This is a genomic window from Flavobacterium sp. NPDC079362 (assembly GCF_050267765.1).
GTDB classification, from domain to species: Bacteria; Bacteroidota; Bacteroidia; order Flavobacteriales; family Flavobacteriaceae; genus Flavobacterium; species Flavobacterium azizsancarii.
Window position 1 is genome coordinate 115344 of the sequence record NZ_JBNNFM010000003.1, and the last position, 230686, is coordinate 346029.

Here is a 230686-nt window from a genome sequence, read left to right on the forward strand (position 1 = left end):
AAGCTTTACGAATAATCCGGTGAACGTCTGATCAATTTGGGCAGAAACAGATCTTGCGGGCGTTGTTGTTTTTATAGCAGACGTATAGTTTAACCATTTTGTAGTATTAACAGCAGGAATGGTTAATGGGCGACCAGCCTCTGTGGGTGCCAAAAAGCTAAAAGAAATAGCCGTCATAGCAGGTTCTACATCAAGTAATGCAACTTCAGAAAGATTCACATTAATATTGCGACTTCCTGTTGTTTGTGCCGAAAGAAACAAACTACCAGAAAAAAAAAGGAATACTCCTAAAACAAATTGAATCGAATTAAAAATCATTTTTTTTCTTTTGAAGTGTTAAAACCTACTCTCATTGGTTTTTGCAAATATTTTATTTCTTTTTCCGTTTTACTAATCTTAACCTGAACTTGTTGATCTTCATCCGGGTTAAGTGTTAAGTTTATATCATCTGTCTGAATTTTATATTTACTGTCTAATCCGTTGCGATATACTTTTAATTTCCAATCACCGGGTCTTAGATAGGTAAAATCAAAAGGTTTGGTAATATCACATATTTTTCTAAAAACCTGACTATCTGATATCACTTCAACAATAACACTTTGGTCTTTGCTATCAGCATCTTTCTCGTCAAGTAGTATTATTCCTTTTATACCGGAAGCTTTTGTAATACCAAAATTGAAATAATTTCCTCCTTCGATTATGGTAACTTTAGCCGGAATGTCAATATCGGTAATATCCTGCACACCTAATGTTCCTTCTTCTATTTCAAGAAAATAAATATCAGGTTTCACATTTTTAAACAAAAAATGACCATTTTCATCCGTAATAGCTGAATAGGGACCTAAATGAAGTTTTATATCCTTTATTTGTGCACTCCCTAAATTAGTGATATTTCCTTCAAAAAAACCATACTCTTTGATTTTTTTTATAGGCGCATTAATGTCCAGAACATAACGTACTGAAAATGCAAAATCCTTATTCTCAATCTGATGCTGCGCTAAAGCATATCGGGAAAGAATATTTATTTGTTGATTTGGAGCTACTCTGTAATTTAATGCCAGCTCCAACAGATTTCTGTCTGTATAATAATCCTCCAGATAATAGGTGTTTTGATAAAATAAACTGGCATCCCATCTGTTGTAAATATGAGCATTGACACGCCCTCCATATAAAAACAGCTTCTCATCCTTTGTCGCATATCGATTTACGGTCGAATAACTACCATAAAGACTTATAGAATTTCCTTTGTTGTTATAACTAACATTTGCAGTATATAGTGATGATGCGCCTTTTGAATTAATCAAAAAATTAGTCGTTTCGGCTAAATACATTTGAAGATTGATCGAAAATTTATAAATATCCTGAGACAATTCAATACGGCTAAACATTTCTTTATAAAAAAACTGTTTATGTTCCATTCTGTCTTCATATTCCTGAGTTCCGCTAAAGAACGAAATCGCACCTCTTTTTAAATAATTATAACGTATCCCTACCTGAAAAGCTTCTCTGTATGGCGCGGCTCCATAAAGAGTATCTCTTTCAAAATTTCTTGCATCCTTTTGATAGTTAGACGAAAGGCTCAGTTTGGGTAAAATTCGGTAATTAATATTAGCCGTAAAAAATTGGGTATTGGTATAATAACCTGAAAAATTAGGCGATGCATATATATAGCTCGCATTGACATCCAGATCTTTAAAATAAGTTTGTGTTTGTAACTGCCATGCATTTCCTTGTGCTACATTATTACTGCTTAAAGCATATTCTCCTTGTACAGCAACTCTCTTAAAAACATTTCCCTCGCCGGCAACATAGTGCAGATGATCGTCCTGATTGTTCTCTTTTCGTTTCAATAAATATCCGTAGCGTATATTATTTTTGGCATTAAAATTTACCTTGGCATAAACACTGATTTCATCTTTAATATCTTTAAAAAAACGGGGTTTATTATAAAAACCCCCAACTTCTAACTTGTTGAATTTTTGCCTTAATTCTACACCTCTCCCATATCTTGAAAACTCTGTCAAAAATGACGAAGAAAAGGTCTTATCACCCAAATGAGCATAAAAATTAGTCGATTTATAATTTATAAAATATTCTTCGTACTGAGAAAAGGACGTTAATCCGAAACGGTCCGGACCGATAGCCCTAAATTCAAGTAATTTAGAATTTTCTTCATTTAGAGCTCCTCTTCCATAAATTTCTCCCTGAAAACCGCTGTCAAAATCATTCCGCTCTTGTCGCCCAATATAGGTTGCCGCTATTCTAATAGGAAACCGAAGCCAGACATCTTCATTTACAGGAAAAACAGGAATAACATTTGTTATCTGGGAGGCAAAAACAGGTTGAACAGAGTCGTTTTTGACAGAAGCTGTAAGTTTAATTAAATTTTGTGAAGGTTTAGGCTGTTCAAGCTCAGTAGATTGATATGCATTTATTAGGACAGACTTTCCAGGTAATATCAAAATAGGATTATCACCTTTTATAAAAGTTCGGGCAGAGGTTTCGATAAAAATATTTTCTTTGACGTTTCCCTCATTTTTCAGCATAAAAAAATTATTAATAGTGTCTCCTGCTTTTACGTAGCTTGATGCAGAAATAAGTTCTAATGTTATTCGTTGCAATTGACTGACCGTTAGTACAAAATCCTGAGAGTGTAAAATATTATTTGTCTTGTCCTTAATAACTAAATTTATTTTGTCTTTGCCTTTTGATGAATTAATGGGTACCTGAATAGCAACTAAATATATTTTGGTTTCGTTTGCTGCTAAAGTAAGATCATAAGGTGCAGCAGCCAAAACCCAACCTTCAGGAAGAGTATTCGTTACCGTGACTAAAAAATCCTTGGGAAATGGATTCGTAATTTTAAAAACCAACGTTTGTACCTTTCCCGGTGTAATAAACTCATTCTGATTTACTAAATCGACCGCGAGTTTTTGTGCCTGAGAAAAGTACGGAATAATAAAAAATAATATAATTATTCTTTTATTCATTTATTCATTGGGTATATTTAATTCGATATTTATTCCAAAAACGTGGTCCTCTGCACTACTTGCAAGTATTGAAGCATTATAATTGCCAACAGGAACTGAACTTAAATCTATAGTAAATAGTTTAGAATTATTGGGTAGCAAACTCTGTATATCGCTCTTGAATTTTCCTTTATTACTGCCGTCTTTGCTGTCAAATATCTCAATGGTGGCTTCAACGATATGAAATATTTCCCCATTATTTGAAATTGTAAGTTCTAAAACATGCTTTCCTTCAATTTTCTTTAAATTGATAGCATCAAAAGTCATTAAAGCCTTCGCAGGTTTTTCATTTGTTGTAACCATCTGAATGCTATAACGAATGAGCGTTTTTAACTGAATACCGTTTTTGACATCATTTGGTACAACATCATCTACAGGTTCAACCATTACTACGCTCCAAAAGCTGCCGGCAGGGGTATTTTCAGGAATAGTGATTTCATAAGACACATCAGTCTTACTCCTGCCTTCTATTTTTAATAAATTGGTACTTAATTTAATCCATTTTAAATTGCTCCTTTTATTCTTTCCGTAATCTTCATAAAATGAAGTCCCCGTAGCATTATAGCTATAATCTTGTTGATACAATTTTACATTTTGAGCAATATCAGAAGTGTTTTGAATAGTGATAATTCCTTTTTGCAATATTCCTTCTTTTAGTTTGTAACTATGTGTTAAACCATTGGTTATAACAATGCTTGCGAATACATTAGTATACGCAAAGAAAACTGCAATAAAAAAGAGTGTTTTTTTTAAAGTCATCGCTTAGCAGGTAGGTTGAAATAGGTAGACAGAAGTAAATAGTTAAACAAAAATAGTGTCTCCTGATTTTATGTAAGCGACACTATTTTTGTTTAAATATCTTTGAAAAAATATGGGTTTTAGTTTTCACTAATGGTATAAGTAACTATTACTGAAGGTGTAGATGCAAACAAACCTGTGTAATTAGTCGCGTTTAATGAATAGGTTAAATTGTGTCCGTTGGCGGCACCATCTCCTGTATACGAAGCTCCAATTGCTGATATAATTTGTTGATCAGCCGCGGTAAGCGTTATCGCGCTTCCGGCACTAGTTCCCAATGTTCCGCCTCCATTTGTTCCGGTAGCTGTAGCTGCCAGAACCCTTACATCTAAACCAGGTACAACCGCATCCATTTTAACAGATACTTTGGCCGTTTTTGTGCTTGTTGTTGGAATATAAGAATAATTAAGCCATAAACTAGCATTGTTTGCCGGAGCTACAATGGGCAAACCCGCTTCTATAGGAGCAGTAAAAGCCATCGTAATGTTTTTGGCCAGAGCTGGTTCGATATCCACAATGGCTACTGTAGGAATTGTAATTCCTATCGTGTGAAAATCAGTTCTAGTGTCTTGGGCATAGACTTTTCCAAAAACAGCTAGTAAAAATAAAGCAGATAAAATTTTGTAGGTTTTCATAGGATATGTTTTAGATTTTATATAAAAGTATACAATATTCACATATCCCTAACTTAAATCTTACAATTTTAACAAACTTATTATTCAACACTACTTGTGGGGTTATATTTACATACTATTTAACATTATTCTTTAGCCATTATGTTTCCTGAGTTTGCCCGTATAATCAGAGACAATGAGTATCAATGAAATAACTTCTCTTTTTTTCAAAAGATTATCGCAATTTCCTGAAGTATTAAATTTAAGATAGAAATACAACAATTATATGCATATCCTGAGATAATCCGGTTAGATTTTCGGCATTCCTCCTACTTTTTATAAGGTGCTTTTCGGGGAGCAGGGATACTTATTTACTGCTTTGTCATGACCTAATCTTTATATTCAAGATTGGGAGCGGGAGGTGTTATATCGCCTTTCTTTAAAATTATAGTCGAACCTTCGCCAAAAACAGAAACTTTAATCGCCGGTAAGTTATTTTACTATTGTTTTTTGTGCAGAGCAACTTATTGATATAATGAATAATAATTTGATACAGATAAACTTTTCCATGATTGTATTTTAGATTACAACTTCTAAAGTCGAAAACTTCACAGCCAAGAAAGACGACTTGTTAGTCGCATTACTTTGTTGGAATTGATTCTAATTTTCCGTTCTTATATACATAAAAGCTTGTATAAGCGTCAGAAAAATCTTTTTTATTGTTACTTTCTTTAGCTGTAAGTTTTACATCAATTAAATCTCTAAAAGCAGATTTGTCATTAGAATAAAAAAAGACAGTTATTTTATCTGCATAGGTTTTTCCAATATAGTCTTCATTTTTAAGTTTTTTGGAGGAATAAAGCCCTACGCGAATTTCATTATTATCATTCCAAAAAGCTACCGAAACCGTATTGTCTGTATTTCTTCCTGTATGATATTTTGCATTTTCGTTAAATTTCAGGATTTCAGTTTTTAAATCTGAATTTTTTATTACAATATTATCTTCTCCAGCATTCCCTTTATCACAAGAGTAGCTTATAATTATAAAAAACAAAGCAATTATTTTTCTCATATTATTTGTTTTTTTGATTCAAAATTAATCCCTTTTAATGGCTATCTGCTGCAGTGATTTCCCTCTTTATAAAATCTATTATAATTCAAATCGAGATTATTTTGTTTTATTCCACTTCTTCTCCAAACCAAAAAATTTTATCACGTACCAATGGAAAATTCCAATCTTCAGTATAAATATTTTCCAATTCTGCAGACCAACCATCTACAGTAGAAGCTTTTCCATCAATTTTTCTGGTCGCTGTATATTTCCCGGTAATGAAGTTAAAAGATTTAGTGATGCTTTTTGTATCTTTCTGATAAGATACTTCATAGCCAATTATCTGAATTTTATGATTTTGATTATTAAATCTTAATCTTATTTTTTCGACCAGATCTTTCTTTTCTCCAGAGATATTCGGGATCGATTCCTGATCAGCATATTGTATGGTTACTATGCATATCTTTTTTTCGTTTATTGTAAAGAATGTATAATAAGTCGATTCTTTATTATTATACAGAACGCTATTATTTAGCAGATTAATTTTGACTTCTTTCTTTTGCGAAGACAAATAAACTGAAAGTACACTCTGCACTATTTCATCTTCATTGTATAAGATATTAAAATTATCAACTAAACTATCATTATCAAATTTTACTGATAAACTTCCTGCAAGTTCTTCCTCCTGTTCTTTTGTCCATTCTTCTGCTTTCTCTTTTATTTGATGAGAATCCTTAATCTTTTTTCCAGTTTTATTTTCGCAAGATTGCAAGGAGAATATTAATATAAAAAGTGCAAATAATTTATTCATTTCAATTCGGTTTAATCTTTAAATTCAGCTCGGGTTGCGAAGGCCAAAAACAATAAAATAAAAGGCAGCAATAGCATTAATAAAATAATTACAGAAAATATGATTACTTTTTTCTTCCTTGTTGCTTTAGATCGAATCAAGACTCCAACTGTAATTACAATTATTAAAAATCCAATTAGGTATCCCATTTTTATTATTCTTATTTCTTACTGCACATTTGTAAGATATGCTGTTCAAATATATTGTTTTTTTCATATAAACAATAACAAGGATCGTGGTTTTCTACACTATTAAAAATCAATAATATACTTATGAATATCCAGTATAATTTTGTTGGATTTTAAACAACGCTTCAAAAAAACCCAAAGCTTTTTGTTTATATTTACTCTTTATATAAACAAATTTAATTCATCATAATCACAACCAAGACAACCTATTAATCAAAAATCTATGAATAAAACCCTCATAATAGCATCCTTATTTTTAGTCTTATCAGGATGTCAAAACAAATCTAAAACTGAAAATCTAGACTTAACGCCAATAGAAATAGGAGAACTGGATGACTCAAATCAAGCGCTCTTTTCGATTAAGCTCAATACCATTTATGGCGAAAATGGATTAGAAGATTATTCTCCGGGTGCTGATGAAGTTTCAGGAAAAATAGTAAAACAATTAGATGCTGCAGACGGAAGCGAGTACTATTTAGTAAAACTGGATAAAACTCTTGACTATAAAGAAAGAGATAAAAAACCTCAATTAAAAACTGATTATCTTATCGTAGGCGGAAGGTTTAAGGAACAGCCTCTGCAAAAAGGCGCTAATAAAACGGTTGTAAATATTGCAATTGTAAAAGATGAAACTTTGATCAATGAGCCTAAACTGGACTTTAAAAAAGCCATTTTTGCGGGAATGGGAGAAGCTACCGAAATTCCGTAAAACTGAATATAAAGACACCTATAAAACTTATTGTGTAGAGACCAATATTGTAAATCAATTATGAACACTAATTTCACTAATTTGCACAAATTTTAATTACGTTAACTAAGTTTATGAAATCAATTTTACAAAAAATTAATGCCAAATAATGAAACTCGTGCTTATCTCGTAATTATGTCTATAGGGTAGCTCCAGATTTCTCCGGAGCTTTTTTTATTCAATTATTTTATGTCCTTTTTTATAAAAACTATAAGGAATCTGCACTAACCAATTCACTAATTTCAGTTAGCAGCTCGAATTCATTTATAGGAAACATTTTAAGTACCACTTCTAAAATAAGGGCCACATTAATCGATGGGTTTTCGACTTTTTCTGAAGTCCTTGGCGTTTCCTGATTCAGTGCCAAAATACATAATTTAAGCATATCTGTTATGGTACAGCCAAGCTCATAATAATTGACAAACTTGATTTCAATACTACAATCTGCTTTATTATCTGCTTCTTTGGAAATATCTAAATACTTATTCACTAGTTTTCTAAGATATTCTACGTTTTTAATTTCTTTTGCTTCCATTAGTTTCTTCCCAATTAAATTACAATTATGACAATTCAAATGTGAGACTATTTTTACGTAATTCGGTTATCATTTAAGATAACACACAAAAAACTATTTATACATTAAACCTGATATTGCTTTTATAAAAATAACTTTATCAGATTTACGATTCAAAAGAATAAAAAAAGGCGTAAAGTCAGGTCTTGACTGCGCCCAAATTTTAGACGAATTCTTCGGAATTAGTTTATCCATTACAAATTTGTATCATCGGGTAATAACTCATAGCTTCCCTTATCTGGCCAGATCGAAAAACATAATTTTCCGTTTCCTTTATCAATTTGAAAATCTAAAATCGGGTTTTCGTCACCCGTTATTTCAATAATTACTGCTTCTTCGTATGGCAATTCAAAAATAGTTCCTTCTGGTTCTAATGAAATTTCTATTTTTTCGCCAAAATTATTTCTCAACTTAAATTGCATTTTTTTCATTTTAATAAATTTATATTTAAGAATTAAAACCTTTTATGACTTCGAAGTTAGTTTGAACTAATTAGATCAACTCCATAACTTTTAAAACCAAATTTAATCCAAATTCTGTCGTACAAATGATTTACTATCTAAAACATTAATCATGACACTCGGCTATTCGATTGTTTTTAATCCTAAATGCTTTTCTATTATTTATTCTTTTTCAGCACTTTAGCAACTACATCAACCTACCGTTATCACTAAAAAAAACCTCATATTAATTAAATGCTATATTTTCCAGCAACTGCGTTTATGTTCGTAAATGTTTTTATAAATTTGCGATCTTGTAATGAAACCCATTATTTTTAATTTAAAATTATGACTTTCACATAAATACCACACAAGTTATCTTACAACCTATATTCAAAAACAAATACTACAACAATAACTAAATCCAATGCTTAAAAAAAACAAATCCCAAATTTTATTTTTTATTCTTTTAAACCTATTTTTTTCGATCAATTCCTTTTCTCAAAAAAACCTTTACGTAGGAATTGAAATCGGAAGAAGAGCAATAAAAACTTCTGTTCTTGAGGTTAATAACATCAAAAAAGCGGATTATAAGATTCTTTATTTCTCGAATGACAGAATTGATCTTGCCCAACACATTACTGATAACGGCGAGCTTACTCAGGACGATATCAACAAAACAAGTATCATCATTTTTGATCAATTAAAGAAAGTAAGAAAGCAGTTTAAACTTCTTGAAGAAAACATTTTTATAGTTGCCGCTCCGGTTTTTGAATCTGCGCGCAACATCGATGTTTTAAAGAATAAAGTTTCGACCCTGACCAGTAAAAATTTTGATATTATAGATATCGACGAAGAAGCTAAAATGCTTGTTAAAGGTGCTATACCTCCTGTAGATTATTCTAATGCTTTATTGCTTGATATTGGTGCAAAAACGACTAAAGGCGGTTATATTGATGACCTTGACAGCAAATTAGAATTTGTACCTCTTGAACTTGATTTTGGTACGATGTCGCTTACTGATGCAGTCAAAAAAACGGTTGTAAATCAAAATCAGGTCAATGATATGTCTACATTTCAGGAAAAGTCCTTTGATTTTAATACTGTTCTTCGCAAAAGAATAAAAGAAATGCTTGATGCAAATCCTCTAATTCTAAAGAAAGAAAAAATCTACTTATCCGGTGGTGCCGTATGGGCTTTTGCAACGCTATACTATAACGAAAATCTTAAGGATCACTACATTCCTTTGACTTTAGAAGACGTTATGTATTATGATGCAATCCTTAAAAATAATTTCAACAAGTATAGTAACCTTGCGAAAACCAATAAAGAAGCTGAAAGAGTTTTTAATGTATACGACCAGAAATACCTTATTTCTGCAAATAACATATTGGCTATGTTCCTTGAAAGTATTCCAAATTTGGAAACTAAAAAAATATATTTTGTAAAAGACGGACAGGTTACATGGCTGATCTCTCACATTGCAGATCGTTCTAAAAAAGTAAACACTAACTTTTAGAACATCCTTTATCATTCTTACGGAACCTGTCTGGTTTTGTTATTACGGAATTATATATACCAAAGCTTCAGAGAAATCTGGAGCTTTTTTTATGCCGGATAATTATGGAGATGAAAGTTTTTTTGCCACGAATTTCACAAATTAGCACAAATTTTTTCACGCAGATCGTGCAAATTAAAGCAGATTTAAATTAAATTTCAATATGTATTATTCTGCTTAAATTGGTAGAATTTGCGTGAAAGAAAAAACTTTTATCGTTTGCGCTGATAACTGTTATTAGGCTATTTTTTTTAGTTACCTATGACAGGTATAATATAAAAGTTTTTTGCCACGAATTTCACTAATTTTCACTAATTTTTTATGTAGATTCTGCAGATTAAGGCAGATTTAATTAGTGAAATTAGTGGCTAACTTTTTTAAATTATCAGAAATTGATTCATGGAAATTCATGCAATTTGCGGCTAACTTTTTTTTACTTATTTATTTGTTTCCAAATTTTAGCACTAAAATCATCTTTATACATCAATCTATTACTTCTGGTAGGATTGACACGATTGGTCAGAATAATTAAGAACCTATTTTTTTCCGGATTTATAAAGAAAAATGTACCTGTAAATCCCGTATGTCCAAAATCATCTTTCTTAAAGAATTCATCCGGTTTACGTTTATCAAAACCAAGTCCGCGATAGATTCCTTTTTTGACAAGAGGCGATTTTGTAAACGTCGCAACAACCTTTGCTTTTAGAATTTGGTTTCCATTATATTTACCATTGTTAAGCAACATTTGGCAAATCACAGAGATAGATTGTGCATTGGCAAATAAACCCGCATTTCCAGAAACACCTCCAAGAATAGCTGCTGCTTCATCGTGTACATATCCTCTTATGGTGTCTTTCCTGAACAAATAATCAATCTCCGTAGGTATTACATTTTGCTCAGAAGTCCATTGCAACGGATTGTATCCAATTTTTGAAATCCCCAATTCGTTATAAATTCCTCTCGCCATTTGATCTAGTTTTAAACCGGTTTTGGCTTCCATCATTTGTTGTACCAGAATCAAATTCAAATCACTGTACAAATATTGACCACGCTTATTTGTATTCGCTACAGCAATTTGGTCATAAACAGATTTATAAAATTCGGGATTCAGCCACATGTTTTTATAGATCCTCACATAATTGTCTTTTGGCTCAAAAGAAAGGTATTTTGTATCGTAAACGATGTTCTTGTTTACATACATATTATCAAACAAATCAGGAAAATCTACCGATTGCTGATTGCTCAACAAAGGCGATCCGTCAGGGGTTGACAACAGGCTTTTATAAAAAGTTATTCCTGATTTTAGTCCCGTTGTATGTGTCAGTAATTCAAAAAGCGTTAAATCTGCAATAGGAGTATTTTTGTATGTCAGGACAACATCCCCCAATTTATCCTCTAAACTTATTTTATCTTCTCCTACTAAACGCATGGCGACAAGTGTTGCTCCCAAAACTTTAGACATAGAAGCTAAATCGTATACATCGTCTGTTTTTACCAAATCTTTTTTGGAGTAATCATGATAGCCGTAATTCTTTACTATAAAAACAGAATCTTTGCTTCCCACAATAATTTGAGCTCCCGGAAAAAAACCTTTTTTGAGGGCATTATTCATCATCGAATCAATAAAAACTTCATTTTGTTTTGTGTCAAAAGACTTTTTCAGGGAACTAAAACTAATTCCTGAAAGTATCAAAATAACAAGTACGATCCTGATTCCTGTTTTTTTCATTTTTTACTAAGGGTTAATTCTTAAATCCTGTCCTGCCATAAGAGGTTCGTTGTTTGTTCCTGTAATCGTAATTTTAACTGCTTTTACCGGTTGTTTAGGATAAATTGATGCATTGCCATAATCAAAATCATCACCTTTTATAAAATCAATTCCATTATATGAATATTCAACAAAACCATTATTAATAATAAATCTTGGATGATGCGGAATCCCTGTCAAAACATCAATTTTAGCGGTGGTTACAGGGTTGGTAAAACTATATAAAATCCAATCGCCATTTGCACACGCAACATCAGTACGTAAATACGTCTCCGGGTTATAATCTGCTAAATTAGAAATTGGAAATTTAGGATTTTCAGCCATTGATGAAGTCACTTTAACCTCTGGTTCTAAATAAGGAGAACAATTGAAATTGACTTTCGCCGAAGATTCTTTTGCTTCTTTATTTTCAACAGTAAAATCCAGACGATACGTATTTTTATCGTTATAATTTTCGATCAAAAATCGCAAACGAGGTTTTGATTTCAACGTTTTTTCATCTGAAAAAGTTTGTATCAGTTTATCATTTTCAAAAAGCGAAACAGCTCTGACAGCCCCACTGATACTCTCATCTGTTGTTGGAACAAATGTGAGATACCAAATGCCTTTTTTATCAATATGTTCCGAAATATTCTCCGAAATGTTTAAAACCTCAACTTTAGAGGTATTCCAGTTGGCAACCGGTAATTTCTCTACTTTTACAGCCGGACTTGCAACAACTTCATTAAAGAAAGTACGGAACTGGTAATTTTCATAATCCTTTGTCTTGATTGGATTTGTATACAAAGGCGATTGTCTTGTAGGCTCATTTCCTTGTGTATCATATCGTACAATGGCTCCTTCATAAGGCGGAGTTACTGTTATGCTTCCGTCTTTATAAATCGCTGTAGGCGGAAAATCTCTAAAAGCAATTCCCATATTTGCCAAACGCTGTAAATGGCTATGTGTCAATCTTCCGTAAAAATCATCCCAGTTTTTATCTTCTTTTTTAGTCCACCCTATTTCAGACAAAGCAGCAATTCTGGGATAACTCTGATATTCCATAAATCGCGCAGGGCGGTCCAGATATTCACTCCACAAAGCACCCTGAACCCCTTTTATCATTTTTTGCTGTTCGGGAGTTAAATCATTATTTGGAATTGGCTCAAACGAATACGCTCTTTTTGTATCCGTAATCGCAGCCCAGCGATGACCTCGCTCATTTTCAGACTGTGCCATATCGAAATAAGTAAATTGCCCGGGCATCATAATTGTTTCATATCCTTTTTTAGCCGATTCAATTCCGTAGCTTATTCCCTGCCACGCACTAATTAAAGTATTGGGATTGATCTCTCCTCCTTTTAAAATTTCATTCCAGCCGGCTGTTTTTCTGTTGTATTTTGCTACTATTTTTTCTACACGTCTAAAGAAATAATTCTGAAGCTGAAAAGTATCTGTATATCCTTCTTTTTCCATCAAAGCCCTGCATTTTGGGCAGTGCTCCCAATTGGCTCTGTTTACTTCGTCGCCCGCAACATGAATGTATTCGAACGGAAACATTTCTGAAAATTCTCTAATAATAGAATCCAGAATCTGATAATTTTCTTCGCGGCCTACACACCATACATTTTTTACTTCTCCCTGAACACTTTTTGTTTCCTGAGTCGTTACACATCCTACTTCAGGATATGAAGCTGTTACGGCACGTGAATGTCCCGGGATTTCGATTTCAGGCATGATATCAATTCCACGGGCAGATGCATACGCTACAACTTCTTTCATATCCTGCTGCGTATAAAATCCTCCGTAACGTTTATCTCCGGAACCATATGATGGCAATAAAACTTCACCGGGACCTCTCCAGGCTCCTTTTAAAGTTAAGTCAGGCATTGATTTAATTTCGGCTCTCCATCCGTTATCATCCGTAAAATGCCAATGAAAAACATTCATTTTATGTGCTGCCAGCCAATCTATATAATTCTCTACCGTTTGTTTATCAAAAAATTGCCTTGAACAATCCAGCATCATTCCGCGCCATTCGAAGCGAGGATAATCTTCTATTTTCACAAACGGAATTGTTCCTTTCTTCACGTCTTTTGCAGAACAAATCTGTAATAAAGTCTGAAAACCATTCAGTACTCCGTTTGAAGATTTTCCTTTTACCAGAACTCCTTTTTGAGTTACAGTTAACTTATAACCATCATTAGGAAGATCTAATTTTTCATCTATCAAAAACGATATTCCATTTTTTTCGTATTTGCTTCCAGTAGCAACAGTTGCATTAATTCCTGTATTTTTAAAAAAATCACTTGCAATATAACTGGCGCTTTTTTGCATTTTTTTGTCTACAATAATCTTCACGGATAAAGGTATTATAAACAACTTATCTTCTTGTTCTATCTTTACAGGCCTGGGAATAATATCCAGTTTCTGCGCCTGCAATACATTCAGCGAGCTCAGGAAAACGGCAATTAGCAGTATACTTTTTTTCATCTTTATAGCTTTTTATTTTATTAAAATTGTATCGGAATACTTTCAGTTTGCGTGGCACTCAAAGCGGTAATAGCATAAGTGTAGTTTTTTAAATTAGCATCCGGTACCTCTAATTTTACAGCTGTAGTAACGTAATAAATATTCTCAGGATTAGAGAAATCAGTTATTTTTCCTTTAGGGAATCTATAGATAACAAATTTTTGATTGTTTGCCCCGGGTTTCCAGGTAAGCACTACTTTGTTTCCCTTATCTGCAATCGATGCATTTGTAGGCGGTTGTGGTTTTATCCTTGTAATTCTATTCGCCTCAGGTGTTAATGCGATATATTTATATTGTTTTTCAGTAATAGCTTTTCTCAGCGTATCTCCTTTTTTTAGAAAAGTAGAAGCCGTAAAATGCATTGAACCATCTATTAAAGGCATGGTTCTGATCATCTCTATTTGTTTTACAATCTGGTCAGGGCTTCTCCATTCTACTTCTTTGGCTGTATTCGAAATCTTGTAATCTCCATGACCTATATAAACATTTGTTCCGTATTTGTGTGCCGCCCACCATTTTGCCAAAACTTCAAAATTAGCTCTGTCAAAACCAATATGCCAGTACAATTGCGGCGTTACATAATCGATCCAGTTTTCTTTTTGCCATTTCAAAATATTAGCATACAAATCATCATAATTTGTCGCTCCTGCCACAGTATTTGAACCCTCTGAATCTTTGGCTATATTTCGCCATACACCAAAAGGCGAAATTCCAAATTCGACCTCCGGGTTATTCGCAATTATAGTATCTCGTATTTGTTTGATGATCAAATCGACATTGTCTCTTCTCCAGTCGTCTTTGTCCTTAAATTGTCGCGGCTCTCTGGCAAATGCTGCCTGATCAGGAAACTCTTGTCCTACTATTTTATAAGGATAAAAATAATCATCCATATGTATCGCCTGAATGTTATAATTACGGACTATTTCGCCTACTACAGAAGCAACAAAATCCCTGGTTTCTTGATAACCGGGATTAAAATATCTTGTTTTTCCGTAGGTCACAAATAACTCCGGTTTCTTAAAATACAAATGATTTTTTGCAAGCACTTCTTTGGTTGTATCTTTTTGTACACGATACGGATTGAGCCAAACGTGAACACTCATTCCTCTTTTTCCTGCTTCATCAATCATTAACTGAAGCGGATCAAAACCTGGAGCAACTCCCTGTGTTCCGGTGATCCAATATGATGCAGGTTCTTTGGTTGATTTATAATAAGCATCTGCTGTAGGGCGGATCTGAAAAACTACGGTATTCAGATTATTGGAGCGTAAATTATCCAGTAAAGTGATCATTTCTGTTTTCATCTGTTTGTCTGACAAACCAGGTTTCGATGGCCAGTCTATATTGTCGACAGTAGATATCCAGGCTGCCCGCATTTCTCTTTTTGCTGGTTGCTGGCTAAAAACATAGTTTTGAAACAGTAACATCAGAATTAAAAATTTTAGACTTTTCATAATATTATTTTTGGTTAGTTAATATAGTTTTAATCTGTAACAAGGTAGCTTAACCGCAATGCCGATAGCTATCCGGAGCAAAGCTTAGACACAATATTGCCATTTCAACAAAGGAGAAATCACACAAGAAATTCCTTTATTAATTTCGTCAATCTTTGTCGAATTAATACTGTGATTACTTCGCCTGTTTGCTATCACTCGAATCTCCTTTTGATCAAAATGAAAAACGAAGCGGAACAATCGTAAATAATCATAATTCTTAATTTAAAAAAAAGCTTAATTCTCTAATCTTCATCTAACTTTTCTTCATGTAAATTCAGCAGACTTAATTTGTGATAATTCTTTAATTCGTGGCTAAAAAACTTTAATCTTTGGCTAATTTTTTTCTCTCAGATTTAGCAGATCAAGCAGATTTAATTTGTGCAATTGATTTGCTTGTTCGCTGTTGCTCGGGTCGTGCGAAAAACTTTTAATCTTTCTTATCAATAGCAGCAAAAATACCTAACAGGTTATAAAAACCTGTTAGGATAGGTAACCAAACCAATTTTTATGCATTGTTTATCGAAAATAGCAACACACAATTCCTTACTTAATTTTATTTTCTGTGAAAAAATTGTCAAAAAACAACAATTGAAATTTCAGCGAATTTTCCCAGTATTTAATATTATGCTGTCCCGGACGTTCTATATAATCATGGTCTATTTTCAGGGCAAGCATCTTCGTGTGAAGATTTCTGTTTACATCAATAAAAAAATCGTCGACACCACAATCAATAATCAGTTTTAGCTTGTTGTCTTTTACCAATTCAAGCATATTGACAACCGTATTTTTTTCCCAGTTTTCAGGATATTCCGTAATCGTTCCCAAGCGCTTTTTGATATCCCACTTGTCAGGAAACGGACGAAAATCGACTCCTCCGCTCATACTTCCTGCCACTCCAAAAACATCCTGATGCCTGAATGACAAATACAATGCGCCGTGTCCGCCCATGCTAAGTCCTGATATTGCCCTGCCTTCGCGACTTGCAATTGTTTTGTATTTATTATCTACAAAAGGAATTAATTCATTGATTATATAAGTCTCATATTTAAAAGTTGGATCAATAGGACTATCAAAATACCAACTTGAATAATTCCCGTCGACACTAATTACTATAAAACCATATTTATCGACCTGCTTCCCTACATCTTTAAAACTTTTTACCCACGTGGCATAATTTCCGCTGTATCCGTGAAGAAGATAAACAACCGGAAATTTTTTACTGCTTTTTTTATAACCTTCAGGGGTTATTACACAAGTTTTGATACTCTTGTTCATCGCAGTGCTAAAAACTTCTAAAGTATCTACCTTAGCTGCTTTAGCAGAAAAAAATACGAAGACTAAAAGAAGGACGCAGGTTGTTTTTTTCATAAAATCTTGTTTTATTAATTATGTCAAAATAAGTTCCTATTTTTACCATTAAGAGATTAAGTTCATAAAGCTTAAATTACTTAATATCTTAATAGTAAAAAAAAATTAAGTCTCATTTAAAAATGCAAGTGGCTTTTTTCATAAAAATCTTGCTATTAATTATGTCATAATAAGTTCCTTATTTCTAACCATTAAGAGATTAAGTTCATAAAGCTTAAATTACTTAATATCTTAATGGTAAAAGAAAATTAAGTCTCATTTAAACTTCAAAAATTATCTCAGACAATTTCTTAAAATGGTCACCGGATGCATTGCTTTTCTATTTGTTCCGTCAAAAATCTGGTGGCGGCAACTGGTTCCTGCGGCAGCAATTGTTGTAGTAGGTTCAGTTGTACGGATTTTTGGAAACAAAGTATCCTCGCCCATTTGCATACTGATTTCGTAATGCTCTTTTTCATAACCAAATGAACCCGCCATACCACAACAACCGGAATTATAAATGGTCACTGAACTGTTTTTGGGCAGATTAAGCATTGCAAAAGAAGCTTCAATAGTACTCAGTGATTTTTGATGACAATGTCCGTGAATTTTTATTGTTTTCTGTTCCTCCGAAAATTGTCCGGAATGAATTTTTTCTTTTGTAATTTCTCTTTTAAAGAATTCTTCTATCGTAAATACATTTTTAGATAATTTTTCGGCAGCTTCCTTGTCGTTTGCCAATCGGATGTATTCGTCTCTAAAAGTTAATATCGCCGATGGTTCAATTCCAATTAATGGCGTACCATCTGAAATTATATCTTTAAAAATGGCTATGTTTTTATTGGCGATTTCTTTTGCTTCTTCCAGAAATCCTTTTGAAATAAAAGCTCTTCCGCTTTCTTCATGCTGTATTACAAGAACTTCATAACCTAGCTTGGTCAATAATTCATAAGCGTCTATTCCAACATTAACATCATAATAATTGGTGAATTCATCACAAAAAAGATAGACTTTTCCGTTTTCAAAAGAGTTACTTCCTGCTGACTTTTTGTTTTTTTCGTACCATTTTCTAAAAGTCGTTGGTGCTAATAAAGGTACTTGTCTTTTAGGAGCGATTCCCATACTTTTTTTGACCAACGGCAAATTGGCTACAAAATTTGTCATGGCCGGAGCGATACTTCCCAATTCATTCAGTTTCGAATTGAAAGCAAATATTTTATTACGAATAGAAAATCCGTTTGCTTTTTGGTATTGGTATAAAAACTCTGATTTCAAAGAAGCAACATCTACATTACTCGGGCATTCGCTTGCACAGGCTTTACAGCTCACACACAGCTCAAATACCTTATATAATTCTTCGTGGTCGAACTTATTATCTTTCTCAGAATTTGTCAGATATTCTCTTAATGCATTTGCTCTGGCACGAGTAGTATCTTTTTCGTTTCGGGTGGCACGGTAACTCGGACATAACGTTCCTCCTGCTGATGGCGGTTTCCTGCAATCACCGGAACCGTTGCATTTTTCGGCGGCACGCAAGATGCCCATACTATCTGAGAAATCCTGAATAGTTCTAATAACAGGTTCTTCCCTGCCTGCTTCAAAACGAAGATTTTCATCCATTTTAGAAGCATTTACAATTTTCCCCACATTTAAAATAGTATGGGGATCAAATGCTTTTTTTATTCGTTTCAGCAGCTCATAATTTTTATCACCAATCATAAAAGGTAAAAACTCTCCTCGTAAAATTCCGTCGCCATGTTCACCGCTTAGCGAACCTTTGTATCTTTTTACCAAGTGAGCGACTTCGGTTGAGATATTTCTAAACTGGTGTAGTCCTTCTTTTGTTTTTAAATTAATAACCGGACGTAAGTGCAATTCTCCGGCTCCGGCATGTGCATAATAAATGGCACTTTGTCCATGCCTTTCCATCATGGCGGCAAAATCAGCAATATAATTAGGTAAATCGCTTAGTTCAACCGCTGTATCTTCGATCGAATCGGCAGCCTTATCATCGCCAACGATACTTCCTAAAAGTCCTAAACCTGCTTTTCGAACCTCATTGACTTTATCAATATCAGTTCCGTAAATTTTAGGCAAAGCATATCCAAAATTATTATCTTCAAGATCTTTTATTAAAGCATCAGCTTGTAATTCGGCATCTTCCATACTGATATAAGAACCTACTTCAAGCATAATTACCGCTTTTGGTTCTCCCACAATAAAAAATCTGTTTTTAGATTGTTCCCTATTCGTTTTGGTACAATCTAAAATCGTATCATCCATCATTTCGCAGGTATACAAATGATGTTTCATTGCTGTAACTACTGCTTCTAAACTTTCGTGAATAGTATGAAAATGCGCCACAACCATAATATTGTTTGTTGGCGGTAAATCATCTACTTTCAAGGTAATTTCTGTTGTAAATGCCAGGGTTCCTTCGCTTCCGCAAAGTAATTTCCCTAAATTGATCGTGTTTTCTGTTCCTGAAAACAGTTCTGATTTTAATAATGCATCAATTGCATAACCTGTATTTCTTCTGTGAATTTCAGGCTTTGGAAATTCCTTTAGAATCTCGTCCTGATTTTCTTTATTCGAAAGTTCCTCGTAAATGGTTTTGTAGATTTTACTTTCGAGTGAATCTCCTTTTGTTTTTTCTATAAATTCCTCCGAAGAGAGGTCTTTAAAAACCGCAATACTTCCATCGCTTAGAACCGCTTTTATCTCGACAATTTTATCACGCGTAACACCATAACGTATAGAGGTTGTTCCGGATGAATTATTGCCCACCATTCCGCCAATCATGCATCGGCTTGTGGTCGAAGTAGTTGGACTAAAAAATAAACCGTATGGTTTTAAATACAAATTCAGTTCATCACGAATTACTCCGGGCTGTACTGTGATCGTTTTCTTTTCAGCATCGAAAGCAACAATCTTAGTAAAATGCTTAGAAACGTCTACGATTATTCCGTTTCCTACCGTTTGACCCGCCAAGGAAGTTCCTGCCGTTCTGGGAGTTATCGAAATCTTGTTTTTTTCTGCAAAACGAATAATCTTGACAATATCTTCTTCTGATTTTGGAATTGCAACTGCTTCAGGCATAATTCTGTAAGCAGAAGCGTCTGTAGCATATATTTTTTTATGAAGCTCGTCATAAAAAAGTGTTCCTTCCAGTGAATCGGATAGTTGCTGTAATTGGAGAAGGCTGGACATGTAATTGGTTGTATTGCTTTGGTTGGTAATCCTAATATTTTGAATGCAAAAATTTTAACACATAGAAACATAGCTCACAAAACTTATTAAAAGGCGTTTCACTAAATTTGAATACACATAGTGTACTATGTGTAAAAATTATAATTTTCTTAGATCAACTTTTAGATTTTATGTTAATCTATGTTTCTATGTGTTTAAAAAAATTTACTTACTAATAATCAAAACGTTTAAACGCTTCGATCGCTTCGTATTCTGCCAATCCTAAATCATCGTATAAGATTGCTGTGTTTTTATTTCGGTCTTCGGCTCTAACCCAAAATTCTCTTGAGTCATTGCCCTGAAACATTACGCGGTCTTTTTGAGATTGATGATACAAAATGGCGTGACGTTTTAATAATACTTCTGATGGTGAAAGCGGAACAGCCATATCTATTTCGTGAATGTCCCATTCGTGCCATGCGCCACGGTACAACCACAACCAGCAATCGTCCATGTATTTTTCAGGTTTCAATTCTTTCATTGCTGCAAAAATCGCGTTCAGACAAACTTCATGAGTTCCGTGCGGATCTGCAAGATCTCCTGCTGCAAAAACCTGATGTGGTTTTATTTTGGCAATAATATCTTTTACAATTGCAATATCTTCAGGTCCTAATGGATTCTTTTTTACTTGTCCGGTTTCATAAAACGGAAGATCTAAAAAGTGTGTATTGACATCTTTTAAACCAATGTATCTTGTTGCCGCATACGATTCTCTTCTACGAATCAATCCTTTTAATTTTCGAACTTCCAGAGAATCAATTTGATTTTCGGATTTATTATTCAAAAACTCAATTATTGACTTAAAGTCTATTTCAGTATTAGTTTCGCCTACAAAATCGTTTGCAACCTCAGCAAATTTTAATGCTTCGTCATCTGTAACGGCTATATTTCCAGAGGTTTGATATACAACATGCACATCATGACCTTGTTTAATTAATTTCGAAAAAGTTCCTCCCATAGAAATCACATCATCATCAGGATGCGGGCTAAAAAGAATCACTCGTTTTTTTGCAGGATTGGCTCTTTCCGGACGATGAGAATCATCTGTATTGGGTTTTCCACCCGGCCATCCTGTAATAGTATGCTGCAATATGTTGAACATATTAATATTCAAATCATAAGCAGAACCTTCCTGCGCTAAAAGGTCTGACATACCATTATTATTGTAATCTCTGTCAGTTAATTTTAATATGGATTGTTTGGTTTCTTTGCAAAGCCAAACGATTGCTTTACTTTTTAATTCTTGTGTCCACGTACATTCGCCAACCAGCCAGGGCGTTTCGAATCGGGTTAATGCAGAGGCAGAAAACTGGTCTAATACAAAGGTCGCATTAGCATGATTTTGTAAAAAAGTAGCCGGAACTTCTGAAGATATATCACCCTGAATGGTTCTTTTGATGATATCGGCTTTGTTTTGTCCCCAAGCCATCAGGACAATTCTTTTAGATCTAAGAATTGTTGACACGCCCATGGTAATCGCTCTTTTAGGAACGTTGTCGATCCCATTAAAGTCTGATGACGCATCGACTCTGGTAATATGGTCTAAGGTTATAATTCTTGTTCCTGAATTGATGTGGGATCCCGGCTCGTTGAAACCTACGTGACCGGTACGACCAATTCCTAATAATTGAAAATCAAGTCCGCCAGCTTCTTTTATTTTTATTTCGTAATCTACACAATACTGGTTCAGTTCATCACTTGCAACTGTTCCATCCGGGATATTTACATTTTCCGGTTTGATATCAATATGATTAAACAGGTATTGATGCATAAAATAATGGTAGCTCTGGCGGTTCTCCTTGGTCATTGGATAATATTCATCCAGATTAAAAGAAACTACATTGCTAAAACTAAGGTTCTCTTCTTTATGCATGCGAACCAGTTCTTCATATACTTTTATCGGTGAAGAACCTGTTGCCAGACCAAGAACGCAAGATTCATTATTAGCTTGTTTTGAACGTATTAATTCGGCTATTTCCTGAGCGACAATTTTTGAAGCTTCCAGAGAACTCTCAAAAATCACATTATGATTTTTTTCAAATCTCGTTTCTTCAAATTTTCCTGGTATGTCGTATGCCAAAGAAGTATCGGTTTTCATAATATATCTCTTAGTTAAAATTAGTTTAACAAATATATACAAAAAACGAAGTCGATACATTATTTTGCACTATTTAACAAAAATAAAATTAAAAACAGCAAAATAATGCAGAAAATACTACCTAAACCTTAAACTACAAGACAAAAACGCCTGCTTTTCTATACTCTTCCAACCTTAAATCTTCCGGATCTAATTCGGTTACGATGGTATCCAACTGGCTAAGATCGCAAACACTGTGAGGCATTTTAGTATTTAATTTATTCGAAGAAAACATAGAGACTACCCTGTCTGAAGACTCTATCATTGCCTTTTTAACAATAGAGACTTCATAGCCAATCTCTGTCAGACCTTGTTTTATACTGATGCTGCTTGCTCCTAAAAAACAAATGTCAGCTTTAATCTTAGACAAAACCTGCATCACATCCATTCCTATTGTAACCATTGCCTTTTTCTGCATTTTTCCACCTATAAATATCAAATCGATATTGGGATGCTGGGACAATTGCATTGCTATTGGCAAACTATACGTATAAATTGTAGCTTTTAAGTCCGAAGGAATAAGCTTTGCAAAGACCAGATTGGTACTTCCTCCACTCATTATAATAACCTGTCCATCATGCAGTAAAGACAATGCTTTTTTAACGATTTTCTTCTTCTCCTCTTCAGCACTTATATTAATATTAAAGACATCAACAGATTTTTCGATAAATTGTATAGCACCTCCGTAAACTTTCTCAAGTAACTTTTTATCGTCTAATTCGTTCAAATCCCTTCTTATTGTGTCTTCGGATAAATCCAGAGCTAAAGCCAAATCTGTTGTAACAACCTTTTGTTCTTCAAGGAGTTTAGTCATTATAAATTTATGTCTTTCGGCTTTAAGCATTTGTTTTAGAAATTAAAAATTCAGAACAAATATATCAAATAATTCAATTCAAAATTGGAAGATCCATCAACAAATGCAACAGTTTGCACGCTTTAACACATACTTATTAACTTATTGAATCTTTATATTTAAAATTGCGTTATTTTGCATTATTTTAGTTAATTTTTCAAAATAAATTATCAATGTTGCATTTATATGCAATAAATAAATATATTTGCGCAACAACCATTAAAAAAAACCAAGTAATTATGAAAAAATTATTCCTTATTACATTGTTGGTTTTGTTCATTCAGACAACATTTGGGCAAACAAAAACAATTACCGGAACAGTAAAAAACAAGGCGGACGGGTTTCCTTTACCCGGCGTTAGTGTTCTCATTCAAGGAAGTACCAGCGGTACTACAACTGATTTTGACGGAAATTTCAGTCTCTCTGCAACTTCAGGACAAAGCCTTAGCTTTAGCTATATGGGTTTTGAGACTAAAATCGTAAAAATTGAGGCACAGCAAAAAATCAACGTTGATCTTTTAGAAAGCACTTCTAAGCTGGACGAAGTTGTGATTGTAGGTTTCTCTTCTCAGAAAAAAACGAATTTAACCGGTGCTGTTGCTTCAATCGATGTAGCTAAGACAATTGGCAGCCGACCTCTAACAGATGTGAGCAAAGCCTTGCAGGGAACTACACCCGGGGTAAATGTTAGTTTTAACTCAGGAAACATCAATCGTGTGGCTAAAATAAACATTCGTGGAGCCGGAACTATTAATGGTTCTGATGATCCTTTGATATTGGTTGACGGGGTTCCAACGGATTTATCTCTTATTAATCCAAATGATATTGCAACAATGACGGTTCTTAAAGATGCAGCTTCGGCTTCTATCTACGGTGCGCGTGCTGCTTTTGGGGTAGTATTGATTACAACTAAAGGAGGAAAAACAGGAGAAGGAAAAGTGAGATTTTCTTATTCTGCCAATACGGCTTTTGTTAATCCTATTTCTACTTTAAATTTCTTAGATCCAACAGAAGAAATTCCGGGACTAGTAGCTGCCGGAACACGTACTGATGGTGCTGTACCGGAGCTTTTTGGTGCAAACTACAATACTTTACTTGCCGGAATCAAAAACTGGAAAGAAAAATATGCAAACAATCGTACGAGCCGTGAGATGGTATATGGTGAAGATTGGGAAATAAAAAATGGTACACCTTATTTCTACAGGGTTTGGGATGCTAATAAAGAATTGTATGCCAGCAATGCTGTTCAGACTACTCACAATCTTTCGGCACAAGGTAACTTGGGAGAAAAAAGCTCTTTCTTTGCTTCATTTGCCCTTGCTAACCAAGATGGTATGTTAAGAGTGAATCAGGAACAAAGACAAAGAACCAATATCAATTTAGGATTCACTACAAAATTGGCTGACTGGCTTACGGGTGATTTCAAAGTAATGAATATCAACAGTAAATATGACCAGCCGTTTAACTACTATGGTGGTTCTGGTACTGATGATACAAGTTATGGAGGTTATTTTGGATATGCGCTTCGTTGGGGACAGTATTTTCCAAATTTCGGAACTTATAAAGGATATAATTTCCGTACTGCGGGAGGCTATTTATCGAATGCATCAAGAAATGAAAACGTGCAACGCAACAATAGGTTAAGTGCAAAATTTACAGCAGATATCACTAAAAATTTCAATGTGATAGCCGAAGTAAGTAACGTAACGAATACATACGACAGAAAACAAAATGGTGGTAAATTCTTAGCCTGGGACAGCTGGTCTGCCATGCCATATGATGCTACAACAATACAAACTGCTGTCCCTGCAACGCTGGAAGCCGGAAACGATTATGTAGCACAATCTAACTCAGAATCTGTTACCAATGTTGTAAACATTTACGGAAACTACAAAAAACAAATAAACAAGCATGGTTTCAAGGTTTTAGCAGGTTTTAACTCTGAGTGGCAGGATTTCTCCCGTAATTATGCAAGAAGAAACACGCTTTTAGATAAATCAAAACCGGAGTTTAATCTTGCTGTTGGGGAACAATTTGTATCGGGTTCTGCTAATAAAGATCTAAACCCAACAGAAACAACGTATTCGATTGCGGGTTTCTTTGGTCGTATCAACTATGATTATAATGGGATTTACTTATTAGAATTGAATGCACGTTATGATGGTTCTTCAAAATTCCCTACAAGCGAACAATGGGGATTCTTCCCTTCTGCTTCTGTAGGATATAAAATTGTGAATGAGAAATTCATGGAAAGTACACGTGGCTGGTTGAACGACCTTAAAATACGTGGTTCTATTGGTGCAATTGGAAATCAAAACGTAGGAAACAATGCTTTCTTATCAATCATGAATTCTACTAATCCTTCATGGGTAAACAGCGGTTCTACATTGCCTCCGTCTACAGGTTTACCAACCAATGTTGACCCTTCTTTGACCTGGGAAAAAGTATATACAAAAGATGTGGGTATTGACGTAAGAATTTTTGATATGCTTGGTGCTTCGTTTGACTGGTACCAACGCGACACTAAAGGAATGCTGGCTCCTGGTATCACACTTCCGGGCTCATTTGGACAAAATGCTGCTCAGACTAACTCAGGAAACATGAGAACAAGAGGATGGGAACTGTCTTTGAACTTTAATAAAAATCTTAGCGAAACTGCTTCTGTATTTGTTGATGTGGCTTTGTCAGATTTTAAATCTGTAATTACAAAATGGAACAATACTTCTAAATTATTAGGTATAGTTACTCCTACTACATATCCTTATTATGATGGTTACGAAATTGGTCAGATCTGGGGTTTAACCAGTGACAGGCTTCTTCAGGCTGACGATGTTATTACTAATAATGGTAAAACAGTAAATGGTGTTGATTACTCTAAAACAATGGTGGGCAGCTTTAAATACGGAGCCGGAGATGTACATTATGTAGATAAGGACGGAGACGGTGTTATATCCCGTGGAGCAGGAACAGCAGACGATCATGGGGATTTAAGCAAAATTGGTAATACAACACCGCGTTACAAATATGGTATAACAGTAGGTGGAAAATTCCGCGGATTTGATGTTTCAGGTTTCTTTCAGGGAGTTGGAAAACGTGATTACTGGGCTGCTTCTGATGCTGTTTTGCCTTTCTATCGTGCACCTCAGCAAATGTATGCCAGCCAGGCTGATTACTGGACACCGGAAAATACCGGGGCTTATTTTCCAAACCCATATTACGGAAATGAAGCTAATACACTTGGTGCAGGTACGACAGGTTCAAACAACTTTGTTACATCAACAAGATATTTATTAGACATGTCTTATTTCCGTCTAAAAAATGTTACTCTTGGATATTCACTGTCAAAAGATTTAGTAAAAAGAGCGCGCTTAGAAAAAGTAAGGATTTATGCATCAGGAGAAAACTTAGTGACCTGGGCAGACAAACGTCTTCCTGTTGACCCTGAAATTGATGAAACTGAAGTTTTCTGGGGAAGAGCTTATCCGTATACCAAAACAATCTCTTTTGGTGTTGAGCTTTCTTTCTAATACTAACAATTCAAAACTTTTAAAATGAAAAAATCAAATATAAAATCAAGATTTCTGTTTCTATTTGCTGCTGTAGCATCAATGACCGCAGTTAGTTGTTCTGATTATCTAACAGATGATCCTGCAGATAAATTTACAAACGATAACTTCTGGCAATCAGAAGATAATGTAAAAACATTTTCATGGCTTAATTACGATACCTTTTATGGTTACGGAAATGGTACAACAATAGGGCTTTCGTCCTTTTATTATCATGGAAGTGATTATAAAGTAGATGATAACTTATCAGCATTTACTTTTTATCAAATGCCGGTTACGGCAGCGACTACTAATGTTTATTCCTGGAATGAGTATTATACGCTTATTCGACGTTGTAATCTGATGTTGGAAAAAATACCAACTGTGAGCATGTCTGCAGAAAAAAAGAACCATTATATTGGAGTAGCTAAATTCTTTAGAGCTTATACATACTTTCGTTTAGTGCAAAAAATGGGAGATGTTCCTTATATTGATAAATATTTAATTCAGGGAGATCCTGCAGTTTATGCGCCGGCAATGCCAAGAGCAGAAATTATGGATAAAGTAATTGCTGATTTAGAAGAAGCTGCAAACTTAATGCTTGTTGCAGATGACAAAAATGCTACCGTAAATAAATACACGGCTTATGCAGCTTTAAGCAATGCCTGCCTTTATGAAGGAACCTACAGAAAATATCATTTAGCTCAGGATGGCAGCACTTATTTTAATAAAGCTAAAGTGGCTTCATTAGCGATAATGAACAATCCGGCTTATAAATTAAATGCTGATTGGAAATCGCTTTACAATTCTGTTGAATTACTTGGTAATACAGAAGTGATCCTTACAAAACGTTATTTAACAAACGTATTGATGCACTCTCTACAAAACTACACCAATACCTCAACCATTCAATACGGACTTACAAAATGGGCTGCTGACAGTTATGTAACCACAAACGGATTACCTATTCAACAAGCAGGAAATGCTCAATATACCGGCGATGATAATGTTACTAAAACTTTTGCTAACAGAGATCCGCGTTTTGGTAAAACTGTAAATCCTGCTAACTACGGTTATAAAGGAAAATCTTTTGGTACTGCGGCATTGGTTTCTATGTCTGGATATGTATTCGAATTATACAACAATCCTGCAACAACAGGTCCGGATGTTACAACCGGAGGACGTAATTATACTGATGCGCCGTTATTTACACTAAGTGAAGTATATCTAAACTATGCCGAAGCTGCTGCTGAATTGGGTAATGCTTCTAATAATGATCTTGACATCTCGATCAACAAAGTACGTGCTCGTGCCGGAATTGCACCTTTGACTACTGACGGAACTAATGCTTCTGCGGGTGGTGTACTAATTAATGACCCTAGAAGAACAGCTGCATTAGAACAAATTTCTGGTGTTGTAAATCCTTTAATCTGGGAAGTACGTCGTGAACGTCAGATCGAATTTATGAGCTGGACGACTTTAAGACAAGCCGATATTTACCGTTGGAAAAAAGGAGATTATTTAGATACTTCAAAAAATCCGGATGTAAATCTTGGTGCCAGAATTGGAACTCCTGTTGGAACACAAACGCAGGTAGATGCTAACGGATATGTAAAAATTTATCCAACAAGCACCAGAGCCTTTGAGGCAAAACATTATTTAATGAATATCCCAACAAATGATATTGATTTGTATAAAGCTCAGGGCGTAGCATTAAAACAAAACCCAGGCTGGTAATCCCTAAAATTTAATTACTATAAAACTATCTCCGGACATCAAAAATCCGGAGGTAGTCTTTTAAAATATTCTTTTTTACTTATTCTAAAAAGGCAGACAAGAAAACGTGACAAAATAAAAACTTCCGGTCTGAAAAACCCAGATCAAATATTCCATACTTTACATCAACAATCAAAAAATAGCAATAGTAATCAAATAATACTTTAATTTTATTTAGTCAATTTTTGCCTTCTAACTATTAACAGTACTTTAAAATGATAAAATTTATAACAAAAAGTGTTTTTATTGCCAGCTCTTTATTTTACACTGCATCTTATTCAAACTCCACTTCAACTCTCGTAAAAAATAACAGTCAGGAAATTACAAACCCTGTTATAAAAACCGGAGCTGATAATTACGAAAAATACTTACCGCTTTTAAAAAATAAAAAAGTAGGGATCGTAACGAATCAAACCGGAATTCTGACGGACAAAACTCATGTGGTAGATTTTTTACTGGAGAAAAAAATTGCAGTACAGACTATTTTTGCCCCGGAACACGGATTTAGAGGAACTGCAGATGCTGGCGAACATGTAGTTGACGGAAAAGATCAAAAAACAGGATTACCAATTATCTCTCTTTATGGAGATAATAAAAAACCAAAACCAGCACAATTAGCAGGGATTGATGTCATGATTTTTGATCTGCAGGATGTTGGTGCACGATTCTATACTTACATTTCTTCCTTGCATTATGTTATGGAAGCCTGTGCAGAAAACGGGGTTCCGCTTATTATTTTCGACAGGCCAAATCCTAATGGCCGTATTGTAGACGGACCGCTTCTAGAAAAAGAATATACCAGTTTTGTTGGCATGCATCCAATCCCGTTGCTTCACGGAATGACAATTGGTGAATATGCACAAATGATCAATGGACAAAAATGGCTTAAAAATGCAGTACAATGCAAGCTAACCGTTATTCCTTGTGTTGATTATAAAAGAACAATGGATTATAGTTTACTGGCAAAACCATCTCCTAATTTACCCAATGACCAATCGATAAATTTATACGCCAGTTTGTGCCTTTTTGAAGGAACGAATGTAAGCATGGGACGAGGAACGGAGAAGCAATTTCAAATTTATGGTTCGCCTTATTTAGCAAAAACTAATTTTAGTTTTACTCCCAAACCTAATTTTGGTGCCAAAGATCCGCTTTATAATGGCAAAGAATGTTTTGGCGAGGATTTGACCGCTTATCCTAAACTCAATCAATTAGAATTAAAATGGCTTATAAAAGCTTATCAGAATACCAGTGACAAAACAAAATTCTTCAATCCGTTTTTTACCAAACTCGCAGGAACTAAAAAACTGCAGGAACAAATTGAAAGCGGAATCTCTGAAGATAAAATAAGACAGAGCTGGCAGAAGGATTTAGAAGCCTTCAAAAAAATGCGCACAAAATATCTACTCTATTAAAAATCAAAAAAAAGTCAAAAAAAATAAAAAAATGTCACAAATAAATCCAGACACAGAACGTGAATCTCTTTATTCTAACTTAGATAAAATGAGCACTAACGAGTTACTTTCGAACATAAATAATGAAGATAAAAAGGTAGCCGCTATCGTTGAAAAACAAATTCCAAATATTGAAAAATTAGTAGATGTAATTGTTACGAAAATGAAACTTGGCGGAAGGCTTTTTTATATAGGAGCCGGAACATCAGGAAGAATTGGCGTGCTTGACGCCTCAGAATGTCCTCCTACTTTTGGAGTGCCTGACAGCTGGATTATTGGTATTATAGCCGGTGGTGACTCAGCCATTAGAAAAGCGGTAGAAAATGCCGAAGATGATATCGACCAGGCATGGAGAGATTTATCAGCGTACGAAATCACGAATTTAGATGTTGTTATAGGAATAGCTGCTTCAGGAAATACGCCATATGTGATTGGCGGACTAAAAAAGGCAAGGGAAAATAATATCGTAACTGGCAGTATTTCCTGCAATAGCGAAAGTTTGATTTCTAAAGAAGCTGATTATCCTATCGAATTGATTGTAGGCCCGGAATTCCTAACCGGAAGTACGAGAATGAAGGCCGGTACATCCCAGAAATTAGTCCTGAACATGATCTCGACATCTGTTATGATCAAACTAGGGAGAATCTACGGTAACAAAATGATCGACATGCAATTGTCTAATAAAAAACTAGTACAAAGGGCTGTTGAAATGATTATCGAAGAACTTCAGATTGATGAAGAATTGGCTTCTGTTTTATTGAAAAAACACAAAAGCGTAAGAGCAGTTTTACTCGCTCAAAATAAAAATTTGGAAGTTTAATCACGAAATCATTTAGAATCTTTTCTAAATTTATACGAATTAAATCCTTAATCTATAACTTTCGGGATTCAATAGAAACCTGGCAGGTTTAAAAAAGCTGCCAGGTTTTTATTAAAAGAATAAAAAAACAAAACCACTAAAGCTATAAAATGACACCAAGCACTATACTTCTTCTTATTATCATTTATTTTGGAATATTGTTTTATATCTCACACCGAGTGAGCCGAAAAGATGATGGTAATGATGCCTTTTTTACAGCCAATAAAAACTCAAAGTGGTATTTAGTTGCTTTTGGGATGATAGGAACGGCACTTTCCGGAGTTACTTTTATATCTGTGCCGGGAGAAGTAGGCGCACCTAGTGGTGAACAATTCAAATATTTTCAGTTTGTTCTGGGCAATGCCCTTGGATTTATAGTCATTACAAAATTATTACTGCCCTTGTATTACCGTATGAATTTAACTTCGATTTACGGATACATAGAACAGCGAATGGGTTTTTACAGCTACAAAACTGCCGCTACTATTTTCCTGATCAGCAGAACAATAAGCTCAGCGTTCCGACTTTATCTGGTGGTAATTGTTTTGCAGCGTTTTGTATTTGATTTTTATCATATTCCGTTTGCATTTACCGTATTAATCTCCTTGCTTCTTATTTTTTCTTATACGTACAGGGGCGGATTAAAAACCATTATTATCACAGATACTTTACAGACTTTTTTCCTGGTAACTTCTGTTTTCCTTACGATCTATTTTATTTGCGACCGCATGGATTTAAGTGCGATTGGCGCTTTTGAAGAAGTAAAAAACAGCAACTACTCGAAAATCTTTTTCTTTGATGATTTTCTGGGAAGCAAATTTCATTTTGTAAAACAAATATTGGGCGGAATGTTTGTAACAATTGCCATGACTGGACTGGATCAGGATTTAATGCAAAAAAACCTTAGCTGCAAAAACATTGGCGAAGCACAAAAAAATATGTTCACCTTTACGGGTATTTTTGTGATCATTAATATCTTTTTTTTGAGTGTTGGCGCACTTTTATACATTTATGCTAATAAAAATGGAATTGCAATTCCAACTGATTTAATTACAGGTAAACCAAGAACTGATTTACTTTTTCCTGAAATTGCTCTGAATCATCTGGCGACAATTCCGGCAATTGTATTTTTATTAGGGATTATTGCGGCAACTTTTGCTACAACTGACTCTGCACTTACAGCACTTACTACTTCTTTTTGTGTTGATTTCTTAGGCATGGACAAAGCGGAAAATAATAAGAAAAATACCGTTCGTACACGACATTTGGTTCATATAAGTTTCTCAGTATTGATTTTCTTTGTCATCCTGATTTTCAATTCGATCAATAACAGTTCTGTGGTAGGTATGATTTTTAGGGTTGCATCTTATACATATGGCCCGTTATTAGGTTTATATGCTTTTGGACTTTTTCAGAAATCAAGAAATGTACATGATAAATGGGTTCCCATAATTTGCTTATTATCCCCTTTGTTTACATTTTTAATCAATGAAAATTCAAAATTATTATTCTCCGGATATGTCTTCGATAATGAATTGATCGTACTTAACGGATTAATAACTTATTTAGGATTGTACCTGACGAGTTCACGCAGCAGTAAAAAAATATCTTTTTAAACATTTAAAAAAGTATATTTAATTCACTAAAAAAAAGAGGCAAATTAAAATCAATTTCCTCCAAAAAATCACCGTATGAAAAATCACTTCATAAAAATAAGTCTATACGCCTCACTCCTGTTTTTGATTACCAATTGTGCTACCAAAAAAAACACCACTGTTCCTGATGTTAAAAAAGACATCCTTCTACAAGATACTGTTGTTTACGTTCCTAAAAATAAATCAGAGAAAAAAACATTTTTCAAAGATTCTGATAAAGAAACCACCTGGGTTGACAGCATTTACAGTAAAATGTCTGTGCAGGAAAAAATTGGTCAGTTGTTCATGATCTCGGCCTATTCTAATAAAGATTCCCTGCATACAATTGAAATCAATAAGTTTGTTCAGGATTATAAAGTGGGCGGAGTAATTTTTTTTCAGGGTGGTCCGGTTCGTCAGGCAAGATTAACCAACCTGTATCAGTCGAAAGCAAAAGTCCCTCTATTTATAGGAATTGACGGTGAATGGGGATTGGGTATGCGTTTAGATTCGACTTATATTTATCCGTGGAATATGACTTTAGGTGCTATCCAGGATTTAAGTTTAATTGAAAATGTGGGAAGAAACATGGCCAATGAAGACAAACGAATCGGAATTCATTTCAACTTTGCCCCCGTTCTTGACATCAATACCAATCCTAAAAATCCTATTATTGGCAACCGTTCATTTGGCGAAGACAAAGTCAATGTCAGCAACAGAGCCATTGCCTTAATGAAAGGCGTGCAAAGTCAGGGGGTTTTTAGTACCGGAAAACATTTTCCCGGACATGGTGATACAGCAACAGATTCGCATAAAGCATTGCCTTTGATTACTTTTTCGAAAGAACGTCTTGAAATGGTCGAATTGTATCCGTACAAACAAATCTTCGATGAAGGTTTGGTATCTGTTATGGTTGCCCATCTTAATATTCCAAGCTTAGAACCCTTGCCCAATTATCCTTCTTCGGCTTCGTATAATGTTGTAACCAACCTGCTTCAAAAAGAATTAGGCTTTGAAGGGTTAATCTTTACAGATGGTCTTGCCATGAAAGGCGCCAGTAATTTTAAAGGTCCCGGAGATTTAGAAATCGCTGTAATTCTTGCCGGAAATGATATTTTGCTTTGTTCTGAAAATATCCCCGTAGCTTTCCAGAAACTGGAAGCTGCTTATAATGAAAACATCATTACTGAGGAACGTCTGGCACATTCCGTAAAAAAGATATTGCATTTTAAATTCAAAGCGGGATTAAACAAGTACAAACCCATTGCCATCAGCAATATTTATAATGACCTCAACCCACCGCAAAATGATGCTTTGCACTATAAGTTATATGAAAATGCAATTACTGTTCTAAAAAATGAAAAGGAACTACTGCCTGTCAAAAACTTAGACCAGAAAATTGCCTATGTAAAAATGGGAGAAGATGTAAACAGCACGTTTGTCACCACTCTAAAAAAATATACTGAAGTTACCGAAGTTTCAAACGCCAATATCGAAAGCCTTAATGACGAATTAAAAAAATACGATTTAGTCATCATAGGTTTCCACAAACTAAACAAACCGTGGGAAAAGCAAAATTTTACAGACGCTGAATTGATTCGTTTACAAGAAATTGCAAAACACAATAAAGTAATTCTCGATATTTTCACAAAGCCTTATTCCCTATTGCCAATTACAGATTTTGATGATATCGAAGGATTGGTAGTTTCGTACCAAAACTCGAATATCAGTCAGGTTGTTTCTGCCGAATTATTATTTGGAGCCATCCCGGCAAAAGGAAAATTACCGGTATCTATTAATAATTCCTTTCACGTAAATGATGGGTTATCAACAGAAAAATTAAACCGTCTTGCTTTTACTGCACCTGAAAATGTGGATATGAACCCAATGATTTTATCTAAAATTGATGCTATTGCCCAGAAAGCAATCGATGGCAAAATGGCTCCGGGAATGCAGGTACTTGTTGCCCGAAAAGGAAGCGTTATTTTCCAGAAATCCTATGGCAGCCAAACCTATGATAATACAAGGAAGGTGACTAACTCAGATTTATATGATGTTGCTTCGATTTCGAAAATGATTTCGACATTGCCTAACGTGATGCAATTATATGATAAAAACAAGGTAGAGCTGGACACAAAACTAAAAGACATGGTACCGCTTTTTGCTAAAACAAATAAAGCCGAAATCAGTTTCAAGGATTTACTCACCCATTATGCCGGACTTCAGGCTTGGATTCCGTTTTACAAAGCAACTCTTGACCATGAAGGAAAACCTTCTATAAAATATTACCGCAGCACAGCCGAATCTGACTTTTCTACTAAAGTTGCAGATGGTCTATATATTAGAAATGACTATCACGATACCATTATGAAAATCATTGCTGATAGTCCGTTATCCCTTAAAAAAGAATACAGATATAGTGATTTTACTTTTATCATCTTAAAAGAATATTTAGAAAAAAAGACGCATAAAAAATTAGAAGACCTGAGCCAGCAAAACTTTTACAGTACACTTGGGATGAATAATACGCTTTACAATCCGTTAGACAAATTTGAGAGAAGCAACATTGCTCCTACAGAAATCGACAACTATTTCAGACATCAGGTAATTCAGGGATATGTTCACGATATGGCAGCAGCAATGGAAGGCGGAGTTGCCGGTCACGCAGGGATTTTCTCTAATGCTATGGATGTTGCCAAAATGATGCAAATGTATTTACAAAAAGGAAATTACGGCAATAAACAATATTTCTCTGAACAGACCTTCAATGCTTTCAACACTTGTTATTATGCTGATAAAGGTGTTCAAAGAGGTTTAGGTTTTGATAAACGAACAGGTAAAGACGGCCCAACTTGTGCTTGCGTTTCTCCATCCAGTTTTGGTCACACCGGATTTACAGGAGATATAGCCTGGGTTGATCCTGAAACGGAAATTGTTTATGTCTTTTTATCCAATAGAACCTATCCGGGAAATAGTGATGACAATAAATTGGCAAAAGGAAAAATCCGCGAAGATATTCAGCAAATAATTCAGGATGCCATTATAAAATAAACCATACAAAAAGAAAACAGTTTTCTCTTTTTAAATAATTAACAAAACCAAAAAACAAACCAATGACAAAAGAACGTTTAATCTCGCTGGATGTATTTAGGGGATTCACCATTTTATTGATGACCATTGTCAACAATCCGGGAAGCTGGGCCTCTATTTATCCGCCTTTAGAACACGCAGAATGGCATGGCTGTACGCCTACCGATTTAGTTTTTCCTTTTTTTGTTTTTATAATGGGAACTGCAATCCCTTTTGCGATGCCAACAAAACATTTTGACTCTGGCGTTTTTAATAAAATTGTTGTGCGTTCTTTACGAATTTTCTGCCTGGGATTCTTTTTAGCTTTTTTTGGCCGATTCGAATTATTTGGTTTGGAAGGAATCCCTTTATTGATCGTTAGATTAATAATCACTTTTGCGGTAGCCTATGCTCTTTTAGGAAACTTTACTCTAAAAATTAAAACCTATCTCGTTTTCGCAATCTTCGCAATACTCTTATTTCTGGCCTACAGTAAAATCGAAGCCTATGAAGATGTAAGAATACCGGGAGTTTTGCAACGAATAGGAATCGTGTATTTCTTTGCGTCTCTTTTATATCTTAAAACAAACCTGAAAACGCAGCTTATCGTTGTAGCTTCTATTTTAGTACTCTACTGGGTTCTGATGGCTTTTGTTCCTGTTCCGGGATTTGGTCCTGCTAATTTTGAAAAAGGAACTAATCTCGCTGCCTGGTTAGACAATGTACTTTTAAACGGACATTTATGGGGCGTTTCTAAAACCTGGGATCCCGAAGGAATTCTAAGCACTTTGCCGGCTATAGGAACCGGAATTCTGGGAATGTTTATTGGGCAAATACTAAACTTGCACATTAATAAGATCGAAATCGTAAAGAAATTAGCCATTACAGGAATTGCCTTAGTGATTACGGGTTTACTCTGGAACATCATATTCCCTATAAACAAATCGCTCTGGACAAGTTCTTATGTCTTGTACACGGCCGGAATTGCAACAATATGTTTAACAATACTGTATTACATAATAGACATCGCCAACTATAAAAAATGGACGAAACTGTTTTTGATCTGGGGCGTAAATCCTATGATTGTATTTTTCTTTTCGGGAATAATACCAAGGGTTATGAGTTATATTAAGGTTCAAAGCCCGGAAATAGCAACAGAACAAATCAATGTTCAAACCTTGATTTACAAATACGGAATTGCAACGTGTTTTGAAAATCCATTGAATGCATCTGTAGCTTATGCAATATCCTATGCGATATTTTGGTCTTGTATATTATGGGTATTTTATAAAAAGAAAATGATCTTTAAAGTATAGAACAGTAAGATTTTTGTTTTGCCACAACCCGAGCAACAGCGAACAGGCGAAGCAAATCACACAAGAAACTCCATAAAATAATGTCGTCGATCTTCTAGAGCTGCGCGTGTGATTAGAGCGCCACAACCGAACCCAGCGGGGGTGAAATATTTATCCATCAACTAAAAATCTATATATCGCTCCGATGGAGCTCTGATTGTACGCATTCCTATCATGCTACAAATAAATCGCTCCGATGGAGCTTTGATCTTAAGAATTTAAAAAACATATTTCTAATAAAAAATGGAATAATACCTCTTCTAGTATATTACCATTTTGAATATTTTGAGTCCCAGAGGGACGATATATTTATAGAAAATTATAGAGCGACCCAACAGAACCCCAGCGGGGTGATATATATAACCGTCAACTAAAAATCTATATGTCGCTCCGATGGAGCTCTGATTGCATGCATTCCTAACATGCTATAAATATATCGCTCCGATGGAGCTTTCATTGTAAGATCAAAACTAAATTTGCTACAAATAAATCGCTCCCATGGAGCTTTGATCTTAAGAATTTAAAAAACATATTTCTAATAAAAAATGGAATAATACCTCTTCTAGTATATTACCATTTTGAATATTTTGAGTCCCAGAGGACGATATATTTATAGAAAATTATAGAGCGACCCAACAGAACCCCAGCGGGGTGATATATTTATCCATCAACTAAAAATCTATATATCGCTCCGATGGAGCTTTTACCTGAAGAATCAAAATAAATTTGATGAAATTATTTTAAAACCAAAAAGCCACTTCATAATGAAACGGCTTTTTGGTTGTTTGATTTCGGCTAAATAATTAACCAATATCACAACGCATAGTCGTAATGAGTTTTTTGAAACCTGCCTTTTCATATGCCTTAACTGCGGCTTCATTATCGTGATATACTTCGAGTCTGACCTCAGTGATTCCTTGCGATAAAACCCATTTTTTGAGATCGTTAAGCAAGAGATTACTAATTCCTTTTCCTCTAAATTCCGGGCTTACAAACATAAAACCCAGATAACCAAATAATTCATGTTTTTCGTATGCTTTCGCAGAGCGTATTTGAGCGTATCCGCAACCAATAATCTGATTATCATTATCCGCAACCAGAACTTCTGTTGCTTTATCTAATATCAGATCCTGTATATCATAGTAAAATATTTGTCCTTCTTTTAGTGTCGAATCAAATGGACGTTCAGCATCAACAAGACTTTGCAAAAATTCGGCTAATTGTGGCAAATCGGTATTTGTGGCGCGCCTGATAATGGTGTTATTCATAGTATATCTATCTTTTTAATATATAGAGCATTTTATTAAAATCAATCCTTTTTTACAGCAGTAACCATCATAAAAATTGGTCTTCTTAACTCGTCTTTCATTTCCGGATATTTTTCAATAATCTCATCTGATGGTTTTGGTTCTGACAATTCCCGAATACTAAAATTAGCGTTGATTAAAGTATTTATGATACTTGCCATCGTTCGGTGATACTTGATTACCTGATGGCCTAAGAAATTCGTTTCTCTTATTCCCTCGTCCTGATAATTATCTATTGGCCAATGCAGCCTTTTGCCTTTTTCGTCCTTAAACCAGTCTTGTTCCGGTCTTGAAGTAAAAACAGGATGTTCTATTGAGAAAACAAAACTTCCTCCTTTTTTTAAGCATTGATTAATTTTGCGAAAAACAATATTCAAATCTTCTATGTAATGAAAAGTAAGTGAACTAAATACGATATCAAACTGCTCATTTTCAAACTCAATATCTTCAACTGGCATCTGATGGTATTCAATCGATAAATGTTTTGAGATTTCTTTTGCCTTATCAATCATCTTTTTTGACAAGTCAATTCCAATTACATTTTCGGCTCCCTGTTCCTTTGCATAAATACAATGCCAACCGTAACCACAACCCAGATCCAGAACATTTTTTTCCTGAAGATCTGGTAGCATTTTTTTTAAAACATGCCATTCTCCTGCTGAATTCAATCCGTCGACCGAACGGGGCATTTTGGCGTAATTTTCAAAAAAGTCTATATCGTCGTAAATATTTTGTTTCATTTCCTTATTTCTTATTCTTTAAACATATTCCCTTTGCTGAAGGGGTTTGATTTTTCATACAGCTACTTTACCGTAATAAAAATCCTAATAGTCCAAATATATAAAAAGTCATTTAAATCGATTCTATATTCTTTGCCTAAGTACTGTATTAAAACCTCCCGATTACATTCATCCCAAAACTTACAGATTTTTGTGATAATTTTTTTAATCTATTACCTAAATTTTTCTCGTCAACATTAAAAAAAAACGCATAAAATAATATATAATAATTTTATATATTCGTTAAAAAAAAGCTTTATCGCTGATACAGAGAAGTTAGAAAATAACAACTTCGTTTTTTCTGCAATTGTAATACATAATAATTGATATACTTATAAAAACTATGGAAAATAAAAAAGCACCTGTATTTACCTTTAGTATTCTAGCAATCATTTTAGGGGTAACATTGTACAAGCAATTCGACTTTAAAAATCTAACTTTTGAGAAACCGGCACTAGCAGTCGTCTATATAATTGTGTTTCTATTCTACGTTTTCGTTCTAATAAAGAACTTCACTAAACGATCTGAAAAATAAAAACCATTACTATCTTCTCAAAGTAAACCAAATCGATATTTTGTGTTGTCTTCATAAAACGAACCTCAGCTTAAATATTTTTTTTGCAGATTTAAATATTCTTCATACATTTGCAGACCAAACGGTCATGTTTAACATGAAAGACACAAAACAATATATTCTCGAGACGGCCTTTAATTTGTTTTTACAAAAGACATTTAAAGAAGTTACTATGAAAGAGATTGTAGAAGCAACAGCTTTATCAAAAGGTGCTTTCTATCATTATTTTTCGAGTAAAGAACAGCTATTTCGAGAGATTGTTGAAACGTATTACCTGACACAAATGTTAGATGGATATGAGCAATTTGATCAGAGTTCCTTAAAGGCTTTTTACAACGATTATCTGAACCACGCAGATAAAAAAGAAAATGCACGAAAAGAGGATAGCAATGTGAACAATTTTAGTTTGGTTTTTGAAGCAACAAGACTCTTTCCGGAAACAAAAGCAAAGTTTGCAGAAAACGACAGAATCGAAACAAAAATATGGTCGACAGTAATAGCCAATGCAAAAAAAAGCAAGGAAATTAAGTCTGAAATGAGCGATGAAGATATCGCAAAAATTTTTCTGTTTTCAGTCGATGCAACCAGCCTACGTTTGTTAATGCTTGAAGAAAATAACAATAGAAAAACGGTTAAAAAACAACTTAGTAGCTTTTGGAATAGTTTTTATAACCAAATAAAAATTTGATTTTTTAAGCAACACATCTTCCCTTACGATATTCTATAAATAACAAATCTCATAATTTTTTAACGAAGTAAAATGAAAGTTTGTCCTGAATGAACTCTAATCTTTTTTAAACACAAACAAACCAAACGGTCGGTTTAAAACAACTAGTTACCTGCCAATAATAAAACCTTAAAACAATAATTGAAAATGAAATCAAAAAAATATATCTTTTGGATCATCATATTGATCGTCCTGCTAAATTCTATCGGAATGTCTATTGTACTTCCTCTTTTGCCTTTTATAGTGGGCAAATATCTTCCGTCTCAACAGATTGTTCTGGGCATGAGTATTCTATTATCCGTGTTTGCAGCCTGCACTTTTTTTGCTGCACCCATTTTTGGAGCTTTAAGCGACAGATACGGACGAAAAAACATTCTGGTAATTAGTTTACTGGGGTCTGTAATTGGCTACATTTTATTTGGAATTGGCGGTGCTTTATGGATCCTCTTCCTCGGACGCATTATTGACGGACTTACAGCGGGAAATATAAGTATCTTATTTGCTTATATAGCTGATACTACTGAACCAAAGGAGCGAACCAAATGGTTTGGTTACATAGGCTCTGCTATGGGAATAGGAAAATTGGGTGGTCCGGCTTTAGGAGGATTATTGGGGAGCATTTCTCTTGCATTGCCTTTCTTTGTTACTGCCGCATTGATATTTGTTTCTGGTGTGGCTACCTATTTTTTGCTGCCTGAATCTCTGGCCCCTGAAAAAAGGACAACCCATTTAACCTTAAACAGTTTCAATGTCTTTTCGCATTTTAAAGATATCTTCAAATTAAAAGAAGTCAAATTACTTCTTATTTTGGGAATACTTTTTTATGCTGCACTGGGTATTTTCCAATTTAATTTTACCATTTTCCTGAAAGATATTTATAAATGGGGACCTGCTTTTATTGGGACGTTATTGACGCTGGTTGGTATCTGCGAAATTTTTTCCCGCGCAGTATTATTACCTTGGTTATTGAAACGTTTTAACGAAAGAACTATTGGAATTGCCGGTTTAGTTGGTTTTGGGATTGGTTTAGGTCTAATTCTGCTAAGTATATTTATACCTTCAGTAATCCTAATTGCACTGGCTGTAATCTTTGTCATTACAGGCGAAGGCTTATTTGATCCCACATACAATGCCAGATTATCACAATCAATTGACGAAAGCCAACAAGGTAAATTACAAGGTGTGAACCAAAGCTTACAATCGGCAAATAATGTGATTATGCCACTACTTGCAGCTGCCATTTACTTTTATAGTCCGGCTTCCTTGTACGCAACTGCAACTGGTATTGTAGTTCTGACCGTTATTGTATTCGCCAAATATATACCTAAAAGAAAATCGGCTTGAGCAACCAAATGATATTCTTGCGAATTATTATCTTACTTCAAAAAAGAATCTGCATCAATTAGTTTATTTCCTGTGTCATCATAAACAGCATAATTAAAACCGCTCTGAATACAATAAGAACCATACTCTCCTGCTTTGTTCAGGGCAATAAAACCTACCTGAATATCTTTTAAATCTTTCTTTCTGTTTTGGGTCAGTTTTATAATTCTGGCAACGGCTTCTTCACAGGCCTTTTGAGGCGATTTGCCTTGTCGCATCAATTCTACAACGAGATGACAACCTGAAATACGAATCACTTCTTCGCCATGTCCTGTGGCTGTTGCGGCTCCAATCTCATTATCGACATATAAACCTGCTCCTATAATTGGAGAATCTCCTACGCGACCGTGCATCTTAAAAGACATTCCGCTTGTAGTACACGCGCCCGAAAGATTTGCGTTGGCATCAAGAGCAATCATACCAATTGTATCGTGATTTTCGATATTGGCAATGGGTTTGTATTTACTGTCTTTCAACCATTCTTTCCATTCTTTTTCTGATTCTTCTGTTAGCAGATTTTCTTTTTTAAAACCTTGTTCCAATGCAAACTGCAAAGCTCCGTCTCCTACCAACATTACATGAGGCGTTTTTTCCATTACGGCTCTGGCAACCGCTATGGGATGTTTTATGTATTCCAGACAAGCAACTGAACCTATATTAGCATTTTCGTCCATGATACAGGCATCTAACGTTACACGACCATCTCTGTCCGGACGTCCGCCATAACCTACACTTCTTTCTTTGGGATCACCTTCCGGAATTTTAACTCCTGCTTCGACAGCATCAAGTGCGCTTCCGTTCTTTTTTAAAACTTCCCAGGCAGCTTCGTTTGCGGGAATCCCAAATCGCCATGTCGAAAGTACAATGGGTTTATTTCCTTTCTTTGCAACGAATACCTTTTCTTCTTCATGATCTGAATTAAAAGATTGCAATGCAACAGCGACTGAAGCGATTGCTGCTGTTTTTATAAAATTTCTGCGATTTGAATTTGTCATATCTAATATTTTGTTTGCCACAGATTAAAGGATTCTAAATGATTTTTAATCTGTAACAAAATTTATCAACCTATCTCAGTATGATACTATTTCCACATTAAAATAAAATCAGGTAAATTTTCAACAATGATTTTGAGCCAATTTTTCTTTTTACTTGTCATATTCGTTTTTTCCATTAAAAATGTTATTTACTAACCGTAGATTAAAACAATTATAAAAAATAATCTGTAAAAATCTTTTTATCTGTGGCAAAAATATATCTTCAATGTAAATTTATAAAAATCTACGATTTATAAAGCAAACTTGTAGCACCTAATAAAGCTGCGATTTCATTATCTGTAGAAATAGCAACTGTTACATTGCTACCTGCTTCTTTTATTTTTTTGTTGAAAACCGGTAAGAAAAACTCACTGGCATTTGCTATTTTTCCACCAATAATAAAACTATCAGCAGAGAAATTTTCTAACCACGGAAGCACAATTGCAGCCAAATCTTCTCCCATTGCTTCAAAGACTTTTATCGCCATTTCATCTCCCGTTTTAGCAAGATTAAAAAGCTCTAATCCATTATTTATTTTTTTTCCGCTTAAAGTGAAATAACCAGCGATAAGTCCGCGTGCTGAAACATAATCTTCGGCAATTCCTTCTTTGTACGGAAGGTCGTATATTTCTGCGTCTTTTGGTACTGAAATCCCTGTACTAATCGATTCTCCTTTGTCTATAAAGCAAGCTCCAAGTCCTGTGCCTAATGTGATTGCCATGACTTTTTTAGAAAGATTATCAGCGTTTTTAAAAACTTCTCCTTTACCAAAACAAACTGCATCATTTTCGAAAAAAATCGGAAAATCATTTGAAAGATTTAATTTTTCCTGAAACAAATCGCGAACATTCAATCCATAAAAATGTTCGTATTTAGATTGTCCTTTTATCCAGCAAACTCCATTAGTATAATCAAACGGTCCAGGCATACAAACGGCTAATCCTGTTGTGTTTTCTACTTTAGAATTTTCGATAGCAGTTTGTATGGCTTTTTCCCAAATAGTCATCACTTCTTGCACGGGCAAATTAGAATCGAACGACTCTTTGTGCAGCGAAAAATCAATCACTTTCATGTCTGTTATATCAATAACCGCTGCGGTAATATGTGTGCCACCAATGTCTAATCCAACGGCATATTCTTTATTCATTCTTTTGTATTTTGGAATTTTTGAATCATTAAGAGATTAATTGAATCTGGCTTTTAGGGCTGAATTAATACCTAACAGGTTTTAAAACCTGTTAGGATAATTAATCTCTTAATGGTAAATTTATTTTTAGATGTTTTTGTCTTTTAAAATCTGCGGATAATGAATGCTGGTGTGCATGATCATTTCTCCAAATAATGTATTTGCCCAAGCGAACCATTTTCTTGTAAACTTTGTTACATCGTCTTTATGGAATGACTCGTGCATAAATCCTGTATCGGCATTTGTTTTGATCAGGGTGCTAATACATGCTTTTATTTCTTTTTCGTCTACACTGGTAATCGCTCTTAAAACAATACTCATTGGCCAAATCGTATCTGTTCCGGTATGTGGTCCTCCAACTCCTTCGCCAGCTTTTCCTTTATAGAAAAACGGATTGTTTTCTGAAAGCACTACTTTTCTCGTATTCAAATATAGTTGATTGTCCGGTTCAATTGCACCTAAATACGGCAATGATAATAATGAAGGTACATTGGCATCATCCATCATGTGGAAACTTCCATAACCATTCACCTCAAAAGCAATGATTTTTCCGAATTTCGGATGATCTATAATTCCGTTTTCTTCTAGTCCTTTCTGAACCTGTCCTTGCAATTCTTTTGCTTTAGCGACTAAGTTATCATCTTTTAATGCTGGCAAAGAAAAAATTTCCTGAAGATATCCAAGTACTTCAATGGCAAACATATTACTCGGAATTAAATATCCAAATAAAGTACTGTCATCACTTGGTCTAAAAGTCGAAACGATCAATCCGCATGGTTTTACCGGATATCCGTAACCGCTTAATGGCACACCATCTGTAGCCCAAGCTGTAACTCTCTGAAAATTGTATGGTCCTTTATCCGTCCATCGCTGTTGCTCTTTGAAAGTTTGCAATACCAAAAGCATTGCCTCTTTCCACTTACTGTCGAACAAACTGATATCTCCGGTTTCTTTCCAATATCCGTGTGCCAGTCTTATTGGGTAACACAAACTATCGATTTCCCATTTGCGTTCGTGGATACCAGGCTGCATTTTGGTCATGTCATTTTTCCACTCGCTTACCTGATTAAAATCTTTATAAAAAGCATTCGCATAAGGATCAAGCAAAATACATTTGGTCTGGCGGTTGATTACTCCTTTTACCAATTCAGCCAGTTTTTTATCTTCTTTTACAAACGGAATATACGGCCATATTTGTGCTGTACTATCACGAAGCCACATGGCATCGATATCTCCTGTAATGACATACGTATCCGGTTTTCCGTCGATGATTTCAAAATCGACTGTGGTATCTAATGTATTTGGAAAACAGTTTTCGAATAACCACGCCAACTCCGGGTTTGCGATTTGTTTTTTGATTCTTACGATTGCAGCTTCGATTGCTTTACTCGTAAATTTTCTCTCAGCTAAAGGTGGTCTTTTGGTAATAAAATCTTTTAAGGCAAAATTAAAAACATCTGACTGCATTCCGAAAACATCGGTTTGAAGTGCCAATAATCCTGCTGAAAATATCCCTGTGTTTTTTATAAATTTTCTACGTGAATTCATAATATTATTTTGAGGTTGAGTAAGAATATGGAAAGGCACTTGATAAAGTTCCTCTTTGTAAATTAGGCTGACTGTTCATGTCAAAATTCAATTCGCCACCTTTTAAGATATCAAAATGATTAATATAATTTTTGGTATGCGTTGCATTGTTCCACTTTAATTCCTGAACATACTTATTAGTTTCCGAATTATTTGGTGCATTTATAACCAATTGTTTTCCGTTTTCTAACTGTACAGTTACTTTTTTAAATAGCGGAGCACCAAGAACATATTCATCTGTTCCGGGACAAACTGGATAGAATCCCATTGCTGAAAAAACATACCAGGCCGAAGTTTGTCCGTTATCCTCATCTCCGCAATATCCATCCGGAGTTGGTTTGTACAAACGGTTCATTACTTCTCTTGACCAATATTGTGTTTTCCAGGGTTCACCTGCATAATTATACAAATAAATCATATGTTGAATAGGCTGATTTCCGTGTGCATATTGTCCCATGTTCATGATTTGCATTTCGCGGATTTCATGAATAACTGCGCCGTAATAACTATCATCAAAAATTGGCGGAGTCGTAAAAACAGCATCTAATTTAGCCGTGAATTTTTTCTGACCTCCCATTAAATCAATCAAACCATTGATGTCATGAAAAACACTCCAGCTGTAATGCCACGCATTTCCTTCGGTAAAAGCATCTCCCCATTTAAACGGATTAAAGTTTTTTGGAAAACTTCCGTCTTTATTTCTACCGCTCATCAGGCCAATTTCAGGATTATAAAGATTCTTATAATTCATCATTCGTTTTTCGAATAAGCTGATTTCTTTTTTCGGGCGGTTTAAGGCTTTCGCCAATTTCCAGATCGTAAAATCATCGTAGGCATATTCTAATGTTCTTGCAGCATTTTCATTGATTTTTACATCATAAGGAACATATCCTAAAGTGTTATAATACTCTACTCCTTTTCTCCCCACAGCATCTAATGGTCCTTCGTTATTGGCTCCGTGCAGCAAGGCTTCATATAATTTGTTGATATCGTATCCTCGCAATCCTTTTATATAAGCATCCGCAACTACAGATGCCGAATTGTTCCCTACCATTACATCTCTAAATCCGGGACTTGACCATTCCGGCAAGAAACCGCCTTCTTTATAATCGTTGATTAATCCTTCCTGCATTTCTTTATTGATAGAAGGGTAAACTAAATTTAGTAAAGGATATAAAGCGCGGAACGTATCCCAAAAACCAGTTCCTGCAAACATATAACCCGGCAATACTTTCCCATTATATGGGCTATAGTGTACCGTTTTTCCGTTGGCATCTATTTCATATTGTTTCTGAGGAAAACAAACAGTACGATATAAGCTGGAATAAAATGTTTTTAACTGTTCATCGCTGCCACCTTCGGCAGTTAATTTTCCTAAAACTTTATTCCATTCTTTTTTAGATTCAGCTACAGTTTCATTAAAGGAAGCTTTTCCTAATTCAGTGGCTAAATTCAACTCCGCTTGTTCTGCACTAATAAAAGAAGAAGAAACTTTTACGTTTACTATTTCTCCTCTTTTAGTTTTAAAACCTACAACTGCACCAACATGATTGTCTGTTAACTCTAGTTTGTCTTTTTCTAAAACTTTATCATGCCATGTATAATTGGTTGCAAATGGCTTATCGAATTGCAATACAAAATAGTTTCTGAAATTCTGAGGAACTCCACCACTATTACGGGTTGTATAACCAATAATTTTATTTTCTGACGGAATAATTTTGATATAGGAACCTTTATCAAAAGCATCAATTACGATTGAAGATTGTTCGTTTTCCGGGAATGTAATCTGAAAATGTGCTGCTCTTTCTGTAGCTGTAATTTCGGTCGTCACATCATAATCAGCAAGATATACGCTGTAATAATATGGTTTTGAAACCTCAGCTTTATGGCTGAACCAACTTCCTCTTTCGTCTTCGGCAAAACTTAGTTTACCAGTAACCGGCATGATCGAAAACTGTCCGTAATCGTTCATCCAGGGCGAAGGCTGGTGTGTTTGTTTGAATCCTCTAATCTTTTCTGCGGTATAAACATACGCCCATCCGTCGCCCATCTTTCCGGTTTGAGGTGTCCAGAAATTCATTCCCCAAGGTCGGCAAATTGCTGGATACGTATTTCCGTTAGAAAGACTATGCAACGATTGTGTCCCCATTAAAGGATTTACATATTCTACAGGATCTATCTTTTTTACTTGTGCATTTGCAAAAACGCAACAATGTAGTAGCCCTAAAAAAATTAAACTCTTTATTTTCATATTCTTATTTATTATCCTGACAGGTTTTGAAAACCTGTTAGGTATTATGTATTTATTCTAAAATCTGAATCTCGATAAGCTTTGTCAAAGTTCGAAACTTTGACAAAGCTGGCGTAAACCTGAAATCTTAAATTATACCTAACAGGTTTTGAAAACCTATTAGGAAACTGAAAACTAATTTTAAACTTTGACAAAACTGGCGTAAACCTCAAATCTTAAATTATACCTAACAGGTTTTGAAAACCTGTTAGGAAACTGAAAACTAATTTTAAACTTTGACAAAACTGGCGTAAACCTGAAAACTTAAACTGTATCTAACAGGTTTTGAAAACCTGTTAGGAAACTGAAAACTAATTTTAAACTTTGACACAACTGGCGTAAACCTCAAATCTTAAATTATACCTAACAGGTTTTGAAAACCTGTTAGGAAACTGAAAACTGCGACTGAAAACTAAAAACTCCCTAAAGCGGTCTATCTTCTTTTTTCACTCCAAAAGTTGTTGATGGTTTGCTTCCCATATACAATTTTAATTCGCCTCCTTTTACAATCATATCATGTGTAATGTATGATTTTGTATAAGGTTTTCCGTTGTATTCTGCTTTTTGAATGTAGATATTGGTTTTACTATTGTTTATTGCATTCAATGTAAACGAAATACCTTCTTTATGATGAATTGTAGCTGTATTTACAATTGGACTTCCCAAAATATAAACTCTATTTGCAGGATTAACGGAATAGAATCCCATTGAAGAGAAAATATACCAAGCCGACATTTGTCCTAAATCTTCATTTCCACATAATCCGTCTGGTTTTGTAGAGTAGAATTTATCATCAATTTCACGGATTAGTTTAGCCGTTTTCCAAGGCTGTCCTGCGAATGCATACAAATAAGGAATATGATGGTTTGGCTCATTTCCTTGTGCATATTGACCAATTAATCCACTAATATCCGGTGAAATTTCTTCACCTTCTACTTTATCTGTGATTAGGAAAAGTGAATCTAATTTGGCTAAGAATTTATCTTCGCTTCCAAATAATTCAATCAAACCGTGAGGATCCTGAGGAACTAACCAAGTGTATTGCCACGCATTTCCCTCTACATAATCGTCTTTACGATGGGCGGATGAAAGCGGATTAAATGGTGTTCTCCAATTTCCGTCTGTCAATTTACCTCTCATGAATGTCGTTTCTTTATCAAAATAAAGTTTGTACAAATTGGCTCTTTTGGTAAAATAATTATAATCGTCTGTCTTATTCAAATCTTTAGCCATTAGTGCAATACAATAATCATCTATTGCATATTCTAAAGCATTACCAACTGATTCTAACAATTTATCAGCAGGAATGTATTCTAGTTTTTGAACATAATCCATTCCTTCACGTGTTTGCATGGCAGTTTTTTTGATTGCTTCATACGCCAATGCTACATCATAATCTCTGTATCCTTTCATATAAGCATCTACAATAACAGCGATCGAGTGATTCCCATTCATGGTATTGGTTTCGTTCCCCATCAAATGCCAAACCGGTAATCTTCCTTGCTGTTGGTAGATGGCTAAAAATGATTTAACAATATCATTTATTTTATCGGGATGAGTGATGGTATATAAAGGATGTAAAGCACGGTAGGTATCCCAAAGCGAAAAAGTCGTATAGTTGGTAAATCCTGCTTTTTCGTATACTTTTTTATCTGTTCCTCTGTAATCTCCGTTTACATCATTAAAAATTGAAGGTGCAAACATGGTATGATACATGGCAGTGTAAAAAACTTTCATCGTTTTATCATCTCCTTTTATCTGAATCTTATTTAATTCTTTGTTCCATTTTGAAGTGGCTTCTTTTACTACAGCATTAAAATCCCAACCTGGAATTTCAGCTTTGATATTGGCAGCAGCATTCTCATAACTTACAGGAGAAATTCCGACTTTTACTAAAACTTGTTTGTTTTTTAAAGTTGCAAAATCCAAAACAGCTTTCATTCTTACCGCTTCACCTTCATTTCCCGCAACAACAGTTATACTGTCGTATAAAGCCATTTTAGAAATTGGCTCTGAGAATTCCATAGTAAAAAAGACACGTTGGTCAGTTGCCCAACCTGTAGAATAACGATATCCTGCAAGGGTGGTTGCGTTTATTTTTTTGATAAAAGTTTTTACCGGTTTGTCCCAGCCTATACCGTCTGCAAGATCCAATAAAACGTGATTATCTGTAGTAGTATTAAAAGTATATTTATGAAAACCAACTCTTTCGCTCGCTGTCAATTCAGCTTTGATTTTGTATTTGTCAAGCAAAACACTGTAATATCCCGCTTTCGTTACTTCATTTTTATGAGAGAAATAGGAACCATAACCCGTTGCCATATCTTCTTTTGTTCCTTTGGTAAGCGGCACTTTTCCTGATACCGGCAATAACAAAATATCATTTAAATCTCCGATTCCTGTTCCGCTTAAGTGCGTGTGTGTAAAACCTAATATGGTATTACTGGCATAGTTGTATCCGCTGCACCAATCCCAGCCTTCAAAAACATTTACCGGTCCTAATTGCACTGCTCCAAAAGGAACATTGGCTCCCACAAATACGTGACCATGACCTGCAGATCCTATATATGGATTTACATATTGGGTATAATCTATATTGTTTTGTTTTACTTTCTTTTCCTGCGAAATGACAGGATTGGCAAAAAACAGGTTTAAAGCACAGATTCCGCTAAAAACTATTTTGTTATATTTTGTAAACATATTTTTTTATTTGATTTGTTGAATGGGCCACGGATGATACGGGTTAAACTGATTTACACGGATTTTTTTTAATCTTTGAGTCTGAAAAATTAATCGCAGAGCACAATCCTGATAGTTATTGGGATATGCAAGGGCCACAAGGAGACGCACTGCTGTGCGCCTCTACGGAAAACCTTTGAACCTTGTTTTATTCATAATACAAGAAACCTTTGTCCCTTTGAACCTTTGAACCTTTGAACCTTTGTTCCTTTGTTCCTTTGTTCCTAAAAAAACTTAGTACCTCTTTAAAACATTATACAGAGAATAAACTTTTACTTCCGGCTTTGCAATTTTCCCTTCGAACGTAATTGTTTTTTCTTCGCCTGCTTTTAAATCCATGTAATTATCGCTCCATTTTCCGGTATACCCTTTTATGGAAACGTTTACATATTTGGCAAATTTTGAAGCTTTTAAAATCAGTTTATTTCCTTGTACTTTCCATGTGATTTGTGGGTCTTCGAGTTTTAAATCTATCGGACGTGTCAAATCAATTTCGGGAGTTTTATCATCACGATACGCTTCTTTCATGGCGTACCAGGCTGCTTTGGGCTGACGATCATAATAATCGGTTACGCTCCAGCTTGCTACCGGCCAGCAATCATTAAGTTGCCAAACCAATGTTCCCATATTATAAGGTGCTTTTGAACGGTGAATTCCTATAATATTTTTAAGCGAATAATATTGTAAACATTGTGTGAGGTATGAATAATCCTCAACATTCATTTTCTTTATTTTGATTGAATCAATGAAATATCTGTTCAGATAAGAATCTAATTTCATGAATCCTTTTCCGGCTTTTTGATGTGCCTGCAAAATATCCGAATATAAATAGCGGTCTTCCGGTAAAGTAAATTTTTCGATCGAAGAATATGTTGGCATTGCCTGCATTCCGTATTCGCTCACAAAACGACCTGTTTTTTTCTGCACGGCTTCTACATCTTCTAATCCCCACCAGGTTCCCCAATAGTGACTGTCTCCCTCAGTAAGGCTTTTTTCTTTTGACCAGTGAAATAATGGTGACGAACTGATATACGGTCTTTTGTTATCGACTTCTTTTACCCATTTTGGAATACTATCCTGAAACAAACGAACATAGTCTTTCCATAAACGAGTTGAATCCTGCTTGGACATGTTCATGCTTTTTTGCCAGCCCCAGCTTTTAAATGCTTCATCGATTTCATTATTACCACACCATAAAACAATACTTTTATGATGGCGTAAACGTTTTACCTGATACTGAACTTCTTTTTTTACATTATCAAAAAAAGCATCATCTCCAGGTACCATTGTTCCGGCAAACATAAAATCCTGCCAGACATAGATTCCGTTTTTATCGCATAGATCATAAAAATAATCGTCTTCATAAATTCCTCCACCCCAAACACGAAGCATATTCATATTGGCGTCTTTGGCCATTCCAATTACTTTTTCGTATTCTTTTTTGGTTACTCTTGAAAGAAATGCATCTGACGGGATATAATTGGCCCCTTTCATGTAAACCGGTTTTCCATCGATTTTAAAATAAAATGTTTTACCCAAATTATCCGGTTGTTGTACCAACTCGATTTTGCGATCTAAAACATAAGGTTTCTCAGGAGCTTTTGTATCATAAGCTTCTAATCGTGGTGTTTTCCAGATGCCGCAAGTGGTAAATTTTGGTCCCCAATCCCATCCAAAATGATATTGCGCTTTACGCACATAAGCACGGGGATTATCCGGAATTACAAACGGAAAATCTTTCTTGGCAAGTGAATCCACTACATTCTGTGCCGATTTAAAAACGATAACCAAATCATTATTTCCTGATTTAATTAGTTTTTTTACATCAACTCTCCATTGACGGAACATATTATCGGCTTTTAAAACCAATTGATTGTTCAGGTAGACTGTTGCGTACGTATCCAAACCATCAAAGACCAGTTCGGCGTTTTTCTTTTTTAATGTTGCCGGAGTAACCTGAAAAGTAGTTTTATATTCCCAGTCTTTCTTTTCGATCCATTCCAGTTTTTTTTCATTATCTCTGTAAAATGGATCCGGTATTAATTTGTTGTTCAACAAATCAGTATGTATTTCTCCGGGAACTGTGGCAGGGTGCCATTTTTCAGTTTTCGTTTCGCGATACTGCCATCCGGTTTTCAAATCTGTATTTTGGGCATTTGCCGCCAATGAAAAATTGGCGAGACAAATACCGACAAACCAATAAAATCTTTTTTTATACTCCATATTTACTGAATAATAAATTACTGTATTTTTCAATTCTGTCGCTGGCAGTGTGAGAAGGATAACCGATTATCTCTATTATTGCCTTCTCGTTTTAGGGTGTATTACGGAATAAAAGTAACTAACAAAATATCCTGAAATCATTTTCTTTTTTTACGGCTGCCAAGCTTGATTTAATTTTTGATTTTAGTCCCGATTCCCAAACGTCGGAAAGGGATAGATTTCTGATTGTGGCTTTCTAAATCTTAAAAAAATATTTATCCTTCTATTACATTCTTCTAAAAATAATTCCACCTTTTTCAGTAAAAGCAAATTTATCTTTTGCGAAAAAAAAGGACTAAAACATCTGAATGATTGTAGCATAAAACTCCTCTAATTTAATGAAAATCAAAACAGAAACTTAAAAATAAGCCGGGACGGGATGTATATCCCATCCGACTTATTTTAACTAACTTAACCAAATTAATTATTTATCCCACCAAATTCTGGTTGTCATTACATCCAACCCCTGGCGTGAAACTGCTTCTTTATAATTAGCTGCATTTGTTATCAACTCTGACTGATCATAAATTAATCTTCTTGGTATAGTTCCTTTTGTTTCTCCTATTGGATCATTTACCGGAACTAAAACAGGAAATCCTGTTCGTCTGTATTCTGAGAATGCTTCGAAACCGTTGAACAACAATACAATCCATTTTTGAGTTATAATTTGTTCGATTTTTTCAGCCTCTGTTCCTGCAGATTTAAAAGCATGAGCTGCAATATAAGTGTTGTATTCTGCTGTTGAAACTGCCGGTACTTTGTCTCCAAAAATAGTCAGTTCCTGCATTGCTCCTTTTACTCCGTCTTCATAATATTTCTGTGCCGTTCCGCCAACATTCCAGCCTTTTACAGCTGCTTCTGCAAGGATAAACTGAACCTCAGCATAAGACATTAACAAAGTAGGTGCGTCTAAGCGCAATACTGTTGAGGTATTAGGATCAGAGAATAATTTTTTGTCTCCACCCGGAAATTCTTTTGCATCATTTGCAAGACCTTGTTGGTTTGCCGGATTATTGTCTCCACTAGCCTCTAATTTGGCATAAATTCTCAAACGCGGATCGTTATTGTTTTTCAATAAATCGATAAATGTTTTACTGAATTTTATATTAGCTTCTCCACCATTCAGATCATTTCTAACCCATGAAGATGTAATAGGATTTGTTCTGACTCCTGCCGGACCTGCATCATGCTGTAAAACAAGACTATCATCATTTGATGTAAAAACTCCTTTAGCTACTGCTTTCTCTACATATTGTTGTGCTTTTGCAGGGTTTACTTTAGACAAACGCATTGCTACTCTCAACATTAATGAATTGGCCAGTTTTTTCCATTGGCTAACATCACTTTGATAATATAAATCAGCTGCACCTACAAATCCTTTACCAGCATCTAAAGCGTCTCCGGCTTCGTCTAATTCTTTTAAAAGATCATTGTAGATTGCTTCTTGTGTATCGTATTTTGGAGTAAAAACATTTCCATTATACCCTTTTCCTGCTTCAAAATAAGGAACTTCACCGTAAGTATCTGTCAGTTTTTGAAACATTAGTACTTTCATGATTCTAAGCGCCTGAACCATATTCGAATTTTCCGGTGCGTCTTTTACAACAGACATTAACTGAAAAATCTGATTCAGTCCTTTACCGTATGATTCTCCAAAAAGAGAACCTGAATATTCAGCAACATAAGTATATTTTGACCCCGGACCTCCTAATGAAGCAAAGTGCTGCACTATTTGACCTGCATAACCATTGTTTCCTCTGGTATTAGAATAATCCTGTCCGTCTACATAAATCTCAGCAAGTGTAAACATTGATTTTACAGCCGGATCTGTCAAAGCATTTGGATTCTTATTCATTTCCTCGAATCCTTTGTCACATGAAGTTAATGTCATTGCACCAACGATTGTGATACAGAATATTTTTATAAATTTATTTTTCATCTTTCAATCTTTATTATTAAAATTTGACATTAAGCGTAACACCATAATTTCTTGTCAAAGGCATAGAAGCTCTTTCAAGACCCTGCGCATTGCTGTTAGAATAGTTCGATTCCGGATCAATGTTTGGCACTTTATCATAAATTGTCCATAAATTGTGAGCAGAAAATGCTAAACTAATCGATTGAAATGGCGTTTTTGCAAGATATGCTTTAGGGAAATTGTAGCTAAAAGAAACTGCTCTTAACTTCACAAAATCAGCATCATACACAAAGTTTGATGATACATCACTATAACTTCTCCAGTAATCATATGCAGAAACAGTCGTGTTTACAGGATTTCCGTTAATATCTTTTCCGCTTACTACAATTCCGCCTTCACGACCTGAAAGTGTCTCTTCAGACAATCCGTAGCGTGCTCCTAATTGATTGGTTGCTGAATAGATTTCTCCTCCAAATTTAGCATCTACGAAAATTGAAAGTGTGAAATTTTTATAAGAGAAATCATTTGAAAGTCCCATTGCTGTTGGCGCTACACCTTGTCCAACATTAATTAAATTACCTCTCAGGAATTTACCATTTGTATCCAATACGATATCCCCTTGTGCGTCTCTCAAATAATCATATGCTTTTATTGTTCCAAAAGGCTGCCCTTTTTCCAGAACCACAGAAGCTTTTCCATCTCTGTTGTCGTCAAGTTTTTTAGTCGTTATGTTATCCGATAAATTAAGCACTTCACTATGATTGTAAGCAAAATTGTATCCTATGCTCCATGAAAAAACAGGTGTTTTTATCGCTTTTACATTTATCGCAAATTCAACCCCTTTGTTCATAATTTCTCCTACGTTGATTTTTGTAGTTTTATAACCGGAAGCCTGAGAAATATCAGCATCAGTAATATCATTCGTTGTTTTCTTCTGGTAGAAAGTTAAATCTGTACTTACTCTGTTATTGAAGAAAGTATTTTCGAAACCAAATTCTATTGTACTTACATTATAAGGTTTTAAGAATTTATTAGGTACTGTTTCTCCGTTAACACCCAAAATAGGCTGTCCCTGAGAATCTGTTTGTCCGTCTGGTGCCGTATAAGTCAATGCCAAAGCATATGCATCAGGCAAAGCTCCTCCTACGTTACCCCAACCTGCTCTAATTTTACCATAAGACATCCATTCCGGTAATTTGATTATCTCAGAATAAATAAAACTGGTACTTACAGAGGGATAAAAAGTACTGTTGTTTGATGGATCCAGAGTCGAAAACCAATCTTCACGACCTGTTAAGTTTACATATAAGAAATCTTTGTATCCTATATCAGCTGAGTAGAAAAGAGAGTTTACTTCGCTTTCTGAAAACAATTTTTCAGTTTTATCAGGCTGTGTATTTCCGTAGAAATATTTGAACGGAACTATAAAATTATTTCCTTTCATTTTTATACCGCTGTATCTGTTGTGTTGACGGTTCGCTCCAACGAAAGCATCTAAAGAAAGATTTTTTGCAATATCTCCTTTATATCCTAAATAACCCGAAGCATTATATTCTGAACGGCTCTCTACTCTGTTTTCATAAGATCCTCCCGGATTATAGTTGATTCCTGTAGGCTCGATTTCAGTATATTCATAATTAATATCATCAATACCAATTACCCCTTTTGCGTAAATTTTATCTGTAATGTTATAATTTACTTTTGCAGAACCAATAAAACGTTTTCTAAGATCATCGTTCAAAGGTTGTTGTGTTGCAAAGTAAGGATTTGTCTGGTAGGTATTGGAACCAAAATAATCTGCCTCACCACCATTTGCATCATATCCGTTGCTTAACCATCTGATGTCTGTTCCCGGAGTCAAAAATGTCGTTGGAAAAGAGGCATTTCTTGGAGAGTCATTCAAATAAGGTCTGTTGTGACTTTTCTCTGTAATATATTGTGCATTTGTTTCAATACTAATTTTCTCATTTACAGCTGAGTTCAGATTCAATGCAATGTTATTTCTTCCGAAATTTGTTCCCGGTAAAATTGACTCGTCTTTTGTATTTCCAAATGACAATCTGAAGTTAGTAGTTTCATTTCCACCAGAAATTGCCAAAGTATTACTGAACGAATAACCTGTTCTGTAGAAATTCTCTACATTATTATTTCCATATGCCTGGTAAGGTCTGTTTTTTCCATCGAGAGAAAGAGAAGGAGTTCCGTCATATCTGTCTCCCCACGCATTATAGTAATTATCCCTAAGTTGCTGTAAATTATTATATCTTGTAGCTACACCATTTAAAGGTTCTCCTGTACCGTATTGATCTTGCCAGTTCAAAAGGCTTGCAGGAGTATTAAATGTAGAATTTGTACTAAAATCTACACCAAGCCCTGTACCAGCTTTTCCTTTTTTGGTCGTAATCAAGATTACACCATTTGATCCTCTGTACCCGTAAAGAGCAGAAGCAGCACTACCTTTTAATACTGACATAGAAGCGATATCATCCGGATTAAATGATGACATACCATCTCCTTTATCAGCTCCTCCCCACATATTTGCATTTCCTTGCTGGCTGTTGTCGATTGGGATACCATCTACAACATACAAAGGCTGGTTAAGTCCTGAAGCTGAAGTTGCTCCACGAATTACCACACGGCTGGAACCTGATGGTCCTGAAACCGGTGCAGAAACGTTAACCCCGGCAATTTTTCCCTGAAGGGCATTCCCTAAGTTAATTTCTTTATTCTTAGTCAGTTCATCGCCTTTCAGTTCTCCAACTGCATAACCCAAACTTTTCTTTTGTTTTTTAACTCCAAATGAAGTTACTACAACATCCTTTAATTCCTGTGTATTTTCTAACAATACAACCGAAACGCGGTTTTCATTTTCCTGAAGTACTACTTGTTTTGATGCAAAACCAATAGACGATACATTTAAGGTAACTTTTCCTTCCGGAACATTCATTTTAAATCGGCCTTCCGCATCTGTAATTGCATTAAACGGTTTTCCCCGAACTTCTATAGACGCAGCAACAACTCCCTTGTTTTCTGCATCCGCCACTATACCCGTTATTAATCGGTTTTGCGCCACAGCTCCTAAGCTGCAAAACAATACCATTCCTAACACTGCCAATATTCGTTTCATAAGCATTTTTTTTTGGTTATTCGTTTTGATTTTTGTTTTGTTTTAACGTGATTGTTTTAATAATTAGTAAAAATTTGAACTCAATTTTAATATGGTATTTATAAGCTCTCCAACCTATAAACACTATGATTTAATAATCATGTAAACATTCTTCTAATTTTAAGAAATCGATATAGTAAACAGATTAAAAAAATAACTGATTATCAGTTCAATCCATCTAAAATCTACTAAAACGATTTAGTAAAATAACTAAAAAAAAACACAAGGCTTTTTTTCTTTTTTATTTTAAAATTTATACTAAAAACTAAACTGATTCCCGAACAATCAATTGTCCTTTTTTGATACTTTTCTCTACTTTAAATTTATCCATATCAGTCATCTGGCTCATTAATAACTGTATTGACTTTACTGCAATATCTTTAATAGGATGTGCAATAACTGTAATTGTTGGCGTGTGCAGCTTATAACTGTCATGATCATCAAAGCTAATTACTGAAATATCTTCAGGAATCCTGATTCCCATGCTTCTAAAAGCCTGAAGCCCCGCAAGACCCATATAATTTGCTAAGAATATAACGGCATCAATGGCAGGATTCTTTTTAAAAAAATCTTTTATTGTTGCTATTTTAGCCTCTTCATTACTATGGTAATCCATATGAAGCACGAATGATTCATTATATATTTCGAATTCTTTTAATGCATCGCGACAACCATCTTCTCTCAATTTCATCTGAATCATTTCAGACTTGCTATTGACTATAGCAATATTTTTACGCCCTTTATTGATCAGGAATTTCATTGCCTGATGCGAAGCTTCATAATTATCCATTACGACATGGCTTACTCTCTGGCCCGGAAAATACCTGTCGATCAATACAACCGGTTTTTTTAATTTTAAGAGCAGTTCAATACTTTCCTCAAGGTTTTCTGTTGGTGCAATAATAAACCCATCAACATTTGCCTGTAAAAGGCTATGGATCAATTCTTCAGAACGTTCATCATCACCGCCTGTACTACAATAAAAAACCCTGTAGTCGATACTTTTTGCTTCGTCTTCTATAACCCTGGCGAGGTCAGCAAAAAACTGATTCGAAATATCTTCGACAATTAAGCCTATAGATCTCGTTTTTCCGGTTCTAAGACTTGTAGCAATCATGCTAGGTCGATAATTAAGCTTTTCTGCAACTTCCTGCACTTTTTTAATCACCGCGGGGCTAATCCCCATTTTCTCGCCTTTATCATTAATGACAAAAGATACAGTAGATATAGACACTTGCGCCTCTGTGGCAATATCCTTAATAGTAATCTTTTTCATCACGCGAGTTAATTTTTTATTAAGTTCTTACTAATAATGTCACAAATATATATAAAAATAGTTACTAAAACGATTTTGTAATTATTTTTTTAAACTAATCGTTTTTTTAAAGTGAATTAATCATATAATCATCAGTAAATACAAGTATTTCTACCATTAATCATTTTATTATTCTTTAAACGAAGCCTGCTATTTTAATATGAATAATCTGTTATTGTGTTTCTGTGATGTCGCAAAAAAAATATTTCTTTCGTAATGAATTATCCTTGCAACTGCTGTATTTAATGCAATACTTTAAAAATAAAATTATTTTTTATTGTCGTATTTATGAAATAAATACTTCTAATATTGATGCTGAACCATCTAAGATATAACTGCGCATATCAGCAGGAATCAAAACTGTATCTCCTTTTTTATATTGATAGGTTACGTTTTCATATCTCATTTCAAAAGAGCCTTCGATACACATGTACACCGTAAAAGTTTCTCCGTTTTTATTCCCTTCAATTTTTCCGTCTAACGGAATAAAATTAGTGGTAAAATAAGGACAATCAACAATTACATTCGATTGATTTGAAACTGTTTCATATTTTTTATGTGTATCTGTTTTATTATAATTAATGGCATCGAGTGCTAAATCAACATGTAGTTCTCTTTTGTTTCCCTGAGCATCTACCCTGTCAAAATCATACAATCGATAGGTAATATCAGATGTCTGCTGGATTTCAGCCACAACCAATCCTGCCCCAATTGCGTGAACAGTTCCGGTTTCAAGAAAGAAAACATCTCCTGCATTTACTTTTACATCGTCCAGAATAGAAACCAATGTATTATTATTTAGATTTTCCAGATATTCTTCTTTACTCGAATCTTCTTTAAAACCTACTATAATTCTTGCATCAGTATCTGCCTGCATCACGTACCACATTTCAGTTTTACCAAAAGAATTGTGACGTTCTTTTGCCAATTTATCATTTGGGTGTACTTGTATCGAAAGATCTTCGCGAGCATCGAGATATTTAAACAATAAAGGAAACTGATTGCCAAATCGTTTATAAACTGCCGTACCTAAAATTTCGTTTGGTGATCCGTCAATTAATTCTGTTAATGATTTTCCTTTTAATTCTCCATTAGCCACAACGCTTACATCGCCTTCTACGGTAGACAATTCCCAACTTTCTCCTGTAATCTCAGATGTGATTGGTTTATTAAGAACTGTTTGTAGTTTTTCTCCTCCCCAAATTCTGTCTTTCAGGATTGGTTCAAATTGCAAAGGGTACATTTTTATGCTCATTTTTATATTTTTTAAATTACTATCTAGTTTGTTGTTTTGTTTTTGCCACAGATTAAATGATTAAAATGATTTTTAAAATATCTGCCAAATCTGCGAGAAACCTTTTTTTTAGCCACTAATTACACGAATTTCCACTAATTAATTTGACTCATTTAAATAATAAACGTGTCTAATTCAAATCATTTAATTTTTGAAATCTGTGGCTAAACTTTTTTCTCACGCAGATCTGGCAGATTAAGCTATTTTTTTTTACACAAATACTAGAAAGGAAAAATCCGTGTTTATCCGTCTGCCATTTACACATGCTTAAGTTTGTTTTTTTACCACAAATTAAAATGTTTTTTTTACCACAAATTGCACAAAATTTCTCAAATTATTTTCTTGTAGATTTTACAGATTTTTACAAACAATAGAAAAAAAATCCGTTTTTATCCGTGTTTTCGCTTTAGCGAATCAGCGTCATCCGTGTGCCATTTACACATGCTTAAGTTTGTTTTTTTACCACAAATTAAAATGTTTTTTTTACCACAAATTGCACAAATTTTCTCAAATTATTTTCTTGTAGATTTTGCAGATTTTTACAAACAATAGAAAAAAAATCCACGTTTATCAGTGTTTTCGCTTTAGCGAATCCGTCTCATCCATGTGCCATTTACACATGCTTAAGTTTGTTTTTTTACCACAAATTAAAATGTTTTTTTACCACAAATTGCACAAATTTTCTCAAATTATTTTCTTGCAGATTTTGCAGATTTTTACAAACAATAGAAAAAAAATCCGTGTTTATCCGTGTTTTCGCTTTAGCGAATCCGTCTTATCCGTGTGCCATTTACACATGCTTAAGTTTGTTTTTTTACCACAAATTAAAATGTTTTTTTTACCACAAATTGCACAAATTTTCTCAAATTATTTTCTTGCAGATTTTGCAGATTTTTACAAACAATAGAAAAAAAATCCGTGTTTATCCGTGTTTTCGCTTTAGCGAATCAGCGTCATCCGCGTGCCATTTCGTAAGCAATTTACTTTATAGAAATAGCAACTCCGCCACTCGCTGCTAATTTTTGTTTTAGCTTTGCTTTCTATTTAGCACTAATTATTCTCTCGCAAATTTGGTACATCAAGCAGATTTTTTTGCCAACCAACAGAAAAAATCCGTGTTTATCCGTGTTTTCGCTTTAGCGAATCGGCGTCATCCGTGTGCCATTTCGTAAGCAATTTACTTTATAGAAATAGCCACTCCACCACTCGCTGCTAATTTTTGTTTCAATTTTGTTTTGCTATTTACCGTTATTTTTCGAATAGTATACGATTGTGGATTGGTTTTGTAATCTGCCGTTTTTCCGTCTTCATAAATTATTGCTGTATATGATTTTCCTACGGGAAGAAAACTAAAGTCAATCAAAGCCGTACGCGGGTTTTCATCGGTGATACCGCCTACAAACCATTCTTGTTTTCCTTTTGTTTTTCTGGCAATCGTGATATAATCTCCCGGTTCTGCTTCAAGAATATAAGTTGCATCCCAATCCAGCGCAACATCTTTTATGAACTGAAAAGCATCATTAAACCGCATATAATTTTCAGGTAAATCAGCCGCCATTTGCAACGGACTGTACATGGTAACATATAATGCCAATTGTTTTGCAAGTGTTGTACTGAGCTTGTTCTTTTTAGCTCCGTAAACAGATAAATCTCCCTGAAAAATTCCGGGCGTATAATCCATTGGACCTCCCATTAGTCGGGTAAAAGGCAAAATTGTTGTGTGATCCGGATGAATTCCTTCCATTGATTCAAACTCCGTTCCTCGCGCTGATTCCTGAGCAAACCAGTTAGGATAGGTACGGTGCAAACCAGTTGGACGAACTGCTTCATGAGAGTCTACCATGATTTTATGTTTGGCAGCTTCTTTGGCTACATATGTATAATGATTGACCATTTGCTGTCCGTCATGATGTTCTCCTCTTGGAATAATTGGCCCAACATATCCTGTTTTTACAGCATTATAATTATTATCAACCATAAAGTTGAAGGCATCATTCAATTGTCGTTCGTACTCAGCAGTCGAAGATGTGGTTTCGTGATGCATGACAATTTTCACCTTCTTCTTACTGGCATAATCACTTAAATCTTTCACATCAAAATCAGGATAGGCTTTTGTAAAACTATAAATACGTTCTTTTTTGAAAGCCGTATTATCTTCCCAGCCTTCATTCCAGCCTTCGACTAAAACTGCATCAAAACCATTTGCTGCGGCGAAATCTATATATTCTTTTACATGTTTTGTATTGGCACCGTGTGTATTATTTGGTTTTAATTTAGAGAAATCAGTTTCACCAATTACAATATCCTGATTATCCGAATATGCCCAGGTAGATCCTCCACCGGTAAAATATTCCCACCAAACGCCAATGTATTTCACGGGTTTAATCCAGGAAGTATCATCAAAACTACAAGGCTCATTAAGATTCAAAATCATTTTTGATGCTAAAATAGCTCTGGCGTCATCACTCACCACAATTGTTCGCCAAGGCGTAAAACTTCCGGTCTGAATATATCCTTTATTTCCAACAGCATCCGGAACGAGATGAGAACTTAACGAATACGTTTTGTCATCGACATTAAGGCACATTGCCGGATAATTTTTTAAGGCTGCTTCGTGAATATTGATATAAAGTCCATCATTGGTCTTTATCATTAAAGGCGTTTGTGTTGCCAAATTTTTAATTGTCGTTTGTGCCGCCAACGAAACATGTGTAGCTTTATAAACCAAAGATTGCATCTCTGATATTTTTGAAGTTGTATAACTATATTCGTTCGTGTCATAATCTCCCGGAATCCAGAAAAGTTTATGATCTCCTGTTAAATTAAATTCGGTAGTTTCTTCCTGAATAATAAAGTGACGTAAGTTATCCTGTACCGGAAATTCATATCGAAACCCCAAACCATCATTAAACAGACGAAAGTAAATCGACATTTTTCGCTTACTCTTTTCTTGCACAAGATCTGCCTTTAATTCATTATATTGATTTTGTATTTCTTTTTGTTCTCCCAAAACCGGTTTCCAGATACTATTCTCAGACTGAAATTTTGTGGCAGCAATCTGAAAACCTTCATTCAGCATACTATCTGACTTTAGAACAAAACCCAATTTGCTTTCTTTGATCGCTTCTTTTTTCTTGTAACTCAAAGAATAAACAGGAGTTCCTGCTTTATTTACTGAAAATTTCATAGTAAGATTACCATCAGGAGATCTTAGTTCCTGGGCATTTACAAATACATTCGAAACGATAATAAAAAAGCAGATAAAAAATATATTTTTCATAAATCAAGAAATTTTCAATAGTTGCTAAATCGATTTAGCAAACATAATAAAAAATGTCATACTTGTAAACTTAATGTAAAATTTATGATTTCGAAATAACTAATTAATCTTACCAAACAGAATATATCCCACTACAATTCAAAAACTTACCGCTCATTAAAAACATAAGAAATGAATAGTAATCAACACCAAAAATCTATCGAAATAAAAGGTTTATAAAAAAATTAACAACTACGAGAACCAATAAAAAGTATCTTTGGCACTGATTATGACAAAAAAGTTCTACATATTGCTACTTGTAACGCTTGGTTTCCTTATGGGACCAACGCTTACTTATGCGCATGGAACAAAGACAGCAATGTCATGTTGTAAAAAAGAATCTTCATCAGAAAACTGTTGCAAGAAAAAAGGTTCTAAAGAAAAAGAACATAACTGCGATAAAGGTTGTTTAGGTAATTCTTGTACACCAACGTCCAGCTGTGGTTTTTCGCCAATGGCAATTTTTCAAACAGAAAACAACTCACTTTTTAGTTTTTCTGACAAAAAACAAAATTACTTTTATTCAGAAATCTTTATTTCTTCAGATTTCCGTTCTATCTGGCTTCCACCTAAAATAAGCTAGATTTATTTCCTGACAGCCATAAGTCTGTCTTATCCAAAGTCATTTTAAGGCTTTAAAAATCAAAACATTTTTTAATCCCTATTCTATTCACAGAAATAGCTGTATTTGCTATCATTTGTGTTGTGGTTTCAGGATTAATTCATCCACAAAAAAAACATATAATGAACTCAATAAAAAAATTATTGATGGTAATGACTTTATTACTATCAGTTACTTTCGCCAGCGCGCAAATCAAAAATAAAACTACTCAAACTGTAAAAATCAATGGCAATTGCGCCATGTGCAAAAAGACTATTGAAACAGCTGCAAACATAGATAATGTTGCTAAAGTAAACTGGAACAAAGACACAAAAATTGCAACGATTACTTACGATAGTAAAAAGACCAATCCTGATGCTATACTAAAACGTGTTGCAGATGCCGGATATGATAACGAAAGTTTTACTGCTCCAACTGCAGTTTATGATGAATTGCACGGATGTTGCCAATACGACAGAGATGCAAGCCCTAAAAAAGCAGAATAATCATAATTAAATCATTCAAAAAACAAGCTTGTCTGTATTATTAACGAATTAGACAATACTACAGACAAGCATTTTAAAAAAAAATATCATGTTCAAAATAAAAAATATAATCACATTATTCCTCCTTATTGCAACTGTTGCTGTAACAAATGCGCAGATAAAAATAGGAGATAGTTTTCCGGATGTTCAACTTCAGAACAATAAGAATGCTACAGTTAAACTAAATTCTTTTAAAGGAAAAACAGTTTTAGTCGACTTTTGGGCATCATGGTGTGCTCCTTGCCGAATGGCGAATAAAAATCTGGTAAAATTGTACGATCAGTACAAAGGTCAAAATTTTGAAATCGTTGGAATATCAATTGATAACGACAAAACAAAATGGCTAAAAGCAATTGAGAAAGACAAAATGAAACACCAGCAATTAATTGACCCAAAAGGTTTTGATGCTAAAACGGCTGTAACTTTTGGAGTGGATGCTTTGCCTTCTACCTTTCTTTTTGATGCATCAGGAAAACTGATTGCCATAAACCCAACCGAAGCACAAATAATTGCTCAAATCAAAAAAAACAAATAAAATGAAAACCTTACATATAAAATTCATAGCCGCTGCACTTTTAGTAGTATTAACAAGTGTAAATTCTTATTCGCAAATTACTAAAGCCGAAATAATGGCAACAGGATTAACCTGTTCTATGTGTTCTAATGCGATCAACAAACAATTAAAATCTTTAACTCAGGTAGACAGTATAGGTACTGACCTGAACACGAATACATTTACGGTTTACTTTAAAAAAGACAATTCAGTCGAGCCAAAAGTATTGAAGAAAGCCGTTGAAAAAGCAGGTTTCTTCGTAGGTTCTATGGTATTGACTGCTAAGTTTCATACCGATAAAATTGAGGATAACACAACCTTAAAGATGGATGATGCGACTTATACTTTCATCGACATTAAAAAACCTGTAGCACATGAAGAAATGAAATACAGAGTATTGGATAAAGGTTTTGTAACTCAAAAAGAGTATAAAAAACTAGTTAAATCTTATGCTAAATATCCTGGTTATGCCACAGAAAACGAGAATGATTATTACCTAAAAACATTATAAAAATGAAACAGCTATCAATAATTTTCTTATTCCTTGTTTCATTCCAAATAGATGCACAAGAACTTTTTGTAGTAACAGAACCTGCCAGTAACGTTCCGGCGGGTTCTATTGGGGTTCGCGTTGGACAATCGCTTATGGACAACAAACATGAAAGTGGCTCAATGTATAATCTAACTCCGGAAGTTACCTGGGGAGTCAATAAAAATTTAATGGTTCGTACCTCAGCTTTTCTAAGCAATCAGGACAACGGATTGGGTCTTAAAGGTGGTGGATTTTATGCCAAATACCGATTCTTTTCTGTAGATGATCTGCAAAGTCATTTCAGGATGGCTGCCTTTGGTAGATACAGTTATAATAACTCGTTTTTTACTCAGGAAGCTATTGACCTGGCCAACGGAAATTCAGGTTATGAAGCCGGTTTGGTAGCCACTCAATTAATCCATAAAGTAGCTTTGAGTTCTTCTGTAAGTTATGTGCGCGCACTGAACAATCCTGATTATAGTTTCCCGGATGCCCTAGGAAAGAATGCTATAAACTATACATTCTCAGTAGGTAAATTAATGTATCCTAAAAAATATACGAGTTACAAACAGACCAATATAAATGCGATGCTGGAATTTACAGGGCAAACCATAACCGAAAACGGAAAATCGTATATGGATGTTGTTCCTTCGATTCAATTTATCATTAATAGTCAGGCGAGAATTGACCTTGCTTATAAAAAAGAATTGTACAGCTCAATGGACCGTGCCGCAACTGATGGCGTTTTCCTAAAACTGGAATACACTTTTTTTAATGTGACGAAATAAATTACTTTTTAAGATTTTATCACGTTAGCCATTGGGAATGAGTAAATTTTATTTCACGCAGATTTTAAAAAGATTTAAGCGGATAAATGCAGATCTATTTTAAATCTGCTCTAATCTGCGTGAAACAAAAATCGTTTATTATTATTGAATATCAAGATGCATACACAAAGAATTAATCGTATAATATTTTCATAAAATTAACAGCCTCTACTTTATTTAAATTTTATTTTTGCCCTCCTTATGACAAAAAAATTCTACATAGTCCTAATTATAACACTTGGTTTCTTTATGGGTCCAATGTTTAATTATGCCCGTGGAATTAAAACACAAAAGATATGTTTTAAAAACAAAACATTTTTAATAGTAGCTTGTGAGGAAACAACCGAACACAGATGTGCTAAAGGTTGTGTCAAAAGTTCCGGTGATTGTCCTGTGGTTTACTGTAGTTATCATTCCCCTATGATTTCTTTCCAGATAGACAATCATTATTTTTTAAATTTTTCAAAAAGAGAACAAAACTATTATTATCCGGAAATCTTTATTTCTTCAGGCTTCCGTTCCATTTGGCTTCCGCCAAAAATAAGCTAGACTCCTTTTCCGACAGCCATAAATGCGTCTTGTTCAAATTCAATTTTAAGGCTTAAAATCATAAAACATATAATTCGATAACAGAATATAGCCGTATTTGCTATGGCTACTGCTGTATATTGAAATTAATTCTTTCAAAATAATAAAACAATGAATTCAATAAAAACATTATTGATGGCAATCATCTTATTGCTATCAGTCACATTCGTTAATGCACAAATCAAAAAAGGTGATACTTTTCCGAATATTCAATTTCAAAATAATAAGAACAAAACAATCCAACTAAACTCCTATAAAGGAAAAACAGTCTTAGTAGACTTTTGGGCCTCATGGTGCCCTAATTGCAGGGCAGCCAGCAAAGATTTGGTTGCTTTCTACGATAAATACAAAGGACAAAATTTTGAAATTGTTGGAATATCAGTAGATGAAGACAAAACAAAATGGCTAAAAGCGATTGAAAAAGACAAAATGAAACATCCTCAATTAATTGACCCAAAAGGCTTCAATGCTGAATCAGTAGCAGCCTTTGGAATAAAAGGATTACCTAGTACTTATCTTTTTGATTCTTCAGGAAAACTGGTAGCTATCAATCCAACCGAAGCACAAATAATTGCTCAAATTAAAAAGAAACAGATCTAAAAAATAGTTGTTTCGATGGCAAAATACTATCGAAACAATTACTATAGCTTAATAAAAATCAAATCATCACCAGAACAAATCGTTCTGATTAAACTTATAAAATGAAGAAAATCTTATATTTATTATTCCTGTTTTTTGCTTTCGCCAAAATTCAGGCCCAGATCATCAATCCTGTAAAATGGGAGGCCTCAATTGAGAAAAAATCTGCCTCGGAATTCGTTCTTTCTTTTAACGGAACTATCGAAAAAGGCTGGCACGTATATTCTCAATTCACTCCTGAAGATGGTCCGCTTCCTGCCGAATTCCTTTTTCATGATAACAAAAACAATTATGAACTTCTTGGAAAAGCAACCGAAAGTAAAACCAAAAGAGAGTTCAATGAAGTCTTTGGTGTTGATGAAATCTTCTTCTCTGATAAAGTTGTTTTTACTCAATTAATCAAACAAATCAATCCCGAAAAGGAAACGATTCAGGTAGAACTTTCGTATCAGGTCTGTAAAGAGAACTGCATTAGCGAAAGCAAATACTTCGAGTTTAATCTTAAAACACTTAAAGCGAAAGAAATTCAGGCTGCCGATATTGCAAATGAAAAAACTACAAAAGTTGATGCAACTACCGCAATAGAAAAAGAACCGGAATCTAAGAAATCTGATTCTAGTTTATACATGATTTTCTTTATTGCTTTTTTATCCGGCTTTGCTGCATTGCTTACGCCTTGCGTTTTTCCAATGATTCCTATGACGGTGAGTTTCTTTACCAAACAAAGCAAAACCAAGGCAAAAGGAATTAAAAATGCGATTATTTACGGGATTTCAATCATTCTTATTTATGTGTTTTTAGGAACCGTAATTACCTTAATTTTTGGAGCCGATGCTTTAAATGCATTGTCTACCAATGTATGGTTCAATATAATTTTCTTTGTTTTACTGGTTGTATTTGCTTTATCTTTTTTAGGCGCTTTCGAAATTATGCTGCCTAATTCATGGGCCAATAAAGTAGATCGTCAGGCAGATAAAGGCGGAATACCAGGAATCGTATTCATGGCATTGGCATTGGCAATCGTTTCCTTTTCCTGTACAGGACCAATTATAGGAACCTTATTGGTTGAAGCAGCTTCTAAAGGCGGAATCGCTCCAATTGTTGGAATGCTTGGTTTCTCATCTGCTCTGGCATTACCTTTTATGTTATTTGCCATGTTTCCGGGCTGGTTAAACACATTACCAAAATCTGGCGGATGGTTAAATACCGTAAAAGTATTTTTAGGATTTCTGGAATTGGCTCTGGCTTTTAAATTCTTATCGAATGCTGATTTGGTATTGCAATTGCATTGGTTCGAAAGAGAAATTTTCTTAGCCATCTGGATCGCAATATTTGGTACTTTGGCCTTCTACTTATTCGGAAAAATAACTTTACCGCATGATTCTCCTACATCCTCTATTTCTGTAGGACGATTATCTGCCGGATTGGTAGTATTGGTATTTACGATTTATCTTATTCCGGGATTGTGGGGTGCGCCTTTAAAATTGATTAGTGGCTTCCCTCCTCCAATGACGTACAGCGAATCGCCATATGGTGTTGGAGGTTCTGGCAAAGAAACTGCATCATCTGCAAAAGCGTTACCAGATGGCGCGCATAAAGGCCCGCATGATATCATGGCTTTTACTGATTATGAAAAAGGATTGGCTTACGCTAAAAGTGTAAACAAACCAATTCTTCTGGATTTTACAGGATTCGCCTGTGTTAATTGCCGAAAAATGGAAGATTATGTTTGGTCCGATCCCCGCATATTATCGATATTAAATAATGAAGTTGTTTTGATTTCTTTATATGTTGATGACAAAAGAGAACTTCCATCTGAAGAACAATATGTATCTAAGGAAACTGGCAAAAAGATACAATCGATAGGCAATAAATGGAGTGATTTTCAGATTACCCGTTATAAAGCAAATGCTCAACCGTACTATATTATAGTAGACACGAACGAACAAAGCCTGAATAAACCAGCGGGATATACTCCTGACATTGCAGAATATGAGCAATGGTTAAAATCCGGAATTCAGCAATTTAAAAAATAACAGAAACGCTGTTTTTAATATTGATTTTTGACCATTAAGAAATTAAGAAAAGTTAAGTCCTGATACTTAATGAAGCCTAATTTCTTAATGGTTATTTTTTTACCCCAGATCAAAAATTTTTTTATGATATTAACTAAAATCATAAAATCGGCAAAACATTAACTTTTACTATACCCATAACAATCAATACCTTATGAAAAAACTACCTAAATTGTGAATATCTATTTTCAGAATTAAGAATTTATTTTCCTGTAAAATCTATCTTTGACATCCTTAAAAAACAATAGAAGATGAGCGCAACTTGGTACGAATGCAAAGTAAAATATAGAAAGACAGATGAAACGGGTGGACAAAAAGTTTTAACCGAACCTTATTTGGTTGATGCTTTATCTTATACTGAAGCTGAAAAAAGAATAAATGAAGAGATGGCTGCTTATATTAGTGAAGAATTTAAAATCACAAATATAAAAGTGGCAAATTATGCTGAGATTCATCCTTTTGAAAACGCAGATCGTTGGTTCAAGTCAAAAGTTTCTTTGATGGCTTATGATGAAGAAAGCGGTAAAGAAAGAAGATCGAATATGTACTTGTTAGTGCAGGCAAATGACGTAAGAGAAGCCTATGACAATACACTTCACGTTATGCAAAGCACAATGGGAGAATACTCGATCCCGGCAGTTTCTGAATCTCCAATCATGGACGTTTTCCCTTATTTCAGCGGTGAAGAAGGAGAAACAGAACAATTAGAAAGATTCAATAAACTAAAAGCTTCAAGACCTGTAGAGGTTGAAAAAGTGGATCACATGGAATTTGAAGAAGCATTAGAGGAATAATTTTTCTAAAATTTCAAAAAATGAAATTCCAAATCCCATAAAGAACTTCAATTGTTCCTGTGGAATTTTTATAAAACTAGCTTCAGAGAAATCTGGAGCTTTTTTGTTTTGTAACATTTTGGATAATACGCTGACTTATTCTACATTCAAAATAAATTATATATTAGCTATATCATTAACAACCTGCCAACAAACCCAATTTACATGAATAAAAAAACGATAATTTTACTCGGGTTCATCATTTTAAAATTTGTTTTGCAGTATGTTTTAATAAGCCCTGAATACGATTTGCAGCGTGATGAATATTTACATCTGGACCAGGCACATCATTTGGCCTGGGGATATTTATCGGTTCCGCCCGTAACCTCCTGGATTTCTTATATTATATTTTTACTGGGCAATTCTGTTTTCTGGATAAAGTTCTTCCCTGCCCTTTTTGGCGCTTTGACACTGCTTGTAGTCTGGAAAACTATTGAACTTTTAAAAGGTAATTTATATGCATTAATCCTAGGATCGACCTGCATTTTGTTTTCAGTATTGTTGCGGCTTAACACGCTGTATCAGCCAAACTCTTTGGATGTATTGTGCTGGACAGGATTTTATTATGTAATCATTCAATACATTTCTACCAAAAAACCAAAATGGCTCTATATAGGTGCTGTCGTATTTGCTTTTGGTTTTCTCAACAAATACAATATTCTATTTCTGCTCATTGGCCTCTTACCTGCTCTTTTATTTTCGAATCAAAGAAAAGTGTTTGCAGAAAAGAAACTCTATTTTGCCTTAATTTTAGGGTTGCTTTTAATATTACCCAATCTTTTATGGCAATACAACAATCAATTCCCGATTGTACACCACATGAAGGAACTGTCCGAAACACAATTGGTCAATGTCGATCGTTTAGATTTTCTAAAAGAACAGCTTTTATTTTTTATCGGTTCTTTTCCGGTTATTCTTGCAGCTTTATATGCTTTATTGTTTTATAAACCTTTCACAAAATACAAGCTCTTTTTTACTTCTCTAATTTTTACCCTTGCCGTTTTTATCTATTTCAAAGCCAAAGCCTATTATGCTATTGGACTATATCCTGTTTACATTGCTTTTGGAGCAGTTTTTCTTTCTCAAACTTTACAATCTGGTTGGCAACGTTATCTAAAACCCGTATTTATCATAATTCCCCTATTGTTTTTTATTCCGATGTATCATGTCGTTTTCCCAAATAAAAGTCCGGAATACATTGTCAAAAATCCCGAACAATATAAAAAATTAGGAATGCTGCGTTGGGAAGACGGAAAAGACCACGATCTGCCACAGGATTTTGCTGATATGCTGGGCTGGAAAGAACTTGCCCGAAAAACGGATTCAGTTTATGCATTGATTCCAAATAAAAAAGAAACACTTGTACTTTGTGACAACTACGGACAAGCCGGCGCCATAAATTATTACACCAAAAAAGGAATAAAAGCAGTTTCGTTTAATGCCGATTATGTCAATTGGTTCAATCTGGACATTCGATATAAAAACCTGATCAGAATCAAAAATTATGAAGAAAACAGTACCGAATTTCAGAAAACCAGTCCTTTCTTTCAGTCTTCTGTTATTGCAGGAGAAATAACGAATAAATATGCAAGGGAATACAAAACCACTATTTTTGTTTTCGCTAATGCTAAAATCAATATCAACAAAAGGATTGAAGCCGAAATTAAAGAAGAGAAAAATTACAACAAATAAATACTATGATAGACTTTTGCTCTATAGAATATTTAAAAAACGGAAATCAAAAACAGATTAAGGCTTTTGATATCCTGACTCAGCACAAAGTTTTACTAAATCTTGTTGAATTCGATCCTATTTTGGTTGGTACGATTCCAATTAATATTGATATAGAAAACAGTGATCTTGATATTATCTGTCATTGGAAAAACAAAAACGATTTTACAGCAAAACTAAATTCATTTTTCGGAAAAGAAACCGACTTCACAATCAGAGAAATATCCATTAATGAGAAAGAATCAGTTATTGCCAACTTTAAAATCGATGGTTTTGAAATTGAAGTTTTTGGACAAAATGTTCCAGCCAAAAGTCAAAATGGCTATAAACACATGATCATTGAACATGAAATTCTACAATCTCATGACGAAAACTTCAGATTAGAAATCATCCGACTCAAACAAAACGGTTATAAAACCGAACCTGCTTTTAGCCATTTATTAGGCTTAAAAGGAGATCCGTACTTAGCATTATTAGAATACAAAATTTAAGTGATTATTATGCTTTTTGTAACTAACTACACTCCAATAAATTATATTTAAATTCCAAATTTTTAAAAATAATTTAGAAATTCCTTGCCACAACCGTATTAACTGTGTATCTTTGCACCCGAAACAACGCGGGATAGAGCAGTAGGCAGCTCGTCGGGCTCATAACCCGAAGGTCACAGGTTCGAGTCCTGTTCCCGCTACTAGACCGGACAAATGAGAAAAAGACTCATTTGTTCGGTTTTTTTTACGCTTCAAAGTATTGTTAATCAAGAAAATATACTTCGCGATTACGTTTACTCTTGGGGTTCGATATGTACTCCCATCAAAAATCAATTTATCCGGAAATATCGAACCCACTACACATCGTTTGGTTTCTATATCACCTTCTTTATATGCAGATGATAACTTAGAAAGAGCTTCTAGTACCTGATCGAGACTTCGTTTAATATTAAGATTTTTTCTTTCTGACAGATATACCGTAAGTTCTCCCTCCAGCTCTTCAATCCTCTTTCTGCATTCTTCTTTTACTTCTTTGTAATCATCTGCATCAAGTTTTTCAGTAAAAAGTAAATCCCTTGCTTTTCCAAGTTTTACATTATATCGTTCAATATCACCTGCTATAGCTTTTCGTCTTTCATCGAAAATAGAGGTAATATTTTTATAATTGATCATTATAATATCATGCAAAATATCTTTTATAGCAATTGGAAATTCATAATTTGCCAAATCATCCTCGAATATTTTATTTGCCTTAACTGCGCTTTTTCTAAATCCACATTTTGAAATACAATGATAATAATAGAAATAACCTCCTTTTGAACCTTTCGAAGCACTTCCTGTTAAATTTCTTCCACAATCAGGACAAATTAAAAATCCTCGTAGTGGAAGATTATCATCTGACATTATTTTAGCATTAGGACGCACCTCAGATTTATTTCCATCCATAACTTCCTGGACTTTATAAAATAATATTTCTGAAATTATAGGCTCATGCTGGCCTTGCACCAAATGTGCTTCCTCATCCTTATATTTTTGGATAAAAACTTTACCACAATAAACAGGATTACGCATTGCCACGTGAAAGGCACTTTTACTAATCGTTTTTCCACGCTTGTTCATGGCTTGTCTGACTTGATCCGCAGCTAATATACCTTTTGAAATTTCATTAAATGCCCATCTAATATTACTAGCTTCAGGTTCCTTTTGCCCAATATATTTTTTACCGTCTTCTTTGCTGCGGTTGATATAACCAAAAGGAGCCATCCCTAATACCCGACCTTCTTTTTTTGCCCGACGCATACCATGAAATGTATTGAGTGCACGTCTGTCATTTTCAACCTCTGGTGCTGCGAGATATATGGCTAGCATCATTTTATTTTCAGGGACAGAGAGATCAAGAGGCTGTTCAACGGCTTGGGGTTCAACTCCTAGTCCATTAAGCATATTTATCATTTGATAGGCATCACCAGCATTCCTGCTGAATCTATCCCACTTTGTGAAGAGTACATAGTCAGGTCTTGTTTTACGCTTTTTTAGTTCCACAAGAAGCCTTTGCCATTCTGGTCGTTTAAACGTTTTAGCAGAATGGTCTTCAAAAATAACCGTGCTAACATGAATCTGCTGATTATCACAATACCTGCGCAGGCGTTCATCTTGATCGCGCTGGGAATATCCTTTATCGGCTTGCTCTTCTGTAGAAACCCTGATATATATAACTGCACTTTTCATAACTTCAAAACTTTAGTTAACATATTACAATACTGATTATTAGCATTGTCAAAGATAATATTTTAGGGCAATTTAAAATGCTTTTTCAGCACAAGAGATGTTAAACTATGTAAGAAGTCGATTATTAAAACTACTTCTTCATACGTTACATCCATTCCTGCCTTTTTCATTTTCTCAAAAGCTTCTTTATATGGTATTTTTTTTATCTCAAAATCATTCATTGCCATGATCATTTAAGCTGTGCAGAATTGCACTAGCTATCTAATTTATCACAGCGATTTAGGTCGTAATCTAAAATGACAGTTGATGGAATCTATTGGCTATGATTGTCAAAGCTAGCAGATGAAAGATCATCACTCCATATCAAAACTACAGTCTGGTTCCGCATAGATCATAAAGATTGAAGATCAGCCCATTCTTCTAAATTGAATCAGGTCAGTAGATCTTTTTTCTTTGATTCAAAAAAAGTATCTTTAAACCCTTAATATTAATGCCTTACATTAGATTCTCATCAAATTTTGTTATTGCAAACATCTTTTAAGAGTAAAATCGAATTTCATTATGACCTAATGATATTTTTAAAATTACAAGTAAACATAAAATGGAAGATTATGTTTATGGACAGCCCGTCATATACAGCAATGTATCTGGCGGGTTTTTTAAGTAATTTTCGCTTGTCTCTTTTTACCCTAATGTAATACAATCCCATTTATAAATATTTTATTGTCGTATTACATAATAACTAATAGGAGTATTCTTTAAACTTTCATTTTCCGGCTTAAATGGGTTTCTAATAGGTCAGACGATGTTACGTGGTAAACCATGTAAATAAAATAATTTTCGGATTCTTCTGCTCCCTTCAAATCATTTGAGTGCAAAACTTTGTATTTTATGAGTTTAGAAAAATTTAAAATTAAGCAGTAGAAATTATCATATTTTTACTGCTTAATTTGTTTATTAATCACGCCAGCTTAAAAAACAGTGTGTTTAAATATTTGATTTCCAATTGTTGATTATTAATGTTTTATATATGACCTTAAATTTAATTGAAACAAGATGTCAAAAAGGATTTTAGATGAAATGCATTAACAGGGAAAGACCAAAAATCGATAGAATAGGCTGTCCATGACAGATAAAGACTTTCCTAGACAAGGAAGCTGAATTTATTTATGTGCCTTTTTGATCACGTTCTTGATAAGGCAAAAGAACTCGATGCTATTCCATTTGATATTTCTAATATAGAATTCACATTATAATGAGCAAAGCATCTTTAATTACATTGTAAAAATATAACATTGATGATCCTGCCATTTAATTATGGCAGGAATTATTTTTGGAGATGACAAATGATATCTAAAATTAACAACTTTAACATTTAATTTATTTTAACTTATATTTATATAAGTACCTTTGTTGTATATATTTACTTCTCATGAAAAGATTTTACGTCATATTAATTGTTACCCTTGGCCTCTTCTTAGTGCCAACGGCAACTTTTGCATGTGGAAATCTTTCAAAGAAAGCTTCCTGTACTAAGGAAACTTCTAAAACCCATAACGATGATTGCTGCTCAGAAGAAGGCGGTCATTCCAAAAAGGAAAACCATGATGGCTGCGGTCATAAATGTGGACATGCTTCATGCGGGTGTGCTTCAGTTTGTAATGGAGGTATCTCCTTTTTAAACGAACTAGAATTCAAAAACAATACTTTGAGTCTTTTTTCTCAAAAACAAAAATTCTACAATTCAGAAACCTCAATTTTAACAGGTTTCTATTCTATCTGGCTTATACCTAAAATAAGCTAAAAACCTTTTTTGATAGCCATACGTGTGCCAAAGAAGGAAGCCATTTGCTTTTCATTATTTTAATTTTTCGCTTATATAGAATAATAGTCTATACACCTCGTATATACAATTATTTCTCATAAGGCTACATTCACTTCTAAATACATTTTAAAATGAAATCAATTCAAAAAGGATTGATGGCAATTACAATATTGCTATCAGTCATAGTGTATGGCGCACCTATAAAAAATGCCAAAACCGTAAACACAAAAATTTATGGTAATTGTCTAATGTGCAAAACTGCTATTGAAAAAGCAGGAAACATCAAAAATATTGCTTTGGTAAACTGGGATGAGAACACCAAAATTGCGGCCATTACCTACGACCAGAAGAAAACAAATCAGGAGGAGATCCTAAAACGAATTGCCTTAGCGGGATATGACAGTGAGCAATTCTTATCTCCTGCCGAAGCATATGCAAAACTTCCACAATGCTGCCAATATGAAAGAACAAATAAGATGGCTGTCCCAATGAAAGAATCAAAAATGGATATGGAGAAAATGGATCATTCCCAGCATACAACCGCAGTTCTTCCAGATGCACAACAAGAGAGTCCATTTAAAACAATTTTCGACAACTACTTTGAGCTAAAAGATGCTTTAGTGAAAACAGATGCCAAGACTACTGCAATCAAATCTAAAGAACTTCTTACTGCAATCAATGCTGTTAAAATGGACAACCTAAAACCTAAAGAACATACTGCATGGATGAATGTAATGAAAAGTTTAGCTACAGATGCACAAAACATTTCTGAAACCCAGGATATTAAGAAACAAAGAGAATCCTTTAAAAGCTTATCTAAAGACACTTATGATCTTATAAAAACTACCAATCAGCCACAACCAGTTTATTATAATCATTGCCCAATGGTTGATGCGAATTGGCTGAGCAAAGAAAGTGGTATCAAGAATCCGTATTACGGTTCCCAGATGCTAAGCTGTGGATCAACTATAGAAACAATCAAATAATCCCAAATCAAAAATGAAAAATATAATTACAGGTACTTCAATCCTTGGAGCATTAATCTTAGGAACCCTATGGCTGTCTTCTTGCAGTAAATCAGATGATATGAATATGTCCGATCCAAAATTGAACATAAACTATCCTGCCGCATATGTGGTCAATGGTCAGGACGGCACAATTTCAGTAATCAAATTGGCAACCAATGAAGTTACAGAGACCGTCAACCTTATGGGGACCGGAACTGATATGATCATGTGGCCGCACCACATTTCTTTACATTCTAATCACCTGGCCATTGGCGTGCCCGGAATGGACTTCTCTGCCGGTCATACTGCCGGCATGGAAGGAATGACAGGTAAACTCCTAGTAATTGATGCCGTCAATGGAACAACAGTAAAAAACATTAACCTGCCAATGATGAACCATAACACGATCTACAGTCCAAATGGTTTAGAAATTTGGGTACCTCAAATGGACATGAATGGAAAAGTTCTGGTTTATGATGCATTAACATACACATTGAAAAATACCATTGCAGTGGGCATGATGCCTGCTGAGCTTACCTTTTCTTCTGACGGCACTAAGGCTTATGTCGCTAATGGAGATGATAATACTGTGTCAGTTATAAATACGACAACCAAACAAGTTACAGCCACTGTTGCTGTAGGGAACAACCCTGTGGGTGCTTGGACAGGAAGTGACGCCAGAATGTATGTTGATAATGAAGACGGGCAATCTATCTCGGTAATCAATGTGGCAACGGATGCTGTAGATCAAACCATTGATTTAGGATTTATGCCTGGAATAGCGTCTCACAATGGCAATAAGAAGGAACTTTGGGTAAGCGATCCTGTTAATGCAAAAGTACATTATTGGACTTGGGACCAGACTATGATGATGTGGATGCATGGAGGTGTATTTACTACTGGCACGGGTGCACATGCGATAACATTTACAGCAGATGGCAATACAGCATATGTGACCAATCAGACAGCCAATACAGTCTCTGTAGTTAACGTATCAAATCACACTGTCTCTAAAACTATTAATGTAGGCCGAAAACCCAATGGGTTGGTGCTAAAAATGTAAATCCTATCCTAAAAGGTATTCAAAATGCCAACTGGAAATTGAATTTGCACAATCAAAAAAAGAATAATTCGTATAACACTCAAATAAAACAATGTTGGACAAAACAACATTTATAAGAGATAAAAACTAAAAAAAATGAAAAAAATAATTTTCTCGACCCTTATAATGGCAATTGTACTTACAGCCTGTAATTCAAAAAACAAGGAAACTACAGCTCCTGAAGCTGCTTCCGGGACCACTCAGAGTGATTCACAATTGTATGCCTGTTCCATGCATCCTGAAGTTACAGGAAAAAAAGGAGACAAATGTTCCAAATGCGGAATGGAATTAACCGAGCCAGTAAAGGAAACTACTGAAAAAAGTGCAGAGGTAAAAACAACTCAAGCTGCTCAAGCAACATTTTCTATAAACGAAATTGTGAGCAATTATCTGACTTTAAAAAATGCATTAACCAAAGATGATACAAAAGGAGCTGCAAATGCCGGACAAGCATTGTATGCAATTTTTAATAATGTAAATCCCAATTCAATAGATTCGAAATTAAAGACAGAATATCTTGATATTGCTGATGATGCTAAAGAACACGCAGAACATATTGGAGCTAACGGTGGAAATATCGAACACCAAAGAGAGCATTTTGCCATGTTAAGTAAAGACATGAATGATTTGATAAAATCTTTCAAATCAGAGCAAAAATTGTATCAAGATTTTTGCCCTATGTATGATGGTGGGAAAGGAGCTATTTGGATAAGCGAAACCAAGGAAATCAAAAATCCATATCAAGGTAAAAAAATGTTAACCTGTGGTTCTATGAAAAAAGAACTGTAAAGCAGTTAACTACTTCTAAATATATCGGGTTATTTACATAATGACCACTCAATGTTACGGTGACTATTGATGTTCCGAATTTATTGAAATGGAAAAAATGCATCTAATTTTTTAGACTGCCCTTTGATCCACTCTTTAACCAAATATTCACTTATGATATGTGTTTTTCATGTAAGTAAGTTGATAGAAATCTTTTCAGAAACATCAATAGTAACCTGTTTTTTAACAATTAAAATTAAATAAAAATGAAAAATGTAATTCTTTCAGCCATAGTTATGGTATTTGTAATGGTTTCTGGTAATGCACAAAGCAAAAAAACAGAAACTAAATTTTCAACTGAACAAATTGTAGCAAATTATTTAGCATTAAAAAATGCACTTGCAAAAGATGACACCAACGGAGCTGCTAAAGCTGGAAAAGCATTGTATGCGACTTTCAAAAGCGTAAATATAAAATCGATAGATCCAAAATCCAAAGCAGTATATCTTGATATATCCGACGATGCCAAAGAGCACGCAGAACATATTGGGGCTAATGGTGGTAATATCGAGCATCAAAGAGAGCATTTTGCCCTACTGAGTAAAGACGTAAATGATTTGATCAAAACTTTTGGAGCTGCAAAAACACTATACCAGGATTCTTGTCCTATGTATGATGGTGGAAAAGGAGCTATCTGGATTAGTGAAACAAAAGAGATAAAAAACCCTTACTATGGTTCCAAAATGCTTACCTGCGGTTCAATGAAAAAACAATTGTAAAATGAAACGATTCATCAGAAAGATTCTTTTTATTGGGTTAATTATTTTTCTACTAATGCAATTGTATCAGCCTGCCCGAAATTCCGATTACGGGCAGGTTTTACCAATTCACATTTCGAGAGTCTATCCCATTCCCAAAAATGTACAAACGATTCTTCAGACTTCCTGTTATGATTGTCACAGCAACAACACGCAATATCCATGGTACTCCTACATACAGCCGGCACGTACTTTCATGGAGGGACACATTACTAAGGGTAAAGAAAATTTGAATTTTAGCCAATGGGGAAGTTATTCCAAACGAAAACAGGAAAATAAATTAGACCGAATTGCCAAGCAGATAAAAGCCAACGAAATGCCTTTGGCTTCCTATACGCTGATCCATAAAAATGCAGTGCTGAATACTTTTCAGAAAGAACAGCTGCTCAATTGGATTGAAAAAGTAAGCGATAGTCTTGCACAAATAAATTAAATCTATGGTACACAAATTAATAGAATGGTCGCTGCGAAACCGTTATATCGTTTTACTATTATCGGCAGGAATATTTGTATGGGGTATCATCTCTATTCAAAAAAATCCTATTGATGCTATTCCCGATTTATCTGAAAATCAGGTAATCGTATTTACAGAATGGATGGGACGTGCTCCACAGCTCGTTGAAGACCAGATCACCTATCCCTTGGTTACCAACCTTCAGGGATTGCCCAAAATTAAATATGTAAGAGCTGCTTCCATGTTTGGTATGAGTTTTATCTATGTCATTTTTGAAGATGATGTTGATGTATACTGGGCAAGATCAAGAGTACTGGAGAGGCTCAGTACTATTAGCAGCACCTTGCCCAAAGGAGTTGCCCCGCAATTAGGACCCGATGGAACTGGGGTTGGGCATATACTCTGGTATACTTTGGAGGCACCCGGTATTGACCTTGGCGAACAAAGAGCGCTACAGGACTGGTACGTCAAGTTTGCTTTGCAAAATGTTCCCGGAGTGAGTGAAATTGCTTCTTTTGGAGGATTTCAAAAAGAATACCAGGTTACCATTGATCCAAACAAACTGCTATATTATAAGCTGTCTGTCCCAGAGGTTATAAGTGCTGTACGTGACAATAATAATGAAAGCGGCGGAAGAAAATTCGACATGAGTGATATTGGCTATATCATTAAGACATCCGGTTATCTGAAATCCATCAAAGAGATTGAGGATATTCCACTGAAAAACCAAAATGGCATTCCTATAAAAGTCAGCGATATAGGAACTGTTCAGATGAGCGGGGAAACCCGCTTGGGAATCTTTGATCATAATGGCACTGGCGAAGTCGTTGGCGGTATAGTAGTGATGCGTTATGGTGAAAACGCAGATGCTGTAATTGATAATGTGAAAGAAAAAATGAAGGAAGTTGCTAAAGGGCTTCCAAAAGGGGTAAAATTCAATATTGTATATGACCGGGGACATCTGATTAAAGAATCTATTGATTCGGTGAAGCGTACCTTAATTGAAGAAATGCTTGTAGTGTCCCTTATCGTTATTATTTTTCTTTTTCACTGGCGTAGTGCATTAAGTATTATCATCCAGATACCAATTACAATTGCAGCAAGTTTCATACTGCTCAATGCCTTTGACATATCCTCCAATATTATGTCCCTTACCGGTATAGCACTTGCCATTGGAGTAATAGTTGACAACGGTATTATTATGAGTGAAAATGCCTACCAGCATCTCTCACAACGGTATGCACAATGGGAATCTGAACAAAAAAATGAAACAAACTCTGATGAAAAGAATTAAAAATATATTTCGCAAAAAACCACAGTGGATATCCGAAGAGGAAAGACTCAAAATAATTGAGAAAAGCAGCAAGCAGGTTTCTCGTGGCGTATTCTTTGCCACTGTAATTATAATTACTTCTTTCTTGCCTGTGTTTATGCTTACCGGACAGGAAGGAAAACTATTCCATCCTTTGGCCTATACAAAAACATTCATACTGATTGTGGACGCCCTATTGGTACTTACATTAGCTCCGGTACTGATTTCTTTTTTTATGAAAGGGAAATTCCGTCCAACCGATTCACATCCGGTAAATCGATTTTTGGAAAGAGGTTATGAGCCAATTATACGCTGGGTTCTGAAATGGAGAAAAACAACTCTTGCAGTCAATATTCTGGCATTATTGATTTCTATACCATTATTGATGCGGCTGGGAACGGAGTTTATGCCTCCATTGGATGAGCAGAGTATTTTATTCATGCCTGTTACCCTCCCTGATGTATCTAATGGAGAAATCAAACGCATTTTGCAGGTACAGGATAAAATAATCAAATCGGTTCCTGAAGTAGAAAGTGTTTTGGGAAAGGCAGGGCGAGCTAACACAGCTACGGATAATTCCCCAATGAGCATGATTGAGACCATTATCATGCTAAAACCAAAATCACAGTGGCGTGAAGGAATAGATAAAAAAGATATTATTAAGGAACTCGATACCAAACTCCAGATACCTGGTGTAGTAAACGGTTGGACACAGCCCATTATCAACCGAATCAATATGCTGGCAACAGGAATTCGTACCGACGTAGGAATTAAAGTCTACGGACAAAATCTCGACACCATTGCTCGTGTATCTGAAAGGGTGAAAATGGCTTTAGAAGGAACTCCAGGAGTGTCTGATTTATTTGTAGATCCTATTACCGGAGGTAAATACCTTGATGTGGATGTTAATCGTCAGGAATTGGCCCGATATGGATTAACAGTAGATGATGTAAACCAAACCGTGGAATTTGCTTTAGGTGGTGCATCCATTGGTAATACTGTTGAAGGACGAAGACGTTTTTCAATAAGTGTGCGTATGGCACAGGATTATAGAAATAGCGTGGAACGCATTAAACGCATTCCCTTACAGTCTCCTACCTTTGGAGAAGTGCCTTTATCTGCCGTTGCTGATATTAAATTCGTAGACGGTCCTCCAATGATCAGTTCTGAAAATGCACTCCTTCGCGGAGCAGTCATGTTCAATATACGTGATCGTGATATGGGAGGAACCGTACAGGAAGCGATGAAAAAATTAGAAAGTGCCAAAAACATACTTCCTGAAGGGTACTTTATAGAATGGAGCGGACAATATGAGAACCTGATCAGCGGAGAAAAGACCCTTAAAGTCATTGCGCCGCTAGTATTGCTTATTATTTTCTTCGCCCTCTATTTTGCCTTTAATTCCCTTAGAGAAGCCTTTTTAAGTCTTATAACAGTTCCTTTTGCTTTAATTGGAGGTGCCTATATAATTTTTTTCTGGGATGTCAATCTATCAGTGGCGGTAGCTGTAGGTTTTATTGCCTTGTTTGGTATTGCCGTGGAAACCGGAATTGTAATGGTTATTTATCTCAATGATGCTATGGAGCAGCTTATCAAGGCCAAAGGAAACTCAAGAGAAACCATTACTAAAGAGGATCTAAGGGAATATGTGGTACACGGCGCCGCAAAACGATTGCGCCCAAAACTAATGACCGTTTGCGTCTCATTATTTGGATTGGTACCTGTCCTGTGGTCCAATGGTGTTGGAATGGATGTAATGAAACCAATTGTATTGCCTATGATTGGCGGCGTATTTACCTCTGCCGTACATATCTTATTAGTAACCCCGCTTATTTTCCTAATGTCTAAAGAATATGAACTAAGAAAATATGGCAAACTCGAAGTACATGATGTCAAACATTAAAATACTGGCAGTACTATTGCTTTTACTGCCATTACAGCTATTGAGCCAGACCAAACAGGTCTTGTCTCTCGATACAATCCTTCAAAGGATTGATAAAAAAAATGTTCTTCTGCAAAGCTATAGTTTAAAGGCAGAAGGATATAAATACAGTGCCGATGCCGCAACAGCATGGATGGCACCAATGGTGGGTGTGGGAACCTTTATGACCCCCTATCCTTTTCAGGAAGTTATGGATGATCGCGACAAAGGATCTTTAATGTTCAGAATTGAACAGGACATCCCCAATGTAGGAAAGCTAAACAAGAAGAAAAAATTCATCCAGTCCCAAGGAAACATTGAGAATGCTACCCGTGCCGTTACCCTTAACGACTATAAAGCACAGGCCAAACAACTATATTACGGTTGGATGGTAGCCGAGCAGCGAATGAAAGTTTTGGATCAAAACGAAAAGATAATGCTCACCATGAAAAAGATTGAGGAAGTGCGCTATCCCTACAACCAATCGCAATTGGGTAATGTATACAAGATCGATGCAAGGATTGAAGAAAATAAAAATATGGTCCGCATGCAGGAAGGTGAAATCGCAAAAGCAAGAGCATGGCTCAACAGCTTGATGAACCAGCCCGGCAATGCTGATTTTGCCATAGACACGAGTATTATCCCCGTCTTTAACCCTGCTTTGCACGACACCACAAGTCTTGCAGGAGTGCGTGGTGATATTAAGAAGATGGATGCAGGGATTGAATCGATGCAGCTCAGTATTGAGGCCATGAAAGCAGAGAAAAATCCCTCTTTTAAAATCCAGTTTGACCATATGAATTCTTTTGATAAAATGATGCCCAAAGCCTATTCGGTAATGGCAATGATGTCTATTCCTATTGCTCCCTGGTCATCAAAAATGTATAAATCAGATACCAAAGCAATGCAGTATAATGTGCAGGCAATGGAGAAAGAGAAATCTGCCATGCTGCAGGAAACCCAAGGTATGTTATATGGTATGCAATATGAAATACTGACCATGCAAAAAAGGATTTTGGGACTCGAAACAAAAATAATCCCTTCTATGCAAAAGTCCCTGGATGTAAACTTTTTGAACTATCAGGAAAACAAACTGCAGATTCCTGTAGTAATTGATTCCTGGGAAGCTTTAAATATGCTGCAGAATAACTTATTAGATGAAAAATTAAAACTATATCAAATGATTGTCGATTATGAAAAAGAACTCTATCGCTAAGTTAGTCGCATTGTTATTCGTTTCGATATTATTATTGACAGCCTGTAACAAGAAAACCGAGCATAACAATAAGCCAGCCCATCAGCATAGTGCAAATCAAGAATATACCTGTCCGATGCATCCTGAAGTTATTCAGGATAAGCCCGGCAGCTGCCCAATTTGCGGTATGGAATTGGTTCCAAGACATACCCCTGGTACGGAAACAGCTATAGACAGCAGCCTAAAACACCTTTTAAAACCCGTCAACGAACAGGTCGTTTCTAATATATCTGTCATAAAACCGCAGGGAGGGACTAAAATATTCTCTCTGCAGGTACAGGGAATTATTACCTACGATACCCGTGAGCAGACCAGCATTTCCAGCAGGGTAAGCGGAAGAATTGAGCGCCTGCTGATTAAGTACAATTACCAGCCCGTAAAAAAAGGACAGCTAATCATGGAAATCTATTCACCTGACCTCGCTGCCGCGCAAAGAGAATTGTTGTTTATTTATCAATCTGATGCAAACAATCCGATGCTTCAAAAAGCAAAAGAGAGACTGTCTCTGCTAGGTATGCAGCAGAAACAAATACAACAGGTATTAAAGACAGGTAAAATTTCCTATCGCATTCCTGTTTACAGTAATGCCACCGGGTACATCTTAGACAATACTGCGACAGCAAACGCTTCTGCAGCAGCTCCTTCGGCTTCACCTCAAAGCTCGGTGTCAGATGATGGCATGGGCGCTATGGGCTCAAGTGGCAATGCAGCATCAAATAATAGCGCATCTACCCCTGCTGCCTCTGCTATTATGTTAAGAGAAGGGCAATATATCGGTGCTGGACAATCACTCTTTACAATCTATACCAACAAAAACCTTATCGCTGAGTTTGCTTTTGATCCATCGGTATCACCCCAGATTAAAAAAGGACAAAAATTAGTGTTTTATGAACCATCAGATAAGCAAACCGTATGTACTGGTATTATTGGACTTATTCAGCCCGTCTTTAAAGAGGGAAGCAACTTTACTATAGCAAGGATTTATTTGCAGGATAATAAATTTCAAACTGGAAAATTAGTAACTGCAACCATTCCTATTGTCAGCAAAGGCTGGTGGCTCCCGCAAAGTGCCGTTCTCAATCTAGGAAATAAATCCATCGTTTTCAAAAAAGAAAAAGACGTGTTTGTTCCCAGAGAAGTTAAAACGAAAAACAATGCTGATGGAATGGTCCTAATAGATCAAGACATCAGTGATTGGGGTATTGCTGGCAATGCGGCCTATATGATAGACAGTGAGAGTTTTATCAAGATAGCTTCAGAAAATAAATTAAAAAATTAAGTCATGAACAGTAAATCAATAATTCGTATTATTTTGCTCATTGCAATGGTTTTTCCACTTCTATTTACAGCATGTGCCCAAAAAGAAGAAAAAAAAGTCAGTCAGGAAAAAGTTCAAACCTATACCTGTCCCATGCATCCGCAAATTGTAAAAGATGGTCCTGGCTCATGCCCAATCTGTGGAATGGATTTAGTGCCCTTCGAAAAAAACAACTCACAGGACTTTCTAACCTTGGGGCCAAGCCAGCAAGCTCTAGCCAATTTGACTACAATAACTGCCGGAGAAAATGAATTTTTAAATTCTTCCCGTCTCAATGGACGTTTGGTTACTGACCCTGAGCAAACTATTTACATCTCAAGCCGAGTGGCAGGAAGGATTGAAGAGTTGTATGTAAAAGAAACTGGTGTTCCCGTTCGAAAAGGCCAGCCTTTATACAGAATATATTCAGAGCAGCTATCAGCCCTGCGACAGGAGTTCCTCATCGCCACAGCACAGGCCACAAGCTTTGCCGAGGATAAACGCTTTGCCCAAATAAAAAATGCTGCAAAACAAAAACTATTATTGTACGGTCAGTCCGAAGCCCAGCTTAATGAATTATTCAAAAAACAAAAAGCATCCCCTTATGTTGATTATTATTCTCCAAACTCAGGAATAGTCGCAGAACTTTCCATTACAGAAGGCCAATATGTAGCAGAAGGAGCCTCTATTATGAAATTAGAAGATTACAATCGTTTATGGGTCGAAGCTGATGTTTATCCAGCCGATGCAGGTAAAATTAAAACCGGCCAAAAGGTTAAAGTTATAGTCTCGGGTTATGAAGATCAGCCCCAAACAATGACCGTAGATTTTATAAATCCTGCCCTGCAAACAAGCAAGCAGATAATACAGCTGCGCGGTACTATTGCCAATCCAAACAATCAATGGCAGGCAGGTCAGCAGGCAATTGTTTTACTGCCTTCCTCAGAACAGAAAATGAAATTGACCATACCTGTGGATGCTGTTATAAGAGACGGAAGCGGCACACATGTTTGGATTGAAATTGGAAAAGGCAAATATCAGCCTAGAATGGTGGCGATTGGTTCGGAAACCTTCGATGAAGTCGAAATTACTAGCGGCTTAAAAAAAGGTGATGTCGTTGTTGCATCTGGCGCCTATCTCCTGTACAGTGAATTTATATTAAAGAAAGGCAAAAACCCAATGTCAGGAATGAAAATGTAATAACCAATCTCACAACAGACGATGAAAAAAATAATCAAAATAGGAATCCCAATATTATCAATCTTCTTACTTATTGCCTGCGGTAATAATGAAAACAAAAAGCAAGAGAATCCTAAGAATAGTGAAACTTCTGTTCCAATTTCAAAGGAAGCCGAAATCAGGATAAATGATGATGTCTTAAATGCGGTATACAGCCAGTATGCCCATTTAACAGTAGCCCTTACCCAAGATAATCTCGGGGAAGCAAAACTGGCAGCCAATGCGATTGAAGCGGGAGCACGGGAAATTAGCAACAACAGTAATCTTGCAGCAAGCGCTGCATCAATCGTTTCAGCTCCTGATATTGAAAAGCAGAGGGCTGCTTATTCTAAACTAAGTAATGAAATGGTTGCCTTGCTAAAAAAAGCAGGAATGGCCGAGGCTGAACTATACGTGGAATATTGTCCAATGGCTTTCGACAATAAAGGAGCCGTATGGATTAGTTCTACCAAAGAAGTGCGTAATCCTTACTTTGGAGAAAAAATGCTCAAGTGTGGTGAGGTGAAAGAAATAATTAAATAATTAGAATCTAAATACATAACTATTTATAATTATTTTTCAGTGTTTAACAATATGCTGTAACAGCTGATGAACAACAAGTCATTTTAAGTAGATTAAAATTACAGGTTTACTAAAAAAAACACTAACTTTCTATATATTAAGTAAATAACACTGCTAAGCTGTAAAAAAATAACCTTATGACACACACCTATACAATATCGGGAATGACTTGCGATGGATGTCGCACGAAAGTAGAAAAAACATTAAATGCTGTTGAGGGAGTAAAGGCAAATGTCACTCTAGATCCCCCATTGGCAACCATTATAATGGAAAAACATATTGCGACCGAGCAACTGCAGGAAGCATTGACTGCGGTTGGAAAGTACACCATTGAAATGACCCACACGACTCATTCGCAAGAAAAAACAGCAGAGAAATTATGCTGTAGTACTGCTAACGATCATGATCATAAAAAATTAGCTGTGCCTCATAATGATGCGGGTGGAAAATACTATTGCCCGATGCATTGTGAAGGCGATAAAATGTATGATAAACCGGGAGATTGCCCTGTATGCGGAATGCATTTGGTACAAGAACCAGCCGCTGTTCAGGTTCAGCAATACACATGCTCTATGCATCCGGAAATTATAACCAATGCGCCAGGATCATGTCCTATTTGCGGGATGGATCTAGTACCAATGGAACCAAGCGAAAGCGAAGAACAAAGGATTTATAAGGGTTTGGTTAAGAAAATGAAAATAGCGGTTGTATTTACAGTTCCTATTTTCGCCATTGCCATGATAGAAATGGCACACAACAATCCTCTACTTCAACTAATGGATGCGGCTAAATGGAATTGGGTACAGCTTATTTTATCACTTCCTGTTGTCTTTTATGCCTGCTGGGTGTTTTTTTTACGAGCGTGGAAATCAATAATCACATGGAATTTAAATATGTTTACCCTTATCGGAATTGGTACAGGAGTGGCATTTTTATTTAGTTTAGTTGGAATGTTTTTTCCAGACATTTTTCCAAGTGAATTTAAGACCCAGCACGGAACAGTACTATTATACTTCGAGGCCACAACAGTTATTCTAACTTTAGTTTTGTTAGGACAATTGCTTGAAGCCAGAGCGCACAGTCAAACCAGTGGCGCTATAAAAGAATTATTAAAATTGGCTCCTACCGAAGCTACTTTGGTAATTGATGGCGGTGATAAAGTAATCTCAATCCATGATATAAAAAAAGGTGATTTATTACGGGTAAAACCCGGAGATAAAATTCCTGTGGATGGGAAAATAACCGATGGTGAAAGTACAATAGACGAATCGATGATTACAGGTGAACCAATTCCTGTAGATAAAAAAATAGGCGATATGGTGTCTTCAGGAACGATAAACGGAAACAAATCATTTATAATGATTGCCGAAAAAGTTGGTTCGGAAACCTTGCTTTCGCAAATTATACAGATGGTTAATAATGCAAGCCGTTCCAGAGCACCAATTCAAAAACTAGCCGATAGTATTGCTAAATATTTTGTACCAATTGTTGTTGTAATTTCCATTCTTACCTTTTTCATTTGGGCAAAATTTGGTCCCGAACCGGCATTGGTCTATGGGTTTATAAATGCCATTGCGGTATTAATTATTGCCTGTCCCTGTGCTTTAGGATTGGCAACGCCCATGTCTGTAATGGTAGGAGTTGGTAAAGGCGCTCAATCGGGAATTCTGATAAAAAATGCTGAGGCTTTAGAAAAAATGGATAAGGTAAATGTTCTGATTACTGATAAAACAGGAACAATTACAGAAGGGAAACCTTCGGTAGAAAAAATTATTGCATTACAATATTCAGAAGATGAACTGCTGCAATACATTGCGTCTTTAAATCAGTATAGCGAACATCCTTTGGCACAAGCAGTAGTGAAATTTGCAAAAGCTAAAAATGTCTCTTTAACGAAAGTCGATGATTTTGAAAATATTGCAGGAAAAGGAGTTATTGGAACTGCTATTGATAAAAAGATCGCATTGGGGAATAAAAAATTAATGGAGCAAGTAGGCGCAGCTATTTCTGCCACAATTGAAGAGAAAATTATTGCCGAACAAAAATTAGGAAAAACAGTTTCTTATATCGCTGTAGATAAGAACGTAGTGGGGTTTGTAACGATAACCGATGCTATAAAAGAAACCAGTGCTGCTGCTATAAAAGAATTAATGCGTCAAGGAGTTGAAGTAATTATGCTTACGGGAGATAATGTAAATACTGCCAAAGCTGTTGCCGACGAGTTGCATTTAACCTCTTTCCAAGCAGGTTGTTTACCGGAAGACAAATTAAAAGTAATAGAGAAATTACAAGCTGAAGGAAAAGTTGTTGCTATGGCAGGAGATGGTATAAACGATGCGCCAGCTTTGGCACAATCGGACATTGGCATTGCGATGGGAACAGGAACAGATGTCGCGATCGAAAGTGCCAAGATTACTTTGGTAAAAGGAGATTTGCAAGGAATTGTTAAAGCAAAAAATCTGAGCCACGCTGTAATGAGCAACATCAAGCAAAACCTATTCTTTGCTTTTATATATAATGTCTTAGGTGTACCAGTTGCTGCGGGAGTTTTATATCCGTTTTTCGGAATATTACTTTCTCCTATGATTGCTGCCCTGGCAATGAGTTTTAGCTCGGTATCTGTCATTGTCAATGCATTGCGATTGAGAAGCTTAAAACTCTAAAGAATAATAATTTATTATAAAAACAAATGACCAATCTAGGACAAATTATTCTTCAGTATAAAAACGATAACGAAAGTGTCTACAATACCTGGTTTATAGATAACAACCAACGGTTAAAGGCATTTCGGACTATAAGACGTGGTGTTTTACAAGTCATTGAGGATATTAAAAAGAAAACCTTTCCTAATGATTTTAAAGAAAGCAGTTTAGAATTTGTTCTGAGTTGCATTGCTGAACAAAAACAAATCTTTGCAGGGGTTTCCCATCCGTTTTATTGGAAACCCAAATTGCGCATTCCTGATATCTATGAAAATCAAAACAATAAATTGGCTTTCGGTCAATTCCTTGAAAATTGTATCAATGCCAAGTCTGAAGAACAGGTTGTAAAAGAAATCATAAAACTCGATGAATTAAAAATTAAAGGATTAGGACCTGCGGTTGCCAGTATTTTATATTTCATACACCCAACCTGGTTCCCTCCATTCAACACTGCTATTCTCAATGGTTTTAATTTTCTTTTTAAAGACAAAAAAAAATTGGGAAGCTGGACAGAATATCTTAAAATAAGAGAAACTTTGATGGAAACTAACACTTTGCATAAATCTCAGCTGTCAAATGATTTGGGTGCCATTGCAGGATTGTGTTTTGAAATTGGAACTCAGAAAATGCTAATCGGTAACGATGAATACTTAAGCGAGGCAGAACGTTCAAGATTCGAAAAAAACGTACACAAGCGTCAAAAAGAAATACTCGAAGAAAAACTGGAGGAAAATCTGCATAATGAGATGCAATACCATCTGCTAAAAATAGGTATTTCTCTCGGTTTCGATGTTATCCCGGCAAGCAATGATAAAAACAAATCATTTAATGGACAAAATTTCTCATTTATTTCACTGGTAAAATTCCCTGAGTTGCCTACCGACAAGGACACTAAAAACACCATCAAGCTTATTGATGTGCTCTGGTTCGAAAAAGGCACAAACAAAATTATAGGTGCCTTTGAAGTAGAAAAGAGCACTAGTATCTACTCCGGCATACTGCGCTTGTCTGACCTGTACTTTAGTATTTCAAGCGGACAGGAAGTTTTTTATATTATTATTCCCAATAACAGAGAAAAGGATGTAGTGCTTCAGCTAAATAGGCCCGTTATAAAAAACTCGAAAATGAATATAAAATATATCCTATTTTCTGAATTAAGAGCTAATTGTGATGCTATCTGTAAATTTGGAACCGACCATTCGGTAATGGAAAAAATATCAAAATCAATTTAAAATTAAAAAACTATGAAAAAAATATTTCTATTAAGCTTCATTATTATACAATCGTTATCAATTTATGCACAGGAAAAAGTTCAAATTAAGCTTACTTCTGCAAGCCCTTCAGCATCATTTCAACAAGAAATTGGAAGCTCAACAATAAAAATGGCCTATAGCAGACCCTTAGTAAGAGGACGAAAAATATTTGGGGAACTGGTGCCATTTGGCAAACTCTGGCGGACAGGTGCAAGTGACTGTACGACCATCAGTACTAATGAGGATATCACCGTAGGAAATAATATTTTAAAAACAGGAACCTACTCTATATTTTCAATTCCATCAGAAAATGAGTGGACTATCATTATAAATAGTGATATTACTTTACATGGCGAAACTGGTTATGATGAGAAAAAAGACGTTATGCGTTTTACCGTCCCCACAGAAAAAACAACTAATTTCTACGAAACTTTTACCATCGAATTAAATGACATCAATAGTAAAGGGGAAGGTTTCCTTAAAATAGAATGGGAAAATACTATGGTTAAAATACCAATGAAAAGCAAAGCTGACAAAGAAATTTTAGCCCTAATTGACAAATATATTATTAAAGAGAAAAGTCAAAATGCTACTTTATTGTTTCAGGCAGCAAATTATTATTCAACCACGGGAAGAGCAAATAACCAAACAGTATCCTGGTTAACTGAGGCTGAAAAATTGGATCCCGAAAATTTTTATTATCCCACTTTAAGACAGAAAGTATCTTTAGAACTGAAGGATTATCCCAATGCTATTGAAGCAGCAAAAAAAGCCTTAACAATTGCAGAACAGAAAAAAATGAAGGGTACTGAAAAATTAAAAAATCAGATTGAAGAGTTACAATTATTACTTAAAAGTAAATAAATAATAAGTATTACAATATCACATTGAAAACTACAGGAGCATAAAAAAATCCTTGGCATTTAAGCCGATATAGTGTTATAGTAACATTAGACTTGTTTTGTTCAGGGAAATAGATAAATCTAAATAACTTTTAAAGCTAAAAATATGAAAATGGAACACACAACACAGCAGCATTCTAAAGAGGTAGAGTCCAAAATGTACAAAAAATTAGCCATTATGATCGTATTGTCATTTATTTCTATGTACATACTAATGTATTCGATGGTCGATATTTTTGCTAATGTCATTCCCAATGTAAACCAATTTTACATGGCAGGACTAATGACTATGCCAATGCTCATAATTGAGATTATTGTAATGGGCAGTATGTATATGAATAAAAAATGGAACATAGTGTTACTTATCACAGGGTGTCTTGCCGCAATCATTTTTTTTTCCTGTATCAGACAGCAAGCAACTGTTGACGATAAACAATTCTTAAAATCAATGATACCACACCATGCAGCAGCAATCCTCATGGCTCAAGAGGCTTCTCTTCAAGATCCAGAAATAAGCCAACTTGCCCAAGATATCATAAAAGCGCAAGAAGCGGAAATTGCACAAATGAAGGCCAAATTGGATGAAATGAAAAAAAAATAACAGAATAATATTCTTTAAAAAAGCAATATGAAAAATATACTGATAATACTCGTATCTATCATGCTTCCTGTCCTGATTCATGCCCAGGATATGAAAACAATGGAAATGGATAAAAAGCCAGCGAAAGAAGAGTCAAATCCCACTACCTATACCTGTCCAATGCATCCCGATATTCATGAACCCAAACCGGGAAATTGCCCAAAGTGCGGTATGAAACTAGTGCCGGAAAAAATAAAAAAGCAAACAAAAATATCGCAGCATAAAGACATTCCCAAGAAACAAACTGACCAAGGAAATACAGCAATACAGGAGAACAATAATAGTACGATTGCTCAAAAAACACCTGGAGAAAATAACGCACAGCCACGTGTTGTTCGATATGACCTGTATATAAGAGATACAATTGTAAATTTTACAGGAAAAACAAAAAGGGCTATAGCAGTGAATGGACAAATACCCATGCCTACCCTGACCTTTACAGAAGGAGATATCGCCGAAATCTATGTTCACAATGAGCTGGATGAAGATACTTCCCTGCATTGGCATGGCTTATTCTTACCTAATCAATATGATGGTGTGCCAAACCTAACCCAAATGCCAATTAAACCCCATACCACGCATCTATATACTTTTCCCATTATTCAGCATGGCACACATTGGTACCACAGCCATACGGAACTACAAGAACAGATAGGCATGTACGGCTCTTTTATAATGAATAAAAGAACAGATGATCCAACTTTCCGTAAAGGAATCGATGATCTGCCTTCTGTTCCCATAGTATTGAGTGAATGGACAGATATGAAACCTGAAAATGTACACCGACTGCTGCACAATGCATCGGACTGGTTTGCTATTAAAAAGGGGACCACACAAAGTTATGCTGAAGCTATAAAGCAAGGGTATTTTAAGGACAAAATAAAAAATGAATGGAAGCGAATGAATGCGATGGATGTCAGTGATGTTTATTACGACAAATTTTTAATCAACGGAAAAAATGAAAATCAGCTTTCTCAATTTAAAGCGGGTGATAAAGTCCGACTACGGATTGCCAATGGTGGTGCATCAACCTACTTTTGGCTTACTTATGCCGGTGGGAAAATTACGGTTGTGGCCAATGATGGAAATGACGTAGAACCAGTTGAGGTCGATCGATTAATTATTGCAGTTTCTGAAACCTATGACATAATTGTAACCATTCCAGCTGACAAAACAGCTTATGAGTTTTTGGCAACACCGGAAGACCGAACAAAATCTACCTCTCTCTACATTGGCAGCGGGGTTAAGCAATTAGCGGCACCCTTGCCAAAGCTTAAATATTTCGAAGGGATGAAGATGATGAACGGTATGATGAAAATGAATGGAGATCTGGATGATATGGGCATGAGCATGAGCCTTAATAAAATGGATATGAATGTAGTAATGTATCCCGAAATCACGGGTGAAACCAAGCCTAAAACCAATACAAAGATGGATGGTATGAAAATGGATGCTGAGCAATACAATGCCAATGCGCTTTCAGATATTACAACTCTAAATTATGCAATGCTTAAATCGCCTACCAAAACAACACTTCCTGAAAATGCTCCTATTAAAGAACTAAAATTTGAACTTACCGGTAACATGAATCGATATGTCTGGAGTTTGGACAATAAGGTGGTTTCTGAAGCCGATAAAATATTAATTAAAAAAGGCGAAAATGTACGCATCGTTTTACATAATAATTCAATGATGCGCCATCCAATGCACTTGCATGGTCACGACTTCAGAGTCCTTAATGGACAAGGAGAGTATGCACCATTAAAAAATGTGATTGATATAATGCCGATGGAAACAGATACGCTGGAATTTAATGCCAACGTAGACGGGGACTGGTTTTTTCACTGCCATATTTTATACCATATGATGAGCGGAATGGGAAGGGTTTTTACCTACGAAAACCAACCTGCCAATCCTGAAATTCCAGACCCAAAATTAGCACAACGAAAACTCTTTGCAGACGACAGGAAATTTCATTTTATGGCAGAGAATGATTTTGCAACCAATGGAAATGATGGTGAAGCAATGTATCAAAGTACACGCTGGAGTATTGGAACCGAATGGAGATTAGGGTACAATGACATGCATGGTTATGAAACTGAAACACATATTGGTCGATATATTGGAAAAATGCAATGGCTAATGCCATTTATAGGATTTGACTGGAGATATCGAAAAATGGGAGAAGATGAACAAGAGAAAAATCTCTTTGGACAAAAAAACACTAAAGATAAACGTGCAGTAGTAAGTCTGGGGGTCAACTATACCCTTCCTATGTTAATAGTAGCACAGGCTGAGGTTTTCACAGATGGTAAAGTCAGACTACAGTTTGAACGTAAGGACATCCCGGTTTCTAAAAGACTGCGAATGAATTTAATGTTGAATACAGACAAGGAATATATGGCAGGGTTGCGCTATATAGTTACCAGATGGGGTTCTCTATCTTCTCACTATGATAGCGATATGGGCTTTGGTGCTGGTTTTATTTTAAATTACTAAATTTTTACCTTAAACAGTAGCATAGCGCAGTTAAAACCAAACAGGGAAGAAAACAATTCATAAAGGATACAATATATTTGATCACTCTATATATTTTTCTAAATAGCACATTTAATCCACCAGCCTTTATAGGCTGGTTTTTTTTACATCTATTACCACTTTCTTTTTGTATTGCAGCCAAGTCATCATGAAATGCTCTTAAGTGTCAATCAATAGCAAGACTTTCTTATAGGGTCTTTTTAAACTAGATATTAGGATGATAGAGAAATGGATTCATACTTGGTTTAGTGCATCGGAAAAACTTCTTTAAAATTCAGAGGAGCAGTTTTATCTCATTAAAAGGAATTGATGGAAAACTATAACAATGATTCTACTGATGACGATGAAACATTTAATGGATCGCAGACCTTGCGAAAAATATAGAAAAGCGTAAAATTTTATTTTTTATTTAAGCTAAATTTCTTCAGTATTTTATCAAAATCTGATAGTGCTTTATAATGTTCTCTCATTTCCGTTACAGTACTTACATTCCATATGCTAGGAGCATAAATATCCTTCATCTTCATGTAAAGCTCGGTTGCTGTGTGAGATTTGAGAATCTGCACATCACCACCAGCATCAACGACTATCTTTATTAGCGTTGTGTTAATGCTTCGTATTGTGAAATAGCAGATTATGAGGTAGATATAACGCATTGTTAAAGATAAAATTAATTATAATATATTGCAAATCAGATGTCATAACTAACTGTCCTTATCCAAAAAGCCCATGAAAATCAATGATTTTCATGGGCTTTTTTTATGTAGTATTCAAGTTAATATCTTCAATTCTCGCAAAAAATAACATTCCTTTTTCAAGTCCTAAGTAGGAGCAATTGTTCTGATCATATTGAATTCTTTTGCCAGATTGCATTATTCATTGCTTCCCCTTCATTTTTAAATTCAATAACCAGTATGCCTTTGTCTCATTTCAGCAGCAAAGGTAATTCCGTGTCCTTAACGCAATAGCAAGGTCAGGCCCTTCAGGTTTGACAAAAAATCTCCACCCATCCGGGTTGTATTTTTTGTCAAAGCCTTGCTATTGCTAGACACTAACCTTTTTATGCTCCCGAAACGAAACATAGCATACTCCGGCTCTTTAGACGAATAAAAAAAATGTCAGCAATGAAAAGTAAAATATTAAAAATGGATTTGATGAAACAAAACAGCACCTCCTCTCATTGCCGAATAAAATTTCAAAAAAAATTAATCACTAAAAATCGTAGAAATTATGAACATCACAGGAAGAGTGACAGCGGATGCGCAGGTACGCAACGTGTCGAACAGCAAAACAGTAGTAAATTTTTCGGTAGCCATCAACGACAGCTACAAAAACAAAGTGGGCGAACGCATAGAGCAGACAACGTATTTCGATTGCGCCTACTGGCTTAGTCCAAAAGTAGCGCAGATACTCACAAAAGGTACGGTGGTAGAACTGACAGGCAAAGTGAGCGCAAGAGCGTGGACAGGAAGTGACGGTCAACCGCACGCAGGACTGAACTTCAACACCTCGCAAATCAAACTGCACGGGAGCGGTAAAAAAGCCGAAGCGGTACAGGCTCCTACAGGAAACAATAATGACGATACAAAGGACGACCTACCATTTTAACAACGAGCATCTAAATAATTTAAAATTTTAAAATCATGGCACATAATATCAATTTTAACAGCGAAACAGGACGCTATTCATTCTTTAGTGTAAAGGAAAAAGCGTGGCACGGACTTGGGCAAATTGTAGAGCAATACCCAACAAGCGAGGAAGCTATCAAATTTGCAGGGTTAGATTACGAAGTCGTTAAAAGTCCGCTATTTACCAAAGGTTCGAGCATTATTCAAACGGCTGACAGTATCGAGATAGGCAGTAACGAATTGGAAGTCCCTAACTATTTTGCCAATATACGCACCGATAACAATGCAGTATTGGGTGTGGTCGGTAAAGACTATCATATCGTGCAGAACCGTGAAGCATTCAGTTTCTTTGATGCCATTGTAGGCGGTGGAGAGGGAATACTCTATGAAACTGCAGGAGCGTTGGGCAACGGGGAACGCATATTTATTACAGCCAAACTACCTGACTATATCCGAGTTGGAAATGGCGATGATGTAACCGAAAAATACATTTTCCTGACCACTTCGCACGATGGTAGCGGAAGTATCACAGCCGCTTTTACGCCTATCCGTATCGTATGCCAAAACACCCTTAATGCTTCATTGCGAAATATGACAAATGTAGTGCGTATCAAACACACATCGGGAGCAAAACAGCGTATTGAGAACGCTCACAAGATTATGGGTTTAGCGAACTCCTTGAGCATCCAGTTAGAGAATATTTTCAATGAATGGGCAAAAGTAAAGGTAACAGACAAGGAAGTGAGAAAGCTAATCCAATTGGCACTTTGTCCAAATAAAGAAACTTTCGATTTACTAAAAAAAGGTGCAGAAGATGAAATTTCCACCATATTCAAAAATACCGTTGAGGATGCCTTTGCGTATGCTATGACAAGCGACACACAGCAGATGGACACTACCAAAGGCACATTGTTCGGAGCATATAACGCTGTTACAGGCTACTATCAGAATGTACGCAAATACAAAGATGATGAAGCCAAGTTACAGAGCATTGTTTTGGGCGGTACTGCTCAACTCAAATCACAAAAAGCATTTGACTTGTGTACAGGCTTTGCCTTAGACGGTGCAGAAATCCTAAACCTTAATTAGATAACCATAGGCTACCGCCTTAATCGGTGGTAGCCTACTATAACAATAACTGATATGAAAGCAAAATCAATAGACGAAGCTAAAAGTATGGCTAAATCACAAAGCCTTGAAACGAAATACAAAGACGAAGCTGTATATATCATTTACTGCAATAGAACCGAGTATTTCTATATAGATACCAATAGCCTTTTAAGGACTTGGGAACAGCTTACAGGCTATTACGAAAACGGAGTTTATACCGCTGAAAACTGAACTGATAAAGTGATGAAGATAACAGATTTAAACGGTTGCCCTATTGAGGTGACCAACCTTAAAGAAGCCATTAAAATGGCAGGACAGTACAAGAAATACCGCCACGAGGACAAACGTTTCTCCGAGTTTGATAAAAGGCAAAAAGCGTATTGGACAGATATGTACGAGAAACTTAGAGCAATTAAAAAACAATTAGACGACAAATAAAATTTTAGAACGATGAACGCAAATTTTTTCAATCAGATAGCACAGTTGCAGATTATAGGTGATTTGCAACTCACCATAGCAAAAGGAGCAGAAAACAACCTAATCGTATCGGTTATGCTCCAAAACGAACAGTGCGGAGATAACGCAAAGAACATCATACCACCGCTTAATCTTCGGGGAACAGCAGAGGAACTCGACAACGGTTTTTTCGAGAACATAACCACACCCATAGAAACAGCTTCAGGCTTAATGGTCAATATGGAAAGCTTTATGAAGCAGTTGGAAGAAACCAAAAAACAGTCTGCAATGGAAAAGGACAAAGTTGACAGGCAGAAGAAAGAACTGGAAGCCAAAGACAAGAAGTTCAAAGACGCAATGGCAAAGGCAGATGAATTGGAGAAAGAGGGCAAATTCCGTGAAGCGTGGGTAAAAGTACCCGAAATAACAGAGTTCCCTGAAAAGGCTGACGAGATACGCAAACGCAAAAGAGAACTATCCGACAAGTTTTCTGCGCCAAGTCTTTTCGGAGCTATCGAGGAAGAAAAACCCGAACCCGCAAAAGCGGAAGAAGTTACTGCCGACTACCAAACAGAAACTGCACAGGAAAACTAAATGTAATAACTTAAAATTCATCATCATGTTATTAGCAACGCAATTGGAAAGAGTGTTTATACTCAAAGATAAAGGACACGATATTATATTGACCGATCCCGAACCACGTTGGAGCGTGGAAGCAGTACTAAATTTTTACGCCAACAGGTATCCCATTTTGACAACCGCCAAAATATCTGCACCCGCCATCAAGGATGATGCAGTAGAATACCGATTTGAGAGCGTAATGGGCACAAAAGGTTAAATCAAAATTTAAAGCAATGGACTATGCACAAACATATCATATCGGGAACAATAAAACCGCCCGAACAAAAACAACAAAGGCAGTTGTACAAACAGCTCAGCGAGTTCGCCCAATGGATGCAAAAATCCAAAGATGCGAGCGAGATTCAAAAAGACAAACGCAGGTCAGTGCCTGTGGAAATGTTGCCAATGGTTTTCTAAAGACTTCATTCCTGCCGAGACTGAAAGAAACGCAAACTGTACAGGCTTGCACAGAAACAGTAAAAACAGAAAAGGATTTTTATAAGTCCCTTTCCAAACTTGCAGGGCATTACAAGATAGAACCAATGCAGACCAACCAATTTGAATATCCTTACAATATGGCATTAACTATATGGGATATGGAAAAAAAGCTAAAGCAAAGTGTTCTGAATTGGCAGGAAATACGTTTGGTACAGGACAGTAATAAAACGTATTTCATCAGTGAGGAAAAATACAACACAAGTACAACCCTGTATTATATACCGATTGAACCGCTGTATCAAATGTTACACGATCCCAAGCGCAAAAGAAATGCCCAACTGCTTATTTCTGTTTGCTCTTACCTATATCACATTGCAGATGTTCCTTATTTCAGACAGGAAAACAGTTACCTGTATTGGATGTATGAAATGCACAAAGAATGGGTGGAGCAGGACGATGAAACTGAAGAAAACGAAGCGTGTAAACTTGAGTTTGAAAAATCGGAATTTATTGGAGATTGTATCGAGCAAAAGATTTTTAACCCTATGAGCTTGCAGGTATTCGGACAGCGTTTAAACACTTTTAAAAGACGTGATGCATTCGACCATGAATGTTGGCTGACAGCTTCTAATGCCTTTGCGCTGTTTACGGAATATCCGAACGCAAGCATTTTCCGAAATGCACCAATGCGGGAACAAGACCCTGATAATGACGACGACGACAATGAAACCATTGGTATGGAAAAGTATATTTCCTTTATATCGCACACAAAAGGATGGCTGTACGAGAACCTTGCCGAGAGCATCAACAATGAGTTTAACGAGTACGCAGAAATGCAGGAACCGACCATCTGCAAACGTTTTGACAAAAAAGAGGTAACGAAAAAAAGCCTTGATTTTGAGAACGGATTATTTGCGCTTTTGGACGATATGTGCAGTTTGCTTTATAACTACAAAACCACAAGAAAATGAAAAATACAACCGATATAACAAAAAGCTTTGGTACCCTGTACCATCCTAAATCCGCACTTGTTTTCTATGAAACCAGAGGAGCGAACAGCGATGTATATGTGGAGCATTTCGATATGGACAAGAACGGTAATCCTATTAATGCCCACCCACTCACAGAATGGGAAGCAAAAGTATTGGCAAGGGCATTGGTAACAGAAAAGGATAAGGACAAAGCCTTTTTAAAATCCAATGGAATACTGCCGACAAACATATTGCAGATAAATCATAATGCAGATAAAAGTTCGGTATTGTGGTACACCAAAGCACAAAGACGACAAATGTATTTTGTGAACAGTTTGGAAATACCCAACGGAATGGCTTATGCACCGCCAATGATTTGGTATGCCAACAAAAATAGTCTTACGGTATTTGCATTGGCAAGCGACCGACGACCGACAGAAAAAACGCCTTTGTATTGCGCACCATTTTTCAACATCTATGAAGATGGGAAAGTATGTATGGGTTCGGTCAATATCAATATTAAAAACTCGGCTTCGGTTGAGGAATTTACCAACGGTTGGGAAGACTACTTTTTTAATTCCTATTTCAGCCATTTATTGGGAAGAAACAGCCCAATAAATGGCAATTGTGTAAACCTTTGGAAAGACCTAATCAATTCAGATAAGTCCTTTCCTAAAGAGGTACTGAAAAAAAATAACAAAACCCTTAAAAATCTATTGTGATGAATACCGAGAAAACAAAAATACATTTTACGGATAACTACCTCATAAATCCGACTAACCCTATCACTGTAAATGTAATCGGTGCAGGAGGCACGGGTTCAAAAGTACTGACCGCCTTAATGGAAATGAACCACAGCCTGATTGAACTTGGACACGCAGGATTATCCGTTCGCCTTTGGGATGACGATGTTATCACGACTGCCAATTTGGGCAGACAGCGTTTTGCCGAGTGCGAGGTTAGCTTATTTAAATCCGTTGCCCTTATTAATCGGGCAAATCGTTTTATGGGAACTTATTGGAAAGCGGAAACGGTGAAATTTGAGAAAGATAGTTTAGGAAGACTGCCCCAAAATGCACTTGCAACTATCTATATTACTTGTGTGGACAATGTACAGGCGAGGTTTGGCGTTGCTGAAATACTTAAAGAATTATGCAACCGCAGAAATCATAGAGATACACCTAAATATTGGTTAGACTTTGGAAACAGCCAACATACAGGACAGGTCATATTATCCACTATTGGAGAAATTAAGCAACCCAATTCTGAAAAGTATGAAACGGTGGCAAGCCTGCCATTTGTTACCGAAGAATTTGGGGAATTGCTACTACAATCCGAAGAACAGGACGACACACCAAGCTGTTCCTTAGCAGAAGCCTTGGAAAAACAGGAATTATTTATCAATTCTGCCTTGGCACAAATGGGATGTTCGCTGTTGTGGAGTTTGTTCCGTTATGGCATGACCGAGTACAGGGGATTTTTCCTTAATCTTGGAAATTTTCAGTCACAACCCCTAAAAGTCGCCTGATCCAAAATCGGGCGGCAAAAAGACACTCCCTCCCAAAATGGTCGGGACAGTCTTTTTGCGTTTAAGCGGTGCAGTCATTTTAATAAAAATGCACAATGCGCCATTTTATCAAACAGACTGCGAAAATTTTATAAGGGATATGCAGTATCCCTTGTGTTATTTTAGAGGACTTCTTTTCTTTCCTTACAAGGGACCAAGGAAAAGATTCTATATTACATTCCAAATTTTTTGTTGCAAAAACACATAATCTTATTTAAGCATTTGCTTAAATAAGAAAATATCAATAAATTTGCATAATGGAAAATATTTCTTGTATCCGCCAACAAGCAGATAGCAAACAGATTGGTCGTTGTAAAACCAAAATATTGAAAATGGATGACTCATTTGATTATCTATCAAATGGACTAGAATTGGTTGGTAACAATGTAAGGTTGAAAATACTATTTCTGATATACACGGAGAAAAAACTTTGTGTTTGTGACCTTAGTGACATACTGGGAATGACAATCTCGGCAATTTCACAACATTTGAGAAAGCTTAAAGATAGGAACTTAATAGAAACTGAGAGACAAGCTCAAACAATCTTTTATTCCCTGACAAAAGAGCATGAAGAAATGCTCAAATTAATTTTCAATATGCTTAATAAAGATAAAATCACAGAAACGATATGAAAATAGAAAATAAACTTTTGGGTACTGGGATTATGACGGCAATCGCAGCCTCGATTTGTTGCATTACTCCTATACTAGCTCTAATTGCAGGTACAAGTGGAGTTGCCTCGTCTTTTTCCTGGCTAGAGCCTGCAAGACCCTACTTTATAGGTTTGACTATTTTGGTTCTCGGTTTTGCCTGGTATCAAAAAATAAAACCAAAAAAACAAATAGATTGCAATTGTGATGTAGAGAAAAAACAGACATTTATTCAAAGCAAAACCTTTCTGGCTATTGTTACTGTTTTTGCCGGACTGATGCTTGCTTTTCCTTCCTATGCACATATTTTTTATCCTGAAGCACAGAAACAAACAGTTGCAATTAATAACTCTAATACCAAAATCATTGAGTTTGGTATTAGCGGAATGACTTGCACAAGTTGTGAAGAACACGTAAACCATGAAGTGAGTAAACTATCTGGAATAATCAAAGCAACTACTTCATACGAGAAAAAAAATGCAATCGTAGAATTTGACAATTCAAAAACGAACATTACCGAAATTGAAAAGGCGATTAATGCAACAGGATATACCATAACTGAAAAAAAAGAAAAATAAAATGGAACTCATATTACAATCAATAATTACCTGTCCTAATTGCGGGAGCAAAAAAGAAGAAACGATGCCGACAAATGCTTGTCAATATTTTTACGAGTGTGAAAAGTGCAAGACTGTATTAACCCCCCTACAAGGTGACTGTTGTGTGTTTTGCAGTTTCGGAAGTGTCAAGTGTCCGCCAATTCAACAAGATGTAAAATGCTGTTAAATAAAGAAATCTATTTCTAATTATTATCTAATTTATCATATTGCAATAAGGGGCAAATCATAACTAAGATACGACCGTTTGTGAAGTTACACAATTATTCCGTTAGCAATTTGTAATATAATAGCAAAACAAAACACCCCGAAGATGAACTTCGGGGTGTAATTAAATGTGAATTTTTATAATGCAAACTTATACCTACATCTGACAACTAATCGGTGCTGTTAAACTCAAAACTCAATTGCTTTTCGTTCCCGAAATTATCCGAAATCCATACTTCAAAGGATTGGGAAACGGTCGAATTCGAAGTATAATACAACCTGAATTGTTCCTTCGGCAAAGAATACAAATCGTTTGGAAGGTATGGCATTTCACCATAATAACATAAAGTTCCCTGACCTTCAAACTGAAAATAACGGATAAAATATTGCGTGCCTGAATAATTACCGCTTCGCTCTATTGAAATCCTCATCTCTACTGCATTCCCCTTTGCAATAGCTGAGGGAACCGGCATTATTTTCACTTCAAAAGGAAAATCATTCTGTAATTCCAGTTCGTCTGTATTGCAAGATACCAAAGTAATGCAACTTAGCAGGACTGCCACAAATACGGGAAGTAATCCTAGTGTAAATTTATTTAAAAATATTATCATGATTTTATATTTTAAAAATTAAATCTTATTCCTGCTCCTGCCGATGGTCGGAACTGTTCCAGATCTGTGCCCCACAGAACTTTTGTACGTATCTGCAATAACAGAACAAATCGGTCGGACAAATATGTTTCAATAGACAGCCTCCCACCAGCACCATAAATGAAGTGGTCCTGGCTGAGTATTTTAGCTCCGTCAAATAATAAATCCTCTCCCCTGTTAATGCTCTCATAACCAATGACACCAGTTATAGCTGCATTCAGGGTAATATTTTTACCAGCATCACCTAAAAGGAAGAAACTGTAACCGCCTTCGGCAGTATAGGTTTCCTGTGGGATTCGCAGGTCTTTGTATTTATAATACTGATGGGAATATTCCAAAGCCCAAAGCTGGTAATTACCATTCTTGCCATTTACTGTCATGCCAATATTGAGGTAATAGTTCCTGCCGGGATAATCACCCGAAAAGCTTCCCGCACTCAATTCCAGTCCCTTTTGTTTCGACAGCATGCGTTGTGCCTGCGCGATTGTAGTGCTCATCAAAACGAGCATCGTTATATAGATATACTTTTTCATTTTTCTACTGTTGTTTTTATTACGTTACTAAAATTTCAGATGCATTTCGCCAACCAATCGGGCTTTTATCAAATCAGAATTTTCTACCTGCATGGTTTGATGCCTGCCACCGTTCTTTTCAAAAATCTCAATCAGAAGCACCTTGTCATCGGCAATGGTAAACTGATCTAACAAAAACACGTTCTGTTCGGCAGTTTTTCCTCCAATCTCACCAAGTGATTTGTAGCTGCGAAGTGGTACTATTGACCTTTCCTGTATCACGGTACGTTTTGCAATCTTTTTGTCCACTACCTTGAAATTGATAAAATCAATCTGGAAAGGAACATTAGTACTGTTTGTTAGCTGGGTATGGAAATAGTAATTGCCATTATGGATATAAATTCCTTTGAGTATAAACTGGATGCCAAAACTTTTAGCGCCAATGTGTTTTATAATGCGTTTATCTTTTTTGTAGATGGTTTCCAGCAGTAACCCTGCCAGCGAAGGTGCAGTATTGCCCAGTTCTTCAAAAAGCACATCGTTTCCTGTATCTTTATCCACTGTCTTTTGCATCGTCAGCAGGTTATAGCTGAGCGTCTGAGGGTTGGAATTGTAGTACACATCAAAACTGTAAAAGTGTCCGTCATCGGTAATGACCGAAAAATTGGTTTCCTGTTCAAAATCCCTTGCTGAAGCCTTTACACGAAGTACGTTCTCCGCATCTTCTGCCTTCCCTGCGATCAGGTATTCACTGCCCAAATCCACATAGCGTATAGCTGTTGGGAAAATCAAATGGGAGGTTTTATCATAAGTAACTTCCATTTGGTATGGTTCTATCCTGCCCAAAGCAAGGGAAGTTTTTGCGCTTTGCTGTGCAAAAGAAGATACCGCAAAGCCAATCATTAGGGCAATTGCCCAAAAGGTTTTAAAATGATTTTTCATTGTTTAGTTTATTTGAGTTATTATTATTTTTTAGAAACAAGGAATACTTGATGTCCTGCTTTTAGGGTAACTTTTGGTGTCCTTACTTTTTTGGAGAAATAACCTGAAATTCCCTGAACTACGCCACGGCTTAAATCAGCCGCTGCCTGTTGTCCTGCAGATTGGGTAAGCATCAGGCTTGTTCCGGATGTCTGGCTCATGTTCCCTGCCATTTCGCTAAGGGCATTCATTTCCGGAGAATACGGTACGTATAATCCCTGCTGTCCATCAAGGTCATAAATGGTGATGTCTACTGGGATGATGTTTCCTTGCTGTTCTATGGAAGTAATCTTTAACTCCAGACGTCCGCCCTGAAGCTTTGCATTAGCGGTTAGGATTGTTCCCTTTTCAATGGTAATATTACCCGTTTGGGCAGGCTCCAATAAACGAAGTCGTACACTGCTTTCCCAAATAATAGTCTGTGTTTCCTGTACACAGGCTTTAATGCTGTTCTTTGGCTGTATCACCTTCTCCGCCGAACCTTCTGTGTTAAAACTACGGTTTCTGATTTCGCTCCAGTCGGCTATAAAAGCACTATCAGCAGGCTCACGGTATAAAGATGATACCGTATTTTTTCTTGCACTGGTGAATGCTGCAAAATGTTTTTTCGGCGAAGCATCCAAAACCACAGGTGCATTAACCTTATTGCTTGCAGTTTCAGCAGTATTTGTACCTGAAGGAAGATACTTTGCAGCCATCTGATAGGATTTCTCCATGAGTGCCAACTGGTCATTTACCGTTACTGCGGCAGGTATTTCCTTTTCTGCCAGTTTTCCTTTTAGTTCTTCCAATTGCTTACGGAGTTCCTGTGATTCACCATTATCATCCTGATAGAAAGAACCCAGTGTACTTTGTGCATTTCGATAACTGTTTAATGCCGGATTAGCGGGTTTTTCTGACCTGTTGCCATCGCTATTGTTTTGATTTTGTTCCTCGTCATTATTTAGTCGCTCTTCCCCTTCGCCAGTTGTGCTTCCTTCGTTCCAATAATCAGCCAGAGTAGTAAGGGCATCACGCTTTTGCTGCACTTTTTCTTCCATCATTTGCTTCTCGTAAGCCTTTTGCTTGTCAGCCTGCATTCCTTCTTCCGTCGCCTGTGGAACAGTATCGTTCATTCCTATATTTTCGATTCCCTTTTTATCCGAAGACGGTTTAAATATGAGGTACATAGAACCTAAAAACACGATCCCCATTAAAACGAATATCAGTGGTTTTTTAAATCTTTCAATGGTACTTCTTTTATCATCGGTCTCCTTGGACACTTTGCTTTGTCCGTCTCCTTCTAACAGGACGACGGCTCTTTTTTCATCTTCTTTCATAAATCTTGTCTTTTAAAATTGTTACTAATGTGTCCTGCAAGCGTGCGGGACTTTCTTTCTTTTTGAGCACTGGATTTTTAATATGCTCAATGTTCATGCTATGCTCTGAGCTTGCTGTATCATAACATACTTTAAAAATTACCCCTGCGGTAAGCAGCAGATATGCTCCAAAAAAATAAAGTGTATACCTCTGCTGTTTATATAAAGGCAATGCCTGCCAGCTTTCCTCAAGCCTGTCAAACCACTTGTTTATATTGGTTCTTATTTTTTTCATAGCCTTGTTATTTCTGTGTTATAGCTTGAAGCGCTTCGGACTTTGACCTGTCTGTTGCTTTGGCTTATCATTGACCATTGCAATTGCTTCGGTTAACTTTGGTGCGGATATTACAGAAAGGTCTTTCAGTTCGATTTTTTTTAGTATCTGCCCGAATTGGTCTTTTTTTATTATTTCCATTCGGCTTAGCGAGAGTTCTCCATTAAGGTGTTTCACCCACATTGCACATTCTATACGAGGCCTCTCATCACCTGACCATTGCAGGTAGCTTGTCAGCAGTAAATCATGCTTAGGCAGACTATCTGTACCTTTTTGGCAGCTTTCAAAGAATTCGCTTAAGCTTTCTTTCAGCTTTCCTGCATAAGCACCCTGCGTATGGAAATACTCGTTATATCCTTTGTCAGTCAGGATTTTTGCGAAGCTGTTTAATTCTAATAATGTTTCCATAAGATTATTTTTTTAACGCTCGATGACTTCTATATCCCTATTCTCTAGTACTGCAAACTTTTCAATATTAAAGCCTTGAGGGTTATTGTCCGAGCGGACAGAGTTGACAAGGAAACAGGACGTAACCAGATTGCGTTTTGTCACATTACTGGAACGGATGATAAATTGTTTGGCATAACTGCGCACTGCATAGGGATAAGTTTCGAAATTGACCATTACGCTGTCCACTTCAATACGCTGCTGTACATTACCTGATATGATACGGTTATAATATCCTTTTTCAGAGAGGTCTTTGTAATAATCAAAGGCACTTTTATCTGCGAGATTAAACGCCCTTTTCATATTACTTTCAATGGCATTCTTGTCTGGTGCAAGTGTAAAAAAAAGTTCGTGAAAACGCTTTACATGTTCCCTTGCTTCTACCGGACGGTTGATCGACGCATCCTGTGCGAGCGCGAGCATCAGTGATTTCCCATTGTCCAGAACATAGATTTTCTGACGTTGCTGCTCTGCAAAACGGTAGGACTGCCAGACGGCATATCCTGCAACTCCGGTGCAGAGTAAAGCAAACACAATGGCATATAATCTTATCTGCCTGAAACTGTTTTCGATATTTCTTAGTGTTTTAAATTCCATTTTATTAATGATTAATGATTACTTGTTTATCAGCCTGCCGCCTATATTCCCTACTGTTGAACCTGCTCCTGCGCCGGCAATATTTCCGGATTTCATGGCTGTCTGGTTAACATTTCGGGTAAAGTTCCCTGCTCCACCAGCCTGAATGATCCAGCCTGTGACTGTCGGAATAGTGAAGTACCCCACGATGCCTATAATCATAAAGATGATGTACACGGTGTTGGAGGTGTCGGGGATGAAAGTAGGATCGGCAAGCATCTCAATATCCCGTTCAACAATCAGCGACTGTATCTTGGCAAGCATAGAACTGAACAAATCAGCTACAGGAAGCCATAAATACACGCTGACATATCGGGTGAGCCACTGTGTGAGCGTAGACTGAAAGCCATCCCATACCGATATGGCAAAAGCTATCGGGCCTAAAATTGACAGTACAATCAGAAAGAAAGTCCGTATGGTATCAATGACCAAAGCTGCTGCCTGAAAAAGTATTTCCAGCAAATTGCGGAACCATTCCTTTATTGCTTTCTCTATCTCGTAGGTTTGTCTATCCATATACATTCCTGCCATTGTTCCTATGTCAGAAGGCGACCATCCCAATTCGTCCAATTTCTTATCAAACTCTTCGTTTGATACCATATAGGCAGTTTCAGGATCGCGGAGCATTGCCTCACGCTCCAACATGTCTTTCTTTGCCTGTAGATCGTTCAGGTCAAGAACCTGATTTTCGAGGATAGCGTGAGTACCTTGTACAACGGGACTTAATACCGCATTTAAAGTTCCCAGGACTATTGTGGGGAAAAACATGATGCAGAGTCCAAGTGCAAAAGGACGCAGCAAAGGATACATATCAATCGGTTCTGCCCGGCTGAGAGCCTGCCATACCTTGGTGGCTACATAAAACAAGGCTCCCAAGCCAGCCAGTCCTTTAGCCACTGCCGCCATATCGGCGGACAATGGCAGCATCTCATCATACAGGGAACGCAGGACTTCGTGAAGATTATTAAATTCCATCGCTTACCAGTATTTTTGATTTGGGGTTCCATAGAGGTCAAGTACTCTTTTTGTATTGTTCTGCTTCTTTGCCCTTAGTATGCTTACCGAGATATTTTTGTTGGTGTAGTAGCGTACTAAACTGTGGTATTCTTTCACTTCTTTGTACACGCGGTCAATAATATCCATTCGGTCTTTGTCATTCAGCGACAGGCTTGATGAGCTTACAATCTGCTTGAGTTCTTTCAGTAATTCTGTGCTTTCACCAAGCAGCGTCGAATAGCCATTGGCAATAGCTGCCAATTCCTGAGCAGAAAAATTGGGATCATTTATCATCTTACCAAAATTCTTTACATACATCTGAGAAACATCGCCAACCAATAGTACAGTCTGCTGTACCTTGCGTGCATCTTTCACCAGATTGTTTACCGCCTGCAGTTTGTCGTAATATTCTTTGCCCTGCTTATAGACCTTTTCTACTTCCTTGAAATTTTTAACGACATTGGATACTGTGTTTGAAGTCTGTACAATTTCATTGGCACTGTTAAGAATACCTGAAGCCAGATTTGCAGGATCAGTGACCACAAATTGTGCTTTTGCACAGGGTGCAGTGGCAAGCAAGAGTGCCATACTCACTACAAATAGTAATTTTTTCATTTTTTAGATTTTTAAATTGTTAGTGATTATTGATTTTCTTTCGCGCGTCGCCTCATGGCGATGTGCTTGATGGCAAGCTCTACATTACCGTCCAATTCTCCGGCAAGCTGCATTACTTCCAGTTTTTCAGTTTCTTCGGTGGTGTAGGCCAAATATTCTTCAACAGAGACTTCTGTCGCATATACCGCAGAGTGTGTACCACCCAAGCCTATCCATACTTCTTTGTAAAGCCGCGCCGGATCGTTGTTCATGTTAATGGAAAGTACCTGTGCTTTTTCTTTGTCAGTGAGACCAAGCATTGCTTGTATTTCATCAAATTTGTTCATGTACTTCCGCTGGTCAAGCAGGATTTTACAATCGGAGTTGTTGATGATACTTTCTTTGACGATTGGTGATTGGATGATGTCATCAACCTCTTGTGTTACTACGATTGCTTCGCCAAAAAATTTCCTAACAGTTTTAAAAAGGTACTTCAGATATTCTGCCATTCCTTCTTTGGCAATGGCTTTCCACGCCTCTTCAATCAGGATCAGTTTACGGATGCCTTTGAGTCTCCTCATCTTATTTATGAAGACTTCCATAATGATAATGGTCACAATGGGAAAGAGGATTTTGTGATCTTTGATCGCATCAATCTCAAAGACAATAAATCGTTTGGAAAGCAGGTCTAACTGTTTATCGGAGTTCAGCAGGTAATCGTACTCTCCTCCTTTGTAATAAGGTTCCAGTACATTCAGGAAATTGGCAATATCAAAGTCCTTTTCCCTGACCTGTTTTTCTTCCAATATCTTACGGTAATCGCTCTGAACATATTCATAGAAGCCATTAAAAGACGGATAGATCTCATTGTGTTTGATACGCTCAATATATCCGCTCACTGCATTGGATAATGCCACTTCTTCAGAACGGCTCGGCGGCTCGTCATCACGTTTCCACAGCGTTAGTATTAATGTCTTTACGCTTTCTCTCTTTTCAATGTCGAATACGCCATCATCGGTATAGAAAGGATTAAAGGCAATGGGATTGTCTTCGGTATAAGTGAAATAAACCCCGTCTTCTCCTTTGGTCTTCCCCTTGATAAGTTCGCACAAACCCTGATAAGAGTTACCGGTGTCAACCAGCAGGACATGTGCGCCCTGCTCATAATATTGACGCACCATGTGGTTGGTAAAAAATGATTTTCCTGAACCTGACGGGCCCAATATGAACTTGTTCCTGTTGGTGATAATCCCACGTTTCATAGGCAGGTCGGAAATATCCAGATGGATGGGTTTTCCGGTAAGCCTGTCTGCCATCTTAATACCGAAAGGCGATGGTGAATTATGATAATTGGTTTCTTCGGTGAAAAAACACAAAGCCGGTTCAATGAATGTGTAAAAACTTTCTTCACTTGGAAAATCCCCAGCATTGCCCGGCATTCCCGCCCAATATAGTGTAGCAACATCTGTCGTGTTATGGCGTGGTTTGCATTCCATTAGTGCCAGAGCACTTCCGCTGTCATTCTTTATCTGCTTAAGTTCACCGGGATCATCTGACCACGCCATGATGTTGAAGTGTGCCCTAATTGAAGACAACCCGAAAGAATGGGCTTCGTTCAAATAACGTTCTATCCATTCTTTGTTAATCTGATTGGCACGGCTGTAACGGGCCAGTGAGTGCATGTTTCTTGCGGCTTTCTCAAACTTTTGCAGGTTGTCTTCGCTGTTATCCAAAAACAAATACTGATTGTAGATATGATTACAGCTTAGCAACAGTCCAACAGGTGCAGCAAATGAAAGCCGGCAGTCGCTACGGTCGGTGGATAGTTTTTCATAACGGGTATGGGTCGATACCGCTGCAGGCAGATCTTCCGTATCGGAAAGCGTGTGCAGGCAAAGCCTTTTATTGCCTATACGAACCTCTTCTCCCCCAAGTGCGATGTCCTGCATCGGAGTTCCGACCTCTCTTGACAATGTCAGATACTGTTCCAGTAATCCTTGTTTTCCTTCGGCTCCGATTATATCTTCTTCCGTGAGGCGCTGCAGGCTTATAAATCCGCTGTCGTTAACGATTCGTTCAAATTGTGCAACCGCTTCCATAAAACGATGGATTGCTTCCTTGTCCCTGATTTCTTTTGGTATCAGTGCACCTTTGCATAATGAAGAGAAGTTGCTCTGCATACGCATACGCTCTTTAGTCGTCTTGGTCAGGAACAGGTAACAATAATGGTTCAGGAAGGGACGTTCGTTAAAATGGCGTTCATAAGACTTTGCCAGAAAACTGTGGTCGTCTTTTCCCATATCCGGCTCGTAGCTTTCTTTGATGTACCAATCCTGCTTGTGAACAATGGTAAAATCTGGCAGAGTCTTGATCGCTTTATGCCAGGCAGAATGGATAGCTTCATATTCGGCGGATGCTACTGTGAATAGTTCCGGAAGCTGTACTTTAAAACAGGCAGTAATATCTGCATCCTTTGACAGGATACAATTGTTCTCTACTGCCAGCAATGGAAACCTGCTCTCTAGTGTTGTGATCTTTGCTGAATTTCTCATACAGTGTTCCCTTTAGGAGTGAACCTTAAATAGCGGTGTATAGACTTGCGACAGATAATGTAACGGGGATGTCTTTTATTTGCCCCAATTTTCATTAGTCCGTGCTCTCCATACTTTTTGTTCAGAGAGAAAGTCTGCCATACGATCAGTGAGGCGCCGCCAATTCCTAGAAAAAGGCAGATGTAGGAATTCACTCCAGCCATATAAAATATCATAACCAGGATAAGTGTTCCGAGTAGTCCACCAGCGAAGATGAATAGGTATTGTGCTTTCAGCCCCTTAAACTCTACAGTTCTCCCAATGCCTTTGTTGATGTTGTAATTCATAAGGCAAGGCATTAAAGGAAGAAAGATCGCAAAATGGTAGCGGCCACAATCAGGAAGATACACGCACCAAACCAGCTTGCCGCAGTTTTGCTGGTATCGGGATCTCCACTGCTAAATTTGTTGTACACCTTAACCCCTCCGATAAGACCTACCACCGCTCCAATGGCGTAGATCAGCTGTGTGGCGGGATCGAAATAAGAGGTTACCATTTGGGTGGCTTCGTTGATACCGGCTGTGCCGTTGCCTTGTGCGAGCGCACTTAAACCTGTCAGCATTGCCACTGTTGCCAACAGGATTTTTTTTCTTTGTTTTTCCATGATTAAAACACTTTAAATTTTTGTTATTTCCCTCAGGTTGCGGGCTTTAGAAACAAAGGTGTCTTGGAAATGAAGACGCTATAGTGAACTGGTTGTCAACGGAATTATTTGGCAGTAAATAGCTGTTATAACAAGAATTTTTTTATATTAGCTATCTTATGAGATTTGATTTCAAATTGAGTAATTAAAACAAAAATGAACCTTATAAAGTAGTAATACACAAGTAAAATATGGGAGGTAATGCAGGAATAAGAGGTTATTTAATACAGACAATTATTTGTGTATTAGACGCACTTGAAAAGGATAATTTATGGACATCAGTAACTCTTGAGCCATTAGACGAATCAGAAAAGGTAGATATTAGGTGGAAATATTCCAATAATACCGAAAAACTATGTCAAGTAAAATCTTCTCAGAACATAATTCGACATTCTGCTGCAAAAAAATGGTGTGAAGAACTTGAAACTCATTCACCAGATGCTTCAAATTATGAATTAATTGTTATTGGAAATGTTGACGTAAAACTCTCAGAAGCAGAAGATATCGGTAAAGTAAAAGTCGGAGAAATTAAACCTTTAAACACACAAGTTTTAATTGACCAAGCATCAACTAAGATAGATAAATACTACGAAGACAAAAACAAACCTAAGATTTCATCACAAGTTAAAGAGCTTATCGTGAAAGCGTTAACCTTAGAATTTGGCACAAGTTCTATCATTGGAAAAGAAATATCAAGAGCGAATTTTGATACAAAACTTTTAGAATGGATTAGTGCGGTCGAAAATCAACTTGACACAAACCCATTTGCTTCATTAGCACCACCATTTGAAAATCAAAATATTCCTATTAATCACAGAATCGTGAAGAAAATATTAGAACTTATTGGTTGGCATCAGTTTGGAGAGAATCACATAGTAGAACGTTTCAATGAAAAAACGGAAGAAAATGAAATACATTCTGTAAATTTTATAGGAGATTTTGAAAGTAAACTAAAAGAAGAATCAGGAGATTTGGTAATGATTTCGTCTCTTCACTCACTTAAATATCCTGATTCATCTAAGACTGAAATAGCTCAATATATTAATGATACAGATATTATATATTCAGATTTGGAAGAAAAAAAGAAAATTCCGTTAAAGCGATATGAATCTACTGACGTTTATAGTCTTTTATTTTGGCTCTCAACAGACAATAGCGAAGTTTCTACTGATTTTATTCATTATACCAAAGGAAACTACAAACGAAACTTACTAAATGAAAATATAACCTATTTATTAATTGATAACAACAAAGCAAACTTTTTGATTAGCAGTATAACAACTGCAAAAAATTACAGAGCGGATGTTCCGGTTAAGTTTGCATATCCTATTACTGAGGCCAATCAGAGTCCAAAGTATATTGGAGAAAGAGGCTTAAAACTTCCTCCTCAATTTATAAATTCTTCTGTAATTCCTATCACTAAGGAAAGTAAATCAAAAATAAGTTTTCTTCTTTTTTGCTCCGACCCATATTCTCCAGAAGCATTAAAAAAACTTATTTGGCTAACTATAAGTCTTACTAGTGGGTATGGGAATGAATATCTTCTTTATTTTCCAGATTATAATGAAGCAGAAGATAAAAACGAGGCTCTTGAAATTATTCGTTCTTTTAATGAAGAGTTGTTGGATGAGAAGGTTACAATCCAAAAATACCATAGCATTGATGCAGAAGCATTGGATTCATTATCAAGCACAAAGGTAATTACCCCTAAAAATGAAACATACGAGGAAGATAATCAGCCATCTTTAGTTAACTCTCAACACTTAAACGAAGCTTTTGTCAATATACTTCCTTATGGAGATATTATAAAACCTTTTCTAAAAACAGATGCAATAACAGCAAACGATATTAAATTCTTTCTTGCAAAAAAGGGTATTTTTACAAAAAATGCAGAAATCAAAAAGCTAACAGAATTAATGTGTACTTTGCTTTTTAGCCCAAAAGAACTTGAGGATTTTAAATCGTACATTGATGTTAAAGGAAAAGTTGTAAATAGTTCCCCTACCTTTTTCAATATTAAACAAGATGAAACATTAGAATCTGTATTTAGAAAAATAAAAATAAATACCGATAATCTGACTGATGGTCTAGATGTAAAAATCATTAATTCAGACAATATTATATTTGAAGCTAGTCCTGCTAAAGATGAATATAAATTAACATTGATAACGGAAACAAAGGATCCAACAAGCAGTTTGTTAGTTAATACTAAGCCAGGAAAAGCAGAAGTTGTAATTAAGAAAAATGGCAACCAATTGGTTGTGGTAACTGAAAACACTATCAGTAGAGCAGACAAGTATATTGTAAACCGCCTAGTAAAACTTGTTGAAGAAGAATTTAAAAGAATAGATTTTATTGAAGAAGAAAAAATCAAAGTAATGTTCAAGAATTTTAGCTCAAATACAGAAAGGGTAAATTTCTTACTTAGCTTTAGTAATATATCTTCTTCTATGATGTTTCACGAAGCCGATATTCAATCGATAAAATTCAAGTTCGATGAAAATACAGAAATCCCTGAACTCTATCGTGATAAAGTGGATAAAGATTTGGTTATAAATTTTGAGGGAAAAGGATTGCAAACCCTAACAGAATTAAGTGAGCAGAATGCAAAAGGCTCTATTTTTTTAGAGGAAATGAAAGTTCTTTACAAATTCAATTTTTTAAACATAAAAAATGGACTGTATAAGGTTACTTTCAATTTTTCAAATGCACTAAAAAACAAACCAGAATTTGATGGAGTATTTAAGTCTGCTCCCTATCTCATAAAAACAAATTCCGTAAAATCCCTATCAAGTATTGAAAACCTTGAAAAGGAATTAGGAAAAGAAATTGAGAATCTTAAACTTGAAAAACTAAAATTATTTAATATAATAAAATGATTGATTTTACAGGAGTTAAATTACAAAACATCGCGACTCATTTTGTTGGAAACAAATTGAGAGATGAAGGAATAAGGATTTCATCAGGAGAAGTAAATTTAAGTGAAGGAGATACCAAAAAATATTTGTTAAAGTATTTTCTCTCTTCATTCACTGATAATGAAAAATTCAATTTTTCTAATCCAACCGAGTTAGCACTGAATGGTGTCTATACATTAATAGGCAGAGTATTTTCAAATACTGATTCCTTCTATGAAAATTCTGTAGAACTATCAAAACATTTGTATGAAAGTTCTACACATCCAAAAGTAAATGGAGGAGAATTTACAATTTGCTTGTTTGAAAATATTTATTTAGATGGAATTGAAACAAATGCAATAGGTTTGTTTAAAACTGAAATTAAAGACGTATTTCTAAAATTTGATTCAATCAAAGATAATTATATAATCAAATACGATAATGGAGTAAATGTTGGCAAACTTGATAAAGGTTGCATCATATTTAACCAACAAGCTGAAGATGGATTTAAAGTTTGTATTGTTGATTCAAATAAGTCAAATGATACACATTATTGGAAAGATGATTTTTTAAGTATCCGACCAAGTGCAGACGAATATCATTTTACTAAAAATTTCCTTTCTATTACAAAAGATTTTGTAACAAAACAACTTTCAGAAGAATTTGAAGTAAGTAAAGCAGATAAAATAGATTTACTAAATCGTTCAGTTGAATATTTCAAATCTCATGACAGATTTGAAAAAGAAAACTTTGTAGAAGAGGTTTTTGATGATCCTGAAATGATAAAATCGTTTAAGAATTTTGATGAACAATATCGAGAGAACAAAAATGTTGATATTTCAGACAATTTTGAAATATCTTCTCAAGCCGTTAAAAAACAGTCGCGAGTCTTTAAAAGTGTTTTAAAGCTCGATAAAAACTTTCATGTTTATATTCACGGAAATAAAAATTTAATCGAAAAAGGGGTTGAAAATGATGGACGGAAATATTATAAAATTTATTTTGAAGAAGAAAATTAGTTAAAATTTATGATTAAATCAATTGAGGAAGGGCGTAAAGAAGATGGAAATAGATCTATTGCGGACAAAATAATTAAAAGGCTTCATGATTTAGAAAAAACTGTACAAAATAATCATGGACGGTGGGCATGGGAGCTATTGCAAAATGCAAAAGACAGCGTAGCAGAAACTGGTAGAAAAGTTTCCGTGCAGGTTGTTTACGATCATGATCGAATTGAATTTTTGCACAATGGCAATCATTTCACCGAAAAAGATATTAGAGGACTGATAAACCAAATATCCTCAAAGGAAGTTGATGAAGGTGAAGTTAGTGCTCGAACTGGTAGATTTGGTACCGGATTCCTTACTACACACTTACTTTCAAAAGAAGTCTATATCAAAGGTATAGTTGAAACCGGTGGAGGTGACCTATTCAAGTTTGGCTTCCCACTAAATCGAAACGGAAGAACTACCACAGTATTAATACCTAAAATTGAAGATGCCTGGAAAGGATTTCATGCTTCTACTGAAGAAAATGAAATTGAAGAATATTATGAAGAAGAATTCAATACTTCATTTATTTATACTTTAGAATCAGACGAGCAAAAAGACATAGCACAGATTGGAGTTGATGAATTTATTACATTGATACCATATGTTTTATCATTTATTCCAGAAATATATTCAGTAGAAATTATTGACAATGTAAGAGATGAGTCAATTGTATTCAAAAATGAAATAGAAATCGACGATGGCTTCAAAAAAATAACTAAAATTCAAAATGGCAAAGTAACAATAGTAAGATTATTATATGCAACAAATGGAACGATATCTATTGCTGTACGCGTAAGAAAAAAAGGAGACGTTTTTGAGATTTTAAGTTTAAATGATGTACCAAAATTATTTTGCGATTTTCCATTAATTGGCACGGAAAATTTTCATTTTCCCATAGTAGTTAATAGTTTCGACTTCAATCCTCAAACAGAGAGAGATGGAATTTGGCTAATGGGAGAAAATGATCCCGAAGTTATTGAAAATAAGGACTTATTGAAACAAGCTTTGGTGCTATATAAAGAGTTAATTAATAACATTGAGCTCAAATCATTTAAAAACGTATTTAATATTGCAAAAACAAAACTGCCATCAACTGACGAAAAGTACTTCGACTCTGATTGGTATACTAATGTTATTCAAACGTCTTTGAGAAAATTTTTACTTGCTAAGTCAATTGTTGAATTAGAAGGAGGAATTAATGGTAAACTGAACGAACTTTGGTTTCCTTCAAAATCATATAAAAAAGAAACTAAGGAAAAACTTTGGCAATATACCTCAGATCTTTTTCCTCAAGTAGTTTGCAAAAAAGACAATTTGCATGACTGGATTGAAATAATTTGGGACGATATAAGTAAAATTACATTTGCTGAATTAGTTGGAGACATTGCAAAATTTAAATCAATAAGTAAATTATCAGAGTCTTTTGAAAATAATGAGGATCAAACTTTTAAATGGCTAAATGAAGTTGGAAGTTTTATTATCAATGATGAAGTCAATATCACTTTGCTTGAAAAGAACGCTATTATACCAAACGAGAATGGAGATTTTTTGATTAACAGCCAACTCTTTATCAACAAGATAAATGATCCTCAATTAATAGAAATTTTACAACTTCTCGGGGAAGACTGGAATGATATTTTACTTCATCACAATGTGCAGTTTGGAAGATATAACGTGAAAAAGAAAAGTGAGATTGCAGCTAAGATTAATGAGAAACTTAAGAACATAAGTCCTGAAAATCAAAATTTTATAAAAGCAATTAGTCTCTTGTCAGAATGGTTTGATAATAACCAAGATGAAGGTAAAGAGTTGTTTTCAGAAACATACCGAAAAAGAGCGGAGTTATTTATGAATACTATTAAAGATAAGGATAGCCTGTATAAAGTAATGAGAAGCAAAACAGACTTAGCGCATCTTTCAAAAGTAGCAGAGGCAATTGAGGAAAATCCACGCTTATTTGAAAATATAGAACAAGCAAAAGAGGTTTATTCCCTCTTAAAACAATATAATGTAAATGATTTGCAGCAACTAAGGGAGCTTTTAGATAATAATGGCACTACACAACCTTCTCGGGATTCATTATTACCTATAACACAAGAAATACTAGCGAACATGGGAATTTCTTCCTTAGAAGAATGGGAAGATGCTATAAAGGATAAGGATTTAGCTTCACTATTTTCTCATAAGTCTACACCTAACACTGATATGTTTGTATATGTACAGAGTTTAATACAAAAAGCTAAAGAAAGTATTATTGAATATCTACAAACCTTAAATGACTATGATCTGACTGATTTGGACGACACTACAGCGCCTACTATTCTTGCTGGGATTATAAAAGACGGAAAGTCAATTAGCATAGTTGCAAGACCTGCTTACAACGGAGAGGTAATAATTTATTACGGTTCGGAACGTGATATTTTAGATTATGAACCTGCTGAATTATGGATAGATGATGGGATTAAACCTAGAATGATTTCATTAGGACATTTATTAAAGAAAGCTCAAATAGTTAAATTCCCTGTTTAGTTATGAATATCAGTACAGATTTATCCAGCATAATAGGTCAACCGGAAAATGAGAGCCTTGAATACAAAGCTGTTCTACCTCCTGCAAGAAGTCTTGCGCAAATGATAGCTGCTTTCGCAAATTCAAAAGGCGGAATAATAATCTTAGGCATAAATGAGGTTAATGGAGAGATAAAAATAACAGGATTAAGTGAGGACTTTCATGCTAATGGAGTAACTCATAAAGCTATTGATTTATTAACTCCTAAGCCTAATATTAAGTATGAATATATCTCTCATCTTGGTAAAAGACTATATATTATTGAAGTCGAAAAATCTTTAGATAGTGTTGCAATTGAGAATAAAATCTACATTCGGGAGGGTACCAGAATTATCCTTAATAATCCTGAGATAAAACATAACAAGATCAATAGGCTTCCATTAATTTCAAAATTAATTAATGATTTAATTTCTTTTCGCTCATCCAGCACAGGCGGCAAATCAAAATTTTTAGATCATTATTCGGGTGTTTTAAATATAATTGATGATGTCGGTAATATATTATATCCAATTTCCGCAGCAGTACCAACAACTAATCAAGAAGGTAAAATTCTAATGAGAATTTTGCTTTCATCATGTGCAGATAATTTCGAGATTTACCTTACAGACCTTTTATATGAAATATATTTAGCTAACCCAGCAACGTTGAAATCCAGTCAACAGGTTACTATAAAAGAAGTTCTAGATTGCGCAGATATGCAGGAATTTGTACTATTTTGGGCTAAAAAGAAACTTAGTAAATTACAAAGAGGAAGTGTAAAGGGATTTATTGCTGATAATTCACAAATAAAAGAATTAGATGTGCTAGATTCTATTGAGCAAGACAATATTGAAAAAATACTTCAAATTCGACACCTATATGCTCATCGGAATGGCATAGTAGATGAAAAGTTTTTGCAATTTTATCCTAGGCAATATAATATAAACGAAGAACACCAATTATCAGTTGAGGATATGTTGAACCATTTCTCTTATTTAATTGATATTGTTGACAGAATAGATAAGGCCGCAATCTTAAAATATCAGTTAGCTACCCTCTAATTCACAAAAACTCCCCAATATCAAAACCTTCCAAATCATTTTTCTGTAAAGTGGAAGAACCTTCTTCACTTGCATAAGAATGACTCCCGTCTAACAGCTCAGCTATTTTACGGGAGGAACCTTCTATGGAATTCTCCAGCAGGCTGAATAATTCGGTTCCTTGTATTTTCTGAACTATGTCAGCCATAGTTTCCCTTTGAGATGGCTCCAACTTTTCTTTTTGCAGCATCATCCCCACGGAGCTTAGTTCTTCAAAGGTAACCCCTTGGGCAAAACCGTTATCCCCACCGGATATTCCATATCTGTTCCATTCTTCTTCCTCTTCTTCAAAATCAGGCATGTTTCTGAAAACATCGTCAAGATCTTGCTGTGGAATTTGAATAGCAACATTTTCATTTTTGTCGTATTCTATGTCTAAATTATTAGGATTTATTTCTGGTTCCTGAATTTTGCTTTCATTTGAAGTCTTTGACGCTGAAAGACTTTTTACCGATTTAGATTGCCCCATGATATCAGGCAGGCTTTTATTTAGTTTTTCTTGTGCCGGTTTTTGCTCATTCCTTTTATAGAAAACAATTTTATCTTCTAATAACAAGGCAATAACAATGAAGAGGCAGATTATAATTAGTATTTCCATAGCTATAAAATGGGTTTAAAACGTTCGTTGAAATAATGGATAATATCATCCCCGAACTCGCTGAAATGGTGTTCAAGAATATTGTCAATGTAAGAATAGAGCGTAGTCTTCTCTTCGCTCGTTAATTGGACGATACGTAATAGTCTTTCGTGGTATTCCGGACGTATATAAACTACTTTGCCGCTGCGCCCTGATGGAAAACGGTTAACCAAAAAAACCTCCTCGTAATTTAATTTCTTTGACTGACCGCTGCGGGCTCTCTCCTTTTGTTTGGATTCCTTTGGCGTTTCAGGCTGTGGATTGGTCCCAGATACAACAGAAGAATTATTTCCACTCATAATATTGAGAATTAATTCTTCATCAATATCAGGCTTATCAAAATCTTTTCTTTTATTATCTATAGGCATCTTTAACAATTTAGAGATTGACAATTTTTAAAAACTCTTCAATAAATTCATCCAATCGGGTAGTTTTCATTAGATTAAGTTCTGCGGGTAACAGACTTGAACGGAATACGCTGTTTGGTGTATCATCTGTTTCTTTTCGAAAACGCTTGCTGTCCATAATTCGTGAATTCATTACAGATAAATTAAGTTCGCTAATGACACTTTGGTAAGTTTCATATACTCCTGTTTTTTCCCTACCGTCCACCTGATTCCAGAACAGCAACATTTTTTGATCTTTATTGCTTTCATCTGTTTGTGGTAATCCAAGAAATGCTTTAGTAAAACTAAGTGTGCTCTCCATAACCAACCTATCAGCAGTAATTGGAGAAAAAATAAAATCCATTGCTCTGAGTGTAGTCAATACACCTTTTGTATTGGCTGTACCTGGCAGGTCAAAAAAAGTTACATCAGGTTCTATTGCCGACTTGTTTACATATTCCAAAGTCTTTTCCAACGCTTCCTCAGCCTTACAGCTGATGATCGGATATGCCTTTTTATTGATGCTTTGATACAACTTCATTGCTGCCTTTTTATGGTAATCATTCTGCATTATGGTTTTCAGATCCCTTTCTCTCATATTAGCCAAACTGTGTTGCGGAAAATCGCAATCCACTACAAGTACATTAAAACCTAAACGATAGTGAAGCACACTCGAAAGTAGTGCGGTCATAGTAGATTTTCCAACACCTCCCTTAGGTGTTGAAAAACTGATTTTTAAAGTTTTCTTTATTGTTTCCATTATTTGAAAATTTATTGTTAAACACTTTACTTGTTTTGCAGGCTCAAATATTCCTGCATCTGAATATTACCTCATACTTATATTCCTGCTTTTTCTTTTGGGCATTTTGTTATACAGTTTTTTGCTTTCCTTATAGTTTTGTATGAAATATTTTTTCGCAATGGGTAAACTTTAAAAAAAGCAAAATGCTTTTACATTTTTATGCTTTTAAAACCTTATGCTTTTACTTCAAATTGTTTGTATACAAACCTTATTTTCTTCCTTGTTTAAATAGAAGTTGTATTACCTGCACTAAAACTTTACGCCAAATAAAGCGATTGATTTTCCTGCTAACTGCTGCGTGGGACACATTGGTACTCAAAGGCAGTGTTTGGCACTTTGATCTGGTACAATCCTTTCGTAAACAAGATTTTACTTTGCAAAGTGATTTTTATTAACGGACTTATGCAAAAGCAATATGACACAACTGGTAAAAAAGCAAACAGCCTGAAGCTGTATTTCCCTACTACATTTAATCCATCCCGAAGGGTGGATTTTAGTGTTCACCAGAACACGGCAAGTTGTGTTTTGAGGCCCTCGAAACGGAGTTCGTGCCTCAAAACAACTTGCCCTGCCGGGAGCTGGAAACGCCTTCCGAAGTCAGGCCTTTTGCAAAAAATTAAAATGGATGTATGATGAACGAGAATAGTAACAAAAAACAGAATAAGGGCGGTCGCAAACCAAAAGACAACCCAAGTACCCATCGACACGTTTTTCGCCTGACAGAGCAAGAAAATGCTAAACTATTATCGGTTTTTGAAGCATCAGGAATGACTAATAAAGCGAAATTTATCATTGCCGTTCTGTTTGAAAGAGAGATTAAAACGGTCAAAATTGATAAAGCTACGTTGGATTTTTATATGCGGCTCACCTCCTACCATAGCCAATTCCGCTCCATTGGGGTGAATTACAACCAGATTGTAAAGCTATTATATCGCAATTTTTCGGAGAAAAAAGCTGCTGCTTATCTCTATAAACTGGAAAAACAGACAGCTGAAATGGCGGCATTATGCCAAAAAATTGTCCAGTTAAGTAATGAATTTAAAGAAAAGTACTTGAAAAATTAATGTAGAAATGATAGCAAAAATCGGAAGAGGCAGCAATTTATATGGAGCTTTGTCATATAACCACCTTAAAATAGAGAAGGAAAATGGGCAAATTATTTTTGCAAATAGAATAATTGAAACACCTAGCGGACATTATTCCGTTGCACAATTAGTCCAATCTTTTGAACCATATCTGCTGGCAAACCGTAATACCGAAAAACCAACTTTACATATTTCACTCAATCCCGATCCAAAGGATAATGTAAATGATGAAAAGTTCAGACAGATTGCCCAGGAATATATGCGCGAGATGGGTTATGCAGAACAGCCTTTTGTTGTATTCAAACACACAGATATTGACCGTACTCATATCCATATTGTATCGGTTTGCGTGGATGAAGAAGGTAAAAAAATTTCAGATAAGTTTGAAAAAAGACGGTCTATGAGCGTATGCCGTGAGCTGGAGAACAAATACAAGCTGGTATCGGCTACGGAGAAAGAACACAAACAAAAAGACCAGATTTTCCGTCCGGTAGATTCCAGAGCAACTGATATAAAAAGTCAGATAGCTTCGGTAGTGCGACATCTGCCGAATTATTATCAATACCAAACCCTGGGAGAATACAATGCTTTACTTTCCCTTTTCAATATTACAGCCGAAAAAGTAGAGGGCGAATTGCAGGGACGGCTGCGGCAGGGTTTATTGTACATTCCTTTAAATGAAAAAGGCGAAAGAGCCGGTCATCCGTTCAAAGCTTCCTTATTCGGAAAGAATGCGGGGTTACCAACTTTAGAATTGTATTTTACAAAATGCAAAGAGACTTTAAAAACTCATCCCGCCAAACATACATTAAAGTCAGCCATTGACATTGTACTGAAATCAACAAGTGATGAATTGAGTTTTAAAAAGCAGTTAGCAGAACTAGGCATTAATGTAGTGTTACGTAGAAATGATACAGGACGTATTTACGGAATAACTTTTATAGACCACAATTCTAAAACGGTTTGGAACGGTTCACGATTAGGAAAGGATCTTTCTGCCAATACATTTAATGATTATTGGAACAATAACATCAAACCCTACATTAAAGAGTCGGTTGGATTACAATCAAAATTTTCAAGGTCGCATGAACCAGATTTTCCTGCAGAGGAACCTCATCACTTATTTGACTTCTTAAATACTACAGAAAAACACGAAGACGGTTTAATTGAAGCATTAGGCGGTTTATTACCCGAAGCACAGGATGAAGATTACGAACAACAGGATTTTGCCAACAAAATCAAGAAGAAAAGAAAACGTAAAAAGGGTCAATAATGTTAATTTAGGTAAGACACTTTCACTGACGGTATATTTTATTAACTTTATATCCCTGAAAATCATACTTTTATGACTATTTCATTAATGTATAAGTTATTAATCCAAAAATAGATATAGTATGAATTGGAATAATCCTGATGCTTATCCTGGAGAAAGCGAAGAAGAATATACAGATCGAACAAACGAGGAGGTACAATCATCCACTGGGCTCCTATTTATGCTTGTTGGGCTTTTCGTTTTCATCTTAAAAATGGCTGTTGCTTTTGGTATGTTCATTTATGCCGGATATTCCCTGACCCAAAATATATTGGGAGAAGATATTAATAAATTCAAAATTTGGAGTTTCACCGTATTGTTTACTTATTTGATATTCTGTATCATCTATTTCCTAAAAGGGTTTATCATCGGATTGCATTCAAAGAACAGAAAGTTATGGATATTGCCATGGGTAATCTGTATAGTATTGTGCTGCGTTTTCCCAGCATTTGTAGTAAAAGCGATGGTTGCCAGTATGTTTAAATCAACGGAACAGAAGGATATATTATGTCTGGGACTTAGTTGGGGAGCATTTGTAATTTCTTTCTTTTACATCTATAATATTTATCAATTCAAAACGCCAACAGCTCCTGGTATTTTATATTGGAGTTATGCTTTAGGATTTAGAATATCCCTATGAGAAAAACTTTGAGTTTATAGTCAACCACTACCACCTACTGCCAAAGACTGCCACATTCTTATAGCTATTCCTTATAGTCTTTAGATTAACACCCAAACATTTAAGAATTTAAAATGCAGGGTGAAGACGATTTAAGAGGACTTGCTAAGATTATGGCATTTATGAGAGCGGTAAGCATTCTCTTAGTGCTAATGCACCTTTATTGGTACTGCTATGGTTTCTTTTTGGAACATGGTTGGACATTGAAGGTTATCAATAAAATTTTAGGCAATTTTCAACGAACTGCAGGTTTGTTCTCACATACCCTGTACACGAAAGTTTTTGCAGTTGTGTTATTAGCTTTGAGCTGTCTGGGAACCAAAGGTGTCAAAAATGAGAAAATTACCTGGCCACGAATCTATACCGCTCTTGGTCTTGGTTTTATACTCTTCTTTTTCAATACACCTCTTTTAAGTCTTCCTTTAAAAACCGCTGCATTCTTTTATGCTTTTACATTGGGTCTGGGATATATAACCCTGATGATGGCAGGTTTATGGATTAGCCGCTTACTGCGAAACAACTTAATGGATGATGTTTTCAATATGGAAAACGAAAGCTTCCAGCAGGAAACACGGCTCATGCAAAATGAATACTCGGTTAATCTGCCAACAAAATTTTATTACAAAGGAAAATGGAACAATGGCTGGATTAATATAGTCAATCCCTTTAGGGCTACCATTGTGCTTGGTACTCCTGGATCAGGTAAGAGTTATGCTATTATAAACAATTATATCAGGCAACACATAGAAAAGGGGTTTTCGATGTATATATATGATTTTAAATTTGATGACCTTTCCACGATTGCCTACAATCATTTAATAAAGCATGCTGACAAATATAGTGTAAAGCCAAAATTTTATGTCATCAATTTTGACGACCCCAGAAAAAGCCATCGCTGCAATCCTCTCAATCCTGATTTCATGACCGATATTTCTGACGCTTACGAAGCGGCTTATACTATTATGCTGAACTTAAACAGAAGCTGGATCCAGAAGCAGGGAGACTTTTTTGTGGAAAGCCCCATAATTCTTTTAGCGGCAATTATATGGTTTCTTAAAATATATGATAATGGTAAGCATTGTACTTTTCCACATGCTATTGAGTTATTAAATAAAAAGTATTCGGATGTATTTACTATTCTTACCTCCTATCCCGAACTGGAAAATTATTTATCGCCTTTTATGGATGCCTGGCAGGGAGGCGCACAAGACCAACTGCAAGGTCAGATTGCATCAGCCAAAATACCATTGTCCCGTATGATCTCCCCAAGTCTTTATTGGGTGATGACTGGTGATGATTTTTCATTGGATATCAATAATCCCAAAGAACCAAAGATTCTATGCGTAGGAAATAATCCTGATCGCCAAAATATCTATTCTGCTGCATTAGGTTTATACAATTCACGTATTGTAAAACTCATCAATAAAAAAGGGCAATTAAAAAGTTCAGTCATTATAGACGAATTACCTACCATATACTTTAGAGGCTTGGATAACCTGATAGCAACTGCAAGGAGTAATAAAGTGGCAGTATGTTTGGGGTTTCAGGACTATTCACAGTTAACAAGGGATTATGGGGACAAGGAGAGCAAGGTAATTCAGAACACCGTTGGCAATATTTTTAGTGGTCAGGTTGTTGGTGAAACTGCCAAAAGCCTTTCGGAGCGCTTTGGAAAGGTGTTACAAAAAAGGCAAAGTATGAGCATCAACCGTAATGATACATCTACTTCAATTTCTACACAATTGGACAGTCTCATTCCCGCATCTAAAATTTCAACTTTGACACAAGGTTTGTTTGTAGGTGCAGTATCAGACAATTTCGATGAACGTATTGAACAGAAGATTTTCCACGCTGAAATTGTTGTTGATAATGAAAAAGTTGCCGCCGAAAGCAAATACCATCAAAAGATACCGGATATTCTGTCATTCATAGATAATAATGGAAAAGACAATATGAAACACGATATAGAAGCCAATTACCGTCAGATAAAACTGGATATAGTTCATATTATCGACACCGAACTGGAACGCATCAAAAATGATCCTGACTTACAGCATTTGGTACCAAAGGATAATCGTAAAAAGGATACATAAAGTAAAACATCCGCCGTTTGCAATCCCGCGAAGTAATCTTTTCCTAATAAAAACTTTTTAGATGATTTATAAAAAAACCTGTCTAACATTAAATCGAACTACATACTTACAGAACAAATTCAACCCAAATTAGTTCTATTGGAAACATTTTGTAAACAATAGACGCAAGTTTTCGAATGACAAAAATTTAACTAATAAAAACAATTACGGAAAACCGTAAAATTTACTTTTTATTAAATATTATCTTCACAATCAATAAGAAAGGAGACAATGAAAAAAATTGATTTACACATTCACACAATAGCTTCGATAAGCTATTACCCGTTTTTTTAGCTTAAATTTACTTAAAGAATATGTTCAAAAATTGGAAATTGATTGTATCGTAATTACTAACCATAATCTTTTTAATAAAATACAATTTGAAGAAACATCCAAAAAAATCAACTGCAAAAGTGTTTCCATACCGAAATTGTTGTGGATAATGAAAAAATTATAGCAGAAACCGAAACTCTTCAAAAGATGATACAGAATCAATTATTTGAAGACAAAACAGAAGAAGACAACATTATGAATAATATACACAAGTTATGTCTCATCTATGACGAGAAATCATTAACCACAACAAACCAATAAGGATGACAGATAGGACCGCTATTGATACAATAAAAGGCTACTTTTACCAATTTGATTTTACTATTGTAAAATTATTAGAATTAGATAAAGATACTGATGCGATTATTGTTGAAGGAATTGAAGACGTCGAAATAAATTCCGCAACAGAAGAAATAGCTATTCAGTGTAAATATTATGCCAAGACAGAATACAATCATTCCGTTATTGCAAAACCTATCCGCTTAATGCTTGACCACTTCAAAGAAGTACTAAACGGAACTAAAAAAAGAATAAACTACAAACTCTATGGATATTTTCAATCAGGACAGACAAAATTAATTTTGCCTATAGACGTAACTTTTCTCAAAGAAAATTTCCTAACGTACTCAGAAAAAAAAGTAAAATACTATCATCATACAAAGCTTGGTCTCACTGATTCACAATTAAAAGATTTTCTTTCTCTCCTTAATATTGATATTTTAGCTTTAGAATACCAATCCCAAGTTTCCAAAATTTCGGCCATGTTAATGACACAGTTTAGTTGTCAGGCTTTTGAAGCTGAACATTTTTTTTATAACACTGCTCTCAAAGTGATAAAAGACATAGCTGTCGAAGGAAACATTGGAAATAGAAAAATTAGTAAATCTGAGTTTCTGACTAAAATTAATTTCAAAAGAGTATTGTTTAATCAATGGTTCATTGCCTACAAGGGAGAATCAAAATTATTTGCAGAATTAAGGTCTCACTATTTCACAGGTTTAAATACCTCCTCCTACGAACGTCTTTTCATAATAGAGGTCCCTATTGCAAAATATTTAAGATCAGAACTAAAAGATTTAATCTTATCCATTTCAAGAAAGTGGTCCAAACTTTCTGCCCGAGAGCCAAATCCATTCTGTCCTTATATTTACTTGCATAATATACCTCCACAAGAATTACTGGAACTAAAAAAAGAACTTTTTTCAGAAGGTTTTTTATTTATCGATGGATTTGATTTTGACGGTTCAGAATTTAATCCAAAATCAATATCTAAGGTAGCTAATAGCGTCAATTCTATTAAGCTTAAAATTCTTAACAAACTTGAGCATATTGATTTAACAGTTAATGAAATAAGTAAAACGAAAGAGATTTATCAATTTTATAATAGCAGACCTTTTTTTAGTAACATATACCCAAATGTTAAACAAGTAGAAATTCAATTTTCACAATTAACGGACATTAAAAAAATTATATAAAGATGGCAGAAGAAGTTGAAAAAATAAATGCAGAGGTAGTTGCAGTTTATCCTGATAAAATAAAAGTTGTTGTTGATAATCTTGAAGATTTCCGATTAGCGGGAGAAACTCTTCAGGTTGGTTCCTACCTTAAAATTTCGGACAATGAAAACGCTATTTTGATGGCAATAATTGAAAACTTTTCTATTATTGTAAATGAAAAAGGTAAACGGGATTATGCAATAGAAGCATTTCCATTAGGAATGATTAAGGATGGAAAATTTATTAGAGGTGGTGATTCATTAGCAATTCCACCAAAGAAAGTTGAACCAGCAACGGAAGATGAAATAAAAAAAATATACGAGCAATCTATCGAAGCAAAAGAAAAATTTACTTTTGCTTCGCTATCGTCAAATTCCAAAATTCGTATACCTGTAAATGGAAATAAATTCTTTAATAAGCATGTTGCAATAGTTGGCTCAACCGGTTCCGGGAAATCGCATACGTTATCTACAATTATACAAAAAGCTGTTTCAGAAAAAAATGGAGACTTTTCAATTAACAATTCTCACGTTATCATATTTGATATTCATTCTGAATATAAGTCGGCATTTCCCGCAGCTAATTTTATCGACATAAAAAATCTTGTATTGCCGTATTGGCTTTTAAATAGCGAAGAACTTGAAGAGTTCTTTTTAGACACAGAAGCAAATGATCATAACCAAAAATTTATATTTAAAGAAGCTATTGTTTCAGATAGAAAAAAACACTTCAAAGGAACAGAACCAAACAAAAAGAAAATCCATTACGATTCTCCATTATATTTTGATATTGATTATGTTTTAGAATTCGCAATAGCAAAGAACAGTGAGTTAGTTGATTCAGGTGAAGTTTATGCAGCCAGCAATAAAGAAAAAGCTGGTCAGCCAAAGCTTACGAATGGAAGTTTAAACGGAAAACTTACCAACTTTGTAAATAGATTAGAAAATAAAATAAATGACAATCGACTTGACTTTTTACTTTCACAAAAATCTAAAGACATAACTTTTGAAGAAACATTAAACCAATTAATAGGTTATCAATCTGATAAACAATCCAATGTGACGGTTATTGACTTGAGCGGCGTTCCCTTTGAAGTCCTTAGTATCACTGTCTCATTGATTTCACGAATGGTTTTTGAGTATGGCTATTTTTACAAAAGACTAAGAAATACCAAAGACCCAAATGAAAAAATAAATAATGACATTCCAATTTTACTTGTTTATGAAGAAGCCCATAAGTATGTTCCAAATAGTGACTTAGTAAAGTATCGGTCATCTAAAAAATCAATTGAAAGAATTGCAAAAGAAGGTAGAAAATATGGTATAACTTTACTTCTTGCAAGTCAAAGACCATCTGAAATTTCAGAAACAATTTTTTCCCAATGCAACAATTTCATAGCTATGCGTTTGACAAATCCTGTTGACCAAAGTTATGTAAAAAAACTTCTTCCAGACTCATTAGGATCTCTAATTGACACAATGCCATCGTTAAAACAGGGTGAAGCGTTGCTTGTTGGTGAATCAATTATTTTACCCTCTATTGTTCAAATTGACAGATGTGCGAACGAACCATCATCTAATGATATACCATATTGGGAACTTTGGAAAGAAGAATGGAAAAACATGAGTATTGAAGAAATAAAAAATGAATGGTATTCTTAGACAGATAGGCATCAAGACATAACAGTAGTTAACTTACAATTCACTTGATGTGAATTGTAAGTTATAAATTTGACTTTAAATGTATGGTAGGTCTTTCCCTCATCTGAACTCCTTTACTATTAATTTTTTCATTCTCCTCTTCAACTATCTGCTCTTTATTATCAGGAGTAATTGATAATTGTATTTTCCTCTCAACCGCAGCCAATTCCGTTTTGAGTTCACTTAACCTGCTTTCCTTCGACCATATACTGGTGACCACTTCCTGAAGTATAGGCAGATCTTTTTGCAGTTCACTAATTTTCTTTTGTTCCTGCTCAATATAGCCTGGTAGTTTTTCTAGTGCACTGAGGAAATTCAAAGCTGCTGTTTGCGGATCTTTAGCTATGATACCATTATTGTAAGTATACTTAATATTGCCTTCTCCCTGAACCAAAAAACGATTGACTTTTATATCCACACCCTCTTTTTCCGACATTTCAGTTTTGACCAATAATGTAAAACCGTATAGACTGCCAATATCTTCATATTGACCTCCCGTACGCGCTTTTTCCGCAATCTCGTTGAGTTTAGTTCCGATCTGTTTCATATCGGTATTCGATGGTAAACCATCCATTTTTACAGGGTTGGCAATGGTACCGTCTGAATGCTTTTGTAAACGCTGCTGCAGGTTTTCCCAATCTAGGTTCATCCGTTCCAGACGTAATTGAGTTGATTCCAGTGTAGCAGTTATATCTTCAAGCTTGTATTTGGAACTGAATTTGGAACGGTTGAACGATTGCTTTTCGCTTTCTAGCCCGGCAACTTGTTTCTCAAGTTTTGCTTTGTCCAACAGGTCTGTATTTCCAGATAGTATGGCTACATATTCAGAGAAATTCATACCCGATTTTTCATCCATACTGCCTTCATCTATGGTACGCTTACCGAGACTGTTGTTTTTCAATTGGTCTATGAAAAGCTGTTTATTGTACAACAGGTTGAATTTATAACTGTCCAGTGATTTTTCTACAGCATAGATAATCACATCGACCTTATTATCAGCAAAGAATTTGGCAATTTCGTTACCTTTACGAACAGCCCTCCCGTCACGTTGTGCAAGATCACTTGGCCGCCAAGGTGTGTCTAAATGATGAACAGCAACAGCTCTTTTCTGTGCATTTACACCGGTTCCAAGCATATCAGTCGAACCAAATAGTATTCGAATTTTTCCTTCATTCATACCATCGATCAGCTCCTTACGCTGCTTATCATTTTTGGCTTCCTGAATAAAACGGATTTCATTTGCCTGAATGCCATGGTCTTCCACGAGCTTGCGTTTTATTTCTGAATACACATTCCATTCTCCCGGTTTATAAGTCCCTAAATCAGAAAAAACGAACTGTGTTCCTTTCTGCTGGTTGAAACGTTTGTAATATTCAGCCAATTTTGCCGCGCAATGTGAAGCTTTGTTATCGGGATGATCTTCATATTTACTACTGATCATCCGCATATCCAATGACATTTTACGGGCATAATCCGTTGCAATCAACATCTTGGCTTTCTCTTCATTTGGAGAAAGCGGAGCTCTTCCCAACAATATTCCGTTTCCTGATTTGGCAAACTCCATAAGGTTTTTAATAAAAACCTCTTGCTGTGGTGTTGGCGGAATGTTATAAAGCAATTCGTTTTTTTCGGGGCGGTCGATACCTATATCTTTAGCAGTTCTGTAATCCGTAATTTCTGAGTAGAATTGTGCCAGTTCCGGTACTTTGATAAAGTAACGGAAACGTTCTTTCTGTACGATATTATTGGCTACTGAAAATTCATAATCGGTGGTTTTCCTTGCATAGATCGCTGCCCAAGCATCAAAACAATTGATTTCCTGTTTTTCCAGAGCTTGCGGACGAAGGTATTTGAATAAAAGATACAGTTCCGTCAGCGAGTTACTGATAGTTGTCCCTGAAAGAAAGGTTGCGCCCAAATCCTTTGCGGTACGCTCCTGAATTGTACGAATGGCAAAAAGCAGGTTCATAGCCTTTTGGCTTCCCTGCATATTTCCCAGCCCGGCAACCCTGTCATGACGGGTATTGAACATCAGGTTTTTAAAACGATGGCTTTCATCTACCAGTAAATGGTCAATACCCATCATTTTGAAATCGACCATATCGTCTTTTCGGTTTTCGATGTCGTGTTCCAATGTTTTAAGTTTAACTTCAAGATTTTGTTTCCGGACGATAACTCCTTTAAGCATTCCCCTTGAAATTTCTTTACCCTGTGCTTCCAGAGCGGCAAGATTATCCTGAACACTGTCCAGTTCCCTTTGTAGAATTTCCTTTTGCATTTCAGGGGATTGTGGTATCATACCAAACTGGTCATGAGTTAGTATTACACAATCCCAGTCATTGTTCTTGATGTCACCAAAAATCCTTTGTCTTTTCGCCGGGGTAAAGTCTTCTTTTCCTGGATACAGAATTTTAGCATGAGGGTAAGCCTTACGATAGGTTTCGGCAATCTCATGAACGTTTGCTTTTAATCCCATTATCATAGGTTTGTGCACCATTCCCAAACGTTTCATTTCCTGGGCAGCTATGCACATAATGAGGGTTTTCCCTGCACCTACCTCATGATCGCAGATTGCTCCTCCACTTAGTTTTATCATCCAGACTGCATCTTTTTGACTTGAATACAGATCTTCAATTCCAAGTGCTTTTCTATCAAGTCCCGGAAATTCCTGATGGCTTCCGTTGTACTGCGGGCGCAAAAAGCAATTAAAGGTATCGTTGTACTGAGTGGTCAGCCTATCTTTGAACTCATCGTTTTGGGCGTGAAGCCACTCTGTAAAAGCGGTACGGATTTCATCAATCTTGGTATTGGCCATTTGTATGGCTTCCATATCCCTTACTTTGACTTCCTTATCATCAATTGTAATACTCTTTGTTATATCCGGTGTTGTATTTACTAAGGCATGTTTTAGTAGTGCAATACCATCATAGGTACGGCTCTGTGATTTTACCGCATATTTATCCCATATATGCACATTCTTCTGATCGCATTTTATGTTAAAATCGTCGCTACTTTCCGAATATTGAATTCGCACATCTGTATCAAAAAGATGCGACGCGAAACGGACATATATACCTGAAGGTATCCAACGCTCACCCAGATTAAAATCAAGTTCTTCAAATGCTATGCGTCTTGGCCTGGCTTCTTCTAAAGCGGTAAGACTTTCCTTTGCCTGAGTATCATCGGGATTACCTTCAAGGTAGGCATTCATTTCCTTTGCTTTTTCTACCACGTTTCCTGCTATCCACTGCTGGGATATTTCGTATTGCTTTTGGAATGGATTGTAGAAAATTTGTCCATGCAAAGCTTCTTTTAAATCATCGATATTCATACCACTAATGCCCGACATATAATCCAGATCCACATTGCCGTATTTGTTCAATGATGAAGCCAGTGCTTCATCAGGATTGTCCGTTGCCAATTTGGTTATGGAAAAACTAACGGGATGTTGGAATATATCAGCCTTGTGAACCACACCTCCAACAACACGCTCCAGAAAAGGGATTTCTTTACCGGAACTGTCGGTTTTAATAAGCTTTATGTTTTCCGCATTATTCAGATTACCGTACTTTTTTACAAACGTATCGTATAATTTGTTGAGGTTTTCTCTTTCTTCTCTATGATCAGTTTGCAGTTGTGCTTCTTTATGATAAAGGTCTAAGTAGCAATCCCGCACCGAAATGTAGGCTTCGGCTCTTGCTTTCTGTACTGATGGCAATTGCAACGGATGGAACATTACCTGCTCCATATTACTATCTAAATCTTTGAGATAACCCACCCAGCCTTTATCCATCACAAGGCAATCACTGCGATGAAAAGATTGAATTTCTTGAGTATAAAATGCCGGTTCAGGAATAGTATTGATGACAGCTGCCGTTTCAGCCTGAACATTTCCATTTACACTGGAAAACAGATCCCCAATGACTTCCTGCTTGTTGCTTGATTTATCTCCTTTTTTGGGTACGATAGAATCAGAAGACGTATAAGCTTGCTGCATCACACCAGTAAACAGGTCGAGTTGGTTTGCCCGATTACTTCTATTTCTTTTAGGTTGTTGTTTTTTAGTTTTAACAGGAGCAGCAACAACTCCCATATCTTCAAACAGGTCAAAAATGCTCAATTGTTTTTCTTCTTTTTCTGCAATACTAATATTTGTTACTGGCGTAAAGAATGCCTCTGTTTCCTGTTGAATGATTGCCGGTTCTTTGGTGAGAGATGTTGGTGTTACCGGAATTGGTATGACCGAATTATTAGTGCGTTCGCCATCATACAATCCCATATCCAGCCGGTTGGAGAAATCTTCCAAAAGCATGTTTTTCAGATCTCTTGCAATGCCTTCCACCCCATCTTTATGCTGATAGATAATTGCTGGTTGTCCATAAGGATCAGTACTTAACTTGCTATTTGTATGTACAATTCTTGTGCTGTCTTGAAACAGTGCATTATTTGGAATATTGTATTGGGTTATTTGACTTTGACAAAATAATTCTTCGGCTTGTGTCAAATTTTGCTTAGCTGTATTTTTTTGTAGAATTATAAGATCGCTTCCGACTTCCGTACCTGCATAGTCCGTAAACAGGTTGTTAGGCAGCCTGACAGCAGAGATGAGGTTGTTGTCCTGCATTAATGCCTTGCGAATGATTTCATTATTTGGTCTGTTCAGCACGCCTTGTGAAGTGATAAAAGCGAGTATGCCTCCATCACGGAGCATATCGGTTCCCTTCAGAAAAAAATAATTGTGTATACTTCGCGCTGCCTGCACCTTTGCCGGATCTCCACCTCTGGAATATGAAAGGTCAAATACGGAAGTATCACCGAAAGGAATATTACTGGCTAATATATCATAGCTTTGTTTTTCTCTTTGAGATATTTCTTCAAAACCGTTTATTCGAATGGTATCGTCAGGATAGAGCTGCTTTAAGATCTTGCCCGTAAGCACATCCTTTTCATAAGCAGTTACCTGTACTTGTTCTTTAGCTGTTAAGGATTGGATAAATGAGCCAATGCCGGCGGAGGGTTCCAGAAAGTTCCGGATGTTTACACCATTTTCATGTAAGGAATTGAAAATGGCATCAATGACTAATGGCGGGGTATAAAATGCCGTCAGTACGGAACTTCGCATACTGTCCACATACCTGTGGTATTGTTTTTCATCAACATCGTTCTCTTTTAAAAGATAATGAAGTTCTTGCGTGAGTGGAAAGAGTTCGTGTTCGGTTTTTTTCCAATGATTGATGTCAATTTGGTTTTGTGCCGGATTCAATATAAATTTAAGACCGCCAAATCCGCTGTATTGCATCATTAGCAGTCTTTCATCTGTGGAGGCTTTTCGGTTCTCCTGTTCAAGTCTAAAAGCAACTCGCAGGGCATCAATATTTTTTTGGAGATGCTGCCGTTTATTGAAGCCCATTTTCTTCTATCCAAATGGCTATGGTTCCTGTCAGTTCTGTGTAGAGCAGATCAAAGTCCATAGAATATGCAAAGTCATCTGTCAATTTATAGTTGGCAAAAACAGCTTCGCAAACAGTTATCATCCTCAGAGTGAAGGGTCTTAGTTCTTCGTCTGCCATTCTAGTATCAAACTCATTGCAGACTACTTGAAAAATGGTGTCAAACCTGGAGAAGTGTAATCCTTCGAAAAGAATGTGTTCCGCAATCTTTTCACATTGGATAATGGAATTTCCTGCTTTAAAAGCACTTTCATAGGCATTGGCTGCCCAGCCTGAACGCTGGTCAATGAATTTCACATCATGTGCTTTTTCAGGAAAGCTGGTGTTCAATAGTTCTTGTAGTTTCAATCTGAAATACGAAAGGTCTTTTTGTCGTGGATTCATACTATATTTTGTTTAGAGTTGCTTTGGTTATTATTTCTTTATTGCTTTAGATATTTCAAATTCAAAGGAACTTTCTGCTTCATCATTGAGTACGATATAAGCATCGAATTTCTTTCCTGATTTGCTTTTCAATCCTTTAATAAGGGAGGTTTTGCCTTTAATCACAAGACTTTCAATGTCCGTTATACTTAAATGTACACCGCACACGGTTCGGAATTGTAACCAGTTACAGGATTCATCAGGACATTTGATAATTTTGTCCCTGATTACCAATTGTTGTTTTTTACACTTTGGGCAAACTAGCTCTGGCAGATTGTTTTGTGCAATTGGTGTTTGCAGTAGTTCATTGGTAATCGCTGTAGCATAATCTTCTATTTCTTTTTGAAAATCTCCGGCATCCGCCTGGTTATTTTCAATTTTTTGTAAAATCAGTTCCCACTCGGCAGTCATGGCTGCATCCGCAATTTTCTTTTCTTTGATTAGTTCATATACCTGCAATCCTTTTGTAGTTGGCAGCAGGGATTTATTTTCCCTTATAATATAATTACGGGTAAATAAGGTTTCAATAATAGCGGCCCTTGTGGCGGGTGTACCGATACCGATGCTTTGTAATGCCTTGCGTTCCTCTTTGTTCTCAATTTCCTTTCCTGCATTTTCCATAGCAGATAAAAGTCCGGCTTCTGTATAAAGCACAGGCGGTTTGGTTTTCTTTTCCAGAATTGAGACGTCTTTGATTTTGAGTTCATCCGCTTTTTTAAGTTGAGGAAGTTCCTGCATCGGTTCGTTGTCATCTTCAGAGAAACTTCCTTTGATCAGACGCCAGCCCGGATTTATTATTTTACAGCCCTTAAGTGTAAAATCATAATGTAAAACTTCTAAAGAAATATCGGTTATTTCTTTTGTACAGGCCTCTGAAATTGCTTCCAATATTCGAAGGACAATCATATTGTAAACCGCATTTTCCTTTGCCGGTAATGTCAAAGGAATTTTATCTGTAATCAGCAGACCATGATGATCGGTAACACGCAAATCATTCACTATACGTTTATTAAAATGACCTAATTTCAATTTGTTTACCGTTTCCCTGAAAGTTGTCATATCCTGCAAAGCCCTGACTAAATTGGGTATTTCAGCCCACATATCTTCAGGAATGTACTTGCTTCCGGTACGTGGATAGGTAATAAATTTCTTTTCATAAAGGCTTTGGGCAATATTCAGGGTTTCCTCAGCTGATAGGTTCAGTTTTTTATTGGCTTCTTTTTGCAGGCCGGTAAGATCAAACAGTAAAGGCGGTTGTTCGGTCACATTTCTAGTTTCTATGGATGTAACTATAGCGGTATTATTGTTTCTTTCAATGGACTTCATCGCATCTTCTGCCTGTTTTTTATCATCCCATTTGTTTTTGGAAAGGCTTTTGAAGTCTGCGAAATCCTTTATATGTGACAATTGTATTTGCCAGTATTGCTGTACTGAAAAATTTCTGTTTTCCAGATATCGCCTGCAAATTAAAGCCAGTGTAGGTGTCTGCACTCTTCCGAGTGAATAAACACCATCCCCTGCTGCAATTGAAAGTGCCTGCGAAGCATTGATCCCAACCAGCCAGTCGGCTCTGCTCCTGCCCTGTGCTGCCAGATATAATCCGTCAAAATCACTTCCGGGTTTTAGGTTCTCAAATCCTTTCTGGATTGCTTTTTCAGTAAGTGAACTGATCCAAAGACGTTCAAAAGGTTTGTTGCATTTCAAATACTGGTAGATATAGCGGAATATCAATTCTCCCTCACGTCCGGCATCGGTAGCTGCAATAATCTTTTCGCTGCGGTCAATAAGCTCTTCAATTATTTTGAGCTGTTTTAACGCACTCTTATCGGCAATATAGCTTTTGTCTTTTTTAACTTTGCGTACCGTTAATAAAAAGGGATTGGGCAGTATTGGCAGGGAGGATTTCTGAAATCCGGAAATACCGTAATCCTCAGGCATACCCAATCCTATTAAATGCCCAAAAGCCCATGTAACAAAATAACCGTTACCTTCTATGTAGCCGTCCTTTTTTACGTTCGCTCCTAACAAGCTGGCTATTTCCCTAGCCACACTTGGTTTTTCTGCAATAACTACTTTCATAACATCTTACATTTTACGTCCTTTCGATTTGGCAGGCTCCTGGTATGCTTCCTGCTCCTGCTGTTGTTTCTTGCTGTCGGGATTTTCCTGTCCTGATTTCAATGGCTCTTTGCTGTTCTTGGTTGCTTCATTGGTTTTGCCTTCAGAATTAACCGCTGTCTGCGTTTTATACGCTTCAGTTGGTTTTGCCTGCTCTTTGATTTTGTCTGGGTTTTGAAAAGAAAAATCTGTCTTATGGATTTCCTTATTAAAAGTGATATAACCATTATATTCCTTTCCTTTTTTGTCTACAAGTCCGCTGACATAAATGGTTTGGCCATCTTTGAACTTTTGATATTGGTCTTTATCCAATTCCTTATCTCTAAAGATTTTCGGAGCTTCCTGAAATTGGTTTTGCTCATTGCCCTGCGTTTGTTTATTGGTGCCTCTGTCAAAGAGAAACTCTACAAAACGTTTATCGGCATTGTATTGTATAGTGGCATCAAAAGCAGCTCCTTTCTTGGAGACCATTCCTTCTATATAAAGTGGCTTGCCGTCCTGTAAGGTTTGCTTCTGCTCTTCATTTAGCTTTACCCCTTTGATTTCTTCAGGGATTTTAATAAAATCGGTGCGCAATGCCACCAGTTCATTGGTAAGCCTGTCCACACTGACAATGGAAGAAATAGTTTCATTCGTTTTTGGGTTGGTGAGATTGACCACACGACCCATATTACCAGTTTGGAGCAGGTTGTCTTTATCTTCTTTAGTGAACTGATGGCCGAAAAAAGCATAGTTTAGATTCGGCTCTTTTCGGATGCCATGAATGGCAACCACAACCTGCCCGTCATCATTGTGCTGTAGTGATAAGCGTGCATCCATACGGGTAACTGCGGTTCCAAGGTTAAGACTTACAGGTACAAGTTCATTGGTCTTGTAGCCCTTGAGCAATGGGTCAAGCAGGTTCATTTTTTCAAGTTTCTCTTTACTCAATCCCAGATTGTTCATGGTTTCCCAATCGATCTGTTCGGGTTTGTATTTATATTCGTTTGTTTCCGGTGGTGTTTGTGGTGTTTCCATATTGTTTTTATTTTCTTGTTTATGATCGTGTTTCCCTTCAGCTTTCACTTCGTGTTGCTTCATTAATTGTTCGCCTTCAGCCGTTGGTTGATCGATCTGTTTCTGCATTTCTTTTGCAGTATCAATAGCCAATAATTCCGGCGTTTTGAAAAATGAAAAATTGGTTGGATTTTTTAACTGACTGAAAAAATTGGAGAAGAAGTTGGAAAAAAGATCACCCTGTTTATCAATTTTCATAAATTGATTCTGGTTCTTCTTTGTAGGTTCAACAGTTTCCAGATTCCCTTTTTCATCGATACCTTTTACAGCCATAATTTTCATTTTCTCTTTATCCAGTACCAGTAATATTTCCGATAATTGTTCAGGAGATTGCATTTTATCTAAGGTTTGTTCGCTCATAATTTTCCATTTTTAAAGTTTAATACCGAAAGTAAAAGAGGCCTTTATTATTTTACACGTACTGGTACCTCTTGGAACTATTTGTCACTCATTGGTTTTATTTTTAGGCATGGGAGCGCTAAAACTTTCCCTGACGAACTGGTGTACATCTGAGAGTTTGTAATAAATTTTACCACTGATTGTATAATAAGGCAGTTTGCCTGAGGAACGGTAACGCTGCAGCGACCGGGCACTTATTTTCAACATTTGCAAAATATCCTGATTGTCCAGCAGTTCTTCTCCATCAATAGCAGTATGTTGATTTTTCGCCCCGCTTGTCATTTCCATAAGGATGTCGAACCTCTCCATGATTCGTTCCATCCACGCCATAAACTCTATTCTGTCCACATTCATAATCAATCTTTTTAGGTTCAACACCACAAAATTGATTCATGAAAAAAGTATTTTCTGCCAAGTTGTGCCCATTGGCAAGCACTTTTTTTTTATAGATTGATACTATAAAAGCCTGTATTATTGGGCTTGCAATAGAAATAGGTATTACTATTATCAAGAGTTAGAACTTTGTCAATTGGTAAGTATGGGCAAAAAAAATACAGCGCATTGCGCTGTATTTTACCTTTTTTAATTTACTATAATCCTTTATCCATATATTGCTCTAAGGATAATTTGAGATGGTCCAGAAAAGATGTTCTGGTACCTGCCCTGTCTTTCATTCGATGGAAAGAGTGATGTATATCGCCCAGTGGTATGTGAAAAAGTATTTGAAAGACCAGGGTAATTTTGCGAATTCCAATCTTACCATGTGATATCACTCCTGAAGCATAAAGTGCATAAATTAATTCAATAAGTGCATTTTTAGAATCTGTCCAGAAAATATCTTTAGTCGCATCCGGGCTTTGTAGTAAAGAACCGGCAGACTCATCGGGATTTATTTTTGTTATCAAATAGTTATAAATAAGCTCATTGGCTATAATTCGTGCTATTTTAGAATCATAATAAGTGGAAAACTGATGGTCTATTTCAAAAACATAACTACTCAGACCATCTCTATAATTAATTTTTCCTCTTATAAAATATTCCTCATCCCTATCAGTTCTTCCTGATCTGTAATACCGATAAAAATGTGATCCGCATATATATTCCTTAAATTCTTGCTTGAGTTCCTGAAACTGACCCATAAAAAACTTCTGGTACATCTTTCCGTCCTTTACAGGGCAGACAGTCTCGATTCGAAATACCTTGTTATAATAAATCAGCCGTCCTAAAATCTGAGGTTTAATATCTCTAAAGAATTCAATTTCCTCTGCCTGATTTTTAAATCCCTCTTTTAAAATATATTCTCTGGTGGAATGTAACAGTTCTTTCAGATAGAGTGTCATTTGGGAAGCCTCATCGATTAAATGGGAAGTTTCGCGAGAAACTTTATCTTCCTTAATATGGATTTCGGAAATAATTGAATTCAGTGATTTCATAGTACGTGGGTTTAATGCCATATCTTTTACAGAAACTTCCAGGCTATAAACATTACAATGTCTATAGCACCTATACGTGGCACCAGGATTTAAAGTAGGACTATTTCACAAGCAAAACCAATTAGTAAAAGATATTACGGTTTAATAAATTTACAGTTATGTTCTAATTAAAATTTGAGGTTTATGCGATATTGGGTTGGTGTTAATTTTGTCTGCCTTTTAAAAAATCCGCTAAATGATGCACAGCTGCTAAAGTTTAGCTGTTCTCCTATCTCAGTTATTGATAGGGTATCATTTGCCAGCAGTTCGTATGCCTCCGATATAACTGCCATTTCTATAATACGTTTGGCAGACATTCCTATTACCCCACTAACAACTTTGCGCAGATGTCCTTTACTAACAAATAAAGAATCTGCATAAAACTTTACATCATGGTTCGCTTTACAATTCTGTTGGACCAGTGCAATGAAACTCATTACAATTATTTCATTGCGTGAATGAACTGCTATATTTTCGCCATATTTATAACATAGCCCGCTGAACTTATAGAGTATCAGCTCAAAACTTAGCAGAATCATTTTGTTTTGAAAAATTGGATACCTGCCTTGAATGTTTTTCTTTAGCAGTCCAAACAGCTCTACCATATCGGCTGTTTCGGTTTTAGTAAGTGAGAGTACAAAAGGCGATTGATTGGTCAGCACTTCGATATAGCCGGTTCCAAATCTTGCGACCCTGTTCGTAATTTCAAAATCCCTTGTACAGGATACAAAACAAATTCGAAGAGGCAACCTCATAGTTTTAACCTGGGTTACGTTGGGTAAAGTTGATATATCTCCTGACGAAAGGCGAATATTAAATGAGTCTCCTGAAAAACTTACAGTGCCCGACACTACTAATATCAACGAAAACCAATCCGGGTTCAAAAGTTTACTACATGCCTTGATAGATGTAAAATCAACAAGATACAGTACTTTTAACTCTGTCAGCCAGAGTTTATCTGTTATAATATTCAATATATTGTCTTTTAGATTTAACCGTTGAAGTCATTGAAGTTTTAAAAAAACTTCTCTTAGTGATCCTTAGTAATTCTGGCAAATAGTGCGGCAAACACAAATAGCAGATTCAACAATGTATTGATGAGCAATACACGCATGAAATCGTATAGATCGAAGCATCTGATTTCCATTTGAGTGAGATAACCCGTAATTTCATCATAGTTCATAGAATCTATGATGAAATAAAGGCTAGCTAAATTTAATACTATGAGAAGAACACTCAGAATAATGCCAATTTCCCTCTCATAGTATATCAATATGTGATCAATCCAGTTCATTGTGTGACATTATTGTTTTGGCATAATCCAATGGTCAAGGCCATTTTAAGTCCTAAAACAATTCCATGCTCTGCTCCTGAAACTGCTGCAGCAATTCTCGAAACACCTGTTTCCCAATCTTTATCTTTTCTCTCATCACTGTAGATTGCATATCGGGCAACCGAAGTTGTAATGAGAATTATTCGTTTATCATTGGTACTGAATGTGCTGTTGTTGAGAACAGCTGCCTCATAGGACACTATCATTGAGTGAATATCCTCATAGGGAGCAGGAGCAGCTAAGAGAAGAGAATTTACAAATGTTACCAGATTGGTCTTGGCAATTGTGCTCAGTGTGGATACTGCCAACACATCATCAACTGCATTATTGCTATTGACTATCCATGTGATTTCAGATAGTCTGCTGGACAACGGAGTATCATTTGATAATGAAATTATCCCAGGGCATATAGTTGCAACTGAATCGATCAAAATAGCGATCTGCTCAATGGACTGTGAATTAAAATTGGTCTGTTCCAGAGTTTCCATAATTTCGTTATGAACACTTCCTGCCATATCAAACGGATTTGCAGCATTATCTGGTTGGATGCTTAATTTCTTTGCACTGTTTGATATGTGCTCAGTTTTTGTTGTTTCGCTTGTATAGTCATCTGAACAAGCAATAGTTAAAAATGGCAAGATTACTGCCCATACTTTTAAATTTTTCATGTGTACAATGTGTTAAATGTGACTGATTACTTTTTTTTCGTCAGTTCATTTTTCACCCGGGGAAAGCTGAACGGAATCTGGATCAAATCCAGATTTTTTGCTTGAATTCAAAACCAAAACTATTAGTTAAAAGCATCCCCCACAAATGGTTGTCTGGACATTTTCAGCATGAGGCTAGCCATTTTCCGAAAATTGCCATAGTGTTTTCACCATTACCTTTTGTAGCTTTTTCCTGTTTTTATATTATATTTGGAGTATTTACACGTCGCATAAAGCATTTATTATCAATAACATGCATACTAATTCTATTAAAAAATTTCTCCCCACAAACCAACTTAAACCTAACCTATGATTGCAAAATATTTACTTATAATATCAGTATTCTCTATTCATTTTATAAACGCACAACAGATTCCTGATTCTTTAAAAAAAAGAGATTTTGACTATCTTTTTGATCGCATAGAAGACGATAATAATAGTAAGGAAAAGAGGTCTTTATACCTCCTGTCATTCTTAATGAAAGCAAAAGCGGAAGAAAATTGGGAGGAACTTTCAAATGGATATAAGAATTATGTCCACTATGCGCCTGATAGGCTAAAGCTTGTATATGCAGATAGTATGGTTGTAGCGGCTAAAAGATCAAACAGCAATGAAATTATTGGGTCAGCATATCTCTCGAAAGGCATTGCGTACTATGGGCAAAAACACCTCGTCGAGGCTATGGATATTTATTTAATCGCAGACTTCTACATTAAAAAGACAAACAATAAATACTTAATCTACAAAACGAAATACCATATTGGGCAGATAAAATTATATCTGGGTTACTATGATGAAGCAATCTTAATTTTTCAGGAATGTATCAACTTCTTTAAGCATTCTCACGTTAGGGCATATTTAAACTCTTTACATTCATTGGGATTATGCTATAACAAGATTGGCAATTACGGACAATGTACCTCTATAAATGAAACAGGAATTGCAGAGGGGAAAAAAACAGGGAATCTTGATATGGAATCCTACTTCATACATTCTGAAGGTGTTAACCAATGCATGCTTCACAACTACGCAACAGCTATAGAAAAAATACATTCATCATTGCCTGGTATTCGCGCAAATAAAGATTTCTCCAACGAGATGATCGGATACTTTTATATTGGGAAAAGTTATTGGGGTTTAAATGATAAGGAAAAAGCGATGGCTTATTTTGAAAAAGTAGATAAAAGCTATATTGAAAGGGATTATATACGTCCTGATTTGAGGGAAGCTTATGAGCTTATGATCTCTTATTATAAAGACAAAAATAGGGTCAAAACTCAGTTGTACTATGTTGAAAAATTGCTTGAGGTAGATAAGAAACTGCACAATACTTACACCTATCTTCAAGGAAAAATCCGAAAGGAATATGATACTAAGGAGTTGGTGGATGAACAGCAAAAACTTAAGAGTTCGCTCAATATGCGAAAATATAATGACCAAATCTCCATTTTTGTCTTTAGTGCTATGTCGTTATTTATAATTTACAGTATAGTTCGAAATTTTAAAAATAAAAAGGAAGCGAGAAAAAAATACGAAGAATTACTTCAAAAAATTGAAGATGCCGACAGAGTTAAACCTGAGAAGGTTGATGAATCCGATTTCTCAATGAGTAAAGGTGCCGAGGCTTCGGTTTTAAAAAGTTTGCAAAAATTTGAAAATAGTAAAAAGTTCCTTGAAAAAGATTTGGATCTCACTAAACTGGCAGGTTATTTTAATACTAATACCAAGTATTTATCAGTGATTATTATACGTCACAGAAATAAAAAATTTAATGAATATATCAATAGTCTTAAAATAGATTATATTGCCCAAAAGATTCGAAATAATAAAGTGCTTCAAAATTATACACATGAGGCACTAGCCGAGGAAGCTGGTTTTAGTACTACCCGAAGGTTTGTAAAAGCTTTTCTTAACAGTACCGGGATAACCCCAAAATATTTTATTGAAGAATTAAAAATGGAAGATGAACAGAGTTGAGGTATGTTTATCCGGATATTTTTGGAGATAATATATAAATATAGCTTAAAAAATATAAATAGTTTTAACAGTTTTTTTTCTACATCTAAAAGGCAAACTTTTATTTTTACGCTCTAATTTAATAAAGTATTATCATGAAAGATTTAGTTGCAAGAATTAATGCCGAAATCGAAACGTTCAAAACAGAATCTGAATCATTATCAGAAAAAGGAGTAAAAGCTGCAGGAGCCAGAGCTCGTAAATCTTCTTTGGAACTAGAAAAAATGTTCAAAGAATTTAGAAAAGTTTCTATCGAGGAAACTAAGAAATAATTTTATTCAAACTAATAACGTCACTTCAATAATTTTAGTGAGGTTATTTTTTATAAGTATTCTTTCGTTTTAATTTTGAGATATATTTAGTAGTTGCAAATTAGTAATTTTATAGTAGTTATTTTTCAACTATTAACTATTCTTCTAATGTTAAAGTAAAAACACTTTTATAATTCTGAATTCTTTGATTTAGTTTCAAAGTTTTAAAAACTATTGTATTCGGTAAAATTATGCTTTCTAAGTAGCCCAGCAATTCCTTTTTATCTCTATGATCTTGTAATGATTCACCTCATTCTTTTTCGGCAGTTATCCAACAATTGGCACCATTTCCTACATGTGCAGAGAATACAAAAGGGGTATTACAAGTAATTTCGCAATGTAAATCTATGTGCTTATGGTCTTCCAAACTAAAATTTCTACCTAAGCAACCAAGTATTAAGTCTGCTCTTTCTATTAAACTATCAAGAAATTTCTCTGTGTTTGTTACTTTTATCGGTTTTAATACTTTTTTAAAACTACTAATGTCAAATATTTTCAAAACATCTGTCTCTTTAACAAGGTTCATTTTCATATTTTTTTTATTGAATTCGCTACAAGATATTTGTTAAATTATATTGCTAAGAAATTTTTTATTTACTTCTGAATATATCGCTATCGAAAAATTCCTTAAGAGTAATTCCTAATGCTATACAAACCCTACCGATAGAATAAATACTCATTCCTCTTTTTATATCGAGCTTTTCCCATGCTTGAAAGTTCTGTCTGTCTATTTCAACATCCTTTGAAAGATTAGACTTATTTTGGCTTGCTTTTTCTCTTAACTCTTTAAGCCTTAATTTGATCTGATCTCTTAAAATTATATCCTCCGCTCTTAAATTTCCCATATAGCAATTTCATTTTTTTTTACATTTTATATGTAATGCATTTGCATTACATAATTTTTTTCTATACTTTTGAATAGAATTATTAATTTTGCGATACTTCATCTGAAAATATTTGAAGCATTCGCTTTGAATCCTGCTCCTTAAAACTGGTAATTTTCGTACGCGCAGGACGATAAGTATAATGCTCACGCCTTAAAGGGCGTGGGCTCACTTATTCGCGTACGGGTATACCAGTACCTTAGGAGCAATAAGCTGAGTACCTGCCCTTTTTATTTTAAGCAAACTCCTTAACTTATATTCTTAGCACTGCTTTTTCATTATTCATAGTCTCGTACCTATCTATTTCCTAACCAAACCTTTATCCCTATGAATTAAAAACTTTTAAAGTCCTAAATTATTTAAAGGCCTGCGCTGTCTTATTTTTTTTGAATTAGTCAACTGCACAGTTTGCAGGCTTTAAAAAAGGCAAAATCAATCTTAGTTTCAGCATATTTTAGTACTGAAACTATACAAACAAAAAGCCCTCTACCCACTGTTTGCGACACGTGTAGAGAGCTGAATTAACAAAAACTTTCGTTTCAAATTAACTAACCCAAAATTATGAAAACTTTTTCATTGAACAAAGGGTTGGCAGCACTTTGGTATCCGTTTATTTTCGGGTTCTACCTCTTTTGCACACCAGCCTTAGCACGGAATACCTTGCGGTTTCCTGTTTCACAACAACAAACACAGATCACAGGTATCGTGACCGATGGTATAGGGCCTCTTGCCGGGGTCAGTATCTCGGTGAAAAACCAGAAAAATACCGTCGTCACAGACTTCGACGGTAAATTTATGATAGCAGTATCGCCTGATGATATTTTAATTTTTACCTACATTGGTTTTAAAACAATAGAAATTCCCGTTGCCCGACGGTTGGTAATCAATGTCCAGCTACATGAAGATGCAACGGCACTTCAAGAAGTAAAAGTAAATGCCGGTTATTATTCCGTAAAAGAAAGCGAACGTACAGGAAGTATTTCAAAAATCAATTCAAAAGATATCGAAAAGCAACCTGTTACCAATGTATTGGCAACAATGCAAGGGCGAATGGCAGGAGTAGATGTTATACAAGATGGAGGTACTGCGGGCGGATCGTTCCAAATAAAAATACGAGGACAAAATAGCTTACGAGCAGATGGTAACAGCCCTCTTTATATTATTGACGGTGTGCCTTATTCATCCGAATCAATAGGTTCAAATGAAACTTCTACAACAACAGCCAGCCAAACAAGCCCGCTTAACAGTATTAATCCGTCTGATGTTGAAAGCATAGAAGTACTTAAAGATGCAGATGCCACCGCAATCTATGGTTCACGTGGCGCAAATGGTGTGGTACTGATTACTACCAAAAAGGGAAAAGCAGGTAAAACAACCGTTACTATTAACGCATCATCCGGTATAGGAAAAGTAACCAAGATGATCGATCTTATGAACACCAGTCAATATTTAGAAATGCGACGACAAGCTTTTTTTAATGACGGTATAACTGTTTATCCCGATTCAGCATATGATATTAATGGCACATGGGATCAAAATCGATATACCGATTGGCAGGCAGCGTTTATTGGTGGAACCGCTCAGATAACCAATACTCAGCTTGCTATAGCAGGAGGTTCAGAATCTACCCAATATCTTTTAAGTGGCAACTACCGAACAGAAACAACTGTATTTCCGGGCGACTTTGGATATAATAAGGGAGCAGTCCACTTTAACATGAACCATGTCTCAGACGACAAAAAGTTTAAATTGATCGTTTCAGCAGGGTATACTTCACAGAAAAACAATCAACCCTCCACAGACCTAACAGGCATATCAAGATCATTGGCACCAAATGCCCCAGCTCTCTACGATAGTGATGGGAATTTAAATTGGGAGAACAACACCTTTGACAATCCGCTCGCAAGCCTGCTTAGTACAGGGGAAATCAAAACCAATGACTTGCTTGCAAATGCAGTACTCAGCTATGAGCCCGTTCCTAATTTGGAAATTAAAGCAAATTTAGGATTTACTGATCTTAATAATAATGAGATGCGCACCATGCCCTCTACAATGTATAATCCAGCGTATGAAATCGGTAGTAGCGAATCTGTATTACTAACCAATGTAACAGGAAGACAATCGTGGATATTTGAACCACAAATACGTTGGAACCATACAGTCTGGAAGGGAGAATTTGATGTATTGCTAGGTGCTACGGCACAGCAGCAAAAGACCAACCGACTGTATCAAATGGGATATGGATTTGCAAACAATAGCTTGTTATATGATCTGGCTTCGGCAACTTCTGTCTTTACGTTCATGAGTGATGAGACGGTGTATCGTTATCAGGCATTTTTTGGAAGGATTAATTACAATTGGCAAAAACGCTTTATACTCAACTTAACAGGACGAAGAGATGGTTCAAGTCGTTTTGGTCCTGGCAAGCAGTTTGCAATTTTTGGGGCAGTTGGGGCAGCGTGGTTGTTTTCAAATGATTTTTTTTTAAAAAACAACACTCGTATAATAAGCTTTGGAAAGCTGCGAGCCAGTTATGGGACTACAGGAAATGATCAAATTGGAGACTATCAATTTCTGAATACTTATGATTCGTCAGGAAAATCATATCAGGGAAACGGATTAGATCCAATAAGGCTGTTCAATCCTAATTTTGGATGGGAGATCAATAAAAAATTTGAAGTTGCACTGGAAACCGGTTTTTTCCATGACCGCATTTTTCTAACTACAGCCTGGTATCTCAATAGATCTTCAAACCAACTTGTGGGTATACCGCTTCCCGGTACTACAGGATTTTCATCCGTAAACGCGAACCTGGACGCTACCGTTGAAAACAGCGGATTCGAATTTACATTTCGAACGCTAAATATCGATCATAAGAATTTTAGTTGGACAACAAATTTCAATATAGCCGTATCAAGAAACAGGCTTATTTCGTTCCCTGGACTAGAGGCTTCAACGTATGTAGATAATTATGTAATAGGAAGATCTTTAAATATTACAAAAGTTTTTCATTATACAGGACTCAATACGCAAACGGGACTTTATGAATTTGAAGATGTAAATGGAGATGGCATTATTACCGCCGATAAGGACAGAAAGACGATTGCAGATTTGACTCCAAATTATTTTGGAGGGATACAAAATCAGTTTCAATTTAAGAATGTGCAATTAGACTTTCTATTCCAGTTTGTCAAGCAAAAAACCTACGATTATATCGCTAATGTTCCCGGAGGAGCTTTTTATAACCAAAGAGCTGAAATGACCAGTGCATGGCAAACGACAGGTGATAATACAACCTATCAACAGAATACCACAGGGCTAAATAGTGAAGCTGTAACAGCCTTTTACAATTACAAATCCAGCGATGCGATTATTGTAGACGGATCCTATATTCGACTAAAAAACATCTCGCTGAGTTACGATTTACCATTTAAAATGGAAAAAAAGATAAAGTGCAAACTTTTTTTTCAAGGACAAAACCTATTAACAATTACTCCATACAAGGGAGGAGATCCAGAGTTTAAATACACCGGATATCTTCCGCCATTAAAGATATATACCATCGGTGTTCAACTGATTTTCTAACACAATACTTTTATTATGACAACTATATACAATGCATTTCTGCTTTTCATTTTTGAAAAACGGACAAGTATCAGAGTGATTGCTATTTCAATTTTAATTGGTATAGTTATCCTCACAACTTCATGTGACAACTTTGTAGAAGTTGACCTGCCCACTTCACAGCTTACTTCTAAAACTGTATTTGAAGACGTGACTACTGCAAATGCAGCTATGACCGGAGTTTACGCAAAACTTCGCGATACAGGATTACTCACCGGTAATTCTACCGGTTTAACTTGCAGACTGGGACTGTATACAGATGAACTCGATTATTACAAATCTAACGATCCCAATTATTTCTATACAAATTCTCTTTACTCGGCTGAGGCTGGCATACAGGACTTATGGAATCAAAGCTATAATATAATATACGCGGCAAATGCCGTAGTAGAAGGTATTTCAGCATCCCATTCATTGGCACAGAAAGATAGGGACAGATTACGGGGAGAAGCACTTTTTGTGCGGACCTTAATTCATTTTTATTTGCTTAATCTTTATGGAGATATTCCCTATGTAACTACAACTGATTACACCTATAACAGTACTATTCATAAAGCACCAACCCCCGAAATTTATGGCAAAATAATTACCGATTTAGAGGAAGCGACCTTAGTACTACCTGAGAAGTACAGTTCACCGGAACGAGTTCGACCAAACAGGGCCACTGCACAGGCACTATTAGCCAGAGTTTATCTCTACATGGGATCATGGGCAGAAGCTGCTAATAGCGCATCAGCTGTTTTAAACAATCCCCTTTATTCTTGGGAACCAGATTTAGACAAGATATTTCTAAAAGAAAGTACTACAACCATATGGCAGTTTAAACCCGATAGTGATAGTGGCAATACTAAGGAAGGCAATTTATTTGTTTTTAATTCCGCCCCCCCTCCTACAGTAGCACTCACTATTAATTTGGTCAATGCCTTTGATCCAATAGACCAAAGAAAAATACATTGGATTAGAGCCATTACAAAGGGAACGACTACGTGGTATCACTCGTTTAAATACAAACGTAATGCTAAAGCAGCAGATTCTAATGAGTATTCAATTGTGTTTCGTCTTGCGGAACAATACCTAATCCGGGCAGAGGCACGCGCCCTGCAAGGGGACCTGATTGGAGCAAAAGAAGATTTGAATGTCATCCGTCATACAGCGGGACTGCCCAATACAGATGCGGTTTCTTCAATCGAGATTCGGGAAGCCATTATTAAGGAACGCCGCCTGGAGTTTTTCACCGAATTCGGGCATCGTTTTTTTGATTTAAAACGAGTGGGCAATCTTGATTCAGCCCTTTCCATTTCAAAACCGAAATGGTCCGATAATGATGCGCTTTGGCCAATTCCAGCACAAGAATTAAATGCTAATCCCAATTTAAATCCACAAAACCCCGGGTATTAACTTGATCTAAAATGGAAAAAATTAATAGAATAAATCATAAAATCGCTCATTTTAGGACAACAAAAATTATGGTGAGTGTATTTTTACTAGTATGCTGTACTTCAATTGCCCAGCTGAAAAAGCATTTGACCCAGGACGACTATTCCCAGTGGAGCACTTTTAGTAATGTGGCACTGTCTGAAACGGGGAATTGGGTGAGTTATAAACTAAACTATGAAAACAAAGAAGATACTCTCTTTGTTAAAAGTACTCGCGAAAATAAGATATATTCATTTCCAAAAGGAGCAAATGGTAAATTTTTAAAAGGCTCTATTTTTACTTATCAGGAACCTGAAAAGCGATTAATACTTATTAATCTGGACACGCAAAGAAAGATAGAACTGTCTGATGTAGCTCGTTTAGAGATCGTAAACAACGGGAAATACATTATTACGTTAGCCAATAAATACGGTTCCAAAAGTACCATGTCCATCAGGGATGAAGATGGAGAAGCTATAGATGTTATCGAAGGCGTTACAGAATATGTACTAAATGATAAAAGAGACGCACTGATTTATAGTAGTGATTTATCAGATAACCATACTGTCGGGCATATTGATTTAAAAAAATACAGGAGAGATCTAATTATTTCAGAGAATGGGCATCCATTTCACACCCTTACATGGCAAAGAAATGGAAATAGTATTGCTTTTTTAAAAGAGACAGGTAGCCTGACCAAAAGTAATACGCTATTGTTATATCGAGTACCACAGAAAAAACTGACTGCGCTTGAACTGCAAGACCTCAAAGAAATGTCAGGGATGCATATCGCAGCCGATTTGAAACTGACTATCTCGGATGATGGTACTAAAGTGTTTTTCGGTGTTAAAAAGAATAATTCTGTATCGTCAGATACAAAAAATAATGAGGTAGAAATTTGGAATGGTAATGCACCTTGGGTATATCCTATGGAAAAAAGTGTGGGCAATTGGGAAGATGCAGCCAAACTTTCCGTTTGGTTTCCAGAGAATAGTATTTCTATGCCAGTATCTTTCACTGAATTACCCAATGTTCAATTAACAGGAAAGCAAGACTATGCCATTCTTTCAAATCCTAAATCCTACGCCCCAAACTATAAATTAGATGGGGATGTTGATTATTATATTACCGATTTGAAAAAGAACACGCGCTCGCTTTTTTTAAAACAACAGTCCACTGATGAAAACAACCTCATTATTTTTCCTTATGGAAATCAAGTAGCCTATTATCGTGATGCTAACTGGTGGCTTTATGATCCTGAAGAAAACAAACAGATAAATCTAACCAGTGGTATTGCAACTGTCTGGGATTCAAAAAATGATGATTTTGCACCTCCAATTTCTCCTTATAATTGTCCCGGTTGGAGTTCGGATGGAAAATACATATTACTTTATGATACCTATGACCTTTGGATAGCAGCTTTGGATGGCAGCGGTTGTAAAAGACTTACGCATGGACGTGAGAAGAACATCGTTTTCAGAATCAGTCCGTATGAATTTTCAAATAAATTTTCGGCAAAATATGGCGCAAGAAGTACAGCGGTGTTTGATTTGTCAAAAGAGCTAATTTTAGAAGCTTCCGATAAAGATGATTGTTCTACTGGATATTATATTTGGAATGCTAAAGAAGGGGAAAAATTACTATTACATAATGACAGTGCAATTGATCAAATACATAAATCTAAAAATAACTCGTACGTCTTTATAGAACAAAAGTTTGATACCTCTCCGGTTTTGTTATTTAAAGCAGATAAAAGTTCAAAAAGCACAGTACTATTCGCCAGCAATCCCCAGCAGAAGTGCTACAATTGGGGCAGATCTGAACTCATTCATTATACAAATAAAACCGGTCAGGCACTCAAAGGTATATTATTGTATCCGGGGGATTTTGACAAGGAAAAAAAATACCCGATGATAGTACATATTTACGAAATAAGATCAGCAGGTCTTCACCAATATACAAATCCTTCCCTATATAATGATGAAGGTTTTAATGTTACGAATTATACCTTGAATGGTTATTTTGTTTTATTGCCAGATATCGTTTATGAATCTGGAGATCCGGGTGTTTCAGCGACAGCGTGTGTTTTGGAGGCAGTCAAAAAAGTAACCGATATGGGATTTGTGGATCCTGAAAAAATCGGTTTAACGGGACATTCTTTCGGAGGGTACGAATCTGTTTTTATTATCACGCAGACAGATATTTTTTCAGCAGCAGTATCAGGAGCCGGGATAAGTGATATTACAAGGTGGTATTTTAGTATCGGTAAAGATATTCAAGCCCCGGAGGCTTGGAGGTTCGAAAGCCAGCTATTCAGAATGGGCAAGACATTCTATGAGGATAAGGAAAGCTATTTTCGTAACTCGCCAATACTACATGCAGCCAATATTACAACACCTTTATTGCAATGGACAGGTAAAGAAGATCCGACTGTTTCCTGGGATCAAAGCGTTGCTTTTTATATTGCTCTGCGAAGATTACAAAAAAAGCATATGCTGTTAGTATATCCCGATGAACCTCACGTAGTTTTTAATAGAAACAATCAAAAGGATCTAACATTACGGACACAGCAGTGGTTTGATTATTACTTAAAAAAAGAGCCACCAGCTCAGTGGATCACTGCGGGTACAAAATAGGATTAGAATAACAATAAATAATGCAGTTCCTGATAACAGGAACTGCATTACCTTTTAATCAATTTAAAAATTACGGCGTATTTCTGTAAAGCTGAAGATTACACGGGCTATTGTCCGTCGCTTTTCTAAATACTTGGAAACTACTTGCGCCATCATTGTACATGCAGACAGGTCCGGGTGTGGCCTTACAATCTACATTTACCTCTTCACAACTTGTAGCTAGCGGATCATGGATATACCCTTCAATCAAAAGGGTATCAGCCTTACTTTCTTTTGACGCATTGGTGCTTATAGCGCCTGCGCTTGCCAATACAAATGCTGCAATTGGCAATACTAAAGTTTTTACAATAGGTCTCATAATATTAAAAATTTAAATTAATGATCTACTCTTTTTTACAGGTTTTCGATCTTACTCCTGCTACCAACTGGTATGAATCACGTGATTTTTTATTTCTTTTTAAAAGCTTTTTTTATGGAATTTCCCAGCGAATATTTTTGCAACAGTTGACCGGAAATCACATACAGATTTGATTCTGTGACAAGGAAATATTTTATCTTTATTTTTCCGGAATCATAAATATAAAAACTCGATAAATATTCGTTTTTAGCAATATCATAGACATCGATTACGGATGCCTGAGTCCAAACTTCTTCATTTTCAAATCTCCCTTTCAGCGCGGAATTAACAAAAAGCAAATTGTTAGAAATCGCACTGGTTTTATTGACCATATACGGTGGTGCGGCAAGTTTGGTGTCTCCTGAGAGTTTTACTTTGACTACGTTTAATTTTGCTTGTGTTGTGGTGTCAATTGTATTTCCTCTGTATAGTACTGATAACGTATCATTAGCAACAATATATTGGTTCCTGTAATAATAGGTATAAACTAAATTCCGGAGTCCTTTACTATATTGTAGTGTACCATCAGTATCGAATATCCCGTCGATTTGCTTTTCCAAAAAAGCGGGAGAAAACTGTGTGTCAATGCTTTTACCGAAATGGAGTGTCCCCATTAAATGTTCTCCTGTATTTTTTTTCTGACCACGAAATGCAATTCGAGTGGAGTCCATCACAATTGCCTTGGTAAAAAAGTGATTCCCATTGTAAATTGTTTTCGCTTTCCAGTCGACTATTTTTCCTTTGTAAATCACAGGGACCATACCATCGTAAACATAAAAATAAGGCGTTTGAATACTTACTTCTACAGAACGAAAAGGAAAGTCATCACGGTCTAATTGTATTGTATAATGCTGTTTGTCTTTGAAACTATTATCGACAACAATGATTTGTAATGGCGCATCGTGATTTCCTAAATATATTTTGCCGTTCTCTACACCAGCCAGATAAAACGAGGAGTTTTGTAAGCGGGTTTCATCTATTTTTTTTATTGCATACTGATCAAATCTTCTGATAAATGGATTTTCTTTGGCCATAATATCTTCAGATAACATAAAAAGCAGTCCAACAATGCCAATACTGAAAAAAATAGTTGCCGAAAATGAACTGACAAGAACAGCGGGTTTTGAAATCAGGGATGTATTTGGCATCCCATCGCGCAGTATCAGGATACCCGCTGCTGCCAGCATTATGAAAACGATATTAAAAAAAAGATGTTCCGTCCATCCTAACTTTTCAAGAATCCCTCCACAAGAACAGGGAATAAAGGAACTGTAATTTAAAATTATATAGATATATGTGGTAAACATAACCATCAAACTAAAGGATGCAAAAAGACCAATTAATCTCCATTTTTTAAAACCAATAAGTAGAGCTATGAGTAATTCCAGTACCGGTACTATCCACGCAATTGATCCTGCAAAAGCACTCAGTAGTGGTGACTGCCCCAATTGCACGCGGAAGTTCTCAAAGTCAAGCAATTTACTCACTGCCGCGTATACAAATAGTAGAATATATAGAAATGAGACTACTTCTGCAAAAATATACTTATAACGTTGGCTAAATTTCATTGTAATGTGATTGATTATTAGTAATGTAAAATTCTATAAAATAAGTAAGCAACTCTTGTCAATTCAGGATAATCGTATGCCAAAAACGGACAGAAAAGGCTATCTATAGTTTTTGTCGAATAACAAAACTTTCGAAATTTAATATTTTGCTTATATCAGCATATACAAATAGCAGAACCAGCAGCAGATTATATCGACTGTAGTGTTTTAAAAATATACAGCTGTTTTATATGTTGTCTTTTAACCTTATAGTGGGATAATTACTAATGACATGCACGCATATCGAAAACACCTGTTACAAAGACAGCACTACTAACTAATCATCTCCCTATAAGCAATTTAAAAGAGCCAAATTAGAACAATATTGTAGAAGGATTGTTATTAAAAACGATCCAAAATTTATAAAAAACGATCATTTTATTTCTTTTCAAAAGTTAAGACTGTAAAATGGAATTTCATCCGGAGTTATAAATAAACACTAATAAAAATCGATCCGGCAAGTTCATTCATTGAATCAGTCTTATAAAATATTTGAAACAACTGCAAAAAAAAGATGCTCATTTCTGAGCATCTTTAAGATGAAAATATTTTTAAGACTCCTTCATGTAATTATTGTTCCTGTTCTTCTACCAAAATTAAGAAACTTTACTGCCTTTGAAAATACCTCAATTAGTCTTTATTATATAAAATGTGAGAAAAGACAAATTTTTCCGAGTTATTATTTTATCCCTTTTCTATATAGTTTTACATCTTTAACTTTCTTACAAGAATATAAAAGCCATTGCTAAACCAACGACTACAAACCATAATAGTTTTGAACTTTTTTCTTTAAAAGAGCTTCTTTTCTTTTTGATTCTGCCTAAACCGATCTCTCTACATTATAAAATCAATCTCAACAGCTCTCATTCATTTAGTTTTTTCAAACTTATGATTTAGCGGTATAAAATATGACTGATTTCTGAATAATTTATAACAGAATAAGACATATTTAAATAGGAGAAATTTTTAATAAAGATTAATTCTCAATGAACAATCGATAAGGAAATACATTCAATGATCTATTTTTTTTAGATGCTTCATGAAGCTCTCGCTAAGGTAATCCCACTCCGCTGCTGCATCTTTCATTGATTGCATAACAAACGCATCATAAATAATTATTATGATGCGATGTTTATTAAAATAAAAGAGAGTCAAATGAGATTTAGTTTTTAGGATTCTGCTTTTCAATCATTTTCATTCCACATTTAGGGCACGCTCCACTAATGTCAGAAGTTGAGCCGTCCATTGGGCAAACATATTTAGTCACAATTTTACTTTTAGGCTGACTCCCTTTTTGAGCGTGAGTGTCCATTTTTTCTGTGACTTTTACCATTGCAGTTCCGCATTGAGAACATATTCCTTCAGTATCAGAAGTCGAGCCATCGATAGGACAAACATATTTAGTCACAGTTTGACTCATAGGCTGACTCCCTTTTTGAGCGTGAGTATCCATTTTTTCTGTGATCTTTACCATCTCCATTGAACATTTAGAACATTTTCCTGGTTTATCAGAAGTTGAACTGTCCATAGGGCAAACATATTTGGTCACAGTTAGACTCATAGGCTGGCTTCCTTTTTGAGCGTGGGTATCGATTTTTTCTGTGGTTTTTATCAATTCCATTCCACATTTTGGACATTTTCCAAATTTTAAATTCATCTGGTCAGGATGTGTTGGACAGCTATAAATTGTTTTTTGTTCCTCTTTTTTTGCAGCTGTTTGTGCTATTATGGTTGAATTAAATGCAAAAAATGCACTTAACACGATAATTATTGTTTTCATCTTTTTTAAGTTTATTTGATTGTTTCTACCGTTTTACCACAGCTCAACATTTGTGAACCATAGTATGGATTTTTAATTGTATTTTCTTTGCTTAACCAATTTGCGTTTTGCATAGGACAGTATTGATAATAAACAACTTCTGCGGGTTTTGAAGTTTTTATTAGTGCATACATATTTTTAGATAATGGATCAAAAAGTTCTCGTTGCTTTTAATATCCTGAGTTTCAGAAATACTTTTAGCTTCTGCACTCAAATCTTTAGAAACTTTCATCCAAACCATATGTTCTTCTGTTTTTAAAGTTTCCATTTTAACAGCAGTTATAGCAGTCCATAAATCTTTTGATGCTAAAGCTGCTGCTTTACCATCTGTTTTTACTAAGGCTTCTTTCAATAAGAAATAATTGTCGAAAACCGGTTTCAGCTGATCTTTAGTTTGGGCATTAGATACCACAACTGATAACAATAGCATTATTGCTATCATTATTTTTTTAAATGATTTCATTTTGTGTTTTTTTTAGATAAAATTTGCTAAATAATGACAAAAAAGACAGCATAACAAAGTCCTGTTTTTGTAATTGATTTAACCTGAAAATAAAATAATTATAAGCAGAATATGCTTTAGATTTGACACACTAATGGCTGTCAAAAGTTGAATTTAGCCTATTTTAGGTATAAGCCAAAGAGAATGGAAACCAGAAGAAATAAAGGTTTCTGAACAATAAAATTCTTGTTTTTCTAAATAAAAATTGAATAAATTGCTTTTGAATTCCAGTTCATTTAAAAAGGTGATACTTCCATTACATAAAGAAGCACAATCACACATTGAATGCCCGCATTTTCCGCCACAACCATCGTGATTTTTATTACCTGGATGATTCATATTATAACAGCAATTATCTTGCTCAGGTTTAGAAGTTTCTTTTGTACAAGAATGATTTACTACAATTTTTTCACAGGCAAAAGTTATCGTTGGCATTAGGAATAAGCCAAGTATAACAATTAATAAGATGCGAAATCGGTTCATTTGAAAGAAATAATAAGTTCAAAATTACTTATATCATTTTGAATTTCAACTAAATATATGTTAAAAATTAACTGCTTTCAATTTCTCTAACCACTGGTACGAGTTTTGTAACCCACTTTTTTCCACCCACACCTTCGGTACGATCAAATAATTTGATGTCTGCAAGTATCTACCTTACTCTATCAAACAAATGTTTTGTAGGAATGCTAACAAAAAATGGATAACGAGTTGAGAAAAATCGAAACTGAATTTACTCTATTTTTTCTTTTAACAACGATAAGATAAAAGTCAAGTGTTTTTAAAAGTTGAAAATATAAGTTGAAAAACTTTACAGGATTCTAACAGGTAAACTCAATAAACATAAGGATTTGTTAATCAATCAAAAATATCGAAGATTTTGTCTAACCAAAAAAGACCCGTAAAATCACATATGATCCAATTCGCAACAAAAAAGGCAACTTATTTTTTTATAATTTTCTATTGGTTCCATACAATTAATTTTATACTTTTATACTGTGAAATTTCTAAACTTCATATTAACAATTTATCTGCTAAGCCTGCCATGTTTTACATGTGCCGATACGCAGACGCAAGTTGTTGTTTCATCACCCATTGAGATAGTACAACAGCTTAATTTTACCAAGGATACTACTTCCCACAATGGAAAAATTGATTTATGCTCACCGTTATGCTGTTGTGCCTGTTGTGGTATTCATGTTGTTACCAAGGTAGAAAATGAGCCTATCGATTTTCCTATTATCTCTCATGAAATTTCACCTCAGGTTTCACATTACCAATCCCTTTTACCATCAAGCTTCTTTGGAAGCATTTGGCAGCCTCCACAGATTAATTCATAAAGCTATTTATTGTGGCACTTATAATTATTTAATACTACTTAATTATACTAGTGAGAGCAGTAAAAAAATGTTGTATAACGGAAAAACACCAAATCTTAAAAACGTACTTCATTTAAAAAAAGAAAAAAGCTTATCCATTCTATTTTCCAAATTATTTTATCGTCGTAAGTTGTACTTTGTTTTTTTCTGAGTACTCACAAAAACAATATAGCATTTCTTTGCCACACAACGGTAATTGAAGAGTGTAAATTTTAGTAGACTGTTATTTTACGGAGCGGCTGATGCAAAGGCAGTATTTTTTGAAGTCTATACAATACAGGTATAGTTATTTGCAATACGCACAACCCAGTAAAAGAATAACTTATTCAATCATTTGTAACTGACAATGTCAGTAAGACTACTAAACCTTGAGACATGAAAATAAAACTCGTATTACTTTGTTTTGGTATAACTATACTCCCAACAATTTTCGGCAGCAATAACGAGGATAAGTTTTCTATACTGTATGAACAAAGGTATCGGCATCGTGATGAAGACATAAAAGCACTGGCCTATGATCAATGGGTTGTGAAAAAGAAAAATTGTATAAAAGTATACAACAAAGGAAAGCTCAATGTTTGTTACATTAATAGCTAGAGAAGAAAATCACTCGTTAAAATAAGCACTGAAAAGTGGTATTTTTAATCATAAATTCTCAGATCGGGAAAATTGAATACATAGCCGAATAAAACTATGTTAGTATTTGGTTTCGAAAGGATTGAAAGAAATTTTTATAGCTGGAAATTAATTCCTAATTTAGATAGATATGGATATCAACACAGAACTTGCAATACTTGTCAAAATAATCGTTTCGTTTATTTTAGGATTCTTAATTGGGCTGGACAGAGAGCGACATGACCATGATGCGGGAGTAAGAACTTACGCAGCAGTCTGCATTGGAGCTACTATGTTTACCTCCATTACAGTTCACCTAGCCAATGATCCTGCTGCGGCCTCAAGGGTCATAGCCAATATCGTTACTGGCGTTGGTTTTCTTGGTGCAGGAATTATATACAGGAATAATCATGCTAACTCATCACATGGCTTAACAACAGCTGCTACAGTTTGGTGTACTTCTGCTGTAGGCGTAGCTGTGGGTCTGAACATGTATATCATTGCTGTGGCAAGTTCCGCTGCTTTATATTATCTGCTCTCACTGCATCATCAAAAATGGTATATAAGATGGAAAAAAAGGATAAAATACAACCATGATGAGAAACTATAGGTCATCCTTAAAATACGATAATAATAATAAAGTATTCGGAAAAACTTTGGACAGGCCCCTCGTCTGAAACAACTTCACGAATTAATCCTTAAAGAAAGTACACACTATGCTAGTTAAAAACAATAAAGATTCCATACTCTATTTTATTAAGTCCATCTGGGTGGATATTGCTGCTATTGCAACCTATGCACTTGTAATTGGCACACTAGATCATAATACCACACTTAGACAGATTATCATACCTTTGCCGATAACTGGAATAATGGGGACCATAGTAGCATTGCTTCTAGCTTTTCGGACTGCCCAATCCTATGATCGATGGTGGGAGGCACGAAAAGTGTGGGGAGAAATTGTGAATGATTCCAGAACGCTGCTCAGGCAGGTTAAGCAATTTTTACCTGAGAAGGGATGTGAAAACGATCTTAAAGAATTTGCACAAAGGCAAACTGTTTGGTGTTACGCCCTGTCAGAGACACTGAGAAAGGTTTCGTTTTCTGTAAAGGTGTATACTTATTTAGAGCAAAATGGAATTACAGCTAATAATGTTCCTGCCGAACTTCTAAACAGGCATACTGACCAGCTTGCATTGGTCTGCAGAATACACCATCTTAACGACAACAAACAGGTTCAGATTGACACGACCATAGCACGTCTTAACGATTCCATGGGTAAATGTGAGAGAATTAAAAATACCGTATTTCCAAAAGCTTACAGTTTACTGATTCATTTTCTGATTTACGTTTTAGTCTCTATACTACCTTTTGGTCTGGAAGATAACTATCCTGTTCTTGAAATTGTTCTAACAATAATTGTGGCATCTATGCTAATAGGGGTTGAAAAAACAGCGATCATTATGCAGGATCCTTTTGAAAATAGTCCAACAGATGTCCCCATGAGTGCACTTAGTGCTGTTATTGAGAATAACATCAAAGAAATATGCAGTGATAAAGCCATACCACCGTTGGTAGCAGACCATTATTATTACATCAACTAATCCAATATATCAACATTGTAAAATGAATTTCACTATTTAAAAAAAATATTATGATTGAAAGCAACAATAATACAGATACTCAAGCCGGGATCCAAAATACAGATCCAAATTACAAGGAAAAAACAACTACTGTACAGCAGAAAGAAGTGCATTCCGATGATGATGGCCACGACCATAATGAAAATGATACCGATTCGGGCTGGAAAAGCCACTGGCAGCTGCTACTTGCCGTAATGATACTGGTAATCATGTTAATACTTGAATTTGGTTTTAAGTTTGTCCCGACCTTTCCCGCCGACCTAATTATTTTTTCTGCTGCTTATCTCCTTTCAGGATATAATGTATTGTATATGGCTTACATAAAGGCTAAACGATTCGATTTTTTCAATGAATTTTTTCTGATGAGCGTTGCTACAATTGGGGCATTTGCTATTGGATCCTATAGTGAGGGTGTTGCCGTAATGGCTTTTTACTCCGTAGGCGAATGGTTTCAGGACGCTGCAGTTAATCGTGCAAAAAGAAGCATTAAAGCACTACTCGACATCAGGCCAGATCAGGTTGCCGTTCAAAGAGATGGTGGCTTTGTAGTGGTAGATCCCAAAGAAGTGAAGCCGGGGGAGATCATACAGATAAAACCTGGTGAGAAAGTGGCATTAGATGGTGAACTGCTTTCGGAAAAAGCTGCTTTTAACACAGCCGCACTCACAGGAGAAAGCAAGCCCGACACCAAGAATAAGGGCGAGCAAATTTATGCCGGTATGATCAATTTAAATACAGTTGCCCAAATTAAGGTAACTTCCCTTTTTCAAGACAGCAAGCTTAGTAAAATTCTGGAAATGGTTCAGGATGCCACATCACGTAAATCACAGACACAATTGTTTATAAGCAGGTTTGCAAAAATTTACACCCCTATTGTCTTTGCCCTTGCCCTTGTAGTATGTTTCGCTCCTTATTTCTTTGTAAATCCGTATGATTTCAATGTATGGTTTTACAGGGCTTTAGTTTTTCTTGTTATTAGTTGTCCGTGTGCCCTTGTGGTTTCAATACCTTTGGGATATTTTGGAGGGATAGGCCTTGCTTCAAGAAATGGCATCCTTTTTAAAGGTTCCAATTTTCTTGATGTAATGACAGAAATAAATGTAGTGGTCATGGATAAAACCGGAACACTTACTGAGGGTATTTTTAAAGTACAGGAAATCAAATCAAAAGACATAAAGCCCGAAGAATTGCTTAAATATGCAGCCGCCATCGAAAGCCAGTCTACTCATCCTATTGGACTTGCCGTTGTGGAACATGCTGGAAAAGATTCTATTAAAAGTGTAAAAATTACTAATGTTGAAGAAATTTCAGGCCATGGACTAAAAGGAATTATAGATGATAAAGAAGTTCTTGCCGGAAATACCAAGCTGATGAAAAAATTTGACATTGAATATCCTGCTGAAATTGATGCTATTGTATATACCATCGTGGTACTGGCCGTTGACAAAAAGTACGCAGGACATATCACCATAGCAGATAAAATAAAGGAAGATGCGCAAAAAACAATCAAAGATTTACATGAACTAAAAATACAGACGGTCATGCTTTCAGGAGATAAGCAAACAGTAGTGGATGAAGTTTCTAAAAACTTAGGAATTGACAATGCTTACGGAGATTTGCTGCCAGAAGGAAAAGTAGAAAAAGTTACGATGCTGAAAAACGAAGGAAAAAAAATTGCCTTTGTCGGTGATGGTGTCAATGACGCCCCTGTTGTAGCCTTGGCAGATGCAGGCATAGCAATGGGTGGACTCGGCAGCGATGCCACAATTGAAACTGCTGATATCGTTATACAGAATGACCAGCCCTCTAAAATTGTCACTGCCATAAAAATTGGAAAACTAACCAAGAAAATTGTATGGCAGAATATTATCCTGGCAATGGTAGTAAAAGTGATTGTATTAGCGTTGGGTGCAGGCGGTGTTGCCACACTTTGGGAAGCAGTTATAGCCGATGTGGGAGTGTCTCTTTTGGCCATATTAAATGCCGTCAGAATCCAGAGATTAAAAATGTAACAATGATTTCAACAAAACTTCATCAGTAGGTCCTAATCTGGTAATATAGATATCGCTATTATTGAGATAGCCGCTTATAAATCAACATACAGAATTACTTTTGAAATTCTTAAAAATCATATAGATCCATACTAATTATATGGATCTATATTTTTATATAGGAATTGTAAGGCAGCTTACTGTAAACAATTACAAGTTACCTTTCCATGATTTATCTTTTTGTTTTGGGCTAAAATTATCTTAATTAATGCTTCAATAATGGCAAAAAACGGTACTACAAGTGACAATTAACACCCAGTATTTAAAATACCTCTAAGATGGTATACTCTAAAATTTAATATAATTATGTAAATGATATTACATAATTATGTATTTTTGTTGCCGTGAAATACATTTGCACCATATTGACTCTGATTATTATTATACTTTCAGGCATTCCTTGCTCCGATAGTCATGCTACTATTTCTAAAAATTCCAGTGTTTCCTTCTCGGATTCAACTTCACATAAAAAACAGGTTAAAGACGAGTGCTCGCCATTCTGCATCTGTAATTGCTGCAGAACTATTCCTTACCTAGTATTTGATACACAAGTCCCGCAAGAAGCTGTAGTAAGCTTACCCATCAAAAAAAAGCAGCCAAGCTATGTTTCGGTAGTTTATTCCCGTTTTCATGGTTCCATTTGGCAACCGCCCAAAATTAGTTAAATGATATTTCTGTTTTCGATTTTATCGAAGTGATCCATTATGGCATCCTGCCATACTATTTATCGTCATTTAACTAAATTTTTATTCATGTTAAACAAAATCATTCAGTTCTCTATAAAGAACAAATTGATTATTGGGCTTATGATCTTGGCCTTAATAATCTGGGGAATATATTCCGTTAAACAGCTGCCTATTGATGCAGTCCCCGATATTACAAACAATCAAGTACAAATATTAACCAGTTCTCCAAGCAATGGAGCAGAAGATATTGAACGCTTTGTAACTTTTCCCGTGGAGCAGACCATGGCAACTATTAAAAACATTGAGGAAGTCCGCTCTTTCAGTCGTTTTGGATTATCTGTTGTTACTGTTGTTTTTAAGGAAAACATCGACATTTACTGGGCAAGACAACAAGTTGCAGAGCGTCTTAGCGAAGCAAGTGAACAAATCCCCCCTGGTATGGGTTTGCCGCAAATGGCCCCTGTTTCAACCGGTTTAGGAGAAATTTACCAATATGTACTGCATCCTAAAAAGGGTCAGGAAAAAAAGTACAATGCCACAGAACTGCGTACCATTCAGGACTGGATCGTACGAAGACAGCTCTTAGGGGTTGAAGGTATTGCAGATGTCAGCAGCTTTGGCGGATTTCTGAAACAATATGAAATTACGCTAAATCCGGACAAATTGCGCAGTATGAACATCAGCATAAATGATGTCTTTCAGGCCCTTGAAAAAAACAATCAAAATACTGGCGGCGCCTATATTGACAAAAAGCCAAATGCCTATTTCATTCGAAGTGAAGGATTAATTAACAGTGTAGATGATATTGAGAACATTGTCGTTAAAACCAATGCTAACAGTACTCCTGTATTGATTCGTAATGTCGCCGAGGTTAATATTGGAGCAGCTACACGCTATGGCGCAATGACCAGGAATGATGAAGGTGAAGTAGTAGGCGGCATTGTTTTAATGCTAAAAGGCGCCAATGCCTCCAAAGTAATCGGGAATGTAAAGACCCGTATGGAGCAAATTAAAAAAACTTTACCAGATGGTGTTACTATAGAGCCATTCTTAGACAGGACTAAATTAGTTGACAATGCTATCGGTACTGTTACCAAGAATCTTGCAGAGGGAGCTCTTATTGTAATATTTGTCCTTGTATTGCTTTTAGGAAATCTGAGAGCAGGACTTATCGTAGCATCGGTAATACCTCTTGCTATGCTATTTGCCATATGCCTAATGAATCTTTTTGGTGTAGATGGTAACCTGATGAGCCTTGGGGCAATTGACTTTGGATTAATTGTAGACGGGGCTGTCATTATTATAGAGGCCACGATGCACTATCTCCATGTCAAACACAAGGGACAGGTCTTAACCCAGGACCAGATGGATCATAGCGTTATGAGTAATGCCCGTAAGATGATGAGCTCGGCAGCTTTTGGCCAAATCGTTATTCTTATTGTGTATTTGCCAATTCTGGTATTAGTAGGAGTAGAAGGTAAAATGTTCAGACCGATGGCTCAAACGGTATCTTTTGCAATTTTAGGAGCTTTTATCCTTTCGTTGACTTATGTTCCTGTTATGAGTGCATTGTTTTTGAATAAAAAGATAGCGGTAAAAGAAAACATTTCAGATCGTATTGTTAATGCCATACAAAGGTTCTACACTCCAATTCTGGCTTTTGCACTACGTTCCAAAGCAGTCGTAGTAGGCATAGCTGTTGGACTACTTGTTTTAAGCATGGTTGTATTTAGTTATCTTGGTGCTGAATTTATCCCAACCCTTGAAGAAGGTGATTTTGCCGTAGAGCTTAGGGTCTTAACCGGCAGTAGTCTTTCCCAGACTATTGAAACGACTCAAAAGACAGCAAAAGTCCTTAAAGATAATTTTCCCGAAGTAAAAGAAGTAATAGGTAAAATTGGTTCATCTGAAATTCCTACTGACCCAATGCCAGTGGAAGCCTGTGATTTGATGGTTATCTTAAAAGACAAAAGTGAGTGGACCAGTGCCGACAATTCCGCCGACCTTGCCGAATTAATGCAGAAGAAACTTGAAGAGAATATTGCTGGAGCTACCTTTGGTTTCCAACAGCCGATCCAGATGCGCTCCAATGAGCTAATTTCAGGTGTCAAACAGGATGTCGCCATTAAAATATTTGGTGAAGATTTAAATAAACTATCCAAATACGCAAAACAAATAGGATCAATTGCTGGAAAAATAAATGGTGCAGAGGATATTTACGTCGAGCAGGTTTCTGGGCTGCCACAAATTGTAATTGGCTTTCAAAGAGATAAAATCGCTCAGTTTGGCTTAAATGTCGAAGATGTAAATACAGCGATCCGCTCCGCTTTTGCAGGTGAGGTTGCAGGATTGGTTTTTGAAGGTGAGAAAAGATTCAGTCTGGTAGTGCGTCTTGGAAAAGAAAACCGCCAATCCATCGACGATATAAAAAATCTGTTTATTACCGCCCCGAATGGAAATCAGATTCCTTTAGATCAGCTAGCAAATATCAGTTTTAAAGAAGGCCCAAACCAGATACAGAGGGAAGATGCCAAAAGAAGAATTATTGTAGGCTTTAATGTACGTGGAAGAGATGTGGAAAGTGTTGTTGCAGAAATTCAAAAGAAAATAGATACGCAGATTAAGTTCGAGTCGGGTTATTACCCTACATATGGAGGTACTTTTGAAAATCTTCAGGCGGCAAAAGAACGTTTGACCATTGCTGTCCCTGCATCTCTTATGCTGATATTTTTGTTATTGTTTTTTGCTTTTGGTTCCGTTAAGCAGGCGCTACTTATTTTTACCGCTATCCCTTTATCAGCTATTGGAGGCATATTTGCTTTATGGATGCGAGGAATGCCATTTAGTATTTCTGCTGGAGTCGGTTTTATTGCTCTTTTCGGAGTTGCAGTACTGAATGGTATCGTATTGATTGCAGAATTTAATCTCCTGAAGAAAGAAGGTATGGATGACCTGAAACAAATCGTTATAAAAGGAACTTCCGTTAGGCTAAGGCCAGTAGTAATGACCGCACTTGTGGCCTCGCTTGGATTTTTGCCAATGGCATTATCTCACGGAAGTGGTGGAGAAGTTCAAAAACCACTGGCAACGGTGGTAATTGGCGGCTTATTCAGTGCAACACTGCTTACTTTATTAGTACTGCCCATATTGTACATATGGTTTGAAAGATTTAATAAAAAAACTATGAAAATAAATCCTACAATAGCTGTTGTTTTTTTAATGCTTACAGCAAATTTTGCTACAGCACAAAACAAGAACTTAACATTAAACCAGGCCATTGAAGAGGGATTGCGAAACAATCGCGAAGTAATTATCTCACAATTGGACATCAATTACCAACGGCAGCTAAAAAAGTCTGCCGTAGAAATCCCAAAAACTGAAATTTCTGGACAATTTGGGCAATACAACAGTTATATAAAAAACGATAAAAACTTTGCTGTTTCCCAAACTATCCCTTTTCCAACGGTCTTTGGAGCGAATGCAGCTTTAGGAAATGCTCTGGTAAAAAGTAGTGAGTTAAGAACTAATATCACTAAAAATGAGCTGATTTACCGCATCCGAAACACGTATACCAATTTACAGTATTTGTATGCAAGACAGGCACTTTTGCAAAAACAGGACAGCATATTTTCTGGCTTCCTCAAATCAGCTAAACTACGTTTCGAAACAGGTGAAAGCACACTTCTGGAACAAAGTACTGCCGAGACGCAATTAAATGAGACACGAAATGTATTAAGACAGGACGGGGCAAATATTGAAATTTATCTTTCACAGCTTCAGGCCTTAATGGGAAGCAGCGAGCGAGTTACGATTGCTGATAAAAGCTTAGTACTGTCTGAGTATAATACTATGGATATTGCTGCGGTTGCTTCTTCAAGTCCTGTAATAGCCTTTATCCAGCAACAAATTGAGGTTGCAAAACTTCAAAAAAGAGTACAGAAAACCAAAGCCCTGCCTGACCTTACCTTTGGCTATTTTAATCAATCCCTTATTGGATCACCTCTTAATGCTTCCGGCACTGAGCTTGCCGGTTCACGAGACAGATTTCAGGGATTTCAGGCTGGAATCTCTTTGCCAATTTTCTTTGGTTCTTACTCTTCAAAGATAAAGGCAGCCGAAATTAACACTCAGGTAGCTTCTAAAACACTTGAAAGTCAGCAGATAACTATAAAAGGGCAATTTGAACAAGCTTCGCAAGAATACATGAAAAATAAAACCAGTATTGATTACTATATAACATCTGGCTTGCCAAATGCTGAACTTCTCCTAAGCAAAAGTGAAAGTGCCTACAAAAACGGCGATATTAGTTATGCCGAAAACCTTTTTAATTTAAGGACTGCTACAGGAATCCAAGAGAACTATTTGTCAGCAATTTTACAGTATAACCTGAGTATTTCACTGTTGGAATATCTTTCAGGAACAAACTAATCATCCAGATAAAATCAGAAAATATGAATATTTTATATAAAACATCTATGTTATTTTTAGCTGTAATACTTTTTACAGCATGTGGCGATAAGGCCAAGGAATCAGAGCCAGCTGCAATTGCAGCAGCAACTGAGCCAAAAGCAGACATTGTAGAGATTACTCCAGAGCAATACAGCTCAGCCGGCATAGAGCTTGGTTCAATTGAATCAAAAGCCCTAAGCGGCACTACTAAGGTAAATGGTGTACTTGATGTGCCTCCACAAAATCTCGTCTCTATTTCTACTCCCTTTGGTGGCTTTGTAAAAAGCACAACATTGCTACAAGGTATGAAAGTAAGCAAAGGCCAACTTGTGGCTATGATGCAAAATCCTGATTATATTCAGCCACAACAGGATTATATTGATTTGAAAAGCCAGCTGAACTATTTGAAACAGGACTACGATCGTCAGTTACAATTGTCGAAAGAAAATGTCAATGCATTAAAAACATTACAAAAATCCAAATCAGAATACGAGAGCGTACGTGCCCGTGTTGCCGGTCTTAAATCAAAACTGCAGTTGATGAACGTCAATATTTCAAGCCTTGAAAAGGGAACTATTCAGAGCTCCATTCCTCTATATTCGCCTATAAACGGATATGTTACACAGGTAAATACAAACATTGGTGCTTTTGTTAATGCAGAAGACGTTCTGTTTAAAATAGCCGATACGGGAAATCTTCACGCTGAACTTACAGTATTTGAAAAAGACATACCAAAACTTCAGATAGGTCAAAAAGTAAGGTTTACCCTTGCAAATGAAACAAAAGAAAGAACTGCTACGGTAGCTTTAATCGGCAGAGAGATCAGTACTGAAAGAACAGTACAGATTCATTGTAAATTAGACCAGAATGATAGAACGCTTCTGCCGGGAATGTACCTTAAAGCTCTTGTAGAGAGCGGAACCTCGCAGGTTCCTGCGGTAGTTTCAAAAGCTATTGTGGAATTCGAAGGGAATAAATATATTTTTGTGGCCGATGGACTGATAAAAGATAAACATGGCAATGTTAACCGTTTTAAATTAATGAATGTTAAAACAGGAATCTCAGAATTGAACTACACCGAAGTCCTTTTTGACGAACAGAGTGATTATAAAAGCCTTAAAGTTGTTACTAATGGGGCTTATGACCTGTTGTCAAAAATGAAAAACAGCGGCGAGGAAGAATAATTTCTCCCGATAGATCATTTCGATTTGCAAGGACTCATTAAGTCCAAGGAGGTTAAAACTGTCATCAACCGCCAATAGTTCTACTGTTGGCGGCGCTGACAGCGTTTTTCGTACTATAAATTACTCCTTTAAAAAATGAAAAGCAAAAAAGAACCGAAATATCAGAAAATATTAAAAACAACAAAGCCACCAAGGCAGTAATAAAACGACGAAGCAGTAAAAGGATAAAAACAGGCACATGCTTTTAAAGTTATTCAAAAAACTCAAAAAGCAAAGTAGAAAAGAACATTATCGATACTGATTTAATACGTCAAACAATTACTCACAAGATTGAAGGCGGGCGAATACGACTGAGATAAAAAGGATCATAAAATAAAGATTAATAAGATTCTAAGAACACTATATATCAAACATGGAGGCTGTTTTCCAACACTAATAAAAACATAACGAAGTGGAATTACTTTCAGAAGTTTTAGTATATGCTTTTTTACCTGTGATAACCATAATCGCAGGCGGTGCTACGGGGATCTACAAAAATCCTGGAAGTGCATTTCGCAGTTCTGTACTGCACTTTGCAGCAGGAGTTGTTTTTTCAGTAGTTTCTGTGGAGCTTTTGCCTGATATTATTAAAAATCATCTGCCAATTGAGGTCGGGATTGGTTTTAGCATGGGTATAATATTAATGCTTTTTGTCAAATATTTTACTGAAAGAAACCAAAAAAGAGAAAATGCCGAAAGTGACAATAGTTTTAGACTACCCTATGGTTTGCTAAGTGCATTAATTATTGATTTGATCATTGATGGCCTTATTCTTGGAATTGGGTTTTCTGCTGGCAAGAAAGAAGGAATGCTACTTTCCATTGCTCTTGGCTTGGAAACATTTTCATTAGGGCTGGCAGTAGTAATTGCGTGTCGAAAAAGCCAACTATCAAAGTCAGAAAACTTTTTGATATTGGCAGGACTCGGCCTAACTTTTTTTATTGGAGCATTATTAGGTATTTCTTTACTTTCTCACTTGTCTCAGGAGGTATTGGAATTATTGCTTTCCTTCGGATTAGCAGCATTATTATTTCTCGTAACTGAAGAACTATTAACCGAGGCACATGAAGAAAAAGAATCACCTATTCAGACTGCCTGTTTTTTTATAGGCTTCTTACTGTTTTTAATATTGGGAATGATCTCCTAAACTATAAAAAGAAATCGAGCATTATTTCCTGGTTTTAGCGATATCGATTAGTTAACCTTAAGCTTTGCTAAATTGGCTATTTGTAAATTACAAATCCCATATTATTGGAATAACAGTAGAAAAATACAACCCATATGAAAGAATTAGATTGGGCTTTTAAATAAAACAATGTGTTTCCGTTTTTTTTATTTGCTCTAGTTTGATTTTATCAATAGATTTTCGGGTTAGCCTTTTTTTAGATCAACACATCATGCAAGTTCATTGGAATTTCTGCTATCCTTTTAAATATTCGAAATGAACTTTTAGTAATGTCGCCCACAGTTAATCTGATATCACTCCCTACCAGCAGCGATCTTGAGTATTACTTTTCCAGTGATGAAAATTTCAGTAAAAATATACCAGGAGCTAGCGCTATATATCATCACATAAATTCTAATTATTAGTTAAAAAGATAACTTATGTTTAATAAACTTTTTTCATCTCCAAGATATGCACTTTTTAAGGACATAATCTTATGTTTTTTATCCGTGTCGCTAGTTTTGCGGCTGGTATTTTTTATCTGGCAATATCAGGATGTATCCTGGAAGATATTGGATTTACTCAGAACGCTTATTACAGGTTTATTTTACGATGTAGGAACTGCCTCGTTTATTATATTCCCTGCAGCCCTTTATTTTGCACTTCTGCCTGACAAATGGATTGGAACCCTTGGTGACAAAGTCCTGATTGGGTTCTTTACCTTTGTAATCATATTTGTACTTGTGTTAGTTTTTTTTGCAGAAATTACGTTTTGGGATGAATTCAGGACTAGATTCAACTTTATTGCCGTTGACTACTTGATTTATACCCATGAGGTGGTGGCCAATATTGAAGAGTCGTATCCTCTACCTCTGCTAATTGGTGGCGCAGTAATAATTACCTCAATAATTATTTTGGTCTTTAAATGGAGAAAATCATTTCAAAAAACTTTTCAATTTACTGCCAAACCTGCTGTTCGAATAACCTTTTTAGTAATGACGGCAATCATTATGGCTTTTTTTGTGGCTTTTGTTTCCAATGTTAAGGCAGAATGGTCAGAGAACCGTTATAATTCTGAAATATCAAAGGCGGGAATTTATTCCTTCTTCGCGGCCTTTCGCAACAACCAGATGAAATACAGTGAATTTTATACTGCCATTGATAATGATCAGGCTTTCCGATTCGTTAGAAAGAAACTTTCCGGTCCAAAATCAAACTTTACGGAAAAATATCCTTCAGTACATCGAAAAGTCGGCGACACAATACAATTAGGGGCAAGAAAGAACGTTGTTTTTATTCTGGTGGAAAGCCTTAGCGCCAGTTTTCTTAAGGAATTCGGCAATAAGCAGAACATCACACCCTTTATGGATAGTTTGGCCCAAAAAAGTATCCTTTTCGAAAATATTTTCGCCACCGGTACCAGAACTGTCCGTGGAATGGAAGCGGTAACACTTTCTATTCCTCCAACTCCCGGACAAAGTATTGTTAAAAGACCTGAAAATCAAAATCTCTTTACAGTTGCGAGTATTTTTAAGAACAAGAAATATGATTGCAATTTCTTCTACGGCGGGGATGGATATTTTGATAATATGAATTCTTACTTCGGCGGTAATGGCTTTACCATTTACGATCGTGGTCGCGGAAGTGTATTAAGCGATGAGATTAAAACCGTGCGAAATAACATTGAGAACAACGAAGTTACATTTGAAAATGCTTGGGGCATTTGCGATGAGGACATTTACAACAAAATGATTCGGGTTGCCGACAAGCAATATGCCAAAGGTCTGCCGTTCTTTAATTTTATAATGACAACCTCCAACCACAGGCCCTATACATATCCATCGGGAGAAATTGATATACCCTCGGGCACCAGCCGTGAAGGAGCTGTGAAATATACTGATTTTGCACTTCGGGAATTGTTTAACAAAGCTGCAAAAAAAGCATGGTATAAAAACACAATATTTGTCATTATTGGTGATCATTGTGCCAGCAGTGCAGGCAAAGATGCCATAGATGTGGCTAACTATCATATTCCGGCTATGATTGTAAATCTTCCACAATCTCAAAACCATAAGAATTCTAAGCTATGCTCACAGATAGATATCTTTCCGACTCTTTTTGGCCTTATGAACTGGAACTACGAAACTAATTTTTTTGGTCAGGACATTTTACAAAACTCTTTTGAAGAACGTGCTTTTTTGGGGACATATCGAAAACTGGCATTAATGAAAGAAAACAAAGTAATGATTCTTTCTGATCAAAAAAAACAGTCGTTTTATAAATGGGACAAAACTGATAATAGCCTTCTGGAAATCCCAATTGACAAGACTTTCCTTCAAGAAACAATTTCGTGGTATCAGACAGCAGATTATTTTTTCACCAATAAATTACTAAAATAACCATACTGAACAATTTATAGAAACTGAAGAGTCCCAACGGAAATCACAGTACAGCCATTAGCAGGATGGTCATAAAAGATATCGATGCCAACCAATAAAGAACAAGGAAATTTATATTGATAATAATCCCTTATGTCTGAGTAATTAAGAATTAAAAACTGTACATATGAAAAAAGGAAAAAAACCGGTTTATAAAAGCCATTCTCGCTACAGCAGGAAAAAGCTCTCTAAGTCAATGAAAAAACTGAGAGATTTTTTGATATTTTTAGCCGTTCTCACAATCATATCGGGAATTGTTATATCACTTATGTATTTATATCATTACTATCTTAAGAATTAGCCACAAAAATGATCAGTTACTCTATAGTTAATTTTCCCCGATGCAAATTACCATATCATCACTTGCTTACATTCCCATATTAATATTCGTAACACTTATAATTATGGCACTTCAGGAAGAATTCGAAAAACAAAGTTTATGGCTGCTCAAGTACGGAAAGACGTTTCCTTACATTATGCTTATTGTAGGCTATTTGTTGCTGCTCAAGTCTGAAAAATATCCTGACGGCTTAGTCTTGCGACAATCATCTTATGAAAATTTATACGAAGCTTTGTGCCTGGGGCTAAGCCTTTCAGGCTGTATACTTCGAATAATAACCATGGGTTATACTCCCTCGGCAAAATTACCTGATCATAAAGGTATCAGTACATCTCATCATTATGTCTTTGGCGCGTACTCAATTGTTCGTCATCCTTTGTATTTGGCAAATTTTATAATATGGCTGGGAATGATTATCATAACCGGAGATTTTTGGTTTATTATAGCATTTGGACTGCTATATTTTATTTACCTTGAAAGAATTATGATGGCAAAAGAAAAGCAGTTGAAAAGCAAATTTGGTTTTAAATATTCCCGATGGGCTGAGAATGTACCCGCAATTTTGCCCAATGTCTGGCTCTATAAAAAACCACACTCAGCTTTTAACTGGGAAAAAATAAGCCAGCGGGAAACCGGTCGCCTTTGCAGTACTTTTTTTATATTCTTTGTGTTTGAAATCTCATGTCAGGTAATGGAAGGAAAGAACAATTACAGCTTTGTATTACTGGTCATCAGTGCAATTTTCGGAATTATTTATATTGGAAAAAACATGAAATTCATTATTTCCTTTATCCGAAGGCTCATTGTTAAAATGAGATAAAAAATTATCAGTCTTCTAAAATTGCAATATCATAAAATTGTCAAAGAAAATTTTGATATAGAATACAACCTTGCCACGGAGGTTGAGGTACTAACGCTTTCCCTGATGCACAAATACTATTGTGCTGGGGGAAGCAGTTAGCGCTGCTAAAGCCGTATTTTTCTTTTATCAATATTAAATAGCTTTTTTCAGAATAAAAGAAAAAGTTTATTAATTCCAAACAGAGAATGATTACTTTACAATACACCATGTCCCCCTTTTGTTTCATTCATACATTTAGAATTCTAATAAGATAAAATAGCTTATTTTTCGATCAATCCAGCTATAATATTAATACTTAACGCCAAAATAATTGTGTTAAAAAAGAAGGAAAGTAAACCATGAAGCAATGCTATCCTACGTATATGTCTGGCTGTAATATTAACATCAGATACCTGAAAGGTAGTTCCAAGTACAAAGGAAAAATAGCAAAAATCTAAATAATCCGGCGTATTTTCATCGGGAAAGTCCAGTCCGCCATAAACATGTCTTCCCTCTTTTTGCTCTCCCACAGCATAATACAAATGAGCATATTTAAAGGTAAAAGTGGTATGTACCAGCCACCAGGCAAAAATGGCTGACAAGATAGTCAGTAAAATATGAATAAGCAATTCGTTATCTTTCATTTCGCCTGAGGTTCTGTAAAAGAGAATAATACCAATCAAACTAATTAGGGAAGCTATTAAAATCAATATCATAACTAACGATCGGCCGGAATCTTGCTTTTCTGCAATTTTATGCAATTCCCTGGGGTGACAACTTAAAATGGTCATCCAGCATAAGAAGAGATAAGTGCCTGAGAAAGCGAGCCAGGAAGACATCCAATGAATAGATGCTTTTTCCATATCTCCCAAAATAAAAAATACAGCTATACCAATGACTACTGAAATATATAATCGAAGATGACTGTCAACCTGGCTGATCCAATTTATTTTTGATTTCAAAATATCTAATTTATTATCTAATTTACTGTAAATTTATGTATTAAAAGGTATTACATTTTAATAATTATGGGAACTTTAGAGGGACAACCAAATAAAAATATATTTAATATTCAATCATTTAATGATTAAAATAAATCAATTATAATATTATATTGAATCCCATTGAGAACTATTCGTCCGCTATAAAACCGATTCCCCTGACGGTCCGCAGCCTTTTATCTGCTGCAGTGATGCGCAGCTTTTTACGGATGCTGCTCATAAATACATCGAGAATGCTTGTATCATACTCGTAATGCACGCCCCAGATTTCTTTTATAATTTCTGAACGCGTGCATATTTGTCCCTTGCGTTTTACCAAATAAGCCAATAAAAGGAACTCCTTACGGGTCAACAGAACCTCTCGTTCAGCCTTAAATACTTTATAGCTGTTCATTTTAACACTAATATCAGACAACAAATATTCATGTTCATAATTTTGTGCATTTTTTTCATACACTGTGATCCTCGATAGCAAATCCTCAAGACTAAATGGCTTTTTGATGTAATCATTTGCACCGCAATTAAGTCCGTTAATAGTTTGATCAAGGGTTTCTTTCGATGTCATGAAAATAACGGGCGTGAGAATATGCTGCATACGGATTTCCCTACATGATTCCATACCTGATATTGAAGGCAATATCCAGTTGAGCAATATTAGATCATAAGTCCTTGTTACCGCGCGAAGCACTCCCTCCTTACCATCTTCGGCTGTATGGATAAAATGCCCTTCTGCCTCCAGACCTATGCGCAGGAAGTCTAAATTTTTTTTTTGGTTATCAATTATCAAAATATTCATTATCAAATATGTAATTAATGGTTTGATATCAACCTACTGAGCATGATTCGTTAAAAAAAACACTCCTTAGTTTTAAATACAACTTCAAATGACAAATTAGTCATTAAAATATGTCAGAAAAAATGTTTTGTCAGAAAAAAAAAAACAATTTCAGTGCTTCAGAGAAAAACTGAGCGTAAAAAATGCATACTCGATCTGTCAATAGAATGATGGGCATAATATCGTAAATAAATCAAATAAGGTCTATCCCTCAACAGGCAATAACTGGGGAGGCTGCCATATTGAGTTGAGATAGTGGTATCTTATGAATTCATTAAGGATTGAGCTTAACTTCTGCAAGAGAATGGTATTTAAAAAAAAGAATTTATGAAGATTACTCAGGGCTATAGTTCCTGTACAGCTTGGACACTGGCAAAAAGTACAATAGCTGGTTTTTTTATTATGTCCGTCCTTATTTACATTCTCTGGAACTGATAATGTAGGTCGCTCGATAGGAAGATTAAATTGAGCACACGGCACAAGCAGTAACATCAGCAGACGTATTGAAAGAAAAATTACAAAAAGGGAACGCTTTAAATTCATTGATATAAATTTACAAAAAAAAACCAAAATTGACAAGTAATTACTTTGTAAATACACCGGTAAATAAATTTGAACACATTGATAAGAAACAATGTATGGAAAAATACAATCCCATTAGAGTTTAAAAAAATAGCCCCTGTAGTTATTTAATACAGGGGCTATATGTGCGCTTCTCACACAGTATTATTTTTTATGATGCTCACTTTCATCGTGATGCTCTTTCTCATCATGGTGCTCATCCTCATCATGATGCTCTACTTGATTTTTACCTTCTTCACCTTCATGATGTTCCGGATGCTTATGATGCTCTTTATGCTTGTGATGTTCCGAGTGGTCATGTTCCTCTTTTTTCTCTGTGTTCATAATAATATATTTTTAATTAATAAATTCATTCCATCTGCTAAGCCTCATTTTAGCTTAATCATCTGGAATTGTATTGCTTATACTAATTTACATCATAATACCAACCACTTCCTTAAGATTGAATTAAAATTAAATAAATAACAAAAAATTATGAATTATACTAAGTTGGAGCAACGTTATTTTAACTTTTTTATCAGCCTTTAAATAAATCAATCTTTTATGGAGATCAACAAATTAAGAAAACGAAATTTTGAGAACGTAACTATCTCCAATAGCTCATAATATTACATGCAGAATATCAAGCATTAAAGTTTCTGTCTACTTATCTTAACTTACCAAAATTACGTGCAAGCATTTTATTTTCCTACTTAATAACTTTATGTGAGTGCCTTTACATTAAAAAACGGCTTTCATATTATTATTTTTCTTTAAAAATTGTAAAAATAGTATGAACAATTTATAAAAATAAATATTTTCGCATCTAGTACAGATATTTGTTTAAAAAAATATTTAGATTTGTCTAAAAATTAATTCATGTATTATTTAAATATTTTTTTAAGAAAACCTTTCTTATTGCTAATCTTTTGTTTCGCACTATTATCTTGCGATGCAAGTTATGTTGAAATACCTGCCAATGATGAAATACTAGACGGTCCGGTTGATAGTTTGTCGAATTCTGAATCTGCACAATTCTTAAGAGGTGATGCAGCAGTTAATGAAGTTTTTACCCGGGAAACAGGTCTGGGATCAACATTTGTAGGAACGAGCTGTATCAATTGCCATGCGGGAGACGGAAAGGGGCATTTGTTTACCACGCTGACACGTTTTGGACAAATTGATGAGACAGGTAATCAATTTTTAAATCAAGGAGGCCCGCAACTTCAAAACAGGGCTTTACCAGGTTACTTACCGGAGCAAATCCCAACTGGGGCCACATTCTCTAAATTTACACCCCCGGCCTTTACAGGCTTGGGCTTTTTACAATATGTTTCTGATGCTGATCTAATCCAAATGACGGATCCGGACGATAGTAATGGCGATGGTATTTCAGGTACTGTAAACTGGATTACTATTCCTAGTTATTCAATTCCAGCTTCCAATGCAATAACCCAAAACAGCAAATATATCGGACGATATGGCAAAAAAGCATCTGCTTTTGATCTTTTGCATCAAACAGTGAATGCCTATAATCAGGATATGGGAATTGCATCTGTATTTAATCCTATTGATCATTATTCTAATTTAGAAATTGACCCAGAAATCTCAACCTCTAAAGTCAATGATGTTATTTTTTACTTAAGCACCTTAAAAGCTCCAATTCAACGAAATCAAAATGATGCCGATGTTATTCGCGGTAAAAATATATTTACTCAAATTAATTGTGTGGCTTGTCATAAAAGTAAACTTAAGACAAGTTACTCTCCTATAAACGCCCTTTCTTATAAAACTTTTGCCCCATACACTGATTTGCTTTTACATGATATGGGAGGCGCATTAGATGATGGCTACACAGAAGGAAGTGCCAAAACCTATGAATGGAGAACTCCTCCACTTTGGGGGATAGGCCTTTCAGAAAATTCACAGGGAGGAAACTTATTCCTGATGCATGACGGTCGTGCAAAAACTATTGAACAAGCCATAACATTACATGGTGGCGAGGCTGGGCAAAGCAAAAACGCATTTGAAAAGCTTTCTAAAGAAGATAAAGAAGCTTTACTGAAATTTATAAAATCATTATAATAATGGATAGAAAACAATTTTTAAAAACTTGTGGCTTTGGATGTTTGTCAACAATAGCCGGAGTAACTTTATTACAAAGCTGTGCTTCTTCCCAGATTCTTTCAAGAGAGATTAAAGGCTCTGATCTTTTAGTCCCTATTTCTGATTTTATAATACAAAAAGGGACAAAAACAGAATTTAAAAAATACATCATCATTCAAAATGAAATATTAAAAGCACCAATTTGTGTGTATCGATTTGATGTAAACGATTATTGCGCCATGTTTATGTTATGTACACATCAGGGTGCGGAATTACAGGTTTTTGGAGATAAATTGCAATGCCCAGCACACGGAAGTGAATTCAGCAACAGGGGTATTTTAGAGAACGGTCCTGCAAATACAGATCTTAGAAAATTTCCGGTAGCAATAGAAAATAATATTCTAAAAATATCTTTAAAATGAGATTAAAACTAACTTTATTTCTGGCAATCATTTTCTTTTTTTACGCAAATTGTTTCGCACAAATTGATCCCAGTTTACTAAAAAGGGTACCAAAAGATACTGTAAAAAACATCTTAAACATGGATGCCCTTTACAATAGACCGGCATTGAATATAAACAAAACACCAATTTCTATTGGCGGGTACGTTGAAATGAACTGGCAAAAACTAACCACAGACGGAGTATCAGAAGGTCATCAATTTCAAGCCAGAAGATTATCTATTTTCATGTCATCAGCCATTAGTAAAAGAGTGAAGTTTTTAAGTGAAATTGAATTTGAAGATGGAGGAAAAGAAATTGCAATTGAATTTGCATCTGTAGATGTTGAATTTGACCCTTTGGTAAATTTAAGGGCTGGAATAATTTTAAACCCTATTGGTTCTTTCAATCAAAATCATGACGGTCCCAAATGGGAATTTACCGATCGCCCAATTTCATCAACTCAAATGTTACCCGATACATTTAGTAATGCCGGTGTGGGACTTTTTGGGAAAAAATATACAAAAAACTGGATGTTTGGATATGAAGCCTATTTATCCGGAAGTTTTGATAATTCTATAATTGAGAACACCGAGAATAAAACTTTCCTGCCGGCAGCAAAAAACAACCCTGAAAGATTTGAAGAAATAAATAGTGGTGAACCCTTATTCACTGGAAAAATAGCCCTTAGAAATAATAAAATAGGTGAACTGGGAATTTCATATATGGGTGGAATATATAACAAATTCAGGGATGATGGAATTGTTATTGACAAGAAGAGACGTGTAGCTGTTTTTGCGTTGGATTTTAACACTACTCTGCCAAAAATCAAAACCTTTATCACTACAGAATTTGCCTGGATTTATGTTGATGTTCCCGAAACTTATTCACAACAATTCGGAAATAAACAAAAGGGGGGCTTTATAGATATTGTACAGCCCATCTTGACAAAAACAATTCTGGGATGGGAAAAAGCAACGATAAACATTGCCTGCAGATTAGAATATGTGGATTGGAATGTGGGAAAATTTAAAGAGACAGCAGGCAATATTGGTGAAGATGTATGGAGTATAATGCCTGCCATTAGTTTTAGACCAACCTCTCAGACCGTAATTCGTCTAAACTATCGCTATTTAAAACAAAAGGACATTTTTTCTAATCCTCCGTCTGTTACTGATGGATTTAATATGGGAATTTCAACTTACTTTTAAAATATTTAAAAGATATTCCATAAGGCAGAGTTGATAATCAACCCTATTTTATAAGATCATTTTCTATTTAAAATAGGATCTCATCAAAAATTCCTAAAAAATTGAGCCCATGGCATAAAAATTGCATTACTCTACATAATATTAATTTTAAAAAACACTTCAGATGAATAATAGACTAAATTGTTGGAAATGTGTATTAATGATTACTGGCGTAATGGGTTTTGTTTCATTTTTTTCACAATATTAAAATACTAAAATCATACAAACTTCTTCAAATTTTGGAGAAAAAAGAATTTTAGAACAGCGTTTCTAAAAATTCAATCATAAAAGCCCGTCTCACCAAGCGGGCTTTTATTATGTCTTCTTTCAACGCATCAACTTTTATGATTATGTCTGTTGCTTTATCAAGTAATAGATAATAAACTAATTTTTATAGTATTTCTTTCGGATGAGGAAAAAATAAAATTAAGCATGACGTTAGTGCAAATTAATTACGACTAAAACACTAATTAGACTTACTTTCATATTCAATTTTTGCACTAGTACGTCAATTATGACCCATTTTCTTTTTTGGAGTCAATCTCCCAACTGAGTGGCATAATATTACAAGCTCGATCCATTATGGCGGCCTTTATTGGCCATCTATTTGTTAGTATATTTATGGCTTTTGTAATAAAGAGTGTTTATAATAAGTAGATTTGATTTTTTTAACAACATTCATCCCCTGCCTGTATTGGAGGACATTTAACAGTTGAATAACTGCAATAAACACAACAATCTCCTTCCAGCGGGCGCAATTTTATTTTACAGTTTTCACAGACATAGAAAAATGCACATGCGTCTGTTGGCATCATTTCTGTTTTTTTATGCCCACAATTTGGACAAGTAATCGTTGATTTTAATTCTATCTCTTTTCCATTATAAGTAATGCAAGTATCACAGCTACCGTGCAATTTATTTCTATAATAATTTAATCCTGTTGCAATTAATACCCCAAACATACCAATGTAAATAAAATAGAGATTGTTGCTGTAAAAATAGCTGTATAAAATTATTAGTGCATTTGGAACGGCAATCAATACGGGATATATGAAACGATGTTTACGATAAGAAATTATTAGACCTGTAATAGAGATTAGCACCATTAACAGAAATATCCACATTGTCCATCCTCCAAATAATTCAAAACTGCCCAATCCCAGAGCTGAAGCTCCGAATGCAAATAACGGAAAACAGCAGGGAGAATAGTGCTGTAAAGAAAATCCCAATTGTAACTAATTTATCAATATTGTTTAATAATTTCATTTTAAATTAATTTTGTTAAGAATATTTTTTTTTTGCACCAAATTTAAAGATTGGGTCTGATATCTGATAGTATATGTGATTTAATGTTTAACTTAGTTTTATAGTGTTTTTTTCTGAACCAGAAAGCAACATTAATTAGCGCAATAAGTGCCGGGACTTCTACCAAAGGGCCTATAACTCCAGCAATGCCTGACCACTGTTTATGCCAAAGACACCAATGGCTAAGTTCGAAATTATTACCGGTAGCCGTAAAAGCTATTGCTGTTGCTTTTGAATAATCAGCTCCGAAGTATTTTCCAACGAAAAAGCTTAGGATAAACATGACGGTAAAATAAATTACAAGCGGTATTGCTATGCGTACAACATCCATAGGAATTTGAACAATCAGCTCTCCTTTAAGACTAAACATCACGATGATGGTAAAAAGCAATGATATTAGAGTGATTGGAGAAATAAAAGGCACATATTTAGTTTCAAACCATTCTGAACCTTTTAGTGCAATTAGAGCATATAAAATATTGACTGTAATTTTCAAATTCCTGATTGCTTATAGGGATAATGCTATTTAAAAATAATTTAAAACTTTCCATAAATGATTTTATTGTGACAGCTCTTAATATGCTTTCCTCAGCATAAGTGCGTAAACATTTGGCAGTGGACTTTCTTCAATAGCTTGTGCTGTTTTTTCGATATCATAGTCGACTCTGATGAATTCGACCTGTACACCATCTTTTTTTGAAAAATTACTGCTTTTATCGATAGTTAATACTGCATAACAGCATTTTGCATTCCCATCTTTAGGCTTGCCAACTGATCCCGCATTTATAGCATGGAAATAACTCCCTTTCTTATTGGGATTTTCCATAATACGATGATACGGCTTGTGCGAATGTCCGCAGATAATTATGTCAACACCACAGTCAAGGAAGATATTAGTATAATCATTCTCTTTTTTATCCTCAAGTAGATATTCCTTATTACTGTATGGGCTGCCATGTACCATTAAAATATTGATTAGCTTATCAACTGCCTGATATTCCAATTTAATATGGGCAGGCAGAGCAGAAAGGTATTTGATCTGCTCTTTGCCCACAATCTGATAAGCATAACTTTCTGAATCATTGTATCCTTCATTGTGTATGTCTACAGCTTTTACATCATGGTTTCCTGCCAGTGTAGGAATATGTCTTTTGCGAATTTCATTGATTACCGCGTTGGGACATACATTGTAACCTACTAAATCTCCCAGGCAGTAAATAGCATCAATATTTTGTTCTTCAATGCTTTTTAAGGTTTGTTCCAGTGCCGGAAAATTGGCATGTATATCTGATATTATTGCAATTCTCCTATTAAACAGTTATAACAATTATTAGTTGGTAACTGGTTTTGTGTAATATTTTTTTCTGAACCAGAAAGCAACATTAACCAGTGCAATAAGTGCTGGCACTTCTACCAGAGGACCTATAACTCCTGCAAATGCCTGACCACTGTTTATGCCAAAGACACCAATTGCTACTGCAATAGCAAGCTCAAAATTATTACCGGTAGCCGTAAAAGCAATAGCTGTCGCTTTTGAATAATCTGCACCAAAATATTTTCCAACGAAAAAGCTGATAATAAACATGATGGTAAAATAAATCACTAACGGAACTGCGATGCGTATAACATCTAAGGGGATTTGAATAATCAGTTCTCCTTTAAGGCTGAACATAATAATGATTGTAAAAAGCAATGATAGTAGCGTGATTGGTGAAATAAAAGGGACATATTTAGTTTCAAACCATTCGGCTCCTTTTATTGCAATTAAACCATAGCGACTTATGATTCCAAGTGCGAATGGAATTCCTAAATATATCCCGACACTCTCGGCAATCTGAGCAATACTTATATTAACTTCAAAGCCATAATAACCAAAATACGGAGGCAGAATGGTAATGAATACATAAGCGTAAACACTGTAGAGTAGAACCTGAAAAATGCTATTAAGTGCAATAAGACCTGCTGCATATTCCCTGTTTCCATCAGCCAAATCATTCCAAACTACTACCATGGCAATACAGCGGGCCAGTCCAATTAGAATGACGCCGATCATATATTCCGGATAACCATTTAAAAAAAGCAAGGCTAAGGAAAACATTAGGACAGGTCCAACAATCCAATTTAGAAACAATGAAGCTCCTAAAATTTTAGTGTTTCTAAAAACCTGTCCCATTTGCTCGTATTTTACTTTTGCCAAGGGTGGATACATCATGAGGATAAGTCCAATAGCCAAGGGAATGTTTGTTGTTCCACTTGAAAATGAATTGATGAAATTTGCACTGGAAGGAATAAAATAACCTATTGCTACGCCAAGAGCCATAGCAAGGAAAATCCACAGGGTTAAAAATCTATCAAGGAAGCCTAATTTCTTTCGCTCCGCGACAGGGGCGCAGTTATTTGCTGACATTTTTATTGTTTGATTTGTGAGAATACATAAAACATTTCATTCCCAATCTGAAGGCTTCGCTCCAGATATACTTCTTTTTGCTGTGCTGTGCCGTCTGAAACTTTTGGATCTTCAAAAGTAATCGGGATACGTTTTTCTGCACCTGCAATAAAGGGACAGCCTCCATCGGCTTGTGAACAGGTCATAATAGCAACAAATTCGCTCTCCGGATTAAAATCGTCATCATAGGTTTTAGAAAATCCGATAACAGGAAGTTCATTCGATGAATATTTTATGGAATAAACAGGATTTTCACCCTCTGAAATAGCTTTAACTTTAAATCCTGAATGTGCTAAAGTTTCGGCAACCATTGAAAAAAGAGCCGTCGCTTCTGTCCCTCCGGAATAGCATGAAACATTTTTTATATCATAGTTTGCAGAAGCAGTTTGTGCCCAGACTTGAGATAAATGACTTCTTCTGGAATTGTGTGTACAGATTAAATTAAGTCTGATCTGTTGTTTATTATCTGCTTTGTTTTGGATGTAATCCACTAATGGCTGCAGGATAGTTTTGCGTTCTGTGGAGATTTGATTAAAATCAAATGAATTAATCGTGTTTTTTATTTCAGTAAATAACATAGTTTTTTTGATATTGAAAATAAATATTTAGGTTATAGTTTAAAAATTAACAGCAGCCTGCACCAGGTGTGCATGAATTTGTACTGTCAGCACTTAATTCAGATACTTTTATCTTGGATTTATCAGACGGGATTCCGCATTGACCCTGAGCCAGACATGCCGTCTGTTTATTTAATAAGATGAAATTTTTACCATTAAAATCTAAATCGTATTTACCAATTGTGGTGTCCTGATATTCTACTTCAATTTCATGATCTTCAATATCCAAAACCTTTTCAGAAAGTTCAATGATATGAATTAATTTTTGAGGTTTTAGTCTGTGTTCATAATCATTAGCATCCCACAATTGAAAATTCACAACCGTTTCTTTTCTGACTACTCCACCGCAGTCAATAAAATTTTTAGTGATCAGTCCAACTTCTGTTACGTGAAAATATTCCGGTACAAAATTCCCGTTCGGCAGTTCAAAATTTACAGCTTCAACTGTTTTTAATACTTGTTTAATTTCTGAAAGTTTCATAATTTATATGTTTTAAAATTTATATCTTTTTCCTTTACAGCAAAAGCATGAGCAATAATTAATTTACCTATGCTTTTATACTATTTGTAATTATTTAATCAATTCGCTTCGTCTTTCCAGAAGTACAGTATCTCTCCAGATTCCATTCTGTTTCCCGATTTTTTCGCGAATGCCTAATATCCTGAATCCAGCTTTCTCATGGATGTGCAGACTTGCTGTGTTTTCAGGAAATATACCAGCTTGTAAAGTCCATATGCCTTCGGCCTCACTCAGATGAACAAGCTCATTTAAAAGCGCAAGACCTATTCCATTTCCGGAATGTTCAGTGTCAACGTATACACTTACCTCGGCTACACCCGCATAAACACATCTTGAAGAAATAGGAGTGAGTGCTGCCCATCCTTTAATCAAATGATTACTTTCGGCAACAATTCTACAAGTGGCAAGATGCGAATCATTCCAGTCTTCCCAAGTTGGTGTAGTGGTTTGAAAAGTGGCGTTGCCTGTGTTTATCCCTTTTTCGTAAATTAACCTAACCTGTGTCCAATCGGCATCCAATAGTTTTCTGATTTCCATATTTAGAAGATTAGCAGCACTCGTTTCTCTTTTTTTCAAGATGAGCTGTGATATGTTCGAAAAAACCTTTTATTTTTTCTAATCCTGGTTCATTAATACAGTAACAAATAGAGTTACCATCAATACTTCCTTTTATTAAACCAGCGTTTTTAAGTTCCTTAAGGTGCTGCGATACAGTAGGTTGCGAAAGCGGAAGTTCGTTAACTATATCTCCGCATATACAAGTGTCTACTTTTAATAAATATTCCATTATGGCTATTCGGGCAGGATGCCCTAATGCTTTAGCCAAAACGGCAAGTTCGTTTTGATTACCTGTAAAGTGATCTGTTTTTGTAGCTCCCATCGTTTTATATTTATATTGCAATATTACGATATGCATTCAAAATAACAAGCTTTTATTATATTTTTTTATTTAAAAAACAGTTTGAATTTGTTATTTAATAACCTCCAAAATCAAGCAAGCATTTTGTAGAAATAAAAATAATGAATACCGAGAGGCAACTTAATTTAAGGTATCAAAAAAAAAAACAAAACTGGTATTAAGTATTCGATTCTGAGCCCTGATACTAAACTAGAGAATGAAATTCCCATGAGTATTTCCTTGATTTTTTCCCTTTTGTACTAATACTAAATAAATACAACAATTTCTTCCAGTAATATTTAATATAAGAAAAAGAGAGCGTAACTTCAAAAACCAGTTATACCGAATTATTTTACGAAATGCAAACCCCAGAATTCAATATTTTACATTCATTTTACTACAATAATTCTATTAATTATCGCAAATTACAAACAGATACTATCAGTCGAAAAAAACTGGGTTTGTTTTTCTCTTATTATCAATATTCTAATGCTCCTCTTTATTTCTAATAAAAATATTTCTTTAAAACAACATTGCGATTTATAGGAATCATTAGTAAACGTTCTAAATCCTCTTGAAAAAAGTTCGACATTAGTTCGGGCGGGGCTACTAAAACAAAGCTTCAGAGAAATCTGAAGCTTTTTTGTTTTGTACTACCTTAAAAGCAAATTATCCTCACGAGTGAAAAATAAAAACTTATACCAGTAAATTTTTAGCTTCTTCTACATTAGGTTCTGTGGCTAATTTCAATACACTAGCCATTACCTCTAACCAATGTCTTTCACCATGAGTATCATGAAATGAAGCACCATAAAGTGAAGCTGTTAATGGGTAAGAAACAATATTTCTCTCTTTTGCAATTTTAGAAAATATTATTGCTAATTGTTCTTTGTTAATAATTGTTGTTTCAAATCTTTCTGGCAAAATACTACAGGTACAAAATAACGTTAAGCATAAATTTGACAACTCTCTATAAGTTACATTATTTGATATAGATTGATTTAAATAGTAAAAAAGTTCTTTGGCACTATGATTCATGGCTTTTGTATTAATTTCTCTTTTTTAACTTGATTGCTACTGCAAATCTTACATAAATCTGTCTAAATAACAACTATTATCTGTTGTTTTATTCTACTTTAAAAGTGTCGTTGTCTTCCGTCCAATTATATTCTATTTCAAATGCAATTTGTCTTGCTAATTCAATTCCGTGTCGGTCACTTATGAAACCAAATGCCATGTCTATTCCAGCACTTACACCCGATGATGTATAATATTTATCGTCAATTGTCCAACGTGCTTTTTTTTCCAATTTACATTTATTCCATTTGTTATTACCCAAGCAAAAGCCCGTTTATTTGAAGTTGCTGTTTTATTGTCTAAAAGTCCAGTTCTTGCAAGTAGCGCACTTCCCGTACAAACTGTCAATACGAATTTGCTGAACGTTGATATTTCTTTTATTTTGCCTATGAGTAATTTATTTTCAACTTCTTTTCTTGTCCCCATGCCGCCAGGTACTATAAATATTTCCAAGTTGTCGTTAACATCTTCCAGTTTCTCGGTCAAGGCAGAAACTCCATGCCTATTTTTTATTTGTCCACCGTTTAGCGAATAAAACTTAATAGTATATAGGTCTAAAAGTCTTCCAAAAACTTCTACAGGCCCGTAAACATCTAAGGTTTCAAAGTCGTCAAATAGTAAAACTGCTATGTTCATATTCTAGTGTCGCTTAAAATTATCGTCAATGTTCTGGTACTACAGCGGATTCTGGATTAACTTAAATTCCATTATTAGAATTTCTAAAATCAACCCAAATACAAAACCAACTTTCCATTAAGCCTATTGCCAAAATCCGCTGTAGTAGCTGTTAGGTAACGTTTTTTATTATTTCTTCAATTTCAGAATCTGTTTCTATTTTCTTTCCAGTTTCAGTAAATTCATAAAGTAAAGGTTCTTCTGATATGCTTCTAATATAATTTTTGTCAATAAGTAAGTTTAAATATCGTAAAATTTCTTTTTTAGAGTTATAAGTCATCTTTGAAACTTCAAAAATCTGAAATCCCATATTTTCAATTGATTCAGAACAATTGTTTGATTGTAGCCACAATTGTTTAAGCAGGGTTTTCATAGTCTCAAATCTTAATTTGTCCGTTTCTAAATCTTCGATGATTTCATAAATGCCTATTATGTATTTTTCATATTTTTCTTTAGAAACTCCGAAAAACCAGCTTCTTTTCGGATTTTCCATAATCTGTTTGTAGAGAAGTCGGATTTTAACATCTTTTTCGTAATCTGGAAAATTATCTATTATTTGAAATTTTGAAATTTGTCCACTGAAATATTTTCGTGCCATAGAAGCGGCATATTGTCTGTCGGATTTTTGTTGCTTTTCAATCATATGCAAATATTTTCTAATGTTCTGGTACTACAGCGGGTTTGGGACTAAATCAAACCCCTATTTTCGGATTTTCTAAATCAACCCAAATACAAAACCAACTTTCCATTAAGCCTATTGCCAAAATCCGTTGTAGTAGCTGTTGTGCGATCGCTTTTTTAAAATTTTATACTATCTCTTTTGCATGAATACCTTGAAAGTTCTATGGGAGTATATTTTTCTTGTTTTAATTTAACATTTGAAATATCAATTAGACCTTGATCTGTTTCTTTTACTCCAACAGCAATATAAGGATTTGTATTAATATAAATAAGTTTTAATACTTTATCGCTTTTTTTACAAATTGGACAAATTACTTTACCTTCTAAATTTAGTTTGTATTTTACTGGTAGTGAAAAAGCTAGATTTAAGGAGTCAGTTTTGATATTTATTATTCTTTTTAAAAATATTGTGTCTTTCCCAATTCCTGTGCAATAAAAACTAATCTTATCATTTGCTTTTGGAATAAAAATCAATTTGAATTTACCAAAAGTGTCTGTTAGTGTTTCAGCTAAGATAAGGTTATTAGTTTTTACCAAAATTTTCAATCCAGAAACATTGATTTCAGGTTTTCTAGGTTTCAATTGACCATAAATTTTCATTGAATTTTGATCACATGTAAAGCTTAGTAAAATTATAGTAACTAAAATTAGACTTAAAACCTTTAATAGTATTTTCATTTAATATTTTATTCAGTTTCGTTCAGTTAAAGTCTCGCACAACTTGTATATATGTCTGATAAAATCCAACCTATCTACCCTAAAGTGGGTTGCTATGTCTGACAAATGTCAGCGTTTATTTGTTTTCAAAAATAGGATATTTACTTAACAATATTCAAACGAACTTATATTTGTTGAATCCTTTAGTACATTTATAAGTACAATTTCCATAGTACAAAACGTTATGTCAAGCTAATTCTTGTTTAAACTCTCATTAACTCTACTTTCTGAGAATAAAATAAGAACTAAACAAGTAGACTTTTATTCCACTGATTCAATACTATAAATGACTAAGATCAAATTTAAATATGGAAATCAATATATAATATTTGTTTTTTTTTTTAAATCATCAATAAAAAGGTTCGAGAATTGTCCTGTTTGGGCTACTAAGACAAAGCTTCAGAGAAATCTGGAGCTTTTTTTGTTACGATCAAGATTGCGAGTGCGAAGTCAGGAGACATTCGCACAACGCTAATAAGAACTCTGCGGAGAGCAGTTTTTTTGTTGCCTATTATGCTCAAAATAATAAGACAAATATTAATGAGCGACAATTTAACTATAAAGAGAACTCTCGTATAATTAAATGTAATCCCAGAGATAGCGTTAAAGAAATTATGGACTTACTATAAATTAATAAAAAGCCACTTTAACAGCTGCCCTCCTTTATTGCAATTTCAACCTCTTACCAATCTTTATTCCTCACCAATCTGCGAATCCCCAATAACTATCTCACTAATTTCACCTAACAATTCAAATTCATTTAAAGGAAACATGTCAAGTACCATTTCTAAAACGAGCGAAACATTTACGGCATTTTTGTTTGTACTTGACATTATATGTCCTTCATTATCTATTGTTAAAACACACATTTTCAACATATTTGTAATCATACAACCAAGCTCATAATAATTAATCTTAATTTGAGGCGTATAGAATTCTGATCTGTCTGACCTTGGATTATTAAAATACTTCTCAATTATTTTTTTAAGATTCTCCAATTTTTCAATCTCATTAGTTTCCATAATATCTTATTATTTTTATTTGCATAGTTCAGGAAGTTTTTACAATAAAACAGGAACATATATGACTGGATTTATACGTTCCTGCATTTATGACTGTCTATTCATAAATATCAATAATCAATCTACTAAAACAAAAGAGTACAAAAAATAATTAAGATTGTTGAAAATAATATAAAGGAGATTATAAAAGAAAAAAATCTTAAAGTAAGACATATTGCTCACGATTCAGATTTAGATATTGAAGCGTTAAGAAGATATATGCTAAACAAACAAATTATGGGAATCGACAAGCTTATTCGAATCAGTAAAGCTTTAAATGTAGAGATATCAGAATTATTCCGAGAAATATAACCCGCTACTAAGACAAAGCTTCAGAGAAATCTGGCGCTTTTTTTGTTTATATACCATTTATAAACTCGGCGAATTTTGAATTTTTGAATTAAACACAAATTTTACACGCACAAAACTATCTTTAAATTCAGTCTAACATCCCAATCTCCCCAAACGCCCCAGCCATTCGTTGTTTTATATTCTTTCGCTTTTTCGTCAGTTTTTAGGCTTTAATAATTGTCTAATTGATGCTAAATGGCCAAATAAAACAATAGGTACTATAAATGTTGGCAACCAACTAAAGGGAAAATTTAAAATCGCAATATTGGGTTGCTCAAAAGCAAATTTTTGAATTGGTGTTGGTGCTGAAAAGAGTGCGTTCACAACAATATTTATTAAAAGCCCAAGACAAATAAAATTCCATATTAAAATTACTTTTCGGCTCAGTTTTGCTTTTGTCAATCCAAAATATGCGACTAATGGCGCAGAAATCCCCGCTAGAATCTCAAAGTTTCGACCTTCAAAAGTCATCAACTCCGGAATTGCTTTGTTGAGAAAAAGCCAAAACAAAACTATTTCAACCGGTATCCTGACAATGTTTAGATATGTCAAATTCTTAAGAGGTAAACTGTCAATAAATTGTCTGCCTTTTGAAGTTGCAAACAATAAAATAATTATCAAAAGTGTGGGCAAAATTCCTATCAACATTATTTTTGGCGGAAAGGAATTTGTGTCAGAATTGTAAATATTTTTGAATGTCAAAACCAACTGTATTGTCAACCAAATTGCCAAACCTATAAAAACTGTCGTTGCTTTTTTTCGTGTCTCTTCAGATTTTGATTTTCTAATTGTCCAAATAAAAAGCAATAAAGTCGCAACTGTTGTCAGTCCGAAAGTCAACGAAATATATGTTGGTAAATTATCAATCATTGTCTATTTTTTCAATGTCTGCGGTGTCGTTTTACAATGATAGCTAACTTTCATATGTGCGATAAAACCATCTAAATTTGGATATATTCGATAACCAATAATTTACGAATCTAAAAACACTCAATAATGAAGAGATAGAAAAGCACCCAGGTTCCAATAAAAAAGAATCCAAGGTACATGTTATTTAAATTTTTCTTTAAATCCCTTTTAACTATAAGTCGATATAAAATCCATCCCAGGAAAGTAATCGTCAAACCTATTACCATTACAATTCTTCCCATAATTCATTTTTTTTGACAACACCTAATTTCAGTTGTCTGTTAGCTTTTTTTTATGTTGCCACTAAATTCTGGTATGATAAAGCTTAGTGAATCTTAAGTAAATATAATAATTTAAGATAACATTCACAAATACAAAGCGCAAAGCACAATACTAAAACAAAGGAATATTCTTTCAAAATAAAAATATTTTCAATCTTTATGGAAATTATTTTTTTAATAAAACAAGAAAAAAATCCTCGTTATTCTTTTTTTAATGTAAAAACAATCAATTATTAATCAAACAAATACACAATAGTTAACTTGATTTATTTATGATTAATTATTTCTAAATGTGATATTTTTAAAATATCTATTCAAAAAAAAACCTAAAATCTGTTTGTATAATCTTAAAATTAGTTGCACTTTTGCACCCGCATTAGAGAAGTAGGCCCGTTCGTCTATCGGTTAGGACGCATGGTTTTCATCCATGTAAGAGCGGTTCGATTCCGCTACGGGCTACTAAAAAAAAGCTCCAGAGAAATCTGGAGCTTTTTACTTTTACAGGATATAGCAAAATTTAAAATTCAGGTAAAATACAAATGGAAAAAGAAATAAAATTATATCGAAATTCAAAGAAAACAAAAAAATTATTACTTACTTCTTTAGGAGTCTGTCTTATTTTGCTCCTTGTTATTCTTTACAGTGCGGGAATATTTGATAATGAATTAAAAACCAAACCGCTTGTATTTTCTATTGGAGCATTTTTAATCATGCTTATACTTTTATTAAAAAGCGTTCTGAGCTTAAAAGACAAAAGCCCGTTAATTGAATTAAACAATCAAAACTTTTACGGAAAAACAACACCAATGTCAAAATCTTTTGGAATCGTGAATTGGATTGATGTAGACAACATCGAATTAGAAAAAACCGGAGGAGATAATCTCGTTGTTGTTACGATTAACAATCCTGAAAAATACGAAGGAAGGCTTTCGAAAATGATGTGGAATATCGCCCACAACAAAAACACCAATCAGTTGACATTAATGTATTCAGCTTCTGAAATTGATATTGATGCTGATGCACTTTTTACCTCATTTAATACCTTCTGGAAAGAAAGTACTTCACCAAATAATTAAAACTAAAATGAATGTTTTCCTAATTTGAAAAATTCGAAGAGGCGAAACACTACTACAATAAAATTAAAAACAAAAAAAGACTGTTCAATCGAACAGTCTTTTTTTTGTTTTAGTCAAATTAATAAGCTTAAGCCATGAATAAAGCTCCTTTATTATAATTGTATAAAACCAAATCGTAAGGCACTAAAAGTGGTGCTATTTTTTCTGAAGCTGCATCAAATTCTATCCCGTTATGTTTTCTGAATAAATAAATTTCTTTCAAACAATTTGATAAACTCTGATGAATTGATGTTGTAAAAGTTGGCAATTGCTTATCTCCTACCAATAAATCAATTTGATAATTAGAGCTGCTTTTAGACAAATTATTGCCTATGATTTTTATCGTAAATGTTGTTGCTTTTCCGTGTTGTTCACCTTGATATTGTATTACCATAATTTTATTATTAAAAAGGTTAGATTATTTTATACTTCTATTTATTTTTATGCAAATTGAAGAATTAAAGTTATGAAAAAAAAGCAAATGTGTAAAAAATACAGTCTAAATTAAATGTTATTTTTTTTTATGTTATATCAGCACTTCTACCCCAATTTTATCTTTATTCAGATTCTCATTTTTTTATTTTAATTTTGATTAACTAATCACAAAAACCTCATATTATGGAAATTAAACCTATTGCACTATTTTTATCTGCTCTTGTAACGCTTGTAGTTGGATTTATCTGGTACAACCCAAAAGTGTTTGGGACAATCTGGATGCGGGAAAATAATCTGACGCAGGAAGAACTTCGAAAAGGAAATATGCTCAAAATATTCGGATTGACTTATATTTTCTCTTTAATGATTACAGTTACACTAATGTCATTAACCATTCATCAGACTGGTGCTGTTGGTATGGTTGGCGGACCACCGTTAATCGATAGCGCAAAACCATCCTTTGCTGCTTTTATGGCAGATTACGGAATGGCATATCGCACGTTTAAACATGGAGCGCTTCACGGATTCATGTCCGGATTATTATTTGCTTTTCCGATCATTGGAATTAATGGCTTATTCGAAAGAAAATCATGGAAATACATATTTATTCACGCCGGGTTCTGGGTGATAACACTAACTTTAATGGGCGGAATTATTTGCGCATATGCATAAATTCAAAAAAAATAAAAAATAAAAAAAGCCCGTTTGAAATAAAATCAAACGGGTTTTTCTTAATAATAACTTAAACAAAGTGAGTTGTTATAAATATTATCTAATTTTGAAAAAATTAGCTCACACTTTTGAATACAACTTATTCTTTTCAAATCTACAACGGTGCATCATTACTACCTTTAGAATGGAATTCACTGGCGGCAGATAATATTTTTTTGACCAGGGAATATCTCGAGGTACTGGAAAACTCTTCTCCGGTAAATATGATTTGTCATTTTATTGGGATTTTCAACGAAGATAAACTCGCAGGAATTGCCTTAACTCAATTTTTATTCGCAGAAAAGCTGGATTCTTTTGGAGAACGCGATCAATGTTTAAAAACGTCTGTACGCAATTTTGCTTTCAAAAATTTTGCTTCACATGTTTTATTCGTTGGTAACAATATGCTCACGGGACAAAACGCTTTTGCATTTGCTCAAGACATAAAGCAGCCTAAGGCCGTTAAAACACTTCACAAAGCAATTAACCAGCTTAAAAAAGACCTGAAAGCAAACGGAAGAAAGGTTCATATAACAAGCATAAAAGATTTTACAGAAAAGGAAATTGAGCCGCTACAAGCTGAATTTAAAAACAATTATACGTTTTCGACTCAACCCAATATGATTTTCGAAATCAACAAAAATTGGACAACTGAACAAGACTACATTGATGCTTTGTCAAAAAAGTATCGCGACCAATACAAACGTGCCCGAAAAAAAGCGGAAGGAATTGTAAAGAAAAAAATGGCTCTGGATGACATTAAGAATTATGAAGATGTTATTTATGATTTGTATTTTCATGTGGCCAAGAACGCGCCTTTCAATACTTTTTTCTTAGCACGAAATCACTTTAGTTTTTTTAAAGAAATCATGAAGGATAATTTTTTGTTTTATGGCTATTTTCTAGACGAAAAACTAATTGGTTTCAATACGCTAATTAAAAATGGAACCGCGATGGATACCTATTTTTTAGGTTATGATGAAACAATTCAGCGTGAAAAAATGTTGTACTTAAACATGTTGTACGATATGATTGCCTGTTCGATCAATCAGGGTTTTTCAGAAATTGTTTTTGCACGAACTGCTTTGGAAATCAAAAGTTCTGTTGGAGCAAAACCGGTAAAAATGTATGGATTGATTACGCACAGCAACGCTTTGATCAATCATAACATTGCTAAACTTTTCAATTACCTTGAACCCAAGACCGATTGGCAGGAACGAAATCCGTTTAAATAAATAGCTTTTGTAAAGTTGGTTTGCGCATTTTTCTCATTTCGATAATAAAACCATTTTTTTTCAGGAGCTAATCCCGCTCCCGAAGCCCAATGTCATTAATTTAAGGAAAATCTATAATGCTTTTGCCGAATGGATCTCGCGCAAAGCCGCCAAGTTGACATCCATTTTCTTTGTGACTTTGCGACTTTTCGCGAATTTTTTTAGCCATAATTGTCCTTAAAAAAGCTTAACTTAATGACATTGACCGAAGCCTCGGGACCGGCACAAAAGGATTCCCACTTCTATCCTACCGTCTGGACGCAAATATTGTTAATCAATTTTGAACATGAATTTGCTTCGCCTGTTCGACTTTCAGTCTCGGGTCACGAATTTGCACAAATTTTAACAGGTTAATTTAGTTTGTGAAATTCGTGTTTGTTTTATACTTGTGTCCAGACGGTAGACTTCTATCGGGGCTAGGGCAATCATTTTCATAACAATATTTTCGTATTGTTTGTCATCTCGACTGAAAGGAGAGATCACACGCAGAACTTGACAAAGATTGGTAACTTTCTTTATGGAATTACTTGTGTGATCTCTCCTCCGTCGAGATGACAAGATCGTGGTGACTTTCCGGAACGTAAATCGTTGTCAACTTTGTCGAAATTAAAATTACTTTTTAAGGAATTGCAATTTTCATTTGTTTGTGCAAAATATGAATTTCTAAAGAAGTCTGTGCACCGCAATACTCACCGTCAATCTGAAAATTCACAGGATAATCTGTTTTTATTGTGGCTTTGTCTGTCGAAATAATCACTATATCATCAGAATCAATTGGCATATTACCAGTAATAATTTTTCCGATTAGTAATAAATCAAGATTCTTCAGGATTACCAATTCAAACTTTCCGTCATTCATAACGCCATGCGGATTGATAACAACTCCTGTCCCGTATTTTTGAGAATTCGCAATGACAATCATTCTTGCGGTATGCTCAACCGTTTTATTATTTGCCGAAATAGTTGCTACAAAAGGTTCTTCTGACTCTTTCAATGCCGAATAAGCCTGCAAGGCATATCCCCAGAAACCGCGTAAGTTACTTTCTTCGTAATTCTTAACCAGATTGGCATTAACACCAATATCGCTTAAATGAATACTTTTTTTACCGTTGATACAGATCATATCCATTTCGATATAACGATTCAGAAAAGCAATTCTCAGATTTTCCTCAATGGTAGTAGGCAAATTCAGGTCGACAGATAAACCATTTGCCGATCCTGCAGGCAAAATACCTATAATTACATCAAACTCTTCCATGGCTTCAGCAACCATTTTTATAGTTCCGTCGCCACCGGCAACAATAATTCGTTCGGGTAAATATTGATTATAAAGTTTTTGTATTTCTCTTTGATCATTTTTACCTTTGGTTTCATACACTTCCAGATCAAAATGATTTGTAATTGCAAACTCTTCAACTGCTTCAATCAAATCTGATTTATCCAAGTCTCCGGAAATAGGGTTTACAACAAATATGATATTCTTTTTCAAAATTTTATTTTTAAAGTCAATTAAAATAATTAATTTACAGCATCTATCTATAAATATACGTAATTAATGAAACCAATTTTACAATTATATCGAGGTTATGCCAATGAAGAGGAATTAATTGTAATGGGCCATGTTTTTAAAAGAACGTATGATTATGATTTCCAGAAGAAAAACTTAAAAAATGCACGTTCAATCATTAATCAGTTTAGGATAAAAACACTTGAAAATTTTGATATTTATCTAAAGTGCGGCAATCAGGAAATTCATACTAAAACATTAGACGACGGCTATTTTAAGTTTTGTATTCCGCTTGAAACAGAAACTTCTTTTGGATGGATGGAATATGAAGTCAGCATTAAAGATGAAAATGAAACCATCACTGAAAAAGGCAGTTTTATTAGACCTCACAAAGGAAAATTAGGAATAATATCTGATATTGACGATACCTTTTTGATTTCGCATACTCAAAATTTCTTTAAAAAAATCTATATTCTTTTATTTAAAAATGTAAATGATCGTAAAGTCTTTACAGATGTTGTATCTCATTATCAGGCTTTGAGTTCAGCCGGAAGAAACAATAAAGAAGAAGAAAATGCCTTTTTTTATGTTTCAAGCAGTGAATGGAATTTGTACCGGTTTATCGTAAAATTTACTAAAATACATAAATTACCAAGAGCTGTTATTTTATTGAAAGATATTAGAAGAGGCATCACGGATTTTTTCATGAGCGGACGCGGAAATCACGATCATAAGTTTGATAAAATAAAACATGTTCTGGAGTTCTATCCTAATCTTAAATATGTTTTACTGGGTGATGATTCGCAACACGATCCTATTCTCTATGAAAGAATCTGCAAAATATTCCCTGTGACTGTAAAAGCGGTTTATATTAGGCAAACAGGTAAACATCAAAAAAAAGCAACTCAGGTTGTTTTGAAAAACTTAGAGAATTTAGAAGTCTCTGTTTGTTATTATAAAGACAGCAGCGAAGCGATTATGCACTCTAAAAGCATTGGGCTTATTCAGTAGTTTTTTTTGTTTCAAGTTTCAGGTTTCACATCTGAAACCCTTCTTACAGCCCAGATTGAAGAGGAAAACCGGATTAGATCCAGAAAACAAAAAAGCCTTTGTCAAAGCTCGAAACTTTAACAAAGACTTTATTTAAACTATATGATTTAGGCTCAGAAACTGAAAACTGCCACTGAGACTAAAAACTAAATTAACCTTTAAAATTATCAATCTCTTCCTGAACAATTTCCCAGTCAAGAAGCAATTGATCTAAATCTTTTTTCTTCTTTTTGTATGCAGTAAAAAAAGAGGCATCTTCGATATGTTTGTTGTAATTAGAAGCAAGCAACTTATCATCGTGCTGAATGTCTCGCTCTAATTGCTTGATTTGACTTTCGACTTTACTCAATTTATTTTGTAATGCTTTCCCTTTTTTCTGATCTTCGTACGAAGTTTTATTGCTTTCTTTTGGAGCAGCAGCTTTAGCAATATCTTTTTTCTCGACTTCACGCATGTTTTCAAGATTGCGCTGTTCTAAGAAATAATTGATATCTCCTAAATATTGTTTGATTTTTTGATCTTTGAATTCGTAAACAATATTTGACATTCCCTGCAAGAAATCCCTATCGTGAGAAACTAATAATAAGGTTCCTCCAAATTTTTGAAGTGCGGCTTTTAGAACGTTTTTAGATTTGATATCCAAGTGATTCGTAGGCTCATCCATCAGCAAAACATTGATGGGTTGTAATAATAGCTTACAAAGTGCCAAACGGTTACGTTCACCTCCTGAAAGTACTTTTACTTTTTTCTCTACATCATCGCCACGAAATAAGAAAGATCCCAACATGTCACGCACTTTTGATCGGTTCGTGTCTGTAGCAGCATCTTCCATGGTTTGCAGCAGTGTGATTTCGCCATCAAGATATTCGGCTTGATTTTGAGCGAAATAACCCAATTGTACATTGTGTCCTAATTTGATATTTCCGTCGTATTCAAACTCGTTTACAATAGCTTTGATAAATGTTGATTTTCCCTGACCATTTTGACCAACAAAAGCAATTTTACTACCGCGTTCTACTAATAAATCAATGTCTTTTAAGATCACATTATCTCCGTAAGCTTTCGTTACATGCTCAGCTTCGACTACTACTTTACCCGGTTCTTTTGAAACAGGAAACGTAATATTCATTACTGAATTGTCATCTTCATCAACTTCGATTCTTTCTACTTTATCTAACTTTTTAATCAACGATTGCGCCATTGAAGCTTTTGAAGCTTTTGCACGGAATTTTTCGATTAATTTTTCTGTTTCTTCAATTTTCTTAGCCTGATTCTTCTGAGTCGCTAATTGTTTTTCACGAATTTCATGACGCAGTTCTAAATACTGTGAATATGGTTTATTAAAATCGTATGCTTTTCCTAAAGAAATTTCGATTGTACGGTTGGTAACATTATCCAGGAACATTTTATCGTGCGATACGATTACTACAACTCCGGGATAATTACGCAAGAAACTTTCTAACCAGATGATACTTTCGATATCAAGGTGATTCGTAGGCTCATCCAGAAGCAATACATCATTTGCCTGCAATAATAGTTTAGCAAGTTCAATACGCATTCTCCAACCTCCTGAAAAAGTTTCAGTCTGATTGTTAAACACTTCTCTTTTGAAACCTAATCCCAAAAGAATTTTTTCTGTATCTCCTACATAATTGTAACCTCCCAATAGTTCAAAACGATGGGTATAATCAGACAAGTCTTCAATAATCTGTCCGTATTCTTCACTCTCATAATCAGTTCTGGTAACCAATTGATGATTGATTTCTTCTAATTTCTTCTCTACAATTTTAATTTCAGTAAAGGCTTCATAAGCTTCTTCTAAAACTGTTCTTCCGCGTTCAAAATCAATATCCTGACGTAAAAACCCCATTCGGATATCTTTTTCCTGAGAAATAACTCCGGAATCAGGAGCAAAATCTCTTGCTAACATTTTTAGCATTGTCGATTTACCGGCTCCGTTTTTACCAACAAGACCTACGCGGTCACCGGCACCTAAACGAAAAGTAACTTCTTCAAATAAATATGTTCCCCCAAAAGAAACCGAAAGATTGTGTATATTAAGCATAATTTTGTGACTATTGTTACAGGCAGTAAAGGTTTTAAGTACTTTTTTTACTTTACTTTTTGAAAGTGCAAAAGTAAGACAATTAATTGAAGTTTCGACCCCGGTTTTAAAAACATATCTTTAGGACACTTTCTACTCTCCTATCTTATTTTGCGACCTTGATCTTGCTATTTCATTAGATAGTGACCCTAAAAAAACGGATGAAAGATCAATTAAGATCCTCCATCCGTTTTTTATTTTATTATGATTTTTGCTTATTCTGCTTCTTTTGGCTCTGGCATCAAAATAGATAATACTACTGAGATCACCAAAATTCCTCCGATAACGATCAATGAATAAATTGATTCGATATGATAAAATGGAGCAATGATCATTTTAACACCAATAAACGAAAGGATAATTGCCAATCCGTATTGTAGTTTGCTGAACAAGTGAATGAAGTTATCTAATAAGAAAAATAATGCTCTTAATCCTAAAATTGCAAAAATGTTAGAGGTATAAAGGATAAACGGATCATTTGAAATCGCGAAAATCGCAGGAATAGAGTCAACTGCAAATAGTAAATCTGTAAACTCAATTACTGCTACAACTACTAAAAGCGGTGTTGCTAATTTTTTTCCGTTTTCGTATGTAAAGAATTTATCTCCATCGTATTTATCAGAAACACTAAAAAACTTTCTGATCAATCTTGCCCCTCTTGTATTGTTATAATCTTCATCATCGTCTTCATCACCAGCTGACCAGGATTTAATTCCGGCATAAACAAGGAACAATCCAAAAGCAGTCATGATTAAATTGATATCATATTTAAATCCTTCTAATCCGGCAAGGCTCAATAGTTTGTTTAAGTATGTAAGCTCGATTAAGAATGCTCCTGAGAATATAAAAATAGCTCTTAGAACTAAAGCTCCTATAATTCCCCAAAATAAAACTTTATGCTTGTTTTCGTTTTGTACATCAAAAAATTTAAAGACTAATATAAAAACAAATAGATTATCTACAGAAAGTGCTTTCTCAATCCAATAGGCTGATTGAAACTCATAAAATTTGGCAGCGCCTGCAAAGTGATAAATTAAACCACTAAAAATCATTGCTAAACTTATCCAAACTAATGACCAGGTTATCGCTTCTTTATTAGTTACGACATGGCTTTTCTTATTGAAAATTCCTAAATCCAACAACAGCATGATTACTACCGCGACCGCAAATACTATTATTAAACCTGGGTGTTCTGAAAAAATAGGGTGTTGATTCATTTTTAAATATTAATTAAATTAGATTTGAAATTATTTATTAGCCATTGTAACTACTATAACTCTGCCGCCTTCTTCTTTTGAAAGCAATATTTTTTTACCGTCTGTCAGCTCCAGCATTGTCCCAATAGGAATTTCTTTGTCTTCGGTAACATCTTTTAATGAGGTTAGTTTTTGATTGACAAATACCCATTTATCATTAAAAAATGTAAAGTAACCAACAGGAACTTTTTGCGCTGCGGTCAGTTTTTCATTTCTGGCAATATTACGATTAACGTGCCATTGAAACAAGTATTGATCATTATAAACCATCAATCTGTGATTTTCAGGTTTCCAGGTAGTTTCCTGAAACTGATAATACAAATCTAATACAGGGAGCGTGCCTTTGTGGGCCGTATTACAAAACGGGCATCTTGGTGTATTGGTGTTATCAAAAACGTACCATTTTTGCTCGCAGGAAACATTATGGCATTTCTGCATTAAGTCTGTAGTTTTCAGCAACGCTATTTCCCATTCTTCGGCATTAGGTCTTTGCATCGGGTTGTGTAATCCGTCAATAAAAACTTTATCAAATAAGGTTTTTAAATAAGGGCCCGTGATGGTGTACGGCAATTTTGTAATATCTGCCCAAGGCAAATCCCATTTTGAAACCTGATTGAGTTTGGGTCTGTTTGCCGGATCTGTGGGATGTTCTATAAACATCGCTTTTTCGCCCATCGACAGCAAGTCATCTTTTTCTGTATCGAGATCATGCACCTTCCCGCCTTTTAACGGATGTCTGTGCAATAAAAACATATAAATTAAAACCGGCAATGCATGCAAATCGGTTAATCTGTTTGGTAATTTTCTATTTGGGTCTGTTTTATTCAGATGTTTCGTCGAAAGAACCTCCGGAGCAATAAATTCCGCTGTACCAATTACTTCCGCAGGAAATAATCCGGGAACTACTAATCCGTCTAAATCAATCATACAGGCCGATTTAGTAACTGGATCTATTAGTACATTGTTGTATGATAAATCAGAATGTGCCAATCCCATGGCGTGCATCTTTTTTACGCCGCGGGTGAGATTAACGCTTACCTGAAAATAACTCAACCAATCGCCCAGTTCTGATTTTGCTACACGAAGCGGAAAATGTGGATTCCTGAATTTTGGACCTGCAAACCATTTTCCATTCTTTTCTTTTCCCTGAATTAAATCGCTGGTTTCATATCCTTTTTTAAAGAAAAATTTAGAATCGTAAATCGGGACAATGATTCCTGTTAAGCCTTTATGTTCGATAACATCAGTTGGCCATCTGTACACTTCATTCAGATAATAATCACCGGCATCTCCGTTCTGAATTTGAGCCAAATATTTATTGGTTATTCGTTGTAATCTTTCTTTTTGGTTAAAATCCAGTTTATCCCTAAAAATCGCGACAACATATTTTCTGTCAGGACTAAAATAAACATCCTTTACACCACCGCGCATGGGATCGCCATTATCAACAAACTGATAGGTTTTTGCGGTGTCATTAATTGATTTTACTGTAATCGTACTCATACTTAATATATTATAGCAAGGGTTCTGTCATCATGATTTCCCGGACTCCAAAAATCCATCCAGGCCGAAAGCTGCTGTGCAATTTCAGTATTTTCTTTATCAAAATCAACTTTAATTCTATCTTCATTATTCCCTTTTAGATCTTCCAGAAAATCATTCCATTTTTCTATTTTTTCCAAGTTGGCTTCAACCACAAATTTAGCATCATAAATTCCGTCCGTCATCAGCATTAAATAAGAAAAATCATCCACCAGTTTAAAACCAAATCGGGTAGAAAACTTATCACTCTGAAAAATCTCCGGCATGGTAATAAAACGAGTTCCCCCGCCAAAATCACCTACATCAAGCCAGTTCATTAATTTAATTTCAGTAAGATCCTTATTTAATAATCCGATTGGGCAATCGCCGATTCCGAATGTTAGGATGGCATATCCAAAATCATATTTTTTAACTAAAGTAAAAATTAAGGTCGCATGAAAATTTTTAAGTTCTGTTTCGGTTTGTACAGCAAATTCTTCAATTTTCTGGTGCGCAAAGTGTGCCGCTTTCGAAAGATTTTGGTACACAAAATGACTTATTTTTTTTGATGTTTCGTCAGTTACTTTATTGTGATGTGCTACTAAAACCTGATCGAATTCTTTTAGATATTCAGCATTTAAATTTTCTTCAAAATACTGAATTACAGAGTCACATGCTATTTTAGAACCTTTTCTTGATAATTTTGCCGAACCTGCGCCATCAGAAACTGCTAAAACGCTCCAGCCAATTTCATTAAAATTTTTAAACGCAAAATCATCTTCTCTAAAAGAACCATTATTTGCATGGCTTCGGCCTCGCTTAGAAGCCACTACTATATTTTTATCCAAAAAATGATCTACAACAGCTACATTATCAGGTTTCCAGAAAGGATCATTTTTATCACTGTCAATATTCTTCCACAATGATTTCGGATCCGGATTTATAATAAGTGTTATTGTTTTTTCATTTAGAACAGAATCTTCCGGTTCGCCTTCAACCCTAAACAATAGTTGTATTTTTAAATCTCCGCTTATTTCAGGAATTCCTGTCAATTCATTATTTTCATTAAACTCAAGTCCTGTATTTTCTAATCCTTTAATTTCAAAAGAAGTAAAATCATTCCAACCCAAAGTATCAAAATCAATTTTCGCCAGATATTTTTTGTTCACCGTCCCATTTGGTATTGAGACCGTCTGCGTCAAAATATCGTCAATTCTATTTTTCAATATCCAATTCTGCATAATCATTTTTTGGTTTTCCTGAATTATTTTTACTGCATTAACATTTTTTTCATTAGAGGCAAACTCACTAAAAAGAGCTGCTTTTCCTGAAGAAATGTCAATTTTCTTTTGGGCTAAAAAAGACTGAATATATCTTTGAGTCTCTTCCATGACTTATCCTTGCGTTCTGTTTACATCAAATCCGCCTTCACCAGTACCATAACTTCCCTGATTGTTGCACCAGGGACAAGTACTGATATTTTCATCGCCAATACAATGTATTTTACCGCAAACACAAACTGCAAAAGCAATTTGATTGCCACAACACGGGCAGGTTGGTCCGCCAATAAGTTCATCTGTATTTACTTTGTTGCTGAAGTTTCCTGAATCCGCCAATTCAAAATAAGCATTATCGACCTGATAAGCTCCAACCAACTTGTAATTTTTAGATGATAATTCGATTCCGGCATAAATAGATTCTGCAATGGTTTTACGGTATTTCATCAAATACGGTCTTTTTGTATTCTGGCATTTCCCGTTTAAAACCACAAAATTATCATCGACATATTGACGATTAGGAATTTCTTTTGTTAAATCTATTTTCGAAAGTGTTTCTCCGTCTAATTTTGCCAGTTCGAAACCACTCGAATTATTTTCGACACTTATACTGCTTGTTTTTATGGAATCTGTAACCCACTTAAAAAACTCTTTGTACGATTGCACATTTGTGTTTTTAAAATGAAGTACATTTTCTGTAAGCTCGCCTAATAATTTTGTATCTGTTTCGCTTCCAAAAGAAACCGCAATTAAATTGGCTGTTCTCTGCCAGTTTTGTTTCCATTCGTTTATCGCTGCCTTACTGTCATCAGTAGGAACTCCATCTGTGAATAAGAAAACGATTGGTTTCCAATCTCCTTTTACTTCATAAGTTGTCTTAACGATATTAGTCCTTAATTCATGCATTAAATGCCCTAAGCCTTTGCTTAAAGATGTACCGCTGCCAATTGGAAATTTTGGCGGATAAAAGCTCACTATTTCCTGCAACGGAACTAATGTTTTTGGCTGACCTGCAAATACTATAATCGAAACAAAAACAGTTTCTAATGCATGCGGATCTGTTTTTAATGCCTGAATAATAGTGGCTAATCCTTCTTCGACTTGCTGAATAGGCTCTCCGACCATTGACTCGGAAATATCAATTAGAAAATATATGGGTAATCTTCTCATTTTAAAGGAAGTTTAATAACATTAAAAATATAATTAAAAGTACTATCTGCGTCATATCAACTGCCAAACCAACGCCAACCTGAAACGGTTTTACCATTGTTTTTAGAAAATTAAACAGGGGCGAAAAAATACTATCAAAAAAATTAAAAATACCTCGATAACGTAGATTTAATTTGTCTTTGTAAGGCAATAATTTAGAATACAAAAACAGGCCTACAATTAAAACCTGAATAAAAATTTTTATGATATACATTACGAGACTGCTTTTATTAGTTCTTGTGAAATTTCTTTGAAAACCTGAGTTTCATCACCGTTTATTTTTTTTGATCCGTATACTGAAACACCGTTATTTACTGTCATATAATTGATTGAAAAAGAAGCGCCATAACATTTATTGTTTCCTTTAAACGGGATGGAATGCAATACTTTTATATACATACAATTTTGACGTATTATAATATCGTCTATATAAAAATCATTTTGAACATAATGGTTCAGCAAAGTACGTCTCGCGTTTGTAATAGAAAAATTAACAACTCCGGTAGTTTGATAACAAATGTTCAAACTGTCGATATTCATATTTTCCAGTTTTTCTTCTGCTGTAAATTCATGAACAACCTGATAAGTTGTGTCTGTATAGGAAATTATATTGTTATTACTTCCTGATGAGGATTGACTTACTTTATGGATTATAGTAACAACTATACTAATAATTGATATCAAAGTTCCTAAGACTTCCATAATTAAATAACAACTGTGATTTCGCTTGGCGGCGGCGGCAATGTTACGCTTTCGCCGGTTCCCTGACTTTTATTGCCTTGTTCGATAGTTTCAGAAACCCATTTAAAAAATTGTTTCAATGTAGAACTATCAGCTGAAGCTAAATGCACTACATTATCTGTCAATTCTTTCAGGATATCATCGTTTGCCATGTGTCCGGCGGCACAGCCTACTACTGCACCAAAACTCATGTTTCTAATCTCACGGGTTTTCTCTCTGTAAAATTGAATATCAGAAGGTTTACCATCTGTAAAAACAAATAATAAAGGTTTCCAATCTCCTTTTTGGGTCGCAGAGCCTTTTATTACTTCTTTATTTACTTTTTGAATAACAAAATCCAATCCGGCACCTGTATTTGTGGGGCCACTTTGCGGACAGGTAATTTCTGGCAGCTGAAAGTTTACCAGCTCTGTCAACGGAACTATTTCTTTTACTTCACGATCATAAGTTATAATACTAATCCAGAGCGAATCCAGAGCCTGAGCATCTGAACGCAAGGTATTAATCATGCCGCTTAAAGCATTATTTAAAGCCTGAATTGGCTCTCCGTACATGGAACCTGATGTATCTAATAAAAAATAAACGGGTAGTCTTCTCATAACTTCAAAAATGATTTTAATAAATGGAATTACTGAACTATAAAAATTAGTTTTAGAAATTCACAGGCATACTTGATTGGTACAACTTTCCTAAAAAAAAGATGCAATACAAAAAAGTTTATTCAATTAAAACGGTATTATAAACTCCGCCTTTCTGAAATTTAAACCACGATGTTTAATTCAGATGGTGGTGGAGGTAACTCTTTAAAATTCGTGAAATCTTTACCAAAATCTTCCACTTTTGTTGAACTGACTCCAATAGAAGCTGTAACCCATTGAAAAAATTTCCCAATACTGGAACTATCAGCTGTATCAAGACTTACTACATTATCAGTAATTCTTTTTAGAATAGCGGTATCTGCACCACCACCTGCAGCACAGGCAACTGTAAAAGCTACTTTTGCTTTTTTGAATTCATTCAGACCGTTTTCCCAATTATCGGTCGGAATTCCGTCAGTCATAATAAACACTAACGGTTTCCAATCTCCTTTTTGTTCTGTTGTTGTTTTGGCAACTTCAGTTTCTATTTTTTGTGCCACTAATCTCAATGCATCTCCAAGAGCAGTTACTCCTGTTGCTTTAAGATCTACCATCTGAAAAGAGGCCAAATCTGTTAACGGAATGATTTGCTGCGCTGTAGTATCGAAGGTAATTATGCTTAAAAAAGCGGTTTCAATGGCTTGCGGATTCTGTCTTAATGAACTAATCATCATCTGAACGCCATTTTTCACAGCTTCGATAGGCTCACCGGTCATTGAACCGGATGTGTCTAATACTAAATATACAGGCAGTCTTCTCATAGTTATAAATTTTTATACGGGAATATTGTAAGTTGGTGTTTCAGTAGTATTATTTTGCTGGTTAGAACTTTCAATACCATTGATATTATATGTACTTGTATTTGCTTCCGGATCGTGCTGTGTCAAATGACTCATAACAGCCTGAGTAAGATCTTTACCGCCAACTACATGATGATATGCTGAACCTATTGTATAGATGGGTCCCCACGGAAATCCCCACCATCCTACAAATAAATTTAGAAACACAAAACCATAAGAATACTTAAAAGTATTTTCGCCTGGCCTGATAAAATAAATAGCCGAGCTTCTTTTTAAGGTCATTAATATAAATGAAACAGTGTATGGAAATATTACAAATTTTCCTCCCTGATATACCAGATCCCGCACCTGCGAAACTCTTAGCCCTTCTATATTTTTGATTTCCATTACAGGTAAGACTGCACTATTTTATGAATAGTCTGACCTAAGAATGTATCATCTGTTGGATCACCAATTGCACTAAATTTCCATTCGCCATTACGTTTGTATAATTTACCCATTATAATAGAACGTTTGTTGATATATTGCGAATCTGCAGAAACATTATACGAAGCAAATTCTGAAACTACTCTTGTTGGAGTACCTTCGTACATTCTGATTTTTGCATAAGGAATCTGAGAGAAATCTTCTTTTCCTGCATTATTTAAAAAGAAAAATATCTGAGTGACTTTAGGATCAACTTTCGAAAGGTCAACGGTAATAATTTCATTATCCAGACCATCATCTCCACCTGTATCACCTGCAAGATCATCTCCTGTATGTTTTAAAGCACCATCAATACTTAACAATTTACCTTTTGGCAAACCAAATTGCTGTAATACTTCTACTCTGTATAACGGAGAATACAAGTGATCACAAAGTTTGTTTTGATCATCAATTAATATGCAGCTTAAATCTAAGTCGATTTCTACCACATTTTTTGATAATCCTAAAAACCCTTTAGTTTCAATTGCTCCCCAGTTTACACCAACGCAGAAATTAGTTAATGTTTCACCGCTTGATTTTCTTAAATCAATTTTTTGTCCTTTGGTTAAGTTAATTGCCATGGTTCGTTAAAATATTTATATTAATTAAATTTATTCAAATAATCCTGTAAGCCGCCTTTCATTCCGATACCAACAGCTTCAAATTTCCATTCACTATTTCTTTTGTAAATTCTTCCAAACTCAACTGCTGTTTCAATAGAAAAATCTTCATCAAGTTCATACTTCACTAATTCTGTATTCGTCTGATCAAGGATTCTGATGTATGAATTTCTAATTTGTCCAAAATTCTGTCTTCTTGTATCAGCATGATGAATTGTTACAACAAATGAAATTTCATTTACATCTGCAGAGATTTTAGACAAGTCAATTTGTATTTTTTCATCATCACCATCACCCTCTCCTGTTAAATTATCTCCTGTGTGAATTACTGAACCATCAGGTGATTTTAGATTATTGTAATAAACAAAATGGTTATCATTTGGAATTTTTCCATTAGCCCCAACCAAAAAAACCGAAGCATCTAAATCAAATCCTTCTCCTGTACTACTTGAATTACTGTCCCAACCAAGTCCTACAGTAAATTTTGGTGCATCAATACTTTGTCTTTGACCTTTTTCTAAATTAATTGCCATTTTATTTATCCTTTACTTTATATTAATATTCAACATTGTTTTTAAGATATTCGTTTGCTCATCAACGTTTTGTAAATCTTCTAAAAAGTCGACTGACGATATTTTATTTAAATAATCCTTTAAAACCTCTTGCACACTTTCCTGAAGAGAGGTTTTAATGGTGCTTAACTCCATTTCTAACAAAGCGTTTTTATCCTGCAATTGCATTATAATTTCTCCTTTGGCAGAATTATTCTTAGAAAGATCTACTTCTTTCTCCATCTCACTGTCTATAAAAGAGAATGATTTTTCATTTCCAACAAAAATGAATTTATCGTTAGAATCCCTAAATTCATACACTTCTATAATCTCATTATTGCAAACTAAACCACATAAAAATTTAATCTTAAAATTGAGAATATTAAGTCGGCCTAAAAGTCTTTTTTCAAACTTAACGTACTTATTCTCATAATTTTTTTTATTCGCCGCAGTTAGTTTTTCATATTGATCAATATTAATCTCTCTGTAATATTCAGACTTAATTCCGTCCGAAAAAGTGATGATATCATGCCAGTCAAAAAAACTATTGCTGTCTGATGCAAAAATCTGATACAGCTGCTCTATTTTTTTCGACATGTTTTGCGCATGTTCTTTTGTTCGGTCAGAGAACTTTTCTTCTCCAATTTCAAACTTCAGTTTCGATATAATATCATTGTTGATATATATTTCATCTGAAACGAGCATGTATTGCTGTTCTTTAGCTTTTTTAATCTTTTGGAACAAATCTATCAGACTGTTAGTAAACTGAATATGAAATAATTCTAATTTATTAATGTCTAATGTCTGGTTCTTCTGAAAGAGTGAATGAATTACTTTTGTTCTTACCAAAACGCCAACAAAGTCCTTGTGGTTAAAAAAATTGGACAACAATTTTAAAACCACAAGTTTTCTGTTACTATCTTTTATTATTTGAACGTATCTTTCCTCTTCCTCTTGCATCTTCAATTAATTCCTTATTCTTCTAACTTATAACCCCTTTTTTTAATTCTATTTCAAGGCTTTGTAATCCAGCATCCAGCTGTCTTCTGGTTTCTGTACCTTGTTCGTGAATTTGTTTTACTTCGGTTAAAGTATCTATTAATGATTTTGTTGTCATTTTTAAAGTCTCGAGAGAAACGACCGTATTTTCATTTTCCTTAGCTACTTCAATACTATTTTGTTTTAGCATTTCGGCATTTTTCTGTAAAATGGTATTCGTTGTTTCTGAAACTTTTCTCTGAACTTCAATGTTTTGTTTTTGTCTTTGCAGTGCTACAGCAAGTGTCAGCTGGTTTTTCCAAACTGGCATTGTCGTAGTCAAAATAGACTGTGCTTTCTCCGCAATAGATGTGTTGTTGTTTTGAACTACACGTATTTGCGCTAGTGATTGCAGCATAATAAAACGAACAATTTTCATATCGGCCAGACGTTTGTCCAAACGGTTTATGAAATTTCTTTTGTCTGAAATTTGATAATCCTGGTATTGCGTTGGATTACCTTCCATTACAGCAAGTTCTTCTCCTAATTCTTTAAATCGGATCTGACCTGCAATAATATGTTTTTCCATTTCTTTAATCAGATTCACATTGCCATCAAACATGGTTTGTAGCGCACTGTTATCTTTTACAGAATTGATCATTCCGGCTTTTACTTTATTACTGATTTTATCAATATTTACAGTAATCTTATCGTATTGCTGGAATAGTTTTTTTACATCTATTACTAATTTATTAAGTAACGGAATCTTAGACATAAAGCGTTTAAACGGTCCTTGATCCAACTGATCAACATCGACATAATTTAATTCTGTCAACAAATCAGTAATCAAAGTTCCTACTTCGCCAGAATTATACGTTCTTACATTCGTTAAGAAAGTATCACTTTGCTTAGCGATAGAGTTTTGAATTTCGGCTCCATAATTCAGAATCGAATTCGCATCATTTTCATTTAACTGATTCGAAATAGATTTGAAATTATTTACTTCAGCTTCTGAGATTGAAGTTAAATTCACATTACCATCCTTGTCAATCAAAGCAGTATTTTGCTGAGTAACTAATTGATTTTCTTCCATTTTGGTTTATAGGTGATTTTGTTGAATTGTAACGATTGTCTGCTCTAACTTTTTATCATCGGTTGGAACTCCAACTGCACTAAATTTCCATTCGTCATTTCTTTTATAAAACACTCCTAAAACCATAGAAACTTTTCCGGCAAAAGTAGCATCGTTTGCGATGTCGAAACGGGCAAATTCCTGACTAACTTTTGTTGGTGTTCCTTCGTAGATACGAATAGAAGCAAAAGGAATATCTTTAAAATCCTGTCCTCTGAAACTATTTATAAAAAATGCAACATGATTTGCTGCCGGCGTTAATTGCGAAAAATCTAAAGTGATCACTTCATTGTCTAAGCCGTCATCTCCATTTAAATCTCCGGTCAAATCATCTCCGCTATGTTTAATAGCACGATCATTCGAAATTAATTTTTTAAAGTTAACTGAATCGATGTGATTTTTTTTATCATCATAAACGGCACAACTTGCATCTAAATCTACTGGTTCTTTTTTAGTTCCAAAAAATCCTTTTTTCTCAATTGCTCCCCAGTTTACACCAACACAAATGTTTTGTAATTTAGTACCGTTGCTTTTTTCAAGATTTATGCGTTGTCCTTTTTCTAAATTAATTGCCATTTTTTAGTTGTATTTGTTTAAGTAATCTTCTAATCCGCCTTTCATTCCAACGCCCATTGCTTCAAATTTCCATTGACCGTCTTTATTGTAAATTCTTCCAAATTCAACCGCGGTTTCTATAGAGAAGTCTTCTTCCAGCTCGTATTTTACCATTTCTGTATTATTGCTGTCATCTACAATTCGAATAAACGAGTTTCTAACTTGCCCAAAATTTTGTTTTCTGTTTACGGCATCATGAATAGTTACTACGATACAAATTTCTTTTACGGCAGGATTTATTTTTGTCAGGTCAATTTTTACCTGTTCATCATCTCCATCTCCGTCTCCTGTCAGGTTATCACCTGTATGCACAACAGCCTCATCCGGGGATTTTAGGTTATTGTAAAAAACAAAATGAGCATCTGATATAATTTTTCTATTGTAGCCTAATATAAAAACTGAAGCATCAAGGTCAAAACCGGCTCCTGTGCTGCTATTGTTTGTATCCCATCCTAAACCAATTGTAAATTTTGGAGCGTTTATATTTTCACGCTGTCCTTTTTGTAAGTTGATAGCCATAGTTTTAATCTATTTTTATTACATTAATGTTACTTTCATATTCTAATATCTGGTGATAATTATTACTTATTGCCAAATGAAATAATTCGTCGCTTTTTTGAGAAGAAATATTCTTCATTAAAAAATCAAACTCCTCTTTGTTCAAACTTAAAATAAATTTTACTATTCTGGTATTGTATTGAAAATGTTCGCTATTGATTATCGAAACAATGTCTTCAACAGTTTTAATCTCAAAATAATTATAATGATTTTCAATTTTTGGATGAATGTCTTTATTTGCAAGTTCTGCGAAATAAACAAAAACGAAATCACCTTTTACGTCATATTGATTCAAAATCTTATTTACCGTATGTTCGTGACTGCCTGTTATTTTGATATCATCTACAAAAATGCACAGTTTTTCATTAATAAAATTCCGATCTATATAATAGGTGTCATTTGATATTAAATTTACTCTTTCGTTAAAATCCAAATTCCCATAATCAGTTACATAAGTCTGATTTCTATAGATTTTTGATTCTATACTCGCCTTTTTACCATTTTTGAACAAAAAGCTATTTAATTCTTTTTTAAAATAATAACATAAAAAATTTGAGGCTGTGGGTATTGACAAGTACGGACTTGGCAAAATTACAATCTCCTGATCAGAAAGCAGTAATTCTCTGAACTGATCTACAAATCCGACAAATAAATCCTTAGCAAATTTTTCAGCATAAAATTTATCGCCAAATTTAAATCGGCTGTATTCTTTTTCCTCAAACGGACAATTATCTTTTTCGATAATTTTATGTAAGCTATAACTTTTATTCACTTTTAACTTTTTAATAGATGCGCTTCAAATCCAAAATTAAGAGCGCCATTATAATCTGCAATACTGTTATCTCCAATATGCAGCACATCATTTTTATTAACTTTCTTTGACTCATTTACCTGATCAAAAACTAACTGAAAAATTTCGTTGTTAGGTTTTGAAAATCCAACCTCGTCAGAATAAATCTGAAAAGAAATAGAATCTGCCAATTCATAATAAGAAAGAAGTTTTTTTAAGCTTCGACCTTTTATGAATCCTGTATTACTCAATATATTAATTGATTTTCCTTGCGCGACTATCTCTTCAAACTGAAGTTTAATATTCGGAAAAATCAATTCCGGTTTATAATTAAAAAACAAAACCTCTGTTTCATTATAAAACTCACCTAATTTCTCCGTTCCATTTGCAAGTAAATCTACATCGAGAGCGTTTAAAATTAGATAATAAATCTCATACGTACTTAAATTTAATCCTGTTTTTTCGTTAATATTATTACACAAAACATCATAATATCGTATCACTTCGGTTACCTTTTCTAAAGGTGCGTTTATTTCAAAGAAATCCTTAAACAATAAATTTCTCTTCTTTTTAAATTCAGGATTAGACCTTATTAATGTTAACCACAAATCAAAAGAAAGATGGCTGTATTTTTGGTGATTTAATTTCAAAATATGCGTTTAAAGTATCGAAACATTATTGTTCCGAAAATATACAATTGTACAGTTCTTAAATGGGCTTTTATTACTTTATTATCTCTCCTGAATAATATTTTTCAAGAAAAAATCCTAAATCTGCTTTATACCCAATCCCCGAAGCTTCAAATCTCCATTGATCATTGCGTTTGTATAATCTTCCGAACTCTACTCCTGTTTCTACCGAAAAATCTTCGTCGAGTTCATATTTAGCAATTTCCTGGCCATTGGCATCATCCACAATTCTGATATAAGAATTTCTAACCTGACCAAAATTTTGTCTTCTTCTTTCAAAATCTTCTATGGTAACCACAAAAAGGATTTCCTGCACACTTGCATCGATCTTGCTCAGGTCTACTTTTATTGCTTCGTCGTTATCTCCATCGCTATTTCCACCCGTTGGATCATCTCCTGTATGCTCAAGAGCACCATCAGGAGAAATTAAATTGTTATAAAAAATAAAGTATTTTTCTCCTAGAAGTTTACGATCTGAGTTTATCATTATAGCTGAAGCATCTAAATCAAATTCATGCCCTGTTCCTTCATTAGGATCCCAGCCTAATCCTACAGAAATTTTAGACAATCCAATATCAATCTTTTGTCCTTTTTGTAAATTTATTGCCATTTTATAATTTTTATTAAATCTTAAATAATACAATGATACAAAAAGCAAACTAAGTAAAAATGTGGGATTACGTAAAAGGGAAAATATTTATTAACAAATTGCTGATATCAGGCAAAAAAAACTACCGAAATGACAAAAACTCTAATACTTTTTTCCAAGTAGAGTTGCAACAAAATAGGTATATTTGCAACTTATCTGCTTTGTAAGATTAATAAATAATAAATCTATCAATATTCGAAAGAATTATTATTCAAAAAAGAAAAAAATCTTCGATACTACATCAAATAATACTTAGAAGAATGTTTAAAAAAGGATCAAAATTAAATAGTATTTTAACGGGAAGTTGTCCAAAATGCCAAAAAGAAAGCATGTATACAGACAGCAATCCGCTTCATTTGACTAAAGTTTTAAAAATGAATGACCATTGCAGTCATTGCGGATTTAAATATCAAATTGAACCTTCATTTTTTTATGGTGCGATGTATGTAAGCTACGGATTAAATGTTGCGGTTGGGATTGCGGCTTTTATAATTTCCTTTGTATTTTTCAAAGCTTCAATCGAAGAATCCTTTATCGCAATAGTTATTAGCTTAATTGTATTGTTTCCGTTTGTTTTAAGACTTTCAAGGAATTTATACATTAACATGTTTGTCTCTTATGATCCTAAGGCCGGTCAAAAATAAGAGTCTTTAAATATCTTTTATGAAATCGCTGAATATCAATTTCACGATCTAAAGGAACTTCATTTTCGATTTTATCAAATAAAGCTTTTGCCATTGCAGGCCCAAGCATTACGCCTCTTGTCCCTAATCCGTTTAGAATATGCAGCGATTGATGCTCATGGTGTGTACCAATCAAAGGTCTTCTGTCTTTAACAGTTGGGCGAACTCCACCAAAATGTTTTACAATTTCAAAATCGCAGGTTATAATTTCTTTTATACGCTCAAGAAGTTCTTGTTTCCCTTCTTCTGTAGGTAAATCTGTTTTATCCTGCCAGTTATATGTAGCACCAACTTTAAATAAATCATTACCCATAGGCAATATAAAAACGCTTGTATTTACTATAACATCAAGATCTAAATCCGGTGCTTTTATTACAAACAATTCTCCCTTTGTACCGTCTAGTGGCAAATAATTAAAGAAAGGATTTTTATGCAGACCAAAACCTTCTGCAAAAATAATATGACGGGCCCGGATATTTTTATATTGAATTCCATTATCTAAAAACTCTATACAACTACTATCAAAAGACTCTTCTAATAACAAATTATTATCTTGCAAATACTTTTTGTAATTATCCAGCAACAAAGCTGTATCTACATAACCTGTATGCAAAACTTCTCCATAATCGTATGGAGAATCAATACTATTATATTTTTTGGTAATTAATTTAGTAGATAGAAAAGGTGCCAGATTTATTTTGTCTGAAGCAGCAAACCAATTATTCTGTTCTTCGATCGAAAAGAATTTTCTTAAAATAGGGAGTTTAAAATTAAATTTTACCTGCAATTTATATTCTATCTGACGGTAGAAATCGCTCATCAGTATTAATTGTTCTTGCGCTTTCCAAACCTCACTAAAACGTTTCAAAATAACGGGATTATATAAACCGCCAGCGACTTTTGATGAATTTTGAGATTCATTGTCAACAACTAAAATAGTTCTATTGTTTTTAAGGGCAACTTCTGCAAAAGAAATTCCTGCTAATCCAGATCCAACAATTAAATAATCTAACATGTATAAAAAGATAAAAATAAAAAAAACTCTCACTACAAAGGTAGTAAGAGTTTCTGTTATAATACAACCAGATATTTAGTAGGTCCACATATCTTGCTCGAAATTACGAATCTTCTCTTTTACTCTTTCTGCTTCCAACAGCTGACTTTGCGAATCATCTTTCATATACGCTTTAATCTCACGATCTCCATACATATTTTCTTCTTTATAAATTACTGCATTAAAATACCTCGAATTTAAAATTTGATCAAATGAAATTGGACGCGCTGAATTTTTATCATTAAATGCTTTTGCTTCATAAAGCACTTCTCTGGCATCTGGAAAGAAAATCCAAAATAGCTCAATATAATCTTTCTCGTCGCTATTCATTGTATAAACATCGGGAGTTACGGGACAAATTCCCAGTAAACGATATTTCAGTTCACTCTGGCGTTTATCAAAATACCAATAACCTTTTATTTTATATTGTGTAACATCTGCAGCAGTCAAATCCTGTTTCAAAATATATTCTGCCGGCACTGATCTTGTTGCCCCTACAGTTTCTTCAACATAAGAAACGGATTTCTTTTTCCCGGTACCTGTAATTACTTTTTTCTTGACTACACGCGATTTGTAGTCGTCCGGATATTGGTTGATTAATTCTCTTCCCGCATCTGTTGTATCAACACGGGATAACGCACCCTGAATATCTTTCAAAGATTTTTTTGTATTGAAATAGCTATCACTATATACTTCAGTTATTTTACCACTTTTCATCCCTTTGATTAACACATCATAAAGAGAACGTCTGTCTGAACCAATATTAGCAGTATCTACAGGAAAATATAAAGGGAAATTAATTTTCTCATTTAAATCAATAATTTCCCAGACCGTTTTTCCCATCAATACATCCCGATCATCTACATACCCATAAGATAATGGCTTGTCATTGTCCGAAATTCGTTGTGCAGGAGTCTTTAATCCTATCTGAGCAGGCGTTTTTGCATTTAGCAAATTTGATTGTGCGTGGCAGCAAAAACTTCCCGTAGCAGCAATAACAACAATTAAAAAAAGTCTTATTTTCATCATGATATTAGTATAAAACATTGAACGTAGCTTTATTAAATTTATTGTAATTTTCTTACATATTAGTAGGGTAAAAAATTAAAACACTAAAAAAATCTTTTTTTTGCGCTAAATAATACCTACAAAGTAAGAGTAATCACTACAACAAAACACCAAATAACTGACTAACAACAAACTAAGTTACATTTTTTTATTCTATCATCGTTTTAATATTACTTTAAAAATGCGATTATCTACATTTGTACTAAAATGAATTATATGTAAGGAATTCAGAAATACTTATTATTTTGCTAAAAAAAACAAATTTCATCAAATGAATATCAGTTAATATAATATTATACACTTGAATAATTGAGCTTAATTAAAGACAAAAAAAAAAACTCTTACTGCTATGCAGTAAGAGTTTTTTTTTATGTAATGAGATACTTAGTAATTCCACATATCTTGTTCGAAGTTACGAATCTTCTCTTTTACTCTTTCAGATTCTAACAATTGGTTTTGTGCATTATCTTTCATGTAATCTTTGATCTCACGATCTCCGTACAAGTTTTCTTCTTTGTAGATAACCGCATTAAAACGTCTTGAATTTAATATCTGATCAAATGAAATTGGAAGCGCAGAGTTATTATCGTTAAAAGCTTTTGCTTCATGCAAAGCTTCTCTCGCATTAGGGAAGAAAACCCAAAATAACTCAATATAATCCTTCTCCTCACTATTCATTGTATAAACATCCGGAGTTACAGGACAAATTCCCAGCAAACGATATTTCAGTTCACTCTGACGTTTGTCAAAATACCAGTATCCTTTAACTTTATATTGTGTAACATCTGCAGCAGTTAAATCCTGTTTAAGGATATACTCTGCCGGTACTGATCTTGTTGGTCCTACTGTTTCTTCAACATAAGAAACAGATTTCTTTTTCCCGGTACCGGTAACTACTTTTTTCTTCACTACACGTGATTTGTAGTCATCCGGATATTGGTTGATCAATTCTCTTCCTGCATCTGTTGTATCAATACGAGATAACGCACCCTGAATATCTTTCAAAGATTTTTTAGTATTGAAATAACTGTCGCTATACACTTCAGTTATTTTGCCATTTTTAACAGCCTTCGTCAAAACGTCATAAAGAGAGCGTCTGTCAGAACCAATATTAGCCGTATCTACCGGAAAATATAATGGAAAGTTGATTTTTTCATTTAAATCAATGATTTCCCAAGTAGTTTTCCCCATCAATATATCTCTATCATCTACATAACCATAAGCCAAAGGCTTATCGTTATCTGAGATAAGTTGAGCAGGAGTTTTAAGACCTATCTGAGCAGGTGTTTTCGCATTTAGCAAATTAGATTGCGCATAAGAAGAAAAACCTCCAGCGATAGAAACAATAGCTATTAAAAAATTTCTTACTTTCATCATGATACCATTATAAGATATTGAACGTAGTTTTACCTACTTTTTATTATTGTATTTCGTAAATTACCGGAGCAGTTCTTGGCAATAAATAACTACCAGCTCCAACAAGTTTAGTTTTAATTTCAGAAATAGTAACCTGATCTCCTTTTCCAGCTCTTGAAAGTATTGTTTTACACTGAGCATTCAATTTATTTCCAGAAACAACAACAGTAGGCTGTCCTGCAATTTTCAAATTAAATCCAACAACATCTAAACCAACTTCAAAATCGAAGTCAAGTAATTTAGCACCAATAGTAGCAATCTCTAAGTTAGATTTAGGTCCTCTTACAACACCCACTTCTCCTCTAATTGTACCAGTTGGTCCAGGAATACCTTTAATTCTGAATGTTTTCTTATCTGTAACTTTATCTCCGTTTGGCAACGTACCAGTAACAGCAATTGTAGCTTCATTACCAGAACCCGGGTTCATGTTATATTTACCTGGTTTTCCAGCTGAAGATAATCCCGGAGCACTAGCAACAACTTTGTTGTCAGCAACACCAGCAAAAGATACAGAGATTGGGTTAACAACCCCTCTATAAACAACATTCATTTTATCAGCAGAAATTGTAGCAGAATTTGGTCTTGGAACTACAACATAAGTTCCATTAAAAGGAAGAACAATTGGCTTACCATTTTCAACAAAATTAAAAGAACCTCCTATTTTTTGCTCTCCTACTCCACCAGCAGTCATTTCCAGAACAGCCTGACCATTAACTAATCTTCCAGGTCCTTTAAAATCAGTAAATTGAGCATTTGGATCGTATTTACCCAAAACTACTTTACCTGTAACTTTTTCTCCTTGAAAATAAGCATTTTTATCTAATACAACAATGGCTTCAAATTTACTGTAAGAAGCCTCATCAACTGCTGCTTTTCCTAAAGCACGATTGTAAACATCGGCTTCTATTTTCTGTACATCATTCTGCCAAGCTGAAAGTTTTGCAGCGGTTGCAATTGCGGGAAATCCTTTAAAATGATATGCTAAATATTTTTCTTTAATACCATCTTTATTTTTGACATCAGAAACATCAAATTTCTTGTTAACTTCAGTAGATATATCAGCATACTTAGCACCAAGAGCAGCTTTCATATCTGCTTTGTATTTTTCAATCTTAGCAATAATTTCATTACCTTTTTTAGTGTAACCATCACCTGTAAACCAGTCGTCGATGTTATCACCTCTGTCCATAGACTCGTAAGGTAACTTTCCAGTTTCTTTATCTATTTCAAAACCATTTACAGCTTGCGCCTTTAAACTTCCAATAAAAGTATAAAAATCTTTTGAAATAGCTTCCACCTTATGGGCAACTACAGCTGCATCAGCAAATTCTCCTTTTGCCTCAGAAGCTTTTAGATTTAAAGTTTCTAATAACTTTGCGTTTGTTGTAACTGAAGAAACATTTGCATCTTCAAATTTTTCATTCATCAAACCAAAAGCAGATATAACTTCTTTTGATACGTTCATTGCCAACATTGCGATGAAAACCAGATACATCAGGTTAATCATCTTCTGTCTAGGGGTTAATTTTCCTCCTGCCATTTTTTCTAATTAGTTCTTATTAATAAATTTAATATAATAGTCAAAAACTAATTATCCTTTGTTACTCATTGCAGAAAGCATACCACCGTAAACACTGTTTAAAGAAGCAATGTTTGCAGTCATTGATTGCATTTGTTCTTTCAATTTAGTTGCATTTTCAGCGATTTCACTGTTTGCTTGTGCATTTCTTGTAGCACTTTCTAATTGAACTTTGTATAAGCTGTTTAATGATTCCATTTGTGCAGCAGCCATAGACATTTCTTCAGCATATTTCTTTTGTCCTGCAATAGAATCTACTGTTGGAGAAATTGCTTTTGCAGCTCCTTCGAAATTTTTGATAGAGTTTCCTAAACTTGACATCAATTCTCCGTCAATTTTAGCTTCTTTCAACATTACGTCTAATTTTTGAGACAACAATCCTTGGGCATCAGATGGAGCTTCAACTTTATTCGCTTTTTTTACTGCTTGACCGTTAGCTAATTCAGGATAAACAAGAGTCCAGTCTAACTCTTCATCAACTGGTTCAAAAGCAGAAAGTGCAAAGATTAACGCTTCCGTTACCAATCCAATAGATAACATCAAAGTTCCTGTTAATGGTCCAATCTCAAAGTGAGTAATTTTGAATAAAGCTCCAATAATTACTACTGCCGCTCCCATACCATAAGCGAAATTCATTGCTTTTTTACTTAATAATGCCATAATACTTTTTTTTAGGTTTTAATTTAAAATAGATTTGATTTGGTTATTTGAATTCAATTATAATTTACTTTTCTTTTTTCCGCTTCCGGTTGCTTGGGTTCCCATGTAATCTTGTACTGTTCTGAAACCAATATAACTTCTTGCAGAATCTGCATATTCATGGTCACGTGTGCTTACCTGTAGGAAATAAGCAACATCTTTCCAAGAACCTCCACGAACTACTTTTCTTTGATTGTTTCCATCAATTACGTTAGGGTTCATTGTAGAAACATATTCGTATGCATTTGGATTATAAGCTGAATCTGTCCATTCTGAAACGTTTCCTGCCATGTTGTATAATCCGTAACCATTTACATCATATGATTTAGCCTCAACAGTATACAAAGCTTCGTCAGCTGCATAATCACCTCTGCTTGGTTTAAAGTTTGCCATAAAACAACCTCTGTCCGTTTTAGTATAAGGACCTCCCCAAGGATATGTAGCTGATTCCAGACCACCTCTTGCAGCATACTCCCATTCTGCCTCTGTTGGCAATCTGAATGAGTTTACTAAATCACGTCCTTTTTTCTTTGATTTAATATAACTGTTTTTATTTAACGTTCTCCATGCACAAAATGCTTTAGCTTGTTTCCAGGTTACACCAACTACAGGATAATCTCCGTAAGCTTTGTGCCAGAAATAGTCATTATGCATTGGCTCATTATAAGAATAAGCAAAATCTTTAATCCAAACTGTTGTATCAGGATAAACACTAACTTGTTCTGTTTTAACGAAATCTTTTCTTTTACCAACTTTAGCTTTTGCAGCAGCCTGAATGTCCATCCAAGAATAACGGAATTTCAATTTGTTTACATCAATTGTTCTCAAACCATTATATGATTCTTCAATTGGCAAATACATAGAATCCATTACCTCAGCATAATATTCATCCGGATATGCTTTAGTATCTTTGATTAACTTTACTTTTTTGTTCAGTTTTCTTCCAGCATAAGGATCATCTTTTGTTCCTACACTATAGTAATTATCATACATGTATTTATCATATGCCGTCATTTTGTCCGGCTCTGAATCATTAAATGCATAATCTGCAATACTTCCACCTTTTTTTCCTTTGTCACCAGTAGATTTTTGTCCTGTTTCATCAGCAAGAATTGCCAAACGAACTCTCATTGTAGAATCTTTTACCCATTCTACAAATTGACGGTACTCACTATTTGTAATCTCAGTTTCATCCATATAAAATGCACGAACTGTAACTGTTTTAGTTGGAGCATCTTCCACATTAGCTAAATCAGCATCTGATTTACCCATAATAAAAGACCCACCTGGAACTAAAGTCATTCCATAAGGCTTCTCCGGATGCCATTTCCCTCCCGAGACACCAACCAACTCACCTTTGTCTCCTGACTTACCACAGCCAATTACCAGTGTTAACATTGCTGCAAATGCAATAAACTTCTTCATATAAATTTGGGATTATCTATTCATTATTATAAGTCCGTAAACGTATTTATTATTTATCTAAAAAACAATACAAGTTGCGAAATTTATTTTATCGCTCAAAAATAATGTTAAATAAAATAAAAAAAAAATATTTACTCGACAAACTAACGCAAAAAATCGATGTAACGCGTTAAATTTTATATTTTGTTTTTATTTTCTTACTAATATTGGTTAACTATTTTTCAAAACTTTTCAAAAATTGAAAAATTGAACAAAATTTTCTTTTATAAAGCATTTTTTCGTTGAGCTTTCCACCATCTTTCCGGCAATTCCTGATTACAAGCGCTTAGATATTCGTCGTACGAACAGGGTAATAACGTATTTCTCTTCAACTTATTGTGACCATTTGACTCAAACGGAATTTCAATCCACCATCGCTCTGTTTTATCACTCTTATAAAAAACTAATTCTTCTTCTTCAAGTGGAACAATATATTTTAAATACGTTGCTCTACTACCAAATGGATATTCTTTAGATCGATAATGATATCCTTCTATAAAATACCAAACCATTTGTGCAATAATAACTGATTCCGGTGCTGTACTATTATGATTAAAAATCCCCAAACAGGATACTTTATCACTAATTCCCGCATATCTGGCTAACGAACATATTTCTTTTCCGTTGAAACCATTTGGTTCAAAAGAAATTAGATTTCCTGATTCTGAAGATTTTACCGAATTCAAATCTATACTTACCAAATCAGCATCTCTGAAAACAGGTTCAGCCAGTGCAATATTATTTGAGATTTCACCCAAACGATAGGCATCAAAAAATAACTTTTCGATCAAATCAATTTCTTCCTGCGAATTGTAATACGTCTGATAACCAATATTGCAATAGTTAAACAGATTATTAGGCTCATCGATAATAATTTTAGTAAGATAAGAATTAGCCGAAACTGTTTCGTTTTCTTTTCCAAAATCAAATTTATTATCTACGGCTACCATATTTACCATTTGCTCTAAATCATCATAAGCACGATACAAAGCATAGGTCAAATCCTGTGAACCTCCCAGAACTATAGGAATCACTTTATTCCTGATTAATCTTGATGTAACCTTTTTTAAAGCGAAATAAGTATCCTCTACAGAATTCCCTGCGCGAATATCACCTAAGTCTGCAATAGATGCATCCCAGTTACCGGGAAACATACTGTACAGTCTCTTACGAACTGCATTTAAATCAACCTCATTAATCACATTACTATTACGTCGGTCTTCTAAAACACCAACTATTGCAATCGTAATTTTGCTTATATCAGGAAACTGATCTTGTGTATGCAAAACAATTTTGCTACCCAATTCTTGTGAAGACAATGAACTAATGAATTTTAAAATTCCTTCATTAACTGGTTCTAGAAAATCAAACTCCATTTATTATTTCTTTTTAGCAGCTGGTTTTTTAGCTGGCGCTTTTTTAGCGGTTGTTGCTTTTTTGGCCGGCGTCTTTTTTGCCGGTGTTTTTTTGGCGATCATTTCCTGAACTTCGGCCAATGTTAATTTTGTTGCATCAACATCTTTACTTAATTCAATTTTGATTTTACCTTTTGTAATAACCGAACGTCCCCAACGAGCTTTTTCAACCAAAATTCCTTCATCCTCCCAATTGTGGAGCACTTTATCTATATTTTTCTGTAATTTATCTTCAATTAGTTCTTCAACTTCTTGTTGTGATAAATTATCGAAATTGTATTTTTTACTTACATTAATAAAAATTCCATTCCATTTGATGAACGGACCAAAACGCCCCACACCTTTTTGAACACCTTCGCCTTTATAAACTGCAATTGGAGCATCGGCAATTGCTTTCTCATCAATTAATTCCTGTGCTCTTTCTTTAGAAAGACTTAACGGATCTTCTCCTTTTGGTAAAGAAATAAATACGCTTCCGTGACGAACATAAGGACCGTAACGCCCATTACTTACTTCTACTTCTTCTCCTTTATATTCTCCTAAGTTTTTAGGTAATAAAAACAAGTTTAAAGCTTCTTCAAGTGTAATATTTCCAATATTCTGATCAGACATTAAACTGGCGAATTTTTTGTCTTCATCGTCTGCTTCTCCAATTTGAGCCATTGGTCCAAATTTTCCTAAACGAACAGAAACTTGTCTTCCGTCAGCATCTTTTCCTAAGATTCTTTCTCCGCTTTCGCGTTCTGCGTTCGCTTCAACCTCTTTTACATTCGGGTGAAATTTATCGTAGAACTCTTTCATCATCACTGCCCAGTCAATATTTCCTTCGGCAATTTCATCAAAATCCTGTTCTACTTTTGCAGTAAAGTTATAATCAAGAATATTCCCGAAGTTCTTTACTAAGAAATCCGTAACAATTGTCCCAATATCTGTTGGCACTAATTTTCCTTTATCTGAACCTGTATTTTCTTTTAGCAGTTTCTCACCTACTTTATTAGCTTGCAAAGTAAGTTGGGTATAATTACGTTCCTGACCTTCAAGAGTTCCTTTCTCAACATAATTTCTATTGATGATAGTCGAGATAGTTGGTGCGTACGTAGACGGACGACCAATTCCTAATTCTTCTAATTTTTTCACCAAAGAAGCCTCTGTATAACGAGCCGGTGGTCTTGAATATCTCTCTGTAGCTGTAATATAATTGTTAACTAATTTTTCATTTACTTTTAATGCAGGCAACATTCCTTCTTGCTCTTCCTCATCATCATCATGACCTTCTAAATAAACTTTAAGGAAACCTTCGAAAAGCAAAACCTCTCCAGAAGCTGTAAATATTTCGCTGTGATTATTTGCTTCAATTTTTACGTTTGTTCTTTCTAATTGTGCATCGCTCATTTGAGACGCCAATGTTCTTTTCCAGATCAAATCATACAAACGAGCCTGGTCACGATCGATATTTACCGTGTGACGTGACATATCTGTCGGACGAATTGCTTCGTGCGCTTCTTGTGCTCCTTTGCTTTTGTTTGCGAAAGTTCGGGGTCTTGAGAACTCTTTTCCGTATGATTTAATAATTTCCGCTTCAGCAGCATCCATTGCATCTTTAGAAAGATTCACACTATCAGTTCTCATATAGGTAATAAGTCCCGCTTCGTACAAACGTTGTGCAAGCTGCATGGTGATCCCAACTGGCAAATACAATTTTCTCGCTGCCTCTTGTTGCAATGTCGAAGTTGTAAAAGGTGCTGTTGGTGATTTTTTGGTAGGTTTAGTTTCTAAATCGGCTACCTTATATTGTGATCCGATATTTTTATTTAAAAAATCTTCGGCTTCTTTTTTAGTATTGAAGTTTTTTGGCAATTTGGCTTTGAAAGATTTCCCAGCCTCATTTACAAATTCTGCTACGATAGAATAACTCGCAACTGCATTAAAGTTTTGAATTTCGCGTTCTCTCTCTACAATCAGACGAACAGATACTGATTGTACACGACCAGCTGATAATCCGCCTTTAATTTTTCTCCATAAAACCGGAGATAATTCATAACCTACTAAACGATCTAAAACGCGACGTGCTTGTTGTGCGTTTACTAAATTATAATCTATTTCTCTTGGATTATCAATCGCTTTAAGAATCGCAGATTTTGTAATTTCATGAAAAACAATTCGCTTAGTTTTTTTTGTATCCAGTTTCAGTTCTTCCGCAAGATGCCATGAAATAGCCTCTCCTTCGCGGTCCTCATCACTTGCTAACCAGACCATTTCGGCATTCTTAGATAGTGTTTTCAATTTGCTTACTAAGGCTTTTTTATCCGGAGAAACTTCGTATTTAGGTTTAAAACCATTCTCTACATCTACTCCTATTTCCTTTGATGGTAAGTCTGCGATATGTCCGTAACTTGATTCTACTTGAAAATCACTTCCCAGAAATTTCTCGATCGTTTTCGCCTTTGCAGGTGACTCCACTATTACTAAATTCTTTGCCATTGCTCTATTTTTCTGCAACAAAAGTATCTATTTTTTTTAAATATCAACCTCGCTAATTGATTTTTGAGGTATTTTAATGTTATGTTTCTTAAAAATGAATATTTACAGGCATTGTTCCTTATTATATATATAGGTATAAATTTTAAAGGTTTTTACCCCGTAAATGTTCTTTTTTTTAATACTGATACTTTAAATTGATTCGATATTCTTGCATTGCTAAAAAAAAACAAAACAGAAAAGCATAAATAACATCAGGAAAATAGTCTCGTTTTTTTTAACAAAATTTTTATAATATTTTGCTTTACGGAAAACCGTAGCGTAAACAATTCTAAAAGCTCTAATTTTCAACCATCAATTTTTATAGTCTCTTACTAAGATATTCTTTTGATAAAACCATAAAAATTATTGCTAGAAAAACAGCTCATGATAAAACTTTACAAGATTATATTTTTATTGATTTTAATTAATTGCGGAAATATCTTAACGGCTAAAAACTCTATTTTTATTAACAAAAAAGAGTTTCCAAATAGTGTTACAAAAAAAACCGTTATTCTTCCTACAGCAACCATTAGCGGAACAACTATTGTTTGCCAAAACGCAGCAAAACCTATAATAACCTTTACTGGCCAAAATGGAATTGCTCCTTATACTTTTGTATATAGAATAAACAATGGAGATGACAAAAATATAATTTCGACAGGAAATGTCGCTTCTGTACCCGTTTTGACAACAAGTATCGGAATTTTCACTTATACACTGGTAAGTGTTACTGATTCATCAGGAGAT

General features: G+C 35.1%; 190 protein-coding genes, 2 tRNA genes and 2 pseudogenes (2 of these 194 only partly in view). 87 read left to right on the forward strand and 107 right to left on the reverse strand.

What is annotated here, in order from left to right:
- The 6 genes from ACQKCJ_RS04450 to ACQKCJ_RS04475 form a co-directional block, all read right to left on the reverse strand.
- Positions 1-318 carry the 5' portion of a hypothetical protein gene (locus tag ACQKCJ_RS04450; protein WP_271334960.1) on the reverse strand. The gene continues 231 nt to the left of window position 1, outside the view, so 318 of the gene's 549 nt are visible here — the first part of the coding sequence; its start codon is at positions 316-318; its stop codon lies beyond the left edge, outside the window.
- On the reverse strand, positions 315-2990 hold the full coding sequence (locus tag ACQKCJ_RS04455) for a hypothetical protein (RefSeq protein WP_427401469.1): 2676 nt from the start codon (positions 2988-2990) through the stop codon (positions 315-317). The genes ACQKCJ_RS04450 and ACQKCJ_RS04455 overlap by 4 nt, the downstream gene beginning before the upstream one ends.
- The gene (locus ACQKCJ_RS04460) at positions 2991-3788 is read right to left on the reverse strand and encodes a hypothetical protein (protein ID WP_271334962.1); all 798 of its coding nucleotides are present in this window, start codon (positions 3786-3788) and stop codon (positions 2991-2993) included.
- Between the two features lie 119 nt (positions 3789-3907).
- Positions 3908-4462, reverse strand: coding sequence for a hypothetical protein (locus ACQKCJ_RS04465; RefSeq protein WP_271334963.1), 555 nt, complete (start codon positions 4460-4462; stop codon positions 3908-3910).
- 619 nt (positions 4463-5081) lie between these two features.
- A complete protein-coding gene (locus tag ACQKCJ_RS04470; protein WP_427401470.1) occupies positions 5082-5513 on the reverse strand; it encodes a hypothetical protein in 432 nt (143 codons plus the stop codon).
- Between the two features lie 106 nt (positions 5514-5619).
- Positions 5620-6303, reverse strand: coding sequence for a hypothetical protein (locus tag ACQKCJ_RS04475; protein ID WP_427401471.1), 684 nt, complete (start codon positions 6301-6303; stop codon positions 5620-5622).
- A gap of 450 nt (positions 6304-6753) precedes the next feature.
- Between ACQKCJ_RS04475 and ACQKCJ_RS04480 the strand changes: the two genes are divergently transcribed.
- Positions 6754-7239, forward strand: a complete 486-nt coding sequence (locus ACQKCJ_RS04480; RefSeq protein ID WP_427401472.1) for a hypothetical protein — start codon at positions 6754-6756, stop codon at positions 7237-7239.
- A 247-nt stretch (positions 7240-7486) separates the two neighbouring features.
- Here ACQKCJ_RS04480 and ACQKCJ_RS04485 read toward each other — a convergent pair whose 3' ends face one another.
- Both ACQKCJ_RS04485 and ACQKCJ_RS04490 read right to left on the reverse strand, forming a co-directional pair.
- Positions 7487-7813 carry a hypothetical protein gene (locus ACQKCJ_RS04485; RefSeq protein ID WP_427401473.1) on the reverse strand — a complete coding sequence of 109 codons (327 nt, stop codon included), beginning with the start codon at positions 7811-7813 and terminating at the stop codon, positions 7487-7489.
- 233 nt (positions 7814-8046) lie between these two features.
- Positions 8047-8283, reverse strand: a complete 237-nt coding sequence (locus ACQKCJ_RS04490) for a hypothetical protein (protein WP_427401474.1) — start codon at positions 8281-8283, stop codon at positions 8047-8049.
- 436 nt (positions 8284-8719) lie between these two features.
- Here ACQKCJ_RS04490 and ACQKCJ_RS04495 point away from each other — a divergent pair, with 436 nt between their 5' ends.
- Positions 8720-9811 (forward strand): exopolyphosphatase, encoded by a 1092-nt coding sequence (locus tag ACQKCJ_RS04495; protein WP_427401475.1) that lies wholly within the window; start codon positions 8720-8722, stop codon positions 9809-9811.
- 472 nt (positions 9812-10283) lie between these two features.
- On the opposite strand, the gene ACQKCJ_RS04500 is transcribed toward ACQKCJ_RS04495, so the two are convergent.
- The 7 genes from ACQKCJ_RS04500 to ACQKCJ_RS04530 all read right to left on the reverse strand — a co-directional run bounded on the left by ACQKCJ_RS04500 (position 10284) and on the right by ACQKCJ_RS04530 (position 23202).
- A complete protein-coding gene (locus tag ACQKCJ_RS04500) occupies positions 10284-11579 on the reverse strand; it encodes a serine hydrolase domain-containing protein (RefSeq protein WP_427401476.1) in 1296 nt (431 codons plus the stop codon).
- Positions 11580-11585: 6 nt separating this feature from the next.
- A complete protein-coding gene (locus ACQKCJ_RS04505; protein ID WP_427401477.1) occupies positions 11586-14090 on the reverse strand; it encodes a beta-N-acetylhexosaminidase in 2505 nt (834 codons plus the stop codon).
- Between the two features lie 20 nt (positions 14091-14110).
- Positions 14111-15583 (reverse strand): glycoside hydrolase family 10 protein, encoded by a 1473-nt coding sequence (locus ACQKCJ_RS04510; RefSeq protein WP_427401478.1) that lies wholly within the window; start codon positions 15581-15583, stop codon positions 14111-14113.
- A gap of 585 nt (positions 15584-16168) precedes the next feature.
- Positions 16169-16993, reverse strand: coding sequence for an alpha/beta hydrolase (locus tag ACQKCJ_RS04515; RefSeq protein WP_427401479.1), 825 nt, complete (start codon positions 16991-16993; stop codon positions 16169-16171).
- Positions 16994-17266: 273 nt separating this feature from the next.
- Positions 17267-20182 (reverse strand): FAD-binding and (Fe-S)-binding domain-containing protein, encoded by a 2916-nt coding sequence (locus ACQKCJ_RS04520; RefSeq protein WP_427401480.1) that lies wholly within the window; start codon positions 20180-20182, stop codon positions 17267-17269.
- A gap of 211 nt (positions 20183-20393) precedes the next feature.
- Complete coding sequence (nagB, locus tag ACQKCJ_RS04525) at positions 20394-22319, reverse strand: glucosamine-6-phosphate deaminase (RefSeq protein ID WP_271334975.1); 1926 nt, start codon at positions 22317-22319, stop codon at positions 20394-20396.
- Between the two features lie 133 nt (positions 22320-22452).
- Positions 22453-23202: a DeoR/GlpR family DNA-binding transcription regulator gene (locus ACQKCJ_RS04530; protein ID WP_427401481.1), complete on the reverse strand. Its 750-nt coding sequence runs from the start codon at positions 23200-23202 to the stop codon at positions 22453-22455.
- A 248-nt stretch (positions 23203-23450) separates the two neighbouring features.
- Here ACQKCJ_RS04530 and ACQKCJ_RS04535 point away from each other — a divergent pair, with 248 nt between their 5' ends.
- The 7 genes from ACQKCJ_RS04535 to ACQKCJ_RS04565 all read left to right on the forward strand — a co-directional run bounded on the left by ACQKCJ_RS04535 (position 23451) and on the right by ACQKCJ_RS04565 (position 36864).
- Positions 23451-26738: a SusC/RagA family TonB-linked outer membrane protein gene (locus tag ACQKCJ_RS04535; protein WP_427401482.1), complete on the forward strand. Its 3288-nt coding sequence runs from the start codon at positions 23451-23453 to the stop codon at positions 26736-26738.
- Between the two features lie 24 nt (positions 26739-26762).
- Positions 26763-28493 carry a RagB/SusD family nutrient uptake outer membrane protein gene (locus ACQKCJ_RS04540; protein ID WP_427401483.1) on the forward strand — a complete coding sequence of 577 codons (1731 nt, stop codon included), beginning with the start codon at positions 26763-26765 and terminating at the stop codon, positions 28491-28493.
- A gap of 254 nt (positions 28494-28747) precedes the next feature.
- Positions 28748-29947: an exo-beta-N-acetylmuramidase NamZ family protein gene (locus tag ACQKCJ_RS04545; protein ID WP_271334979.1), complete on the forward strand. Its 1200-nt coding sequence runs from the start codon at positions 28748-28750 to the stop codon at positions 29945-29947.
- A 31-nt stretch (positions 29948-29978) separates the two neighbouring features.
- Positions 29979-30806 (forward strand): N-acetylmuramic acid 6-phosphate etherase, encoded by an 828-nt coding sequence (murQ, locus tag ACQKCJ_RS04550; protein ID WP_271334980.1) that lies wholly within the window; start codon positions 29979-29981, stop codon positions 30804-30806.
- Between the two features lie 149 nt (positions 30807-30955).
- Positions 30956-32461 carry a sodium:solute symporter gene (locus tag ACQKCJ_RS04555; protein ID WP_427401484.1) on the forward strand — a complete coding sequence of 502 codons (1506 nt, stop codon included), beginning with the start codon at positions 30956-30958 and terminating at the stop codon, positions 32459-32461.
- 75 nt (positions 32462-32536) lie between these two features.
- A complete protein-coding gene (locus tag ACQKCJ_RS04560) occupies positions 32537-35530 on the forward strand; it encodes a glycoside hydrolase family 3 N-terminal domain-containing protein (protein ID WP_427401485.1) in 2994 nt (997 codons plus the stop codon).
- 62 nt (positions 35531-35592) lie between these two features.
- Positions 35593-36864 (forward strand): acyltransferase family protein, encoded by a 1272-nt coding sequence (locus tag ACQKCJ_RS04565; RefSeq protein ID WP_271334983.1) that lies wholly within the window; start codon positions 35593-35595, stop codon positions 36862-36864.
- A gap of 842 nt (positions 36865-37706) precedes the next feature.
- Here the strand turns inward: ACQKCJ_RS04565 and ACQKCJ_RS04570 are convergent.
- Positions 37707-38171 (reverse strand): GNAT family N-acetyltransferase, encoded by a 465-nt coding sequence (locus ACQKCJ_RS04570; protein ID WP_271334984.1) that lies wholly within the window; start codon positions 38169-38171, stop codon positions 37707-37709.
- 41 nt (positions 38172-38212) lie between these two features.
- Entirely contained in the window at positions 38213-38950 is a 738-nt protein-coding gene (locus tag ACQKCJ_RS04575) for a class I SAM-dependent methyltransferase (protein ID WP_427401486.1), read from the reverse strand.
- A 710-nt stretch (positions 38951-39660) separates the two neighbouring features.
- On the opposite strand from ACQKCJ_RS04575, the gene ACQKCJ_RS04580 reads away from it, so the two are divergent.
- Both ACQKCJ_RS04580 and ACQKCJ_RS04585 read left to right on the forward strand, forming a co-directional pair.
- Entirely contained in the window at positions 39661-40251 is a 591-nt protein-coding gene (locus ACQKCJ_RS04580) for a TetR/AcrR family transcriptional regulator (protein ID WP_271334986.1), read from the forward strand.
- 186 nt (positions 40252-40437) lie between these two features.
- A complete protein-coding gene (locus ACQKCJ_RS04585; protein WP_271334987.1) occupies positions 40438-41634 on the forward strand; it encodes an MFS transporter in 1197 nt (398 codons plus the stop codon).
- A gap of 32 nt (positions 41635-41666) precedes the next feature.
- Here the strand turns inward: ACQKCJ_RS04585 and ACQKCJ_RS04590 are convergent, their stop codons facing one another.
- The 11 genes from ACQKCJ_RS04590 to ACQKCJ_RS04640 form a co-directional block, all read right to left on the reverse strand.
- Entirely contained in the window at positions 41667-42668 is a 1002-nt protein-coding gene (locus ACQKCJ_RS04590) for an isoaspartyl peptidase/L-asparaginase family protein (RefSeq protein ID WP_427401487.1), read from the reverse strand.
- 283 nt (positions 42669-42951) lie between these two features.
- Positions 42952-43854 (reverse strand): ROK family protein, encoded by a 903-nt coding sequence (locus tag ACQKCJ_RS04595; protein WP_427401488.1) that lies wholly within the window; start codon positions 43852-43854, stop codon positions 42952-42954.
- A 126-nt stretch (positions 43855-43980) separates the two neighbouring features.
- The gene (locus ACQKCJ_RS04600; RefSeq protein ID WP_427401489.1) at positions 43981-45441 is read right to left on the reverse strand and encodes a glycoside hydrolase family 125 protein; all 1461 of its coding nucleotides are present in this window, start codon (positions 45439-45441) and stop codon (positions 43981-43983) included.
- 4 nt (positions 45442-45445) lie between these two features.
- The gene (locus ACQKCJ_RS04605; protein ID WP_427401490.1) at positions 45446-47731 is read right to left on the reverse strand and encodes a GH92 family glycosyl hydrolase; all 2286 of its coding nucleotides are present in this window, start codon (positions 47729-47731) and stop codon (positions 45446-45448) included.
- 462 nt (positions 47732-48193) lie between these two features.
- Positions 48194-50470 carry a GH92 family glycosyl hydrolase gene (locus ACQKCJ_RS04610; RefSeq protein ID WP_271334992.1) on the reverse strand — a complete coding sequence of 759 codons (2277 nt, stop codon included), beginning with the start codon at positions 50468-50470 and terminating at the stop codon, positions 48194-48196.
- A gap of 273 nt (positions 50471-50743) precedes the next feature.
- The gene (locus tag ACQKCJ_RS04615; RefSeq protein ID WP_427401491.1) at positions 50744-52732 is read right to left on the reverse strand and encodes a beta-mannosidase; all 1989 of its coding nucleotides are present in this window, start codon (positions 52730-52732) and stop codon (positions 50744-50746) included.
- A gap of 463 nt (positions 52733-53195) precedes the next feature.
- Positions 53196-54710 (reverse strand): SusD/RagB family nutrient-binding outer membrane lipoprotein, encoded by a 1515-nt coding sequence (locus ACQKCJ_RS04620; RefSeq protein WP_271334994.1) that lies wholly within the window; start codon positions 54708-54710, stop codon positions 53196-53198.
- A 16-nt stretch (positions 54711-54726) separates the two neighbouring features.
- Positions 54727-57816 carry a SusC/RagA family TonB-linked outer membrane protein gene (locus ACQKCJ_RS04625; RefSeq protein ID WP_427401492.1) on the reverse strand — a complete coding sequence of 1030 codons (3090 nt, stop codon included), beginning with the start codon at positions 57814-57816 and terminating at the stop codon, positions 54727-54729.
- 304 nt (positions 57817-58120) lie between these two features.
- The gene (locus tag ACQKCJ_RS04630; RefSeq protein WP_427401493.1) at positions 58121-59131 is read right to left on the reverse strand and encodes a LacI family DNA-binding transcriptional regulator; all 1011 of its coding nucleotides are present in this window, start codon (positions 59129-59131) and stop codon (positions 58121-58123) included.
- A gap of 325 nt (positions 59132-59456) precedes the next feature.
- Positions 59457-60425, reverse strand: a complete 969-nt coding sequence (locus ACQKCJ_RS04635; RefSeq protein ID WP_271334997.1) for a type I phosphomannose isomerase catalytic subunit — start codon at positions 60423-60425, stop codon at positions 59457-59459.
- Between the two features lie 1216 nt (positions 60426-61641).
- Positions 61642-63744: a glycoside hydrolase family 97 protein gene (locus ACQKCJ_RS04640; RefSeq protein ID WP_427401494.1), complete on the reverse strand. Its 2103-nt coding sequence runs from the start codon at positions 63742-63744 to the stop codon at positions 61642-61644.
- A gap of 289 nt (positions 63745-64033) precedes the next feature.
- Between ACQKCJ_RS04640 and ACQKCJ_RS04645 the strand changes: the two genes are divergently transcribed.
- From ACQKCJ_RS04645 to ACQKCJ_RS04695, 11 genes are all read left to right on the forward strand, one after another.
- Positions 64034-64366, forward strand: a complete 333-nt coding sequence (locus tag ACQKCJ_RS04645; protein ID WP_427401495.1) for a hypothetical protein — start codon at positions 64034-64036, stop codon at positions 64364-64366.
- A gap of 161 nt (positions 64367-64527) precedes the next feature.
- Positions 64528-64890: a heavy-metal-associated domain-containing protein gene (locus tag ACQKCJ_RS04650; RefSeq protein WP_427401496.1), complete on the forward strand. Its 363-nt coding sequence runs from the start codon at positions 64528-64530 to the stop codon at positions 64888-64890.
- Between the two features lie 88 nt (positions 64891-64978).
- Positions 64979-65464 carry a TlpA family protein disulfide reductase gene (locus ACQKCJ_RS04655; RefSeq protein WP_427401497.1) on the forward strand — a complete coding sequence of 162 codons (486 nt, stop codon included), beginning with the start codon at positions 64979-64981 and terminating at the stop codon, positions 65462-65464.
- Between the two features lies 1 nt (position 65465).
- A complete protein-coding gene (locus tag ACQKCJ_RS04660; RefSeq protein WP_427401498.1) occupies positions 65466-65993 on the forward strand; it encodes a heavy-metal-associated domain-containing protein in 528 nt (175 codons plus the stop codon).
- A 2-nt stretch (positions 65994-65995) separates the two neighbouring features.
- The gene (locus ACQKCJ_RS04665) at positions 65996-66802 is read left to right on the forward strand and encodes a hypothetical protein (RefSeq protein ID WP_271335003.1); all 807 of its coding nucleotides are present in this window, start codon (positions 65996-65998) and stop codon (positions 66800-66802) included.
- 738 nt (positions 66803-67540) lie between these two features.
- Positions 67541-68029 (forward strand): TlpA family protein disulfide reductase, encoded by a 489-nt coding sequence (locus ACQKCJ_RS04670; protein WP_427401499.1) that lies wholly within the window; start codon positions 67541-67543, stop codon positions 68027-68029.
- 101 nt (positions 68030-68130) lie between these two features.
- A complete protein-coding gene (locus ACQKCJ_RS04675) occupies positions 68131-70104 on the forward strand; it encodes a cytochrome c biogenesis protein CcdA (RefSeq protein WP_427401500.1) in 1974 nt (657 codons plus the stop codon).
- Positions 70105-70394: 290 nt separating this feature from the next.
- On the forward strand, positions 70395-70937 hold the full coding sequence (locus ACQKCJ_RS04680) for a DUF4494 domain-containing protein (RefSeq protein WP_271335006.1): 543 nt from the start codon (positions 70395-70397) through the stop codon (positions 70935-70937).
- A gap of 204 nt (positions 70938-71141) precedes the next feature.
- A complete protein-coding gene (locus tag ACQKCJ_RS04685; protein ID WP_427401501.1) occupies positions 71142-72668 on the forward strand; it encodes an ArnT family glycosyltransferase in 1527 nt (508 codons plus the stop codon).
- 5 nt (positions 72669-72673) lie between these two features.
- Positions 72674-73198 (forward strand): DUF4269 domain-containing protein, encoded by a 525-nt coding sequence (locus tag ACQKCJ_RS04690; RefSeq protein ID WP_427401502.1) that lies wholly within the window; start codon positions 72674-72676, stop codon positions 73196-73198.
- Between the two features lie 127 nt (positions 73199-73325).
- Positions 73326-73398 (forward strand) — tRNA-Met (locus ACQKCJ_RS04695).
- On the opposite strand, the gene ACQKCJ_RS04700 is transcribed toward ACQKCJ_RS04695, so the two are convergent.
- Together ACQKCJ_RS04700 and ACQKCJ_RS04705 are read right to left on the reverse strand one after the other, a co-directional pair.
- Positions 73358-74926 (reverse strand): recombinase family protein, encoded by a 1569-nt coding sequence (locus ACQKCJ_RS04700; RefSeq protein ID WP_427401550.1) that lies wholly within the window; start codon positions 74924-74926, stop codon positions 73358-73360. The genes ACQKCJ_RS04695 and ACQKCJ_RS04700 overlap by 41 nt on opposite strands.
- Positions 74927-74988: 62 nt before the next feature.
- Positions 74989-75153 (reverse strand): hypothetical protein, encoded by a 165-nt coding sequence (locus ACQKCJ_RS04705; RefSeq protein WP_217427694.1) that lies wholly within the window; start codon positions 75151-75153, stop codon positions 74989-74991.
- Positions 75154-76358: 1205 nt separating this feature from the next.
- On the opposite strand from ACQKCJ_RS04705, the gene ACQKCJ_RS04710 reads away from it, so the two are divergent.
- The 29 genes from ACQKCJ_RS04710 (at position 76359) to ACQKCJ_RS04850 (ending at position 104747) form a co-directional block, all read left to right on the forward strand.
- Complete coding sequence (locus tag ACQKCJ_RS04710; RefSeq protein WP_173965709.1) at positions 76359-76730, forward strand: hypothetical protein; 372 nt, start codon at positions 76359-76361, stop codon at positions 76728-76730.
- 152 nt (positions 76731-76882) lie between these two features.
- Complete coding sequence (locus ACQKCJ_RS04715) at positions 76883-77737, forward strand: DUF3347 domain-containing protein (protein WP_173965711.1); 855 nt, start codon at positions 76883-76885, stop codon at positions 77735-77737.
- A 106-nt stretch (positions 77738-77843) separates the two neighbouring features.
- A complete protein-coding gene (locus ACQKCJ_RS04720) occupies positions 77844-78821 on the forward strand; it encodes a hypothetical protein (RefSeq protein ID WP_427401503.1) in 978 nt (325 codons plus the stop codon).
- A gap of 135 nt (positions 78822-78956) precedes the next feature.
- The gene (locus ACQKCJ_RS04725; RefSeq protein WP_173965713.1) at positions 78957-79649 is read left to right on the forward strand and encodes a DUF3347 domain-containing protein; all 693 of its coding nucleotides are present in this window, start codon (positions 78957-78959) and stop codon (positions 79647-79649) included.
- 245 nt (positions 79650-79894) lie between these two features.
- On the forward strand, positions 79895-80407 hold the full coding sequence (locus ACQKCJ_RS04730; protein ID WP_173965715.1) for a DUF3347 domain-containing protein: 513 nt from the start codon (positions 79895-79897) through the stop codon (positions 80405-80407).
- A 1-nt stretch (position 80408) separates the two neighbouring features.
- Complete coding sequence (locus ACQKCJ_RS04735; protein WP_173965717.1) at positions 80409-80879, forward strand: heme-binding domain-containing protein; 471 nt, start codon at positions 80409-80411, stop codon at positions 80877-80879.
- 4 nt (positions 80880-80883) lie between these two features.
- Positions 80884-82194 carry an efflux RND transporter permease subunit gene (locus ACQKCJ_RS04740; protein WP_173965718.1) on the forward strand — a complete coding sequence of 437 codons (1311 nt, stop codon included), beginning with the start codon at positions 80884-80886 and terminating at the stop codon, positions 82192-82194.
- A complete protein-coding gene (locus ACQKCJ_RS04745; protein ID WP_427401504.1) occupies positions 82166-84115 on the forward strand; it encodes an efflux RND transporter permease subunit in 1950 nt (649 codons plus the stop codon). The genes ACQKCJ_RS04740 and ACQKCJ_RS04745 overlap by 29 nt, the downstream gene beginning before the upstream one ends.
- A complete protein-coding gene (locus ACQKCJ_RS04750) occupies positions 84099-85349 on the forward strand; it encodes a TolC family protein (RefSeq protein WP_246253199.1) in 1251 nt (416 codons plus the stop codon). The genes ACQKCJ_RS04745 and ACQKCJ_RS04750 overlap by 17 nt, the downstream gene beginning before the upstream one ends.
- A complete protein-coding gene (locus ACQKCJ_RS04755) occupies positions 85327-86667 on the forward strand; it encodes an efflux RND transporter periplasmic adaptor subunit (RefSeq protein WP_173965721.1) in 1341 nt (446 codons plus the stop codon). The genes ACQKCJ_RS04750 and ACQKCJ_RS04755 overlap by 23 nt, the downstream gene beginning before the upstream one ends.
- A gap of 3 nt (positions 86668-86670) precedes the next feature.
- On the forward strand, positions 86671-87885 hold the full coding sequence (locus ACQKCJ_RS04760; RefSeq protein ID WP_173965722.1) for an efflux RND transporter periplasmic adaptor subunit: 1215 nt from the start codon (positions 86671-86673) through the stop codon (positions 87883-87885).
- Positions 87886-87906: 21 nt separating this feature from the next.
- On the forward strand, positions 87907-88446 hold the full coding sequence (locus ACQKCJ_RS04765; protein ID WP_173965724.1) for a DUF3347 domain-containing protein: 540 nt from the start codon (positions 87907-87909) through the stop codon (positions 88444-88446).
- A gap of 176 nt (positions 88447-88622) precedes the next feature.
- Complete coding sequence (locus ACQKCJ_RS04770) at positions 88623-91148, forward strand: heavy metal translocating P-type ATPase (RefSeq protein ID WP_173965726.1); 2526 nt, start codon at positions 88623-88625, stop codon at positions 91146-91148.
- A gap of 26 nt (positions 91149-91174) precedes the next feature.
- Positions 91175-92419, forward strand: a complete 1245-nt coding sequence (locus tag ACQKCJ_RS04775; RefSeq protein ID WP_173965728.1) for a hypothetical protein — start codon at positions 91175-91177, stop codon at positions 92417-92419.
- 12 nt (positions 92420-92431) lie between these two features.
- Positions 92432-93304, forward strand: coding sequence for a DUF2911 domain-containing protein (locus tag ACQKCJ_RS04780; protein ID WP_173965730.1), 873 nt, complete (start codon positions 92432-92434; stop codon positions 93302-93304).
- A 150-nt stretch (positions 93305-93454) separates the two neighbouring features.
- Positions 93455-93943, forward strand: coding sequence for a DUF305 domain-containing protein (locus ACQKCJ_RS04785; protein ID WP_246253200.1), 489 nt, complete (start codon positions 93455-93457; stop codon positions 93941-93943).
- Between the two features lie 27 nt (positions 93944-93970).
- Entirely contained in the window at positions 93971-96481 is a 2511-nt protein-coding gene (locus ACQKCJ_RS04790; RefSeq protein WP_246253201.1) for a multicopper oxidase domain-containing protein, read from the forward strand.
- A gap of 1269 nt (positions 96482-97750) precedes the next feature.
- Complete coding sequence (locus tag ACQKCJ_RS04795) at positions 97751-98128, forward strand: single-stranded DNA-binding protein (protein WP_173965733.1); 378 nt, start codon at positions 97751-97753, stop codon at positions 98126-98128.
- A 35-nt stretch (positions 98129-98163) separates the two neighbouring features.
- Entirely contained in the window at positions 98164-99237 is a 1074-nt protein-coding gene (locus ACQKCJ_RS04800) for a DUF932 domain-containing protein (RefSeq protein ID WP_173965735.1), read from the forward strand.
- 54 nt (positions 99238-99291) lie between these two features.
- Positions 99292-99489, forward strand: coding sequence for a DNA-binding protein (locus ACQKCJ_RS04805; protein WP_173965737.1), 198 nt, complete (start codon positions 99292-99294; stop codon positions 99487-99489).
- 12 nt (positions 99490-99501) lie between these two features.
- Positions 99502-99696, forward strand: a complete 195-nt coding sequence (locus ACQKCJ_RS04810) for a hypothetical protein (RefSeq protein WP_173965739.1) — start codon at positions 99502-99504, stop codon at positions 99694-99696.
- A 12-nt stretch (positions 99697-99708) separates the two neighbouring features.
- A complete protein-coding gene (locus tag ACQKCJ_RS04815) occupies positions 99709-100308 on the forward strand; it encodes a PRTRC system protein E (protein ID WP_173965740.1) in 600 nt (199 codons plus the stop codon).
- Positions 100309-100333: 25 nt separating this feature from the next.
- Complete coding sequence (locus ACQKCJ_RS04820; RefSeq protein WP_089478534.1) at positions 100334-100552, forward strand: PRTRC system protein C; 219 nt, start codon at positions 100334-100336, stop codon at positions 100550-100552.
- Between the two features lie 16 nt (positions 100553-100568).
- Positions 100569-101744, forward strand: a complete 1176-nt coding sequence (locus ACQKCJ_RS04825) for a hypothetical protein (protein ID WP_173965742.1) — start codon at positions 100569-100571, stop codon at positions 101742-101744.
- Complete coding sequence (locus ACQKCJ_RS04830) at positions 101741-102466, forward strand: PRTRC system protein B (protein ID WP_173965744.1); 726 nt, start codon at positions 101741-101743, stop codon at positions 102464-102466. The genes ACQKCJ_RS04825 and ACQKCJ_RS04830 overlap by 4 nt, the downstream gene beginning before the upstream one ends.
- Positions 102466-103272, forward strand: a complete 807-nt coding sequence (locus ACQKCJ_RS04835; RefSeq protein WP_173965746.1) for a PRTRC system ThiF family protein — start codon at positions 102466-102468, stop codon at positions 103270-103272. The genes ACQKCJ_RS04830 and ACQKCJ_RS04835 overlap by 1 nt, the downstream gene beginning before the upstream one ends.
- A 296-nt stretch (positions 103273-103568) precedes the next feature.
- Complete coding sequence (locus tag ACQKCJ_RS04840; RefSeq protein ID WP_173965747.1) at positions 103569-103943, forward strand: ArsR/SmtB family transcription factor; 375 nt, start codon at positions 103569-103571, stop codon at positions 103941-103943.
- Positions 103940-104539, forward strand: coding sequence for a mercuric transport protein MerTP (gene merTP, locus ACQKCJ_RS04845; RefSeq protein WP_173965749.1), 600 nt, complete (start codon positions 103940-103942; stop codon positions 104537-104539). The genes ACQKCJ_RS04840 and merTP overlap by 4 nt, the downstream gene beginning before the upstream one ends.
- 1 nt (position 104540) lies before the next feature.
- Positions 104541-104747: a GDCCVxC domain-containing (seleno)protein gene (locus ACQKCJ_RS04850; RefSeq protein ID WP_246253202.1), complete on the forward strand. Its 207-nt coding sequence runs from the start codon at positions 104541-104543 to the stop codon at positions 104745-104747.
- Between the two features lie 208 nt (positions 104748-104955).
- Here the strand turns inward: ACQKCJ_RS04850 and ACQKCJ_RS04855 are convergent, their stop codons facing one another.
- From ACQKCJ_RS04855 to ACQKCJ_RS04910, 12 genes are read right to left on the reverse strand one after another with little or no spacing between them, the layout of a single operon-like run.
- Positions 104956-105396 (reverse strand): DUF3872 domain-containing protein, encoded by a 441-nt coding sequence (locus ACQKCJ_RS04855; protein ID WP_173965751.1) that lies wholly within the window; start codon positions 105394-105396, stop codon positions 104956-104958.
- Positions 105397-105407: 11 nt separating this feature from the next.
- Positions 105408-105968, reverse strand: coding sequence for a conjugal transfer protein TraO (locus tag ACQKCJ_RS04860; RefSeq protein WP_173965752.1), 561 nt, complete (start codon positions 105966-105968; stop codon positions 105408-105410).
- Between the two features lie 27 nt (positions 105969-105995).
- The gene (traN, locus tag ACQKCJ_RS04865) at positions 105996-106889 is read right to left on the reverse strand and encodes a conjugative transposon protein TraN (RefSeq protein ID WP_173965754.1); all 894 of its coding nucleotides are present in this window, start codon (positions 106887-106889) and stop codon (positions 105996-105998) included.
- Between the two features lie 23 nt (positions 106890-106912).
- Positions 106913-108247 (reverse strand): conjugative transposon protein TraM, encoded by a 1335-nt coding sequence (gene traM / locus ACQKCJ_RS04870; protein ID WP_173965756.1) that lies wholly within the window; start codon positions 108245-108247, stop codon positions 106913-106915.
- Entirely contained in the window at positions 108234-108521 is a 288-nt protein-coding gene (locus ACQKCJ_RS04875) for a nitrogen regulatory IIA protein (protein WP_173965757.1), read from the reverse strand. Before ACQKCJ_RS04875 ends, traM begins: the two co-directional genes overlap by 14 nt.
- An 18-nt stretch (positions 108522-108539) precedes the next feature.
- Positions 108540-108968, reverse strand: a complete 429-nt coding sequence (locus tag ACQKCJ_RS04880; protein WP_173965759.1) for a hypothetical protein — start codon at positions 108966-108968, stop codon at positions 108540-108542.
- A 12-nt stretch (positions 108969-108980) separates the two neighbouring features.
- On the reverse strand, positions 108981-109604 hold the full coding sequence (traK, locus tag ACQKCJ_RS04885) for a conjugative transposon protein TraK (protein WP_173965763.1): 624 nt from the start codon (positions 109602-109604) through the stop codon (positions 108981-108983).
- A gap of 18 nt (positions 109605-109622) precedes the next feature.
- Positions 109623-110618 (reverse strand): conjugative transposon protein TraJ, encoded by a 996-nt coding sequence (traJ, locus tag ACQKCJ_RS04890; protein ID WP_173965765.1) that lies wholly within the window; start codon positions 110616-110618, stop codon positions 109623-109625.
- A gap of 3 nt (positions 110619-110621) precedes the next feature.
- The gene (locus ACQKCJ_RS04895) at positions 110622-111254 is read right to left on the reverse strand and encodes a DUF4141 domain-containing protein (protein WP_173965767.1); all 633 of its coding nucleotides are present in this window, start codon (positions 111252-111254) and stop codon (positions 110622-110624) included.
- 26 nt (positions 111255-111280) lie between these two features.
- Complete coding sequence (locus tag ACQKCJ_RS04900) at positions 111281-113785, reverse strand: TraG family conjugative transposon ATPase (protein WP_173965768.1); 2505 nt, start codon at positions 113783-113785, stop codon at positions 111281-111283.
- A complete protein-coding gene (locus ACQKCJ_RS04905; RefSeq protein WP_427401551.1) occupies positions 113782-114123 on the reverse strand; it encodes a DUF4133 domain-containing protein in 342 nt (113 codons plus the stop codon). Before ACQKCJ_RS04905 ends, ACQKCJ_RS04900 begins: the two co-directional genes overlap by 4 nt.
- Entirely contained in the window at positions 114123-114428 is a 306-nt protein-coding gene (locus ACQKCJ_RS04910; RefSeq protein ID WP_173965772.1) for a DUF4134 domain-containing protein, read from the reverse strand. Before ACQKCJ_RS04910 ends, ACQKCJ_RS04905 begins: the two co-directional genes overlap by 1 nt.
- 230 nt (positions 114429-114658) lie before the next feature.
- Here ACQKCJ_RS04910 and ACQKCJ_RS04915 point away from each other — a divergent pair, with 230 nt between their 5' ends.
- From ACQKCJ_RS04915 to ACQKCJ_RS04930, 4 genes are read left to right on the forward strand one after another with little or no spacing between them, the layout of a single operon-like run.
- Positions 114659-117346: a hypothetical protein gene (locus ACQKCJ_RS04915; protein ID WP_427401505.1), complete on the forward strand. Its 2688-nt coding sequence runs from the start codon at positions 114659-114661 to the stop codon at positions 117344-117346.
- Positions 117343-118383 carry a nucleoid-associated protein gene (locus ACQKCJ_RS04920; RefSeq protein ID WP_173965776.1) on the forward strand — a complete coding sequence of 347 codons (1041 nt, stop codon included), beginning with the start codon at positions 117343-117345 and terminating at the stop codon, positions 118381-118383. Before ACQKCJ_RS04915 ends, ACQKCJ_RS04920 begins: the two co-directional genes overlap by 4 nt.
- Positions 118384-118392: 9 nt before the next feature.
- Entirely contained in the window at positions 118393-120945 is a 2553-nt protein-coding gene (locus tag ACQKCJ_RS04925; protein ID WP_173965777.1) for a sacsin N-terminal ATP-binding-like domain-containing protein, read from the forward strand.
- A 2-nt stretch (positions 120946-120947) separates the two neighbouring features.
- Positions 120948-122024 (forward strand): AlbA family DNA-binding domain-containing protein, encoded by a 1077-nt coding sequence (locus tag ACQKCJ_RS04930; protein ID WP_173965779.1) that lies wholly within the window; start codon positions 120948-120950, stop codon positions 122022-122024.
- A 1-nt stretch (position 122025) separates the two neighbouring features.
- Here the strand turns inward: ACQKCJ_RS04930 and ACQKCJ_RS04935 are convergent, their stop codons facing one another.
- The 3 genes from ACQKCJ_RS04935 to ACQKCJ_RS04945 are packed head-to-tail and all read right to left on the reverse strand — an operon-like array spanning position 122026 to position 123846.
- Complete coding sequence (locus tag ACQKCJ_RS04935; protein WP_173965781.1) at positions 122026-122661, reverse strand: conjugal transfer protein TraD; 636 nt, start codon at positions 122659-122661, stop codon at positions 122026-122028.
- A gap of 2 nt (positions 122662-122663) precedes the next feature.
- Positions 122664-123068, reverse strand: coding sequence for a DUF3408 domain-containing protein (locus tag ACQKCJ_RS04940; RefSeq protein WP_173965782.1), 405 nt, complete (start codon positions 123066-123068; stop codon positions 122664-122666).
- 10 nt (positions 123069-123078) lie between these two features.
- On the reverse strand, positions 123079-123846 hold the full coding sequence (locus ACQKCJ_RS04945) for a ParA family protein (protein ID WP_173965784.1): 768 nt from the start codon (positions 123844-123846) through the stop codon (positions 123079-123081).
- A gap of 674 nt (positions 123847-124520) precedes the next feature.
- On the opposite strand from ACQKCJ_RS04945, the gene mobA reads away from it, so the two are divergent.
- From mobA to ACQKCJ_RS04975, 6 genes are all read left to right on the forward strand, one after another.
- Complete coding sequence (gene mobA, locus ACQKCJ_RS04950) at positions 124521-124952, forward strand: conjugal transfer protein MobA (RefSeq protein ID WP_173965903.1); 432 nt, start codon at positions 124521-124523, stop codon at positions 124950-124952.
- Between the two features lie 7 nt (positions 124953-124959).
- Positions 124960-126246, forward strand: coding sequence for a conjugal transfer protein MobB (gene mobB / locus ACQKCJ_RS04955; RefSeq protein ID WP_173965786.1), 1287 nt, complete (start codon positions 124960-124962; stop codon positions 126244-126246).
- A gap of 121 nt (positions 126247-126367) precedes the next feature.
- Positions 126368-126925: a hypothetical protein gene (locus tag ACQKCJ_RS04960; protein WP_427401506.1), complete on the forward strand. Its 558-nt coding sequence runs from the start codon at positions 126368-126370 to the stop codon at positions 126923-126925.
- A gap of 113 nt (positions 126926-127038) precedes the next feature.
- Positions 127039-129057: a conjugal transfer protein MobC gene (mobC, locus tag ACQKCJ_RS04965; protein ID WP_173965789.1), complete on the forward strand. Its 2019-nt coding sequence runs from the start codon at positions 127039-127041 to the stop codon at positions 129055-129057.
- A 635-nt stretch (positions 129058-129692) separates the two neighbouring features.
- Positions 129693-130904 carry a DUF4297 family anti-phage-associated protein gene (locus ACQKCJ_RS04970; protein WP_173965790.1) on the forward strand — a complete coding sequence of 404 codons (1212 nt, stop codon included), beginning with the start codon at positions 129693-129695 and terminating at the stop codon, positions 130902-130904.
- Between the two features lie 2 nt (positions 130905-130906).
- On the forward strand, positions 130907-132586 hold the full coding sequence (locus ACQKCJ_RS04975; RefSeq protein ID WP_173965791.1) for an ATP-binding protein: 1680 nt from the start codon (positions 130907-130909) through the stop codon (positions 132584-132586).
- A 61-nt stretch (positions 132587-132647) separates the two neighbouring features.
- Here ACQKCJ_RS04975 and ACQKCJ_RS04980 read toward each other — a convergent pair whose 3' ends face one another.
- The 8 genes from ACQKCJ_RS04980 to ACQKCJ_RS05015 form a co-directional block, all read right to left on the reverse strand.
- Complete coding sequence (locus ACQKCJ_RS04980) at positions 132648-138035, reverse strand: N-6 DNA methylase (RefSeq protein ID WP_173965793.1); 5388 nt, start codon at positions 138033-138035, stop codon at positions 132648-132650.
- Positions 138022-138459, reverse strand: a complete 438-nt coding sequence (locus ACQKCJ_RS04985) for a DUF1896 domain-containing protein (RefSeq protein ID WP_173965794.1) — start codon at positions 138457-138459, stop codon at positions 138022-138024. The genes ACQKCJ_RS04980 and ACQKCJ_RS04985 overlap by 14 nt, the downstream gene beginning before the upstream one ends.
- A 30-nt stretch (positions 138460-138489) precedes the next feature.
- A complete protein-coding gene (locus tag ACQKCJ_RS04990; protein WP_173965796.1) occupies positions 138490-140577 on the reverse strand; it encodes a type IA DNA topoisomerase in 2088 nt (695 codons plus the stop codon).
- Between the two features lie 6 nt (positions 140578-140583).
- Positions 140584-142032 carry a DUF3945 domain-containing protein gene (locus tag ACQKCJ_RS04995; RefSeq protein WP_427401507.1) on the reverse strand — a complete coding sequence of 483 codons (1449 nt, stop codon included), beginning with the start codon at positions 142030-142032 and terminating at the stop codon, positions 140584-140586.
- 84 nt (positions 142033-142116) lie between these two features.
- Entirely contained in the window at positions 142117-142425 is a 309-nt protein-coding gene (locus ACQKCJ_RS05000; RefSeq protein WP_173965799.1) for a helix-turn-helix domain-containing protein, read from the reverse strand.
- A gap of 236 nt (positions 142426-142661) precedes the next feature.
- Positions 142662-143504 (reverse strand): RteC domain-containing protein, encoded by an 843-nt coding sequence (locus ACQKCJ_RS05005; protein WP_173965801.1) that lies wholly within the window; start codon positions 143502-143504, stop codon positions 142662-142664.
- Between the two features lie 167 nt (positions 143505-143671).
- The gene (locus ACQKCJ_RS05010) at positions 143672-144517 is read right to left on the reverse strand and encodes a helix-turn-helix domain-containing protein (protein ID WP_173965803.1); all 846 of its coding nucleotides are present in this window, start codon (positions 144515-144517) and stop codon (positions 143672-143674) included.
- A 316-nt stretch (positions 144518-144833) separates the two neighbouring features.
- Entirely contained in the window at positions 144834-145514 is a 681-nt protein-coding gene (locus tag ACQKCJ_RS05015) for a hypothetical protein (RefSeq protein WP_173965804.1), read from the reverse strand.
- Positions 145515-145892: 378 nt separating this feature from the next.
- Between ACQKCJ_RS05015 and ACQKCJ_RS05020 the strand changes: the two genes are divergently transcribed.
- Together ACQKCJ_RS05020 and ACQKCJ_RS05025 are read left to right on the forward strand one after the other, a co-directional pair.
- On the forward strand, positions 145893-147560 hold the full coding sequence (locus ACQKCJ_RS05020) for a tetratricopeptide repeat protein (protein WP_173965806.1): 1668 nt from the start codon (positions 145893-145895) through the stop codon (positions 147558-147560).
- Positions 147561-147694: 134 nt separating this feature from the next.
- A complete protein-coding gene (locus ACQKCJ_RS05025) occupies positions 147695-147871 on the forward strand; it encodes a histone H1 (RefSeq protein WP_427401508.1) in 177 nt (58 codons plus the stop codon).
- 289 nt (positions 147872-148160) lie between these two features.
- Here ACQKCJ_RS05025 and ACQKCJ_RS05030 read toward each other — a convergent pair whose 3' ends face one another.
- Positions 148161-148442: a hypothetical protein gene (locus ACQKCJ_RS05030; protein WP_217427695.1), complete on the reverse strand. Its 282-nt coding sequence runs from the start codon at positions 148440-148442 to the stop codon at positions 148161-148163.
- Between the two features lie 58 nt (positions 148443-148500).
- A complete protein-coding gene (locus ACQKCJ_RS05035) occupies positions 148501-148755 on the reverse strand; it encodes a helix-turn-helix domain-containing protein (protein ID WP_173965812.1) in 255 nt (84 codons plus the stop codon).
- Positions 148756-149355: 600 nt separating this feature from the next.
- Between ACQKCJ_RS05035 and ACQKCJ_RS05040 the strand changes: the two genes are divergently transcribed.
- The 3 genes from ACQKCJ_RS05040 to ACQKCJ_RS05050 are packed head-to-tail and all read left to right on the forward strand — an operon-like array spanning position 149356 to position 156470.
- Positions 149356-152379 (forward strand): SusC/RagA family TonB-linked outer membrane protein, encoded by a 3024-nt coding sequence (locus tag ACQKCJ_RS05040; protein WP_173965814.1) that lies wholly within the window; start codon positions 149356-149358, stop codon positions 152377-152379.
- 15 nt (positions 152380-152394) lie between these two features.
- Positions 152395-153816 carry a RagB/SusD family nutrient uptake outer membrane protein gene (locus ACQKCJ_RS05045; protein ID WP_173965816.1) on the forward strand — a complete coding sequence of 474 codons (1422 nt, stop codon included), beginning with the start codon at positions 152395-152397 and terminating at the stop codon, positions 153814-153816.
- Positions 153817-153827: 11 nt separating this feature from the next.
- Complete coding sequence (locus ACQKCJ_RS05050) at positions 153828-156470, forward strand: S9 family peptidase (protein WP_173965818.1); 2643 nt, start codon at positions 153828-153830, stop codon at positions 156468-156470.
- Between the two features lie 70 nt (positions 156471-156540).
- Here ACQKCJ_RS05050 and ACQKCJ_RS05055 read toward each other — a convergent pair whose 3' ends face one another.
- The 5 genes from ACQKCJ_RS05055 to ACQKCJ_RS05075 all read right to left on the reverse strand — a co-directional run bounded on the left by ACQKCJ_RS05055 (position 156541) and on the right by ACQKCJ_RS05075 (position 161230).
- Positions 156541-156828 (reverse strand): DUF6520 family protein, encoded by a 288-nt coding sequence (locus tag ACQKCJ_RS05055; protein ID WP_173965819.1) that lies wholly within the window; start codon positions 156826-156828, stop codon positions 156541-156543.
- A gap of 89 nt (positions 156829-156917) precedes the next feature.
- Positions 156918-158435: a DoxX family protein gene (locus ACQKCJ_RS05060; RefSeq protein ID WP_173965820.1), complete on the reverse strand. Its 1518-nt coding sequence runs from the start codon at positions 158433-158435 to the stop codon at positions 156918-156920.
- Between the two features lie 1201 nt (positions 158436-159636).
- Entirely contained in the window at positions 159637-160254 is a 618-nt protein-coding gene (locus ACQKCJ_RS05065; RefSeq protein WP_173965821.1) for a heavy metal-binding domain-containing protein, read from the reverse strand.
- A 160-nt stretch (positions 160255-160414) separates the two neighbouring features.
- Positions 160415-160756 (reverse strand): DUF3347 domain-containing protein, encoded by a 342-nt coding sequence (locus tag ACQKCJ_RS05070; protein ID WP_246253203.1) that lies wholly within the window; start codon positions 160754-160756, stop codon positions 160415-160417.
- A gap of 153 nt (positions 160757-160909) precedes the next feature.
- Positions 160910-161230 carry a hypothetical protein gene (locus ACQKCJ_RS05075; RefSeq protein WP_427401509.1) on the reverse strand — a complete coding sequence of 107 codons (321 nt, stop codon included), beginning with the start codon at positions 161228-161230 and terminating at the stop codon, positions 160910-160912.
- A gap of 563 nt (positions 161231-161793) precedes the next feature.
- Here ACQKCJ_RS05075 and ACQKCJ_RS05080 point away from each other — a divergent pair.
- The 10 genes from ACQKCJ_RS05080 (at position 161794) to ACQKCJ_RS05125 (ending at position 177604) form a co-directional block, all read left to right on the forward strand.
- Positions 161794-162135, forward strand: a complete 342-nt coding sequence (locus ACQKCJ_RS05080) for a DUF6660 family protein (protein ID WP_394368047.1) — start codon at positions 161794-161796, stop codon at positions 162133-162135.
- A gap of 805 nt (positions 162136-162940) precedes the next feature.
- Positions 162941-163399, forward strand: coding sequence for an MgtC/SapB family protein (locus ACQKCJ_RS05085; RefSeq protein ID WP_173965823.1), 459 nt, complete (start codon positions 162941-162943; stop codon positions 163397-163399).
- Between the two features lie 106 nt (positions 163400-163505).
- Positions 163506-164393 (forward strand): bestrophin family protein, encoded by an 888-nt coding sequence (locus ACQKCJ_RS05090; protein ID WP_173965824.1) that lies wholly within the window; start codon positions 163506-163508, stop codon positions 164391-164393.
- 50 nt (positions 164394-164443) lie between these two features.
- Positions 164444-166444, forward strand: a complete 2001-nt coding sequence (locus tag ACQKCJ_RS05095) for a heavy metal translocating P-type ATPase (protein WP_173965825.1) — start codon at positions 164444-164446, stop codon at positions 166442-166444.
- Between the two features lie 383 nt (positions 166445-166827).
- Positions 166828-167148 (forward strand): DUF6660 family protein, encoded by a 321-nt coding sequence (locus ACQKCJ_RS05100; protein WP_394368048.1) that lies wholly within the window; start codon positions 166828-166830, stop codon positions 167146-167148.
- 87 nt (positions 167149-167235) lie between these two features.
- Positions 167236-171597 carry a CusA/CzcA family heavy metal efflux RND transporter gene (locus ACQKCJ_RS05105; protein WP_173965826.1) on the forward strand — a complete coding sequence of 1454 codons (4362 nt, stop codon included), beginning with the start codon at positions 167236-167238 and terminating at the stop codon, positions 171595-171597.
- A 23-nt stretch (positions 171598-171620) separates the two neighbouring features.
- Positions 171621-172802: an efflux RND transporter periplasmic adaptor subunit gene (locus ACQKCJ_RS05110; protein ID WP_246253204.1), complete on the forward strand. Its 1182-nt coding sequence runs from the start codon at positions 171621-171623 to the stop codon at positions 172800-172802.
- A 451-nt stretch (positions 172803-173253) separates the two neighbouring features.
- Positions 173254-173988, forward strand: a complete 735-nt coding sequence (locus tag ACQKCJ_RS05115; RefSeq protein ID WP_173965827.1) for a ZIP family metal transporter — start codon at positions 173254-173256, stop codon at positions 173986-173988.
- Between the two features lie 458 nt (positions 173989-174446).
- Positions 174447-176405, forward strand: coding sequence for an LTA synthase family protein (locus tag ACQKCJ_RS05120; protein WP_173965828.1), 1959 nt, complete (start codon positions 174447-174449; stop codon positions 176403-176405).
- A 380-nt stretch (positions 176406-176785) separates the two neighbouring features.
- Positions 176786-177604, forward strand: a complete 819-nt coding sequence (locus tag ACQKCJ_RS05125; protein ID WP_173965829.1) for a methyltransferase family protein — start codon at positions 176786-176788, stop codon at positions 177602-177604.
- Between the two features lie 302 nt (positions 177605-177906).
- Here ACQKCJ_RS05125 and ACQKCJ_RS05130 read toward each other — a convergent pair whose 3' ends face one another.
- From ACQKCJ_RS05130 to ACQKCJ_RS05140, 3 genes are all read right to left on the reverse strand, one after another.
- Complete coding sequence (locus ACQKCJ_RS05130) at positions 177907-178587, reverse strand: DUF1345 domain-containing protein (protein ID WP_173965830.1); 681 nt, start codon at positions 178585-178587, stop codon at positions 177907-177909.
- A 169-nt stretch (positions 178588-178756) separates the two neighbouring features.
- Positions 178757-179422 carry a response regulator transcription factor gene (locus tag ACQKCJ_RS05135; protein ID WP_217427696.1) on the reverse strand — a complete coding sequence of 222 codons (666 nt, stop codon included), beginning with the start codon at positions 179420-179422 and terminating at the stop codon, positions 178757-178759.
- Between the two features lie 765 nt (positions 179423-180187).
- Positions 180188-180367, reverse strand: coding sequence for a hypothetical protein (locus ACQKCJ_RS05140; RefSeq protein WP_173965832.1), 180 nt, complete (start codon positions 180365-180367; stop codon positions 180188-180190).
- Positions 180368-180901: 534 nt separating this feature from the next.
- Between ACQKCJ_RS05140 and ACQKCJ_RS05145 the strand changes: the two genes are divergently transcribed.
- Genes ACQKCJ_RS05145 through ACQKCJ_RS05155 form a run of 3 tightly spaced genes read left to right on the forward strand, consistent with a single transcriptional unit; the run spans position 180902 to position 183779 of the window.
- On the forward strand, positions 180902-182107 hold the full coding sequence (locus ACQKCJ_RS05145; protein ID WP_173965833.1) for a di-heme oxidoredictase family protein: 1206 nt from the start codon (positions 180902-180904) through the stop codon (positions 182105-182107).
- Positions 182108-182109: 2 nt separating this feature from the next.
- Positions 182110-182550, forward strand: coding sequence for a Rieske (2Fe-2S) protein (locus ACQKCJ_RS05150; protein ID WP_173965834.1), 441 nt, complete (start codon positions 182110-182112; stop codon positions 182548-182550).
- Positions 182547-183779, forward strand: a complete 1233-nt coding sequence (locus ACQKCJ_RS05155; protein WP_173965835.1) for a hypothetical protein — start codon at positions 182547-182549, stop codon at positions 183777-183779. Before ACQKCJ_RS05150 ends, ACQKCJ_RS05155 begins: the two co-directional genes overlap by 4 nt.
- 707 nt (positions 183780-184486) lie before the next feature.
- On the opposite strand, the gene ACQKCJ_RS05160 is transcribed toward ACQKCJ_RS05155, so the two are convergent.
- The 14 genes and pseudogenes from ACQKCJ_RS05160 to ACQKCJ_RS05225 all read right to left on the reverse strand — a co-directional run bounded on the left by ACQKCJ_RS05160 (position 184487) and on the right by ACQKCJ_RS05225 (position 193776).
- Positions 184487-184708 (reverse strand): GDCCVxC domain-containing (seleno)protein, encoded by a 222-nt coding sequence (locus ACQKCJ_RS05160; protein ID WP_246253207.1) that lies wholly within the window; start codon positions 184706-184708, stop codon positions 184487-184489.
- A gap of 96 nt (positions 184709-184804) precedes the next feature.
- Positions 184805-185047, reverse strand: a pseudogene (locus ACQKCJ_RS05165) (MerC domain-containing protein); the annotation flags it as partial.
- Positions 185048-185127: 80 nt separating this feature from the next.
- Positions 185128-185595: pseudogene (locus ACQKCJ_RS05170) on the reverse strand (arsenic resistance protein); the annotation flags it as partial.
- Positions 185596-185697: 102 nt separating this feature from the next.
- On the reverse strand, positions 185698-186441 hold the full coding sequence (locus tag ACQKCJ_RS05175; protein WP_173965905.1) for a metallophosphoesterase family protein: 744 nt from the start codon (positions 186439-186441) through the stop codon (positions 185698-185700).
- Between the two features lie 12 nt (positions 186442-186453).
- The gene (gene arsB / locus ACQKCJ_RS05180) at positions 186454-187530 is read right to left on the reverse strand and encodes an ACR3 family arsenite efflux transporter (RefSeq protein WP_173965837.1); all 1077 of its coding nucleotides are present in this window, start codon (positions 187528-187530) and stop codon (positions 186454-186456) included.
- Positions 187531-187532: 2 nt separating this feature from the next.
- The gene (locus ACQKCJ_RS05185; protein ID WP_173965838.1) at positions 187533-188147 is read right to left on the reverse strand and encodes a low molecular weight phosphatase family protein; all 615 of its coding nucleotides are present in this window, start codon (positions 188145-188147) and stop codon (positions 187533-187535) included.
- A gap of 46 nt (positions 188148-188193) precedes the next feature.
- Complete coding sequence (locus ACQKCJ_RS05190; protein WP_173965839.1) at positions 188194-188667, reverse strand: DUF6428 family protein; 474 nt, start codon at positions 188665-188667, stop codon at positions 188194-188196.
- A gap of 90 nt (positions 188668-188757) precedes the next feature.
- The gene (locus ACQKCJ_RS05195) at positions 188758-189243 is read right to left on the reverse strand and encodes a GNAT family N-acetyltransferase (RefSeq protein WP_173965840.1); all 486 of its coding nucleotides are present in this window, start codon (positions 189241-189243) and stop codon (positions 188758-188760) included.
- Positions 189244-189253: 10 nt separating this feature from the next.
- Positions 189254-189586 (reverse strand): ArsR/SmtB family transcription factor, encoded by a 333-nt coding sequence (locus tag ACQKCJ_RS05200; protein ID WP_173965906.1) that lies wholly within the window; start codon positions 189584-189586, stop codon positions 189254-189256.
- 714 nt (positions 189587-190300) lie between these two features.
- Complete coding sequence (locus ACQKCJ_RS05205; RefSeq protein WP_427401510.1) at positions 190301-190642, reverse strand: hypothetical protein; 342 nt, start codon at positions 190640-190642, stop codon at positions 190301-190303.
- A 213-nt stretch (positions 190643-190855) separates the two neighbouring features.
- Positions 190856-191317 (reverse strand): DJ-1/PfpI family protein, encoded by a 462-nt coding sequence (locus ACQKCJ_RS05210; RefSeq protein ID WP_427401511.1) that lies wholly within the window; start codon positions 191315-191317, stop codon positions 190856-190858.
- A 151-nt stretch (positions 191318-191468) separates the two neighbouring features.
- Positions 191469-191999, reverse strand: coding sequence for a hypothetical protein (locus ACQKCJ_RS05215; RefSeq protein ID WP_427401512.1), 531 nt, complete (start codon positions 191997-191999; stop codon positions 191469-191471).
- A 155-nt stretch (positions 192000-192154) separates the two neighbouring features.
- Positions 192155-192715 carry a hypothetical protein gene (locus ACQKCJ_RS05220; protein ID WP_427401513.1) on the reverse strand — a complete coding sequence of 187 codons (561 nt, stop codon included), beginning with the start codon at positions 192713-192715 and terminating at the stop codon, positions 192155-192157.
- A gap of 731 nt (positions 192716-193446) precedes the next feature.
- A complete protein-coding gene (locus ACQKCJ_RS05225; RefSeq protein WP_427401514.1) occupies positions 193447-193776 on the reverse strand; it encodes a hypothetical protein in 330 nt (109 codons plus the stop codon).
- Between the two features lie 180 nt (positions 193777-193956).
- Between ACQKCJ_RS05225 and ACQKCJ_RS05230 the strand changes: the two genes are divergently transcribed.
- Entirely contained in the window at positions 193957-194127 is a 171-nt protein-coding gene (locus ACQKCJ_RS05230) for a hypothetical protein (protein WP_427401552.1), read from the forward strand.
- Between the two features lie 195 nt (positions 194128-194322).
- Here the strand turns inward: ACQKCJ_RS05230 and ACQKCJ_RS05235 are convergent, their stop codons facing one another.
- Positions 194323-195036, reverse strand: a complete 714-nt coding sequence (locus ACQKCJ_RS05235) for a hypothetical protein (RefSeq protein WP_427401515.1) — start codon at positions 195034-195036, stop codon at positions 194323-194325.
- Positions 195037-195743: 707 nt separating this feature from the next.
- Between ACQKCJ_RS05235 and ACQKCJ_RS05240 the strand changes: the two genes are divergently transcribed.
- A tRNA-Glu gene (locus ACQKCJ_RS05240) sits at positions 195744-195815 on the forward strand.
- Positions 195816-195895: 80 nt separating this feature from the next.
- Complete coding sequence (locus ACQKCJ_RS05245; RefSeq protein ID WP_427401516.1) at positions 195896-196432, forward strand: STM3941 family protein; 537 nt, start codon at positions 195896-195898, stop codon at positions 196430-196432.
- A gap of 127 nt (positions 196433-196559) precedes the next feature.
- On the opposite strand, the gene ACQKCJ_RS05250 is transcribed toward ACQKCJ_RS05245, so the two are convergent.
- Positions 196560-196865, reverse strand: a complete 306-nt coding sequence (locus ACQKCJ_RS05250; protein WP_271337637.1) for a hypothetical protein — start codon at positions 196863-196865, stop codon at positions 196560-196562.
- A 224-nt stretch (positions 196866-197089) separates the two neighbouring features.
- Here ACQKCJ_RS05250 and ACQKCJ_RS05255 point away from each other — a divergent pair, with 224 nt between their 5' ends.
- The gene (locus tag ACQKCJ_RS05255) at positions 197090-197578 is read left to right on the forward strand and encodes a DUF1761 domain-containing protein (protein WP_427401517.1); all 489 of its coding nucleotides are present in this window, start codon (positions 197090-197092) and stop codon (positions 197576-197578) included.
- Positions 197579-197706: 128 nt separating this feature from the next.
- Positions 197707-198852, forward strand: coding sequence for a peptidogalycan biosysnthesis protein (locus ACQKCJ_RS05260; RefSeq protein ID WP_427401518.1), 1146 nt, complete (start codon positions 197707-197709; stop codon positions 198850-198852).
- 658 nt (positions 198853-199510) lie between these two features.
- Here ACQKCJ_RS05260 and ACQKCJ_RS05265 read toward each other — a convergent pair.
- Positions 199511-200380, reverse strand: coding sequence for a diacylglycerol/lipid kinase family protein (locus ACQKCJ_RS05265; protein ID WP_427401519.1), 870 nt, complete (start codon positions 200378-200380; stop codon positions 199511-199513).
- Positions 200381-200446: 66 nt separating this feature from the next.
- Here ACQKCJ_RS05265 and ACQKCJ_RS05270 point away from each other — a divergent pair, with 66 nt between their 5' ends.
- A complete protein-coding gene (locus tag ACQKCJ_RS05270; protein ID WP_271337633.1) occupies positions 200447-201409 on the forward strand; it encodes an App1 family protein in 963 nt (320 codons plus the stop codon).
- 190 nt (positions 201410-201599) lie between these two features.
- Here ACQKCJ_RS05270 and abc-f read toward each other — a convergent pair whose 3' ends face one another.
- The 19 genes from abc-f to ACQKCJ_RS05365 form a co-directional block, all read right to left on the reverse strand.
- Complete coding sequence (gene abc-f / locus ACQKCJ_RS05275; RefSeq protein WP_271337632.1) at positions 201600-203513, reverse strand: ribosomal protection-like ABC-F family protein; 1914 nt, start codon at positions 203511-203513, stop codon at positions 201600-201602.
- A gap of 254 nt (positions 203514-203767) precedes the next feature.
- Complete coding sequence (locus ACQKCJ_RS05280) at positions 203768-204769, reverse strand: TerC/Alx family metal homeostasis membrane protein (RefSeq protein WP_271337631.1); 1002 nt, start codon at positions 204767-204769, stop codon at positions 203768-203770.
- 30 nt (positions 204770-204799) lie between these two features.
- The gene (locus ACQKCJ_RS05285; protein ID WP_427401520.1) at positions 204800-206311 is read right to left on the reverse strand and encodes a helix-hairpin-helix domain-containing protein; all 1512 of its coding nucleotides are present in this window, start codon (positions 206309-206311) and stop codon (positions 204800-204802) included.
- A gap of 2 nt (positions 206312-206313) precedes the next feature.
- Positions 206314-207720: a PP2C family serine/threonine-protein phosphatase gene (locus ACQKCJ_RS05290; protein WP_427401521.1), complete on the reverse strand. Its 1407-nt coding sequence runs from the start codon at positions 207718-207720 to the stop codon at positions 206314-206316.
- Positions 207721-207723: 3 nt separating this feature from the next.
- Positions 207724-208776 (reverse strand): TerY-C metal binding domain-containing protein, encoded by a 1053-nt coding sequence (locus ACQKCJ_RS05295; RefSeq protein ID WP_427401522.1) that lies wholly within the window; start codon positions 208774-208776, stop codon positions 207724-207726.
- 1 nt (position 208777) lies between these two features.
- A complete protein-coding gene (locus ACQKCJ_RS05300) occupies positions 208778-209029 on the reverse strand; it encodes a hypothetical protein (RefSeq protein WP_427401523.1) in 252 nt (83 codons plus the stop codon).
- Positions 209029-209517 carry a hypothetical protein gene (locus ACQKCJ_RS05305; RefSeq protein WP_427401524.1) on the reverse strand — a complete coding sequence of 163 codons (489 nt, stop codon included), beginning with the start codon at positions 209515-209517 and terminating at the stop codon, positions 209029-209031. Before ACQKCJ_RS05305 ends, ACQKCJ_RS05300 begins: the two co-directional genes overlap by 1 nt.
- A gap of 2 nt (positions 209518-209519) precedes the next feature.
- Positions 209520-210155 carry a vWA domain-containing protein gene (locus ACQKCJ_RS05310; RefSeq protein WP_427401525.1) on the reverse strand — a complete coding sequence of 212 codons (636 nt, stop codon included), beginning with the start codon at positions 210153-210155 and terminating at the stop codon, positions 209520-209522.
- Between the two features lie 161 nt (positions 210156-210316).
- Positions 210317-210955, reverse strand: coding sequence for a vWA domain-containing protein (locus tag ACQKCJ_RS05315; protein WP_427401526.1), 639 nt, complete (start codon positions 210953-210955; stop codon positions 210317-210319).
- 12 nt (positions 210956-210967) lie between these two features.
- Entirely contained in the window at positions 210968-211381 is a 414-nt protein-coding gene (locus tag ACQKCJ_RS05320) for a hypothetical protein (RefSeq protein ID WP_427401527.1), read from the reverse strand.
- On the reverse strand, positions 211381-212040 hold the full coding sequence (locus ACQKCJ_RS05325) for a TerD family protein (protein WP_427401528.1): 660 nt from the start codon (positions 212038-212040) through the stop codon (positions 211381-211383). The genes ACQKCJ_RS05320 and ACQKCJ_RS05325 overlap by 1 nt, the downstream gene beginning before the upstream one ends.
- Positions 212041-212060: 20 nt before the next feature.
- Complete coding sequence (locus tag ACQKCJ_RS05330) at positions 212061-212612, reverse strand: TerD family protein (RefSeq protein WP_427401529.1); 552 nt, start codon at positions 212610-212612, stop codon at positions 212061-212063.
- A 12-nt stretch (positions 212613-212624) separates the two neighbouring features.
- Positions 212625-213518: a hypothetical protein gene (locus ACQKCJ_RS05335; protein ID WP_427401530.1), complete on the reverse strand. Its 894-nt coding sequence runs from the start codon at positions 213516-213518 to the stop codon at positions 212625-212627.
- Between the two features lie 94 nt (positions 213519-213612).
- A complete protein-coding gene (locus tag ACQKCJ_RS05340) occupies positions 213613-214701 on the reverse strand; it encodes a toxic anion resistance protein (RefSeq protein ID WP_427401531.1) in 1089 nt (362 codons plus the stop codon).
- Between the two features lie 6 nt (positions 214702-214707).
- Positions 214708-215316: a TerD family protein gene (locus tag ACQKCJ_RS05345; protein ID WP_427401532.1), complete on the reverse strand. Its 609-nt coding sequence runs from the start codon at positions 215314-215316 to the stop codon at positions 214708-214710.
- Between the two features lie 3 nt (positions 215317-215319).
- Complete coding sequence (locus ACQKCJ_RS05350) at positions 215320-215874, reverse strand: TerD family protein (RefSeq protein ID WP_427401533.1); 555 nt, start codon at positions 215872-215874, stop codon at positions 215320-215322.
- Positions 215875-215878: 4 nt separating this feature from the next.
- A complete protein-coding gene (locus ACQKCJ_RS05355) occupies positions 215879-216685 on the reverse strand; it encodes a phosphoribosyltransferase family protein (protein ID WP_427401534.1) in 807 nt (268 codons plus the stop codon).
- Between the two features lie 2 nt (positions 216686-216687).
- On the reverse strand, positions 216688-217353 hold the full coding sequence (locus tag ACQKCJ_RS05360) for an HAD family hydrolase (protein WP_427401535.1): 666 nt from the start codon (positions 217351-217353) through the stop codon (positions 216688-216690).
- A 73-nt stretch (positions 217354-217426) separates the two neighbouring features.
- The gene (locus ACQKCJ_RS05365; RefSeq protein ID WP_427401536.1) at positions 217427-218002 is read right to left on the reverse strand and encodes a TerD family protein; all 576 of its coding nucleotides are present in this window, start codon (positions 218000-218002) and stop codon (positions 217427-217429) included.
- 299 nt (positions 218003-218301) lie between these two features.
- On the opposite strand from ACQKCJ_RS05365, the gene ACQKCJ_RS05370 reads away from it, so the two are divergent.
- A complete protein-coding gene (locus tag ACQKCJ_RS05370) occupies positions 218302-218685 on the forward strand; it encodes a DUF983 domain-containing protein (RefSeq protein ID WP_271337628.1) in 384 nt (127 codons plus the stop codon).
- Here the strand turns inward: ACQKCJ_RS05370 and ACQKCJ_RS05375 are convergent.
- The 8 genes from ACQKCJ_RS05375 to topA form a co-directional block, all read right to left on the reverse strand.
- Positions 218666-219739 (reverse strand): NAD(P)/FAD-dependent oxidoreductase, encoded by a 1074-nt coding sequence (locus tag ACQKCJ_RS05375; RefSeq protein ID WP_427401537.1) that lies wholly within the window; start codon positions 219737-219739, stop codon positions 218666-218668. The two genes, ACQKCJ_RS05370 and ACQKCJ_RS05375, sit on opposite strands and share 20 nt — an antisense overlap.
- 75 nt (positions 219740-219814) lie before the next feature.
- Entirely contained in the window at positions 219815-220804 is a 990-nt protein-coding gene (gene gldN, locus ACQKCJ_RS05380; RefSeq protein ID WP_427401553.1) for a gliding motility protein GldN, read from the reverse strand.
- Between the two features lie 426 nt (positions 220805-221230).
- Complete coding sequence (gene gldN / locus ACQKCJ_RS05385; protein ID WP_427401554.1) at positions 221231-222220, reverse strand: gliding motility protein GldN; 990 nt, start codon at positions 222218-222220, stop codon at positions 221231-221233.
- 46 nt (positions 222221-222266) lie between these two features.
- Positions 222267-223802: a gliding motility protein GldM gene (gene gldM / locus ACQKCJ_RS05390; protein ID WP_271337626.1), complete on the reverse strand. Its 1536-nt coding sequence runs from the start codon at positions 223800-223802 to the stop codon at positions 222267-222269.
- 51 nt (positions 223803-223853) lie between these two features.
- Positions 223854-224501, reverse strand: a complete 648-nt coding sequence (gene gldL, locus ACQKCJ_RS05395) for a gliding motility protein GldL (protein WP_427401538.1) — start codon at positions 224499-224501, stop codon at positions 223854-223856.
- Between the two features lie 57 nt (positions 224502-224558).
- Entirely contained in the window at positions 224559-225965 is a 1407-nt protein-coding gene (gldK, locus tag ACQKCJ_RS05400; RefSeq protein WP_427401539.1) for a gliding motility lipoprotein GldK, read from the reverse strand.
- Positions 225966-226228: 263 nt separating this feature from the next.
- Positions 226229-227380, reverse strand: a complete 1152-nt coding sequence (locus tag ACQKCJ_RS05405; protein WP_271337623.1) for a formimidoylglutamase — start codon at positions 227378-227380, stop codon at positions 226229-226231.
- A gap of 3 nt (positions 227381-227383) precedes the next feature.
- A complete protein-coding gene (gene topA, locus ACQKCJ_RS05410) occupies positions 227384-229900 on the reverse strand; it encodes a type I DNA topoisomerase (RefSeq protein ID WP_271337622.1) in 2517 nt (838 codons plus the stop codon).
- 423 nt (positions 229901-230323) lie between these two features.
- Here topA and ACQKCJ_RS05415 point away from each other — a divergent pair, with 423 nt between their 5' ends.
- Positions 230324-230686, forward strand: partial view of a PKD domain-containing protein gene (locus ACQKCJ_RS05415; protein ID WP_427401540.1) — the 5' end (the start) only. 6501 nt of this gene lie beyond the right edge of the window; 363 of the gene's 6864 nt are visible here — the first part of the coding sequence; its start codon is at positions 230324-230326; its stop codon lies off the right edge, out of view.

Coding starts and splice junctions, on each gene's coding strand:
- ACQKCJ_RS05200 (WP_173965906.1), bottom strand. CDS start 189,586: ATGGGAGCTACAAAAACAGATCACTTTACAGGTAATCAAAACGAACTT.
- ACQKCJ_RS04920 (WP_173965776.1), top strand. CDS start 117,343: ATGATTGATTTTACAGGAGTTAAATTACAAAACATCGCGACTCATTTT.
- ACQKCJ_RS05370 (WP_271337628.1), top strand. CDS start 218,302: ATGTTTAAAAAAGGATCAAAATTAAATAGTATTTTAACGGGAAGTTGT.
- ACQKCJ_RS04935 (WP_173965781.1), bottom strand. CDS start 122,661: ATGGAAATACTAATTATAATCTGCCTCTTCATTGTTATTGCCTTGTTA.
- ACQKCJ_RS04520 (WP_427401480.1), bottom strand. CDS start 20,182: ATGTCCAGCCTTCTCCAATTACAGCAACTATCCGATTCACTGGAAGGA.
- topA (WP_271337622.1), bottom strand. CDS start 229,900: ATGGCAAAGAATTTAGTAATAGTGGAGTCACCTGCAAAGGCGAAAACG.
- ACQKCJ_RS04820 (WP_089478534.1), top strand. CDS start 100,334: ATGTTATTAGCAACGCAATTGGAAAGAGTGTTTATACTCAAAGATAAA.
- ACQKCJ_RS04715 (WP_173965711.1), top strand. CDS start 76,883: ATGAAATCAATTCAAAAAGGATTGATGGCAATTACAATATTGCTATCA.
- ACQKCJ_RS04750 (WP_246253199.1), top strand. CDS start 84,099: ATGATGTCAAACATTAAAATACTGGCAGTACTATTGCTTTTACTGCCA.
- ACQKCJ_RS05110 (WP_246253204.1), top strand. CDS start 171,621: ATGAATATTTTATATAAAACATCTATGTTATTTTTAGCTGTAATACTT.
- merTP (WP_173965749.1), top strand. CDS start 103,940: ATGAAAATAGAAAATAAACTTTTGGGTACTGGGATTATGACGGCAATC.
- ACQKCJ_RS05095 (WP_173965825.1), top strand. CDS start 164,444: ATGATTGAAAGCAACAATAATACAGATACTCAAGCCGGGATCCAAAAT.
- ACQKCJ_RS05220 (WP_427401513.1), bottom strand. CDS start 192,715: ATGAAAATACTATTAAAGGTTTTAAGTCTAATTTTAGTTACTATAATT.
- ACQKCJ_RS04860 (WP_173965752.1), bottom strand. CDS start 105,968: ATGAAAAAGTATATCTATATAACGATGCTCGTTTTGATGAGCACTACA.
- ACQKCJ_RS04515 (WP_427401479.1), bottom strand. CDS start 16,993: ATGAAAAAAACAACCTGCGTCCTTCTTTTAGTCTTCGTATTTTTTTCT.
- ACQKCJ_RS04475 (WP_427401471.1), bottom strand. CDS start 6,303: ATGAATAAATTATTTGCACTTTTTATATTAATATTCTCCTTGCAATCT.
- ACQKCJ_RS04625 (WP_427401492.1), bottom strand. CDS start 57,816: ATGAAACGAATATTGGCAGTGTTAGGAATGGTATTGTTTTGCAGCTTA.
- ACQKCJ_RS05055 (WP_173965819.1), bottom strand. CDS start 156,828: ATGAGACCTATTGTAAAAACTTTAGTATTGCCAATTGCAGCATTTGTA.
- ACQKCJ_RS04480 (WP_427401472.1), top strand. CDS start 6,754: ATGAATAAAACCCTCATAATAGCATCCTTATTTTTAGTCTTATCAGGA.
- mobA (WP_173965903.1), top strand. CDS start 124,521: ATGAACGAGAATAGTAACAAAAAACAGAATAAGGGCGGTCGCAAACCA.
- ACQKCJ_RS05075 (WP_427401509.1), bottom strand. CDS start 161,230: ATGCCAACGATAACTTTTGCCTGTGAAAAAATTGTAGTAAATCATTCT.
- ACQKCJ_RS05205 (WP_427401510.1), bottom strand. CDS start 190,642: ATGAATCATAGTGCCAAAGAACTTTTTTACTATTTAAATCAATCTATA.
- gldN (WP_427401553.1), bottom strand. CDS start 220,804: ATGAAAATAAGACTTTTTTTAATTGTTGTTATTGCTGCTACGGGAAGT.
- ACQKCJ_RS05050 (WP_173965818.1), top strand. CDS start 153,828: ATGGAAAAAATTAATAGAATAAATCATAAAATCGCTCATTTTAGGACA.
- ACQKCJ_RS04675 (WP_427401500.1), top strand. CDS start 68,131: ATGAAGAAAATCTTATATTTATTATTCCTGTTTTTTGCTTTCGCCAAA.
- ACQKCJ_RS05025 (WP_427401508.1), top strand. CDS start 147,695: ATGAAAGATTTAGTTGCAAGAATTAATGCCGAAATCGAAACGTTCAAA.
- murQ (WP_271334980.1), top strand. CDS start 29,979: ATGTCACAAATAAATCCAGACACAGAACGTGAATCTCTTTATTCTAAC.
- ACQKCJ_RS04855 (WP_173965751.1), bottom strand. CDS start 105,396: ATGATAATATTTTTAAATAAATTTACACTAGGATTACTTCCCGTATTT.
- ACQKCJ_RS04560 (WP_427401485.1), top strand. CDS start 32,537: ATGAAAAATCACTTCATAAAAATAAGTCTATACGCCTCACTCCTGTTT.
- ACQKCJ_RS04490 (WP_427401474.1), bottom strand. CDS start 8,283: ATGAAAAAAATGCAATTTAAGTTGAGAAATAATTTTGGCGAAAAAATA.
- ACQKCJ_RS04795 (WP_173965733.1), top strand. CDS start 97,751: ATGAACATCACAGGAAGAGTGACAGCGGATGCGCAGGTACGCAACGTG.
- ACQKCJ_RS05300 (WP_427401523.1), bottom strand. CDS start 209,029: ATGTATATCATAAAAATTTTTATTCAGGTTTTAATTGTAGGCCTGTTT.
- ACQKCJ_RS04585 (WP_271334987.1), top strand. CDS start 40,438: ATGAAATCAAAAAAATATATCTTTTGGATCATCATATTGATCGTCCTG.
- ACQKCJ_RS04470 (WP_427401470.1), bottom strand. CDS start 5,513: ATGAGAAAAATAATTGCTTTGTTTTTTATAATTATAAGCTACTCTTGT.
- ACQKCJ_RS04875 (WP_173965757.1), bottom strand. CDS start 108,521: ATGAAAAAAATAAGAACCAATATAAACAAGTGGTTTGACAGGCTTGAG.
- ACQKCJ_RS05090 (WP_173965824.1), top strand. CDS start 163,506: ATGCTAGTTAAAAACAATAAAGATTCCATACTCTATTTTATTAAGTCC.
- ACQKCJ_RS05330 (WP_427401529.1), bottom strand. CDS start 212,612: ATGGCAATTAATTTAGAAAAAGGTCAAAGACAAAGTATTGATGCACCA.
- ACQKCJ_RS04745 (WP_427401504.1), top strand. CDS start 82,166: ATGAAACAAACTCTGATGAAAAGAATTAAAAATATATTTCGCAAAAAA.
- ACQKCJ_RS04940 (WP_173965782.1), bottom strand. CDS start 123,068: ATGCCTATAGATAATAAAAGAAAAGATTTTGATAAGCCTGATATTGAT.
- ACQKCJ_RS04540 (WP_427401483.1), top strand. CDS start 26,763: ATGAAAAAATCAAATATAAAATCAAGATTTCTGTTTCTATTTGCTGCT.
- ACQKCJ_RS04575 (WP_427401486.1), bottom strand. CDS start 38,950: ATGAAACAAAATATTTACGACGATATAGACTTTTTTGAAAATTACGCC.
- ACQKCJ_RS05295 (WP_427401522.1), bottom strand. CDS start 208,776: ATGAGAAGATTACCCATATATTTTCTAATTGATATTTCCGAGTCAATG.
- gldN (WP_427401554.1), bottom strand. CDS start 222,220: ATGAAAGTAAGAAATTTTTTAATAGCTATTGTTTCTATCGCTGGAGGT.
- traN (WP_173965754.1), bottom strand. CDS start 106,889: ATGAAAAATCATTTTAAAACCTTTTGGGCAATTGCCCTAATGATTGGC.
- ACQKCJ_RS04980 (WP_173965793.1), bottom strand. CDS start 138,035: ATGGGCTTCAATAAACGGCAGCATCTCCAAAAAAATATTGATGCCCTG.
- ACQKCJ_RS04670 (WP_427401499.1), top strand. CDS start 67,541: ATGAATTCAATAAAAACATTATTGATGGCAATCATCTTATTGCTATCA.
- ACQKCJ_RS04740 (WP_173965718.1), top strand. CDS start 80,884: ATGGTACACAAATTAATAGAATGGTCGCTGCGAAACCGTTATATCGTT.
- ACQKCJ_RS04725 (WP_173965713.1), top strand. CDS start 78,957: ATGAAAAAAATAATTTTCTCGACCCTTATAATGGCAATTGTACTTACA.
- ACQKCJ_RS04590 (WP_427401487.1), bottom strand. CDS start 42,668: ATGACAAATTCAAATCGCAGAAATTTTATAAAAACAGCAGCAATCGCT.
- ACQKCJ_RS04800 (WP_173965735.1), top strand. CDS start 98,164: ATGGCACATAATATCAATTTTAACAGCGAAACAGGACGCTATTCATTC.
- ACQKCJ_RS05285 (WP_427401520.1), bottom strand. CDS start 206,311: ATGAGTACGATTACAGTAAAATCAATTAATGACACCGCAAAAACCTAT.
- ACQKCJ_RS04775 (WP_173965728.1), top strand. CDS start 91,175: ATGACCAATCTAGGACAAATTATTCTTCAGTATAAAAACGATAACGAA.
- mobC (WP_173965789.1), top strand. CDS start 127,039: ATGCAGGGTGAAGACGATTTAAGAGGACTTGCTAAGATTATGGCATTT.
- ACQKCJ_RS04825 (WP_173965742.1), top strand. CDS start 100,569: ATGGACTATGCACAAACATATCATATCGGGAACAATAAAACCGCCCGA.
- ACQKCJ_RS05140 (WP_173965832.1), bottom strand. CDS start 180,367: ATGAACACAGAGAAAAAAGAGGAACATGACCACTCGGAACATCACAAG.
- ACQKCJ_RS05250 (WP_271337637.1), bottom strand. CDS start 196,865: ATGGTAATACAATATCAAGGTGAACAACACGGAAAAGCAACAACATTT.
- ACQKCJ_RS04985 (WP_173965794.1), bottom strand. CDS start 138,459: ATGAATCCACGACAAAAAGACCTTTCGTATTTCAGATTGAAACTACAA.
- ACQKCJ_RS05405 (WP_271337623.1), bottom strand. CDS start 227,380: ATGGAGTTTGATTTTCTAGAACCAGTTAATGAAGGAATTTTAAAATTC.
- ACQKCJ_RS04975 (WP_173965791.1), top strand. CDS start 130,907: ATGGCAGAAGAAGTTGAAAAAATAAATGCAGAGGTAGTTGCAGTTTAT.
- ACQKCJ_RS05000 (WP_173965799.1), bottom strand. CDS start 142,425: ATGAATGTGGACAGAATAGAGTTTATGGCGTGGATGGAACGAATCATG.
- ACQKCJ_RS05255 (WP_427401517.1), top strand. CDS start 197,090: ATGGAAATTAAACCTATTGCACTATTTTTATCTGCTCTTGTAACGCTT.
- ACQKCJ_RS05120 (WP_173965828.1), top strand. CDS start 174,447: ATGTTTAATAAACTTTTTTCATCTCCAAGATATGCACTTTTTAAGGAC.
- ACQKCJ_RS04720 (WP_427401503.1), top strand. CDS start 77,844: ATGTCCGATCCAAAATTGAACATAAACTATCCTGCCGCATATGTGGTC.
- ACQKCJ_RS04660 (WP_427401498.1), top strand. CDS start 65,466: ATGAAAACCTTACATATAAAATTCATAGCCGCTGCACTTTTAGTAGTA.
- ACQKCJ_RS05245 (WP_427401516.1), top strand. CDS start 195,896: ATGGAAAAAGAAATAAAATTATATCGAAATTCAAAGAAAACAAAAAAA.
- ACQKCJ_RS05060 (WP_173965820.1), bottom strand. CDS start 158,435: ATGAAATTTAGCCAACGTTATAAGTATATTTTTGCAGAAGTAGTCTCA.
- ACQKCJ_RS04460 (WP_271334962.1), bottom strand. CDS start 3,788: ATGACTTTAAAAAAAACACTCTTTTTTATTGCAGTTTTCTTTGCGTAT.
- ACQKCJ_RS05085 (WP_173965823.1), top strand. CDS start 162,941: ATGGATATCAACACAGAACTTGCAATACTTGTCAAAATAATCGTTTCG.
- ACQKCJ_RS04535 (WP_427401482.1), top strand. CDS start 23,451: ATGAAAAAATTATTCCTTATTACATTGTTGGTTTTGTTCATTCAGACA.
- ACQKCJ_RS04765 (WP_173965724.1), top strand. CDS start 87,907: ATGAAAAAAATAATCAAAATAGGAATCCCAATATTATCAATCTTCTTA.
- ACQKCJ_RS04905 (WP_427401551.1), bottom strand. CDS start 114,123: ATGCCTTGCCTTATGAATTACAACATCAACAAAGGCATTGGGAGAACT.
- ACQKCJ_RS05150 (WP_173965834.1), top strand. CDS start 182,110: ATGGATAGAAAACAATTTTTAAAAACTTGTGGCTTTGGATGTTTGTCA.
- ACQKCJ_RS04760 (WP_173965722.1), top strand. CDS start 86,671: ATGAACAGTAAATCAATAATTCGTATTATTTTGCTCATTGCAATGGTT.
- abc-f (WP_271337632.1), bottom strand. CDS start 203,513: ATGCTTAATATACACAATCTTTCGGTTTCTTTTGGGGGAACATATTTA.
- ACQKCJ_RS04655 (WP_427401497.1), top strand. CDS start 64,979: ATGTTCAAAATAAAAAATATAATCACATTATTCCTCCTTATTGCAACT.
- ACQKCJ_RS04830 (WP_173965744.1), top strand. CDS start 101,741: ATGAAAAATACAACCGATATAACAAAAAGCTTTGGTACCCTGTACCAT.
- traK (WP_173965763.1), bottom strand. CDS start 109,604: ATGGAATTTAAAACACTAAGAAATATCGAAAACAGTTTCAGGCAGATA.
- ACQKCJ_RS05315 (WP_427401526.1), bottom strand. CDS start 210,955: ATGAGAAGACTGCCTGTATATTTAGTATTAGACACATCCGGTTCAATG.
- ACQKCJ_RS05215 (WP_427401512.1), bottom strand. CDS start 191,999: ATGATTGAAAAGCAACAAAAATCCGACAGACAATATGCCGCTTCTATG.
- ACQKCJ_RS05305 (WP_427401524.1), bottom strand. CDS start 209,517: ATGGAAGTCTTAGGAACTTTGATATCAATTATTAGTATAGTTGTTACT.
- ACQKCJ_RS04680 (WP_271335006.1), top strand. CDS start 70,395: ATGAGCGCAACTTGGTACGAATGCAAAGTAAAATATAGAAAGACAGAT.
- traM (WP_173965756.1), bottom strand. CDS start 108,247: ATGAAAGAAGATGAAAAAAGAGCCGTCGTCCTGTTAGAAGGAGACGGA.
- ACQKCJ_RS05195 (WP_173965840.1), bottom strand. CDS start 189,243: ATGGAAATCAGAAAACTATTGGATGCCGATTGGACACAGGTTAGGTTA.
- ACQKCJ_RS04580 (WP_271334986.1), top strand. CDS start 39,661: ATGAAAGACACAAAACAATATATTCTCGAGACGGCCTTTAATTTGTTT.
- ACQKCJ_RS04485 (WP_427401473.1), bottom strand. CDS start 7,813: ATGGAAGCAAAAGAAATTAAAAACGTAGAATATCTTAGAAAACTAGTG.
- ACQKCJ_RS04840 (WP_173965747.1), top strand. CDS start 103,569: ATGGAAAATATTTCTTGTATCCGCCAACAAGCAGATAGCAAACAGATT.
- ACQKCJ_RS05320 (WP_427401527.1), bottom strand. CDS start 211,381: ATGGAAATCAAAAATATAGAAGGGCTAAGAGTTTCGCAGGTGCGGGAT.
- ACQKCJ_RS04815 (WP_173965740.1), top strand. CDS start 99,709: ATGAACGCAAATTTTTTCAATCAGATAGCACAGTTGCAGATTATAGGT.
- ACQKCJ_RS04945 (WP_173965784.1), bottom strand. CDS start 123,846: ATGGAAACAATAAAGAAAACTTTAAAAATCAGTTTTTCAACACCTAAG.
- ACQKCJ_RS04810 (WP_173965739.1), top strand. CDS start 99,502: ATGAAGATAACAGATTTAAACGGTTGCCCTATTGAGGTGACCAACCTT.
- ACQKCJ_RS04995 (WP_427401507.1), bottom strand. CDS start 142,032: ATGAGCGAACAAACCTTAGATAAAATGCAATCTCCTGAACAATTATCG.
- ACQKCJ_RS04465 (WP_271334963.1), bottom strand. CDS start 4,462: ATGAAAACCTACAAAATTTTATCTGCTTTATTTTTACTAGCTGTTTTT.
- gldM (WP_271337626.1), bottom strand. CDS start 223,802: ATGGCAGGAGGAAAATTAACCCCTAGACAGAAGATGATTAACCTGATG.
- ACQKCJ_RS04685 (WP_427401501.1), top strand. CDS start 71,142: ATGAATAAAAAAACGATAATTTTACTCGGGTTCATCATTTTAAAATTT.
- ACQKCJ_RS04705 (WP_217427694.1), bottom strand. CDS start 75,153: ATGGCAATGAATGATTTTGAGATAAAAAAAATACCATATAAAGAAGCT.
- ACQKCJ_RS04620 (WP_271334994.1), bottom strand. CDS start 54,710: ATGAAAAATAAATTTATAAAAATATTCTGTATCACAATCGTTGGTGCA.
- ACQKCJ_RS05375 (WP_427401537.1), bottom strand. CDS start 219,739: ATGTTAGATTATTTAATTGTTGGATCTGGATTAGCAGGAATTTCTTTT.
- ACQKCJ_RS04610 (WP_271334992.1), bottom strand. CDS start 50,470: ATGTTTACAAAATATAACAAAATAGTTTTTAGCGGAATCTGTGCTTTA.
- ACQKCJ_RS05340 (WP_427401531.1), bottom strand. CDS start 214,701: ATGGAAGAAAATCAATTAGTTACTCAGCAAAATACTGCTTTGATTGAC.
- gldK (WP_427401539.1), bottom strand. CDS start 225,965: ATGAAGAAGTTTATTGCATTTGCAGCAATGTTAACACTGGTAATTGGC.
- ACQKCJ_RS05145 (WP_173965833.1), top strand. CDS start 180,902: ATGTATTATTTAAATATTTTTTTAAGAAAACCTTTCTTATTGCTAATC.
- ACQKCJ_RS04790 (WP_246253201.1), top strand. CDS start 93,971: ATGAAAAATATACTGATAATACTCGTATCTATCATGCTTCCTGTCCTG.
- ACQKCJ_RS04600 (WP_427401489.1), bottom strand. CDS start 45,441: ATGAATTCACGTAGAAAATTTATAAAAAACACAGGGATATTTTCAGCA.
- ACQKCJ_RS05280 (WP_271337631.1), bottom strand. CDS start 204,769: ATGAATCAACACCCTATTTTTTCAGAACACCCAGGTTTAATAATAGTA.
- ACQKCJ_RS04780 (WP_173965730.1), top strand. CDS start 92,432: ATGAAAAAAATATTTCTATTAAGCTTCATTATTATACAATCGTTATCA.
- traJ (WP_173965765.1), bottom strand. CDS start 110,618: ATGGAATTTAATAATCTTCACGAAGTCCTGCGTTCCCTGTATGATGAG.
- nagB (WP_271334975.1), bottom strand. CDS start 22,319: ATGAAAACCGATACTTCTTTGGCATACGACATACCAGGAAAATTTGAA.
- ACQKCJ_RS04640 (WP_427401494.1), bottom strand. CDS start 63,744: ATGAAAAATATATTTTTTATCTGCTTTTTTATTATCGTTTCGAATGTA.
- ACQKCJ_RS04630 (WP_427401493.1), bottom strand. CDS start 59,131: ATGAAAAAGATTACTATTAAGGATATTGCCACAGAGGCGCAAGTGTCT.
- ACQKCJ_RS05235 (WP_427401515.1), bottom strand. CDS start 195,036: ATGATTGATAATTTACCAACATATATTTCGTTGACTTTCGGACTGACA.
- ACQKCJ_RS05350 (WP_427401533.1), bottom strand. CDS start 215,874: ATGGCTATCAACTTACAAAAAGGACAGCGTGAAAATATAAACGCTCCA.
- ACQKCJ_RS05030 (WP_217427695.1), bottom strand. CDS start 148,442: ATGAAAATGAACCTTGTTAAAGAGACAGATGTTTTGAAAATATTTGAC.
- ACQKCJ_RS04615 (WP_427401491.1), bottom strand. CDS start 52,732: ATGGAGTATAAAAAAAGATTTTATTGGTTTGTCGGTATTTGTCTCGCC.
- ACQKCJ_RS04785 (WP_246253200.1), top strand. CDS start 93,455: ATGGAACACACAACACAGCAGCATTCTAAAGAGGTAGAGTCCAAAATG.
- ACQKCJ_RS04835 (WP_173965746.1), top strand. CDS start 102,466: ATGAATACCGAGAAAACAAAAATACATTTTACGGATAACTACCTCATA.
- ACQKCJ_RS05225 (WP_427401514.1), bottom strand. CDS start 193,776: ATGGAAACTAATGAGATTGAAAAATTGGAGAATCTTAAAAAAATAATT.
- ACQKCJ_RS05270 (WP_271337633.1), top strand. CDS start 200,447: ATGAAACCAATTTTACAATTATATCGAGGTTATGCCAATGAAGAGGAA.
- ACQKCJ_RS04665 (WP_271335003.1), top strand. CDS start 65,996: ATGAAACAGCTATCAATAATTTTCTTATTCCTTGTTTCATTCCAAATA.
- ACQKCJ_RS04735 (WP_173965717.1), top strand. CDS start 80,409: ATGAAACGATTCATCAGAAAGATTCTTTTTATTGGGTTAATTATTTTT.
- ACQKCJ_RS05020 (WP_173965806.1), top strand. CDS start 145,893: ATGATTGCAAAATATTTACTTATAATATCAGTATTCTCTATTCATTTT.
- ACQKCJ_RS04500 (WP_427401476.1), bottom strand. CDS start 11,579: ATGAAAAAAACAGGAATCAGGATCGTACTTGTTATTTTGATACTTTCA.
- ACQKCJ_RS05345 (WP_427401532.1), bottom strand. CDS start 215,316: ATGGCAATTAATTTAGAAAAAGGACAACGCATAAATCTTGAAAAAAGC.
- ACQKCJ_RS05035 (WP_173965812.1), bottom strand. CDS start 148,755: ATGGGAAATTTAAGAGCGGAGGATATAATTTTAAGAGATCAGATCAAA.
- ACQKCJ_RS04970 (WP_173965790.1), top strand. CDS start 129,693: ATGACAGATAGGACCGCTATTGATACAATAAAAGGCTACTTTTACCAA.
- mobB (WP_173965786.1), top strand. CDS start 124,960: ATGATAGCAAAAATCGGAAGAGGCAGCAATTTATATGGAGCTTTGTCA.
- ACQKCJ_RS04910 (WP_173965772.1), bottom strand. CDS start 114,428: ATGGAAAAACAAAGAAAAAAAATCCTGTTGGCAACAGTGGCAATGCTG.
- ACQKCJ_RS04770 (WP_173965726.1), top strand. CDS start 88,623: ATGACACACACCTATACAATATCGGGAATGACTTGCGATGGATGTCGC.
- ACQKCJ_RS05065 (WP_173965821.1), bottom strand. CDS start 160,254: ATGAAAACAATAATTATCGTGTTAAGTGCATTTTTTGCATTTAATTCA.
- ACQKCJ_RS04455 (WP_427401469.1), bottom strand. CDS start 2,990: ATGAATAAAAGAATAATTATATTATTTTTTATTATTCCGTACTTTTCT.
- ACQKCJ_RS04545 (WP_271334979.1), top strand. CDS start 28,748: ATGATAAAATTTATAACAAAAAGTGTTTTTATTGCCAGCTCTTTATTT.
- ACQKCJ_RS04495 (WP_427401475.1), top strand. CDS start 8,720: ATGCTTAAAAAAAACAAATCCCAAATTTTATTTTTTATTCTTTTAAAC.
- ACQKCJ_RS04690 (WP_427401502.1), top strand. CDS start 72,674: ATGATAGACTTTTGCTCTATAGAATATTTAAAAAACGGAAATCAAAAA.
- ACQKCJ_RS04650 (WP_427401496.1), top strand. CDS start 64,528: ATGAACTCAATAAAAAAATTATTGATGGTAATGACTTTATTACTATCA.
- ACQKCJ_RS04730 (WP_173965715.1), top strand. CDS start 79,895: ATGAAAAATGTAATTCTTTCAGCCATAGTTATGGTATTTGTAATGGTT.
- ACQKCJ_RS04930 (WP_173965779.1), top strand. CDS start 120,948: ATGAATATCAGTACAGATTTATCCAGCATAATAGGTCAACCGGAAAAT.
- ACQKCJ_RS04635 (WP_271334997.1), bottom strand. CDS start 60,425: ATGAGCATAAAAATGTACCCTTTGCAATTTGAACCAATCCTGAAAGAC.
- ACQKCJ_RS05105 (WP_173965826.1), top strand. CDS start 167,236: ATGTTAAACAAAATCATTCAGTTCTCTATAAAGAACAAATTGATTATT.
- ACQKCJ_RS04900 (WP_173965768.1), bottom strand. CDS start 113,785: ATGAGAAATTCAGCAAAGATCACAACACTAGAGAGCAGGTTTCCATTG.
- ACQKCJ_RS04990 (WP_173965796.1), bottom strand. CDS start 140,577: ATGAAAGTAGTTATTGCAGAAAAACCAAGTGTGGCTAGGGAAATAGCC.
- ACQKCJ_RS05310 (WP_427401525.1), bottom strand. CDS start 210,155: ATGAGAAGACTACCCGTTTATTTTTTATTAGATACATCAGGTTCCATG.
- ACQKCJ_RS05135 (WP_217427696.1), bottom strand. CDS start 179,422: ATGAATATTTTGATAATTGATAACCAAAAAAAAAATTTAGACTTCCTG.
- ACQKCJ_RS05365 (WP_427401536.1), bottom strand. CDS start 218,002: ATGGCAATAAATTTACAAAAAGGACAAAAGATTGATATTGGATTGTCT.
- ACQKCJ_RS04895 (WP_173965767.1), bottom strand. CDS start 111,254: ATGAAAAAATTACTATTTGTAGTGAGTATGGCACTCTTGCTTGCCACT.
- ACQKCJ_RS04595 (WP_427401488.1), bottom strand. CDS start 43,854: ATGAATAAAGAATATGCCGTTGGATTAGACATTGGTGGCACACATATT.
- arsB (WP_173965837.1), bottom strand. CDS start 187,530: ATGTCAGCAAATAACTGCGCCCCTGTCGCGGAGCGAAAGAAATTAGGC.
- ACQKCJ_RS04915 (WP_427401505.1), top strand. CDS start 114,659: ATGGGAGGTAATGCAGGAATAAGAGGTTATTTAATACAGACAATTATT.
- ACQKCJ_RS05185 (WP_173965838.1), bottom strand. CDS start 188,147: ATGTTATTTACTGAAATAAAAAACACGATTAATTCATTTGATTTTAAT.
- ACQKCJ_RS05325 (WP_427401528.1), bottom strand. CDS start 212,040: ATGGCAATTAACTTAACCAAAGGACAAAAAATTGATTTAAGAAAATCA.
- ACQKCJ_RS05045 (WP_173965816.1), top strand. CDS start 152,395: ATGACAACTATATACAATGCATTTCTGCTTTTCATTTTTGAAAAACGG.
- ACQKCJ_RS05070 (WP_246253203.1), bottom strand. CDS start 160,756: ATGAAATCATTTAAAAAAATAATGATAGCAATAATGCTATTGTTATCA.
- ACQKCJ_RS04565 (WP_271334983.1), top strand. CDS start 35,593: ATGACAAAAGAACGTTTAATCTCGCTGGATGTATTTAGGGGATTCACC.
- ACQKCJ_RS04555 (WP_427401484.1), top strand. CDS start 30,956: ATGACACCAAGCACTATACTTCTTCTTATTATCATTTATTTTGGAATA.
- ACQKCJ_RS04960 (WP_427401506.1), top strand. CDS start 126,368: ATGAATTGGAATAATCCTGATGCTTATCCTGGAGAAAGCGAAGAAGAA.
- ACQKCJ_RS04700 (WP_427401550.1), bottom strand. CDS start 74,926: ATGAAAAGTGCAGTTATATATATCAGGGTTTCTACAGAAGAGCAAGCC.
- gldL (WP_427401538.1), bottom strand. CDS start 224,501: ATGGCATTATTAAGTAAAAAAGCAATGAATTTCGCTTATGGTATGGGA.
- ACQKCJ_RS05190 (WP_173965839.1), bottom strand. CDS start 188,667: ATGAAACTTTCAGAAATTAAACAAGTATTAAAAACAGTTGAAGCTGTA.
- ACQKCJ_RS04925 (WP_173965777.1), top strand. CDS start 118,393: ATGATTAAATCAATTGAGGAAGGGCGTAAAGAAGATGGAAATAGATCT.
- ACQKCJ_RS05005 (WP_173965801.1), bottom strand. CDS start 143,504: ATGAAATCACTGAATTCAATTATTTCCGAAATCCATATTAAGGAAGAT.
- ACQKCJ_RS04755 (WP_173965721.1), top strand. CDS start 85,327: ATGAAAAAGAACTCTATCGCTAAGTTAGTCGCATTGTTATTCGTTTCG.
- ACQKCJ_RS04605 (WP_427401490.1), bottom strand. CDS start 47,731: ATGAAAATAAAGAGTTTAATTTTTTTAGGGCTACTACATTGTTGCGTT.
- ACQKCJ_RS04530 (WP_427401481.1), bottom strand. CDS start 23,202: ATGCTTAAAGCCGAAAGACATAAATTTATAATGACTAAACTCCTTGAA.
- ACQKCJ_RS05155 (WP_173965835.1), top strand. CDS start 182,547: ATGAGATTAAAACTAACTTTATTTCTGGCAATCATTTTCTTTTTTTAC.
- ACQKCJ_RS04805 (WP_173965737.1), top strand. CDS start 99,292: ATGAAAGCAAAATCAATAGACGAAGCTAAAAGTATGGCTAAATCACAA.
- ACQKCJ_RS04880 (WP_173965759.1), bottom strand. CDS start 108,968: ATGGAAACATTATTAGAATTAAACAGCTTCGCAAAAATCCTGACTGAC.
- ACQKCJ_RS04850 (WP_246253202.1), top strand. CDS start 104,541: ATGGAACTCATATTACAATCAATAATTACCTGTCCTAATTGCGGGAGC.
- ACQKCJ_RS04510 (WP_427401478.1), bottom strand. CDS start 15,583: ATGAAAAGTCTAAAATTTTTAATTCTGATGTTACTGTTTCAAAACTAT.
- ACQKCJ_RS04570 (WP_271334984.1), bottom strand. CDS start 38,171: ATGAATAACACCATTATCAGGCGCGCCACAAATACCGATTTGCCACAA.
- ACQKCJ_RS05040 (WP_173965814.1), top strand. CDS start 149,356: ATGAAAACTTTTTCATTGAACAAAGGGTTGGCAGCACTTTGGTATCCG.
- ACQKCJ_RS05210 (WP_427401511.1), bottom strand. CDS start 191,317: ATGAACATAGCAGTTTTACTATTTGACGACTTTGAAACCTTAGATGTT.
- ACQKCJ_RS05125 (WP_173965829.1), top strand. CDS start 176,786: ATGCAAATTACCATATCATCACTTGCTTACATTCCCATATTAATATTC.
- ACQKCJ_RS04710 (WP_173965709.1), top strand. CDS start 76,359: ATGAAAAGATTTTACGTCATATTAATTGTTACCCTTGGCCTCTTCTTA.
- ACQKCJ_RS04505 (WP_427401477.1), bottom strand. CDS start 14,090: ATGAAAAAAAGTATACTGCTAATTGCCGTTTTCCTGAGCTCGCTGAAT.
- ACQKCJ_RS05290 (WP_427401521.1), bottom strand. CDS start 207,720: ATGGAAGAGACTCAAAGATATATTCAGTCTTTTTTAGCCCAAAAGAAA.